This is a genomic window from Mesorhizobium sp. B2-1-1 (assembly GCF_006442975.2).
Taxonomy (GTDB): domain Bacteria; phylum Pseudomonadota; class Alphaproteobacteria; order Rhizobiales; family Rhizobiaceae; genus Mesorhizobium.
This window is the reverse complement of sequence record NZ_CP083954.1, coordinates 4,204,651-4,424,828: the sequence shown is the minus strand read 5'-3', so window position 1 is coordinate 4,424,828 and position 220,178 is coordinate 4,204,651. Positions and strand designations below refer to the sequence as shown.

Sequence of the window (220,178 nt, the reverse complement as noted above, 5' to 3'; positions counted from 1 at the left end):
GGCATGGTTAGGGCGACGGCAGGCGCATTTCAATTACCCGCGAGGTCATGGAGAGGTGAGCGCTCTTAGCTTCGCCTTCACCTCGAGAAAATCCCGCCAAGCCAGCTTCTTGTGCGCCGGCGTCCTCAGTAGATAGGCCGGGTGCAGCGTCGGCATCGCCGGAATAACGACGCCGGACGCTGTCGTGTGGGCGCGCCAGTTGCCGCGCAGCCGCAAGATGCCTTCGCTCGTATTCAGAAGGGTTTTGGCCGAGGGCCCGCCGAGATTGACCAGCACCTTCGGCTTGACCAGTTCGATCTGCCTTTCGATGAACGGCCGGCAGATCTCGGTTTCGTGCGGCGTCGGCGTGCGGTTTCCCGGCGGCCGCCAGGGGATGACATTGGCGATGTAGACGGATGTCCGGTCTAGCCCGATCGCGGCCAACATGCGGTCGAGCAGCCGGCCGGAGCGGCCGACGAAGGGCAGGCCTTCTATATCCTCGTCACGGCCGGGCGCCTCGCCGACCAGCATCACCGATGCATCCGGGTTGCCGTCGGCAAAGACCAGGTTCTTGGCGGTGAACTTCAGGTTGCAGCCGTCAAAAGTCGACATGTGCTGGCGAAGCTCGTCCAGCGTCGAGGCAGCCGAGGCCAATTCACGCGCCAGCGCCGCCTGCGCCTCGTCGGGTACCGCCGAAATGGGCGGGCGCGCCGGCGGAGCGTTAGGCACGGCGCTCGCATCGAGACGCGGTTGGGCGGGCCGCTCCGGTGCTCTGCTATCGCTCGGCGCGGCAGCCGGCATCCGCTCCGCCGGCTTGGGCGCGGCTTCCGCGAAGCGGTTCACCGGCGCGTCCTCCAACGCCTCGTCGACGCCCGCGCTGGCATAGAAGGCGAGCAGCTCGGCGATATCAGGTCGGCTGTTTGGGGAAGCGGCAGTCATGGCGCCACCATCGTTCGACTGGTCGCATATTGCAAGTTGGTGATTGGGGACATTGGCACAACCGGGCAATGACGGCCTGTCTGTGGCAGCGTCATACGCTCACCGCAACCTAACCCGTCGGTATGCGCGGGTCCTGCACCAGATAAAAGGTCCAGCGCGGCGTATAGTCGGTGATCAGGAATTCGAACCTGGCGGTCTTTAGCGGGTCGACCTTGCCGTTCTTGAACAGCAGACGGTCATACGGTTCAAAATCGCGGTCGAAATCGGCAAAATTGCTCGACCAGATATTGTCAGGCGTCTTGTTGCGCTGGTCGAACGAAAGCCCGTCGCCGAAGACGCTCGGCTGATTCAGGACCTCCTGAAGCTCGAACTGGAATTCGATCCAGGCCTGGCCGCTGTTGTTGAGCACGTCCAAGCGCAAATACATGATGCCGTTGGCGAACTCGCCCGCCTTGCCGAACGCCTGGATCGGCTTGGTTGCACGGATGGTCAACGTCACCGGCGTCGCTGAATTCAGCTCTTCGGTGATGACGAGCGGATCGTCCTTGGTGCCGGTGCCGGAAGCGCCGGTGATTTCGAACCCGCCAAGCTCGTCGGAGAAGGAGTAGGCACCGGTGGCCCAGACCTTCACCTCGTCTGCAAAGGCATGGACCGGCGCCAGCAGGGGGAGGGCCGAAAGGAACGCCCGGCAGGCCCTGCCGGGCGTCGATGGGAAGCGCGTTGATGAGAAGCCGGCTGGCCCAGGAATGCGCATGGTGCGAAGTATGGCCGATAAGCAAGCCGTCGAACAATTAAAAACGTACGCGTTGCGGGCAGGCCGGCGCAAAACGGGTGTCCTTCGGCACGATGCGCGACTTTTTGGCCAAATCCGCGTTGTCACAGACGCGCCGGTTTCCTGTCGCGACTTGATGCGCTATGCAGCGCATGAGCCAGCAAGATACGCGCAATAGCGACAAGCCAGTGCGGAGGGGTTGATGAGCGATATCGAACGCGAAAGCATGGAATTCGACGTGGTCATCGTCGGTGCGGGCCCGGCCGGCCTCGCCGCCGCCATCCGCCTGAAGCAAGTCAATCCCGAGCTTTCCGTGGTCGTGCTGGAAAAGGGCGGTGAGGTTGGCGCCCACATCTTGTCAGGAGCCGTCGTCGATCCAATCGGCATCGACCGGTTGCTGCCGGGCTGGCGCGACGAACAAGACCATCCATTCAAAACGCCGGTCACGGCGGACCATTTCCTGGTGCTTGGCCCCGCCGGCTCTTTCCGCCTGCCCAACATGATGATGCCGCCTCTGATGAACAATCACGGCAACTACATCGTCTCGCTTGGCAATGTCTGCCGCTGGCTGGCCGCCAAGGCCGAGGCGCTCGGCGTGGAAATCTATCCGGGGTTCGCCGCGGCCGGCCTGCTCTATAACGAGGAAGGCGCCGTCACCGGTGTTGTCACCGGCGACATGGGCGTCGAAAAGGATGGCACACACGGCCCGGGTTTCGCGCCAGGCATGGCGCTGATGGGCAAATATGTGCTGATCGGAGAGGGCGCGCGCGGCTCGCTCGCCAAGCAGTTGATCGCCAGGTTCAGGCTTTCCGAGGGCCGCGAGCCGGGCAAATACGGCATCGGCCTCAAGGAACTGTGGCAGGTCAAGCCGGAGAAGCACAGGCCGGGTCTCGTCCAGCACTCCTTCGGCTGGCCGCTCGATCTCAAGACCGGCGGCGGCTCTTTCCTCTATCATCTGGACGACAATCAGGTGGCGGTGGGCTTCGTCGTCCACCTCAATTACAAGAACCCCTGGCTGTCGCCGTTCGAGGAGTTCCAGCGCTTCAAGACCCACCCGGCGATCAGCGGTACTTTCGAGGGCGCCAGGCGGTTGGGCTATGGCGCGCGCGCGATTACCGAAGGCGGTTGGCAGTCGGTGCCGAAACTGTGCTTCCCGGGTGGCGCGTTGATGGGCTGCGCCGCCGGGCTCGTAAACGTCCCGCGCATCAAGGGCTCGCACAATGCCGTGTTGTCGGGAATGCTGGCGGCCGAGCATGTCGCCGAGGCAATCGCCGCCGGCCGCGCCAATGACGAGCTCTCCGCTTACGAAGCCGCGTGGCGGGCGACAGACATCGGCAAGGATCTGAAGAAGGTGCGCAACGTCAAGCCGCTGTGGTCGCGCTTCGGCACCATCGCCGGCGTCGCCATCGGCGGCCTGGACATGTGGCTGAACACTTTGTTCGGCTCCTCGCCCTTCGGCACGCTGAAGCATGGCAAGGCCGACTACGCCACGCTAGAGCCCGCGGCGAAGCACAAGAAAATAGACTATCCCAAGGCCGATGGCGTGCTGACCTTCGACCGCTTGTCCTCGGTGTTCCTGTCCAACACCAACCACGAGGAAAACGAGCCGGTGCATCTGCTGGTGGCGGACATGGAGCTGCAGAAGCGTTCCGAGCATGACGTCTTTGCCGGACCTTCGACGCGCTACTGCCCGGCAGGCGTCTACGAATGGGTCGACAAGGACGGCAATGCCGCTGCCGATCCGGCGGCCAAGGACGTGCGCTTCGTCATCAACGCGCAGAACTGCGTCCACTGCAAGACCTGCGACATCAAGGATCCGAACCAGAATATCGACTGGGTGCCGCCGCAAGGTGGCGAAGGCCCGGTCTATCAGAACATGTGAGCGTGCCCGGCTAAGCCGTCACGAAAACATGCGAGCGGCGGCGGACTTGTCTGTCGCCGTCGACCGCCTGCCTCGATCAAGCCCGTTGAAGCCTTCCGCCGAGTGTGGTCTGCTCGGCTCCGACAAAGGAGGCGGACATGCGCCTGACCAGCCCGACGATGCTCGCCATGGCCTTCATGCTGCTTTGCGCATCAGCCGCGTCGGCGGGCACAAAGCTCACCGTTCACATCCGCACCTATGATGTCGCTGGAAATACCGGAGCCGCCCTTGTCGAGGCAATGGACCGGCTGGGACCCAAGCACGGCTATATGACGCGCGCCATCGCCGAAACCGGTTACGCCGTGCATTGGGATCTCGATATTGTCCGGGAGGATGGAGCCTGCCATCTGCGGCAGGCCAACGGGACGCTCAACCTGACCTACACTTTCCCGCGGCTCTCGTCGGCAAGCGCAGTCCTGCGCGAGCGTTGGGACCGTTTCATGGTCGGCGTTCGCAAGCACGAGCAGACGCATGGCGGTATCGCGAGGCGGATGATGCGGGCCACCGAGACCGCGCTTGCCGGACTGCGGCGCCCGGACAACTGGTTCTGCACCGGCACGCATCTCGAGGCGCGGCGCCGAATCAAGACCATCTATGTCGAATACGAAGCCAGGCAGAACGCTTTCGATGCGCGCGAGCATCGCGGCGGCGGGCCTGTCGAGCACCTTGTCGAAGCGTTGACCAAACCCTGAGAATGCCGAAGCATCAACCGCGCGGATTGTTTTCAAGGTCGCTCGCCGCGAGCGCGCTCTCATGCTCGTCATGGGGCAGCCTGTCGTCGGGGCGAAGCGAGAACTCCACGAGTACGGGAAGATGGTCGGAGCCGGTATCTTCCAGTCGCGTTGACGACAGAATGGTCACGCCGCCCTTGCTGAACGCCTGGTCGATCGGGAGGCCTGCATAGCGGCGCAGGAAGTCGGGCAGCTTCCGGTGAATCCAGGTCGACCCGGCCGACGGCATGACCGTCAGTCCGCCGAGAGCGGCGACGCGCCGCACCGCGGCGCTCCATGGCACCGCGTTGCAATCGCCGGCCATGATGGCGGTTTGGCCGAGCGATGAAAGCTGCTCCGAGAGTTCGCCGATCTGCCAATACTGTTCCCGCGGCCACGGCCAGCTGAGATGGATGGCGGCGACGTCGGCGCTCCTGCCGCCGAAATCGATGGTCGCAACGGCCATTGCGCCCCGGCGCTCGCAATGTGGCGCGGTGCCGGCGAGAAAGGGCCGCCGCGAGAGCAGCGCGACGCCGAATACGCCGTTGGGATAGGGACAGAGGATCCGGTATGGATAGGCGCTGGCGATGTAGCCAAGCTCCGTCGCCCACATCGTCGACACCTCGTCCAGGGTGATGACGTCGGGATTGGTCCGGCCGATCAGTGACAGCACTTTTTTCGGCGTCGGGTTGTCGTAGCGCAGATTCATCTGCAGCAGGCTGTAGACTACCTGGTCGGTGGGTTTGGCGACCGCCTGAACCGGCCACGGCCGGGGCAAGGCGGTCGAAGCGGTGGCAAGAGCGGCCACGGCAAAAACCAGGGCCGCGGCCGCTTGCAGGCGAAACGATGTCGCCAGCAGCGGCAGCGCGCAAAGCGCCATCAGCACGGCGAGGTGAATGCGGAAATGCGAAAAGGAATCGAGCGCCGGGTGCAACGCGCCTAAGAAGCCGGCCACCAGCGCGACCGAGAGCGTCATCATCACGATGAATACCAGTGAAGCCGCCATGTCTCGACTGCGTTTCATCGGATCAGATCTGCATGAGTTGCCTGCGATGGTCCCCGCCCGGTTATCGGCAAAAATGCGGCTCAATCAAGATAGCGAATTGCCGGCAAGATGGCGAATCGCCGGCAAGACGGCGAATGGCTCTGGCGGCGCGCAGATCGGCTACTGGAAGGCCGTTTCCGAAAAACTTCTGAGCTTGCGCGAATGCAGCCGCTCCATCGGCATTTCCGAAAGCTTTTCCATCGCCCTGATGCCGATGGTGAGGTGCTGCGCCACCTGCCGCTTGTAGAATTCGGTCGCCATGCCGGGCAGCTTCAGTTCGCCATGCAGCGGCTTGTCGGAGACACACAAGAGCGTGCCGTAAGGCACGCGGAAGCGGAAGCCATTGGCCGCGATCGTTGCCGATTCCATGTCAAGTGCGATCGCCCTCGACTGCGAAAGCCGCTGCACCGGTCCGCGCTGGTCGCGCAGTTCCCAGTTGCGGTTGTCAATGGTGGCTACAGTGCCGGTGCGCATGATGCGCTTGAGATCGTACCCGGACAGGCCGGTCACTTCGGCCACCGCTTCCTGCAATGCCACCTGGATTTCGGCCAGCGGCGGGATCGGCACCCAGACTGGCAGGTCGTCGTCCAGCACGTGATCCTCGCGCACATAGGCATGCGCCAGCACATAATCGCCCAGCGCCTGCGTATTACGCAGGCCCGCGCAATGGCCGAGCATCACCCAGGCATGCGGCCTCAGCACAGCGATATGATCGGTGATCGTCTTGGCGTTGGAGGGTCCGACACCGATATTGACCATGGTGATGCCGCCATGGTTCGGCTTCTTCAAGTGGTAGGCCGGCATCTGCGGCAGGCGCTGCGGCGCCACCCCTTCGCTCGGGGCGCTCTGCCCGGCTTTGGTGACCACGTTGCCCGGTTCGATGAATTCGGCATATCCGCCGCCGCCATTCTCCATCAGGTCACGGGCGCGTGCCACGAACTCGTCGATATAGAACTGATAGTTGGTGAACAGCACGAAATTCTGGAAATGCTGCGGCGTGGTCGCGGTATAGTGCGACAGGCGGTGGAGCGAATAGTCGATCCGCTGCGCGGTGAAGGGCGCCAGCGGCCTTGGTTCTCCGAACGCCACTTCGAACGTGCCGTTGGCGATCTGGTCATCTGTACCGTCGAGATCTGGCACGTCGAACAGGTCTCGGATAGGCCGCTGGATACGCTCGGCCGCGGTTCCGTCGACATGGGTGCCTTCGAGAAAGGCGAAATGCAGCGGGATCGGCGTTGTCGATTCCGAGACCGTGACCGCGACCCCGTGGTTGCGCATGATCAGACGCAATTGCTCGACCAGATAGCTTTCGAACAGGCTCGGCTGGGTGATGGTGGTGGAAAAATGCCCCGGCGTCGGCATGTGGCCATAGGCTTGGCGTGAATCGATCTGGGTGAACGAGTTCGTCGTGACGCCGATCTCCGGGTAGAAGGCGCGGTAGCGCTTGCTGCTGTCCCCGCCGGCGGCAAGCGCCGCGAAGGAGTCGCGCAGGAACTTGGTGTTGCGGTCATAAAGGGCTTGCAGCGCCGCGACCGCCTTTTCGGCGGTGTCGAAGCTTTGCCGGCCAAAAGGCTCGGGCATGACGACAGATTCGATGGCTTGGGGGTAGATTCGCTTTTCCATGGCTCAATATAGAGATTTGGATAGGCGGTTGGGAGGGGTGTCCCGATCGAAGGCGCAATTTATCCGCGCTGCAGGCTGACCAGCAGCACGAAACCGACGCCGGATTTCTTCAGTGCTGGCGCGTCGATCGTGGACCCGGCATCGGTACGCATCATCGGCACGGCCAGGACCGGTGCGGCAAGAAACGCCAGGATGAGCGCCGCCCGCGGCAGAAGCCGAACGGTTTTGAAGAGATTGGCGGCGATGCGGTTCATGGTCTTTGCTTTTCTTTCGAGGTCTTGTGGTTGGTCAGGTCTTTGGTTTCTGTCTCAGGGGCGAAGGGTGGTCGGGCAGGCGAGGCGGCAGGTTCTGGAACTGGCCTCGTCCCAGGAACGGGCCGAACGGCCCGCTTCGGCGACGAGGATGGCGAAGAACATTCCAAACAGGCTCACCAGCAGGCAGACGATGGTGAGCGAGCATTGGTCGTGTCTCCTTCAACACGCAGGAGAATGCCCGGGCACGACTGAACCGGCTCTGATGCCGGCGTTCATCTGCCGTTCAAATTGGTTGATGGGTTTTGAGGCGGCGCTGGCCATAAGGAGCATGGCCGCCGGCACAGCACGCCAGGATCATGACATGAAAACGGGGCCTGCCGGCCCCGTTTTCATGTCGCAAGGATGGGGTCGATCAGAGCTTGTGCCAGGTCTGGCTCTTGCAGATCAGCCCGCCGAGCACGCAGCCGCTCATTTTCAGCGAGGTGCCCGACAGTGTCGCCTTGCCGGAGTAGGTCTTGTCGTTTGCCGGGTCGGTTATGTTGCCGGTGTATTTGTTGTCGCCGGACGCCTTGAGCGAACCGATGGTCTTGCCGGCATATTTGCCAGACTTCAGCGTGATGGAAAATGAACCCGAGCCCCCGATGGCCGCGGTATCGCCGGCCTGCGTCTTCCAGTTTCCCTCGATCGGATCGGCCCAGGCCAGACCGGTCAGGATCAAAGTGGCCGCCAGGGCCAGGCTTGCTTTTCGAAACATCTTTCCTCCCTTGGATACCGGCAGGAGGCTACGCCTCGCCGGTCTGCCGCTTACGCAAACGTAAGCTAATCCAGCTCCCTGCAAAACAAAAGCGGTGCCGCAGCGGAAGCTTTGGCAATTCAGATGCGCCGACGGAAGCAATGTCGGCAGGGAAATGAATGCATGCATGCGCGGCGTTTGTTTCGCGTGGTTAGCAGAGTGTTGATTCCGCCCGCGAAAATTGTCGTCAAATTTGGCGCTATCCGGCTGAATCGCTGGCTTTGTATCCTTAACGAATTTCCACGTTTACCTATTGTTTTAGCTTTGTTTTCCTCAAATTAAGCACGCCATTTAACGACGGATTCAAGCCTGAGCGGCATTCTCGAAAGCATCGAAAGAGCAGCCCGGGCAGACAAACGGAGGCAGCTCTCGGGAGCCAGACAGGGCCGGAAGAGAGGATTGAAAAATGGCACGTTTTGAAATGCTTGAAGCAGGCTTCGGCGCCATGGGGGCAACTGCCCAGGCCGACATTCTTTTCGAACTGGGGATGATGTATGCGACGGGCCGCGATTGCGAGACCGATGTCGTCGCCGCCCACAAATGGTTCAACATCGCCGCGATCAAGGGTTCGGCCCGCGCTGCGGAATTGCGTTCGGAACTGTCGGCTGCGATGTCGAAGGTCGAGATCGCCAAGGCGCTGCGCGAAGCCCGCGAATGGATGACGATGCACTGAATTTAGAGATAAGGCAGGGCGGCCTTCTGGTCCGCCAGGCAAGGACAAGGCCGCGGTAAGACGGCCACGTGACAAAACCAAGAACGCGGCACGCCCGACAGGGCCAGCGGCGCGGCGGCCATGATCCGGTTTCGGAAAGATCAGGGCCAGCAGGAAGACAGGGAAGGCGAGTTGGGTTCGAGTGCGGGGGCGCTTGAGAAACAGCTCGACAGGCAAAGCCGCGACCGGCCGGAACAAGGCCGGCGCGGCTTTTGCCTTTTTGCTCCAGAGATGCTCCGCAGGCCTAATCGAGCGCCGCCAATGCGCCTAGACAGGCCACACGAAGGATGAAATTGTCCGGCCTCTCTGGAAGAAGCGTGGCCGGGGCGGCCGCGCGTGAGTGGAGGAGTCATACCGCAATGAAAAAATTAAGTATTTTGAACGCGGCCATTTTCGGCCTGATGATGAGCGCGCCGGTCGCCTATGCCGACGACATCACCTTTTCGGTGGTCGGTCCGATGACCGGACAGCTCGCCACCATTGGCGATCAGTTCAAGCAGGGCGCGCAGGCTGCCGCCGACGCGATCAATGCTGCCGGCGGTGTCGACGGTCGCCAGATCAAGCTCGATATCGAGGATGACCAGTGCGACCCGAAGCAGGCGGTTTCGGTCGCCAACCGTATCGTCGCCAATGGCGTCAAGTTCATCGACGGCCACGCTTGCTCGGGTTCGAGCATTCCGGCTTCCGCCGTCTATGCCGAAGCCGGTGCCCTGATGATGAGCCCGGCCTCCTCGAACCCGGTGCTGACCGACGCCGCAGCGAAGGCCGGCTGGCCGACGATCATGCGCCTCTATACGCGTGACGATGCGCAGGGTGCCTTCATCGGCCCCTGGATCGCGAAGAAGTATGCCGGCAAGAACGTCGTCATCCTGCATGACAAGAGTGCCTACGGTCAGGGCGTTGCCGATGCGGTCAAGGCCACGATGAATGCCGGCGGCCTGAAGGAAGTGGACTATGAAGGCATCAATGCCGGCGAAAAGGACTATTCGGCGCTCGTCACCAAGCTCAAGGACCTCAAGGCCGACGTTGTCTATTTCGGCGGTTACCACCCGGAGGCTGGCCTGATCCTGCGCCAGTCGGCGGAACAGGGCATCAAGTTCCAGCTGATCATGCCGGATTCGATAGCCTCGCCGGAATTCTGGCAGGTTGCCGGCCCGGCCGGCGAAGGGACCATGTTCGTCTTCCCGTCGGATCCTCAGGCAAAGCCGGAAGCCAAGGCAGCCGTCGAGAAGATCAAAGCCGGCGGTTTCGTGCCGGAAGGCTTCACGCTATTCTCCTACGCCACGATCCAGGCCTTTGCGGAAGGCATCAAGCGTGCCGGCAGCGATGATCCGGCCAAGGTCGCCGAGGCGCTGAAGAACGGGCAGCCAATCAGCACGGTTGTCGGCAATGTCACCTTCGACGAGAAGGGCGACCTCAAGAACGCCAGCTACGACATCAACCAGTGGCACGACGGCAAGTATGCGCCGATCCAGCCGTAATCGCTGCCTATATCGATGAAATGGCCGGGCTCGTCCCGGCCATTTCATTTCTGCCTGTGTGTCTTGCCATGGACATATAACGGCGGTCGACATTCTACGGCGCCTCTCTCTGTCCGGCAGGACAGGGACGCTTGGCGTCCGGCAGCGAGGCTGTCAGCCTTGCATATCCTCGAACCGCACCAGCACAGTGCCGTCGGTAACCTGCGCGCCCTCGGTGGCGATCTCGGCGATCACGCCATCATGGGGCGCGGCGATGGTGTGCTCCATCTTCATCGCCTCGAGAATAAGCAGCGGTTGCCCCTTCATCACCGTATCGCCCTTTGTCGCCCGCACAAGCTTGACCAGTCCCGGCATCGGCGCGCGCAAACTGCCTGACGCCGCCGCCGCATCATCGCCTCTGGCCAACGGGTCCGGCACCGCGAACGTATAGCCGGCCGCGCCTTCGAATATCGTGATGTGGCCTGGCCAGCGGGCGAGGCGAGGAACGGCGCGAAGGTCATGCGAATTGGCGCTGTCATAGGGTGCATGGAGCGTCACCTGGGAACGCCGGTCTGGTCGTACCGAAACCCTTGCCAGAATATCGTCCTCGCCAAACTTCAGCCGGATCTGTCGTGCCATGCCATGGAAATGCGTGTAGCCGGCAAGCGACGACCATGGATCGTCCGATGCCGGCAGCGCGCCCGCCCCGGAGGCCGCTATGGCCGCGGCCGCGACCGTTTCGCCGCTCGGCGGCGCAATCTCGGTCAGCGCCTGCTGGTGGCGGCCTATCAGGCCGGTATCGACGTCGCCCGCCGAAAAGTCCGGATCGGTCACCAGCGCGGCGAGGAAGGCGGTATTGACGATCGAACCGGCGACTTCGGTTCGCGCAAGCGCCGCGCCGAGTGCCTCCAGCGCAGCCGGCCTGTCCCCGCCATGCACCACCAGCTTGGCGATCATCGGATCATAATAGGGAGAAATGGCGTCGCCGGCCCGCACCCCGGTTTCGACACGCATGGCGGCCCCTTGGGGAACCATGTCGGGAAATTTCAGATGATGCAGCGTGCCGGTCGCAGGCAGAAACTCCCTTGCGGCATCCTCGGCATAGAGGCGCGCCTCGAAGGCGTGGCCGGCTAGCTTTATCTCGCCTTGCGTTTTCGGCAGCTTCTCGCCGGATGCGACCCGCAACTGCCATTCTACCAGATCAGTGCCGGTGACCATCTCGGTGACCGGGTGCTCGACCTGCAACCTCGTGTTCATCTCCATGAACCAGAAGCGGTCAGGCGTCAGGCCTTGCGAGGCATCGACGATGAATTCGATGGTGCCGGCACCGCAGTAGCTGATCGCCTTGGCGGCCTTCACCGCCGCCTCGGTCATCGCCTTGCGTAACGCCTCGGTCATGCCGGGGGCGGGGGCTTCCTCGATAACCTTCTGATGGCGTCGCTGCGCCGAGCAGTCGCGTTCGAACAGATGGACGGCATTGCCGAAATTGTCGCCGAAAACCTGCACCTCGATGTGGCGCGGTTTGTCGATATATTTTTCCACCAGTACACGGTCGTCGCCAAAAGCGGATTTCGCCTCGCGTCGTGCGCTGGACAGCGCTTCGGAGAACTCATCGGGGTGCTCGACCCGGCGCATTCCCTTGCCGCCGCCGCCGGCCCGCGCCTTGATCAGCACGGGGTAGCCGATTTCGCGTGCCTTGGAGGCCAGGATCACGATCTCCTGCGCCTCGCCATGGTAGCCCGGCACGACGGGCACGCCGGCCTTTTCCATCAGCCGTTTGGCGGCATCCTTCAGCCCCATGGCGCGGATAGAGGCCGCCGACGGGCCGATGAAGGTGAGCCCCGCGGCCGCCACCTGGTCGACGAAATCAGGATTTTCCGACAGGAAGCCATAGCCGGGATGAACGGCTTGCGAGCCTGTCGCCAAGGCGGCCGCGACGATCTTGTCGCCGCGCAGATAGCTGTCGCTGACAGGCGAAGCACCGATATGTACCGCCTCGTCGGCCATCTCGACATGCAGGGATTTCGCATCGGCATCGGAATAGACGGCAACCGTGCGCACCCCCATCCTGCGCGCCGTGCGGATCACCCGGCATGCGATCTCGCCTCGGTTGGCGATCAGGATCTTTGTGAACATGAAACCTCCGTAGACTGCGTTCGCCTCGAGGAAGCAACGGCCTCACGGTATAGTTCGGCCATTTGTTCGTCGAAGCAGCAGAAGATGACGGTCTGCGGCGTCGTATTTCGGCTCAAGAAGCTATTTACGGCGCCGACTGCAATTGCTGCCGCCTCATCCCTCGGATAGCGGTAGATGCCCGTCGAGATCGCCGGAAAGGCGACCGAGCGGCATTCCTTCTCGGCGGCGATTTCGAGCGAACGCCGATAGCAGGAGGCGAGCAACTCCGCCTCGCCCTTGCCGCCGCCCTGCCAGATCGGACCGACCGTATGGATGACGTAGCGGGCCGGCAGCCGATAGCCCCTGGTCAGCTTCGCATCCCCGGTCTTGCAGCCGTTGAGCGTGCGGCATTCGGCGAGGAGGTCCGGCCCCGCCGCCCGGTGAATGGCGCCGTCGACCCCGCCGCCGCCGAGCAGCGAGGAATTGGCCGCGTTGACGATGACGTCGACATCCAGCTTGGTGATGTCGCCGAAGTGAATGCGGATCCTGCCTTGCACCTCGCCCATCTCACATCCTGAACACGCCGAAGCGCGTTTCCTCGCTCTCCGCGTTGAGCGCCGCCGAGAGGCTGAGCGCCAGGACCTCGCGCGTCCTGGCCGGATCGATGATGCCGTCGTCCCATAGCCTTGCGGAGGAATAAAGCGGGTGGCCTTCATGCTCGTATTTCATCAGGATCGGCTTCCTGAACTTCGCTTCTTCCTCGGCGCTCCATTCGCCGCCCTTGCGCTCGATGCCCTCGCGCTTGACCATGGCCAGCACCGTCGCCGCCTGCTCGCCGCCCATCACCGAAATGCGGGCGTTCGGCCACATCCACAGGAAGCGGGGCGAATAGGCGCGCCCGCACATGCCGTAATTGCCGGCGCCGAACGAGCCGCCGATGATCACGGTGACCTTGGGCACGCGGGCGGTGGCGACTGCCATCACCAGCTTGGCGCCGTCCTTGGCGATGCCGCCTGCCTCATATTTGCGCCCCACCATGAAACCGGTGATGTTCTGTAGGAACACCAGCGGAATCTTGCGTTGGCAGCATAGCTCGATGAAATGCGCGCCCTTCAGCGCGCTTTCGGAAAACAGCACGCCATTGTTGGCGATGATGCCGACCGGCATGCCGTGAAGATGGGCAAAGCCGGTGACGAGCGTGGTGCCGTAATACTGCTTGAACTCGTCGAACTCCGAACCGTCGACGAGGCGCGCGATCACCTCGCGCACGTCATAGGGCTGGCGCAGATCCGTCGGCACGATGCCGTAGATCTCATCTGCCGGATGAAGCGGCGGAATCGGTTTCTGGACGGCAAGGCTTACGGTCTTGTTCCGATTGAGGTTCTTTATGATGCGCCGGCAGATGGCCAGCGCATGCTCGTCGTCGAGCGCGTAGTGGTCGGCGACGCCGGAGAGCCGTGTATGGACGTCGGCGCCGCCGAGATCCTCTGCGCTGACATCCTCGCCGGTGGCGGCCTTCACCAGCGGGGGACCGCCGAGGAAGATGGTCGCCTGGTTGCGCACCATGATCGTCTCGTCCGACATTGCCGGCACATAGGCGCCGCCCGCCGTGCACGAACCCATGACGCAGGCGATCTGCGGGATGCCTGAGGCGGACATGTTGGCCTGGTTGTAGAATATGCGCCCGAAATGCTCGCGGTCGGGAAACACCTCGTCCTGGTTGGGCAGGTTGGCGCCGCCGCTGTCGACCAGGTAGACGCAAGGCAGATTGTTCTGCAGCGCGATCTCCTGCGCGCGCAGATGCTTCTTCACCGTCAGCGGGTAATAGGTGCCGCCCTTCACCGTGGCGTCATTGACGACGACCATCACTTCCGTGCCTTCGACGCGCCCGATACCGGCGATGATGCCGGCGGAGGGAATGTCCTCGCCATACATCGACCATGCGGCGAACTGGCCGATCTCGAGAAAGGGCGACCCGGTGTCGAGCAATTGCGCCAGCCGCTCGCGCGGCAGCAGCTTGCCGCGCGCGACGTGTCGCTCGCGCGCCTCTTCCGAGCCACCGCGCTCGACGCTCGCGGCCTTTTCGGCGATATCGCCGACCAGCGCCCGCATGCGTTCGGCATTGGTGTGGAAGGTATCGGAGGAAGGGGATATCTGGGTCTGGAGGACAGCCATGCTATACCCCCTCTGCCATGATCTCGCGGCCGATCAGCCATCGCCGGATTTCGCTGGTGCCGGCACCGATTTCGTAGAGCTTGGCGTCGCGCAGCAGCCGGCCGGTCGGATAATCGTTGATGTAGCCGTTGCCGCCCAGAAGCTGGAGCGCGTCAAGCGTCATCTGCGTTGCTTTTTCGGCGGCAAACAGAATGCAGCCTGCGGCGTCCTTGCGGGTGGTCTGGCCGCGGTCGCAGGCGGCGGCGACCGCGTAGACATAGGCGCGCGCGGCGTTCATCGTCGTGTACATGTCGGCGAGCTTGCCTTGCACCAGCTGGAATTCCCCGATCGCCTGGCCGAACTGCTTGCGCTCATGCACATAGGGGACCGCGACGTCGAGGCAGGCGGCCATCAGGCCGATCGGGCCACCGGCCAACACCGTGCGCTCGTAGTCGAGACCGGACATCAGCACCTCGACGCCACGCCCTTCCTCGTGCAGCACGTTGTCGAACGGCACCTCCACATTATCGAAAACCAGTTCGCCGGTGTTGGAGCCGCGCATGCCGAGCTTGTCGAGCTTTTGCGCGACCGAAAATCCGGCAAAGGCCTTTTCGACGATGAAGGCGGTGATACCACGCGCATGGCGCTCCGGATCGGTCTTGGCATAGACCACCAGCGTCTCGGCGTCCGGGCCGTTGGTGATCCACATCTTGGTGCCGTTGAGCACGTAGCGGTCATTGCGCTTTTCGGCACGCAGCTTGAGCGAGACAACGTCAGAACCGGCGCCGGGCTCCGACATTGCCAGCGCGCCGACGCGCTCGCCCGAGCAAAGCGGCGGCAGGAATTTCTCCTTCTGCGCCGGCGTTGCCCAGCGGTTGATCTGGTTGACGCAGAGATTGGAGTGGGCGCCGTAGGACAGGCCGACCGAGGCCGAGGCCCTTGATATCTCCTCAACGGCGATCACGTGCGCGAGATAGCCCATGCCGCTGCCGCCGAACTCCGGATCGGCGGTGATGCCGAGGAGGCCGAGATTGCCGAGTTCCGCCCACAGATGCGCCGGGAATTCGTTCGAGCGGTCGATTTCCGCCGCGATCGGCGCGATCCTGTCCTGGGCGAAGCGCCGCACCAGCTCGCGCAATGCCTCGACATCCTCGTCATGCCCGAAGCTGAGCGTGTTCGTGTACATCCGGTTCCTCCTGCCGCATGACCCCCGAAAATCGACTTGGATTTTCGGAAAAGATCATGCGCGAAACTAAAATCCCACGGCGTCGTTTGCGCGTCCAAACGGACGTGCGGCGCTGTACGTGTCGATCCTCGCGCCGACGAGCCGCATCGTCATCGAAAGATATGTCGCCGTGACTTCTGCGATCGACAGCCGCTCGCCCGGCCGGAACCAGACGATGACACCGGTCATCATCTGGATCAGCGCCATGGCGGTGAGGCCGGTATCTTCGACGACGAACACGCCTGCCTCGGCGCCGTCACGCAGAATGGTGCGCAGTTCCTTCTCATAGGCCGTGCGCATCCGCAGTATCTGCGTCAGTCTTTCGGGCGACAGGCTGCGCAGCTCCATGTTCGAAACATGCGTCGCATGGCGGCGGGCGATGTGGAAGGCGATGTGGTTCTCGACATAGGCCGAAAGCCGGCTTGCCGGATCGGCGTCGGCGGGCCGTGCGGCGTTCCAGGCTGCGATCAACTCCTCCATGTGCTCGCGCATCAGCGTGAACAGCAAATCCTCCTTGGTCGGGAAATAGCGATAAAGCGCGGCCGCCTGCACGCCGACTTCGGCCGCCAGCTGGCGCATCGACATCGCCTCATAGCCGAGCCGCGCGATCAGGTTGACCGCCGCCTCGCGGGCTGCCGCCTCGGTCTTCCCGCCATCGGATCCTGTCGTGCGCGCCAAAAGAGCCTCCCTTGTTGCGAATTAATAAAACGAACGTTCAATTAATTCAAGAGGTATGCCGAAGCCGCATCAGGCATCGATCCGGAAGCCGGTAACAGGATTGCTGGATACCGCATCCTCGACGTCAACCCCGGAAACGGACGCTCCCGGCGGTCCTTTCCAAAGCCGGCCGATCATGGTCGAGACGGCTTCGCCTGTGCCGGCAATCTCAGCGGTCACCGAGCCATCCGCTTCATTGCGCACCCAGCCCGCAAGCCCAAGGCTGGCGGCCTGGCTTCGGACCCAGATCCTGTAGCCGACGCCTTGCACCTTGCCGTGGGCCCGCACACGCACTGCCTTGCGATCGTCAGCCATTGCGTCTCTCCCGAGGCTCGTCTGCTGGAATCTGGCGCAGGCGACGGGGAATGCAACAGGCCGGTCGAACGAGGATGGAGGGGGCCCGAGTCGAACTCGAATTTAATTGACTCAGTCCACTAAATTTCTAACACTGTGGCTATCATCACCCAAGGGCTGAACGCAGATGCTGGACCAACGCAGTGCTTTGGTGGCCGATATCAGGCACTTCAACCGTTTCTACACCCGCACTGTCGGCCTTCTCGACGAGACCTTGACGCAGAGCCCGTTCACGCTCACCGAGGCGCGCGTCCTGTTCGAGCTTGGTCATCGGGATCGCCCGGCGGCGGCGGAAATCGCCGGCGAGCGAGGCTTCCTTTCGGAGACATTCGACATCGATGTCGGCCCGGCCGCCTCCGACATCGCCAGGCAACTGCGTCTCGACGCGGCCTATCTGACGCGGATCCTGCGAAAATTCGCCGGCGAAGGCCTGACCGAGACCCGGACCGATCCGGTCGACCGGCGAAGGCGTATCCTGTCGCTGACGGCAAGGGGGCGGGACGCCCTTGCCGGTCTGCAGGCCGCGGCGGACCGCGACACTTCCCGGCTTATCGAGAACCTGCCCGACCACCGCTTGGCCGAACTCGGCGACGCCTTGCGCAAGGCAGCGGAGCTGCTGGGCGATCCGGCGGCTGAAGGCCAGGCGGCGCCCCCCGTCGTGACGTTGCGTCCGCATCGCGTCGGCGACATTGGCTGGGTGGTTCAGCGTCAGGCCCAGCTCTATGCCGAGGAATATGGCTGGAGCATCGAGTTCGAAGCCTTGGTTGCCGAAATCGGAGCCGACTTCATCCGCAATTTCAAGCCAGGGCGCGATTTCTGCTGGATCGCCGAACGCGCCGGCCTCCCGCTTGGCGCGGTGTTTCTGGTTCACCAGGACGACGAGGTCGCGAAACTGCGGCTGCTGCATGTCGAGGCTGCGGCGCGCGGGTTGGGCATCGGCAAGCGCCTGGTTGCGGAATGCGTGAACCAGGCGCGCGCCTGCGGCTACATCAAGCTCGTTCTGTGGACGAATGACATTCTGGTCGCCGCCCGCGCGATTTATGAGCGCGCCGGGTTCAGACTGGTTTCACAGGAGCGCCATCACAGTTTCGGCAAGGAACTCACCGGCCAGAACTGGGAGCTCGATCTCTAACCGGCCGGCAAGTGTCGCCGCGATGGCAACGCTCGTTTAGTTTCCACGGGCGGCGGCCAGTGCGCCGGGCAGTTCCTCGGCAAAAATGTCAAGCTCGTGGTCCAGTCCGACGCTGACGCGGATGCAACGATCGAGCCCCGGCGCCATCGGCTTGCGGATGAAGACGTCGCGCGACAACAGGCCTTGCAGGATCTTCAGCGCGAAAGCGCCGTCGCGGCAGCAATCGATGGTGACGAAATTGGTCGCCGACGGCAGGGGCGTCAGCCCGTTCTGTTCGGCTATCTGCGCGATGCGCCGGCGCCCTGCCGCCACCCGCGCCACCACTGAATCCAGATAATCCTGGTCGGCGAGCGCCTCGACGCCCGCCACCTGCGCCATGCGGCTGACGCCGTAGTGGTTGCGGATCTTCTCGAAATCGCTGATCACCTGGGCCTCGGCGACCGCATAGCCGCAGCGTATGCCGGCAAGCCCGTAAGCTTTCGAAAAGGTGCGCATGCGGATGACGTTCGGCCGCGAGACGTCGATGGGCGGCAGTGCGGAGGCCGGCCCCAATTCTCCATAGGCTTCATCGAGCACGAGCATGGTGGTTTCCGGCAGCGCTTCGATGAAGCGCGTCAGCTCGGCCGCTTCCCACCAGCTCCCCATGGGGTTGTCCGGATTGGACAGATAGACCAGCGGCGCTTTCTCCCTGGCGGCCGCAGCCAGCAGCCCTTCCAAATCCTCGTGGTCGTTCGCATAGGGCACGGTGACAAGCCTTCCGCCGACACCGGCAATGTGGAAGTTGAAGGTGGGATAGGCGCCGAGCGAGGTGACCACCGCATCGCCAGGCGCAACATACATGCGCGCCACCAGACCAAGCAGGCCATCGATGCCTTCGCCGACCACGACGTTCTCGACCTTGAGATTATGATGCGCTGCCGCGGCCACCTTCAGGTCGTGATTGTCCGGATCGCAATACATCCACATGTCGCGCGCGATCTCGGCCATCCGGGCGATGACGCGCGGCGAGGGTCCGAAGCTGCTCTCATTGGCGCCGATGCGGGCGCGGAATGCACGCCCGCGCTCGCGCTCCTGCGCTTCGGGGCCGACAAACGGCACGGTCGACGGAAGCGCTGCAACGAGCGGCATAAGGGGAGGGCGCAGACGCATGGCAAAAGCTCGCGTGAGGGAAGGGGCTTCTTGCTAGCGCGGTCAGTAGGCGGGTGCAAGTTGCGCGCAATGAGCAATCGTTGCCGCCCGCCTGATCCAAACACCTGATGCATCCCAGAGCAATCATCGTCCGCTGCGGAATCGCGCAGTCGAAACTCCCAATGAAAAAACCCGGCGGTTGCCCGCCGGGTTTCTATATTCGAAGCGATAGCTGTTAGAACGAGCGCTGGAAGCGGAGCATGCCGCCGACGCTGTTCTTCTTATCGGCAGGCGTAAACGATGGGTTGACGAAGCCAGCATCGTCAAACCGGCCGGCATGGAGGTAGTCGACTTCGGCCGTGACGGTGAAGCCGGGAACGACGTCATAAGCAACGTTCGCCGCAACGCCGACGTTCTTCCAGTCGTCAGCAGACACCTGAAGGTTGAACGAGGTCTTCTCGTTGAACTTGTAGGTGCCGCCGCCCCAGACTGCCCAGTTGCCGCCCCACGCCTTGTAGAAGCCGCGACCATGGGCTTCGACAAAATTGCCGGCGTCGTCGTTGAGGTTGTCATCGGTGCCGTAGCCGCCCATGATGAACAGCGACAGTGCGTCGCTGACATTGACGTCCAAGCGAACCTTGCCGGCGACTTCCTCGTAATTGCTGTCATAAGCGACGACGCCGGTGATGGCGCCCCAACCCTGCGTATACTTCACGCCGCCGACGACATGCGGAACATAGCTGTCGATCGTGTCGGTACCGGTGCCTTCTTCGAGCGAGACCACGGCCGAGAAGCCATTGCCCGCGTCGAAGTAGTACTGGACGACGTTGGTGTCGAAATCGCCGTAAGGAACCAGCGTATCCTGGATGACGTTGCCGGCGTAGCCGACGAACGTATCGAAGGCCGATTCGTCCTTACCAACCCGGAGACCACCGAGCTGGATCCAGGCGAAGTTCAGCGAGACGTCCCGGTTGTGGGCGGCGTTGATCGGCTCGTCGAAGGCATTGTCGTCGCCGAAGTTGAAGCGGGTCTCGGTGTAGGTCTTCAACGTGCCGAGTTCGGTTTCCTGGCCGGTCCAGGTCTTCAGCGTGAAGCGCGTGTTCTTGTAGTAGGTGTTGTGGTCGTCGCCATCCTGGTGATCGGCAGCCTTCGCACCGTCGAACGAGCCGGTGTCGCCCACGCCGATGTCGTAACGGACATAGCCGCCGACGCGCAGGCAGGTCTCGGTGCCGGGGATGTAGAAGTAGCCAGCGCCGTAGACGTCGCAAATCTTGACGTATTCAGCGGGCTCCGGCTCGGCGACGACGACGGCGTCGGCGGCGCGCGCACCGGAAACTGCGATCAGGGCCGCAGCGGAGCCGAGAAGAAGGCTCTTGATGTTCATTTTCTGACCTCCAGTCAGAATCGAACGAAACAACCGTTTTGGTGGTGCGTGTTTTTGCAGCAAACAATTGGTATTGCTGCGTTTTTCCGGGAATCCCTGGGTTTTTTCACAAGGAAGGGGCATTCACCACAGACGTTTGCTGGCGAAGGCGTGCCCGGAACCGGATTTGAGATAACGCTCAATGAAGTCGCCTTGGCTTGATTCGAGAACGCCACATAGGTGACGATCTGCCATGGCAGGAACTTGGATGTGTGACTGGATTTTCCGTGATTGTGCTCGGCAAGCCGTCGCTTCAAGTCGGACGTGATGCCGACATAACGCTCACCGTCGGCAGTCTTGCTTTCCAGCAGGTATACATACCACACGACCGGCCCTCCTTTGCCAAGGCTTCGGAGGGCATCCTGCTTCGCGCTGAGGTCTGGTCTGGGCTTGTCCTGCGAAGCTCGAAGAGCGAAGCAGGATGGCGGAGAGGATGGGATTCGAACCCACGAGAAGCTTTTGACCTCTACTCCCTTAGCAGGGGAGCGCCTTCGACCACTCGGCCACCTCTCCGTTGCGCCGCTGGATAAAGAAAAGCGCCGGCACAATCAACAAGCCCCAGCCAATATCTCGGAAAAAGAAGCCATTATACGGAAAAATAAGAACGCACCGGCCTGCGGCCTTCCGCGATGCGGCGGTTCTGCGGCGATTCCCTGGCTGGCGGCTCAAGGCCTCGCCATGATTCCGTCAGCCGATCGCCGGATTCGCCCGTAAACAAGGGGCTGGGGCGGGCCGAAGGTTAATGAGAGCTTTCTGAGTGAGGCCAAATCGTGTCATTTGTGCAACAACGCTGGGGGATAGCAGCCGCACAGCCCTTTCGCCGGTACGATCGTGGTTGAACCCCGTCTGCTCATGGGTAATGTCGATTTCGAAGGAGCGGCGCGGTGCGCATCTTTTTCGGTAGTGGGGATGGGGCAGGGAACGCTGTCCTTCAGCAAAGAATACCCAGACCCGTTTTTTAACTTTTGACTGGAGGTCAGAAAATGAACATCAAGAGCCTTCTTCTCGGCTCCGCTGCGGCCCTGATCGCAGTTTCCGGTGCGCGCGCCGCCGACGCCGTCGTCGTCGCCGAGCCGGAGCCCGCTGAATACGTCAAGATTTGCGACGTCTACGGCGCTGGCTACTTCTACATCCCCGGCACCGAGACCTGCCTGCGCATCGGCGGCTACATCCGTTATGACATCGGCGGCGGCGACGTCGGCACGTTCAACGGTTCGAAGACTGCGGACCACCAGGACGGCTCGGTAAATGACACCTGGCACAAAAATGCCCGCTTCACGCTGAAGACCTGGACCGGCCAGGAAACCGAGCTCGGCACCTTGAAGACCTACACCGAGACCCGCTTCAACTTCGGCAACGACAACGCCATCGAGTTCGCCAACACCGCCCACAACAAGGACGTCTCGCTGAACTTCGCCTGGATCCAGCTCGGTGGCCTGCGCGTCGGTAAGGACGAATCGGCCTTCGATACGTTCGTCGGCTACGCCGGCAACGTCATCCAGGATACGCTGGTTCCTTATGGTGACTTCGACACCAACGTCGTCCAGTACTACTTCGACGCGGGCAATGGCTTCTCGGCCGTGGTCTCGCTCGAAGAAGGCGCGGGCGTTGTCGGCACGATCGACAGCTACGTTCCGCATGTCGTCGGCGGTCTGAAGTGGACGCAGGGCTGGGGCGCCATCAGCGGTGTCGTCGCTTATGACAGCAACTACGAAGAAGTTGCCGGCAAGGTTCGCTTGGACGTGAACGTCAACGACGCACTGTCGCTGTGGGTCATGGGCGGCTACGGCACTGATGACAACCTCAACGACGACGCGGGCAATGTTATCGACGCTCATGGTCGCGGTTTCTACAAGCAGTGGGGCGGCAACTGGGCTGTCTGGGGCGGCGGTACCTACAAGTTCAACGAGAAGACCTCGTTCAACGCGCAGGTGTCGTATGACGATTGGAAGAACCTGGGCATCGCGGCGAACATCGCCTACGACGTCGTCCCGGGCTTCACGGTCACGGCCGAAGTCGACTACCTCAATGCAGGCAGGTTCGACGACGCCGACTTCTCGAACTGGACCGGCGCCGACAAGAAGAGCAGCATCGGCGGTATCCTCCGCTTCCAGCGCTCGTTCTAAGGGCTGGTTCCATACAGGTGAAATCCAGCCCGGGCGCATCAACGCCCGGGCTGTTTTTGTTTCGTGACTGGATCAAGGCAAACAGAAGGAACAGGGGGTAACGGTAGCTGAATAGAGTCCGTGGGATGGTTTCGTGGGATCCGCTGATGGCGGATGAAATCACAACTGCGTGATTCAAATCTCTTGAAAGGACGCTCCCAAGCGGATAGGGCTGAATCTATCCCACTCGGGGGTGTGGCAAATGATGACGACCGAAGCGATTCAAGAGGGCGAGCCCTCCGATCATTTTTCGATGTTTTCTTCTCAGAATTCAAAGTTTAACTACACCTACAATAAAATACGAGAAGTAAAGTCGCATAGGGTTGGAGATCTTTTTTCGGCATATCGAGACATATTGTGGGATGATGGGCGGCATAAATACAATGTCAGCTCGTTCATCGGCGAGATAGACGAGATTCTGCTCGGGGAGCGTTTCAGCGCCTTTGATCAGAGTACCCTGGACAACCTTATCGGCACCTTGCGCCAGCGCGGCAACAGCAACGCAACCATCAATCGAAAGATGGCTGCCCTCAGCAAACTGCTGCGCAAGGCCTACAAGATGGGAGATATCCACAGCCTGCCCGAGTTCCGCCGCCAGAAGGAGCGGTCGGGACGGATTCGTTTCCTTGAAAGGGACGAAGAGGCCAGGCTGTTCGCCGCCATCAGGAGCCGCAGCGAGGATGCTTATCGGCTTTCCGTCTTCCTGGTCGACACTGGCTGCCGCCTTGGCGAGGCGCTCGGGCTGATCTGGAACGACATCCAGGAGCATCGCGTCTCCTTCTGGATCACCAAGTCCGGCCGCAGCCGCACCATTCCGATGACCGAGCGTGTCAAGGAAGTGATCAAGCTGCCTCCCGGCGAAGGCCGTCGGCCGAAAGGCCCGTTCACCACATTCAGCCAGGCTCAATACCGTGCCATCTGGAACGATGCGAAGGCCGAAGTCGGTCTGGCCGCCGACGATCAGGTGGTGCCGCACATTCTGCGCCATACCTGCGCCTCGCGTCTTGTCCAGGGTGGCATCGACATCAGGCGCGTGCAGATGTGGCTCGGCCATCAGACCCTGTCGATGACGATGCGCTATGCGCATCTGGCCACCAATGACCTCGACGGCTGCGTCACCGTGCTGGAAGTACCCCGGTCTGGCGGCGTCGACAGCATGAAGGCAGCGCCCGAACCGTCGCCTCGTGCTGCGGCGCGCGGTGCGTCAGACGAACCGCCTGCCGTGAAGACCCCGGCTAAGGCAATGAAGAAGGCCTCAAAGTCCCGATAAGTTCACGCTTTGAAGACGCTGTGGACAACCAATTCCGTGGATCTCCCGATCTGCGGGTTATTCGAGGCATGCTATTCCGGCTTCGGAACCTACCTTGGTCGCCCTGCTGTCGTTTGCCTCGCCGGCAACGGTTTTTAAAGGCGAGTCGGCAGCCGCTCGGCTCTGTCGAGGAAAGCGGCGATGTCGCCCGGCAAGGTTCCGGTTTCGAGAAAAGGGGCGTGACCCTGGCCTTCGACGGTGATCGTCTGCATTGCCGGATGGCGCTCCCGCATCTGCCGCTGTGTGCCCACCGACAGCAAACTCGAATTGGCGCCGCGTATGGCGAGCATGGGAAGGGCCGACAGGGCGTCGAATTGCGGCCACAGCGCCGGCAGCGGCTGCATCAGGTCGAGATTTGCAACCGTGTCGACCAGCTTCGGGTCGAAATCCGGCAGCAGGCCCTGATCCGTTTCGCGGTAGAGCGCCAGCACCATGCGCTCCCAGTCCGCATCGGCGAGCGCTGAAAAATCCCGGCCGTGAACGCGGCGCTGGGCTGCCACTGCTTCGGCGAAGGTCTTCGGCTTCGGTTTGCGTTCGAGATACGACTGGATATGGGCAAGGCCGGCCGGCTCGATCACCGGTCCGATATCGTTCAGCACGATCGCTTTCAATATGGCCGGCCGCAGCGCACCCAGGACGTGAATGATCAGGCCGCCGCGCGAGGTGCCGACGAAGGCGGCTTCCTCGATTCCCAATGCCGCCAGTCCGGCAAGAATGTCGCCGGCTTCGACGCCGACATTATAGCGGCTGACATCGGGATCATAATCGGACTGCCCGCGGCCGCGATAGTCAAAGGCGACGACCTTGCGCGGGCTTCCCGCTTTGCCGGCCAAATAGAGCGCGAGTTCGTGGAAGTCGCGTGCATTACGGGTGAGGCCGGGCAGGCAGACGACTGGCCAATGTCGCGAATTTGCGTCGCCATAGATCCGGGCATGGAGCTTCAGCCCATCGGGCCCCGCGTAGAAGAAATCGGAGAAACCTTCGCTCGCCATTGGAATGCTGCCGCTTGCTCTCGCCGGATGGTCCGTCTGCTACAGGCGAGGGGAGGGATGGTCAAATGGAGCAGTTACTTCTCCTCTTGCGGGCCGAAGGTGGCGAGGCCCCTTCACTCAGCCAAGGCGGGCGGGTCCGCGCGAGGCCAACTCCTCTCGCAAGAGGAATGAAAGCCGTCAACTCCGCCCGTTCACAAGATCTCCCACAATGTCATACTTGCCGGAAATGCGCATCTTGTAGACCTCGTAGTTCTCCATCACGCGCTGTACGTAACTCCTTGTTTCCGTGTAAGGAATCCGCTCGATCCAGTCAACGACGGCGTCGATGTCCTTGCCGCGCGGATCGCCGTATTTCGCCACCCATTGGGCAGCGCGGCTGGGGCCGGCATTGTAGCCGGCGAAGGTCAGCACATAGGAGCCGTTGAAGCGGTCGAGCTGCTGGCCGAGGAAGGCCGAGCCCAGCGTCGCATTGTAGCCGGCGTCGGTGGTCAGGCGTGCCTGCGAGAATTGCAGCCCGGCCTTCTTCGCCAGTTGCTTGGCGGTTGCCGGCATCAGCTGCAGCAGCCCGCGCGCGCCGGCGCTCGATATGGCGCCGATGTTGAATTCGCTTTCCTGGCGGGCGATGGCATAGGCCAGCGCCTTGCCCGAACCGGAAATATCGGCGCTATCGGGGATGACCCCCAAAGGATGCGACAGCGCGCCGACGTCGATGCCACGCGCGCCGGCGATCTTGCCGATCTTGAGCGACATGAAGTGGTTGCCCTGCTTTTCCGCCAGCACGGCCAGCAGCGCCAGTTCGCCCGGGCTGGTCAACTGTCCTGCAAGGTCACGATAGAGCGTCTCGGCATAGCGGTCGTAGCCCGCCTCCTGCAACCGCTTGATGGCGGCGACGGCTTCGCGGCCGACGAAACTCTGGCGATCGGCGGCGCTCGGCGTGGGATAGGCGATGTTCAGCGCCGGGCGACCAATGCGCTCGGCGGCGAGCTGGCCGTAGAATGTCGTGCCGTAGGCCGCCGCGCGCGCAAAATAGTCCTTTGCGTTACCCGGGCCACCAACTTCGGCGGCGCGGCCGAGCCAGTAATAGGCGCGCGACAATGTCATCGGCCCCTGCGCAAGGTCGGCGATGCGCGCGAAATGTGTTGCGGCAAGCCTGGGATCGTTCAGACCGCGCAGCGCGTACCAGCCGGCATGGAATTCGGCTTCGGCGGCGTTCGCTGTGCTTTCGGCCGCATGCATGGCGACGATCCTGTAGGCGGCTTTCATGTCACCCTTGTCGACCAGCTCGCGCGACAGTACCCGGCGCTCCACCCACCAGGCATCCGGGTCGACCAGCGCTTCGCGATCCGTCGGCGCCTTCATCACGATGGCGGCGGCGTCGGCAATATTGTCTTGCTTGCGCAGATATTCGGCTTGCGCGAAGAAATAGCCGGCAGAACGCTGTGAAGCCGGCACCGCCTTGAGCAGCTTGGGGGTGTTCTTGTCGCCCTTGTCGGCCGCCGCCCAGGCGGTGGCCAGTTGCTCCGCTTGCGCCGGGCCGGCGACGCGCTGCGCCGCGCCGACCCGGTCGGCGTAGAACATGCGCTCCATACGGAATCGGTGATCGGCGGCCGGGATCAGCCCGCCGAACTCCTTGATCAGCGCTGTCTCGTCCTTGGCCTCCAGGATCGCGGTGCGCCAGAACGGCACCAGCACCGAACGCGCCGCCTCTGCCTTGCCCAGGGCCACATAGGCGCGGGCAAGAAGCATCACGCCTTCGAATGTCTGCGGCTGGCTGCCGTCGAACGCTTGCACAACGATGTCGGGGGCGGGGTTCTCGCGATAGAGTGCGCGTTCGCTGTTCTTGCGCAGCGCGGTTGTCCCCGGCCAGTTGGGCAGCATTTTCGCTGCGGCCGCAATGTCGCCGCTCGGCACCTTGTCGCCGCCATAAAGCGCGATTGCCCAGGCAAGGATGTGCTGGTCGAGCGAACGGGCGGGAAGGGCATCGCGTGCGGCGCGGGCACCGGGAATGTCGCCCGCCGCCAGTGCGTCCAGACCGCTCTTCAACTGCACGATGCTGGGAGAGGGGGCCGTATCGCGTGGACCCGCATCTTGCGAGCCTTGCATGCCGGGTATCGGAATGGCCGATGTCAACTGCACGTCGACGCTGCCGCCGATCGCCATCTCCGGCATCAGCGCGACGACCGCGCCCAGGAGCGCGAAAAGATGAGGCCGCCTAGTCGGCATCGTTCAGCCTTTACACATCACCAGCAGGCGCGGAAGCTTCGCGACCTGGACCAGACCGTAAGCTTAGGTCATGAAGGGCCAGTTAACAAAAGGTTATCGAGGCCGTTCGAATTGCCTTTGCTGGCAGCATGGCAATGCTTGCCGCGCAACCATGTCGAGACTATGGTGCGCCGCCTCGCTTTCGGTTAGAAGGCGCGACATTAAGACCAGAGACGAAAACACCCATGCATATCGCCCAGAAGTGGCTACCGGTTTTGGGATAACGATATGCGTGAACAAGAAGTCCCAAGGAGTTGGACGAACATGCTGAGAGGCTCGCTGACCGCGCTCGTGACACCGTTCGAAAAGAGCGGGCGTTTCGACGAGAAAGCCTTTCGCGCCTTTGTCGACTGGCAACTTGCGGAGGGCACGACAGGCCTTGTTCCCGTTGGCACCACCGGCGAGTCGCCGACGCTGTCGCATGACGAGCATCGTCAGGTGGTCAAGGTCTGCATCGAGGCGGCCAGGGGCCGCGCTCCGGTCGTCGCCGGCGCTGGCTCCAACAACACCGCGGAAGCGATCGGCCTGGTCCAATATGCCGAACAGGCAGGCGCCGATGCTGCACTTGTCGTCACTCCCTACTACAACAAGCCGACGCAGCGCGGGCTCTATGAGCACTTCGCCGCCGTCGCCAGGGCAACCAAGCTGCCGATCATCATCTACAACATCCCGCCGCGGTCGGTCATCGACATGATGCCGGAGACGATGGGCCGGCTGGCGCACGACTTCAAGAATATCGTCGGCGTCAAGGACGCGACCGGCAAGGTCGAACGGGTTTCCGAGCAGCGTATGACCTGCGGCAAGGATTTCATCCAGCTTTCCGGCGAAGATGCATCCGCGCTCGGCTTCAACGCGCATGGCGGTGTCGGCTGTATCTCGGTGACGGCCAACGTCGCGCCGCGGCTTTGTGCCGAATTCCAGGAGGCGACGCTGTCCGGCGACAGCGCCAAGGCGCTGGAATTGCAGGATCGCTTGCTGCCGCTGCACAAGGCGATCTTTATCGAACCCGGCGTGTCCGGCGCCAAATATGCGCTTTCAAAGCTCGGCAAGGTCGAGAACGTGCTGCGCTCGCCGCTGGTCACGGTCGAACAATCGACGGCCGAAAAGATCGACGCGGCGATGAAGCACGCCGGCTTGATAAATTAGGGATGAGGCGCCACCTCTCCGCATTATGAATCAAGTCAGAAAAGCCGATCCCAACAACAAGACCGTTGCGGAAAACCGCAAGGCGCGGTTTTCCTATGAGGTGCTCGACACGATCGAGGCCGGCCTGGTGCTGACCGGCACCGAGGTCAAGTCGCTGCGCCAGGGCCAGGCCAACATCCAGGACAGCTATGCCTCGGTCGAGGGCGGCGAGATTTGGCTGATCAACTCCTATCTACCGGAATATCTGCAGGCCAACCGCTTCAACCACGAGCCGCGCCGGCGCCGCAAACTGCTGCTCAACAAGCGCGAGATGGCCAGGCTGTCGCAGAGCGTCGACCGCGAAGGCATGACCCTGGTGCCGCTGAAGATCTATTTCAACGACCAGGGCCGGGCCAAGCTGCTGCTCGCCGTAGGTCGCGGCAAGAAGCTGCACGACAAGCGCGAGACGGAAAAGCAGCGCGACTGGTCGCGTGAGAAGGGCAGGCTCTTGAAAGAGCGCGGGTGACAGCCATCAGGCGGTAGCCAAGCGGATAAGTGTTTGGCTTTCAGGGTTCTAGCCAAGGAGCCAGAATACCGGAGGGGACAGTCTTGAAGAACCGGATCATCCTCTGGGGATCGGTCAGCCTGGTTTTTGCAATGCTCATGGTCGCTGGCGGCTTCTTCTATTTCCATGCGTTTTCTCCGGATCGCGGCAAATATCCTGTCAGGGGCATCGACGTTTCGCATCATCAGGGCCGGATCGACTGGCGACGCGTTGCCGCCGCCGATATCGCCTTTGCGGTCATCAAGGCGACCGAGGGCGGCGATCATGTCGACGATGCCTTTGCTACCAATCTGCGCGAGGCTCGTGCTGCCGGGCTCGCTGTCGGCGCCTATCACTTTTTCACCTTCTGCCGGCCGGGCGCCGACCAGGCGAAGAATTTCATCGCCGTGGTGCCGCACGACCAGCCTTTGCTGCCGCCGGTTGTCGACATCGAGTTCGGCGGCAATTGCCCGCAGCGTCCTTCGCCCGAACAACTCGACACCGAACTCCAGGCCTTCCTCGGTCCCGTTGAAGCCGCCTTTGGCAAGAAAGCCATCATCTATCTGACCGACGATGCAGCAACGGCCTATGCAGGACAGATCGCCGCCCGTCCGCTCTGGCTTCGCTCACTGCTGCTCGAGCCGGGTCGCGACGATTGGGTCTACTGGCAGTACCACAACAGGGGCCGCGTCGAGGGCATCGTCGGTGACGTCGACCTGAACGTCCTGCAAGGCGGTCAGGAGAAACTGTCCGCATTGTTCGCGCCGGCGTTGTAAGCCAATTCCAGACCCTACGAATCCAGGAACGCCGCAATTTCCCTGAAAACGCTGACGAACATCGCTTCGGTCAGCACGCCGGTGTTGGTGTTGTAGCGCGAGCAGTGATAGCTGGAAAACAGCGTGATGCCCCCGGCCTCCTGCCGCCCGCCATGCTTGAAGGGATAGGCGGCGACGCGCTGGCCCAGTGCCCGCACGGTCGACTGGTGCGCGATCGAACCAAGTGTCAGCACGGCCCGCAAATTGGGAAACCGTGTGATCGTCGGCACAAGGAAAGTCCGGCAGGTGGCGATCTCGGCGCCCACAGGCTTGTTCTCGGGAGGCACGCAGCGGACGGCGTTGGTGATTGCCGTTCCAACGAGCTCCAACCCATCGTCAGGCCGCGCCTTGAACTCGCCGCGCGCCAAGCCGTGCGCGATCAACGTGCCGTAGAGCAGGTCGCCGGCATAGTCGCCCGTGAAAGGCCGGCCCGTGCGGTTCGCTCCGCGCAGGCCGGGCGCAAGCCCGACGATCAGCAGCCGGACCGAATCGTCGCCTTCGGGCGGCAGGAAGGTCGGAACCGGCGCGTTGAACCACGATGGCTCGCGTTGCCGCCACTCGGCAATGAAGCCATGCAGCCGTGGACAGAGCGGGCAATCGCGATCGGGTTCCGGGGAGGCGGCCAGATGTGCGGCCAACGCAGCCGCCCTCAGTACTCGTCCTCTTCCGTCTCGGCCGGTTCGGGTCGGCGCACCGGCCTTTCGGAAGGATCGCGGCCCACCTCGTTCTTCAGCGTCATCAGGTCGATGAAATGGTCGGCCTGGCGGCGCAGATCGTCGGAGATCATCGGCGGCTGCGAGGCCATGGTCGAGACGATCGACACCTTGCGCCCGCGCCGCTGCAGCGCCTCGACCAGCGTGCGGAAATCGCCGTCCCCGGAGAAGATGACATAGTGGTCGACGACATCGGCCAGTTCCAGCGCATCGACGGTCAATTCGATGTCCATGTTGCCCTTGATCTTGCGGCGGCCGGTCGAATCGGTGAATTCCTTGGCCGGCTTGGTGACGACCTTGAAGCCGTTATAGTCGAGCCAGTCGATCAGCGGCCGGATCGAGGAATATTCCTGATCCTCGACCAGGGCGGTGTAATAGTAGGCGCGCAGCAGGTAGCCGCGTTTCTGGAAGCTCGACAGGAGCTTGCGATAATCGATGTCGAAACCGAGCGCGCGCGACGTGGCGTAGAGATTGGCGCCGTCGATGAACAGGGCGATCTTTTCACGGGGGTCGAACATGGAAAAATTCCTTTTCGAAATAAGCGGCCGTCAAAACGAAATGCGACTATCAGTAGGGTTCGCAATAAACCGGCTGACCTTACGCTTTTCGAAATAACGCCAGTTTTGTGGCAATCCAAGGGTTCGTTGCCGCACTGCAAGCAATTGTGATCGCCGGCTTGGTACCGGGCGCACCGGAGCTCGACCGAAACCGGTTTCGGGGGAAATCCGACAAAGCAATGACAGATCGTCCGTTCTCCGGCCCCGGCATTCCATAATGCTTGTATTTCCGCGGCGTTCGGGTTATTGACCGCGCCTGTTTTCCATTAAATCCAGGCATGAAAGGGGCAATCCATGGCCCGCGTAACCGTTGAAGATTGCATCGACAAGGTCGACAACCGCTTCGAACTGGTGCTTCTGGCCGGCCACCGTGCTCGTCAGATCAGCCAGGGCGCGCAGATCACCGTCCCGCGCGACAATGACAAGAACCCGGTCATCGCACTGCGCGAGATCGCCGACGAGACGTTGTCGCCGGACGACCTCAAGGAAGACCTGATCCATTCGCTGCAGAAGCATGTCGAGGTCGACGAGCCCGAAGCCGATGGCGAGGCGATCGCCGATCAGACCGGCGCCGCCGTCACGGCCGCCGATACCGATGATGCCGAGGACAACATCGCCTTCGATCGCATGACCGAGGAAGACCTGCTGGCCGGCATCGAAGGCCTGGTGCCGCCGGAAAAGAGCGACGACTACTAAGACTGCTTTGCGGAGGCGCCTGGAACAATCTTCCGGCACTTCCGTCCCGGCAGTTTCGTGGCTATCTATGACATGCGCCGTGCAGCAGTGCGGCGCATGATTCATTTCATCGCCGAGAGATTCCGCCCATGATGCGTCAGTATGAGCTTGTCGAGCGCGTCCAGCGCTACAAGCCTGACGTCAACGAGGCGTTGCTCAACAAGGCCTATGTCTATGCCATGCAGAAGCATGGCCACCAGAAGCGCGCTTCCGGCGACCCCTATTTCTCGCATCCGCTCGAAGTCGCCGCCATCCTCACCGAAATGCACATGGACGAGGCGACGATCGCCGTCGCCCTGCTGCATGACACGATCGAGGACACCACGGCGACCAGGGCCGAGATCGACGAACTGTTCGGGCCCGAAATGGGCAAGCTGGTCGAGGGCCTGACCAAGCTGAAGAAGCTCGACCTCGTCTCCAAGAAGGCCGAGCAGGCCGAGAACCTGCGCAAGCTTCTGCTGGCGATCTCGGAAGACGTGCGCGTGCTTCTGGTCAAGCTCGCGGACCGCTTGCACAATATGCGCACCCTCGACCATGTGCCGGAAGCCAAGCGCCTGCGCATCGCCGAGGAGACGATGGATATCTATGCGCCGCTGGCCGGGCGCATGGGCATGCAGGGCATGCGCGAGGAACTGGAGGAGATCGCCTTCCGCTACATCAATCCGGAAGCCTATCGCGCCGTCACCGCCAGGCTCGCCGAGATTTTCGAGCGCAACAAGGGTGTGCTGTCGGAGATCGAGAAAGCGCTGTCGGCTCTGTTCGAGAAACACGCGATCAATGCAGGCGTCAAAAGCCGGCAGAAGAAGCCGTGGTCGGTGTTCCGCAAGATGGAGGCCAAGGCGCTCTCCTTCGAGCAATTGTCCGACATTTTCGGCTTTCGCGTCGTCGTCGACAATGTCGAGGACTGCTATCGCGCGCTTGGCGCCATCCACACCGCCTGGTCGATGGTGCCCGGCCGTTTCAAGGACTACATCTCAACACCGAAGCAGAACGACTACCGCTCGATCCACACCACCATCGTCGGGCCGTCGCGTCAGCGCGTCGAGCTTCAGATCCGCACCCGCGAGATGAACAAGATCGCCGAATATGGCGTCGCCGCCCATTCGATCTACAAGGATACCGGCGGCAAGGCGAACGGCACGGCCCATTCGATCTCGAAGGAAACCAATGCCTATGCCTGGCTGAGGCGCACGATCGAACAACTCGCCGAGGGCGACAATCCCGAGGATTTTCTCGAGAACACCAAGCTGGAACTGTTCCAGGATCAGGTGTTCTGCTTCACCCCCAAGGGCATGCTGATCGCGCTGCCGAAAGGTGCCACGCCGATCGACTTCGCCTATGCGGTTCACACCGATGTCGGCGACACCTGCGTCGGCGCCAAGGTCAACGGCCGCATCATGCCGCTGATGACGGAGCTGAAGAATGGCGACGAGGTGGAGATCATCCGCTCCAAGGCGCAGGTGCCGCCGGCCGCGTGGGAATCCGTCGTCGTCACTGGCAAGGCGCGCGCCGCCATTCGCCGCGCCACCAAGAACGCCATCCGCAAGCAGTATTCGGGTCTCGGCGCGCGCATTCTCGAACGGGCTTTCGAGCGGGCCGGCAAGAATTTCACCAAGGAAAACCTGAAGCCCGTCCTGCACCGGCTGGCGCGCAAGGACATCGAGGACGTGCTGGCGTCCGTCGGCCGCGGCGAATTGGCGTCCACCGACGTCATGAAAGCCGTCTTCCCAGATTACAAGGACGAGCGCGTCACGCCGGCGGCGCCCAAGCAGCGCGAGGAAGGCTGGTCGAAGATCCGCAACGCCGCCGGCATGCTGTTCCAGATCCCGGGCCGTGCCGCGCGCAAGGACAAGGACCAGCCGCGCGACGGCGCGGTGCCGATCCGTGGCGTGCGCGGTGACCTGCCGGTGCGTTTCGCGCCGGAAGGGGCGGTGCCTGGCGACCGCATCGTCGGCATCGTGCAGCCGGGCACCGGCATTACCATCTATCCGATCCAGTCGCCGGCGCTGCAGGCTTTCGACGACCAGCCCGAGCGCTGGATTGACGTGCGCTGGGACATCGACGAGCGCACCAAGGAACGCTTCCCCGCGCGTATTTCCGTCACCGCCATCAATGCACCGGGATCGCTCGCCGACATCGCCCAGGTCGTTGCCTCGAACGATGCCAACATCCATACGCTGTCAATGGTGCGCACCGCGCCCGATTTCACCGAAATGCTGATCGATCTCGAAGTCTGGGATCTGAAGCATCTCAACCGGCTGCTGTCGCAGCTCAAGGACAATTCGAGCGTCAGCGATGCACGGCGTGTCAATGGCTAACTCGGCTGATCTACACGGGGATAGACGGATGAATACGGACGAAGTGCTGGATATTTTTCGCCAGGCTGGTGCTGTCCTGGAGGGGCATTTCATCCTGACGTCGGGTCTGCGCAGCCCTGTCTTCCTGCAGAAGGCGCGCGTGTTCATGCATGCCGATAAGACCGAGCGGCTGTGCAAGGCGCTGGCCGAAAAGATCCGCGCCGCCGTGCCGGGTAAAATCGACTATGTCGTCGGCCCGGCCATCGGCGGGCTGATCCCGGCCTACGAGACTTCGCGCCATCTTGGCGTGCCGGCGATCTGGGTCGAGCGGGAAGGGGGCGAGTTCCGGCTGCGCCGCTTCGAGATCGCGCTCGGCGCGCGTGTCGTCATTGTCGAGGACATCGTCACCACTGGATTGTCTATCCGCGAGACCATCGACTGCCTGCGCGAACTTGGCGCCGAGGTCACGGCGGCGGCCTGCATCATCGACCGCTCGGCGGGCAAGACCGATGTCGGCGTGCCGCTGATCGCCCTCGCCGAGTACGAGGTGCCGGCCTATCCGGCCGATCGGCTGCCGCCGGAACTCGCCGCCATACCGGCGATCAAGCCGGGCAGTCGCAATATCTGAGAGGGGCGGGATGATCATCAGTATCGATCATTTCGTGCTGACGGTGGCCTCACTCGAGGCGACCTGCGCCTTTTACCAGCGCGTTCTGGGCTTTAAGCGCATCGATACGCCGGGCCTGCCGACAGCCCTGGCTTTCGGCAACCAAAAGATCAATGTCCACGAGGTCGGCCGCACCTTCGAGCCGAAGGCGAAGTCGCCGACGCCCGGAGCCGGTGATTTCTGCCTGATCACCGATCGGCCGCTCGGCGAACTCCTCGCCAGTCTCGAAGCCGATCGTGTGGCGGTGGAACTTGGACCGGTCGAGCGGGTCGGCGCACGCGGTCGCATGATGTCTGTCTATTTCCGCGATCCCGAGGACAATCTGGTCGAGGTCAGTGAATATCTGGAATAGGCGCCGTTAAATCCGCGCGAGATCGAGCAGCATTGCGCAGCGCCGACTCGTTGGCATCCCGTGCGCGGCTTCCTGTCTCAGCCACCCGGCGAGCCGCGCATCGATCTGCGCATCCTCCAGGACGCGGAATCCGAACTTTCTGTAGAACGGCGCGTTCCAGGCAACATCGCGAAATGTCGTCAGCGTGATCGTCGCAAGGCCGCGGCGCCTGGACTCCTCGATAACGGTCTCCAGCAGGGCTCGGCCGATGCCCGAGCCCTGCCACTCAAAACGAACGTCGAATTCCAGGATATGCAATGCATCGTCCTCAACGCTGGCGCTCAAGAAGGCGATGGCGCGGTCGCGCTTGTCCGTGGCGACCCAGCATGTGCCCTCGGCGATCATTGCGAGGTGCCGCTCGACGCTCATATTGCCGTCGTCGGCGATCCAGGCGAGGTCCGGTATGGAACGAAACGCCAGCCCGGCGGATTGCTCGATATCGGGCAACTCTTTCGCGTCGTCCTCTCGCGCTGGTCGAATGGTGGTCATGCCGGCCATCCTTCTCTTCTCCTCAGTTTCGCCTCAATGGCGATCTTGTTACCCCCTGCGGCAGACCATCGCGGCAGCGTTTCGTTGTTCCGAAGCCAGCCTGTCGCTATATCAAAGTCGTTGTTGCCTTTCTGCGCCCCGGAAGCGCAAGATAAGTTGCTGTGACCCGGCTTGGGCTGGCAGACGGCGGGTATTGGTAGATCAGGAATTGGAATAGAGTGCTTTTTCGACGCCGCGAGCCTGATGGCCTCTTGGAGCGGGTGCGTACCTATCTATGGCCGCGCCGGTCGTTTTCGCGCTCGCTGCAGTACTTTTCCAAGCGCATCCTGCGGCTGAAGGCCACGCCGCATGCGGTGGCGGCCGGCGTCGCCGCTGGCGTCTTTGCTTCGTTCTTTCCGGTGGGTTTCCATTTCGCCATTGCCGCGGTGCTGTGCTGGCTCATCGCCGGTAATCTGGTGGCGGCCGCACTTGGCGCAGTATTCTTCGGCAATCCGCTGACGTTCCCGCTGCTGTGGGGCGCCTCCTGGGAGACCGGCAAGCTGATCCTGCACAGCCGCCTGCCAGCGCACGGCCCGCCAGCACATCTGGGCGAGATGCTGCACAACCTTTCCTTCGCGCAATTGTGGGCCCCGGTGCTGAAGCCGATGCTGATCGGTGCGATACCGCTTGGACTGGCCTTTGGGGTTCTGTTCTACGCCATCACGCGCTGGGGCATGAACGCCTTTCGCGAGCAGCGGCGCAAACGGCTGGCAGAGCGCGCGGCCCGCCATGAGCAATCGTCTCACCCAAACGCAAGCATCGGTTCCACCGCGCGATGATCATCGGCATCGGCAGCGATCTGATCGATATCAGACGCATTGAAAAGTCCTTGGAGCGCCATGGCCAGCGCTTTATCCAGAGAATCTACACCGAAGTCGAGCAAGCCCGCTCCGAAAACCGTCGGGCGCGGGCGGCCTCCTACGCCAAGCGCTTCGCAGCCAAGGAGGCCTGCGCCAAGGCACTGGGCACCGGCCTGGCGCAGGGCGTGTTCTGGCGCGACATGGGTGTCGTCAATCTTCCGAGCGGCGCGCCCACCATGGCACTGACCGGTGGCGCCGAGGCGCGGCTGAACGCGATTCTGCCAAAGGGCCATCGGGCGATGATCCATCTCACCATCACGGATGATTTTCCGCTTGCTCAAGCCTTTGTGATCATCGAAGCGTTGCCCGTCGAACAAGCGCCACATTGATTGCATCTGACCACCGGCATGACGTTGCCCAGCGCGCGCCGAGACTCTATACCATCCAACGCACAATCGAGGACGACATGAGCGTGGCTGAAAAACCCCAGAAGAAATCCGGCGGGCTTGGCGAAACCGTCAGCGTCATCGTCCAGGCGCTCTTGCTTGCCTTGGTCATTCGCACGCTCTTGTTCCAACCCTTTTCCATCCCGTCGGGTTCGATGCGGCCGACGCTGCTCGAGGGCGACTATCTCTTCGTCACCAAATGGTCCTACGGCTATTCCCGTTATTCGCTGCCCTTCGGCCCGGACATCTTCTCGGGCCGCATCTGGGGCTCCGAGCCGAAGCGCGGCGATGTGGCTGTGTTCAAGTTCCCGCCGGACCCGTCCGTCGACTATATCAAACGTGTGGTGGGCCTGCCTGGCGACAAGATCCAGGTGAAGGACGGCCAGCTGTTCATCAACGGCGTCGGCGTGCCGCGCGTGAAGACCGGACAGATCGACAATCCCGACATCACCGAAAAGGATTATCCGATCGACGTCTATCGTGAGACGCTGCCCAACGGCGTCAGCTACGATACGCTGGATCTGTCGCCGAACTCGATCGGCGACAACACGCGCGAGTTCGATGTTCCGCCCGGTCACTATTTCATGATGGGCGACAACAGGGACAACTCCGCCGACAGCCGATTCTCCGTCGGCTACGTTCCGGCCGAAAACCTGGTTGGCCGGGCCAACCTTGTTTTCTTCTCGATCGCCGGCAAGGCGAGCCCGCTCGAAATCTGGAAGTGGCCGTCGCTTATGCGTGCTTCGCGCCTCTTCCACTTCGTTAATTAGGGTCATGGCGGCGACAAGACGGCTGACCGCCGACGCGCTCGCCGAAGCGCTGGTGGAGCGCACGGGCCATGCCTTTGCCGACCGCAGGCGCCTGCAGCGTGCCTTGACCCATGCCAGCGCCCGCGGCGCCAATGCCGGCACCGACTATGAGCGCTTTGAGTTCCTGGGCGACCGGGTTCTCGGCCTCGTGGTGGCCGATATGCTGCTGGCCGCGTTTCCCGATGCGGCGGAAGGCGAATTGTCGCTGCGGTTCAACGCGCTGGTCAATGCCGAGGCGCTGTCGGAGATCGCCGAACATATTGGTCTGCCGGAGCTGATCCGCGCCGGATCCGACGTTCAAGGGCTCGAGGGACGCAAGCGCGTCAATCTGCGCGCCGACGCGCTGGAATCACTGATCGCCGTGCTCTACCTCGACGGAGGGCTGGAAGCGGCGCGCGCTTTCATCCACAAATATTGGCAGCCGCGCTCGCAGGCGTCGGGTGCCGGCCGACGCGACGCCAAGACCGAGTTGCAGGAATGGGCGCATCAGGCGGCAAGCGCCGTGCCCGTCTACCGCATCGATAGCCGCGAGGGGCCGGATCACGATCCGCTGTTCACCGTCAGTGTCATGGTTGGTGGGTTTCAGCCGGCTGTCGGCAGCGGCCGCTCCAAACGCGAGGCCGAGCAGGCCGCCGCCGCCGCCCTTCTCATTCGTGAAGGTGTCTGGATCGATCAGGGAGAGGCGGCATGACAGCCACGGAAGACACGGTTCCGGCCGCGCCTGCGGCCGTTACGCATTCCGGCTTCGTAGCGCTGATCGGTGCGCCCAATGCCGGCAAGTCGACGCTGGTCAACCAGCTTGTCGGCGCCAAGGTGTCAATCGTCACCCACAAGGTGCAGACGACGCGTGCCATCGTCAGAGGCATCGCCACGCACGACAACGCGCAGATCGTCTTCGTCGATACGCCGGGCATCTTCAAGCCGAAGCGGCGTCTCGACACGGCAATGGTGACGACAGCCTGGGGCGGCGCCAAGGATGCCGATATCGTGCTGCTCCTGATCGATGCCGAGCGTGGCATTAGAGGTGATGCCGACGCCATTCTCGAACGCCTGAAGGATGTGCGCCAGCCGATGGCGCTGATCCTCAACAAGGTCGACCGCGTCAAGCCGGAGGCGTTGTTGGCGCTGGCGGCAGCAGCGAACGAAAGAGTGCCGTTCAAGCGCACCTTCATGGTTTCGGCGCTGACCGGCTCGGGCTGCAAGGACCTCCTCGATTACCTTGCCGAGGCGCTCCCGGTGGGGCCCTGGTATTATCCGGAAGACCAGATCTCCGATCTGCCGATGCGCCAGCTCGCCGCTGAGATCACTCGCGAGAAGCTCTATCTCAGGCTGCATCAGGAACTGCCCTATTCCTCGCACATCGAAACCGAGAAATGGGAAGAGAAGAAGGACGGCTCGGTGCGCATCGAGCAGGTCATCTATGTCGAACGCGACAGCCAGAAGAAGATCGTGCTCGGCCACAAGGGCGAGACCATCCGCGCCATCGGCCAGGCGGCGCGTATGGAAATCGCCGGCATCCTCGAGCAAAAGGTGCATCTGTTCCTGTTCGTCAAGGTGCGCGAGAACTGGGGCGACGATCCCGAGCGCTACCGCGAGATGGGGCTCGAGTTTCCGCACTAGGATGGATGGTTAGCAAGTCGAATATCGACGCAGCTTTGGTCAGCCGGTTGATCGCGGCGCAGTTTCCTCGCTGGAGGGATCTTGCGGTTCGGCCGATTGAACCTGGCGGATGGGACAACAGAAGCTTTCGTCTCGGCGACGAGATGACCGTTCGGTTGCCCAGTGCCGCCGCCTATTCCCTGCAAGTGGAGAAGGAACATCGCTGGCTGCCGAGGCTGGCGCCGCTGTTGCCGCTGCCCATCCCTATACCGCTGGCGATGGGAGCCCCGGCCGAAGGCTATCCGTGGCATTGGTCCGTCTACAGGTGGATCGAAGGTGAGACTGCAAAGCGCGAGCGTATCGCCAACCTGTCGGAATTCGCGGCGGACCTGGCCGGCTTTCTGGTTGCGCTGAAGCGGATCGACCCGGCTGGCGGACCGGGGCCGGGCCAACACAATTTCTTTCGCGGCGGGCCGCTGAACGTCTATGACGGGGAGACGAGACAAGCGATCGCGGCGCTCGACACCCGTATCAACGCCGGCGCGGCAAGCGCTGTCTGGGAAACGGCTCTTGCCGCCCCTTGGCAAGGCCCGCCCGTCTGGTTCCACGGCGATGTCAGCTGGGGCAATCTTCTGGTTGAACACGGCAGGCTAAGCGCGGTGATCGACTTCGGCACCTCCGGCGTCGGCGAGCCCTCATGCGATCTGGCGATTGCCTGGACATTGTTCGAGGGAAAGAGCAGGGGGGCCTTCCGCGCTGGCCTCGGCGTCGACGACGCGACCTGGGCGCGCGGCCGCGGCTGGGCACTGTGGAAGGCGCTGATCACCGCCGCCGGCGAGATAGACGTCAACTCGGCCGAGATCGAACAATCCTGGCGCGTGATCGACGCGGTGTTGGCCGACCACAAGCGCCGGTAATAATGACTCAAACCGTTGGCTGGTGGCTATCGACCAGGGACGCCGAGGTTCCGTTGGGTCGACTTCTCAGTTGGCCAGCGCGGATTCTTGCAGACGAGTCCGCCGACGTCGGATTGATCTTCCCATCATGGCCTGTGGTCCGTCCCGGCGTGCCCGTGACCCGCTGAAAAGACTCCTTCGAGGGGATCGGCTTCGGTTTCACGTGGCTGGGGAATGGCTAGGTAGAAACGACCACGGAAGTGGATTTATTTAAGCGAAATTTCTCAAACAATCGGTATCCGTGGAATATCAGCATAAAATTGGAGCATACAGGGAATTATTACGGAAATATGACAATGTTCCACTTGTGCGGTTCCGTAATTTGAAGTGAATTCTCCAGTGATATTTCTGCAACACGGATTTAATCTATGTCATCAATCCCGAATGTTTGTGGAATTGTCATTGAAGGCGGAAGATTGATGGGTATGTTCGCCGCGAAAAGGGGACGCGGTGCGGGCCTTTTTCGTTGTGGTGAGGCGGGAAAATATATCCGCCAACCAAAATCCGAAGCCATTTTTAACTTTGACTGGAGAGGTCAGAAAATGAACATCAAGAGCCTTCTTCTCGGCTCAGCCGCGGCACTGATCGCGGTCTCCGGCGCTCGCGCCGCCGACGCTGTCGTCGTCGCCGAGCCGGAACCCGCTGAATACGTCAGGATCTGCGACGTCTACGGCGCCGGCTACTTCTATATCCCCGGCACCGAGACCTGCCTGCGCATCGGCGGCTATCTCCGCTATGACATAGGCGTCGGGGACAGCGGCACGCTGGATGGCGTCAACAACGTTGCCGATCACATGGACGGCGATAGCCACGACACCTACTACAAGAACATGCGCTTCGCGCTGAAGACCTGGACCGGCCAGGAAACCGAGCTCGGTACGTTGAAGACCTACACCGAGACTCGCTTTCAATTTGGCAACAGCAGCGGCGACTATGAGACTGGCGGCACTGGCTGGCAGGCCGGCAACAAGGCGACGACCCTCAACTTCGCCTGGATTCAGCTCGGCGGCCTGCGCGTCGGTAAGGATGAAACGGCATACGATTCGTTTATCGGCTATGCCGGCAACGTCATCCAGGACACGATCATCCCGTACGGTATCAAGGATACCAACGTCGTGCAGTACTATTTCGACGCTGGCAGCGGCTTCTCGGCCGTGGTCTCGCTCGAAGAAGGTACCGGCGTCAACACGATCGACAGCTATGTTCCGCATGTCGTCGGCGGCTTGAAGTACAAGGGCGACTGGGGTGCGGTCACCGGCGTCGTCGCCTATGACAGCAACTACGAGGAAGTGGCCGGCAAGGTTCGCTTGGACGTCAATGTCGGCAAGGAATTGACGCTGTTCGTCATGGGCGGCTACGGCACCAACGACAACATCAACGACTTCGGCACGGGCCGCACCCAATACAAGCCGTGGGGCGGAAACTGGGCGATCTGGGGTGGCGGCACCTACAAGTTCAACGACAAGACCTCGTTCAACGCCCAGATCTCCTATGACGACTGGAAGAACCTCGGCGTCGCTGCCAACGTCGCATACACGATTGTGCCCGGTTACACGATCACGGCTGAAGTCGATTACCTCAATGCAGGAAAATTCGACGACGCCGACTTCAACAACTGGACCAAGGCCGACAAGAAGAGCAGCGTCGGCGGCATCCTCCGCTTCCAGCGCTCGTTCTAACGGATCGACTGACCCCACCAGACCGCCCGCAGCTATGCTGCGGGCGGCTTTTTATGCACCCTTGCGAGAGCCAGCCCAGGCACCAAGCCCGTACCTTGATTTCGCCACCCGATCGGTGAAATGCTCCAGGCATGGAATGGCGCGACGAGGGAATCATTCTCGGCACCCGCAAGCATGGCGAAACCAGCGCCATCCTCGAGGTGATGACGCGTGCGCATGGCCGCCATCTCGGCCTCGTGCGTGGCGGGCGCTCGCGCAAGCAGCAGCCTGTTCTCCAGCCCGGCAACCGTGTCGACCTGCTTTGGCGGGCGCGCCTTGATGAGCACCTAGGCACGTTCCAGGCCGAAGCGATCGAGATGAATGCGGCCAGGTTGATGGAGAGTGCGGTCGCCGTGTATGGCCTGCAGACCATGGCCGCGCATCTGCGCCTGCTGCCCGAGCGCGACGCCCATGGCGGCCTCTACGAGGCGCTGTCGGTGATGATCGTGCATCTCGATGACGTCGATGCGGCCGGCGAACTGGTGGCCCGTTTCGAGCTCCTGATCCTCGACGAACTGGGTTTCGGTCTCGATCTCAGCCAGTGCGCCGCGACCGGCACGCGGCAGGATCTTGCCTATGTCTCGCCGAAATCGGGCCGAGCGGTGTCGCGGGAAGCCGGCGCGCCCTGGTGCGACAAGATGCTGGCGCTGCCGGCCTTCCTGCGTGGCTCCGGCCTGCGCGCCGATCCGGCGGCGATCCAGGATGCCTTCCGGCTCACCGGCTTCTTCTTCACCCGTCACGTCTACGAGCCGCGCGGCATCGAGCAGCCGGACGCGCGCTCCGGCTTCCTCGCCGCGCTGCGGAAGCACCACACGACAAAAGGCCTGTCGGGAGAAACCGCCGCGAGAGAAATCATCACATGAGCGAAGTGGAACTTTATCCAGGCCGGGTCTCGCCGCTCGGCCTCGGCACCATTCCGCATGCCGACATGCTTGCCTACACCGGCCTGGAACTTTTGCAGCGCATCATCGATGGCAAATATCCGGCGCCGCCGATTTCCTTCCAGCTCAGCTTCCCGTGCCGTGTTTCGGGGTGTGCCGAACGAGCGCCACCTGAACCCGTTGGGGGGCGTGCATGGCGGCTGGGCGGCGACACTGCTCGATTCGGCGCTTGCCTGCGCCGTGCAGACGCTGCTCGCAAAAGGCGAGGCCTATACGACGGCGGAATTCAAGGTGAACCTGACGCGGCCGATCACGCCCAGGACCGGAGAGGTGGTCTGTGAGGGCAAGGTTATTCACAAGGGTCGCACGCTGGCGGTATCCGAGGCGACGTTGAAGGATGCCGGCGGCAAGTTGCTGGCTTTCGGCACCGAGACATGCTCGATCTTCCCGGCCGCCAATCTGGCGGCACGATAAGGATCGTCCAAACACGCACTGGACGACCGGTGAGAACAGCAGGCGCCTATCCGGCTTTTTGCCGTTCCACGAAATCGTCCAGGATCGCGCGCTGGCCTTTGAGTATCTTGAGACCGGCCTCCAACTCTGAAAACCAACCGGCCCGGTCAACTTCGGGAAATGCCTTCATGGATCCCGACCTTGGCGGCCACTCCATGGTGAACATGTTGCTTCTGATGGCATCGGTGTCGACATCGGCCTCGACGCTCCACGCACTCACGATCTTGCCGCCAGGCTGCCGATAACTGCCGACAGGCTGGAAGTCGCCGTTGATGGCGACGCCGAGTTCTTCTTCCGCCTCACGTCGGGCGGCTTTCAACTCGTCCTCGCCTTCGTCGACGAGCCCTTTGGGGATAGACCATGCCCCCTCGTCTTTTCTTGCCCAGAACGGTCCACCCGGATGGACGAGCAGGAACTGGAGGGCCCCGGCGTTTCGCCGGTAGATCAGCAGTCCTGCGCTTCGTTGCGGCATACGTATTCCCATGACGTCGCTTGGAGAACCCTTTGCGGCCAAGGTATCATAGGCCATCGGCTGCGGGTTTGGCAGGCAATGTTCCGGAAACCGGCCATTCGCAAGCGATGCCGAGGGCCAATGGGCGCAAGCCGCTGGCTTTCGACGCCGAAACATGCTCGATCTTTCCAGCCGCCGATCCGACGGCCGTTGGCTGGTCGTTTGCAGGCCACATTTGATTGTCAGTAGCAACTGGTCTGGTTTGGGGGAGCCGCCATGTTTGAAAGCCTGATCGGCCTTGTCGCCATCATCGCGCTGTTCGTCATCATTTCGCGCCAGCAGAGCCGCATCGGACTGATCGAGCGTGAGCTAGGCGCACTGCGGAGCCTCGTCCTTTCCGGCGCCGTGCCGCCTCTCGCCAAGCAGTCCGAACCGGCGGCGACCGAGGGCCAGCCGGCCGAAGCCGTTGTTGCTGCGGCCGTGGTCGTTTCGCCAACGGCCAGCGAGGCAGCCACCGGGCAGGCGCTGCCGGCTCTGGAAACCGACGCCGCGACGGACGAGGTCAAGCCGGGACCATGGACACCAGGCGAGGCGGCGCCCAAGGCAGCAGAATCCGAGCCTGTCGCAGCGGTGAAAGCGCCCGGCAAACCCGATATCGAAACGGCGCTCGGCACCCGCTGGGCGGTCTGGGTCGGCGGTTTGGCACTGGCGCTGGGCGGCCTGTTTCTCATCCGCTACACGATCGAAGCCGGAATTTTCGGCCCCGGTGTGCGGCTGACCATGGCCGGGCTGCTCGGCCTTGTGCTGATTGCAGCCGGCGAATTCATTCGCCGCACCGGCTTCAGGGTGCCCGTGCAAGGCGCCGCAGGCGCCTACATCCCGGCGATCCTGACTGCGGCGGGCGCCTTCATCCTGTTCGGCGCCGTCTATGCCGCACATGGCATCTACGGATTTATCGGGCCGGCGCTCGCCTTCACGCTGCTCGGCGCCATCGGCATAGCGACGATTGCCGCCGCCCTTGTCCACGGCCAGGCGCTGGCTGGTATCGGCCTCGTCGGCGCCATGGTGACGCCGATGCTGATTGCCTCTCAGGCGCCCAATCCCTGGGCCCTGTTCGGCTATCTGGCGATCGTGCTTGCCGCCAGCGGCGTCATTGCCCGCATGCGCGATTGGAAGTTGCTGATGACGGCGGCCTTTGTCGGTACCGGCATCTGGACGATCCTCTATATGACCGATGCGCCGGGCGCGAATTTATCCGTGATCCTGTTCGTGAACACCGTCACGCTGGCCGTGCTCGCCTTCGTCTGGCTCGGCCGCCGCAGCGACGAAGGCGGATCAGCCACGGCTTTCGACTGGCCGTCCGTCGCGCCGGGCCTGTTTGTTGCCCTCTCGGCGCTGGGCCTTTCGGTCGATCCGGCCTTCGTCGCTGCCGGCGATGCCTTGCCGGGAGCCGTCGTGCTCGCCGCGATGGTGGCCGTCGCGCTCTACCGCCCCCCGGCGCTGCCACTGCTCTATGCGGCGGGACTGGTGACGGTGCTGATCTATCTCGGGATCATCCCGCCGACTTCGATCGCTTCTGATTTTTCAGGCGACGTCTTGGGCATCGATGCCGTGCCCCTGGCGACATCGAACGCACTGACCTTGCGCATCGGTGTTGCGCTTGGCCTTGTCTTCATCGGCGCCGGTTTCTGGGCCGCCCGCAAATTTGCCGCTGCGACCCACTTCCGCGCTGCGTCATGGGCGGCGTGGGGCGTCATCGTGCCGTTGGTCGTCCTGCTGGCACTCTGGTTCACGTTCGGCAATCTCGACCGCGATCTTGCCTACGCCGCCGTGGCGGCGCTGCTGGTCGTGGTTTTCGCTGCCGGCGGCGAGTGGATCGCGCGCGGCGAGCAACCGCCGTTGCAGGGCAGGGCGGCCGTATTCTTCGCGCTCGGCGGAGCCGCGCTCGCAGGCCTGCTGATGCTGCATATGGCCTTCAGTTCCGGCTGGACAACCATCCTGCTTGGTGCGGCCGCAATCGTGCCGGCGCTGGCCACGCGCTGGCGTTCCTATCCGGTGCTCGGCTGGATTTCGGTCGGCGCGGTCGCGGCGGTGCTTGGACGTGTCATCTTCGATCCGACCGTCGTTGGCCCCGAGTTCCTGTCGACGACCCCGGTTTTCAACTGGCTGCTGCCGGGCTATGGCGTGCCGGCGCTCGCCTTCGCTTTCGCCGCCTGGCAACTGGCCCGCACCACCGACGGCCGGCCGCGCCTGGCCATGGAAGCTTCGGCGGCGCTGTTTGCACTGCTGACGCTTGCCATGCTGGTGCGCCACGCCATGCGTGGCGGTGTCCTCAACAGCGATGCGCCCACACTTGCCGAACAGGCCATCTACACGCTGATCGCGATCGGCGCCGGCGCCATACTCGTGGCCATCGACAGGCGCTCGCCAAGTTCCGTGCTGCGCTACGGGTCCATGGCGGCGGGCGTGATCTCGGTCGCCTTCATCGTCGTGCAGCATTTCCTGGTGCTGAACCCGCTTTTCACCGACGAGTCGACCGGGCAGATCCCGGTCTTCAACCTGTTGTTCCTCGCCTATCTGCTGCCGGCGGTCGCGGCCGGAGGGCTTGCGCTCTATGCCCGCAACAAGCGGCCGAAATGGTATGCCGCCATGCTGGCGCTGGTGGCGGCCCTGCTTGCCTTCGCCTATGCCACGTTGTCGGTGCGGCGCCTGTTCAAGGGTGAGTTCATCGGCTTGTGGAGCGGCCTTGGCCAGTTGGAAACCTACACCTATTCGGCACTCTGGCTGATCATCGGCGTGGCGCTGCTGACCGCCGGCGTCTGGCTGAAATCGCAGGTGCTGCGCATCGCCTCGGCCGCATTGATTGCGGTCGCCGTACTGAAGGTGTTCCTCTTCGACATGTCGGAGCTGGAGGGTGTGCTTCGCGCGCTGTCCTTCATCGGCCTTGGCGCCGTGCTGATTGGCATCGGCCTGTTTTACCAGCGGCTTTTGACCAGGGTGGCGAAGGGGCGTGAGGGTTAGGATTGTTTGAATATTCAAAATGGAATATATGAATATTCACGGAGATATTCATATGCCGCTCTATATCCGCGACGATGAGGTAGATGCGCTGGCGACGAAATTGCAGCGCGAGACGAATGCGCCGAGCAAAACGGAAGCCGTGCGAACCGCGCTTTTGCACGAACTTGAACGAAGCCGCGCCCGCAAACCGCTGCGGGAGAGGATTGCCGTTCTTCAAGCGCAAGCAGCGGCGTTGGGGCCGTCCGACACCACCTTCGATATGAAGGCATTCATGGACGAGATGTGGGAAGACTGATGTTTGTCGACGCATCGGTTGTCGTTGCAATTCTCGCCAAGGAATCGGGTTGGGAGGAATTGCTGAAGCGGATCGCCGACGTCGACGGTCAGCTGTACATTTCAGCGCTTGTTCGGCTCGAAGCTACGCTTGCCCTCGGGCGAGTGAATGCCGGTGCCAAAAAGCCGACTCCCGGAATGCTGTCTGCGGCGCGCAATCTGGTCGATGCGTTCATTGTTGAGATCGACGCTCGCAATGTAACCATCAACGAGGATATCGGTGGGCGCGCCATTGATGCCAGCATCCGGTACAGCAAAGCGGTCGGTCATCCGGCCGACCTTAATTTTGGTGATTGCTTTTCCTACGCCTGCGCCAAGGCTCTTGATGTTCCGTTGCTCTTTAAAGGCAATGACTTTCTCAAGACCGATTTGGCGTAGTTGGCCTCCTGTTGATTGCGGGAATAAACCCGCCGCTCCCATCGTTACATCATTGCTTGGGTGACCGGGGCGGTGGACCGCTTCGCACTGGCTGCTTGCGTCGCGCCGCGAAGGCGCGTTCAATCTGATGAATAGGGCAATTCCGAAAACCAGCGGTCATGGACGAAAAGAAGGCAGCAATCCTCGGCGAAATACCGCGCCTGCGCCGCTACGCACGCTCGTTGTTGCGCGACCGCGATGCCGCCGACGATCTCGTCCAGGACTGTCTCGAACGGGCCCTCATGCGGCTCGACAACTGGCAGACGGGAGAAAGCCCCAGGAGGTGGCTGTTTACGATCATGCATCATTTGTTCATTGACCAGATGCGCAAAGTGAACCGGCGCGGCGAAGCCGCGATGCTGTCGCTGGAAGCGGGCGAGGCGGTTGCACAGCCGGCCGAGCAGGTGGAAAGCATCGCCTCGCGCGAGATCGTCGACGCATTGCAGGCGATCAGCCCCGACCGCCGTGCCGCACTCGTCATGGTCGCGATCGAAGGCTTTTCCTATGCCGAGGCCGCCAACATCCTGGGAGTGCCGGCGGGAACGCTGATGTCGCGCATCGCGCGCGGGCGCGAGGAGTTGCGCGGACTGCTGGACGACACGGCACGCCGCCGTTCGATAAGGATCGTCTAGAAATGATCCGCCGCGATTTCTCCGAACGCGACATCCACATGGCACTCGACGGCGAGTTGCCGGCCGATGAGCGCGCCGCCTATGACGCATGGCTCGACGCCACTCCCGAGATGAAGGCGAAAAGCGCCCGTTTCATCGCCGACAGGACGGCATTGCGAGATGCCTTCGCTGGCGTGATCCACGAGCCGGTGCCGGTGCGGTTGCGCAAGGTGGTGCTTGGCGAGACGCCAGCCAGGACGCCAATGCCACGCTCGCGCTGGTGGCTTGCCGCCGCCGCTGCCGGTCTACTGGCCGCGGGCGGGCTTGGCGGCTACTTTGCCGGCAGCGACGGTATTGGCCGGGAAGATCAGGCCGAGGATCAGTTGGCCGAGCAGGCGATCGCCGCGCATGTCATCTATGCCGCCGAGAAGCGGCATGCGGTGGAAGTGCCGGCAAGCGACAAGGATCATCTGCTGACCTGGCTGTCCAACCGGGTCGGATTGAAGCTGGTTGCGCCGGACTTGACCGGCAGCGGGTTCCAACTGGTCGGCGGCAGGTTGCTGCCGGCTGGCGAGAGCAAGGCGGCAATGCTGCTCTATGAAGACGACAAGGGCGAGCGCATATCGCTCTTTGTAACGGCCGAATCGGTGGAGAACGCCAGGGGGACCTACGCTTCGGCGCAAGCCGGCCCGCAGGCCGTCTACTGGCTGGACAAGGGCTATGGCTGCGCTGTCGTCGGCTCAGTGCCGCGCGAGCAATTGGCCATCGTGGCCAAGAGCGCCTACAGCCAGCTTCTGGCCGGCCTGGCGAGTTGAACAGCATCGTTTTTTGGCGCCGCCGCCTACTCGAAAACGGTGACCTGGTTCAAAGCCTTTGTCCTCCCGGGCTGGCGCCAATCTGTCACAATTCGGCCCTAATCGAGGTGCGATAGCGCTGGATGGGCGCTGCCGTTTTGGGCTGGTGTCTGGACGTTTCGAATAGGGCCTTCATCACAACCCAATCGAGGTTTTCCAAGCCCGCATGCCTGCCGAGATTCGCACGGCCCGCGCGACTGACGTCGATGATCTCGCCGCCATCGAGAAAGCTGTTTTCTCCAGCGACCGCATTTCCCGTCGCTCCTTCCGACAGTTCATCGAGCGCGAGACCGCCGAGACGCTGGTCGCCGAAAGAGATGGCCGCGTCGCCGGTTATGCGATTGTGCTGTTTCGCAAGGGCAGCGGCGTGGCGCGCCTTTATTCGATCGCCACCAGTCCCTTTTTTGGCGCCCTCGGCATCGGCCGCCGGTTGCTAGTGGCGGCGGAGGAGGCGGCCTTCGAACACGATCGCATGATGCTGCGCCTAGAAGTGCGGGAGGATAATGCCCGCGCCATCAGCATCTACGAGCGGGCCGGCTACCGCAAGATCGGCCGCGAACCCGATTACTACGAGGACGGCGCCACGGCGCTGCGCTACGAGAAGACCTTGCGCGGCGAACTTCCGGCCGCCACCAGCGTGCCGTTCTACCAGCAGACCTGCGAATTCACTTGCGGTCCCTGCTGCCTGATGATGGCCATGGGCAATTTCGATCACGACTTCGTACCGGACCCGGTCAGGGAAATTCGTCTTTGGCGCGAAGCGACGACCGTCTTCATGATGTCGGGCCCGGGTGGCTGCGAGCCGTTCGGCCTCGCGGTCGCCGGCTATGAGAGCGGCCTTGCGGCCGAGATTTACGTGTCGTTCTACGGCGCGTTGTTCCTCCAGTCGGTGCGCAGCGCGGACAAGCGCCGGGTGATGGAACTGGCCCAGGTCGACTTTCGCCGACGCGCGGAACTTTACGGCATCCCGGTGAATTACCGTTCATTCACCATCGACGACATTCGCGCCGCGATCGCGAAAGGAAAATTGGTGCTGGTGCTGATCAGCGGCTTCCTGATGTTCGGCAAGAAGGTGCCGCACTGGGTGTTGGCCATCGGCGACGACGGTGACCATATCCTGATCCACGATCCCTGGGTTGAGGACGAGAGGCAGGAGACCATCCTTGATGCCGCCAACATTCCCGTGCCTTACGGCATCTTTATGAACATGGCGCAGTTCGGCCGCGACGGACTGCGCGCCGCCATCACTCTGGGGAAGCGCTGATAACAATGACCTGGGTTATCTTAACTGGCCGGCAGAGCGATCTCGACCAGGTGGCGACACCGCACAAGATTATCACCAACCGCGACTATCTCGCGCATCCGGCGCTGTTTCGCGGCCAGCGTCCCAAGGTCATCAACCTGTCGAACAATTACGGCTACCAGAGCCGCGGCTATTATGCCTCGCTGCTGGCGGGTTCGCGCGGCCACAAGGTCATCCCGACCGTAGAAACCATGATCGATCTGTCGGAGCGCAAGCTTTACGAACATGCGCTGCCCGAACTGGAGCTGGCGCTCAACAAGTGCCGCAAGGATCTTGGCGGCGCTTTTCCGGCGAAGGTCTGCATCTTCTTCGGCATTGGCCCGTCCAAGGTGTGGGACCGATTCGCCAAGCTCCTGTTCGACTGGTTCCGCGCGCCGGCGCTCGAGGTCCACATCAAGGACAGCGCCGAGTGGGCCTCGATCCGCAAGATCGGCTTTCATCCCCTTGCGCGCATGACCGAGGAGGAGGAGAGCTTCTTCCTGCAATGCCTGGACACCTATACCAATCGCGAATGGCGCGACACCAAGGGCCGCACGCCGGCGCGCTACACTTTCGCCACGCTGGTCGATCCGCATGAGGAATTGCCGCCCTCGGAAATCTCCTCGCTGCGCTACTGGGCCAGGATCGCCGAAAAGATGGGCGTCGAAATCGAGCCGATCACCAAGAGGGACCTCGCCAAGCTCGCCAATTACGACGCGCTGTTCATCCGCGAAACCACCTCGATCTCCAACCATACCTATCGTTTCGCGCGCCGCGCCCAGCAGGAAGGCATGCCGGTCATCGACGACCCGCTGTCGATGATCCGCTGCACCAACAAGGTCTATCTCAACGAGCTGATGGCCTACAACAAGGTGCCGGTTCCGCCGACCGTGATGATAGCCGGCACTTCCGACCTTGAACTCGCGGCGCAGACGCTGGGTTTTCCGCTGGTGCTGAAAATCCCGGATTCCTCCTTCTCGCGCGGCGTCAAGAAATGCGCCAATTTCGAGGAATTGAAGACACTCGCCACCGAATGGCTGGAGGATTCCGATCTTCTGATCGCGCAGAAATTCATCCCGACCGAATATGACTGGCGTGTCGGCGTGCTCGGCGGCCAACCGCTGTTTGCCGTACATTACCTAATGGCCAAGAAGCACTGGCAGATCGTCAACCACAAGGCCAGCGGCAAGCCCGACCAGGGCGGCATCAAGACCTTCACGCTGAAGGAGACGCCGCCCCATGTCGTCGAGACGGCAGTCAAGGCGGCGCGCTGCATCGGCGACGGCCTCTACGGCGTCGACCTCAAGGAGACCAAGGACGGCGTCTTCGTCATCGAGGTCAACGACAATCCCAACCTCGATCATGGCTGGGAGGACTCCGGCGAGAAGGACGAGGTCTGGGTACGGCTGACGCAATGGTTCCTGGAACGTTTGGAGCGGCCGGGCCGATAATTATCCGATTGGGGCAGAGATGCTGTTTTTGGTGACCGAGGATTTTCGCGGCTGCGACCGCAAGGAGATCTACCGCCGCTTCCGCGATTACGGTCGCCTGAACCCCGAGGAGCTTCTGGTGCACCATAGCTGGATCGCGGCGGACATGAGCCGCTGTTTCCTGCTGGTGGAGACCGACGACGTCACGCTGCTGCAGCGCTGGGTGATCGAGTGGGCGGATCTGGTGGAGTTCGAGATCGTGCCCGTGGCGGCGAACAAGGACATGGTCGAGGCATTGAGCGGGCACCTCTGACCATCGCCGCTTGCCGGCTCAGCGGAGCGCCGGCGAGCCCACCGCGCGCTGGCATTCATCGACCAGCCAGTCACGGAACGCCGCCACGACGTCCCTTCTTGCGCTCCGCTGCGGAATCGTCAGGCAATAGGGCTGGCGCAGCGCAATCGCCTTGGCGACAGGCCGGACCAGCCGGCCGTCCTCCACGGCCTCGGCGCAATAGATCCCTTGCGCCAGCGCCACGCCCAGTCCCGAAATGGCGAGGTCGAGCGCCGCGCGCGAGGAGTTTGCCGATAGGCCGCGCTGAATGCCGCGCCCAGGCGCGATGCCGGCCGCCTCGAACCAGCTGCGCCATGAGGGAAAGGATGCGCCGGTCGGTCCCCAGTCGGTGTGGATCAGGGGCAGCCCGGCGAGCGGACCGCCATCCGCCTTCAGCACGCTGGCAAGCTTTGGCGCGCAGACGGGATAGACCGCGTCCTGGACAATGTCCTCGATCGGGTGCTCACGATAGTGCGGACCGTAGGAGAGCCTGACGTCGATCAGGTCGCGGTCGAACGACACCGGGTCGTCATCGCCCCTGAGAGATATGTCGACGGCACCGTGGATGGCGATGAAGCCGGCAAGGCGCTCGGAAAGCCAGCCCATGGCCATGGACGGAGGGACCGAGACAACGAGCCGCGGGCGGAACGCATCGCCTGCAAGCTGGCGCGAGACGCTGCCGATTTCCTGGAAGGCCATGGTCAATCGAGGCAGCATCTCGACGCCAGCCTCGCTCAGGACGACACGCCGGTTGGCGCGGTGGAAGAGCTTGCGGCCAACTTGCTCCTCGACGATGCGGATGAGCTGGCTGACTGCGGCGGCCGAGACCGATAGCTCTTCCGCCGCCGCGGCGAAGCTGCCGGTGCGCGCAGCCGCCTCGAAGGCCTGAAGACCTCGCAACGATGGCAGTGCAACCATGGCGGTGACCAAAAAGATAAGCTCAGCTTATCTATATTGCAGAAATCCTCGTTGTTAGAAAGGTTTCTTGCTGGGGTATGCTGACCGAATGAATTCAATCAGCCGGAATGCCCCTATGGATCATCGTGACGTGATCGCCTCGCTGACGAATGAGGAGCGCAGCCGGCTAACCGGCAAGTCGGATGGGCCCGGCCTTGTTCAGCTCGCTTTCCACCTCGGCGCGATCCTGCTCCTCGGATCGTTGATCGCCGCCAAGGTGCCGTTCTGGCCGCTGCTGATGCTGCCGCAAGGCATACTGATCGTGTTCCTGTTCACGCTGCTGCATGAGACGGTGCATCGCACGGCTTTCGAAAGGCAATGGCTGAACGACGCAGTCGCGCGTGTCTGCAGCCTGGCGATCGCGCTGCCGGCCGACTGGTTCCGCTATTTCCATTTCGCCCATCACCGTTTCACACAGGATCCCGAACGCGATCCGGAACTGGCTTTCCCGAAGCCGGAAACCTGGCGGCAGTACCTGGTCCACGTTTCCGGACTTCCAGTGTGGTTGGGGCATTTGAAGACGCTCTACGCCAATGCTGTGGGACGTTGCCAGGACAGCTACGTGCCCCCCAAGGGGCGTCCGAAGGTACGCGCCGAGGCGCGCGCGATGATTGCCTTCTACGCCGTCGTGCTGATGCTCGCGCTGTGGTTCAAGGCGAAGGTGCTGCTCCATGTCTGGATCTTTCCCGCGCTGCTCGGCCAGCCGTTCCTGCGGCTCTATCTGCTGGCCGAGCATGGTCGCTGCCCCTTCGTCGCAAACATGCTGGAGAATACCAGGACGACGCTGACCAACTGGGCTGTGCGCAAGCTTGCCTGGAACATGCCCTTCCATGCCGAGCATCACGCCTATCCGGGCGTGCCCTTCCACCGGTTGCCGGAGTTTCATGCGCTGATCGAGCGGCATCTGAAGGTTGTCGAGCCGGGTTATATCGGCTTCCATGAAAAATACATCGAGACGCTGCGCTGATTTATGGCGTCAGCCGGTCTGGCTGCGCACCGCGCCCGATTTCAACAGGTGCTGAATCTCCGCCGCCTTTGACGGCACGCCGATCAGATAGCCTTGCGCCTCCACGCAGCCGTTTCGGCGCAGCATGTCGAGCTGTGCTTCGGTTTCTACGCCTTCGGCGGTGACGGTGATGCCCAGTTCGGCGCCCAGTCCGATGATGGTGCGCACGATCGCTGCGGTGTCGAGATTGCCGATGTCGGAGATGAAGGAACGATCGATCTTGATCTTGTCGACGGGAAAGCGCCTGAGATAGCCGAGTGAGGAATAGCCGGTGCCAAAGTCGTCGAGCGCGATGCGGATGCCGAGTTCACGCAACTGTCGCAGCGTCTTCAGGACGGCTTTGCTCTCGTCCATCAGCACGGTTTCGGTGATCTCCAGTTCCAGTCGTCCGGCCGGCACGCCTGAAAAGGCCAGGGCGGAGATGACGCTGCGAGCAAAGCCGCCGCTTTTGAGCTGCACGGCGGAGACATTGACCGCAATGCGCAGGCCAGGTGGCCAGGCTGCCGCCGTCGCACAGGCCTTTCTCAGCGCCCATTCGCCAAGCGGCACGATCAGCCCGGTTTCCTCGGCGACCGGAATGAATTCGTCCGGCGCCACAGTGCCGCGCGACGGCGAATGCCAGCGCATCAGGGCCTCGGCGCCGACAATCTCGCCCGAAGCTATGGCCATGATCGGTTGGAAATCGAGATCGAATTCCCGGCTCGGCAGCGCCGTATCGAGATCGGCTTCGAGCGCCCGGCGCGCGCGCACCGTGGCATCCATGCCGGGCTCGAAGAAACGGTACAGGTTGCGCCCTTCGCTTTTTGCCCGGTAGAGCGCCATGTCGGCGTTTGTCAGCAATGTATCGGCGTCCCTGCCATCGCCGGGAGAAAGCGCGATGCCAACGCTGACGCCAACATGCATGTCCCGGCTCTTGTCATGAAATGGTTTGGCGATGGCCTCGACAATGCGTTTCGCCAGTTTTTCCGCGCTGGCCAGGCCCTCGACGTTGAACTGGACGATCACGAACTCGTCGCCGCCAAAACGGGCGACGATATCTGCGTCGTTGTCCACGCAGCGCAGCAGTCTTGCGGCCACGCCTTTCAGCAGCCGGTCGCCAGCCGGATGTCCCAGCGTATCGTTGACGACCTTGAAGCGGTCGAGGTCGAGCGAGAAGATTGCCAGCGGTCCCGCGGCCGCATCCTCCAGTGCCCGGTCGAGCCGGTCGCGAAACACCGAGCGATTGGGCAACCCGGTCAGCACGTCGTGATGCGCAAGATGGGTCATGCGCTCCTCGGCAAGCCTGCTCTCGGTCACGTCGTCGAAAGTGGCGACCCAGCCGCCGCCGCTCATCGGCCGGCGGGCAACCATCAGCGTTCGTCCGTCGGCGAGCCGGCGGGGGGTCGACCGCGTCTGGCCGGCCAGCACGCGAGCCTCGGTCCTCGAAACTTCGTCCTCGACATCTATGGGCGCATAGACGCCAAGCCGCACCAGCCGTTCGAGGAGTTCGCGGTGAGTCATGCCGAGCGGCAGATCCGCCTCGGTCACACCATAAAGCTCCAGGATGCGCTGATTGCGTACGATCAGCCTGCCGCCGGCGTCATACATCAGCAGGCCCTGCGACATGTTCGCGAGCGCCGCGTCGAAGCGGCGATGCTGTTCCTTGAGATCCTGTTCGGCGCGCCGCTGCTCGGTGATGTCTTCGTAGATCGAAACCCAGCCGCCCGATGCCAATGGCCGGTGCGAGATGCTGATGATGCGTCCATCAGAGAGCGCCTCCTCATAGGTCGAGGGTTTCGCTCCATCGATATAGGGCTTGCGGATGGCGTAAAGTTCTTCGGCGCTTTGCGAGGCGATGCCGACATCGACGCTGTGCCGCAGGATGTCGATGAAATGGATGCCCGGCTGCGCCACGTTGGCGTCGAGGCAGAAGATGTTGATATAGTTGCCGTTGCAGATGATCATGCGCTCGTCGGCGTCGAACATGCAAAGACCATGCGACATGTTCTCGACGGCGGCCGAAAAGCGTTCGTTTTGTTCGCGCAGTTCGTCTTCCATATCACGACGATCCACGCCTTCGGCCCCCTGTTCAGGGACGGTCGAACCATCCTTGTCGTCAACGACGGGCATGAGCGTGCCTGCGGCTCGTGATCGAACACCGCACTGTCGGCTGTTCCGGTTAATTTAGCGTTTTCTACCCTACCGCCGTAGCAACCTTGCGCCGCGACTTCTCGATCGCGGAAAAACGCTTCAGGAAGGCATTCTGTGCCCAGGTTACCGAGCGCGGCGTGAAATCGAAGCGCTCGGCACTGAAGCCGCGTGGACGACCGAAGAACTCGGTCGCCTCCGCGGTCGAAAAGCCGGCGAGCAGCGTTGCCTCGAAATAGGCGGCGATCTGGTCCGCGCGCTTGATCTCCTTGCGCAGGCCGGCGCCTGGTTCCGGCGGTAGCGAGAAGCGCAGATGGATGGCGCGCTGCAAGCGCAGTTCACAGTCCTTATAACTGCCGCCCATCACCGATTTGAATGGCGAGATCATGTCGCCGATTACATATTCGGGCGCATCGTGCAGCAATGCCATAAGCCGGGCGTCCGCCGGCGCATCGGGCATCAGGTCGCAAAACAGCGCTTCCACCAGCAACGAATGCTGGGCGACCGAGAAGGCGTGCTCGCCGCGGGTTTGGCCGTTCCAGCGCGCGACGCGGGCGAGCCCGTGGGCGATGTCCGAAATCTCGATATCGAGGGGTGAGGGGTCGAGCAAGTCGAGCCGGCGGCCGGACAGCATGCGCTGCCAGGCGCGTGGCGGCGCACCGATGCGGTCGGCCGCCATCAGGCCTCCTCCGTGCCGGCGGCTTCCTGGGGAAAGCTGAATTTGGCGAAAGGTGGAATGGCCACCGTAACCGGCACGTCTCCGGCCAGGATCGGCTGGCCGGCGTCGAGCGCTGTCTTGACCCTGTCGATACGGGCGATGCCGAGGCCGATCGTGCCGGCATTCGAGCCGAGAGTGCCCACCGATCGCCCGTCGACGGTCAATTCGGCGCCGGCCTCAGGCAAGGCCCGTTCGGCCCTGACGATCAGCACCCGCCGCCTTGCCGTGCCACGATGCTGCATGCGCGAGACGACCTCCTGGCCGACATAGCAGCCCTTCCTGAAGCCGACGCCACCGGTCTCGTCGAGCAGCACGTCATGCGGGAAGGCGTCGCCGAGCTGGTAGTCGGTGCCGCTCTCGGCAATGCCATGCGCGATGCGCAAGGCCTGCCATGCGGCACCGTCGTCAGTCTCTTGAGCGCTGCCATAGGAGCGGGTGACGCTTTCATCGCGAAAGCGCCGGTCGGCCAGCACGGTTGAATCCTTTTGTGAGGGAGCTGACTCATTTCCCCAGGCAATGGAGACAAGCGTCTGTTCGGATTTGGCAATCTCGACCTTGGCGCGCAACTTGTACAGCATCAGCCGGCGTACGAAATCGTCAGCGATCTCGGCGCGGCATTCGAGGCGGAACGCGTTTTCGCCGGCCCGTGAGATCAGGAAGTCAAACAGGATCTTGCCTTGCGGTGTCAAAAGCGCGCCCGGTTTTGCCTCGCCGGCGCCGAGCGCGTCGAGATCGGTGGTCAGGATGTTCTGCAGGAAGTGTTCGGCATCCGGACCGGAGACGGAGATCAGCGCGCGGTCTTTCAGCAGGGCAAAGGGCATGGGGCGGATAAAAGCCTGATCTTGCAAAACAGATGGCCATTACGTAAGCCGCTGACACTTCCCCTGCAAGAGATCGATCAGCATGGCCAACACCTACGACCTCATCCTGACAGGCGGCATGGTGGTCAACCATGACGGCGAGGGGCAACGCGATGTCGGCGTGAAGAATGGGCGCATCGCCGCCATCGGCGATCTGCGCCAGGCCTCGGCCGGCGAGACGATCGACTGCCGGGGCCTGCATATCCTTCCGGGCGTCGTCGACAGCCAGGTGCATTTCCGCGAGCCGGGACTGGAGCACAAGGAGGATCTGGAGACTGGATCTCGGGCGGCGGTGCTCGGTGGCGTCACCGCCGTGTTCGAAATGCCCAACACCAATCCATTAACCACCAGCGAAGAAACGCTTGCCGACAAGGTCCGACGCGGCACCGGCCGTATGCACTGCGACTTCGCCTTCTGGGTCGGCGGCACCCGCGACAACGCCAACGATGTCGCCGAGCTCGAGCGCCTGCCGGGCGCGGCCGGGATAAAGGTTTTCATGGGCTCGTCCACCGGCGACCTGCTGGTCGAGGACGATGAAGGCGTCGCCTCGATCCTCAGGAACACCCGCCGCCGCGCCGCTTTCCATTCGGAAGACGAGTTCCGGCTGCGCGAACGCCTTGGCGAGCGCATCGAGGGCGATCCTTCATCGCATCCGGTCTGGCGCGACGAGATCGCCGCCTTGCGCTGCACCGAGCGGCTGGTGCGCGTCGCGCGGGCCGCCCGTGCCCGCATCCACGTCCTGCACATCTCCACGGCCGAGGAGATATTGTTCCTCGAACAGCACAAGGATGTCGCCACCTGCGAGGCGACACCGCACCATTTGACACTGTCGGCGGACGACTACAAACGGCTCGGCACGCTGATCCAGATGAACCCGCCCGTCCGTGCCCCGCGCCATCGCGACGGCGTCTGGCACGGAATCGCGCAAGGCATTGTCGACGTACTCGGTTCCGACCATGCACCGCACACATTGGCCGAAAAAGCAAAACCATATCCGGCATCGCCCTCGGGCATGACCGGCGTGCAGACGCTGGTGCCTATCATGCTCGACCATGTCAATGCCGGTCGGCTGACTTTGCAGCGCTTCGTCGATCTTTCAAGCCACGGCCCGCAGCGCATCTTCGGCATGGCCAGGAAAGGCCGTATCGCCGCCGGCTATGATGCCGATTTCACAATCGTCGACATGAAGCGGCGCGAGACCATCACCAATGCACAAGCCGGCTCGAAGGCCGGCTGGACGCCTTATGACGGCAAGGAAGTCACCGGCTGGCCGGTCGGCACTGTCATTCGAGGCCAGCGCATCATGTGGGAGGGCGAGATCGTGACGCCGGGCCAGGGCAGGGCAGTGGAGTTCTCCGAGGCGTTGCCCGCATAGCCATTTCACATCGTTGGATTTCTTAGGCACGATCCACTAAGTTGAGTGGGTTATGCGCACAGATATCACGCCAATGATTGTTCCCGCTGAGTTTCCGGAGCTCCAGGCACTCGTCTGGAGCCGCGATGCAACGCGCCCAATTCCTGCCGAGGAAGCTTTCGCCATCTACGAGCGCAACTGGCGGTTTGTCGATCAAGAGCGCCTTACAACATCTGAAAGGCTGCTTATCCAGAACCTGGCGGAAAAATTCGGCCAGGGCATTCTTTTGACCACTGGCTGAAGTTTCGTTTCCTTCCTGATTTCTCCGCAACTGGAATATTAACGGGCCCGATGCAGCCATTCGACGAGGCGATCCGCACGAATAGGCACTCGCGTGTCCGAGTTTCAATCCCCTGCGACGAAAAACGTCCATTGCCCAGCGGGCGTGATGCCGACGCGGTAGAAGATGTAGGCGCCGAACTGCTTCATGTCGTCGAAGTCGCTCGCGGTGACGATCTTGAACAGCTCGACCCGTTGCCTGGCGTCGAGCTTGTCCAGGGGTAGAGCGAAGAAATACGGCCAGACATAGAGCTCTTGTGGCGTCCCGGCATCGACATGGACATAGCCGGCATTGAGCACCTCCTCCAGTATGGCAAGAATCTCCTGGCCATCCTGGTCGCCGGAGAGCCCCTTGAGGAAGGTAATGGCGTCGCCATCTATGTCGGTCAGTGACAATTGGGTCATGCCGTCGCCCTTGCCGATCAAAGGCCTCAGTCTTTCGACGTCGCCGCTCTCGCAGGCTTCGATGATCAGGTCATGCATGCGCCGCACCGGTTCAGGCAGCTTGCCGAGGTCGTAGACGACCTCCGGCGTGGGCGCGTCGGGATCGACGCGCGGCCTGTTGGTGGCACCGTCGCCGTTCGGCGGAGTGACCGGCTCGGCCTTGTCCGGGGCGGTTGGCTGGCTGGTCGAAGATGGCGTTCCGACCGGATCGGGTATCGGCACGGTGCTTCCCGGCGACGACACGTCGTCGTCTACCATCGGTTGGACCGGCGAAGGGAGTTCTTCGCGCTTGATCTCGCTCAGCGCATAAGCGGGACTGCTTGTCAGACACGCAACCAAGGGAATCGCGGCACTGCACGCGGCGAAACAGATGCAAAGGACCAAGCCGCGCGGCTCGCCTGACATCGAAAAATTCACTGCCCGTTTCTCCCTGCTTCCGGGCATGATGCCCGAGCGGCATTTGCCGTCAAAGAACCGGACGTCGGTTCAGTGCCGCAGCCGTTCGGGTTCGAAGGCGCCAGCAATCACCTTTTCACGCATGCGGTCGAGCAGGGCAAGGGCCGATGTCTCGCCGTTGGCGCGCAGCATTTCGCCGAACGCGGTTTCAAGCGCCGCTTCGGCGATGATCTCGGGTTCTATGCCTGCCGAAAGACCTTCGGCCCAGGCCTCGCTGTGGCTCTCCACCGCGGTCAGGCGCTTTTCTTCCCTGACCAGCGCGTCGATGTCGTTGACACCATGTTCCATAAGCGATGTCCACCCTTGCAAGCAGCGATCCGTCGATGGATCAGGCTTGATCTGTTCCGTTTACACGCAGCCGCAAATAAGTCTTTGTAAATACGACATTTTTTTGATCGTTCTTTACAGGAGGCCGGTTGCGCTTGCGAAGCTGCATTCAATCCTGGTCAAACTTAGCCGATTAGGCGTGCCTGCGGGGTGAAAACCTTCAGTTTGAGTTAATTCCACATCCGCGCGCTAACGTTTCATTAACGCTGTTGCATAAGCGCAACAAAAGGATTGCACCATGACAGTTCTCGACACAAGCTGGATATGCCCGCAGTCGCCGCCAATGGACCGGATATCTGTTGATGAAGGCCGGATGCGCTCTTGCGAGGGCACTTTGGGCGATATGCGCTAGTTGCCGTAGCGCGAGGCGATGTCGCGCGACAGGGTCTCGCCTTCCTTCATGTAGCGGCCGATGGCTTCGGTCGCCGACGCGGTGCATTGCGTGTAGGTGCCGCCGAATGAGCGGTAGCCGCGATTGAAGCTGGCGATGAAGCGGGCGCGCCGTTGCGGATCCGGGTTCTCCGATTCGAGCAGCTTCTGCATCTCGCCGCGCCACTGGTCGCCCTTTTCGCCGCACAGATTGCGCAGGAAATGCAGCGACCCCAGAACCTCCGCCAGCCGCATCAGCCCCGGTTCGAAGGGTGCCTCGGCGCTGAACGCCGGTCGTGCCGCCACAGGGCTGACGGCAAGGCATGTCGCGAGAAGGAGAGGAAGGCAACGCATAAGTCAATCTGGCCAAACAATTTGCCGCCTGCAAGGCGATTGTGCCGGGCGAATTCCGGATTTCAGGGTCGCCCAGGGGTTTGCGACGGCCGTCCAAGCAGTTCCTCGGCGACCGCGAGCACCGAACCGGCAAGCGGCAGATCAGCCATTTCGGCCAGCGTGTAGAAGGCGGCGGTCTCGGCGTCGTCGCTGGCCACGGCCTCGCCGCCGGCATGGGCCGCACCGAATACCGTCAGCAGGTAATCGACCGGATGCCCGTCGAGCGTGCCGTCGATGAGGATTTCGCGCAGCCGTCGGTAGTTTTCGGCCTGCAATTGCGTCTCCTCCAGCAATTCGCGCCGTGCCGCCTGTTCCAGCGTCTCACCGGCTTCGACCTTGCCGCCCGGGAATGCATAGAACCCTTGCGAGGGTTGTCGCGCCCGCTTGACCAGAAGCACGGCGTCGCCGCGCACAACGGCGACCGAGACCGCGGGAATGACTTTTCGCACTTCGTCCATGGATATCCGATCGCCCTGATTTACGGCAGCCTGTTGTGGACCGGCCGACGCCGGACAGCTTTAACGGTTGCAGTGCTGCTGTTCCATCGCCACTTTCGAAACCGGACATCAGGACCAATAGACATGTGCGGACGTTTTGCCTTGACCGCGACACCGGACCAGACAGCCGCTTTCCTCGGGCTGGCGGAGGTGGAGCAGTTTCCTACGCGCTACAATATAGCGCCGACGCAGCCGGTGCTGATGGCGATCTCAGGCCCGCCGCGGGCGCCGGGTTCCAACCTGCCGGACCGCCGGCCGATGCTGGTGCGCTGGGGCCTGATCCCCGCCTGGGTAAAGGATGTCGGCGAATTTCCGCTGCTGTTCAACGCACGCTCCGAAGGCGTGATCGAAAAGGCCTCGTTCAAAGCCGCCATGCGCCATCGCCGGGCGCTGGTGCCGGCATCAGGTTTTTACGAATGGCGCCAGGCGCGGCCCGGAGAGGCGGGCGGCAGGAAGGGGCAGCCTTACTGGATCAGGCCGCGGCATGGCGGGTTGGTCGCCTTTGCCGGGCTGGTTGAAACCTATGCGGAACCGGGCGGCTCGGAGTTGGACACCGGCGCCGTTCTGACGGTCGAGGCCAATGCCGACATCGCGCATATCCATGACCGCATGCCCGTGGTGATCGCACCTGAAGACTTCACCCGCTGGCTCGATTGCCGCGGACTTGAGCCGCGCGACGTCGCCGACCTGTTGCGGCCGGCGCAACGCGACTTCTTCGAAGCGATTCCGGTCTCCGACCTCGTCAACAAGGTCGCCAACACCGGGCCGGAGATTCAGGAGAAGAGGGAGATCGGGCCCGAGCCCGAGAAGGTCAAGCGCCGGAAACCCGGCGCGGACGACAGTCAGATGACGCTGTTTTAGCAGGAACTCTGTTCGAGGTGCGGTTTGGCGCCTCGTTCCGACCCTTGGGCCGATCGCGCACTGCTTCAGGCAGCGCGGGGCGATACGATTTTCTGCACCGGCTTTTTCTTCTTCGCGGTGTGGAGCAGGGCGGCGACGATCGCGGCCGGGCCGATTGCGCGATAATGGTTTGCCAGCGCTGGTTGCTTGGCGCGGTTGGCTTCCTGCTTGCTTCGAGGCATGTGTCTCTTCCCAGATAACGTTTCCGTGTCTGCGTTTGGCGGCCGAATCCGACCAAATCGTGACGCAGATTGATCTAGCCGGCGTATGTTTCATGACTGTGCCGACATGTTTAATAAAATGTTTCAGTGGCTGATTCCGTGTGATCGGGCGACGCATTTGCCAGTTCTGGCGTCGTTTTTCTCGGGATAAGCGACTTGACGGCAACACTGGCCAAGGCGATAAAGCCGCCTATGAAAACGTCTTTCGCCATTTGTGGCATTTGCATTATTGGCTAGCTTCGCGCTGGTCCGGACGTTTTCGCCTCATCTTCCGCTAGATTGGACAAACGCCCCGGCCAGCAGGCTGGAGTCCGTTTTGCGCCTCGGCGCGGAGCTGGCTTCATCCAGGCAAAAGTTCTGAACCGGAAAGGCATGGAATGTCTGACGCACCGAAGGGCCTGCGCCTCTACAACACGCTGACGCGCGCGAAGCAGGATTTCGTCCCGATCGACGCGCTGAACGTGCGCATGTATGTCTGCGGTCCGACCGTCTACGACTTCGCCCATATCGGCAATGCCAGGCCCGTAATCGTCTTCGACGTGCTGTTCCGGCTGCTGCGCCATCTCTATGGCGAGACGCACGTCACCTATGTGCGCAACATCACGGATGTCGACGACAAGATCAATGCACGCGCACTGCGCGATTTCGGCAGCGAGATATCAGCCGGCAGACTGTCGCTCAACGAGGCGATAAGGCGGGTGACGGAGAAGACCGCGGGCCAATTCCACAAGGACGTCGCGACGCTCGGCTGCCTGGAGCCAACAGTCGAGCCGCGCGCCACCGAGTTCGTCGAGCCCCGTGCCGACGGCAAGGCAGACATGATCACCTTGATTCAAAGCCTGATCAAACGCGGCCATGCCTATGTTGCCGCAGGCGAAGTGCTGTTCGACACCGCTTCGATGCCCGACTACGGCCAGTTGTCGAAGCGAAATCTCGACGAGCAGCAGGCCGGTGCTCGCGTTGCAGTCGACGCGCACAAGAAGAATCCTGGCGACTTCGTGCTGTGGAAGTTGTCGTCCCCGGAGGAGCCGGGCTGGCAGAGCCCATGGGGCAGGGGCCGGCCGGGCTGGCACATCGAATGCTCGGCCATGTCCGCCGCCTATCTGGGCGAGGTCTTCGATATTCATGGCGGCGGTCTCGACCTGATCTTCCCGCACCACGAGAACGAGATCGCCCAGTCACGCTGCGCGCACGGCACCGATGTGATGGCCAACATCTGGATGCACAACGGCTTCCTGCAGGTCGAAGGGCAGAAGATGTCGAAGAGCCTCGGCAATTTTTACTCGATCAACGAGCTGCTGGAGACCGAAACCTTCGGCGGCCGCAAATGGCCCGGCGAGGTGCTCAAGCTGGCGATGCTGATGACGCATTATCGCGAACCGATCGACTTTTCCGTGCGCAAGCTCGAGGAAGCGGAGAACACGCTGCGCAAGTGGAAACGCGCGGCCGATCTGGCGCCGGCGGTCGGGCAATTGCCGGCCGAGGTCGTGCAGGCGTTGTCGGATGATCTCGCCACCTACGCCGCCTTCCAGGTTTTGACCCAGTTGGCCGGCGAGGCGGTCGACTTCGGCGGCGATGGCGAAAACGCCGCAGCGGCCTCGCTGAAGGGTGCGCTTGCCTTCCTGGGTTTCGATGTGGGGGCGGCCAAGGTCGACGAAGCCGCGGTCGCCAAGGCGATCGCCAGGCGCCTGGAATTGATCGCCGCCAAGAACTGGGCCGAAGCCGACCGCATCCGCGATGAGTTGTTGGCGCAAGGCGTACAACTGAAGGACGGCAAGGACCCGGTCACCGGCGAACGTGTGACGACGTGGGAGGTGAAGCGGTGAGGGCGACTGTTCTTGTGGCGGGAATGGAGAGGTTGGCGCGAAGCACCCCCCTCTGTCCTGCCGGACATCTCCCCCTCAAGGGGGGAGATTGGATATCACCGAGGCTTTCGCCAATCGCTGACGTTGGAGGTTGGGCACCGTCAGCGAAACTGCCGATCTCCCCCCTTGAGGGGGAGATGTCCGGCAGGACAGAGGGGGGCGCCTCGCAGTGATCCATTATCGTGTGTCTCCTGTCAATCGAGGCAATGCGCGCAAGATGCGCAAGGCTATGACCGACGCCGAACTGAAGCTTTGGAATGAGATACGCGCACACCGACTCATGGGGCTGGCGTTTCGACGTCAAATGCCAATAGCGGGCTACATCGTCGATTTTGCTTGCCCTAACAGGAAGCTGATCGTTGAGCTGGATGGTTCTCAGCACGCCTCTCATGAGGTCTCGGCGTCTGACACCGCGCGAACAGCCAAGCTCACAGCGCTCGGCTGGACCACCCTGCGCTTCTGGAACGATGACGTGATCCGCGATATCGACAATGTCTGTCAGCATATCGTGATTGCGGCCGGCCTGGCTGGCGCGGAAGTGCCGGAACCAGCAACGGAGGAGTTCGTTTCATGATCGACCATCTCGGCATCGACGTTGCTGACTTTGACGCTTCGAAGGCTTTCTATGACAAGGCGATGGCGCCGCTTGGGGCCTCGCTGCTCCATATGGTGCCGCTGGAATACACCGGCGGCGCCAAGGTCGGTGGCTACGGCCGCGATCGGCCGGTGTTCTGGCTCCAGGAAGGCAAGGAGGGGCAAAAGGCCCGCCAGCACGTTGCCTTCACCGCGCGCAGCCGCGCCGAGGTCGACGCCTTCCATGCAGCCGCTCTTGCCGCCGGCGGCATAGACAATGGCGGGCCGGGCCTGCGCCCGCACTATCATGCGAACTACTATGGCGCCTTCGTCTTCGATCCCGACGGTAACAATGTCGAGGCCGTGTGCCATGATGCGGAGTGACCTGCCATGAGCCTCGACAACCGGCCGATCTACACCGGCGGCTGCCAGTGCGGCGCCGTGCGCTTTCGCGTCGAGGGCGCACTCGGCGATGCCTCGGTTTGCCATTGCCGCATGTGCCAGAAGGCGAGCGGCAATTTCTACCTTCCGCTGGTCTCGGTGCGCGGCGCCAAGGTGGACTGGACGCGCGGCGAGCCCAAGCGCTTCCGCTCGTCGAACGCTGCCTGGCGTGGGTTCTGCGCCGAATGCGGAACGCCGCTGACTTTCGAGGCGCCGGAGGGCATGGCGTTGGCGATTGCCGCCTTCGACGCTCCGGCTGATATCGCGCCGACCATCCAGTGGGGCACCGAGGCAAAGCTGCCTTACGTGGATTCCATTCCAGAATTGCCGGGCGAGGATACGATGGCGGATATGGGTTCGGCCCCCTATCTGGCAGAGCTTGTCTCCTACCAGCATCCCGACCACGACACCGAGCAATGGCCGCCGGAGAAAACATCATGAGCGAGACCATTCGAACCGGCGGCTGCCAGTGCGGCGCCGTGCGCTTCCGCATCAAGGGCAAGCTTGGACGCCCGTCCATCTGCCACTGTCGCATGTGCCAGAAACAGTTCGGTTCCTTTTTCGGCGCCCTGGTGACAGCGCCGAAGGACGGCGTCGAATGGACACGTGAGGAGCCGAGCTATTTCCAGTCCTCGGTCAACATCGATCGCGGTTTCTGCGCCCGCTGCGGCACGCCGCTGACCTACCGCCAGCCCGGCGGCTTGGAGATCGCCATCGGCGCCTTCGACGATCGCTCCGACCTGGCGCCGCAGATCCAGGTCAATTACGCCGGGCGGCTGCCTTGGGTGGAGACGATCTTCGACCAGCCCGTCCACCAGGATCCAGACTATTATGCTAGGCAGGAGGAGATCATCTCCTTCCAGCATCCCGACCATGAAACGACGGACTGGCCGTCCAAAGGTTTGCAACTATGAGCTCTGAACTGCGCACGCTTTATCCCGAGATCGAAGCTTTCGAGAGCGGTATGCTCGACGTCGGCGACGGCCACCAGGTCTATTGGGAACGCTCCGGCACCAAAGGCGCCAAGCCGGCGGTATTCCTGCATGGCGGGCCGGGCGGCACCATCTCGCCAAAGCATCGGCGGCTGTTCGATCCCGATCTCTACGACGTCATCCTGTTCGACCAGCGCGGTTGCGGCAAGTCGACGCCGAATGCCTCGCTGGAGGCCAACAGCACGTGGCACCTGGTCGCCGATATCGAGCGCCTGCGCGAAATGGCCGGCTTCGACAAATGGCTGGTCTTCGGCGGTTCCTGGGGTTCGACGCTGGCGCTCGCCTACGCCGAGACGCACCCGCAACGCGTCAGTGAGCTCGTCGTGCGGGGCATCTATACGCTGACCCGCCCCGAGCTCGAATGGTACTATCAGTTCGGCGTCTCCGAGATGTTTCCCGACAAGTGGGAGCGCTTCCTGGCGCCGATCCCCGAGGCCGAGCGCGGCGACATGATGGCCGCCTATCGCAAGCGGCTGGTGGGGTCCGACAGAAACGCGCAGATCGAGGCGGCCCGCGCCTGGAGCCTGTGGGAAGGCGAGACGATCACGCTTTTGCCCGAGCCGGAGACCAGCGGACCGTTTGGTGAGGACGACTACGCCGTCGCCTTCGCCCGCATAGAGAACCACTACTTCGTCCATGCCGGTTGGCTGGAGGAGGGACAGTTGCTGCGCGATGCCTGGAAGTTGAAGGACATTCCCGGCACCATCGTCCACGGCCGCTACGACATGCCGTGCCCGGCACGCTACGCCTGGGCGCTGCACAAGGCCTGGCCGAAGGCGGATTTTCACCTGATCGAGGGTGCCGGCCATGCCTATTCCGAGCCAGGTATATTGGACCGGCTGATCCGGGCGACGGATGGGTTTGTGGGGAAAAACTGATGTCGGCGCTCACCCCCCTCTGGCCTGCCGGCCATCTCCCCCTCAAGGGGGGAGATTGCCCATCACCTGGGGTTTCGCAAATTTTCAGCGCCGCAGGTGATGGCGGGACATTCGAACTGCCGATCTCCCCCCTTGAGGGGGAGATGTCCGGTAGGACAGAGGGGGGCGTTCAAGCGCCCACAGGACGATGAAAAAGCAACGCCTCTACCTCTTCGACACAACACTTCGCGATGGCCAGCAGACGCCCGGTATCGACTTCTCGGTCGAGGACAAGATCGCCATCGCCAAGCTGCTCGACGAATTCGGCCTCGACTATGTCGAGGGCGGTTACCCCGGCGCCAACCCGACCGACACGGCCTTCTTTAGGGAGAAGCGAACCGCGCAGGCAAAGTTCGTCGCCTTCGGCATGACCAAGCGGGCGGGGGTGTCGGCTTCCAACGATCCTGGGCTTGCCGCACTCGTCCAGTCGCGGTCGGACGCCATCTGCTTTGTCGCCAAGAGCTGGGACTATCATGTCCGTGTGGCGCTCGGCTGCACCAATGAGGAGAATCTGGAGTCCATCAAGGCCTCGGTGGAAGCCGCCATTGCCGCGGGGAAGGAGGCGATGGTCGATTGCGAGCATTTCTTCGACGGGTTCAAGGCCAATTCGGATTATGCGCTGGCGTGCGCCAAGACCGCTTATGATGCCGGCGCGCGCTGGGTGGTGCTGTGCGACACCAATGGCGGCACGCAGCCCTCGGAACTACGCGCAACCGTCGAAAGGGTCGTCGCCGCGGGCATTCCCGGCGACCATCTCGGCATCCATGCCCATGATGACACCGGCCAGGCGGTGGCGAATTCGCTGGCCGCGGTCGAAGCGGGCGTGCGCCAGATCCAGGGCACGCTGAACGGCATTGGCGAACGCTGCGGCAACGCCAATCTGATCTCCATCGTGCCGACGCTGGCGTTGAAGCCGGCCTTCGCCGACCGTTTCGAGACGGGGATTTCCGCCGAGGCGCTTACCGGCATTTCGCGCTTGTCGCGCGCCTTCGACGAACTCTTGAACCGCGCTCCGGAGGCGCAGGCGCCCTATGTCGGCGCTTCAGCCTTCGCCACCAAGGCCGGCATCCACGCTTCGGCGCTCGCCAAGGAACCTGCGACCTACGAGCATGTGCCGCCGGAAGCGGTTGGCAACCGCCGCCGCGTCATGGTTTCCGACCAGGGCGGCAAGGCCAATTTCCTGGCCGAGCTGAAGCGGCGCGGCATCGATGTGCCGAAGGACGATCACCGGCTCGACGCATTGATATCGGTGGTCAAGGAGCGTGAGGCCTCCGGCTATGCCTATGAGGGCGCCGACGCCTCCTTCGAGCTTCTGGCACGCAAGATGCTGCACGGTTTGCCCGAGTTCTTCCATGTCACCTCGTTCCGCTGCATGATCGAACGCCGCTTCGATGCCAATGGCCAGTTGAAGACGGTGTCGGAAGCGGTGGTCAAGGTGCTGGTCGAGGGCGAGGAGAAGATGTCGGTGGCCGAGGGGCACGGCCCCGTCAATGCGCTCGACATCGCGCTGCGCAAGGATCTCGGCAAATACCAGGGCGAAATCGCCGATCTGGAACTCGCCGACTTCAAGGTGCGTATCCTCAATGGCGGCACCGAGGCGATCACTCGCGTTCTGATCGAATCGCATGATGCGACCGGTGCCCGCTGGTGGACGGTCGGCGTTTCCGAAAACATCATCGACGCCTCGTTCCAGGCGCTGATGGATTCCATCATCTACAAGCTGATGAAGAACCGGGACATGGCGGGTCTGGTGGCGGCGGAGTGAGATATGGACGTCAACCTCTTCTTCAAAGAGATGTACTCCTTTGAAATTGAAAGGAAGGATAAGTTAGACGGCTCTGTCGGGGTTATGCTGACGGCCGTCACCGGAATTATTGTCTCGATGGTCTTTGTCGTAAGTGATATTGGTGAGAAGAACCCCTATCCGGACAAGAGGATGATACTTTCTCTATTTGCGGTATGTGCATTTGTTTTAGGGGGTTCTATATTATTTCTGCTCATAGGATTTTACGGCAGAACCTACAAATATGTTGATTATCCGAGCGAAATGATGAAATATTATACCGAGTTGGAGTCGTATTATCGAGAGAATAATCAGGCAGCTGAGAGGGAATTTGCTGACGCAGTGACACGTCAATTTGTGTTATTTGGGACGCACAATGCGCGGGCAAATGACGAAAAAACAGAAAATTATTTTCAGGCGAAACGCTGGTTTGCCTGGAGCTTGTTGCCCTTCGCTTGCGGAATCATAACTTACGGTCACTATCTTATTTTTGGCTGAGGAGTGATTGAAATGGGCGATGACAAAGACAAAGAAGACGAACGGCCGCGTGACGAACAGAAACCGCAGCCGCCGCCTGGGCGGGAAATCCGGGAGGGCTATGAGCCACCTCTAGAGAGGTAGCCTACTCACGGTAGAACAAAGCGTTGCGTTGGCAGGCGTGTAGCGGAGCAAGGCACACCGCTTGAACCATCAGCGAAAGTCCATTGATCCATCAGAACTTTGCGATGGTCTTGCCAAGGTTACTGGGCCATAGCGTTGGGCCATGGCCGCTGAAGCAATTACCCAGGACGCAGTTTCAAAAGCCCGCCGCGGCTTCCTGCTGGCGCTGGGTGCCTATTTCTTGTGGGGTTTGCTGCCTTTCTACATGAAAGCGGTTGCGCACCTGCCGCTTGCCGAGGTGATTGCCCACCGCATCGTCTGGTCGGTGCCGATCGCCGCCGCGGTTCTGGTCTGGGCCGGCCGCACGGCGGATTTCAAGGCGGCAATCCGTTCGCCCCGCACGATCGCCATGGCGGCGCTGACGGCGGCGCTGATCTCGGTCAATTGGGGCGTCTACGTCTGGGCGATCGCCGTCGACCGCACCGTAGAAACCGCCCTTGGCTATTACATCAATCCCCTGGTCAGCGTCGTGGTCGGCGCCCTGCTGCTCGGCGAGCGGCTCGATCGGCTGCAGATCGCGGCCGTGGTGCTTGCGGCGATCGCGGTCGCCGTGCTGACGATCGAGGCTGGCAAGTTGCCATGGGTATCGCTGGCGCTGGCCTTTTCCTTCGCCGCCTACGGTTTTTTCCGCAAGACGCTGCCGATCGGCCCCAGCCAGGGTTTTCTGCTCGAAGTGCTTCTGTTGTCGGTGCCGGCCTTGGGTTATATCGCCTGGCTGATCGCCACCGGACAGGACCATTTCGTTTCCGGCAACGGCGTCGATGCGGCGTTGCTGGCCGGTTGCGGGCCGGTGACCGCGGTGCCGCTGCTGCTGTTCGCATTCGGCGCCAGGCTTTTGCGTCTCTCCACCATTGGCATCATGCAATATATTGCGCCGACCATTGTGTTCCTGATCGCCGTGCTGATCTTCAAAGAGCCGTTCGACACCACCCAGGCTGTCGCCTTTGCCCTGATCTGGGCGGCGCTGGCCATGTATTCCTGGTCGATGCTGGCGACGGCGCGCCGGGCTACATCTGCCCGAGCCGCCTGACGAAGAGATAGGTCGCTCCGGCGATCAGCATCGAAACCGCAGTCACCACCCAGAAGCCTATCGGCGTGTTGACCAGCGGCAAGCCGCCGACATTCATGCCGAACAGGCCCGAGATGATCGTCATTGGCAACAGCACTGCGGTCATCACCGACAGCACGTAGAGCAGCCGGTTCGACTGCGTCGTCAGCTTGGCCATCAGCTCGTCCTGCAACAGCCTGGCGCGCGCCTGCAACTGCTCGCCATCATAGTGCAGCGTCTGCGCGCGGTGCGAAAGCCGTGCTGCCATGTCGTTGATCGAATCGGGCAGGTCGTTGCGGTGCGAATGGTCGAGATGGCGAAACAGATTGGTCAGGGTCGCCATCTGCCGGTGGATCACCACCAGGTGCCGGCGCGCATCGACGAGCGCCTGCCGCTCATTGTGCCATGCGTCGCAGACGATGCGGTCCTCGATGCCGTCGAGACTGTCGCCAAGTGCAGCGAGTTCCACCGCCATGCCGTCGAACGACTGGCCCACGACCGCCTCGATCAGCTCGGCCGGCGAGCGAAACTTGCGCGAGCCGTTCTCGATCGCCTTGCGGATATTGTCGACCGACTGCAAGGGCTGCTTGCGGGCGCCGACCAGCATGGTGTCGTTGAGGGCGAAACGGAAATGGCCGAGCCCGCCGGCTTCCGCCGAATAGTCGTGACGCAGGTCCGGCAGGTCGCCGTAGAGCCAGTCATCCTCGAGGTCGATGTGGCAGCCATGGCTGGCGGACAGGAAGGCCTCGCGCACTGGCGCCGGCAGGGCCTGTTCGGCGGCGATCTCGTGGCGTGCGCGCATGTCGGAAAGCTGGTAGCTGCGCCACGTCCAATGCGCGCCGCCGGCATCCTTGGTGCGCAGGCCGTCGGCGGTGAAATGATAGATGAAGAACAGCCCATGCTCGTCTGGCAGGTAGGGCGACAGGTCGGCGCCTTCCGGGGCGAGAGCAGTATCCATGGTGTAGTGCCGGATGCATATTTCGAGCATCGCACCGCTTGGCGGCGCGTGATTGCAACATCTAGCATGGGCGGCGGGGTTTCGTGTGACGGTTCCTTGACAGCCGATCACACTCTCTTGAGCGGCCGCGGCAGTGCGGCGGCGCCTTTCGCCGCCACCGCATTGCGACTGCCACACTTAGCGCTTCGGACCGAAACCGGGATAAGGGTTCAGCGGCACGATTGCGGCAATGTCCATCATGCCGGCCTTGACCAGCGGCAAGCTGCCGAGATGATTGCGCACGTCAGCATCGCTGGCCGCCTCGAACATCATGCCGCTCCCGGGAATGTCGCCACGGTTCCAGACCTGGCGAACCGCGCCCTGGGCGTAGAGCGTGCGCCGCTGCTCGGCCTCGCCGGGCAGCAGCGGCGCGAAATCGGCATCGGCGAATTTTTCGGTGTTGCGGGTGAGGAGGGCAAAGAACTGCATGTCGGTCTCCTGTTTGTCAGCGGTAGGTGACGGCAGGTATCGCGCTGGATGGTCAGACTGTCCAAGACTGATTAGGCTAAAGTTGAGACTTTTGAAGACTTGATGCCGCGCGGAGCAAAAAATGTTCGACTTGCGCCAGATCCGATATTTCGTCGCCGTCGCGGAAACCGGCAATGTCGGTCGCGCCGCCGAGCTGCTGCATATTTCGCAGTCGCCGCTGAGCCGGCAGATCATGCAGCTTGAACAGCAGCTTGGCGTAACCCTGTTCGAACGGGTAAAACAGCGCGTCCATCTCAATGCCGAGGGCCGCGCCTTTCTCGCCGAGGCCCGCGCGCTGCTGTCGAACGCGCGCCGGCTGGAGGAACTTGGTCGAAACCTTGCCAGCGGGTCTGTCGGGCGTCTTGCCATCGGCTATGTCGAAGGCGCCGTGCACGCCGGGCTTGTCGCCGCGATGCTGCGCCAATTCCGCCGCGACCGGCCGGATTTTCATCTCCAGTTGAGAAGCCTGCGCTCGGCGGCGCAGATCGAGGAGCTGCGGCAGCGGTCGCTGGATCTGGGCCTGGTCTATTCGCCGCCCGCCGCAGACGATCCCGATATCGCCAGCACGCCGCTGCGCCACGAGCCGCTGGCGCTGGCGATGCCCGAAGGCGATCCGCTCGCCGAAGTGGCCGATATCCAGCCGCACCATCTCGACGGCCGCGTCTGGATCACCGTCGTGCGCCAGCCCGACGACACCAATCGCGGCCAGTTCCTGGCCGCCTGCGCCAAGGCGGGTTTCCTGCCCGATATCGCCTATGAGACGGCGGACCCGTTGACCTCGCTCGGCCTTGTCAGCGCCGGCCTCGGCCTTGCCACCGTCCAGTCGAGCCTGCGCATCGCCGCGCCGCCCGGAATCCTGTTTCGGGACCTGCCATGGTTTGAGCGCAAGGTCTCGATCCATCTCGCCTGGCGGCGCCAGGATCGGCGGGCGGTAATCGATGATCTGCGGCTGGCCGGCAGTAGGGCAGTAGGGCAGTAGGTTCTGTCTTCAGCTACTGCCTTACATCTTGTCTATCACCGACTGCACGCCCTCCGTCGGCGCATCGACCGAGGAGCCTGCCACCATGATGGCGGCGACGATTGCCTCGGGGTCATTGACGACCAGCGGCTTGACCCGCTGTGCGGTGTGAATGAAGCCTTCGGTTGCCATATGGTCGATAAGCGCCAGCATCGGATCCCAGAATCCGCCGACATTGCCGAAGACGATCGGCTTGCGGTGATGGCCAAGTTGCGCCCAGGTCATGACCTCGACGATCTCCTCGACTGTGCCGATGCCGCCCGGCAGCGCCACAAAGGCGTCGGATTTCTCGAACATCTTATGTTTGCGCTCGTGCATGTTTTCGGTGATCACGAGCTCGTCGAGCCGGTCTAGCGCGGTTTCGGTTGCTTCCCTGTTGATCAGGAAGCGGGGAATAATGCCGGTGACCTTGCCGCCGGCCTTGAGCGCGCCTTCAGCGACGGCGCCCATGATGCCTTTGGTGCCGCCGCCATAGATCAGCCTGAGGCCGGAGCGCGCAAGCGATCGCCCGAGCAGGTGACCAGCCTTGACATAGGTTTCATCACGGCCCGGAGACGAGCCGCAATACACGCAGACGGATCGAATCGTATTCATGCCGATGATTGGTGATTGGGTCTGAAAGCGCGGTCAAGCCCTAAGGGCCGAGAAGTCCGGGCTTTTTCTTGTCGGTGATGGTAAAACAGGCTAGACCGGCGTTAGGTGGCTAAGGGGCAGGGAAGTAGATGGCGATCAATCCGTTGAAGGCGTTTCTGTTCGCGGCGGGTGGGACCGTTGCGGTCGCGGGAACCGCCTATGTGTCGGGCGCGCTCGACCCATATTTCAATCGCACGCCGCCGGCGGACGTCGCGGCGCAGGCTCCGCCTGTGGCGCCGAAGCCGGCCAATCCGGGCACGGAAGCGCGGCTGCCGCAGGCTGCGGCACCGTCCGCTCCCACCTCTGAGGCAACCGCGCCTGCCGTCGCGGGTCCGATCGCCCCGACCTTCGACGTGGTGCGCGTTGAAGGCGATGGTTCGATCGTCGTCGCCGGCAATGCCGCGCCCAATTCAAAGGTCGAGATCCTCAACGGTTCGACCGTGATCGGCTCGACGGTCGCTGGTCCGGATGGCGCCTTCGTCATCGTGCTCGATGATCCGCTGAAGCCCGGTGACTATACGATTGCCTTGCGCTCCACCGCCGGCGATGTGGTGACCGCTTCGGCCCAGACGGCCGTCGTCTCCATTCCCGCCAATGCGAGCGGTCAGGTGCTGGCCATGGTCGAGGAACCGGGCAAGCCGGCCGAACTGCTGACCGTGCCCCAGCCGCAGACAACACCGGAAGCGCCTGCAGCCGCGGCTCCGGCGCCAGGCGCGTCCGCCGCCATCGAAGCAACGCCTGCTCCTGCGGCGCCGACAACGCCGCCCGCGCCATCCGTGGCCGAACCCAAGATCGTCGTCGAAGCGGTCGAGATTGACGGCAGCAAGATTTTTGTCGCCGGCCTCGCCGACCCGGGCCGCAAGGTGCGCGCCTATGCCAACGACATCCTGCTTGGCGAAGCGCAGACATCGCCGAATGGCCATTTCCTGGTTGAGGCGAGGCGCGACGTACCGGTCGGCAGTTACACCATCCGTGTCGATGGCCTCGATGCCGACGGGGTGAAGGTGGTGGCCCGCGCCGCCGTACCGTTCGAGCGCGAACCGGGCGAGGCGGTCGCCGCCGTGGCGCCTGCTGGATCCAAGGCGGCCGATGCAAAGTCTGCCGAACCGTCGGCTGCCGCTGAAGCGCCCGCCAACCCGGCGGAACCGGCTCCGGCCGATGCAGTGGCCACGCCGCCTTCCGATGTGGCCGAGACTGTTTCACCCAAGCTCGAACATGCCAACGGCGCCGTGATCATCCGCCGTCACGACACGCTGTGGCGGATTTCGCGGCGCGTTTACGGCTATGGCATGCGCTACTCGACCATCTATCTCGCCAACCAGGACCAGATCCGCAATCCCGACCGCATCTGGCCGGGACAGGTGTTCAAGGTCCCGCCACGGTCTAAGGAAGGCGAGGCCGCCGACCTCAAGGCGATGGGTGACCAGATGACGACGCATTCGGCGAAGACGGAGTAGGCAAGCGTCAGCGGGGCGGCTGCAAGCCGTTCCGAAGCCGATCCTTCGCAGCCCTCCGCCTGCAATCTCCCCATCCGGCCAGCTTGCCTCGTCACTGTTCATCGTCTATCGCCGATGAACGATGACCGAATCCCTGCCTGAACAAGACCGCGCGACGAGCGCGCCAACCTCTTGCACCACCGACAGCCACTCCATCGCTGCCCGCTTCGCCGCGCTCTCGCACCCTGCGCGCATCGAGATCCTGAAACGCCTGTCTGCCAGCGGTTTCTGCTGCTGTCGGGACGTTGTCGACCACCTCGATCTCGCCCAGTCGACCGTCTCGCAGCATCTGAAGATCCTGGTCGAGGCGGGGCTGGTGCGCTTCGCGCCTGACCGCCAGCGCTCGCGCTACGAGGTGGACCAAGCCGCGCTTGCCGGCGTGTCGGCTTCGCTGAGCGCGCTCGTCGTTTCCTGCTCGACCAGCCGCTGACCCTCTCACCCAAAAGGCAAGAAAAGTGGCCGAAAAAACCGTCTCCGCCGATTCCCCGACCTTCAAGACGCTGCTTAACCTCTGGCCCTATATGTGGCCGGCGGATCGTGCCGATCTGCGGGCGCGCGTCACCTGGGCGACAATTCTGCTGGTGGTTGCCAAGCTGACATTGGTCGCGGGACCCTATTTCTTCAAATGGGCGACCGACGCCTTGGCCGGTGACGGCAGATCGACGCCGCCGCTGCCCGCCTTCCTGCTCGCCCCGGTCATGTTGGTTGTCGCCTACAATGTGGTGCGGCTCGTGCAACTCGGCTTCAACCAGTTGCGCGACGCGCTGTTTGCCCGCGTCGGCCAGTACGCTGTGCGCCAGCTTGCCTTCCGCACCTTCGTCCATATGCACCAGTTGTCCCTGCGCTTCCATCTCGAACGACGCACCGGCGGCCTGTCGCGCATCATCGAGCGCGGCACCAAGGGCATCGAGACGATCGTGCGCTTCATCATGCTCAACACGGCGCCGACCATCCTCGAATTCGCGCTGACCACGGGCATCTTCGCCTACACCTATGGCTGGAAATACGTAGCCGTGGTGGCGGTCACCGTCTGGCTCTATGTCTGGTTCACGGTTCGCGCCAGCGACTGGCGCATTTCGATCCGCCGCGACATGAACGACAGCGACACCGACGCCAACACCAAGGCGATCGACTCTCTGCTCAATTTCGAGACGGTCAAATATTTCAACAACGAGGCCATGGAGGCCGAGCGCTTCGACCGCTCCATGGCGCGTTACGAGATGTCGGCGACCAGGATCTGGACGTCGCTCGGCTGGCTGAATTTCGGCCAGGGCGTCATCTACGGTCTGGGCACGGTCATTGTCATGTGCATGTCCGCGCTCGAAGTGCAGCGCGGTACGCAGTCTGTCGGTGATTTCGTCTTCATCAACGCCATGCTGATGCAGCTCTCGGTGCCGCTCAATTTCATCGGCTTCATCTACCGCGAGATTCGCCAGGGCCTCACCGATATCGAGCAGATGTTCGACCTGCTCGACGTGCCGCAGGAGATCGTCGACAAGCCCAGTGCCAGGCCGCTCGCGATCGAAGCCGGCAAGGTCGAATTCCGCGACGTGCATTTCTCCTATGATCCGAACCGCAAGATCCTGAAAGGCATCAGCTTCGAGGTGCCGGCCGGCAAGACGGTCGCCATCGTCGGTCCTTCGGGCGCGGGCAAGTCGACCATCTCGCGGCTGCTGTTCCGCTTCTACGACATCCAGTCGGGCCAGGTGCTGATCGACGGCCAGGATGTCAGGGAAGTGACGCAGGAGAGCCTGCGCGCGGCGATCGGCATGGTGCCTCAGGACACCGTGCTGTTCAACGACACCATCGCCTACAACATCCGCTACGGCCGCATCGGCGCCAGCGAGGAGGAGGTGCGCAAGGCGGCCGAACTCGCCCAGATCGGCCCTTTCATCGAGCGGCTGCCCGAGGGTTACCGCTCGATGGTCGGCGAGCGCGGGCTGAAGCTTTCCGGCGGCGAGAAGCAGCGCGTGGCGATTGCCCGCACCATTCTCAAGGCGCCGCCGATCCTGATGCTCGACGAGGCGACCTCGGCGCTGGACAGCCATACCGAACAGGAGATCCAGGCCGCGCTCGACCTGGTCAGCCGGGGCCGCACTACCATCGTCATCGCCCACCGGCTGTCGACGGTGATCACGGCCGACGAAATCATCGTGCTCAAGGACGGCCAGATCGCCGAACGCGGCACACATGCCGATCTGATGCGCAAGCACGGGCTTTACGCCTCGATGTGGGACCGCCAGCGCGAGGCGACCGAAGCTGAGGAGCGTCTGCGCATCGCCCGCGAAAGCGACGAACTGGGTGTGGTAGTGCGCAGGCGCACGTCGGAGCTGTCGTAGCGGCGTTGGCTATCTCCATCGCTTTCGCCAATCAGCGTGTGCCCGAAATGTAAGACGGCCATCCCGCGCCAGGCGAGGAAACAGCGACGCCCAGCACCTGACCAGTGCGGGCGTCGCTCGACATGTGGTCGAAGCCGCGCCACTCGGCTGCGGTGATGAACAGCGTCCTGCCGTCGACACCGCCCAGCATGCAGGCGAAGCAGCCGCGATCGGCGGTCACGGTCTGCATCACTTCACCGCCTTCGCGTACCTGCGCACAGCGCTTGTTGGGAACATCCGCGTACCAGACCGTCCCTTCGGCATCTAGGCAGATGCCATCGGGATAGCCGTCGACATCGGCCCACACCCGCCGATTAGCCAGAGTGCCGTCGGCGGCTATGTCGAAGGCGGTCAGCCGGTTGGAGTGGGATTCGGCAATGATCAGCGTCCTGTTGTCCGGGGTCACAGCCATGCCATTGGCAAACGCGATATTCCCAGCCACTTGCCTGGCCGTCCCGTCCGGCGTGATCAGCACGATCGTGCCCGGGCCGAAATGCTGGCCGGGTGCCGGCGCCGGGCCGCCGCCATTGACATAGATATTGCCGCGCCCATCGACGACGATCTCGTTCCAGGGGCTTTTCGAAAGGTCGCGCAGATCGGCATGGGTGACGAGCCTGCCATCCACCTCCTGCCTTAGCAGCAGGCCTTCGCGGCCTGAAATCACGAGCAACCTGCCATCCGGCAGCCAGTCGATGGAGTAGGGCAGGACCGCTGGCACGGTGAGCATCACCCTGCTCTTGCCCTCGTCGCTCACGGCGACGATCTCTCCGGTACCCCAGTTGCAGAGCCACAGGCGTCCCTCATGCCAACGCGGCGATTCCCCGAAAGCGAGGCCCTTGGCGATAATCTTGGCGTTCTCGGCAACGGATGACATTGGCTGGCTCCTTGGCTGCGTGACCCACGTCACCGTTCCGAAGGCGTCGCGGGGCACTGTCCTGCCAAGGACGGGCGAGCGTATGGCTTGCCGACATGGCGGCCGACAATTCTAAAAGGCTACTGCGCGCCCCTCCTTCCCCATTGTCGCGTTGCGGGCAGAGGGTGTTTCGGTTATTGAGGCCGAACCTGAAACAGGGACTGCCCCATCCCATGAGCCTTGTCGATACGGTCAAGAACGCGTTCGTACCGATCCATCGCGAGGGCTATCCGTTCATCGCCGCCTTCGGCGCGGGCACGCTTTTCCTCGGCTATTTCTCCTCGATCCTGTTTTGGATCGGGCTCATCCTCACCGCCTGGTGCGCCTATTTCTTCCGCGATCCCGAGCGGGTGACGCCGGTCGATGACAGTCTGGTGGTGAGCCCCGCCGATGGCGTCATCTCGGCGGTCGGCCCGGCCGTGCCGCCGCGCGAGCTTGGCCTCGGCAATGCCGAAATGACCCGCATATCGGTGTTCATGAACGTCTTTTCCTGCCACGTGAACCGCGCCCCGGTGCGCGGCAAGATTTCCCGTATCGAGCATCGGCCGGGGAAATTCCTCAATGCCGAACTCGACAAGGCAAGCACCGAGAACGAGCGCAACGGGCTGGTCATCGACAGCCCCAACGGCACCGTCGCGGCAGTGCAGATCGCTGGCCTCGTGGCGCGGCGCATCGTCTGCTGGGCCGAGACCGGCGGCTCGATCGCCATCGGCGAGCGTTTCGGCCTGATCCGCTTCGGTTCGCGCGTCGATGTCTTCCTGCCGGAGGCGGCGACCCCACGGGTGGCCGTCGGCCAGACGGCCGTCGCCGGCGAAACGGTGCTGGCGGAATTCGGCGGTATCGCCGCCACGCCTCTCGTGCGGATCTCCTGACCGGTGGGCGCGCCGTTCAAGAAATTCGAGGCGCATGCCAGCGGCGGCCCGCGCATCCGCGAAATCCCGATGCGCATGGTGCTGCCCAATCTGGTTACGGTGCTCGCCATCTGTGCCGGCTTGTCCGGCATCCGCTTCGCTTTCGAGAACCGCTTCGAGCCCGCGGTGGTCATGGTGCTGCTCGCCGCGTTCCTCGACGGCATAGACGGCCGGTTGGCGCGAATGCTGAAGGCAACGTCGAAATTCGGCGCGCAGATGGATTCGCTGGCCGACATCGTCAATTTCGGCGTCGCGCCCGCGCTGGTGCTTTACGCTTTCCTGCTCGACCGCGCGGGATCGCCGGGCTGGATTGCCGCCCTTTTGTTCACCATCGCCTGCGGCATGCGGCTCGCCCGCTTCAATGTTCTTGACGAGGAAAAGGCCGAGCGGCCGGCATGGCAGACCGAATATTTCGTTGGGGTACCGGCGCCGGCGGGCGCCGTGCTGGTGATGCTGCCGCTTTATCTGTATTTCCTGCGGCTTGGGCTGGAGCCCGGCCGCCCGGCCGCCTTCATCGCCACCGGCTTCACCGTACTGGTCGCCTTCCTGCTGGTCAGCCGTTTGCCGGTCTATTCGGGTAAGAGCGTCAAGGTGCCGGGTGACAAGGTATTGCCGGTCATCCTGGGGGTCGTGCTCTACATCCTGCTCTTGATGACCTATCCCTGGTACACGCTGACGGCCTCCGTCGCCGGTTATCTCCTCTTCCTGCCCTTCAGCGTGCGTGCCTATTCGAAGCGCGCCAGGCTGGAAGGCGAGCAGGTGCCGCCTTCGGATATAGGATAACGCTGTTATCCCTCTTTGAAGGCGGGGATGTCGCCGAAGGCGACAGAGGGTGCATTGAAGGCCAGCGCTTTGCGCCCGGGCCTGCGATTTAGGCGAGACGACCCTTCAGGCCGTTCGCCTACGCCGCCGCACTCAGCCCCAGACGATCGATGGCCAGTCTGCGGGCCGACACATAGTCGGTCTTGCCCGAGCCCAGCGCCGGGATCTCTTCCACCTTGACGATGTCGTTGGGCACCATCAGTTCGGCCGCCCCGGCCTTCTTGCCGAATTGGCGCAGTTCCTCGGCACTCGCATCGTCGGCGGTGGTCACCAGCACGATGCGCTCGCCGCGCCGTTTGTCGGGCACCGCCACGGCGGCATGGCGCTCTTCCGGCCACAGCGACTGCACCAGCATCTCGACCGCACCCAGCGACACCATCTCGCCGGCGATCTTGGCGAAACGCTTGGCCCGGCCGCGAATGGTGATGAAGCCCTCGCGGTCGACCGAGACGATGTCGCCGGTGTCGTGCCAGCCCTCGAGCCGCTGCAATTCGCCCGGTCGGTCGGCGGTCATGTAGCCCATCATCATATTCGGGCCGTCGAGCCACAGACGGCCGGCGCCATCGATGCCGTCGACGGGTTCGAGCTTCATGCGGATGGCCGGCAGCAGCCGCCCGACGGTGCCGTCGCGGCTATGGATGGCGGTGTTGACGGCAACCACGGGCGCGGCCTCGGTCAGCCCAAAGCCTTCGATGATCTCGGCCTGGAAACGCTCGCGATAGGTGCGGCGGGTTTCCGGCTTCACCGCTTCGGCGCCGGCGACGACGAAGCGCAGGCTGGAAAAATCGCCCTCCTTGGCGGTGCGCGCGTAATTGGCGAGGAAAGTGTCGGTGCCGAACATGACCGTCGGCTTCACCTTACGGGCGATCTCGGGGATGATCTTGTAGTGGAGAGGCGAGGGGTAGAGGAACAACTTTACGCCTGTGACCAGCGGCAGGATGGTGCCGCCCGTCAGCCCGAAGGAGTGGAACACAGGCAATATGTTGAGCAGGATATCGGCCGGCGAGATGGTGATACGGGCTTCCGCCTGCATGGCGTTGGCGTAAAGGTTCTTGTGCGACAGCACCACCGCCTTCGGCGTGCCTTCCGAACCGGAGGTGAACAGGATGACCGCGGGTTTGGCTGCGTCCTGGCGCTGCAGCGGCCAGCGCCACAGCAAGGCGGCGGTAAGCTTTTCCAGCGCCGTCACGCTTGCGCGTGTATCTTCCAGCCAGAGAAATTTCGCGCCGCCCTTTTCGACCGCCGTCACGATATCGCCGAGGTCGGCCTTCTCGATGAAGGCGCGGGAGGAGACGACCGTGCGGATCACCGCCGTGCGGATGGCGGCGGTGACGCTGGCCGGACCCGCGGTGTAGTTGATCATCGCGGCCACCCGACCGGCCGAGAGCAGCCCGACCAGGGACAGCACCACGCCATTGGCGTTGGGCAGGAGCAGGCCGACCGCTTCGCCGGGCGCCGTCACCGTCTCGAAACGCCTGCCCAGCACGCGCGCGCCGATAAACAGTTTTCGATAGCTGAGCGCGCCCGAGACGACGTCCTCGATGATCGGATGCGATGCGCCGACCCTGGTTGCGGCGTCACGCATGGCCAGGAACAGGCCGCGATCGAGATCGGCGGCTGCGAAGCGCGCCTCGGCGAAGCGGTCGAACAGCGCGTTGGTGTTCGAGGCCTGGTCGGGAATGCGCGCCACCAGCTCGGCGATGGTCATTGGTTCCAATGCGCTGATCGACAGGCGAGGGAACCAGCGCCTTGGCGCGATGCTGGCCGGCGTCAGCGAGACAGGAAGGTCGCGGGCGCCGCCGACGAAGATCGGCACGATGCGGGCGTCGGCCTGCATGGCGATGCGGGTGACAGCGCGAAACAGCCGGAACGACTTGACGTCGGGCTCGACCGCGTCCGGCAGGTAGACGGCAAGCCGGCCCTTGCCCTTCAGCACGCGCACCAGCCTACGGCTGACGAAGACGTGTTCGGCGTTGAAGGCGATGGTGCGGCCAAGCTCGCGCCAAGGCTCTAGCCATGGTGCCCTGGCCGAGGCTCCGTCGAGGATGTGCAGCGTGTCGTCAGGCAGCAGCGACAGCATCAGCGCCGGTTCGAAGTGCGACTGATGTGAGATGACATAGATGACTGGCGCCACCGCATCGCGCGCGATTGCTATGCGGCTGTCGCTGATCCGATAGGCGAGCTTGAACGGCACGTAGAGCAGCGCCTGGGCAAAGCGCAGGCCGAGGCGGAACTTTTCCACTACCCCGATCAGCAGCCAGGCCACGACCAGACCCGCAAGCAGCGCCAGTGTCAGGATCATGCCGCGTCTCTCCCAACGTTCCTTGCACCTCGGCTCTGCGGCCGCTTCGGCAAGAACCTAGACGATGTGCGGGCAAGGTCAATGCGCAAGGGCCTCTTGCCGCCTCTCACGAAGGGAAGGGCAAAAGCGGCATCCTTTACGCCGCCTTCAGTCTCCCGCTGATGAAGCGGAATTCCTGCGTTTTGCCGCCATAACCGTAGGCGGCGGCCGGCACTTCGTGGACGAAGGCGTAGCTTTCTTCGTGCACGGACCCGAGCAGGCGCCCGAAGGCGGCGAAGGTCGCCTTGAGATAGGCTTCCAGCTCGAGCTTGGTGTTGGTGCCGTCGACCACCTTGATGTCGAGCCAGAACGTATTGGTCCCATGCTCGGCCAGCGACGTGCCGCCGGCGAACCAGTGCTGCGGATCGAGATAAGAGACGGCAACCGCCGTTATGGTCGGATCCTTGCGAAGGTGCGTGGCGGTGAGTTCGGTCGCCTCCTTGGCGATCCTGGCGGACAGCGTGGCGTCGGGCTTCCCGGTGACGCTGACGTTGATGATGGGCATTGTCCTTCTCCTTGGTTCTGGCGGCCTCTGTCAGCCGATGACGCAACCCTGTCATCAACCAGGAAACATGAAAATCGAATTGTTTTCAGAGAATACTTCGATAATATCGAATTATGAAAACGCTCGATCCCGACCTCTTGAGGACATTCCTCGCCTTCGCCGACGGCGGCTCGCTGGCGCAGGCGGCCTCTATCGTCGGCCGTTCACCGTCGGCTGTGACGGCGCAGATGCAGCGGCTGGAAGAGGCTGTCGGCGAACCGTTGCTGGCGCCGCAGGGCAGGGGCCGCAGCCTGACGCCGACCGGTGAGGAGCTTGTCGGCCATGCCCGGCGTATCCTTGCAGCGCATCGTGAAGCCTGGCTCGGCCTGAAGGGCGCAAGGGCCGACGGACGCATCGCGATCGGTACGACGCAGGATTTCGCCGACAGCGGCTTGCCCGATCTATTGCGTGCTTTCGCCGAAAGCCATCCGCGTGTCAGGATCGAGCTGCGCGTCGGCCGCTCCGCCGAGCTGGCGCAAGCCCTTCAGGGCGGTAGCCTGGATCTGGCGATCGTTATGCGGCAAGCTGCGACGCCGGACGAAATCGGCATGCTGCGCGAGCCGATGATGTGGCTCTGTTCGCAAAAAGGACTGGCAGCGCGACAGGACGAGTTGCCGCTTGCACTGCTCGATCCGCATTGCGGCTTCCGCGAAGCGGCTATCTCGGCGCTCGATGCGGCCGGCCGGCGCTATCGCATCGCGGCCAGCAGCGCGAGCTTGGCCGGCCTGCGCACGGCGGTCAAGGCCGGCATCGCGCTGACGCTGCGCACCGCGCGCTTTGCCCATTCCGGCATCGTCGAAGCACCGCGCGCGTTCGACCTGCCGCCCGTGCCCGTTGCCGAATTCGCCATCCGGCTGCGCGCCGATGCCGAGAACCCGGCGCGGGATCTGGCCGCACTGCTCGGCACCGGCCTGGCTGTGCCAGGACTTTTTGGCTGACAGCCGTCTGTCTTCAGGCGTGGGGCCAAAGAAAAAGCCGACCTTGCGGTCGGCTTGGAGTAGGACGGACCGAGGGGTTTGGGGGGACTCGGGGGGTGGTCCGTCGGCTCAACAATGCCTGAACGGGATGATGGTTCCGTGACTGCGCAAATTTTTTTGGGCTCGGCTTTCACAACGGACCTGGCGCTTGTTGCTGCTTTGCCGACAGCCAGTCGCGGCCGGCATGGGCAAAGACCGCGCAAAGCACGATTGCGCCGCCGATCATGCTGGCCATGGGCGGTATCTCGGCCAGGAAAAGGAAGGCAAACAGGATCGCGAACGGCACTTCGGCAGAGCCGAGCAGGCCGGATTCAGCCGCCGGGATAAGCCTCGCGCCTTCCGTCCACAGGATCGAGGAGAGTGCGAAGCTCGAGCCGAAGGCGACGAGCAGCACGGCATCCCTTGCCGAGACGGCAAGCGGGTCGGTGACGAACCAGCCGAGTATGAACAACAGCAGGGCCGAGACCGCGCCTGCCCAGACCGCCGGCGTGTCGCGGAAGGCGCGCACCATGATCATGTAGAGCGCGCTGCCGATCGTCATCAGCAGCGCCAGCCCGTCTCCGAACAGATTGCCTGTGCCGAAGCTCGACCAGACCATGACCGCAACGCCGCAAAGCGAGACGGCGGCGGCTAACATCGTCTGAAGACGGAAGGGCTCGCGCACCAGCAGGAAGGCGAGCAGCGCGGCAATGAAAGGCGACGTCGCGTAGATGACCGTGACATTGGCGACGAAGGTGAATTTGAAGGCGCAGATGAAGGCGATGCTGGCCAGCGCGCCTTCCACCGCCAGCAGCCAGCCGCGCCAGCCGAGCCGCAGCGTCTCGCGGTTGCCGGAGCGGTGGCGGCGCCACAGCACATAGAGGCTGATCAGGATCGAGCCGACGAAACCGCGCCAGCAGGTGATGGTCAGCGGATCGGCATGGATCGATTTGGTCAGCACGCCGGTCAATCCGAACACCGCCGCCGACGACGACACCAGGATGATGCCAAGTGTCCGTTCTGCGGTGTCGGTGGCGGCTGCTACATCGGTCATGAAAGCCAATTTACGTGGTTCTGTCCTGACATCGTAGTGTCAGAAATCTGGCCCGTCACAGCCGTTTGCGGAAATGCTCGCCGCCGACGATCAGCAGCCCTGCGGTGATGATGAGAGCAGCGCCGAAAAACACTTCGCGACGCGGCACGTCGCCCCAGATGGCGAAGCCGAGCGCGAAGGCCCACAACAGCGAAGTGTATTCCAGCGGCGCGATGATCGAGGCCGGCGTCCGTTTCATGCCTTCGAAGAGAAGATACTGCGCCAAGCCGCCGAGCGCGCCGACGCTGGCAAGCAGAAGCAGCTCGCTCCAGCCGGGCGTCTGCCACCAAACCAGCGCGGGCACCGCCGAGAATATCAGGAAATAGAAATTGTTGAGCATGAGCTGGATCATCGAGCGCTCGGCAAGTGCTGTCTTGCGCAACAGCACGATGGCGACGCCCCACAGGAAAGCGGCGGCCAGCACCAGCAGCACCGGCACGGACAGGCCGAGATGGGCAGGGTCGCAGGCGACAAAGACGCCGGCGAAGCCGATCGCCACCGCCAGCCAGCGTAGCATGGGCACTTTTTCGCCAAGCATCACCACCGAAAGCACGATGACGATGATCGGGGCCGCGTAATAGACGGTGGTCAGTTCGGCGAGCTGCAGGCTGCGCGCGGCATTGTAATAACAAAGCCACGCCGCCAGGGTGAAGACGCTGCGCAACAGCATCGGCCACACGATCGGCGACCGCGCCGTCTCCGCATAGAGATGCCGTCCGCCGATCGCCGCGCAGGCGGTCAGTATGGTGATGCTGCGGAAGAACAGGATCTGCCAGACGCTCATGCCGGCTACCAGCAGCTTGATCGAAGCGTCCTGCGTCGAAAAAAGCAAATAGGCGGCGCCGGTCAGGAGGATACCGGCGAGAACCCTTTCGCGTGTTTCGAGAATGGCGACATCGGCCATGCGACAAGCGGCCTTGTGTGAAAACGGCTCCGGCCCCTGTCGGCTCCGCTCCCGCCAGCTATAGGGGCGAAACCTTGCATGGCGCTGCTCCAGCGCCGTGCTTGCGTTGGGGCAGGGCCGATCCCGATGCGGCTTCTGGCGCGGCGCGACTGATTGGTTTAGCATCGTCTCACAAAGCCGGCGCGTAAGGTTCGGCGAGCCAAGGGAACGGTGCGGATCAGGAAGCCAGCGCTCGCATAAGAGACGCCATTCGCATCATGCGCGGTGGGCCTGACAGCTGGCACTTACGGATATCGAAACGCCGACATCAGGGGGAGAACGCAATGCAGAAACTGCAATCGCAAGGCGTCCATCACATCACGCTGGTCGGCGCCGGTCGCCAGACATCGATCGATTTCTGGGAAGGCGTGCTGGGCATGTCTTTCATTTTCGAGCAACCCAACCTCGACAAGGCAGCCGAAAGCCATCTCTATTTCGATCCGGGCGACGGGCGGCTGATCACCATCTTTACCGACGAGACCCGCACGCCGGCAAAGCGCCGCACGCCGACCGACACGGGCTGCGTCCACCACATCGCCTTTGCCGTATCGCGCGTCACCTTCCTGCAGGCGGTCGCCCGGCTTGACGAGCGCGCCATCAAGCACAGTGGCGTCAAGGACCGCGGTTTCATGGATTCGATCTATTTCGAGGATCCGCTTGGGCTGCTGATCGAACTTGCTTCCTACCGTTTCGAGCCGCCGGCCGGCTTTGGCCATGCCGACGTGCTGATGGAAGCGCACAAGCTCCGCGTCGCGCGTGGCGACTACAACATCGCCGAGGCGCATCTGGCCGACGCCATCCAGGCGCTGGTCGAGCGCTCGCGCGCGACATTGTCGGCCGACAGGGCGCCGCGCAATCCATATTGATTTTGAATAAACAAAGGGAGGAACAGATGGCAAAGACAGCGACGAAGGGTGCGAGGAAGCCGGCGGCCAAGGCGACACCAAAGGCTATGGCAAAGCCAGCAGCAAAAGCTTCAGCCAAGCCGGCACCAAAAATATCGGCAAAGCCTTCGGCCAAGGCGACGTCAAAAGCAGCAACCGCCGGCAAAGCCGCGTCCAGGACCAAGGGGAAGTCGGCGAAGAAACCCGCCCTGATGATCAGCATGCTGAAGCCGAGCGTCAACAACATGACGGTTCGGGTGTTTGCCCGCGCCGCCGGGCTGGACCATGCCGAGGCCGACGCCTGGGGCAGCACGCGTTCGCCCGAATTCATGGCGCGCAACCCGGCCCATCTGACTCCGATGATCGAGGACAAGGGCCTGCCGCGAGGGGTGCTTTGGGAAAGCTGCGCCATCATGCAGTATCTCGCCAACAAGCACGGGCTGGAGAAATTCTACCCCAAGGCGCCTGCCAAGCGGGCGATGATCGACAGCGCCATGTTCTACCTGATCGGCACGCTCTATCCCTATGTGGCGCGCGCCACCTATCCGGCGCTCGGTTTCCCGCAATATGCCGGAGAGGTCGGCCACAGCGACGCTCATCCCGACAGGAAGGCCGAGGCCCAGAAGGCGGCGATCGCCGCCATCTCCGAACCGCTGGAGGTGTTCCACTCCTTCTTCAGGGACGGCAAGCCCTTCATTGGAGGCAAGAACCCGTCTATCGCCGACATCCGCCTGGCGGCGACACTCGAATTTCTCGCCGTCATCGACTATGCCCTGCCCGAATGGGCCAGCGACTACATGGCCGCGATGGAGAAGAAGCTCGGCAAGGCCTATGCAGACCCGGCCAGCGACGTGCGCGGCTACATTGCCCATGTGAAGTCACAGCCACGGGTGTGAGATCGCTTCGGCGCCGCAGGCCGGTTGAAGGCAGCCGGCGGCCAAGATGAACTGCGATGTCCTTCGCGGCTCCTTTGCCTGCAGGACAGAGGAGCGAACTGTCCCGCCAGCGTATCGCGGACTGCCCGTCACTCCGGTGTTTCCAAGCGACGCTTACTGTGTCGCTTGGTAAAGCTCCGCCGCCGCTGCCTTGAGCGCCCGCCTTCCGTCCGGCCTGAAATACATCATGTGTCCTCCGTCCAGCACATCGACGCGGATGGGCTTTGCACCGGCGAGCGTCGGTACCTGGTTCACCAGATAGCGAGATGCCAGATAGGGCGTGACGAGGTCGGTGTAGCCGTTGACGATGACGACGCCGAGCGCGGGATTGAGCGAGCGCGCCCGCTGCAGATCGTTCATCACGCCGGCATAGCCCTGCCGCGATGTGCCGTAGTCCCAATTGCGGCTGATCTCGCCATTGAGCAGCCGGTAGCTGACATCGGTGTGGTAGTTCAATTCGTCGCGGGCATAGCCGACAAAAGCCGAGGTCAATGCTGGAACGCTGCGGTCGAGCACAGGATCGGGTCCGGCGGTGCGAGCGCTTTCAGGAGCGATGTCGGCCGTGCCGATCATGGCGTCATAGGGGCTGAGCACCTTGCTTTTCGAGCGGGCAAACTCCCTCGCGAAAAGGCTGGTCGGTATACGCGCGAAATTCCGCTGCACGAGGTCGAGGGGCAGGCCGGTGATCTCGGCCACCCGCTGGCTCGCCAGCCGCCCGCCTTGCTCCAGCCCGCTGGCCAGCGCCGTGAGGTAGTCGCCAAGCGCATAGCGCTCGACCGCGGCCAACTGCGCCCGCAGCGCCTCGCCGGTAACGCCGTCGGCACTGAGCCGCACCGACGCCAGCGAGGGGAGTTCGAGAGCCCAGTGCAGCGGCTCGAATTCGTCGGGTTGCACCAGCATGAATTCCAGCGCCGGCGAGATCAGCACGATGCCGCTCGGGCTAAGGCCGACATCTTCCTGCAAAGTCCTGGCGAGCAGCGCCGCGCGAAACCCGCCATAGCTTTCTCCGGCCAGGAAAAGCGGCGAGCTGCTGCGGCCGTTCTGGGCCAGATAGAGCCGGATGAAGGCGCCGATCGAGCTGGCGTCCTGGTTGACGCCCCAGAAGTCGTGGGTGTTCTGCCCGGGAGCCTCGCGGCTGTAGCCGGTGCCGACCGGATCGACAAACACGAGGTCGGTCATGTCGAGCCAGCTGTCCGGATTGTCGACGATCTTTTGCGGCGGCGGCAGGAATTCGCCATCGGCTCCGGTCGTGATGATGCGCGGACCGAGCGCACCGAGATGCAGATAGGCGGAAGCCGCCCCGGGGCCGCCATTGAAGACGAAGGTAATGGGGCGTGGTGCCGTTTTTGCCGCGTCAGCCGGTGGCCGCAGCGTATAGGCGACATAAAAGATCTCCGCCGTGACGTCGGCCTTGCCTGAAAGCAGCGACAGCGTGCCGGTCTTGGCCTGATAGTCCAGCTTGCGTCCGGCAACCGTGATCGAATGGCTGGTGACCTGCGGCGGCGGCAGCAGTGACAGCACACCGCCGGTCGGCGCCGGCCTCTCCGGCGTTTCAGCCAGGACAGGCTGTGCGAAGGCAGCAAGCATCAGCAGGATGAGAGAGATCAGTTTCAACTTGAACGGCATGACGCCTCCGCGAGAACGCTTGTCGCATAGCTATAGCCGATGCGATCGAAGTCAAAGGAAAGGCTTGTCCGGCAACGAATCCGGGTCAGCGGGTTCCGTGCAAGCCTTCTCGACGCGCTATTGAGAGAGCATTGAATGAAAAAAACCGCCTGTACGGCGGGTCCGTGGCGCAACTCAGCACCATAACCAGAAATGTACCATAGCTGCCTTCACCCTGTCAAGAAAAAATTCCTATCAGGAGAAACCGTTGGCACACCCGACTGCCCATCGCCAGCCTTGTTGACCCGAGTCGGTCACCAGAAAATGGGACGACGGCACTCGCACGGCTCAGACGGTCTTTGAGACCTCGTCCGTCAATGTCCATTTGGGATAGTGATTGCGCGCCTGTGTCCCAACGCGATGATTATGTTTGCTTTCCGGTGTGATCGGGTCAAATCTCGGTGGGATGACGCATGCCAGCGCCAGAAACGATCGTCGAAAGGGGCAGCGAAATGGACGCCACCGCACTGAAGGCCATGCAGGCGCCGCTGAAAGAGACCTATCGCGATGATGCTTCGCGCGCGCTCATCACGCTCAGGGCCAGAGGCAGTCTCGATGACCAGTCGATCGCCTGCAAGGTCGAGACGGGCAGGGCTCTCGCGATTGCCGGTCTGCATCCCGCAACCGGCGGCTCGGGGCTCGAGCTTTGCTCGGGCGACATGCTGCTGGAGGCACTTGTGGCCTGCGCCGGCGTGACGCTCAAGGCGGTGGCGACGGCGCTCGAATTCAAGCTCGGCGCCGCCACGGTCGAGGCCGAAGGCGACCTTGATTTTCGCGGCACGCTTGGCGTTGCCAAGGATGCGCCGGTCGGTTTTCGCGCCATCAGGCTGAATTTCAGTCTCGACACCGATGAGCCGCAGGAGCGCATCGATTCCTTGCTGAAGCTGACCGAACGCTACTGCGTGGTGTTCCAGACCATCAACCAGAAGCCGGAACTGACGGTCAGCGCACGGCGCTGACGCCGCATCGCGCCTTACTGCGCTGCCGGTTCCTCCGCGTCGCCCTCATCGGTGAAGGGTGACGCGCTCGGCACGCATTGCAGCGACCAGCCGGTCGGGGCCGGCTGCTTCTGGTATTCGGTGATGGCGGCGGTGCATTGTTCGCGCTTGTCGAACGTGCTGGGCAACACGACCATGCCGCCTTGCGGGCCGGCGATTACCAGGTACCAGACCAACGCTACGCTCGAAGCCATGGGAATTTCCTTGCTCTGCCCAGCCGGGCTTGTTGTGGGAATCTATGCGATCCTATCAACTCTGCGGAAATGACGAAAGCATGACCGCGACTCAGCTTTCCGCCGCCACATCACAGCCGCGTGATGTGGCGGGGCGGGCGAGGTCTGGTCAATTCGTTGCGAAACAATAGAACAGGCCGTCGCCGCCGGTGCCTTTCAGCGCCTCCTGGCCGCAGCCGCCGCGCGAAGCATGCGAAGAGTTCCAGGATTTGGCGGCAGCTGAATCGTCGAGCCCGGTGCGGTCGTGATGGCCCATCATGGCTGCCCCTTCCGTGCCGCTCATCGTCCAGTCACCGCAGGTCTGGTCGGCGATCCTGGTGCCGTCGGGTTTCGAGCCGGTCAGCATATCGTGGCGGTTCGGCGTGTCGCCGCGGCCGTTGACCATCTCGCCTTTCTCGGTGAGCGCCGTCTGCTTGGTGATGCCGTTGGCATCGCCGTGCAGCGAGGCGACGTCGTCGGCTATCTTGACGCCCTTGGCATTCACCCACGGTCCCTTGCCGATGCGGTCGCGCGCATCCTCGGTGCTGGTCGACAGATATGCGGCCCAGGTCTTGCCGGTGACGCCGGCTGCTTCCGCCAGCGAGGCGCAATGCGCGTCGGCGCCCTTCAGGCCGCCGAGGTCTGCCCCTTTGCCCGAGCCGACGCTGGTGACGAAGAAGCTCATCTTGGCATCTTGTGACAAGGCTGTGCCGGCGGCCAAGGCTGAGGCAATGGCGGTGGCGGCGATGAGAACAAGTCTGCGCATGTCGGTCCTCCGGGTTTGAGCTTCGAATCTACATTCGAGGAACGCCGCCCGGAGCCGAATTCTTCCGATAAAAAAGATGCGGCTATTCCGGCTGTCGGTAGGCGACGAAACGGTTGTGTTTGGCCTGGAAGATCAATCCTGTCTCTTTCAGGTCGGGGCTTGCCAGCGGCACGATGCGTTTGGCGATCTCGGAAGGATGCGGCAGCGTTTCCGGGTCCTCGCCGGGCACGGCCTGCGCGCGCATCGCGGTGCGGGTGGCCCCCGGATCGGCGGCATTGACGCGCAACGGCAGGCTCTGCGTCTCATGTGCCCAGGAGCGCATCATCGTCTCGACCGCCGCCTTGGAAGCCGCGTAGGGCGCCCAGAAGGCGCGCGCCGAGTGAGCAGCGTTGGACGACAGGATGATGGCCCGGCCGGCGTCGGAGAGCCGCAGCAGTGGGTCGACCGAGCGGATCAGCCGCCAGGTCGAGGTGACGTTGATGGTCATCACCTTCTCGAAGGTTTTCGCCTCGACATGGCCGATCGGCGAGATCACGCCGAGCACGCCCGCATTGGCGACGAGAATGTCGAGCTTGCCCCACCGCTCATGGATGGCGCCACCCAGGCGGTCGATGCCGGCCATGTCGGCAAGGTCGAGCGGCACCAGCGTCGCTTCGCCCTTGCCGGTTTTGGCGCGCTCGGCCTTGATCTGGTCGTCGAGTTCTTCCAGCCCGCCCACGGTGCGCGCCACGGCAATGACGTGGGCGCCGGCGGCAGCCAGTTCCCTGGCGATGAAGTAACCGATGCCGCGCGAGGCGCCGGTGACGACCGCAACGCGGCCGGAAAGGTCGAAGGTCATGCGATAGATTCCGGAAATATGGCTATGGCAACTGGCAGTGCGGCAATCCTATGCGCCGCTCGTCGCCAGCAGCGACAGCGTGCGCACATTGTCGTGGCCTTCGAAGTCGAGCAGGCGGGTCGGATACTGGCCGGTGAAGCAGGCGTCGCAGAATTGCGGCTGCTCGTTGTCGCGGTTGGCCTCGCCGACGGCGCGATAGAGTCCGTCGATCGACAGGAAGCCGAGCGAATCGACGCGGATGAATTCGGCCATCTCCTCGATCGACATACGTGATGCCAAAAGCTTCGATTTTTCCGGCGTATCGACGCCGTAGAAGCAGGAGGCGCTGGTCGGCGGCGAGGCGATGCGCATATGCACTTCCTTGGCGCCGGCGTCGCGCACCATCTGCACGATCTTCTGGCTGGTGGTGCCGCGCACGATGGAATCGTCGACCAGCACGACGCGCTTGCCCTCGATCATGCGGCGGTTGGCGTTGTGCTTCAGCTTGACGCCCATGTGGCGGATCGAATCGCCGGGCTGGATGAAGGTGCGGCCGACATAGTGGTTGCGGATGATGCCGAGCTCGAAGGGGATGCCCGCGGCTTGCGAAAAGCCGATTGCCGCCGGCGTGCCGGAATCCGGCACCGGCACGACGATGTCGGCCTCGACGGGATTTTCCTGCGCGAGTTCCGCGCCGATGCGCTTGCGCACCTCGTAGACGTTGCGGCCTTCGACCGAAGAGTCCGGGCGTGCGAAATAGACATATTCGAAGATGCAGAAGCGGGTTTTCTGCGGCTCGAACGGGAACAGGCTCTCGATGCCCTTGGAGGTAACCACGACCATTTCGCCCGGCTTCAAATCGCGCACGAAACGCGCGCCGATGATGTCCAGCGCGCAGGTTTCGGAGGCCAGGATCCAGGCACCGTCGAGGTCGCCCAGCACCAGCGGGCGGATGCCGAGCGGGTCACGGCAACCGATCATCTTCTTGGCCGTCATCGCCACCAGCGAAAAGGCGCCCTCGACCTGGCGCACCGCATCGATGAAGCGCGAGTTGAGATCGCGCTCCTTGCTGGTGGCAACGAGATGCAGAAGCGTCTCGGTGTCGGAGGTCGAGGAAAAGATCGCGCCTTGCTTCTGCAGCGCGCGCTGCACGGTCATGGCGTTGGTCAGATTGCCGTTATGGGCCACGGCAAAACCGCCATCGGCCAGTTCGGCGAAGAAGGGCTGGATGTTGCGCATGCCGGCCCCGCCGGTCGTGGCGTAGCGCGTGTGGCCGATGGCGCGATTGCCTTGCAGGCTGTCGATGACGCGCTGCTTGGTGAAGGTGTCGCCGATCAGGCCGACATGGCGTTCGACATGGAACTGGGTGCCGTCGTAGGAGACGATGCCGGCCGCTTCCTGGCCGCGATGCTGCAGCGCGTGCAGGCCGAGCGTGACGATGGCCGCCGCGTCCTGCCGGCCGAAAATGCCGAATACGCCGCATTCGTCGTGGAAGTGATCATCAGCTTCCGCGGAAAGCACGTCGTCTGCGTCTGCCATGGGGCTCAAGCTCCGCTAAAGTCGCCATATAAGGCGACAGCGCCGTGAAAGCAACGCGTCCGGCGATGGTTCACGATCATCGTCAGTCTTGGACGCCTATTCCGCGGCGCCCGATCACTCATCAATTCGCCGGCGCAGCCGGGGCCGGATTGGCCGGCGCGTTGTCCGCTGGAGGCGTTCCGGCATCGCTGTCGTCAGGAGCCGGCGCATTGGTATCGTCCCCTCCCGCCGGAGCATCCGGGGAAGGTGCATCCGGTGCGGCGGGCGTTTCGGCGGCCGGCTGATTCGGATTGAGCTTCTTGAGGATGGCGTTTTCCGGATCCTCGGGCAGCAGGCTTTCAAGCTTGGCGCCGATCTGTTCCAGCAGCGGCCGCGACTTGGCCTCCGTGACCCAGGCCGGTGCCTTGGCGCCGGCCAGCCAATTGAAGAACAGCAGGGCCACGGCAACCACCAGAATGCCGCGGGCGGCGCCATAGAGGAAGCCGAGCGTGCGGTCGAGCGCGCCGATGCGGGAATCGATGATCCAGTCGGCGAGCTTCATGGTGATGACGCTGACGACGATCAAAGCGATGATGAAGACGACGCCGGCGGAGGCCGCCATGGCGATCTTTTCATTGTCGATGTAGGGCTTCAGATAGGGCAGCACGGGCTTGTAGAAAAAGAACGCCGCCGCGGCTGCCGCCGCCCAGGACACGATGGACAGGACCTCGCGTGAAAAGCCGCGAACCATGGCGAGCATCGCCGAGACCAGGGTGAAGCCGACGAGAATTCCGTCAAGCAGCGTTATCGGCATCTTTGTCGCCCCACTCCCTGTCGCTCACCACCAGGTGAGCCCGTCATTCTTCGTCGTTGGCGCGGCTGCGCCGTGAGCCGGCTATGCGCGCCACGAGGTCGGCGAGCTCGGTGGGCTGGAAAGCGCCGGCCCCGATTCCTCCGGCAAGTTCCTCGCTGCCCAAGGGCAGAACCGCGCTTGCGAAACCCAGCTTTTCGGCCTCCTTGAGACGCTGCTGCGCATGCGCAACCGGCCTCACGGCGCCAGAAAGGCTGATTTCGCCGAAATAGACGCAATCGGCGGGAAGGGCAAGACCGGTGAGCGAGGAAACCAGTGCGGCCGCCACCGCCACATCGGCCGCGGGCTCGGAAATGCGGTAGCCGCCGGCTACGTTCAGATAGACGTCCTGTTGGCCGAAGCGCACGCCGCAATGCGCCTCGAGCACCGCCAGGATCATCGACAGCCGGGCGCCGTCCCAGCCAACGACGGCGCGGCGCGGCGTGCCGAGCGAGGAGGGCGCGACCAGCGCCTGGATTTCGACCAGCACCGGCCTTGTGCCTTCCATGCCGGCGAAAACCGCCGCTCCCGGCGATTTCGCGTGGCGCTCGCCGAGGAACAGCTCGGACGGATTGGCAACCTCGCGCAGCCCCTTGTCCGACATTTCGAAGACGCCGATCTCGTCGGTCGGCCCGAAACGGTTCTTGACGGTGCGCAGTATACGGTAGTGATGGCCGCCTTCGCCCTCGAAATAGAGCACGGCGTCGACCATGTGCTCGACGACGCGCGGGCCGGCGATCTGGCCTTCCTTGGTGACATGGCCGACGAGCACGATCGCAGCACCCGTGGATTTCGCATAGCGGATCATCGCCTGGGCGGCCGCACGCACCTGGGTGACGGTGCCGGGCGCCGAATCGGCGAGGTCGGTCCACAGCGTCTGGATCGAATCGAGGATCACCAGGTCCGGCCGCTTGCCGTCGGCAATCGTGGCAAGGATATCCTCGACATTGGTCTCGGCCGCGAGCTCGACCGGCGAGGAAGCGACGCCGAGGCGCTGCGCGCGCAGCCTGATCTGGGCGACCGCCTCCTCACCCGAGACATAGACGATGCGGTGGCCCCTCGAGGCAAGGGCAGCAGCAGCCTGGGTGAGCAGCGTCGACTTGCCGATACCGGGATCGCCGCCGACCAGCAGCGCCGAGCCGCGCACGAAGCCGCCGCCCGTGGCGCGGTCGAGCTCACCGATGCCCGACACGATGCGCGGCGCGTCCTCGATATCGCCGGAAAGCGTGGTCAGCACCACCGCGCGGCCCTTGCGGGCGTTGCGCGTATTGGCCGGCCCGGAACCGATGCCGCCGGACGTACCTTCCTCGACCAGCGTGTTCCATTCGCCGCAGGCGTCGCATTTGCCGGCCCAGCGCTGATGCACCGATCCGCAGTTCTGGCAGATGAACTGGACGCGGGATTTAGCCATTAGCGAGGCCTGCTTCGGGATCGCCGATGCTGGATAGGTGGGCGGGACAGAGGGGGTGTGACGGAGCGTGACGGTGAGTCAAAAAAGCTACTCAAACCTTTCCGCGATATGATGTTCCTCCGCCAGATCCGAGAAGCGGGTAAATTCGCCGTGGAAGGCTAGCGTGACCGTGCCCGTCGGTCCGTGACGCTGCTTGGCCACGATCACCTCGGCCTTGCCGCGCATCTCGTTCATCTCGTTTTCCCACTTGATGTACTCGTCGGTGCCGAGCTTCGGCTCGCGGTTCTTGAGGTAGTATTCCTCGCGGTAGACGAAGATCACGACGTCGGCGTCCTGCTCGATCGAGCCGGATTCGCGCAAGTCCGAGAGCTGCGGGCGCTTGTCGTCGCGGCTTTCAACCTGGCGCGAGAGCTGCGACAGCGCGATGATCGGCACCGCGAGCTCCTTGGCCAGTGCCTTGAGGCCCGTGGTGATCTCGGTGATTTCCTGCACGCGGTTCTGCGAGGCCCTGGCGCTGGAGCCCTGCATCAGCTGGATATAGTCGATGACGATGAGGTCGAGGCCGCGCTGGCGCTTCAGGCGCCGGGCGCGGGCCGAGAGCTGGGCGATCGAGATGCCGCCGGTCTGGTCGATGAACAGCGGGATCTTCTGCATGGTCTGCGAACAGGCGACCAGTTTTTCGAAGTCCATTTCGGTGATCTCGCCGCGGCGGATCTTCGAGGAGGAGATTTCCGTCTGTTCGGAGATGATACGGGTCGCGAGCTGTTCCGACGACATTTCGAGCGAGAAGAAGCCGACGACACCGCCATTCGCCGCCTTGAACGACCCGTCGGCCTGCTGCGCCGGCACATAGGCCTCGGCGACGTTGAAAGCGATGTTGGTGGCGAGCGACGTCTTGCCCATGCCCGGACGGCCGGCAAGGACGATCAGATCGGACGATTGCAGGCCGCCCATGCGGCGGTCGAGGTCGCGCATGCCGGTGGCCAGCCCCGACAGGTGGCCGTCGCGCATGTAGGCGGCGTTGGCCATGTCGACCGCGGTCTTGACCGCGTCGGTGAAGCTCTCGAAGCCGCCGTCATAGCGTCCGGTTTCGGCCAGCTCGAACAGGCGCCGTTCGGCATCCTCGATCTGCTCGGACGGCGACATGTCGACCGGCGCGTCATAGGCGATGTTGACCATGTCCTCGCCGACGGTGATCAGGGCGCGACGCGTCGCAAGGTCATAGATGGCGCGACCGTAATCTGCGGCGTTGACGACCGTGACGGCTTCGACCGCCAGGCGCACGACATATTGTGCTACCGTCATGTCGCCGACCTTCTCGTCGGCCGGCAGGAAGGTCTTCAGCGTGATCGGCGTTGCCACCTTGCCCATGCGAATGAGCTCTGCCGCGATCTCGAAGATCTTGCGATGCAGGGGTTCGTAAAAGTGGCTGGCCTTCAGGAAGTCGGAGACGCGATAGAAGGCATCGTTGTTGACCAGGATCGCGCCGAGCAGCGCCTGTTCCGCCTCGATGTTGTTCGGCGCCTCGCGATAGAGCGGTTGCTCCGCCACGCCGAATTTCCGCGCTGCCTCTGCCATGATGTCCCCGATTTCGATCCCGGTCTCTCGATATCAGAATCGGAAAGTTGAGTGCTGACTTATCTGCAACAGTTATCACCCAAGCAGATTTGATGCCCACTGTTCACAGAAACAAAAAACCGTCCACAGGACAGTATTCCCGTGCCCTGATTCCGATTGACTCGACAAGGTGCTGATTCTACGCGACGGTTTGGAACAAAGCAAGAACAATCGTCACCCGAATCCCTACGCTGTATCGAGCACATCGCCCCAGTCCGACCGCCGTGCCGCCTTGAACAGTTCACCGTCACGCTTGCTGAAAAGCGTCTCTCCGGCACTGCCGTCCGGCCGGCAAAGCTTGAGCGCCGCCTTGCCCGAGCCGGTTTTCGGTGGCGCGATCACCCGCGCCGCGCGGACTGGCGCCGGCTGCCTCGAAGCCGCGACATAGATGAACTTCTCGTCCTCCCATGGCACTTCGGCGTCCTTGGCCAGCCGGTGCAGGCGCGAGCGGGCGACGCGCCGCGAAAAGTGGCACCAGTCGGGCGGGATGAGCGGGCAAGGGGCTTCGTGCGGGCAAGGTGCCAGTACATGCGCGCCCGCTTCCATCAGTTGCCGACGAACCGCGAGAACACGCTGCCAGCCCGCCGGCGTGCCCGGCTCCACGATCAGCAGCGTGTCTGTCGTGAGCTGCCACAGCCGATCGACCATTTTGGGCAGTGATGCCGGTGTGATCTCGTCCAGCACATAGGCGCAGGTGACGAGGTCCGCCGGCTGCGAACCGTCAAGGTCGATGGTCACATCGCCGGCCTGCCAGGCGATCCGGGCAGCGATCGCATCGGCGGCAAGCGCCTCGCCGACCTTGCGCACCGCAGCACTGGCCTCCAGCAAAACGGCATGCTGAAGATCGGGCCACAGGTCCGCCGTGGCCCAAAGCACGGTGCCCGGGCCGGCGCCGACATCGAGCAGGGTTTTCGGCGCGAATTCCGGCTGGGCTTCGTTCACCGCGTCAAGGCTGGCGCGGACGGCGGCATAGGTCGCCGGCAGCCGCGTCGCCAGATAAGCCTTGACCGCCATATCCTGCGCCATATGCAGGCGGCCGTCGCGCATCTCGGCGCGGTAACGGTCCGACAGGGTTTTCGCCGCCTGCCTGAGCACCGGCAGCGGCACGTTTTCGAGGGCACGGTCGACGGCCTGTCGAAGCGGGGCGGGCAGTTCCACGGCTCATGCCCCTCGTGGTGCGAGCAGGATGACAGAGGCACCCAGTATGCAGAGCGCCGCCCCCGCAAGGTCCCACCGGTCGGGACGCACGCTTTCCACCAGCCAAAGCCAGGCCAGTGACGCCGCGATGTAGATGCCGCCATAGGCGGCATAGGCGCGGCCGGCCGCGCCGGTGTCCACCAGGGCCAGAAGCCAGGCGAAGAGAACGAGCGAAACGAAACCTGGCAGCAGCCACAGCGGCGATTTCTCCAGCCGCCACCACGCCCACACCGAAAAACAGCCAGCGATCTCGGCGAGCGCCGCGGCTGCATAGAGGAGGTAGGTCATGAAAAAGGCCTCGCGACGATCACGAGGCCTTTTTCAGGGCACGAGCCGGGAATGGCAAGCGCCAATGCGGCAAAGCGGTCTGTTCCTACTCCGCCACCTTGCGGCGCCGGGCGGGCTTGGCGGGCTCTTCGACCAGAGCCGCTTCGCGATGGCCCATGTCGCGCATTTCGAGCGCCTTTTCACATTTGACCATATAGTCGCGCGCCATCGGCAGGGTGTCGTTCTTCCTGGCAAGCTGGATCTGGAAGATGACCAGATCCTGCCAGCGGAAGGCGGCTTCCGAGGCTGCCAGATAGAATTCCCACATGCGGCAGAAGCGCTCGTCATAGATCGCCTTGGCCTTGTCGCGGTTGGCGGCGAAGCGCTGGCCCCAATGCTTCAACGTGTCGGCATAATGGAGCCGCAGGATTTCGATGTCCGTGACGACGAGGCCTGACTTCTCGATCGCCGGCATGACTTCGGAAAGCGCGGGAATGTAGCCGCCCGGGAAGATGTATTTGCGGATGAAGGCGCTGGTCGCCCACGGCACGCCGGAGCGGCCGATCGTGTGCAGGAGCATGACGCCGTCAGGCTTCAGCAACGTCGCGCTCTTGTCGAAGAAAGTGCGGTAGTGATTGACCCCGACATGTTCGAACATGCCGACCGAAACGATGCGGTCGAAGCGTTCGTTGAGTTCGCGGTAATCCTTCAGCTCGAAGTGAACGTGGTTTTCCAGGCCCTGGGCATGCGCCCGGTCGGTGGCGACGCCGTGCTGCTCGGTCGACAGTGTCACGCCCTGTACGTCGACGTCGAAGGCCTTGGCAAGGTAGAGGCCTAGCCCGCCCCAGCCGGAGCCGATGTCGAGCACCGTCTGCCCGGCCTTCAGCCTGAGCTTGGCGGCGATGTGGCGCTTCTTGGCTGCCTGCGCCTCGTCCAGCGTCATGTCCGGCTGCTCGAAATAGGCGCAGGAATACTGCATGTCCTCATCGAGGAAGAGCCGGTAAAGGTCACCCGACAGATCATAGTGGCGCTGCACGTTGCGGCGCGAACGCGACGCGGTGTTGATCTGCTGCAGGCGGCGGAAAGCGTGGCGCAGGCCTTCGATGGCTTTCGACCACGTCGCGTCGATGCCGCCGCTGCCCATGTTCTGGAAAGCGATGCGCATCAGGCCAAGGACGCCGCCCTCGAGGATGTCGAGTTCGCCATCCATGTAGGCTTCCGGCACGGCCAGCATCGGATCGAAGGTAATGGCGCGCTCGGCGTGCCTGGTTTTGATGTGCAGGTGCACCGGCTCGCCGCTGCCGTCACCGAACACGAATGTCGTGCCCTGTGGGCCGGTCACCTTGAGATTGCCTGTGCGCACCAGGCGGTCCAGAACGCGTTTCAACAGAATATTCATGACGCAAATGTCCCCTCTCGGTCAGACAGGCTGTCCTACTCTGCATCAATATATAGGGTTTCGAAAAGTTCCTTTTGGCACAAAAATGCCCAGGTGGTGAACCCGGGCATTGGTCCAGTCTGGCTTGAACTGCCAGTCTGATTGGAGCTGCCAGTCTGATTGAACTGATTGAGGCCGAAGCCGAATGCGGCGCGCCGGCAGGCGCGCCGCGCCGATGTCAGGCGTTCTCTTCGCCGCCCTCGAACTCGGCGTTCGGGTCGAAGAAGTTCTCCGGCCGGGCATTGTCGTTGATGTCCTCGCCATAGATGGCCTCGGCGGTGGTCAGCGTCTCGCCCTTGGCCTGCCGCTCGGCTTCGTCGGCCGTGCGGGCGATGTTGAGCGTGATCGTGACCTCGACTTCCGGATGCAGCGCGATCGCCACATTGGTCACGCCGATGGTCTTGATCGGCTGGTTGAGCTGGATCTGGTTGCGGTTGACCGAAAAGCCCTCTGCCGTCAGCAGGTCGGCGATATCGCGCGTCGACACCGAGCCGTAGAGCTGGCCGGTCTCGCCGGCCGAGCGAACGGCGATGAAGCTCTTGCCGTCGAGCTGTTCGGCGACCTGCGAGGCTTCGGACTTCCGCTCGAGGTTGCGGGCTTCGAGCTGCGCGCGCTGGCCTTCGAACTTCTTCTTGTTGGCTTCGTTGGCGCGCAGCGCCTTGCCCTGCGGCAACAGGAAATTGCGGGCAAAGCCGTCCTTGACCTTGACGGTGTCGCCCATTTGGCCGAGGCGGGAAACGCGTTCGAGAAGAATGACTTCCATGGTTTTGTTCCTTTTGGTTAGGGCGCCAATCACGGGATCGGTGCGAAATTCTTTGGAACAGGTCAGGAAGCAAAAAGGGCGTTGCCGCCGGTGTCGCTGTCCTGCCTGTCGCGGCAGTTAGAGGCTTTTGGCCTCAACTCGGGATTTGATGCGCAACCCAGCGGCGCCCGTCGCCGTGGAAGAGAAGCGGGCGGCGGAGCCGCCCGCGTCAAGGATTAGCGAACCACGTAGGGCAGCAGGCCGAGGAAGCGGGCGCGCTTGATCGCCTTGGCGAGCTCGCGCTGCTTCTTCTGGCTGACGGCGGTGATGCGCGACGGCACGATCTTGCCGCGCTCGGAAATGTAGCGCTGCAGGAGGCGCACGTCCTTGTAATCGATCTTGGGCGCGTTGGCGCCCGAGAACGGGCAGGTCTTGCGGCGGCGATGGAACGGGCGCCGGGTCGGGATCTGGTTAATGTCGACCATTATTCTGCACCCCCTTCAAAGCCTTCGCGCGGACGGCGCGGACCACGATCGCCACCAGCGTCGCCGCCGAAGCTGCGTGGCGGACGATCGCCGCGATCACGGTCGCCGAACGAGCGCGGACCACGGTCGCCGCGGTCGCGGTCGCCGAAGCCGCCGCGTTCCGAGCGCTCTTCGCGCTTCTGCATCATGGCGGAAGGACCTTCCTCGTGCGCATCGACCTTGATGGTCAGGAAACGCAGCACGTCCTCGGACAGGCCCATCTGGCGCTCCATTTCGTTGAGCGCTGCCGGCGGGCAGTCAAGATCCATCAGCGTGTAGTATGCCTTCCGGTTCTTGTTGACCCGGTAGGTGAGGGACTTCAGTCCCCAGTTCTCGACCCGGCCGACGGACCCGCCATTGGCGGAGATGACGCCCTTGTACTGTTCGACAAGCGCATCGACCTGCTGCTGCGAGAGGTCCTGCCGGGCAAGAAACACATGTTCGTAAAGAGCCATTATGTCTTTTCGCCTTTCTTCGTTTCTCTCCCGGTTCCCGGCGGCAAAAGCCTCTGCAACTTCTCTGACCCGCCAGGAGCGGGGAAGAAAGGAGCATGACGAGACGGTCGAGAGCGGAGACACGGGAGGCGGAAGCGCTTCTGGCTTCACGCGAAGGTTTTCGAAAACCTCCGGCCCTCCGTTCAGCCCCCAGCTGGGACCGGCAGATTGGCGGCGTCTATATAGCAATCCACGTGGAAGGCAAGAGCAGGCGGCAATCCCGGATGTCGCAGGGCCAGAAAAACCGGCATGTGCGGCGATAGGACTCCGTGGTTCCCGGAAACCAGGCCTTAACCACCATGACAGGTTGTATGGGGTTGCGGCCCCGGCATCAACCGCCGATTCATCATGTCTGGCGCAAAAAGCGGCATCCCGCTGTCAGCAACGGGCTAGGCATTTCCGGGGGTAAGGATGCTTCTCAAGAAATTCTGGCGCTCGAAAAGCGGCAACTTCGCGCTTTTGCTCGGGATCGGCTTGCCGGCCATCCTGTCGGCGGTGGCCTTCGCAGCCGATGTCTCCACCATCATGCGGGCCAAGAGCAACCTGCAGAATGCGCTCGACGCGGCAAATCTCGCCTCCTCGCATCTCGGCGATCTGGACATCACCCGCACCGACGCCTTCAACCGCTATTTCCAGGCCAACGTAGCCGGACATGGCGAACTCACAAATGCGCGGGCCACGTTGACGGTCGACAGGGGCGTCAACTTCGTCAAGACGAAGGCCGTCGCCTCGGCTGACGTCGATTTGAACTTCGCCTTCCTGCTCGGTGAGAGCAGGCACATCGTGGTCGATGCCTCGGCGGTCGAATCGAACAACCAGCTCGAAGTGGTGCTGGTTCTGGACAACACCGGCTCGATGGCCGGCGCCAAAATTGCTGCCCTCAAGACAGCGACGGACAATCTGCTCAAATATCTGGAAGCGGCGCAATCACCGACGCGCAAGGTCCGCGTGGCGCTGGTACCCTTCGTCACGGCTGTCAATGTCAACGGCGACGGGTTCGACCCGTCCTGGATCGACATGGACGGCAAGTCATCCACCAATGGAATCAATTTCCCCGTCATCAACGACAAGCGTCCCAATCATATGGCGCTGTTCAGGCAGTTGATGAAAGATCCGGCCTCTGCCGCCAAATTGACGGGGTGGAAGGACGGCAAGGGGGAGGATACGGGTTGGAAAGGCTGCGTCGAGGCGCGGCCTGGTGTCCTTAATATCGCCGATACGCCGCCTGATCCACGTTACCCTGACACTCTGTTCGTGCCTTATTTCGCGCCGGACAGTCCGGGAAAGGGGACGAGACCTTCCAGCGGCTATTCAAACGATGCCTATCACTACAACAATTCCTTTATCGACGACGCCCCTGATGAGGCCAAACTTGCTCGGAATGGCGGACTGAATATTCTCGGAATAGACCTGAGCGGCTTGCTTGGAAGTGCTGCCGGGCTTTTGCGAGGTGATCTTGAAACAGTCGCCAAATATGTGGCGCCGCAGAACACCGCCATTGCCACCGCGGTCACAAACGATCCAAACGCCTTGCAATTGACGGTGGGGCCAAACCGGTCCTGTCCCTCGCCAATCGTCCCCTTGACCGAAGACTTTACAAAACTTCGCAACGAGGCCGCCAAGATGCTTGCATGGGCGGGGTCCGGCACCAATGTTTCCGAGGGCCTGGCCTGGGGCCAGCGGGTGTTGTCGCCGGGTGCGCCATACGCCGAGGGTACGCCTTGGAAGACGCCTGGGGTGAGCAAGATCGTCATGTTGCTCACCGACGGCGAGAATGTCGTCTACGGCGCCAGCAACGAGACGACCAAGTCAGACTATACGTCCTATGGTTTTCTCGCGGGCTCAACCTATGGCGCTGCCGGTCGGCTTGGATCGGACAATCAGACCACCGCCGCGCGCAATGTCGACGGATGGACCAAAAGCGTCTGCACGCAGTTGAAGAAGCAGGGCGCCGAAATCTACACGATGGTGCTGCAATCCGATACCGCCGCCAACCGCACGCTTTACAGCGCCTGCGCCTCGGATCCCAGCGACTACTACGCCGTCAACGATCCAAACAAATTGCCGAACGTGTTCCAGCAGATCGCCAACAAATTCTCGAAATTGCAACTGACGAATTGAACGCTCGACCCCGCTGGGCGGCATCCTGGAAGGATGCCGCGAATTTCAGCTCATATGGGCGACGACCTTGTCCACCGTTTCGGGGAAGAAGTCGGGCGCCGCGTGGCGTTTGCCGAACATCATGTCGTATTGCAGCAGCCGGAAGTCGCGGATCGCCGGGTCGATCTGCTTTTGCCGCGCCCAATCGGGCGTGGCTTCTCCCGCCGGCGTCAGCAGCAGATTGCGGTCGACCACGCGGTAGCGTTCGCGCATCTCGCCCAGGAAGCCGGTATAGTAGGGGTGGGTGATGCCGGCCGTTTTCAGGATGTGATAGGGCAGGAAGGCGGGGCTGACGGCGCCCATGTCCTTGGCAGGGCCTGTGCGGTTCGACCAGATGACCAGTGGCGTCTGATGATGCTCCAGCGCCGCCTCGGCGGAAGCCTCCTTGCGCGGCGCGACATTGTCCTTCATGAACCCGGTCTCTACATAGACCGGCCCAAGCGGCGGCAGATGGTCGCCGAAGAAGGCGATGACGGTGGGCCGAGAGCGTTTCTTTGCCCATTCGATCAGGCGTTCGAGACCGCGGTCCGCGTCGGCCGAGCCCTCGGTGTAACTCAGCAGCGATTCACGCGCCCATTGGCTGATCGGCGCCTGCACGGTGTGGGTCGGGTTGTAGTAGCGGTTCGGCTCGTAAGGGCCGTGGTTCTGCAGGCTGACGGCAAAGAAGAACACCGGGGCATCGCTGGCATCGGCCTCGCTGATGATCTCGTCCGTCATCGCCGCGTCGGATGCCAGCGGCCCGCGCTTTTGCATCGGCGGCAACGTCTCTTCCGATCTGAAGTCGTCGAAGCCGAAATCGGCATAGACCGCGCCGCGGTTCCAGAACCAGTTGGTGCCCGGATGGATGGCGCGCGCCCTGTAGCCCTCCCTCTTCAGGAAGGTCGCCAGCGACGGCGTCGGCGTGCGCACATATTGCTGGTAGGGGATGCTGCCGGCCGGCAGGAAGGCGTTGGAGAAGCCGGTCAGTGCTTCGAACTCGATATTGGCGGTCATGCCGCCGAATTCGGGTGAGAACATGGAGCCCGAACGCAGCGCCCGCACATTGGGGATCGGATCGGGCGTGATGGTGACCCCGGGCAGCTTGGTCGGATCCCAGAAGGATTCGCTCATGACGACGATGATGTCGGGCTTTTCCTGGGGCACCGAGGCGGTCACCTGCGGCCTGTCGATGGCCGCGATCGCCTTTTCCGAATAGCCTGGCGGCGCCGAGACATGCGCCATCGGCACGTTCAGCGCGAAGGCGAGCGCAAAGCCGTTGGAGGCGTAATTTTCCTTCTGGTCCCACATGATCGGGATGATCTGCAGCCGGTCCCGGGTCCACGAGAAGGTGGCATAGTCCATGATCGAGACGAAGAAGGCGAGCAGCGGCACCGCCAGCGTCAGCCGGGCGAGACGGCCCTTGCGGCTGAGTATCGGCACCTTTCGACGCCAGACCCGCCAGCCATAGATGAGCAGCGACAGGCCGGCGACAATGCCGACAATCATGGCAAGGGCAGTCATCGGGCGGTCACGCACCAGAAGCGGCAGAAGCGCCACGATCTGGCGGGAGTAGAGGAAATCGGTCGGGTAGAGGGGATCGCCGAGATAATGCGATTTCTGGTGACCGATGAAAGCCAGCGAGAGCGTCAGCGGCGCGACGATCATCAGGCTTTGATAGCTGCGGCCGAAAACGGCATCGAGGCCGACCAGAACCAGTGCGAACACCACGATCGTGGTCCAGCCCGGCTTGAGCGGCTGCAGGAAGAAGGAAACCGTGCCGGCGAAGTCGCCGCGCACGATCAATTCGATGGCGAACACCAGGACGGCCGCGATCAGCAGGCTGGTCAGCCCATAGCGTATGGTCGGCCACTTCCGTCCCGGCAGGTAGCCGGTGGAAGGATCGTCTTCCAGAAACTGTGGCGCGGCTTTGCCTGCGCCTTTCGAAATCCTAGCCACTTTAACTTCCCCACCCAGCGACAGACCCGTCACTCGATTGTCATGGAATTGTCACGCAAAGCTAGCGCCTGTGGCGGAAATAAGAAGAGCCAGCAAACGATTCGTGAGCGGTTTTCATCAGGAGTGATCGCCAAAAAGCCTTTTGGAACAGGCACTCGGCCGGCAAAGCTGCCAAGGGGCCGGGTCGAACCGGGCTTGACTTGGCAGGCCGCGTTGCGTCACAGGCAGGAAAATTCGTGTATCAGGCAAGCAGAACCGAGCTTTGGGAGCCCACACATGGCCGTTGCATTCACCTTTCCGGGACAAGGCAGCCAGGCTGTCGGCATGGGCAAGGACCTCGCCGATGCCTTCCCCGAGGCGCGTAGGGTTTTTAGCGAAGTCGACGACGCGCTCGGCGAAAACCTGTCGAAGCTGATCTGGGAAGGGCCGGAAGAGACGCTGACGCTCACCGCCAACGCGCAGCCGGCGCTGATGGCCGTATCGCTGGCCGCGATCAGGGCCTTGGAAGCGGGCGGCTTCTCGCTGAAGGACAAGATTACCTACGTCGCTGGCCATTCGCTGGGCGAATATTCGGCGCTTGCCGCCGCCGGCTTCGTCTCGGTTGCCGATGCCGCCAGGCTGCTGCGCATCCGCGGCAATGCCATGCAAGCGGCGGTGCCCGCCGGCGAAGGCGCCATGGCGGCGATCATCGGACTGGAGCAGGCCGATGTCGAAGCCGCCTGCGCCGAGGCTGCCAAAGGATCGGTCTGCCAGATCGCCAACGACAATGGCGGTGGCCAGCTGGTGATTTCCGGCGCCAAGGCAGCGGTCGAACTGGCTGCCAAACTGTGCACGGAAAAAGGCGCCAAGCGAGCGCTGATGCTGCAGGTCTCCGCGCCCTTCCATTCGGCGCTGATGGCGCCCGCCGCCGAGATCATGCGCGAGGCGCTGGCCGGGGTAACCAAGAACGCGCCTGTCGTGCCGCTCGTCTCCAATGTCACGGTCACTCCGACCAGCGATCCCGAAATCATTGCGCGCCGTCTGTTCGAACAGGTGATCGGCCGCGTGCGCTGGCGCGAGACAGTGGAGTGGTTCGGCGCGAACGGCGTCACCACGCTCTATGAAGTCGGCGCGGGAAAAGTGCTTTCAGGGCTGGCCCGGCGCATCAACCGCGAAATCGCCACGGCATCGGTCGGTTCCGCGGCCGAGGTCGAAACCGCACTGGCGGCGCTCGGGTGAGGCGCCGCGACTGAATTTGACGAACTCACGAGGTTTGGCATGCCTGTCTCATCCGTCTTTCTGCCGAAATCGAACAGCGCCTGGACTCCTTTGTCGCTAGGACAGACCGCAGCAAAGTTGATTGTTTGCGCGAACTCATCCAGCGCGGCCTGGACGATGTGGAAGATTATGACTTGGCGGCCGAAGCTGCAGGACGCATTGGGCGAGGGGAAGAGGATATTATGAAAGCTGATGATTTCTGGCGCGGCTTGTATCGCTGAAGATATTCCGTTGGTGATGGCAATCGGATACCCGCGAGACGTATACAGATAAGGTTGCTCGCTGAGCTTCCGAAACCAAAGAGGAAAACACATGTTCGAACTGACCGGCCGCAAGGCACTTGTCACCGGCGCGTCGGGAGGCATCGGCGAGGCGATCGCCAGGGTGCTGCATGCGCAAGGCGCCGTCGTCGGCCTGCACGGCACGCGCGTCGAGAAACTGGAGGCGCTGGCCGCCGAACTCGGCGACCGGGTGAAGCTGTTTCCGGCCGACCTGTCGAACCGCGACGAGGTCAAGGCGCTCGGCCAGAAAGCGGAGGCCGATCTCGAGGGCGTCGATATCCTGGTCAACAATGCCGGCATCACCAAGGACGGGCTGTTCGTGCGCATGTCGGACGCCGACTGGGACAGCGTGCTCGAAGTCAATCTGACGGCCGTGTTCAGGCTGACGCGTGAGCTGACCCATCCGATGATGCGCCGCCGCCACGGCCGCATCATCAACATTACCTCGGTGGTCGGCGTCACCGGCAATCCCGGCCAGACCAACTACTGCGCCTCCAAGGCCGGCATGATCGGCTTTTCCAAATCGCTGGCGCAGGAGATCGCCACCCGCAGCATCACCGTCAACTGTGTCGCCCCGGGCTTCATCGAATCGGCGATGACCGACAAGCTCAACGACAAGCAGAAGGAGGCGATCATGGCCGCTATCCCGACGCGCCGCATGGGCACCAGCGCCGAAGTGGCGTCCGCCGTCGCTTATCTTGCCTCCAACGAGGCCGGCTACGTCACCGGCCAAACAATCCATGTGAACGGCGGCATGGCGATGATCTGATCGGGTCGGCCAAAGCATGCATTTCGGGCCGGGCCCGGGTATTCGCGGTGGCTTTGAGACGGCGACAGGCAACGCCTGGGCGGGCTGTGAAAAGCGACCATTTCGGCTTGGACGCCCACGATTTTTCGTGTAATGCGGCCCGCAACCCGGCGGTTCGGGCAAAAACCGGTCTGCGGCCATTGCGTTTCCGGCGGGACCATCTTTCAGCTTGATTAGCGGCATTCCGCCCGCTAACGAAGACAGACAACCAAAAGACGAGGATGCCCCAAATGAGTGACACCGCAGAGCGCGTCAAGAAGATTGTCATCGAGCACCTGGGCGTCGATGCCGACAAGGTGACGGAGCAGGCGAGCTTCATCGACGATCTGGGCGCCGACAGTCTCGACACGGTCGAACTCGTCATGGCGTTTGAAGAAGAATTCGGCGTCGAGATCCCCGATGACGCGGCTGAAACCATCCTGACGGTGGGCGATGCCGTGAAGTACATCGACAAGGCTTCGGCCTGACGCTTTCCGCAGTCATCACCGGGGAGGACCTGCGATGAGGCGTGTCGTCGTCACGGGCCTTGGATTGCTGTCGCCGTTCGGCATGGGCTTCGAGCACAGCTGGAAGGAACTTCTGACCGGCCGCAGCGCCGCCAAGCGCATCACCGAGTTCGAGGTGGAGGATCTTGCCTGCAAGATCGCCCATGTCGTTCCGCGTGGTGACGGCAGCAACGCCACCTTCAATCCCGAGGCGGTGCTCGAGCCGAAGGAACTGCGCAAGATCGGCGACTTCATCCTGTACGGGATCGCAGCCGCCGACGAGGCACTGAAGGATTCCGGCTGGCAGCCGAAGACCCATGCCGAGCAGTGCGCCACCGGCGTTCTGATCGGTTCGGGCATTGGTGGCATCGAAGGCATCGCCGAGAACGCGATGATCCTGAAGGAGCGCGGCCCACGCCGCATCAGCCCCTTCTTCATCCCCGGCCAGATCATCAATCTCGTCTCCGGCCAGGTTTCGATCCGGCATGGGCTGAAAGGCCCCAACCATGCCGTCGTCACCGCTTGCTCGACCGGCGCGCATGCGATCGGCGACGCAGCCCGGCTGATCATCTGGGGCGATGCCGACGTCATGGTCGCCGGCGGCGCCGAAGCGCCGGTGACGCGACTGTCGATCGCTGGCTTCGCTGCCTGCCGTGCGCTGTCGACCGGGCGCAACGACGCGCCGCAAACGGCTTCGCGGCCCTATGACCGCGATCGCGACGGCTTCGTCATGGGCGAGGGCGCCGGCGTCGTCGTGCTTGAGGAACTCGAGCATGCCAAGGCGCGCGGCGCGAAGATCTATGCGGAAGTGACCGGCTACGGCCTGACCGGCGACGCCTATCACATCACCGCACCGGCTGAAGACGGCGACGGCGCATTCCGTTGCATGACGGCGGCGTTGAACCGGGCAAAGCTGACGCCTGCCGATGTCGATTACATCAACGCGCACGGCACTTCGACCATGGCCGACACGATCGAGCTCGGCGCTGTCGAGCGGCTGGTCGGCAATGCCGCATCGAAGATTTCGATGTCGTCGACCAAGTCGTCGATCGGCCATCTCCTCGGCGCGGCAGGGGCTGCCGAAGCGATCTTCTCGATCCTCGCCATCCGCGACAACATCGCGCCGGCGACCATCAACCTTGACAATCCGGAGCGTGAGACCGCGATCGACCTGGTGCCGAACAAGCCGCGTGCCCGCCAGATCGACGTGGCGTTGTCCAATTCCTTCGGCTTCGGCGGCACCAACGCTTCACTGGTCTTCCAGCGCTACAATGGCTGACCGTCCGCCTGCCGGACGGCGCTTCGGCGTGTCGTCAATTTTGCCATATTCGCCCCTACTCTGCCGCAGGGGATTCGTTGAGAGATCAAACGGTAGGGCGAAATGAACACAAATCCGGCCGGCAACGGAGAGTTCGGGCAAGGGCAGGCGACATCGGGGCCGATCGTACCGAAGACAGCCGCCGAAGCCTTGCGGCCGGAGGCCGGCACGCCGCCGCCGAAGCGCTCGCGTGCTTCGCGCAGTCAGGTCGTCGTGTTCATGAACTTCGTCATCTCCTTGGTGATGCTGATGGTTCTGGCGGCGGGTATCGCGCTTTACTTCGGCAAGCAGGAATTCACCGAGCCCGGCCCATCGGCCAATGGCGACACCTTCCTGGTCAAGCCCAACACCGGCGTCCAGGATATCGCCGACCAGCTCGAGCGGCGCGGCCTGATCAGCGACGCCCGCATATTCCGTCTTGGCGTTAGGGCCTTCGGCAATGATTCGGCGCTGAAGGCCGGCGAATACGAGATCAAGCCCCGGGCGTCCATGCGCGACATCATGGAATTGCTGAAGAGCGGCAAGTCGGTCATGTACTCGCTGACCATTCCCGAAGGGCTGACAGTCGAGCAGGCGCTGGCGCGCATCGCAGGCGAGCCCGCCTTGAGCGGCGACATGCCGGCCACCGTGCCTCCAGAGGGCAGTCTCGCCACCGATACGCTGCGCTTCACGCGCGGCGCCACGCGCCAGCAGATGATCGACAAGCTGCTGGCCGACCAGAAGAAGCTGGTCGAGGAGGTCTGGCAGCGGCGCGCCGCCGACCTGCCGCTCGCCAGCATTGACGAGTTCGTCACGCTGGCCTCGATAGTCGAGAAGGAAACAGGCAAGGGCGATGAGCGCTCGCGCGTCGCCGCGGTCTTCCTGAACCGGCTGGCCAAGGGCATGCGCCTGCAATCCGATCCGACCATCATCTACGGTCTGTTCGGCGGCAAGGGCAAACCCGCCGACCGGCCGATCTATCAGTCGGACATCCAGAAGCCGACGCCCTACAACACCTATGTGATCAACGGCCTGCCGCCGACGCCTATCGCCAATCCCGGCCGCGCGGCGCTGGAGGCGGTAGCCAATCCATCAAAGACCGACGACCTCTATTTCGTTGCCGACGGCACTGGCGGACACGTCTTCGCCGCCACGCTTAACGAGCACAATGAGAACGTCGCGCGCTATCGAGCCCAGCAGAAGAAGCAAGTCGACGACGCGGCCAAGGCTGATGCCAAGGTGGAGGGGCAGACCGACGCGCCCATTGACGGCGACGCGGGGGCGGCCCAGTAGCGGCGCACGGTTTTCCAACTCGTCCACGCTGTCGGTTGAAAGCAGGAGCGTTTGGATTTATCGGGGCCTCGTAAGCCGATTGGCAGGCGGGCATTTCGGCTTTCTGAAGGTGCGCGAGGCCGGATCACGCAGTATCCGTAATACGCGCCAGGGGGTATGCAGGCACCATGAATTTGCAGAGCATGACCGGGTTTGCGCGTGCTGTCGCCGAGCATGACGGCACCTCGATTGCCTGGGAGGTCAAATCCGTCAACGGCAAGAGCGTCGAGGTGCGGCTGCGGCTGCCGCAGGGTTTCGAGCGGCTGGAGCCGGCCACCAGGCAGACGCTTCAGAAACGTTTCGCGCGCGGCAATTTTCAGGCGACGCTCACCATCACGCGCGCCGCCGGAATGCAGTCCCAGCCCGTTGTCAACGAGGCCTTCCTCAAGGATCTGGCCGGGCTCGCCAAGCGGATCGAGGAACAATTTGGTGTTGCTCCTGCGACCGCCGACGGATTGTTGTCGCTGCGCGGCGTGCTCGATATTCCGGAGACCACCGAAACCGAGGATGTGCGCACGGCGCTCGACAACGCCGTCATGGCGGCCCTCGATGTGGCGCTGGAGGGGCTGGAGCGGTCCCGCGAGGGTGAGGGCGCGGCACTTCGCACGCTTCTGCTGGGCCACATCGACGCGATCGAGGTGCTGACGCTGGGCGCTGAAGCGGATCCGTCGCGCGAACCGGCGGCCATCCGCGAGCGCCTCGCCGAACAGGTGCGGCTCTTGATGGATGCTTCGGCCAACCTCGATGTCGGCCGCTTGCACCAGGAAGCCGCCTTCCTCGCCACCAAGGCCGATATTCGCGAGGAGATCGACCGCTTGAAGACGCATGTGACGTCCGGTCGTGCATTGCTTTCCGGCGGCGGCGCCATCGGACGCAAGCTCGATTTTCTAGCACAGGAATTTAACCGCGAATCGAATACGCTGTGCTCAAAGTCGAACGCTGCCGCGGTCACCGCCATTGGACTGGAACTGAAGGCCGTGGTCGATCAGTTCCGTGAACAGGTCCAGAATCTGGAGTAGCCGATGGTCGCCAGGGATTTAGGGTCCCGCATTCGCCGCCGGGGCCTGATGCTCGTGCTGTCGTCGCCGTCGGGCGCCGGCAAGTCGACGATTGCGCGCAACCTTCTGGAAAGCGATTCCAGCCTCGAATTGTCGGTCTCCGTCACCACCAGGCCTCGCCGCGGCTCGGAGATCGAAGGCGTTCACTATCATTTCCGCACCATGCGCGAGTTCGAGCGGCTGCGCGATTCGGACGCCCTGCTCGAATGGGCGGAGGTGCATGGCAATTGCTACGCGACACCGCGCGAACCGGCGGAACTTGCGCTCGCTCAAGGGCGCGACATGCTGTTCGACATCGATTGGCAAGGCGCCCAGCAGCTCAAGGAGAAGATGCGCGCCGACATCGTCTCGATCTTCATCCTGCCGCCGTCGATGAAGGAGTTGAAGGCAAGGCTGAAGCGCCGCGCCGAGGATCAGGAAGCGGTGATCGAGACGCGGCTGAAGAACGCGCGCAACGAGATCGAGCACTGGAAGGAGTATGATTTCGTCATCGTCAACGATGATCTCGATCGCGCCTTCGCCGAAGTGCGCGGCATCGTTGTCGCCGAGCGGTTGCGGCGCGATCGTCGGCCCGGCTTGTTCGACTTCGTCTCGGGACTTTTGGACGAGAAGACGAGCTAGCCTTTCCTTTGCCCACGAAGATGGGCCGGCGGACAAGCCGAAGGCCGGCAGCACCAAACGATGTGCCCGGGCAGGTCGCGCCTGCAAGATGCGCTTTTCGGCGCCATAAATCAGACAATTGACGAAGAGGGCAGCGCCCCTAGTTTCTCCCGCACGAACGCGTCCGCGGCGCCGGTAACGGCCGGGGCGGCAGCGTTTCAGCGTACCGCCATGAGGGAGAGCAGATCTTGAAACGCTTCTGGCTGGGCGTTCTTGCCATCATCATTGTCTGCGGCGCCGGATTTTTCGCCTATGCCTGGAAGCCGGCAATCGATCCTGTCGAGCCGCCGCAACGATCGTCGTTCGACCCGGCGTTGATCGAGAAAGGCGCTGTGCTGGCCTCGGTCGGCAATTGCACCTCCTGCCACACCAGGCCCGGTGAAAAGTCCTATGCCGGCGGGCTCGCCGTGCCGACGCCGTTCGGCACCATCTATTCGACCAACATCACGCCAGATCCGCAGACCGGCATAGGCCGTTGGTCGCAGGCAGCCTTCAACCGCGCCATGCGCGAAGGCGTCGACCGCGAGGGCAGGCATCTCTACCCGGCCTTCCCATTCGATCATTTCACGCGTGTCTCCGATGAGGACAACCGCGCGCTCTACGCCTATCTGATGACGCGCCAGCCGGTGAACAACCCGCCGCCTCCGAACGAGTTGCCTTTCCCGCTCGATATGCGCCTGGTGCTGGCCGGCTGGAAGCTGCTGTTCTTCGACAGGGGCGCCTATCAAAACGATGCGTCGCAAAGCACGCAGTGGAACCGCGGCGCCTATCTGGTCGATGGGCTCGGTCATTGCGGCGCCTGCCACACGCCGCGCAATCGGTTCGGCGCGGAAGAGAAGGGGTCGCACATGGCCGGCGGCGAGGCCGAAGGCTGGACGGCCTTTGCGCTCGACGGCACTTCACCGGCGCCGATACCGTGGACGCATGACAGCCTGTTTGCCTATCTCAGGCAAGGCTGGCATGCCGACCACGGCGTCGCCAATGGCCCGATGGGCGAAGTGACGGGCAATCTCGGCCGGCTTCCCGATGCCGACATCGACGCCATGGCCACTTACGTCATGTCGCTCATGGGCGAACCATCCGCCGAACGGACGGCCGCCGCGCAGGCCATCCGCGGCCGCGCCGCGGCCGACCCGGCGTCGACCGCCGGCGTGGCGCCGACATCCGCCGATACGCCGGCGGCGCGTGGAGCCGTCATCTACCAGGCGGCATGCGCCACCTGCCACGACGGCAGCCGTCCGCCGCCTTTCGGCGGTATCAATTTCCATCTGTCGAGCGCGGTCAACGCGCCAGATCCGCAGAACGTTATCAACACGGTGCTGTTTGGCCTGCCAGCGGCGAGTGGGCGCCCGAGCGCCATCATGCCGGGATTCGCAGCGACGCTGAAGGACGACCAGGTGAATAACCTGCTGGCCTATCTGCGCGATGCCTTTGCCGGCAAGCCGGCCTGGCAGGATGCGGCCGCCAGGATCGCCGACACCAGGAGCGGAAAATACCAAGTCAGCGTCCGGCCCTCGGACGGCATCGAGCGCGGCCCGGACAATGTAGGAGCGAAGGACAGATGATCAATCTCAACGTCAACGGCATCTCCCACCACGTCGACGTCGATCCCGCGACGCCGCTGCTTTACGTGCTGCGCAACGATTTGAAGCTGAACGGCGCCAAGTTCGGCTGCGGCCTTGGCCAATGCGGCGCCTGCACGGTGATGGTGGACGGCAAGCCCGTCTTCTCCTGCCTGACGCCGGCGATGCTGGTGGAGGGCCGCGAGGTCAAGACCGTCGAGGGCTTGGGCACGATCGAGAACCCGGGTCCGATGCAGAAAGCGTTCATCGAGGAGCAGGCGGCGCAATGCGGCTATTGCATCGCCGGCATGATGATGCGGGCGCAGGCGCTGCTCGAGGCCAAACCCGATGCCGGTGACGCCGATATCAGGCAGGCGCTGGAACCTAACCTCTGCCGCTGTGGCACGCATATGCGCATCCTGCGGGCAGTGAGCCGCGCGCGCGACCTGATGAAATCGAAATCGGCCGGCCTGGCGCCGGCCGCGGCCGCGGGGAGGGCATGATGAACGCGCCAACCTTTCCCGACCTGACACGACGCGGCTTTCTCGCCGGGACCGGCGCGCTGGTCGTGTCCTTCACCATTCCCGTGCAGGCTCAGGAGGCCGCGCCCACGGCGCAGACGCCCGCGACGCCGGCGCCGGCCAAGAAACTGCCGGGCAGCCTTGCCGATACGCCCTCGCTCGACGCCTGGATCAGGTTGGATGCCGACGGTTCGATCACCGTCTTCACTGGCAAGGCCGAACTCGGTCAAGGCACCAGGACGTCGCTACGCCAGATCGCCGCCGAAGAACTGGAGGTCGAGCCGGCTTCCATCAAGCTCATCACCGCCGACACCGCGCTGACGCCGAACGAGGGCTATACCGCCGGCAGCCAGACGATCCAGAACAGCGGCACCGCCATACGCTACGCCTCGGCGCAGGTGCGCCAGATCCTGGTCGCCAAGGCCAGCGAGAAGCTCGGCGTTCTGGCCGACCAGCTCAAGGCGGCAAGCGGCAGGATCACCGGGCCGGATGGGAAGTCCGTGGGCTATGGCGAACTGGTGGTGGCGGATTTGCTGCATGTGGACGCATCGGCCGACACAGCGCTGAAATCGCCGGACAGCTATCACGCGATCGGCAAGCCGTTTGCCCGCGTCGATATTCCGGCAAAGGTAACGGGCGGCGAGGCCTATGTTCAGGACATGCGGCTTCCCGGCATGGTGCATGCCCGCGTCGTTCGCCCACCAAGCTATTCGGCCAAGCTCGTCAGCGTCGACGAGGCCGCCATCAAGACGATGCCGGGCGTGCTGGCGGTGATCCGCGACGGCGACTTCCTGGCCGTGGTGGCCAGGCAGGAATTCCAGGCGGTCCAGGCCATGCGCGCCATGGCCGCCAAGGCGAAGTGGCAGGAGCAGCCGGCCTTGCCGGACCAGGACAATATCCCCGCCTTCCTCGAACGCTCGGTCGCCGAGGTCGGCACCGTGACCTCGGTCGGCGCGGACACGGCAGCCGGCGCAAAGACGCTGCAGGCGCAGTTCACCCGCGCCTACCAGATGCACGGGTCGATCGGCCCCTCGGCTGCCGTTGCCCTGTCGGACAAGGGTCTCATCACGGTGTGGACGCACACTCAAGGCGTTTATCCAGACCGCAAGGCGATCGCCGAGATGCTCGGCGTCGGACCGGAAAAGGTGCGCTGCATCCACACCGAGGGATCAGGCTGCTACGGCCACAATGGCGCCGACGACGCGGCGGCCGACGCCGCGCTGATCGCACAGGCGCTACCCGGCACGCCGGTGCGCGTGCAGTGGATGCGCGATCAGGAGCATTTGTGGGAGCCTTATGGCCCTGGCATGCTGACGCGCGCCAGCGCAACGCTGGACGCCAGCGGCAAGATCGTCAACTGGCACTATGACCTGTGGAGCAACAGTCACGGCACCCGGCCGGGAACCGCAGGTTCGCTGATCGCCGGCCGGCTGATGGCGAAAAATTTCCCGCCCGATCCGGCCAAGCTGCAGATCTCGCCGCTCGGCAATGGCGACCGCAATGCCATCCCGCTCTACGACGTGCCGAACCAGCGGGTGAACTGGCATTTCGTCGCCGACATGCCGGTGCGCGTCTCGTCGCTGCGCGGCCTCGGCGCCTACTGCAACGTCTTCTCGATCGAAAGCTTCATGGACGAGCTGGCCCTCGCGACCGGCGCCGACCCGGTGGAATACCGGTTGAGGCACATGACGGATCCGCGCGCCAGGAAGGTGATCGAGGTTGCGGCGCAAAAATTCGGCTGGAGCAATGATCCTATGCCGGAGGGCCGCGGTCGGGGGTTCGCTTTCGCCAAGTACAAGAATCACGCCGCCTATCTCGCAGTCGCGCTTGAAGCGGAGGTCGATCGCGACAGCGGTGCCATCGCCATCTCGCATGTGGTCTCGGCGGTCGACTGCGGCGAAGCGGTGGCGCCGGATTCGATTGTCAACCAGACCGAAGGCGGAATCCTGCAGTCAATGAGCTGGACGCTCTACGAGGCCGTCCATTTCGACGACACCCACATCCTGAGCGCGGATTGGTCGGCCTATCCGATCCTGCGCTTCAGCGCCGTTCCCGACAGCGTGGAAGTGCATGTCGTCGACAATCCCGGCACGCCCTATCTCGGCGTCGCGGAAGCAGCGCAGGGCCCGACCGCCGGCGCGATCGCCAACGCCTTCCGCCATGCGGCGGGAAAACGCATTTATGACCTGCCCTACACGCGCGAGCGCGTTAAAGCGGTGTTGGGCGTGTAGTTCGAAGCGTGCGCTCGACAAGGATCAGATTGCTCCGCGCTTCGACGGCCGGTGGCATTACACCGCATTGGTCAGCCGCACGAACTCCTCGACATCGAGCGTCTCGGCGCGCCGGGTCGGGTCGATCCCGGCGCGTTCGAGCAGGGCTTCGCCGCCGAGGCTCTTAACGCTCTGCCGCAGCATCTTTCGGCGCTGGCCGAAGGCGGCTTCCGTGACGCGACCGAGTTTTTTCACGTCGGCGCATAGCGGTTTCGCGCGCGGCTCGAGATGCACGACGGAAGAGGTCACCTTGGGCGGCGGTGTGAACGCCTGGGGTGGCACGTCGAACGCTATCCTGGCCTGCGTGCGCCACCCCGCCAGCACGCCGAGCCTGCCATAGGCCTCGCTGCCAGGCGCGGCGACGATACGCTGGGCCACCTCGCGCTGGAACATCAGGGTCATCGAGGCATAGAAGGGAGGCCACTCCGCGACGGTCAGCCAGCGGACCAGCAGTTCCGTGCCGATGTTGTAGGGCAGGTTGGCCACGATCCTGACCGGCCCGCCGTCACCGGCGGTCGCGGCAAGCGTCGGGAAGTCGATCTTCAGAGCGTCGCCGGAAACGACCTCCAGCCGTCCGGGATAATGGGCCGATATCTCGGCGAGGGCCGCCAGGCAGCGTTCGTCGCGCTCGATGGCGACGACCTTGCGCGCGCCGTTGAAAAGCAGGGCCCTTGTCAACCCGCCAGGGCCGGGGCCGACCTCGATTACGGTCGTCTCCGCCAGGCTGCCGGCGGCGCGCGCTATCTTGCCGGTCAGGTTGAGGTCGAACAGAAAATTCTGGCCCAGTGCCTTCTTTGCCTGCAAACCGTGGCGCTCGATGACCTCGCGCAGCGGCGGCAGCCCATCCATGCTCATGAGTTGAGCCTCATTGCGTGACAAGTTTGGCGTCGGTGTCGGCCAGCTGCCGTGCGAGCCGCAGCGCCGCCATCAGGCTGTCGGGCCGGGCAATGCCCCTGCCGGCGATACCGAAGGCGGTGCCGTGGTCGGGCGAGGTGCGGATGAAGGGCAGGCCGAGCGTGACATTGACCGCTTCATCGAAGGCCAGCGCCTTGGCCGGTATCAGCGCCTGGTCGTGATACATGCACAGCGCCACGTCGTAGCCGGCCCGGGCCCGGGCATGGAACAAGGTATCCGCGGGCAACGGCCCGAACGCGTCGATGCCTTCGGCTCGCAGGATCTCGATCGCCGGTCTGATGATGCGCTGGTCCTCCAGGCCCATGGAGCCATCCTCGCCCGCATGCGGGTTGAGGCCGGCGATGGCGAGCCGTGGGTTGGCGATGCCAAAGCGGTCCCTGAGGTCGGCGGCGGTGACCCGCGTCGTGGCGAGGATCAGGTCGGTGGTCAGCGCCTTCGGCACTTCGGCCAGCGCGATGTGAATGGTGACGGGAACGGTGCGCAGGTCGGGGCCTGCCAGCATCATCACCGGCATCGCTTCCACGCCGCTGTGCCGCGCCGCCAGATACGCCAGATATTCGGTGTGGCCGGGAAAGCGGAAGCCGGCGTCGTAGAGCGGCTTCTTGGCGATCGGGCAGGTGACGACGGCTGCGGCGTCGCCGGCGAGGCTAGCGGCCACCGCCCGATCGATCGCTTCGATGATGCCCGCCGCATTGGCCGGGTCCGGCTGGCCGGGGCTGTCGATGAAGCGGGCAGCCAGCGTAACGACCGGCAGTGCGTGGCCAAAGACCTCGGTTGCCTGCGCTGGCGTCGTTTCCTCGATAGGCAGCGAAACGCCGAGGCGGCGCGCCCGCGAGGCGATCAGCGCGGGATCGGCGAGGAGATAGAAGGGCGGAAGGGCCGCGGCTGTACGCGCCAGAAACGCGGCAATCGCGATTTCCGGCCCGATGCCGGAAGGATCGCCGACGCTCAACGCCAGCGCGCGCATCGCCCTGTCCACCTCAGCGCTTGACGATGCGGGCTTTTGCCTTCAGCTCGTCGACATATTTCTTGCTGAGATCGTCGGCCGCCTTGTCGTTGGAGCCTTCGCTCTGGAACACCATCTGGGCGACCTTGTCGTCGGACACCTCGCGCGACGAACAGATGCCGATGAACTCGACACCGCGCTCCGTTTGGCGGGTAGGCGTGGCGCCGCCAACCTTGGTGGCCTTGATCTGCTCGGCCCAATCCGGCGGCAGTTGCGGCGCCAGCACCCGGCCGAGATCGCGAACCGTGACGTCGATCAGGCCCTTGGCGAACTGGCGCGTCGTGTTGCAGCCGTTGAAGCGGGCACGCATGGCGTCGGCTTCGCGCTTGCGCTTGCCCAGCGTCGCGCTGCGTTCGGCGGCCGGCACGACGAAGATGACCTGCTGGAGCATGTATTCAGTGGCGCTCGGCTTGGAGCCGCCCTTGTCGAGCATGCGCCTGACGGCGTCCTGCTCGGTCACGCTGCCGCCCTCGCCGGAACGGTACCGCGCGCTCAAGGCCTGATTCCAGGCCATCTGGGCGCGGATGAACTCCTTGAAATGGCCCTTGCTGACTCCAGACTTTTCCATGACGCCGTCGAGCTGGCTGAGCTGCATCTTGTTGCTCGAGGCAAAGCGCTGGTACGCGGCCTCGACCTGCGCGTCGCTGATGTGAATCCCAAGCCGTCTGGCTTCGGCCATGCGCAAGGTCTGATCGATCATTTCCTGGCCGGCGTCGCCCTTCTTGCGCTGCAGCTTGAGGAAGGCGGCGCGATGCGCGATGTCGCCGCTGGTGATCGGTATGTCGTTGACGACGTACTTGATCTCGCTGGCGAAAGCCGGCGGCGTGATGACGGTCATCGACACGGATGTCGCCGCCACAAGCAGCGCCAACCCTGCTGAAAAGAGGTATTTCCTCATCGCAAACATCCCAATTCTATCCCGGTCCCGCCCAACTTCATCCTTCTTCGGGGTTTGTGAAGTCCCTGCCAGCCCTATGCGGCGAAACGATGTCGCGGGCTACTGGGTGGTATCGAAGGCGCTGCTCGACGATCCGAAATCGCCGAGGGTGCGGAACGACAGGTTGAAGCCGATGCTCTGCGTCACCTCCCTGGTGTTCAGGTCGCGCGACTGCGAGTACGTCATCAGATAGGTGAAGCAGGAATCATTGTAGGCGAAACCGACCCCGTCCTTGACCAGCAGGCTTTCCTCGAGGTCATAGGTTCCCGTTCCGAACACGCGCCAGTTCTCGGCAAGATGCGTGGACGCGCCGAGCGTGACCTCGTGGCGGTCGGTGGTGAAACCATAGAGCGGCTGAGCCTGGATGAAGGCGTATTTGGCGCTCAGCGACACCGGTAGGCCGGAATAGGCGGCCTTTACCTCGGCGCGGCGAACCTCGAAGCTCTGCTCGTCGAAACGGCCGCTGACCGAGGCGGCGAACCCGTTCGGGCTGCTGACGCCAAACAGGCCGACATAGTCCGACTTGGTGTTTTCGAGGCCCGAATAGGCGCCGACATTGACCAGGTCCGGCGCGTCGAAGGAGTTCTCGCCGCCGATCTGGTAGGACTGGCCGAAGATGGCGTTGGTGCCCCAGCCGTTGATGTAGGAACCGGAATAGCGAAGGCCCACATTGGCGCGCGAGCCGCCTTCGATGCGGTCATAGCCGGAGAACTTGTCGCGCTCGAACAGGGTGCTCGCGTCGAAGACCATGCTCTGGGCATCTTCGTTCGGCACAGCTAGGCCGCCGACATATTGTTCGTTCGGACGCAGGAACACCTGCGCCATCGGCTCGAACACATGACTGGAGCCGCTGGCCATGGAAAACAGCAGCGGCCAGCTCATCTCGAGTCCGGCGGTTGCCATATAGCGGGCGAAAGACGAGCGCATATCGTCCTGCTCGCCCAAATTCGTCGCCATCTGGTTGACGGCTGCGAGTGAAGCTGATGACGCGTTGACATAGTCGACGTCGCCCTGCAGCGCCAGCAAGGGTGTCAGCACCAACCCGTCATCGGTGACAAATGACCGCTTCCATTCGGCTTGGGCGGTGAGCCGGCCGGATTCGCCCTCGATGCCGCGCACACGTTGGGTGCCTGAAGGGGGGAAGTAGGGGGTGAAATAGGTCTCGTCGAGGTCATCGCGGCGGATGACGCGCGAATTGACGTTGAACGACAGCTGGCCGCCTGCGACCGATGTATCCGGAATGTAGGCATAGTCGAGCGAGGGCAGCACCCAGGGCTGCTGGCCGCTTCGCGCAGCGATGCTGCTGTCGAGCGTGTTTTCCTGGACCTCGAAATGCATGGCGCGCAGGTCGAAATAATTACGGCCGTCGAGCCCCGTCAGGTAAACCGACGACTGGTGAACGTACCCGTTGTATTTGTCGATGGCGTAGGTATTCGAGAAGTTCTTGTCGGTCTGCAGCAGCACGTCCCAGCCGAAATTCCAGCGCGAATTGATGGCGAACTGGCCTTGTGTGCCCATCATGCCGCGGAATTTGTTGGGATCGCCGGCCTTGCCCGAATCGATATTGCGGCCGGCGGCGTCGATGAAGGCGTCGGGGTCTCGTTGCTGAATCCCCGCGATCTTCAGGCTGTATTCGCCATTGTTGAAGCGCTGGCGCCACTCGGCCTCACCGAGAAAGCCCTGCTTGGTAAAGCCGGTGCCGGTGACGGTCAGGTCGTAGGTCGGCGAGAGCGCGAAATAATAGGGGACCTTCACTCCCACGCCCAGATCGCTTTTGAAGATGATGCCGGGGATCAGGAAGCCGCTCTTGCGCTTCACCGTCGGGTCGGCGATCTCGAACGCCGGCAGGTAGGCGAGCGGGAAGCCGAAGAATTCGAAATTCGCGTTCTCGAAGCGGACCGTCTTCTTCTCGCCGTTCCAGATGATCTTCCTGGCCTTCACACGCCAGGTCGGCGCCTTGTCGGGCTTGTCCTCGCACGGTTCGCAGGCAGTGTAGACGCCATTGTGGAAGGTGGTCAGCACGCCGCCCATGCGTTCGGCGCTTTCGGCGGCGAAATAGGCCTTGTCGATGGTTTCGACGCGGAGCGCGTTGACGAAACCGTCGGCGAAGTCGTCGGTGATGTCGATATGATCCGAATTGATCTTGGTGCCGTCGCTATTGATCACCTCGACATTGCCGCTTGCGACCATGCGCTTGGTGTTGCGGTTGTACTCGACCTTCTGCGCGACAAGTCGGTTGCCGCCATAGTCGATCTGCACGCCGCCGACGGCGGTCACGGTCTGATTGTCGTTGTTATAGACCAGCGTATCGGCCGCCAGCAGCATCTGCGAGCCGGACGGCACCTTGGTCGCCATGTCGCCGACATCCTGCGCGATCGCAGGCAGCGGAACCGCGCATGCAAACAGGCATGCCAAGGCGGTCGCCGCATAAAGGCGCGCCAAACCGGCCTGCCTGTTACTGGGCAAAAAGGCCTCCCTCACTAGCCGTCTTCCTTGTATAGCAGGAAAGTCACCCCGAAGAACATAGCTACCACGACCGGCACCCAGGCAGCTACGACAGTCGGCACGAACCCCGCCACGCCGAATGCCTTCACCAGCACCGAAACGACATAAAGCAGAAACCCGGCAACGACGCCACCCAGAATCATCGTTGCCGATTGCCCCATCCTCGCAAATCGCATTGAAACTGTTGCCGCAATCAGCGTCATGGCGACGAGCAGGAACGGCAACGCCACCAGCGAATCGAACTGCATGGCAAAGGCATTTGCCTTGAGACCGAAAGAACGGGCAACCTCGATTTTTCCCGGCAGATCGTAGAATGGAATGGTCTCCGGGCGCGCCAGCCGCTCCTGCACGAATTCGGGCTTCAGATTGGTCGGCACGCGATCGTTTGCCGCAGGCTGGATGGTGCCGTTCCTGAAGGTCTTGACGTCCTGCAATTCCCAGTAGCCGTCCCGCAGGTAGGCGCGCGCGGCATCCTTGCGCTCGACGATATCGCCTTGCGGGTCGAGGATGAAAAAGACAGCGTCAGCCATCTCCAGGCCCTGATTGAGGATGGCGCGCGCTCCGATGATGGTGTCTCCGGAGCTGGTTTTCTGCCGGATCCAGGGCGCGGCGTCGGCCGACACCGTATTCGACTTGCCCGAGCGCAACTGGGTTTCGATCTGTTCGGACCAGGAAAAGGCGTGCGCTGCGAGCGGGTTGATGAGACCGACCGACAGGACGCCGAACAACAGCGCTCCGATGCAGCACGGCAGAAGGAACTGCCAGGCCGAAACGCCGGCTGAGCGCGCTATGACCAGTTCATACCTGCGGTTGAGCGAGACCAGCGTCGCCATCGCCGAGAAGAGACCGACAAACGGCACGGTCTGCAGCATGATCATCGGCATCCTGAGTCCGGAAATGGCCAGCGCCGTTCCATAGGTGAAGCCGGGCAGGCCGGTCGTGCGGCCGGAAAGCTCGGTGAAATCGATCAGGAACACCAGCGCAAGCAGGCCGATGAAGAACCACACGGTGATCGTGACATAGCGGAAGAAGAAGTAGCGTCCCAGCGTCCAGCCCATCAGCTGACCCCCTGGCCCGAGGCGCTGCGCCTGGACAGGCGCAGCTTGACGGCATTCCAGGCTTCAGCCATCCGGCTGGCGAGATTCGTCAGCCAATCTGCCCAGACCACTGGCAGTTCCATCGTCCGGTTGGATGCGATGAACCAGATTGCCACCGCCGACGACACGATGGGCACGCCGTAGACCATATACGCATATTGCGGAACCTCATCGGCCTTGCTGGCGGCGAAAAAGCCCAGCCAGCGCACGAACAGCGATATCGCGATGGCCGTGATCAGCGGATTGACGCGCGCCTCGCGATGCGAGCGTGCGTCTCCGGCGACCGCGAGTGCGATCAGGGCGAAAACCATGGAATAGAGCCATTCCGAGAACCGCTGGTCGACCTCCGCCCGGTATTCGTTCGGGCGCTGCTGGTAGACCTTGTCATTGGCACTCGGGTTGAGCAGGTACTGGGTCGTCTGGTCTTTTGGCATCAGCGTCACCTCCGACGCTGCCGCCATGAAGGCCGACATGTCGAAGGCATAGGAGGTGAAGCGGATGACCGAGAGGTCGCCGGTCAGTGTCTTTCGATGGATGACGCCGTCATTCATCATCAGCACCTTTTCGCCGCCGCGTTCGATGATGCTGCCGGTCTTGGCATAGTAGACGAGGTTGACGCCTTCCTCGCGCGAATCCGCGACGAAGATGCCGCCCAGCCGGTTGTCGGGAAGCCGCTCGCCTATCTGCAGGAACAGCCCGTCATCGATCTTGCGGAATGTGCCCTCCTGGATGATCAGCGACAGAAGATCCGCGCGTGACTCCGCCACCAGCATCCGGTTCTTCTGGCGCGCATAGGGGTCGATGCCGTTGTCGACGGCGAAGGAAAAGACGCTGGCCGCGGCCGCGAGAATCATGATCGGCCGCACAATGGTCCAGCGCGAGGCGCCCGCTGCGTTGACGACGGCAAGCTCCGAATCCGAATTCATGACGCTGAGCGTCTGGGCAACCGCCACCACGAGCGCGAAGGGCACCACGATCGGAATGATCGAGGGAAGAATGAGGGCCGCAACCTCGAAGAAGGTCAGCGCCGACTGGCCGCTGTCGGTGACGAGGTCGATCTTGGCCAGCACCTGCGTCGTCCAGACAATGGCCAGCGTCCAGGCCAGCGCTGCAATAAAGACCACGAAAGCGCGGCGCATGATGTAGCGTTCAACGACCTTCATGAAGGCTTTTCTCAATTTTCTCGAACGGCATCATGCCACCGGATAAGGGTAGCCGTCCGGCGACGCCCGCACAACTGGCTGCGTCGGGCTCTGTCAGGCAGACGATCCGGTTCCCGTCCCACATCGCGCGCCACGTTGGGCCGGAGTGTCGGCGGGATTGGATAAGAAAGGGCGAACATCGATGGTTAACAACAGGTTGCGGCCAAAAAGCGGAGCCGTGCCGCGACGAATCGCCGTCGATTCATGTGCCATATGGGGAGCCCGTTTGGCAAAGTCTTGCCAAATGCCGGAAAACGACCAAATGTCGCGGATCGCTTCCAACCGCTTCGCGCGAGCCGCGCATTCCCCGAAAGCAGGACATGATGAACCAGAGACCCTCGATCGCCTTCGCAAAATTCGCCGCGCCGCAGACCGCCGCGAACAGAAGGGGGACGGTCTTCGTGCTGGCGGCGGATGATGGCGGCCTGAGCGAAACCGCCGCGGCGTATGATCCCGGCAAGACGCTGGAACGGGCCTTCCCTGTGGCCGAATTCACGGCCAAGTTCGCCAGCGTGGTGGAAGTGCTGACGCCACAGGCAAGCTCGCTCGACAGGCTGGTCGCGATCGGCGCCGGCAAGGTGTCGGGGCTCGACGAATACGCCTGGACGAAGCTTGGAGGCACCATCGCGGGGTCGCTGCGCAAGGCGACGGACGTGGCGGTGGTGCTCGACGTGGTCGGCGCCTCGTCAAGCGGTGCGCAGGCGGCCAGCCTTGCCGCGGGTATTCTTCTGCGCAGCTATTCCTTCGACAAGTACAAGACCAGGAAAGACAAGGACGACGGCCAAGGCGACAAGGCCGAGCCGAAAAAGCCGGCCAAGATAACCATCCACACCGCCGATCCGGCGGGCGCGAAGAAGGCCTTCGCCGAGACCGAGGCGGTGATCGACGGCGTGCTTTTGGCGCGTGACCTCGTCAACGAGCCGGCGAACGTCCTGGGACCTGTCGAGTTTGCCGCCCGCGCCAAGGAACTGGAGGCCCTCGGCGTCAAGGTCGAGATCCTGGCCGAGAAGGAAATGAAGAAACTCGGCATGGGGTCGCTGCTCGGAGTCGCGCAGGGCTCGCCGCGCGGCGCCCGCATGGCCGTCATGCAGTGGAACGGCGGCAAGGCCAAGGACAGCCCCGTCGCGTTCATCGGCAAGGGCGTCACCTTCGACACCGGCGGCAATTCGATGAAACCGGCATCCGGCATGGAGGACATGAAGGGCGACATGGGCGGCGCCGCGGCGGTGACCGGACTGATGCATGCGCTCGCCGCCCGCAAGGCGAAGGCCAATGTCGTCGGCATCATCGGGCTGGTGGAAAACGCCGTCGACGGCCATGCGCAGCGTCCCGGCGACATCGTTACCTCGATGTCGGGCCAGACCATCGAGGTGCTCAACACCGATGCGGAGGGGCGCCTGGTGCTGGCCGACGCGCTCTGGTACTGCAATGACCGCTTCCAGCCGAAGTTCATGGTCAACCTGGCGACGTTGACCGGCGCGATCATGGTCGCGCTCGGCCAGCACTATGCCGGCCTGTTCTCCAACAATGACGAACTGGCGGAACGCCTGGCGACAGCCGGGCAGTCGACGCAGGAGCGGCTGTGGCGCATGCCGCTCGGTCCCGAATATGACAAGCTGATCGATTCCAAGAATGCAGACATGAAGAACATCGGCGGCCGCTATGGCGGCGCCATCATCGCCGCGCAGTTCTTGCAGCGCTTCGTCAAGGACACGCCCTGGGCGCATCTCGACATCGCAGGCACTGCCATGGGGGCGCTGTCGAACGAAATCAACCAGTCCTGGGGTTCCGGCTTTGGCGTGCGGCTGCTCGACCGGCTCGTGCGCGATCACTACGAGAGCTGATCGGGACCCATGGCCGACGTGCTGTTTTATCACCTGACCGAATCGACGCTGGAGGATGCGCTGCCCGGCCTACTTGAGCGCAGCGTCGATCGCGGCTGGCGCGCCGTGGTGCAGACAGGCACCGAGGAGCGGCGCGACGCGCTCGACCAGCATCTGTGGACGTTCCGTGACGATTCCTTCCTCGCGCACGCCACTGATCGCGAAGCCCATCCCGCTGAACAGCCGATCCTTTTGACCACCGGCGAAGGCAACCCGAACGCGGCGCAGATACGCTTCCTGGTGGACGGCGCTGCGCCGCCGGACCTTGGCGGCTACGAGCGCGCCGTGTTCCTGTTCGACGGCCACGATGCGGCCCAGGTCGAGGCCGCCCGCGGGCACTGGAAGACGATGAAAGACGCCGGCCACGCGGTGACGTATTGGCAGCAGACGCCCGACCGCCGCTGGGAGCGCAAAGCCTAAGGGACGTCACCGGTGGCTGATCGCTACCCTGCTGGTATGTGGGGTCGCGATCATCGAGCCGGAAGAAACCTGTCGCTCGTACATGAGCAGCCTTATTTCTTCCCCTGCGGATGGATCGTCTCGCCGCGTTTGAGCATCTCGACAAAAGTCTCGATCTTCTTCCTGCGCCCGGCTTCGGTCTTCATGTTGTGGATACGGAAGGCGAGCGCGAAGCGGTTCTGCGCGCTGAGTTTTTCGAGCATTTGCCGAGCCTCTGGCTCGGCATCGATCGCGGCCTGCAGGTCATCGGGAATTTTCATGTCCTTGCCGCTGGCATAGGCACGCGCCCAGCGGCCATCGGCCTTGGCGGCTTCGACCTCGGCGAGCCCATGCCGCGTCATCCGGCCGTCGTCGATCAGCCGGGCGACATTGTCGATGTTGATCTGGCTCCAGATGCTTTTCTTCGTCCTCGGCGTGTAACGCTGCAGGAAGCTCTTGTCGTCGAGCCCCTTGCGCACCGCGTCGATCCAGCCCCAGCACAGCACGACCTCGATCGCCTCCTTTGCCGAGATCGACTTCAGTCCCGAGCCGGTCTTGTGGATTTTGATCCAGACCTCGGTTTCCCTGTCATGATGTTCACCGAGCCAGGTATAAAAGCTCTCGGCGTCCTCGAATTCGTGCACCTTGTCGGGGTCGACCTTGACCGGCGCCATTTGCGGCCTCGTCCATGCTTTGCGATTGCACTTTCAATGCGGCATTTCCCGCTGGATGACAATCGAAGGCGAAGATGACGGCTGTCGGATGAGGGCAGTTCTGCGGTGGCCCGCAGGCGCGGACCACCGCGGGTGTCGTTTCACTGCCCGCCCATTTCCTTCTTGAACGTGTCGAAATCGACCTGCATGCCATTGAAGATGGTGCTCCAATGGCGGGTCAGCGCCGCCATCGCCACCGCCTCCTGGATTTCCTCATCGGTAGCGCCGGCGCGCTTGGCGTTTTGCGTGTCCGACCAGATGCAGTAGTTGCACGGGATCTGCGCCGCCACTGCCAGCGAGATCAATGACTTTACCTTTGGCGGCAGCGCCGTCTTGTCGCTGAGTTCGATGGCCTTGACCTCGGCCCAGGCGCCGGGCAGACCGGCTTTGGGAAGTTGCTTCACAAAGCTCGGCACGCCGCCCATGGTCGACTGGATGTCCTTTATGGTTGCATCGTAGTCGTCGGCATAGGCAGGGGCCGCGGCGAGGACGCAGGCCACGGCGGTTAGAGCCAACGCACGATGGAGGGACGAATGCACGGATTTGGCAATGCGATGGTGTGACATGTTTTCCTCCTCTGGTCTTTGTTAGCCTTACTGTGTAAGGTGAAGTGAAAAATGAACCTTACGCTGTAAGTTGTCAAGCGCGGCCATGGACTCATCGGTCAAAAAAAAGCGAGCACGCGGACGGCTGTCCCGCGAGATGATCGAGGATGCCGCTTTCGAGGTGATCGAGAAGGAGGGCCTTTCCGGTTTTTCGATGCGCAAGCTCGCCGCCGTGCTCGGCTGCGAGGCGATGAGCATTTATCATTACTTCCCCTCGCAAGCGCACCTCTATGAGGCGTTGGTCGATCGCCAGGTCAGCGGGATGGTTATCCCCGACGACAGCATGCCGTGGCGCGACAGGATTCGGATGGTCATGCATGAGTTTCGCCGTGTTGCGAGGGAGCACCCGGCCTTTGCGCCATTCCTTGTCGTCTACCGGATGAATTCGCCGCCTTGCCTTGCTATGCTGAACGGCGTCATCGGCCTGTTCGAGGCTGGCGGTTTCGGCCCGGAACTCAGCGCCAGGCTGTTTCGCACCGCCAGCTATTATCTCATGGGCGCGATCCTCGACGAGACCGCGGGCTACGCCAAGGGCCCGTCGGCGGTGACCACCGTCGACGACGAGCAACTGGCGAAGGATTTCCCCAGTGTCATGGCGGCCGGGACCTATTTCGGCACCGGCGGTTTCGACAAGACATTCGAACTCGGCCTCGACATGCTATTGGACGAAATGGAGCGCCTGCGCGACAGCGCCAATGCAGCCTAATTGTCCGGCAACGTCCGACTACAAGGTGATTCCCTGAATGCGCTTTCTGTTCCTGTTGATCCTGCTCGCCGGCATCGGCGTCGGCGCCATCTATCCATGGGCGATGACTAATTTCTCCGGTCACCAGATCGGCAGCTGGCGGGTCTATGAGGGCGGCCGCTTCAGGCAGGTCACAGTGCCGCTTGCCGCGCGCGATGCGCCGGTCAGGGTGCTGGTCGACTTGACCGCGAGGGCCGAGCGCATCGTTTCGCAGCAGCGCACGGTGCTGACGCTGACAGCCGCCTCCGGCGGCCGCACGGTGCTTGCCTCGACGCTTCAGTTCAATCATTCCGACAATCCGCGTCAGGCGAGCCCGCAACTGCCCGACAAGATCTTCCGCGATGAGGCTGGCGTGATCCGGACCGTCGGCCCCGGCCCCTATGTCTTCACCGTCGGTCCCGGCGACGCCGACGACATCCCGATAGGCGCGGTCGATCTTGTCTTGCGCTCCGGTGTGGGCGAGACCGACAGCCGTGCGCGACCGGTTGGCTTCGCGCTGATGGCGATCGGCTTGATCGGCTTCCTGCTGTCCTTGCGTTCTGCCGGCGGCCGGCCGCAAAATCCGAATTCACAGCCACCGCCGCCACGTTGGGGCAGGGGTTCCACATGAACTATCGCCACGCCTATCACGCCGGAAATTTTGCCGACGTCGTCAAGCACGTCGTGCTGACGCGGCTGCTTGAATATCTGAAGCAGAAGGACAAGGCGTTCCGCGTCATCGACACTCATGCAGGCATCGGCCGCTACGATCTGTCCTCGCTCGAGGCGCAGAAGACCGGCGAATGGCAAGGCGGCATCGGCCGGCTGGTCGATGCCGCGCCCGAAGCCCAGGCCGCAATGCTGCTCGCGCCCTATCTCGACGCGGTGCGTGCGTGCAACGCAGACGGTCCATTGAAAAAATATCCGGGCTCGCCGCTGGTCGCGCGGCACCTTCTGCGTAAGCAGGACCGGCTATCGGCGATCGAGCTGCACCCGAAGGATGTCGCGAAGCTGAAGACGGAATTCGCCGGCGATTTCCAGACAAGGGTGATCGAGCTCGACGGCTGGCTGGCGCTCGGCGCACACCTGCCGCCGAAGGAAAAGCGAGGACTGGTGCTGATCGATCCGCCATTCGAGGAAGAGGGCGAGTTCGGCCGCCTCGTCGACGGGCTGGCGAAGGCGCACAAGCGCTGGCCGGGCGGCATCTATGCGCTGTGGTATCCGATCAAGGACCGCAAGGCGGTGATTGGCTTCCGCAAGGCACTGAAGGAAACCGGCGTTCCGAAATTGCTCGACATCGAATTCGAAATCCGGCCCGCGTCGCAAGAGCCCAGCCTCGACGGCAGCGGCCTGGTCGTGGCCAACCCGCCTTTCACGCTGGAAGGTGAATTGCGCATTCTCCTGCCGGCCCTGCACAAATTGCTGGTCTTGGAAAAGCCGGCGCACTGGACGCTGAACTGGCTGGCAGGGGAGTAGCAGCGGGATGCAGGCTGCGAGCGGCGTCCTTACAGATGCGCCAAGACAAACAGTTAAAGCGGGTCTGCGGCCGGCCCGGCTCCGCTCCGCTGGAATTGGTGGCCGGCTTCTGCCTCGCCATCGGCGCCGCGGTGCCCTATGCCGCCGGCGCGCTCATCCTGTTCACGGTGGCGGCGAACCTGCTCGTCCTGCCCTTCTGGCGCCATCACGGGCCGGAAAGGCAGGCGCTGAGGTCCGCGTTCCTGGTCAACATCGCCGTTATCGGCGGGCTGCTGCTGGCGGCGCGTCCCGGCTGATGGCCGGCGGCCACGCCCTGGAAACCATTGTCAATGCAATCGCTTGACCGCCGCCCGGCGAATCCCGCACAGTGCGCGCAATCGACCTTGAGAGGCTGCCATGACTCGCTTCGCCCGCTCCGCCCTTGCCGCCCTGATCTCGCTCTGCACGCCATTTGGCACATCGCTTGGCTTCACCCAGGCGGCGCAAGCCGCCGATCTTGCCGTCTATTCTGACGAGGACAGCGGCATTTGCGGCGAAGCCTGGGTGCTGAACAAGATCACCAGCCGCTTCTCCTATCAGGTGCGGCACGTCCCGCACCTGCCGGATGTCGCGATCACCGATTTCCACCGCATCCACCAGCACCGCTACTTGCCGGCCAGCGAGGAATGGCCGATCGGCCGGCGCTATTGCGGCGCCACGGTCGCCCTGTCAGATGGCCGCGACCGCGCCATCTGGTACCTGATCGAGGAAGGCCAGGGCTTTGCCTCGATCGGCGACAATGTCGAATTCTGCGTCTCGGGCTTCGACCGCTGGATGGTCTACAACGGCCGCTGCCGCATCCTGCGCTAGCGGGCGGTTTCCAGTCTCGATTTCGTTAGAGCCTGCGGCTCAAGCCGCGGGCCTTTTCTGTGACTCGGGGTATCGGCCCTGACGAAAATATGTGCCGCGCGGCACGCGCCGACAATGTTTGCCAATCGCAGTGCTATTTCCTGCCTCGCGTCGCCTCGGCTTCACCGATGATCTTTCGAAGAAAGGCAACGTGACTGCGAAAAGCGCGGCGCCCGATCGTCGTTGCTTTGATCCGTGTCCGCGGCCGCCGCCCGACGAAAAGCTTTTCAACATCGACGTAGCCCGCTTTGGCCAGCGTATCGAGATGCGCGCCGAGATTTCCGTCGGTGGTTTCGATCATGGCTTTCAGTTGCGTGAACTCCAGCGCCTCGCGTCTTTCCAGCGTGTTCAGGGCGGCCATGATCCTGAGCCGTGTACCCTGATGGATGATGTCGTCGGCACTCATCAATGGCTCCAATGCTGCGGACCTTGAGCTGTCACCCTACGGCTCTGCAGCCTCGGGCAGTACTAACCATTCGCCTTTGTGAACGACATCGAACACACTTGCCAGAATACTCTGGTATACAGAGTAATCTGTCAATTCAGTGATGAAGCCAGGCTTGACAAGGTGATCTCCAGATCGGCGCATCGCATTGCACTTGTAATCCGAAGGGACCGGTCGCCTGCAAAAGATGATCATTCTCTATAAGCCGCAGCTCATGATATTCGCGGCCGAAGATCAATGCGCGAAGCTGCTTGCTGATCTTTGCAGCTTCATGGCAGGCGCGCCCACGCAGCGCATCGAGAATGTCGATGCCAAATTGCTGGCGATATCGGAAGATAACGCCATATTTTTGCGATGATGAGTGATCATGTGTCGATCGCAACGAAAATTTAAGCTGAGAAAATCATATCATTGCTTCGCTGGCTAGCGAGGCGCGAGTCAGATAAGCATGACACGCCGGGCCATTAACGGTCGTCGGCATAACGCAAGGGGCATCGCATGGCTAAGCAGTCATCAAAAGCGCCGGCATCCAAGGCACCGGCAAAGAAAGCACCTGTAAAAGCGGCGGCGGCGAAAGCCGCGACCGCGGTCAAGAAAGCAGCACCCGCTGCCAAACCGAAGGCGGCAGCGCCGAAGGCAAAGGCGGCACCGGCCAAAAAGCCGGCAGCCAAGGCCGCCGCGAAACCGGCGGCGAAGAAGGCAGCGCCCGCCAAGGCCAGCGCCGCATCCGCAAAGAAGGCTGCACCGGCCAAGAAGGCCGCTCCGGCAAAGAAAGCCGCTCCGGCCAGGAAGCCGGCTGCCAAGGCCGCGGCCAAGCCCGCTGCCAAGAAGGCAGCCCCTGCCAAGGCTCCGGCCAAGGCTGCCGCGGCGAAGTCTTCGGCACCGGTGAAGAAGGCGGCGCCAGCCGCCAAGAAAGCAGCGCCGGCGAAGGCCGCGAAGAAGTAGTCGCGTTTCTTCGCGCCGGGGACCGTGTCGGCAGAAATGAGGGCAGGTGCCGTTGAGGCCTCGCCCTCTGCTCTGGCATTGGGGCGCAACGAGAGGGGCGGACGCCAGATATCTTTCGCAGCTCCCAGGACTTCGCCGCAGGGCGAAGTCCGGTGGGCTTTTGTTGCCCGCGCCATCACGCGGCGACGGGACGATCGTTGGTCTTGTCGGCCTGTCGGAGTTTGCCGCCGTCACCATGTGGCGCATCCTGATCAAGGCGTACAAGAGACCAAGGCATGCAGGAGTGGTCGCCGGCTGCTGGCGGCTGGTTTTTCCGCTTCTGGCTGTTGCGCGGGGAAGGGCGCCCGGTCAACAGTGACGGGCTGCCAACAGGAACCTGATCATGCCGAAGCTGCTTTACGCCTCCACGTCCCCCTATAGTTCCAAGGTACGAATGGCGGCCCTTTATGCCGGCATCGCGGTCGACCTGGCGCCTGTCAAGACCGAAGACAAGCCGGCCGAACTGATCGGCGCCAATCCGCTGGGCAAGATCCCCGTGCTGGTGCTCGACGACGGCCGCTCGATCCACGACAGCCGAGCCATCACCCAGCAGCTCAACCGGATGTCGAAGAGCGCGCTGTTTCCGCGCAATCCCGACAAGCGGCTGGAAGCGGAAGTGCTGGAAGCGTTGGCGGACGGCATCTGCGACTGTGCGCTGTCGATGGTTTATGAGCGCCGCACGCGGCCCGAGGAGATGGTCTACCAGCCCTGGCTCGATCGCCAGTGGGCGAAGATCACCGCCGCGCTCGATCTACTCAACGCCAATCCGCCGAAACTGCCGAAGAAGATCACCGCCGGCCAGATGGCGCTGCGCGCCTGCCTTGGCTACCTGGCGCTGCGTTTCGCCGGGAAATGGGAAAAAGGCCGCAACCGGCTGGTCCGCTGGGCCGCGCGCTTCGATGAGAAATTCCCTGACCTGAAACCCTGCGTTCCCGCGTGAGCGGCCGACAATAAAAAAGCCGGGCGCGAGGCCCGGCTTCTTCGTGTCGTGGCTTGAACGACTTAGAACTTCATACCGACGCCGAAGGTGACGCGGTTGTCGGTGGCCTTGACCTTGCCGATGCCATCGAAGTCCTTGCTGCCGAAGTCGGTGTAGCGGTATTCGACGCGGCCGAACACATTGTCGGTCAGCTTGATGTCGGTACCAAGACCGGCGGTCCAGCCGATCATGGTGGCGCGGTCGCTGGCGCCGAGGACGCTGTCCTCCACCTTCAGGCTCCTGCCGGCGAGACCACCGGTGCCGTAGAGCAGGATTTCCGGGGTCACAGCGTAGCCGAGACGGGCACGCAGCGAGCCTTCGAAGCCGGCCTTGGAGTCGATGCCATTGTCGTCGCCCTTGACGCCGTTGTAGCCGAGTTCGGCTTCACCGCCGTAGACGAAGTTCTCCTGCTGCCACTGATAGCCGCCGAAGACGCTGCCGATGAAACCCTTGGTATCGGTCTCAACGTCGAAATCCTTTTCCTTGGTACGGCCACTGAAGCCATAGCCAAGATTAAGACCGGCATAGGGGCCGGCCCAGGACGCGACGGGCAGTTCGGCGACCGGGGCAGGTGCCGGCGGCTCTTCCTGGACCACATCGGCGGCATAGGCAGTTCCACCGAGGGCGAAGAGCCCGAGCGCTACGGCCAGCGGCCGTGCGAATTTGAGATTGGCTTGCATTGTTGTTACTCCTTAAGCCACAGGACACAGGCTTGTTCTTACGATCGCCCATCAACCCGTCCGGGGGGTGAAACGGATCTGGCGTTCGTCGGTTCCAAATGTCGTGTCGAAATGCGGCTGAAGCGAACCTGAACTTGGGTCATTCCCCGGCGCGAATGAGGCAGAAACTTGACGTTGCATCTTCGCAACAGCGAAATGTCAGCAGATGGGCCGTGCTGCGCCGCACGCGGCTTGGTGCAAGGAGTCCGGCCCCCTATATTGTTTCGAGGCTGGCCCATTGCGGGGCCGGCTAGAGATGCCGAACCGGCCGTTTCGCCACAATGCTGCCGCAGGTGCGAACGCCATTTAACGGGTGGCGGGCCATAATTTGCCGGCGCCCTCCTTCGCGCCGAAACCGAGGATTGACAACAGATGAGCAAAGCCACCGCGGCGCTGGTGACGGGCGGGGCAAAACGGATCGGTAGCGCGATTGTCGAGGATCTCGCCGCCCACGGTTTTGCCGTCGCCATTCACTGCAACCGCTCGCGCGACGACGCGGATGCGCTTGCCCAGCGGATCAACCGCGCCGGCGGCCACGCCGCCGTGGTCGCCGCCGATCTGACCGATATGGCCGAGGTCGGCGACCTGGTCGGCCGCGCCGAAGCCGCGCTCGGGCCGATCTCGCTGCTGGTCAACAACGCTTCGCTGTTCGAGGACGATTCGGTTCTTGATTTCGACTGGCAGGGCTGGGACCGCCACTTCGCCATTCATGTGAAGACCCCGGCACTGTTGACGCAGAACTTTGCCCGGGCCCTGCCGGACGGGCAGGAGGGGCTGATCGTCAACATGATCGACCAGCGTGTCTGGCGGCCGACGCCGCGCTACTTCTCCTATGCGCTGTCGAAGTCCGCCTTGTGGACGGCAACCCAGATGATGGCGCAGGCGCTCGGCCCGCGCATCCGCGTCAACGCCATCGGTCCTGGCCCGACCTTGAAGAACGCGCACCAGGACGACAGTGACTTTGCCGCGCAACTCGCCGGTCTCATTTTGAAACGCGGCCCGCAATTGCCGGAATTCGGCGCCACAATCCGCTATCTCTGGGAAGCCCGCTCGGTTACCGGGCAGATGATCGCGCTTGATGGCGGCCAGCATCTTGCATGGCGCACACCTGATGTGACAGGCATGACGGAATGAGTCCCGCAGAGCAGAAACACAAGATGCGTGGCGGCGCCGACGATCTGCCACCCGAAATCGACCTCGAGGACGAGGCGGCGGAGGAGATCGTCGAACCGGCCGGCCCGGACGTCGCCTTCACCGCCATCGACTGGACGCCGCATGCCGGCGATGCCGACGGCATGGTCGGCGCCGAAGTGATCCAGACGCTGGTCAAGCGGCTGCCCAATGCGCCGGGCGTCTACCGCATGATGAATGCCAATGGCGACGTGCTCTATGTCGGCAAGGCCCGCAGCCTGAAGAAGCGCGTCACCAATTACGCGCAAGGCCGCTTCCACACCAACCGCATCGGCCGCATGGTGCGCGAGACCGCGACGATGGAGTTCGTCGTCACCCGCACCGAGATCGAGGCGCTGCTGTTGGAGGCCAACCTCATCAAGCGGCTGCGGCCACGTTTCAACGTGCTGATGCGCGACGACAAGTCGTTTCCCTACATTCTCTTGACGGGCGACCATGTCTCGCCCGGCATCTACAAGCATCGCGGCGCGCGTTCGCGCAAAGGTGATTATTTCGGCCCCTTCGCTTCCGCGGGCGCGGTCGGCCGCACCATCAATTCCTTGCAGCGCGCCTTCCTCCTGAGGAGTTGCACCAACTCCTTCTACGAGAACCGCACGCGGCCTTGCCTGCTCTATCAGATCAAGCGCTGCGCCGGTCCGTGCACCGGCGAGATTTCGCATAGCGACTATGCCGAGCTGGTTGCCGAGGCGAAGGATTTTCTTTCCGGCCGCAGCCAGAAGGTGAAGACCGAGATTTCGGCCGCCATGCAGCAGGCCTCGCAAGACCTCGATTTCGAGCGCGCCGCCATCTATCGAGACCGGCTGGCGGCACTCTCGCACGTGCAGAGCCACCAGGGCATCAATCCGCAGACCGTCGACGAGGCCGATGTCTTCGCAATCCATCAGGAGGGCGGCCAGGTCTGCATCCAGGTGTTCTTCTTCCGCACCGGCCAGAACTGGGGCAACCGCGCCTATTTCCCGAAGGCCGATCCGGCGCTGGAAGGGGCCGAGGTGCTGGGCTCGTTCCTGGCGCAGTTCTATGACGACAAGCCGACGCCGCGCGCCATTCTGCTGTCGCACGCCGTGGAGGACCAGGAACTGTTGGCCGAGGCGCTCTCGACCCGCGCCGGCCGCAAAGTATCGATCTCGGTGCCGCAGCGCGGCGAGAAGAAGGACCTGACCGACAACGCGTTGCAAAATGCCCGCGAGGCGCTCGGCCGTCGGCTGGCCGAAACCTCGACGCAGGCCAGGTTGCTCGCCGGCTTCGCCGAGACCTTCGGGCTCGAAAAGCCGCCGGTGCGCATCGAGGTCTACGACAATTCGCACATCATGGGCACCAACGCCGTCGGCGCCATGGTCGTCGCCGGGCCGGAAGGTTTTGTGAAGAACCAGTACCGGAAATTCAATATCCGCTCGACCGAGATCACGCCCGGCGACGATTTCGGCATGATGCGCGAAGTGATGGAGCGGCGCTTTTCACGATTGCTCAAGGAGCATGGCGATGTGACGCCCAACGATGCCGCGGCAGGCGAGGCGGACAGCGATGAGGGCGACATGTCGGGCGGCTTCCCTGCCTGGCCCGACGTCATCCTGATCGATGGCGGCCAGGGCCAGATGAGCGCCGTGCGCAAGATCCTCGCCGATCTCGGCATCGAGGACCGGGTCGTGGCCATCGGCATCGCCAAGGGCCAGGACCGCGACGCGGGCCGCGAGCGCTTCTTCGTCAAGGGCAGGGACTCGTTTTCGCTGCCGGTACGCGACCCGGTGCTCTATTTTGTCCAGCGCCTACGCGACGAGGTTCACCGTTTCGCCATCGGCTCGCACCGGGCCCGCCGCAAGAAGGAGATGGTCAAGAGCCCGCTCGACGAGATCGGCGGCATCGGCCCCAGCCGCAAGCGGGCGCTGCTGATGCATTTCGGCACCGCCAAGGCGGTCGGTCGCGCGGCAATCGAGGACCTGGTAAAGGTCGAAGGCATTTCCGAGCAGGTGGCCAGACTGGTTTACAACCATTTCCACGAGAACTGATGCATGTCGCCCGAAAGCGACCGTCGGCTCCCGGGCGAAGCAAGGAGCGGCGCGGCGTAGCCCGCGAGATGACAAGATTGGCCTATTTTTGCTGGCCAATCGATTTTGGCCTGTTGACCCCCTACATCAGCTTCTGATTTGAGTACGCAGGCAGAAAGAGTTCCCCCGGATATGGCTCAGCGCGCGTTCAACCTTCCGAACATCCTCACCTACGCCCGCATTATCGCGGTGCCGCTGGTGGTGCTGTGCTTTTTCCTCGAGGGACATCTGAAGTCGAGCGACTTCGCCCGCTGGTCGGCGCTGATCATTTTCCTGCTGGCGTCCATCACCGACTATTTCGATGGCTATTTCGCCCGCGCCTGGAAGCAGACCTCGAACATCGGCAAGATGCTCGACCCCATTGCCGACAAGCTGCTGGTCGCGACATGCCTGCTGCTGCTTGCCGCCGACACCGACCGCCATGCCGGCATTGCCGGCTGGTCTCTGTGGGCGGCGATCATCATCCTGTGCCGCGAAATCCTGGTTTCGGGCCTGCGCGAATATTTGGCCGCGCTCAAGGTCTCCGTGCCGGTGACGCAGCTTGCCAAATGGAAAACCACTATCCAGATGGTCGCCATCGCCTTCCTGCTCGCCGGGCCGGCCGGCGACAAGATTTTTCCGCTCACCACACAGACCGGCCTGGTGCTGTTGTGGATCGCTGCCCTGGTCACGCTTTACACCGGCTATGACTACTTCCGCGCCGGCCTCAAGCACATCATGGACGAATAGGATGACGAAGCTCATCTACTTCGCCTGGGTGCGGGAGCGAATCGGCAAGCCGGACGAAGACGTGGACTTGCCGCATGGCGTCGAGACGGTCGCGGACCTCTTGCGCTGGCTGAAGTCGCGCGGCGAGGAATACGACCATGCGCTGCAATATCCCGACGTGATCCGCGTCGCTATCAACCAGGAACATGTCGAGCACGGCGAAAAGATATCTGGCGCGCGCGAGATCGCGCTGTTTCCGCCGATGACCGGGGGCTGAGATGGCCGGCGCGGTCGTACCTGTCGTGCGCGTTCAGCGCCGAGATTTTGACGTCGCCGCCGAAATCGCCAGACTGACGCAAGGCCGCGCCGACATCGGCGCTGTGGTCACCTTCTCGGGCCTGTGCCGTGACGAGCAGGGGACGCTCTCGGCCCTTGAACTCGAGCATTATCCGGGCATGGCAGAGGCCGAAATCGCCCGCATCACGGCCGAAGCGGTTCAGCGCTGGCCGCTGCAGGGCATCACCGCCATCCACCGTCATGGCAAGATCCGGCCAGGCGAGAACATCGTGCTGGTGGTGGCGGCCTCCGTGCATCGGCAAGCCGCGTTCGAGGCGGCGAATTTCCTCATGGATTATCTGAAGTCGCAGGCTCCCTTCTGGAAAAAGGAGCATCATGCCGACGGCTCCGAGGGCGGCTGGGTCGAGGCCAAGGAGAAAGACGAGCAGGCGGCAGGGCGCTGGAAAAGGCCACCGTCCGAATAATTTTGCATCAGCCACGCATTGACCGCAATCCTTTGGCCAATTCGTTGTTGGTCAGCCTGGGCTGTGGCCAGCCCGGGGAAGGGAGATGGTCGTGCTGGACAGGATAGCGGAGTTCTTCGTCTTCGGTTTCGTGCCTCTGGTCGTCGGTATACTGGCCGTGCCGGAACTCTCCGTGACCGCCGAAAAAGCCCTGAAGGGCGAGGTGACCTACCGCGAGCGCATCGCCTTGCCGCCCAATGCCGTGCTCTCGGTCCAGCTTGCCGATGTCTCGTTGGCCGACGCGCCCGCCAAAATCGTCGGCGAACAGAAGCTGACGCCGGCAGGCCAGGTGCCGATCAGCTTTGCGGTCAAATTCGATCCGTCCCGGATCCAGCGGCGGATGACCTATGCGTTGCAGGCCCGCATCACCGTCGGCGACAGGCTCCTGTTCATCTCGGATGAGCGCCATCAAGTCGATCCGCTGACCGATGCGCCGCAAACCATCATGCTCAAGATGGTGACGCCAAGCCCCGAGCCCACTGCTTCCGTTCTCGATCAGCTTTGGCTTCTCGATTATGTCGACGGCGTAGCCATCGCCGCGCCGCAAGCGACATTCCGAGTGAGTGAAGCAGGCAAGGCCGGCGGCAACGGTCCCTGCAACAGCTATTTTGCCACCGCCAACCTCGATGGCCTGAAGATCGCGATCAGCGACATCGGCTCGACCTACAAGGCCTGCGCGCCCGAGGTGATGGCGGAGGAAAAGGCGCTGTTCGAGGCTCTGGCAAAGGCGGCTTCGTATAAAGTCGATGCCGGCAAGTTGACCATCGCCGACGGGAACGGCCGCGAGATCCTGCGTTTCAGCGCCGCGAGCTGATGCCATGAAACGGGTGTCGGCGGAGGTCAGCCGCTCATTTTTTCGAACACGGCGCCATAGTGGTAGGGCGGCACCTCGACCAGCTCGATGAATTTGAGGCCGGCCGCCTCGACGGCCGTGATGGTCTGTTCCGGCGATATCCTCAATTCGGTCTTCGGTCCGCGGGGCTCGCCGAGCACCGTGGTTTGTTCACGCGGCTGCTGATGCCAGTTGACGACAACAAAGCGTCCGGCAGGGACGAGCGCTTCGCTAACGGCTCGCGCCAGCCGTGGCCGGTCCGGCACGCCGTGGAAGGCGTTTGCCATGAAGATGAAATCGACGGGGCGGGATATCAGGCTCGCGAGTTCATAGGCATCGCCCGCTACGAGATCGAAATTCCTCGTGCCGTTTTCATTGAGCCGGCGACGGGTGACGTCGAGCAGGTCGGTATCGATATCGATGCCGACGACATGGCGGGCGACCCTGGCGATGGGCAACGTAAACCAGCCGTCGCCACAGCAGAGGTCGGCCACCTCCATGCCCGGCTTCAGTCCCGTTGACGAAAGCACGGCACCGGGGTCGGGCCACAGCACCTCCCACCAGCCGCTCGATGGCATCTCGGTGCCCTGGAAGAAGCCGGGAATGGTGCTGGTCATGCTTCGCCGGCTCCCTGTGCCTGACCGACTTTAGCGCGGGCAAGGGTTCAACGGCAGTGCCGGATCGATCCGTTTCAATGAAAAAGGCCGGCAATCCGCCGGCCTTTTTCGGTCACAATGCCAGGGTCGGCTCAGCCGACGATCTCGGTGTCGGAGAACCAGTACTTGATCTCCTGCGCAGCGGTTTCCGGCGCGTCCGAACCGTGCACCGAATTCTCGCCGATCGACAGCGCATGCACCTTACGGATGGTGCCTTCGGCGGCGTTGGCCGGGTTGGTGGCGCCCATCACCTCACGGTTCCTGGCAATGGCGTTCTCGCCTTCCAGCACCTGCACGATCGTCGGCGCCGACGACATGAATTCCACCAGCTCGCCGAAGAACGGACGATCCTTGTGGACGGCGTAAAAACCTTCCGCCTCGCGGCGGCTCATCCAAACGCGGCGCGAAGCGATGACGCGCAGACCGGCATCTTCCAGCATCTTGGTGATAGCGCCGGTGAGATTGCGCCGCGTTGCGTCCGGCTTGATCATGGAAAAGGTGCGTTCGAGCGCCATTGGGTCGTCCTTGTCTGGTTGGATTGGGAGTGGCGGGCTCTATACAAGCCGGCCGGCTCATTGCCAAGAGGAAGTCGACAGAGGTGTCGACAGGGGAAGTCGACGCCATGCGCGTTTGCGTGCCGGGCCGATATCGGCGATGCCGCCAGCCCGAGATCGGACGGCTGCAATATTAGGCTTTGCTTGCTATAGTCACATGTCGGCGCCGCGCTGAGGTCGGCCCGGATGGAGACCATGACCATGACAGACGATCGCCAGGAGCGCATTCGCAGCCGCGCACATCATATCTGGCAGGAAGAAGGGCAACCGGCCGGACAGCATGAGCGCCATTGGCAACAGGCGACGGCCGACATCGACCAGGAGGATGCAGGGTCATCCGCGGTGAAGAAGCCAGCAAGAAAGGCGGCCGTCGCCGGCAAGGCAAAAACCGCGCCCAAAGAGGCCAAGACCGCCGCCAAGCCCGGCAAGCCAAAAAAGGCGGCTAAATAAGACCTGGCCATAGCGGAGCCGATGGCTCGTCGCTGGCCCTGCCGCAAGGTCAGGCGCTAAGGTTTCACGCGGCCGCCGCAACCGTCCGACCCAGCCCGCCATGCAGGTCGAGGCAGCGGGCGAACCACTGCGCCACGACATCGTGGTCGTCGAGCAATGGGTAGGGCGAGGCGATGCGTGCCCATTGCAGCGCGCCGAACACGATATAGTCGGCAAACAGGGGCGAATCTCCGCCTATGAATGGCTGATAGGCGAGCATCGAGCGCAGCGGCTCCAGGGAAGCCCTGAAATTGCCAAGCCCGGCATCCCGCGCGGCCATCACCTCTTCCAGGCTCTTGCCCAGGCGCTGCTCCCGGCTCTGGCGGAAATAGGCGGCGTTCTCCGTATCCTGCATGGCATAAAGGTCCATGATCGCGGCGGTGGTCACATAGGGATGGATGGTCAGTTGCGACCAGCGCTCGATGAAGCGCGCCATGGCCTTGCCGCCTTCGCCGCCAAACAGCGACGGCCGGTCCGGATAGGTTTCGTCGAGATAAAGCGCGATGGCGAAGGAATCCGCGACGACCGTCTCGCCGTCGCGGATCACCGGCACGAGTTTCGATGCGCCGCCCTCGACGCGGGGCACTTCGAGAAAACGTGTCGGCACCGCGCTGATCTCCAGCCCCTTATGAGCCAGCGCCATCGTCGCCTTCCAGCAATGCGGGCTGAAGGGGCGGGTGGCGTCGCGTCCGACGAGATCATAAAGCAGAATGGTCATTGGCGGCGGCTTCCTTGCGGTTTAGGTATCCCGCAACGCCTCGACACAGGCCGGCGGGAGAAAAGATGAAACGGCACTTCATGATGTTTGCGGCCTATAATCAATGGGCCAATGGCCGCATCTACGATGCCGCCGCCGATCTCGACGAAGAGGAATTCAATCGCGACGTCGGCGCTTTCTTCGGCTCGATGAAGGGCACGCTCAACCACCTCCTGGCCGCCGATCGCATCTGGATGAAGCGCTTTACCGGCGAGGGCGATGCGCCGACGGCGCTGGACGCCATACTGTACCAGGCGTTGCCGGGCCTGCGCATGGCGCGCGAGGCGGAGGACCGGCGGATCGTCGACTGGGTTGGCGGTTTGAGCGACAAGGCGCTGTCGGGCCGCTTTATATACATGACGATATCGGACATGCGCACCGTCTCGCAACGGCTGGCTCCGGCGCTCGACCACGTCTTCAACCACCAGACCCACCACCGCGGCCAGGCCCATATGATCCTGACGGTTCTGGGCCGCCCTTCCGTGCAGCTCGATCTGGCGCATTTCCAGCGCACCGAGGAAGGGCGCGCATACGCCTGATTTCGGCCGCCGGCTGCGATAGAGCAGTTTTCACCGTTTCACGGAAACTGCGAACTGAATGCCGAAAGACGTTGGAGCGCGTTATGACCGGCGGCGCGTGTTTTAGAGATATTGGCCTTCAAACCGGGCCGCCTAAGTCTGCCGACCCGAAAAATTAGCTTTTCTAGTTTGCACGGGGCCGATTTCCCTAAAAAATATTTGACTGCAAGTCTTGATTCGTTTTGAGATTTGCTGGTCCGTCTGGGGGACGCGGTTAAATAAATGCATCGACGAAATTCTTCTCTGGGGTAGATGATTTTGTCGCAAATAGGGTGAAAGATTTGTCAAATATCGAGGATAAGACCGTTATCGAGCTGACCGCTGACATTGTCTCGGCCTATGTCGGCAACAACCCGCTGCCGGTTTCCGGCCTGCCTGACCTGATTGCCAGCGTCAGTGCCTCGGTGCGAAAGCTCGGAGGTGCCGTTGTCGCGGAAAGCCCAAGCCTGGTTCCTGCGGTGAACCCGAAGAAGTCGGTTTTTCCCGACTACATCGTCTGCCTGGAAGACGGCAAGAAGTTCAAGTCGCTCAAGCGGCACCTCAGGACGGACTATGGGCTGAGCCCGGATGAGTATCGCACCAAATGGGGCCTGCCGCCCGACTATCCGATGGTCGCTCCGAACTACTCAGCGACACGGTCAGCGCTGGCGAAGTCGACGGGACTTGGCCGCAAGCCGGCAGCGCCGGCCCCTGTGGCCAAGGCGACAAAGCGCGGCAAAGCCAGCGCCTGAGCGCGGCCGACCGCAGCCGGAAGCCTCTGAGCTGCGATGTTGACGGCGCCATTGCGCGCGCCGTTTTCATGCCTTGCGTGGCCAACCGGCCCGCAAGGTCTTGCGAAGCGCCGGTCTCCCGTGCAAAAGCGCGGCCATGCTTATCATCAACGACCTCTCGCTGCGCATGGCGGGGCGCTTGCTTCTCGACCATGCCTCGCTGACCTTGCCGGCCGGCACCAAGGCCGGACTTGTCGGCCGCAACGGTACCGGCAAGACCACGCTGTTCAAGGCCATAACAGGCGATTTCCCTTCCGAGACGGGCTCGATCAGCCTGCCGAAGAACACGCGGATCGGCCAGGTGGCGCAAGAAGCGCCCGGAACCGAGGAGCCGCTGATCGAGATCGTGCTCAAGGCCGACCTCGAGCGCACGGCGCTGCTCGAGGAGGAAAAGACGGCGACCGATCCGCACCGTATTGCCGACATCCATATGCGGCTGGCCGATATCGACGCGCATTCGGCCGAGTCGCGCGCCGCCACCATTCTCGCTGGTCTCGGCTTCGACGACGCCGCGCAGCGCCGTCCGGCCTCCTCATTTTCCGGCGGTTGGCGCATGCGCGTGGCGCTCGCTGCCGTGCTGTTTTCCGAACCCGATCTTCTGCTGCTCGACGAGCCCACCAACTATCTCGATCTCGAAGGCACGCTGTGGCTCGAGAACTATGTTTCCAAATATCCGCACACGGTGCTGCTAATCTCGCACGATCGCGACCTGCTTAACCGCGCCGTCAACTCGATCGTCCATCTCGACCAGAAGAAGCTGACCTTCTGGCGCGGCGGCTACGATCAGTTCGAACGCCAGTACACCGAGCAGAAAGAACAGCAGGAAAAGGGCCGCATTAAGCAGGAAGCCGCCCGCAGGCATATGGAATCCTTCGTCGAGCGTTTTCGCGCAAAGGCATCCAAGGCAAGACAGGCTCAGTCCCGCATCAAGGCGCTTGAAAAGATGAAGCCGATCACGGCCATCGTGAACGACACGGTGCGGCCATTCTCTTTCCCGGAGCCGGTGAAGACGGTGGCCTCGCCGATCGTCGCGCTGAACAATGTCAATGTCGGCTATACACCCGGTGAGCCGATTCTGAAGAAGATGACCTTGCGCATCGATGCCGACGACCGCATCGCGCTGCTGGGCGCGAATGGCAACGGTAAGTCGACCTTCGCCAAGCTTCTGTCCGGCCGCCTGAAGCAGGAGACCGGCACCATGACCGTGGCGCCCGGGCTGAAGGTGGCGATCTTCGCACAGCACCAGCTCGACGATCTCAGGCCTGAGGAAAACGCCTACGAGCATGTTCGCAGGCTGATGCCCGAAGCGCCGGAATCGAAAGTGCGCGGCCGTGTCGCCCAGTTTGGGCTCACCACCGAAAAGATGAACACGGCGGCGAAAGACCTGTCCGGCGGCGAGAAGGCGCGGCTGTTGATGGGTCTGTCGGCCTTCGAGGGGCCGAACCTGTTCATCCTTGACGAGCCGACCAATCATCTCGACATCGACAGCCGCGAATCCTTGATCCATGCGCTGAATGAGTTCCCCGGCGCCGTCATCCTGATCTCGCACGACCGCCATCTCCTGGAAGCGACGGCGGACCGGCTGTGGTTGGTCAAGGATGGCGCCGTCAACCCCTATGACGGCGACCTCGAAGACTACAAGACGCTGGTCACAGGCGTGTCCGGCGACCGGCGCGAGCGGCGCGAGGCGGAAAAAGCCTCGAAGGCCGACCGCCGCCGCGAGGCGGCCCAGCGCCGCGCCGCCTTTGAGCCGCTGGCCAAGGAAATTCGCGCCACCGAAGCGCTGATGGACCGCATCCGCAAGCGCATCGACGGCATCGAGGACGAACTGGCCAACCCAGCAATCTACGAAAAGGATCCCTCGACGGCGACAAGGCTGGCGAAGGAGCGATCGCAACTCGCCCAGACGCTTGCCGGCCACGAGGAAAAATGGCTGACCATGTCGGCCGAGTACGAGGAAGGCACGGCGGAGTAGGGAGAGCGCCGCTTCCTTCTCCCCTTGTGGGAGAAGGTGGCCTCGCGAAGCGAGGTCGGATTAGGGGTGTTCCAGGGAATGCCAACGCCTCATTCCGGCACGCACCCCTCAACCGTCTCGGCACTGCGCGCCGATCCACCTTCTCCCACAAGGGAGAAGGGAAGGCGCCATCTGGCCCTACACGCCTTGCCCGAAACCCGCTAAACAAACCCCATGAACCAGCACGCCAGCCTTCGCATCGGCCATTCGGCCTGTCCGCATGATTGCCCGTCGACCTGCGCGCTCGAGGTCGAGTTGCTTGACGGCAACCGCATCGGCCGCGTCCATGGTGCCAAGTCCAACAACTATACGGCCGGCGTCGTCTGCGCCAAGGTTGCTCGTTACGCCGACCGCGTCCACCATCCCGACCGCTTGCTGAAGCCGCTGGTGCGCAAAGGCGCCAAGGGCGAGGGCGCCTGGCAGGAAACAAGTTGGGAGGCGGCGCTGGACCTCGTCGCCGAAAAGTTCATCGCGGCCGAGGAAAAATACGGCTCGGAGACGGTCTGGCCTTATTTTTATGCCGGCACGATGGGGCTGGTGCAGCGCGACGGCATCGAGCGGCTGCGGCATGCGAAGAGATATTCGGGCTTCTTCGGCTCGATCTGCACCAACCTGGCCTGGACCGGCTGGATGATGGGGGCGGGCGCGCTGCGCGGTCCCGACCCGCGCGAAATGGCCAAGTCCGATTGCGTGGTGATCTGGGGCACCAATGCCGTGGTGACCCAGGTCAACGTCATGACCCACGCCATCAAGGCACGCAAGGAGCGCGGTGCCAGGATCGTGGTCATCGACGTCTATGAGAACGCCACGATGAAGCAGGCCGATATGGGCCTTGTCCTGAAGCCTGGCACCGATGGCGCGCTGGCTTGCGCGGTCATGCATGTGCTGTTCAGGGAAGGCTTGGCCGACCGCGCCTATCTCGAGAAATACACCGATGACCCGAAAGGTCTGGAAGCGCATCTGCGCACGCGCTCACCCGAATGGGCGGCCGCGATCACTGGACTGACTGTGGCCGAGATCGAGAACTTTGCCCGTCTCGTCGGCATGACCAGGAAAACCTATTTCCGCCTCGGCTACGGCTTTGCCCGCCAGCGCAACGGCGCGGTCAACATGCATGCCGCCTCCTGCATCGCCGCCGTCACCGGCGCCTGGCAATATGAGGGTGGCGGCGCCTTCCACTCCAATTCCGGCATCTTCAAGCTCAACCAAGAGGTGCTGGAGGGCACGCGCATGCGCAATCCCTCGATCCGCTATCTCGATCATTCGCGCATCGGCCCGGTGCTGACGGGAGCGCCGGATGCGCTCTATGGCGGGCCGCCGGTGACGGCGCTGCTCATCCAGAACACCAACCCGGCCAATGTCGCGCCCGAGCAGCGACTGGTGAAGCAGGGTTTCTTGCGTGAGGATCTGTTCACCTGCGTGCACGAGCAGTTCATGACCGACACGGCCAAGCTCGCCGACGTCGTGCTGCCGGCAACGATGTTCGTCGAGCATGACGACATCTACAAGGGCGGCGGAAACCAGCACATCACGCTCGGCCCGAAGCTGATCGAGCCGCCGGAAGGGCCGCGCACCAACCATTTCGTCATCGAGCAATTGGCTGAGCGCCTCGGAGTCGCCGACAGGCCGGGCTTCGGCCTCACCGAACAGCAGCATATCGATATCATTCTGGGCAAGCGCGGGCTGGGCAGCTTTGCCAGCCTGAAGGAGCAGAAATGGGTCGACTTGCAGCCGGATTTCGAAACCGCGCATTTCACCAAGGGCTTCGGCCATGCGGACGGCAAATTCCGCTTCCGCGCCGATTGGACCGGACAAGCCGCCCCCAACCGGCCGCCGAAAAGCATGGGCCTGTTCGGCCCGGTGGAGCAGTTGCCGCAATTTCCCGATCATGTCGACCTGATCGAGGTTGCCGACGAGGCGCATCCGTTCCGGCTGGCTACGTCGCCGGCGCGCAACTTCCTCAACTCGACCTTTTCCGAAACGCCGGTGTCGAAGGCCAAGGAGGGCCGGCCGGAATTGCTCTTGCATCCCGACGATGCCGCCGCACACGGTTTGGCAGAGGGCGATCGTGTCGAACTCGGCAATGCGCGCGGCGAGGTGGTGCTGCATGCGAGGCTGTTCGACGGCATCAAGCGCGGCGTGGTGATCGCCGAAGGCATCTGGCCGAACAGCGCGCATGAGCGCGGCGAGGGCATCAACGTGCTGACTGGCGCCGATGCGCCCGCACCCTATGGCGGCGCGGCATTCCACGACAACAAGGTGTGGCTGCGCAAGGCAAGCTGAGCGGCCTCAGCTCATACCGGCAGGGTTTCGGCCGTCCTTTTTCTGTTCTGCCGGAGACGAATGTCGTCGGCGATCGCCTGGGCTTCGATTCCGATTTCGCGCAGCAGGCCGGTGACCGAATTGTGGAAGCCGACGAGATAAAGACCGAGTTCCGAAGCGCGCGCATTGACGCCGCTGGCGCCAGGCTCGACGCCGGGCTGGAGGAATTTGGCATAGGCTGGGCGGTAGCCGGTGGCGAAGATGATCGCGTCGAAGTCGCTGTGCCGACCATCGACGAAACGGGCGCCGCCTTCTGATATCTCGGCAATGTCGGGCGCGACCTTGATCGCGCCTTCGCGGATCTTGCCGATGGTGCCGACATCGATCACCGGGATGCGCGACGCCAGGGATATCTGCTCCAGCAATCCCTGCTTGGGCCGTTTGAGCCCATATTTCTCCAGCCTGCCCAACACCAGATCGAGGATGATAGGGAAGACGGCGTCATTGACGCGTCGCGGCCCCAGGCGCGTCGCCATGCTGACGACCTGGATGGGCACCCCGAGCAGTTCGCGCGGCACGATATGGACGCCGCCGCGCACGGAGATCGTCGGATGCGCGCCGCCTTCCGCCAGGTCGAGCGCGATCTCGGCGCCGGTGTTGCCCATGCCGATGACCAGCACCGACTGGCCGGCAAACGGCGTGCTGTTGCGGTAATCCGCGCTGTGCAGACTTTTGCCCTTGAAACTGCCGGCGCCGGCGAATGCCGGCATCAGCGGCTCGGCATTGTATCCCGAGGCAATCACCACATGGGAAGCGCGCACGGTGCCTGATGTCGCTTCGACGCCCCAGCTTCTGCCCTGCCGGCGGATCGCACGCACCGCTTCTCCAAAGCGGGGCCGCAGATCGAAGCGTTGCGCATAGGTATCGAGGTATTTGACGAACAGATCACGTGGCACATAGCGCGGATAATGCCTGGGGAAGGGCACGAAGGGCAGGGATGAATAGCGCTTGGTCGTGTGCAGGTGGACGCGCTCGTAGTGGCGCCGCCAGGCGGGAGCGGGCTGCTGCTCTTTTTCAAGCAAGATGAAGTCGACCCCGGCCTGCCGCAGGCACGCGGCAACGGCCAGGCCCGCCGGCCCGGCACCGATAATCGCAACCGGGGTGGTGTCGTGCAAGCGCGCCTCCCGCCGCTAATTCGCGATGCGGAGAATGGCGAAAGCATGCCAGACATGCAACCTGATCGCTCATCCCGGCAGCGGCACCGTCAGGCCGACCTTGACGCGGTCCATGGCCACGAAGGTGCGGAATTTGCGGACATTGTTGCTGTTGAAGAACAGGCGCCGCGTCAGCGCCTCATAGGCGCTCATGTCGGCCACCGTGATGGCCAGGATGAAGTCGGCCTCGCCTGTCACATAGTAGCACTGCTGGACTTCCGGCGCCGCCAGGAATTGCCGCTTGGCCGCGTCGATCAGTTCGGTGCGTTCGCTTTCGAGTTCGACCTCGACGAAGATGGTGATGGGCTGGCCGACCGCCGCCGGTTCGATGACCGCGACATTGGCCGCGATGACGCCGGTCTGTTGCATGCGCTTGATACGGCGCTGCACCGCCGGCGCCGACAGGTTCACGGCCTCGCCGATCAGTCGTTGCGGCGTCGTGTTGTCCTTCTGCAGCACGGCGAGAATGGCGAGGTCGAAACTGTCGAGCGAGGCTGGCAACGCGGGCAATGGCATGTCCTGAGGAAACAAACTTGCATTTCGGGGCCTTGAATACAGCGCTTTTTGCGCCTGCCTTGCAATATAGTCTCGTTGTCAGCCAAGGAGGTCTTGATGTTCCTGCTCAACCGCAATGCCTTGCACGGCAGCCCACTCGATCCGGTCGACGCCGAAACGCTTGGGGTTGCGGGGGCCCACGCGGCCGAGCGTTTCCTGTCCCATCGCGCCAATCATCAGGAGACGCCGCTGCATGCGCTGCCGGCGCTGGCCTCCGAACTGGGCATTGGCGCCATCCACCTCAAGGATGAGGGTTTTCGCCTCGGCCTCGGTAGCTTCAAGGCGCTTGGGGGCGCTTATGCCGTCGTTCATCTGGTGCTGGAGGAAGCCGGCCGCCGGCTTGGCAGGCCGCTCGGCATCGCCGATCTCGATCAGCCCGATGTCAGGGCGGTCGCCGCCACCATGACGATGGCTTGCGCGACCGACGGCAATCACGGCCGCTCGGTGGCACAGGGCGCGCGGCTTGTCGGGGCCAGGGCGACGATCTTCGTCCATGCCGGCGTCAGCGACGAGCGCATCACGGCTATCGCCCGCTACGGCGCCGAGATGATCCGCGTCGACGGCAACTACGATGATTCGGTCAGGCAAGCCGCACGCGTCGCGGCGGACAAGGGCTGGACCGTCGTGTCCGATACGTCGTGGCCGGGCTATGAGCGCATTCCAGGCCTCGTCATGCAAGGCTACACCGCGATCATGCGCGAGGCGCTGCGCCAGCTCGGCGAACCGCCCACCCACGTCTTCGTCCAGGCCGGGGTCGGCGGCATTGCCGCTGCCCTGGCTGGCCATCTCGCCATCGTGCTCGGTGATGCCAGGCCGGTCTTCACCGTGGTCGAGCCCGCACGTGCCGCTTGTATCTTGGGCGCCGCCAGGGCTGGCCATCCTGTCAAGATCGCGCATGGCGAAGCGACTGTCATGGCGATGCTCGAATGCTACGAGGCGTCGCCTGTCGCCTGGCGCGTGCTGGCGCGTGCCGCCGATGCCTTCATGACCGTCGACGAGGAGGATGCGGTCGCTGTGATGCGGAGGCTTGCGCGGCCGGCCGGCGGCGATCCGGCCATCGTTGCCGGCGAAAGCGGCGGGGTCGGCCTGGCCGGACTGATCCGGGCGCTGGCCGACAACAAGGCCGAACTCGGCCTCGACCGGCTCTCGCGGGTGCTGGTCGTCAACACCGAAGGCGCAACCGATCCCAGGCGTTATGCCGAACTCGTCGGCGTGGCCGCCGCGGACGTGCTTGCGGGCAAGGTACTTTCTGGAGCAACGCCATGATCTCGGTCGACGCGCGGCGGCTGCTTGGCCGTATTCGGGACCTCGGCGCCATCGGCCGCGACGGCGAGGGCCGGCTGGTGCGGCTTGCCGCCTCGGACGCCGACCGGCAGGGCCGCGACCGCTTCGTCGGCTGGTTGCGCGAGGCGGGGCTCGAAGTCGCCATCGACCGCATGGGCAATATCTTCGGCATCTGGCGGACGCCTGGGAATGCCGGGCAGGCGCCGATCCTGATAGGCTCGCATATCGATACGGTCATAGATGCCGGCATTTATGACGGCTGCTACGGCGTGCTGGCCGGGCTGGAGGCAATCGAGACACTGAAGGCGTCAGGCTTTGTCCTGTCGCGCCCGTTGGCCGTCGCCGCCTTCACCAATGAGGAAGGCGTGCGCTATTCCCCCGACATGATGGGCTCGCTGGTTCATGCCGGCGGTGTTGCGATCGACGAGGCGCTGGCGGCCGTGGGGACGGACGGCAGCGTGCTCGGGCAGGAACTGGCGCGCATCGGCTATGCCGGCGACGAGCAGCCGGGCTTCCTCAAGCCGCATACCTATCTCGAACTGCATATCGAGCAGGGCCCGGTGCTGGAGCGCGAAGGCGTGCCGATCGGCGCGGTGGAAAACCTGCAAGGCATCTCCTGGCAGCGCATCACCATCGACGGGGTCGCCAACCATGCCGGCACCACGCCGATGTCGATGCGCAGCGACGCCGGCCATGCGGCCGCCCGTGTCGTCGCCTTCCTGCACGATCGTGCCAAGGCTTCGAACACGCCGACCGTCGCCACCGTCGGCACGATGCGTTTCGAGCCCAACGCCATCAACGTCATTCCCTCGCGAGCGGTCTTCACCATCGACCTGCGCGATCCTTTCGAGCACCGGTTGCAGGCGGAGGAAGCAGCACTCGCCGCTCACCTCGAAGAACTCGCCGCCGCCGAAGGCGTGACGATCTCGGTCGAGCGGCTGGCGCGCTTCGAGCCGGTGATCTTCGACAGCCGCATCGTGGAGCTGATCGAGGCCGCTGCCATCAGTCGCGGGCTGGTTTCGAAGCGCATGACGTCCGGCGCCGGCCATGATGCGCAGATGATGGCGCGTATCGCACCTGCCGCGATGATCTTCGTGCCGAGCGCCGGCGGCATCAGCCATAATCCGCGCGAATACACCGAGGATACCGAGCTCGTCGCCGGCGCCAACATTCTGCTCGATGTCGTCACCCGACTTGCAACCTAGTTTGAGAGGGGCGGAGAAATGGCCAAAATCGATCTCGATGCCTTGAAGCAGGAGATGACCGGCTGGCGGCGCGATCTGCATGCCCATCCGGAATTCGGGTTCGAGGAAAAGCGCACCGCGGCCTTCGTCGCTGCCAAACTGCGCGAATTCGGCCTCGACGATGTGACCGAGGGCGTCGGCGGCACCGGCGTCGTCGGCACGCTGAAGCGCGGCAGCGGCAACAGGGCGATCGCGCTCAGGGCCGATATGGATGCCCTGCGCATCACCGAGCAATCGGCTGTGGCCTATGGCTCGCAAAATCCCGGAATCATGCACGCCTGCGGCCATGACGGCCACACCACCATGCTGCTCGGCGCGGCGAAGCTGCTGGCCGGGGAGGGCGGGTTCAACGGCACGGTGCGCTTCATCTTTCAGCCGGCCGAGGAGTGGGGCAGGGGCGCGCTGGCCATGCTCGACGATGGGTTGATGCGCCGCTTTCCCTTCGATGAGATTTTCGGCCTGCACAATCTGCCCGGATTGCCGATTGGCCATTTCGAAACCCGCCCCGGCCCGATGATGTCGGCCGAGGATATCTTCGAGATCGTTCTGAGAGGCCTCGGCGGCCACGCTGCCGGGCCGCAGGACGGCCGGGAGACACTGGTCGCCGCTTGCGCGCTGGTCACCAATCTGCAAACCATCGTCTCGCGCCGGCTGAGCCCGGCCGACATATCGGTGGTCTCGGTAACCGAGCTGATCACCGACGGCACCCGCAACGCGCTGCCCGGCCTTGCCCGTATCCTGGAGACGCCCGCAGCTTTCGCCCCGAGGTCAGCGCCGAGATCGAGAAGCAGATGCGCACCATCGCCGCCGGCACCGCCGCCGCCTACAACGTCACCGCCGAGGTCGCCTACAGCAGGGAATTCGTGCCGCTGCACAACGACGCCGAATTGGTCGACGAGGCCTTTGCAGCCGCCGGAAATGTGTTCGCGCCCGAAGGCGTCGCCGTCGCCCGCGAGCCGATGACCGGCTCTGAGGATTTTGCCCGTTTCCTCGCTCACGTGCCCGGTTGCTTCGTCTTCCTCGGCAATGGCGACACGGCGCCGCTGCACAATCCGAGCTACGACTTCAACGATGACGGCCTGCTGTTCGGCACGAATTTCCATGCCGCGGTCGTCAGACGGCGATTGGGAGCATGAACGGCGCGGTCGTTCCGGAATTTGGCGGGAAGCCAAAGGGGTGGAATCTCCATGACGCTACGGCAAGACTCAGCTAACATCCACATTGCGGCGGACCTGATATCCGCCTGGCCGGCGCTATCAGGCACCTCCCAAGCGGCGCCGGCCGTCCTTTCCAGGCTGTGCTTTGTGCTGTCCCGCCGTGGTCCGCGGCGTTGCTGCACGCATGTCAACTCATTTGCCGGTCTTATCGGCTACAGGATTGCCGTCGGCGTGCGGGTTTTCCGCTGCCGGAGCCTTAGTTGGCGGGACGTTGTTGTCGCAGGCCGACACGGCCAGAACGATCAGCAGAAGGCCTAGGGAGAGCTTCTTCATCGCTACCTCCTCTCGTCTGACAACGAGACGACTTCCGTTTGGTTGCGACGATCAAGCCGAGGAACAAAAGCTCATGTCTCCGGTTGGATCAGGCAAAGGAGGACTGCTGGATGATCCGTCTGCTCTTGGCCTGCACCATCGCCTTCGTCACTTACCGCCTCGCGCGCAAGCTGATCGAGGACGTACCCGACACCGTCGATCCCCTGTTGCTGCCAGTCCCGAAGAATGATCGGGAGGCATTGCGCAGGCAGTCTGCGGCCATGGGTGTCGATCCGGAACGCTGACCTGTCGACCCTGAGCTCGCCGCGCTGCTTCCTTGTTGCGAACAAAGCGGAAACGATGCTTGATGGGCGATGAACCTTGCCGCTCATGATTCGACATTTCGGGAACCGACCGACCAGCCCGCTTACCTCGCAAGGCTGAATGATGCCCAGCGCCAGGCCGTCGAGCATGGCGACGGCAGGATCGCCGGACCGCTGCTGGTCATTGCCGGCGCCGGCTCGGGCAAGACCAACACGCTGGCGCATCGCGTCGCCCATCTCATCGTCAAGGGGGCTGATCCGCGCCGCATCCTGCTGATGACGTTTTCACGTCGCGCCGCCTCCGAAATGGCCAGGCGCGTCGAGCGCATCGCCGGCGAGGTGCTCGGCCGTGACGCCTCGATCGTCACTGACGCGCTGACCTGGGCCGGCACCTTCCATGGCATCGGTGCACGGCTGCTGCGCGATTACGCGCAGGAGATCGGCCTCGATCCGGCTTTCACCATCCACGATCGCGAGGATTCGGCCGACCTGATGAACCTGGTGCGCCACGAGCTCGGCTTCTCGAAGACGGAAGCGCGCTTTCCCACCAAGGGCACCTGCCTTGCCATTTATTCGCGCGCCGTCAACGCGCAGGCGCCGCTCGGCGAGGTGCTGGGCTCCGCCTTTCCGTGGTGCGCCGGCTGGGCTGAACAGCTGAAGCAGCTGTTCGCCGGCTATGTCGAGGCCAAGCAGGCGCAGAACGTGCTCGATTACGATGACCTGCTGCTCTACTGGGCGCAGATGACGGCCGAACCGGAGATAGCGATGCATCTGGGCGGGCGCTTCGACCATGTGCTGGTCGACGAATACCAGGATACCAACCGGCTGCAGGCCTCGATCCTCATGGCGCTCAAACCCGATGGCGCCGGGCTGACGGTGGTCGGCGACGATGCGCAATCGATCTATTCGTTCCGCGCCGCCGAGGTGCGCAACATCCTGGACTTTCCCAAGCAGTTCGCGCAGGCCGCCGATGTGGTGATGCTGGAGCGCAACTACCGCTCGACCGAAACCATTTTGGCCGCCGCCAATGCGGTGATCGGCGAGGCCTCGGAACGCTTCACCAAAAACCTGTGGTCGGAACGCAAATCCGCCGCCAAGCCGAGGCTGGTGACTGTACGCGACGAGGTCGAACAGGCCAATTTCGTCTGCGAGGCCATCCTGGCCGAGCGCGAGGCCGGCACGGCACTGAAATCGCAGGCGGTGCTGTTTCGCGCCTCGCACCACAGCGGGCCTCTGGAAATCGAGCTGACGCGGCGCAACATTCCCTTCGTCAAGTTCGGTGGGCTGAAATTCCTCGATGCCGCTCACGTCAAGGATGTGCTGGCGGTGCTGCGCTTTGCCGAAAACCCGCGCGACCGCGTCGCCGGATTTCGCGTGCTGCAGCTTTTGCCGGGCATCGGCCCCTCGGCCGCGGCGCAGGTCGTGGAGACAATGACATCGGCGCTGGACGAGGCGATGGGCCTTGCCGGCTGGCGGCCGCCCCAACGCGCGGCGGATGACTGGCCGGGTTTCGTCTCGCTTTACTCCGGCCTGCGTGCCGGCGCCAAATGGCCGGCCGATCTCGAACAGGTCAGGCTCTGGTACGAGCCGCATCTCGAGCGCATTCACGAGGACGCAACCACGCGCAGGGCCGACCTTTTGCAGCTCGAGCAGATCGGCCAGAACTATGCTTCACGCGAGCGCTTCCTCACCGAACTGACGCTCGATCCGCCCGATGCAACCAGCGACCAGGCCGGGCCGCCGCATCGCGACGAGGATTATTTGATCCTGTCGACCATCCACTCGGCCAAGGGCCAGGAGTGGAAGAACGTGTTTGTGCTCAACACTGTCGATGGCTGCATTCCGGCCGATCTCGGCGTCGGCACCAGGGAAGATATCGAAGAGGAGCGCCGGCTGCTTTACGTGGCGATGACAAGGGCCAAGGACAGCCTCAACCTGATCATGCCGCAGCGCTTCTTTCCGCATGGCCAGGCGGCGCGCGGCGACCGCCATGTCTATGCCTCGCGCACGCGCTTCATCCCGGCTTCCCTCCTTGCGGCATTCGAACAGACGGCGTGGCCGGCAGCGCAAGCGGCACAGGGCAGGGCGCCCCGGCCCGAGATACGCGTCGACATCGGCGCGCGCATGCGCGGCATGTGGAAATAGTCGCGGCGATGGCGCCAGTCAGGATCGCAATTGCCGGTGCGCTCGGCCGCATGGGGCGCCAGATGGCGGACGCCGTGCAGGCCGACTCGCGGCTGGCGCTTACTGCCCGCTTTCATCGACCGGGCGTCGTCGGCGATGGCCTGGTCAGTCGCGACGAGGCGCTCGGCCTGGCCGATGTGGTCGTCGATTTCACCACGCCGGCGGCATCGGCCGATCTGGCGAGAGCCTGCGCCGGCCGTCGCGGGCCTGCCATGGTCATTGGCTCGACCGGTTTCGATGACGCTGAATTGGCAGCCATCGCCGATGCCGCGAAAACCGTTGTCATCGTACGCTCCGGGAGCTTTTCGCTTGGGCTCAACATGCTGGTCGGATTGGTCGAGCAGGCGGCGAGAGCGCTCGGTCCCGCGGACTGGGATGCAGAGATTTTAGAGGCGCATCACCGCAACAAGATCGACGCGCCATCTGGCACCGCCCTGATGCTCGGCCAAGCCATTGCCGACGGACGCGGCGTCGAGCTTGATGCGATGGCGAGGCGTGTTCGCGACGGTGTCACCGGTGCGCGGCCTGCCGGCGAGATCGGCTTCGCGGTGCTGCGCGGCGGCAGCATCGTCGGCGAGCACAGCGTCAGCTTCTGCACCGGGGGCGAGATCGTCACCCTGTCGCATGCGGCCGAGGACCGCGTCATGTTCGCCCGTGGCGCCATCGCCGCAGCCCTCTGGGTGACCGGGCGACCGCCCGGTCAATACGATATGCGCGACGTCCTTGGCTTTGGCGCTTCCTGACGGGCCAGAACCCGCCGCTTTCCATTTCTCCAGTCGCCAAAATGATTGAAAGCTTGCGCCAGCCGCGACCGGAGGCGAAGCCTCCGCGTGGAGAATGCGGCGCGCCTCTTGGCGCGTCCTTCAGCCCGTTTGCAAGCGACAATGTCGACCCAGCCGCAAAGCAAACGCCCGGATGCGGCCACTTGCGCGGGCCTTACGTAGATAAGACCGAACCGTTCGGTTCGATTTATGTTGACGGACCGTACATCAAACGGTGAACGTACGCTCTGCGCAAACGGGTGGGCTCAATGGAGTTTTCTCAATAAACCGTTGGTTCAACAAGATAAAATTGTGGCAGCCAGCGATGTCGTTTCAATTTCAAGGGCCGTCCCACAGCTTTTTTGGCACATTTTCGTGACTGGAAACGACAACACCGCAGACCCATCTCGGGGTGGTCCGAGCGACGCGAAATCCTCCCAAGGGCACGCCACTAGACGGACAGAACAAACATACTGGAGTAACCAAAATGACCAAGATCGCTCTTACCGCCGCCGCCATCCTCGTTGCCACGGGCACCGCTTTCGCCGGCAGCGACAATTATGGTTCGGCCAACGCCAATCAGCCCGCCGCCGCTGTCGACCATTCCGTCACCGCTTCGATCTCGAAGACGAATGGAACCGTCCAGGCCCCGGCTTCGCAGGGCGCAGACCGCAACCTTTTCGGCCGTTGATCGCGACTGCCGACATCAACCAACTTGAACTCAGGAGTAAAGAAATGACCAAGATCGCTCTTACCGCCGCCGCCATTCTCATTGCCACGGGCAGCGCCTTTGCCGGCAGCGACAATTATGGTTCCAACAATGTCAACCAGCCGGTTGCCAACCAGTCGACCTCCAACATCGACACCACGCATACCGGCTCGATCACCAAGTCCATAAAGGCGCAGGGCGACGCGAATGCCAACGTGCCGGCTCAGTCTGGCCAGGGCATCTGGGGCCGTTGATTCTGTAAGTCTTCGACCACAAAGAGCGGTGGGCCCGGCCCGCCGCTCTTGTTTTTTGCGCATGACCAATCCTCCAAGCTCGGCAGAAAACAATCCGAGCCCAGGAATAAAACAGGAGTGCCTGGGGTCTTGTCCTTAGCGGAACCGTCCTCCCAAGACGCCGCCTAACGGATGAATCCAGGAGATTGAAATGAACAAGATCGCCCTCGCCACCGCCGCCATCCTCGTTGCGACCGGCAGCGCCTTTGCCGGCAGCGACCATTATGGCTCCGACAATGCCAACCAGCCCGTCGCCCCGATGGCGGGCGTGGACCACCTTGTCACCGGCGCGCTCAAGGATACGGGCATGGCCGGCCACGAGACAGGCGATGCCAAGACGAAGCCCACTACCGACTGGCCCGAACCCGGCCAAGGCATCTGGGGCAATTAACGTCCCGGACACGCAGCGGCCTTGGCTGCCAGCTTAACCCCGGATTTCTAGCGCAGATCCTTCGGACGCAGGCAATGCGTCAGCCGCGCGGACGACAGGTTGGACCAGTCGCCCTGGAAAACGAGGCGCGCAAAGGCTGCCGTTGGAAATTTTCCTTCGAGCCTCCTGCGCGCCTTGGCCTCTGACCCTGGCCCGGCAAGCTGTTTCGCCAGATATTGCAGACCGGGATTGTGGCCGACCACCAGCAAGCTGTCGTTCGACGGATCGGCTTGACGAATCTGGCTCAGAATATCCGTCGCTGAGGCTTCATAAAGCGCCTCGGAGAACGCGACTCGTGGATGCGCTGGCAACTCCGCGTCCACCAGCCGCCAGGTCTCGCGGGTGCGCAGCGCCGGCGATACCAGCGCCTGGTCCGGCAGCCACCCGCGCGCCGCGAGTTCGCGCCCTATCAATTGGGCCGCCTTCAATCCGCGTTCGGCGAGCGGCCGGTCGAAATCGGGGAGGTTGGGATCGTCCCAACTCGACTTGGCGTGGCGCAGCACAAACAACTGTTTCACGATACTCCCGGTCGAATGGCGGATGCAGATGGAGGCATGACAGCTGCTGGTTCAGGCAATTTGCTTTTCGGCCGCCTCGCGCAAGACTTCTTCTCCCCACTGGTTCAGGCTCTTGCCTGCGACTTCCGCTGCCATTGCGACTTTTGAATGAACCGAGGGGTCAACGCGCAACATGAGATTGCCGGAATAAGGTCTTTGCGGCGACTTACCGATTTTCGCGCAAGTTTCGACATAGTCGTCCACGGCTTCATGGAAGGCGGCTTTTAGCCCCGCGACAGTTTCTGAATGGAAGGATACGCCGTCTCGAATACCGGCAATACGGCCGAAGAAAATCTCGTCATCGTCATCATAATCAACACGGGCCGAATAGCCCTTGTAGGTCATCGCATTCATGGCTTCACTCCGATCCTCAACAAGAATTGGCGAGCATCCCGTACTTGATATCGCTTTGCTTCCTTTGAAGGGTGCGGCCGGTGGAACGTCTCGACTTCGCTCTTAAAGACAAAACGCACGCGTGAGCCGCTTCCTTCGATCACCTGGCAACCAACGGCGACCAGCAAGGTTTCGACGGCAATCCATTCGATACTGCCCGAAACTGGATCGGTGAATATCGCCTTGAGCACGCGCCTATGCTTGCTGTTCATGCAAGCATCAGATAGGCGAGTGCGCCAAAATTTGCAATCAAATTATGACTGCAAAAATGCCTACGGCGTGATCCGCGCCAATTGCTCGAAATCGATTTCCTCGCGCAGCGGGCTCGGTGCAATGATCATCGAGGTTGCATTGTCGGCATCGTCGGCGAAGCGGGCAAACACGGTGCGGCCCTTTTCCATCCGGGCCTTGCCCTCGGCGACCAGCCCCAGCGCCAGCGGATAGAGCTGGTGTTCCACCTTCAGCACTCGTGCGGCAAGTGTGTCGGCATTGTCGCCGACCATTACCGGCACCGCCGCCTGTGCGATGATCGGACCGTCATCCATCTCGGACGTGACGAAATGCACGGTGCAGCCATGGATGCGCATGCCCGCCGCCAGCGCGCGCGCATGCGTGTCGAGCCCCTTGAAGGCCGGCAACAGAGCGGGGTGGATGTTGATCATACGACCCTGCCATTTCTGGACGAGGCCGGTGGTCAAAATGCGCATGTAGCCGGCCAGTGCCACGATCTCGGCATTGAAGGCCGTGAGCGCCGCATCGATCGCGGCGTCGTGCGCCTGCTTGCTGGCATGGTCGGCCCGGGAAATCACCTGGGTGGCGATGCCGCGCGCCCTCGCCATGCCGAGCCCGGCGGCATCCGCCTTGTCGGAGATGACGCCGACGATTTCGGCCGGGAAAGCCGGGTCGCTGGCGGCGGCGATCAGCGCCGTCATGTTGGAACCGCGCCCCGAGATCAGAACGACAGTGCGTTTCTTCTGCGCACTCATAGACCGATCGAACCCCGATAGATGACGCCGGCGTCGCGGCGCGGCACGATCCGGCCGATCGGCGTCACCGTCTCGCCGGCTTCCTGCAAGACGGCAGCGACCTGCGCCGCCTGGCCGGACGCCACCGCCAGGATCATGCCGATGCCGCAGTTGAAGGTGCGCATCATCTCTTCGGGCGCCACACCGCCGGTTTTGGCCAGCCATGAGAACACAGGCGGCACGTCGATGGCGTCGAGATCGAGCTCGGCCGAGAACTCCTTCGGCAGAACGCGCGGAATGTTTTCGGGGAAGCCGCCGCCGGTGATATGGGCCAGCGCCTTGATGCCGTGCGTGTTGCGGATCGCCTTCAGGATCGATTTCACATAGATCCGGGTCGGCTCGAGCAGCGCCTCGGCCAATGTGGCCTCGTCATTGAAGGGAGCCGGATCGGTCCATGCCAGGCCGCTGGTCGCAACGATGCGGCGCACCAGCGAAAAGCCGTTCGAATGCAGGCCCGACGAACCCAGCCCCAGCAGCACGTCGCCCTCGACGATGTCGTCGGTGGGCAGAAGCTGGCCGCGCTCGGCCGCGCCCACGGCAAAACCGGCAAGGTCATAGTCCTTGCCGTGATACATGCCGGGCATTTCGGCCGTCTCGCCGCCGATCAGCGCGCAGCCGGCCTGCCGGCAGCCCGCGGCGATGCCGCCGACAATCGCCGCACCCTGGTCCGGATCGAGCTTGCCGGTGGCGAAATAGTCGAGGAAGAACAGCGGTTCGGCACCCTGCACGACGATGTCGTTGACGCACATGGCGACGAGGTCGATGCCGATCGTGTCGTGCTTGCCGGCGTCGATGGCGATCTTCAGCTTGGTGCCGACGCCGTCATTTGCGGCGACCAGCACCGGGTCGGTAAAGCCGGCGGCCTTGAGATCGAACAGGCCGCCGAAACCGCCGATCTCGCCATCGGCGCCCGGCCGGCGCGTCGCCTTGACCAGCGGTTTGATCTTCTCGACCATGAGATTGCCGGCATCGATGTCGACGCCAGCCTCGGCATAGGTGAGCCCGTTCTTACGCTTGACTGTATCGCGCTTCATATCTGGCTTGTCGCTGTTTCCTTTGCGGCTCTTCGCATGAACGGTTTCGGTCCGCAAGGAAAACGGCGCTGAAACTGCCGCTCCCCACCAGGGGAGGTTCGGCAGCTTCTCTCTTGCGCCCATCCCCCATCTCCATCATCTATCGTTCAGACAGAAGCGACGGGACATGCGCTTGACCATCCCCAACCTGATCACAATCATGCGCCTTGTCCTGGTGCCTGCCGTGGTGCTGGCCATGCTGCAGGCGCGCTGGGATTGGGCCTTTGCCGGGTTCCTCGTTGCCGGCATCTCGGACGGCGTCGACGGCTTCATCGCCCGCCGGTTCAACCAGCATTCCAAGCTCGGCGCCTATCTCGATCCGGTGGCCGACAAGCTGCTTCTGGTTTCCGTGTTCGTCGTGCTGGGCTTCATCGGGCAATTGCCGCTGTGGCTGGTCGTCACCATGGTGTCGCGCGACGCGCTGATCATTTGCGCGGTGCTGTTGTCCACCGTGATGGCCCACCCCGTCGAGATGAAGCCGCTCCTCGTCTCCAAGGTCAACACCGCCATCCAGATTGTACTGGCGGCGCTGGTGCTGGGTGAGCTTGCTTTTTCGATCCATCTCGATCCACTTCGGCCAGCCCTCATAATGCTGTCCGGGGTCTTGACCGTGGCTTCGGCCGCAGCCTATCTCGTGGCTTGGCTGAGGCATATGAGCGGCTATGGCGAAAGCTCCACCCCGGGCACCTGACAAAGAAGCTGCGGCGAGCGCGCCGGCGGCAGCCGGTGATGATCCATCCGCCGGATTCCGCCGGCAGATCTTCTTTTGGCTTGCCGGTGTCGCCACGCTTGCGCTTTTCCTCTATGTTTTCAGCGCCATCCTCTTGCCCTTCGTGGCCGGCATGGTGCTCGCCTATTTCCTCGATCCCGTGGCCGACCGGCTGCAGCGGCTCGGCCTCAGCCGTTTCATGGCAACGGTGGTCATCCTCATCACCTTCCTTGTCGTGCTGGTGCTGGCCTTTGTCATCCTCATCCCGGTGCTGGCGACGCAGATGGCCGATTTTGCCGGCAAGTTGCCTGAGTACCTGACGCGGCTGCAGAGCCTGATCACCTCGTTCGATCCGAAATGGCTGGAACAGAAATTCGGCGTCAACGCAAATGGCCTGCGCGACGGATTGAACTCACTGCTGACATCCGGCTTCGGTCTGCTGACGACCGTGTTCACCTCGATATGGAGTTCGGGCGTGGCGCTGGTCTCGGTGATCAGCCTGTTCGTGGTGACGCCGGTGGTCGCCTTCTACATGCTGCTCGACTGGGACCGCATGGTGGCGGTGATCGACAGCTGGGTGCCGCGGGACAATGTCGCCACGGTGCGCGCCATCGCCAGGGACATCAACACGGCAACGGCCGGCTTCGTGCGCGGGCAGGGCACGCTGTGCCTGGTGCTGGGCGCCATGTATGCCACTGGCCTGACGCTAACCGGTCTCAATTTCGGCATCCTCATCGGCCTGTTCGCCGGGCTGATCTCCTTCATCCCCTATGTCGGCTCGCTGACCGGGCTGGTGCTGGCCGTCGGCGTTGCCTTCGTCCAGTTCTGGCCGGACTGGACCATGGTCGTAGCGGTCGCGGTGGTGTTCTTCATCGGCCAGTTCATCGAGGGCAATATCTTGCAGCCGCGGCTGGTCGGCAAAAGCGTCGGCTTGCATCCGGTGTGGCTGATGTTCGCGCTGTTTGCCTTCGGCGCGCTGTTTGGCTTCGTCGGTCTGCTGATTGCGGTGCCTGCATCGGCCGCGGTCGCGGTCCTGGTGCGCTTTGCCATTGCGCGTTATCTGGAATCGCCGCTCTACAAGGGTCACGGCAAGGCCGTGCCGCCATTGCCGGCCGATCGTCGCAAAGGCATCAATCCATGATCCGGCCTGGCCGGGTCGCGCGGCTGAGCCTGGCATGAGCGACCAGAGGGCCGACCCGCCGCGCCAGCTGCCGCTCGATCTCGGCCATGGCACCGGCTATTCGCGAGACGAACTCGTCGTCTCCGGCACCAACAACCAGGCAGTGGCGCTGGTCGACCGCTGGCCGGACTGGCCCTCGCCAGTGGTCGTGCTCGCCGGTCCGGCCGGTTCCGGCAAGACCCATCTGGCCTCGATCTGGCGGGCACGGGCGGATGCCGTTCAGGTCGACGCGCACCGCGTTGGCGACAGCATTGTAAATCTCGGTGCCCGGCCGGCGCTGATCGACGACGTCGATACCGGCACAGTCGACCAGCAGGGGCTGTTTCATCTGATCAATGCGGTGCGCGGCAGCGGCTCGCACTTGCTTTTGACAGCGCGCCGCTTTCCCTCGGCCTGGGGCGTCACGCTGCCGGATCTGGCGTCGCGGCTGAAGGCTGCGGCAACCGTCGAGATCCACGAACCCGACGATCTCCTGCTGGCAGGTGTCATCACCAAGCTGTTCGCCGACCGCCAGGTCGAGGTCGAGCCGCATGTCGTGCAATATCTGGTGCGCCGCATCGAGCGCTCCCTGGCGACGGCCATGCGCGTGGTGGAGCGGCTGGACCGCGCCGCGCTCGAACGCAAGACGCCGATCACCCGGGCGCTGGCGGCTGAAACCGTCAGCGCCATGGACGAGGGGCAGGGCGAGTTCGAGGTCTAGCGCGCGATGGTCGCCGGCCAGCAAACGGTGGTTCCATGTCCCTTTAGCCGTCCCATTTCGGGAAACAAAAGCTGGCACCGATCTTGCGATACAAGCTTGCCGGCTGACCCCGGTCCTGATTGCGTTCCAAATCAGGTTGTAGGCTCGCCGGGAGTGGGGCGGTTGGGGTTCTCGCCCGGCGAGCTTGCCTTCATGTGACTTCAGTCACCCTCACTATTGCCGCGCGTTCGGCTTGCTTGCGCAAATGCCAAGCTGCGTGAGAGAAGAACGGGTATTCGCCAATTGGCGGTTACCCAAAACGGCGACGAGGCCACCGAGTCGCTGAAATGCCGGCGCTCGGTGAACTCCGTGGCTAAGGCGAACGAGCCATATGCCCGCTGCTTGGCGTTGATCTCGTCAGTTGGCCTTCTTCGCCTTGTTCACATAGTCGTTCGTGTACGTCTGCGTGATGTCGATCTTGGCGTTGGCCACATCGGGCGAACCGAGAGAGAAAACGTCGAGCACGGCCTGCGCGCCTTTTGGATCCATGAGCCCGGTGGTCGAATACATGGGGATCGCATTTTTCAACGCGGCCAGATAGGCGTCCTTGTCGCTGCCGATCAGATTGTCGGGGATCTGGGCCATGATCTCTTCGGCGCTGTGGGAGTGAATGTAATCCAGCGTGGCAAGCATGGCATTGGTCAATCCCTGCGTTGCTTGGGGATGCGCGGCCATCCATTCCGGCCGGGTGTAAAGCGCTCCGCCGGGATAGTCGCCTCCGAATACCGCCTCGGTATCCTTCTGGGTGCGCGTGTCCGCCAGGATGGTCAGGTCCTTATGCCTGGCCTGAAGCACGGTGACGGCCGGATCGAGCGTCACCACGGCGTCGATCTGCCCTTGCTCCATGGCGGCGACGGCGGTAGCGCCCAGCCCAACGCCGATCACGGCGGCGGATGTCGGGTCGATGCCGTTCTTCTGCAGAAGGAACTTCAGGAAGAAGTCGGTCGAGGAACCGGGAGCGGTCACGCCGACCTTTTTGCCAGCAAGGTCCTTCACTGACTTGATCTTGCCGGTCTGGCCCGGCGCCACCGCCAGCACCAGTCCCGGGAACTGGTCGTAAACGACGAAGGATTGCAGGCGCTGGTTCTTGGCGGCCAATTTCACCGTGTGATCGAAATAGCCGGACACCACATCCGCGCTGCCACCCAATACTGCGGTCAGCGATTGAGAACCGCCCTTGAAATCGACGAGGTCTGCATCGATACCGGCTTTTTCGTAAGCGCCGATCTGTTTGGCGAGCACGGTCGGCATGTAGCAGAGGCATGATGCTCCGCCGATCGAAATGGTGACCTTTTCGGCAGCCCCCGCGTCTGTGGCCACCGCGAGCAATACGACGGCGGCGGCCGCCAGTTTCGAAATGATCCTCATGATCTCCTCCTTGAGCTGGATTGGGCCCTATCGGCCTGGTTTCGAGAATTCAGGCCGCCAGACAAGCAGCCGCTTTTCGACCAGCGTGACGATCCAGTCGATCAAGAGCACAAAAGCGGCGAGGACGAACATTCCGGCAAAGACGCCCGCTACGTCGAAAACGCCCTCGGCCTGCTGTATCAGATAGCCTAGTCCGCCCGCCGCACCGAGATATTCGCCGACCACGGCGCCGACCACGGCAAATCCGACGGAGATATGGAGCGATGAAAACACCCAGGACAACGCCGATGGCATATAGACGTGGCGCAGCAATTGCCGTTCGTTCATGCCGAGCATTCGGGCATTGGCCAGCACCGTCGTGTTCACCTCCCTCACGCCCTGGTAGACATTGAAGAAGACGATGAAGAAAACCAGCGTCACGCCCAAGGCAACCTTGGACCAGATGCCGAGGCCAAACCAAAGCGTGAAGATCGGCGCCAGCACGACGCGGGGAAGCGCATTGGCCGCCTTTACATAGGGATCGAAGACGGCCGCAAGTCTCGGCTTGCGGGCAAACCAGAAGCCGATCGCGATCGCTGCCAGCGAGCCGATGGCGAAGGCCAGCATGGACTCCCACAGCGTGATCCACAGATGATGCCAGATCGTCCCGGTGGCAAACCACTTCCATATCTGGCCTGCCACCGCCAATGGGGTCGAGAAGAAGAAGGAAATATTGTTCGGATCGCCGATCAGGTGCGTCGTCGACGCTGCCTGCCAGAGCGCGATGACGATGACGGCCACGGTTAGCTGTGCGAAAAGCAGCGTCGTCCTTTTCATCGGATCGCTCCTTCTTCAATCTCGCCGTAAGCCTTGAGCACTTCCTTCTTCAGCATGTGCCAGATGTCGCGATGCAATTCCTGGAAGCGCGGTTCCAGCCTGATTTCCGAAATATCGCGTGGACGCGCCAGCGGGATTGGAAAGTCGCCGATGATGCGTGCCGAGGGACCGGCTGACATCACCACCACGCGATCAGCCAGCGCGATCGCTTCCTCGAGGTCGTGGGTGACGAACATCACCGCCTTGCGGTCGTCCGACCACAGCTTGAGCAAAAGGCCGCCCATGATCAGCCGCGTCTGTGCGTCGAGCGGTCCGAAGGGTTCGTCCATGAGGAGGATCTTGGGATCGCGGATCAGGACCTGCGCAAGAGCAACGCGCTTTTTCTGGCCGCCTGAAAGCATGTGAGGGTAGCGCTCGCAGAAAGCAGCCAGGCCGACGCGTCCGAGCCATGCTCGCGCGCGTTCCTTTGCTTCGGAAGAGGGCACGCCTGCCACCTCCAGCCCGATGGCCACATTGTCCAGAGCGGTCTTCCAGGGCATCAATGCATCCTGCTGGAAGAGGTAGCCAGCCTGTCTGTTGAGACCGCGAAGCGGGGCGCCGAACACACGGACGCTGCCTGCCGAAGGCTCGAGAAGCCCTGCGCCGGCATTCAGCAGCGTTGACTTGCCGCAGCCCGTCGGCCCAATGATCGCCACGAATTCCTGGTCGCCGACTTTCAGATCGGCGCGGGCGACCGCCTGGAAGCTACGCCCGGCCGCCAATGCGAAATCTATGGTCACTCCATCGAGATCGACCGCGATCCCGGTTCCGGCTGGCGGCTGTCTGAATTTTGTCTCCGTGCCGCCCGTGGCGGTTTCCGTCGTCATGCTGAATGCCGCCCTGCGCCGAGACGGGTGGGTGTCCAACTGTCGCTCATGGTTCCTCCGTGAGGCTTTAGCGGAGACCGTCGATGTCCGATGGGCATCTGTTGCCCCGCACCGTGTCGTGTTCCGGCTCACAATAGTCGATGCGGTGGAGCAGGCAACTTTGCCGTCCGCGGCTTTTTGTTGCGACCGTGACATGCAGCAGCAAAGACCACTGGGCGCGCGCGGAGATTGCCGACAGCCCCATTCTGCACCCGACACATTGCCATTCGCAGGCGCCAGCGGCTCTCGATTGCCTTTTCGGTGAGCGACCCGAGACATAGGTGACGTTTTGTACCGGACACATGGGTAACACTTTTGGCTTTTGGCCGGAGGTGTTGATGCCGTGGAGAGAGTGTTCGGTGATGGAGGAACGTCTACGCTTCGTGGCCCGTCTTCTGGACGGGGAAGGCATGAGCGATGTGTGCCGGGAGTTCGGCATCTCGCGCAAGACGGGCTACAAGATCTTCAATCGCTACAAGGATGAGGGCCTTGAGGCACTGACGGACCGCTCTCGGCGGCCGGTGCGCTATGCCAACCAACTGCCGGTCCAGATCGAGCGGATGATTGTCGAAAACAAGCAAGAGAAGCCGCACTGGGGCGCCAGGAAGATCAGGGAGTTGCTGATCAGGAAACTGGCCGGCGACGTGCGCATTCCGGCCAAGAGCACGGTTCATGCCGTGCTCGACCGCCACGGCCTTGTGAGCCAGGCCCGCAAGAGGAACCGGGCGAACAAGGCCGCGGGCACGCAACTGTCACAGGCGATGCGGCCCAACGATCTCTGGTGCGCCGATTTCAAGGGCGAGTTCAAGCTCGGCAACGGCCGCTACTGTTACCCCCTGACCGTCACCGACCAGGCTTCACGCTATCTGCTGGCCTGCGAAGCCCTTGAAGCGACAAAGGAGGTTCCAGTCATCGAGGCTTTCGTCCGGCTGTTCAAGGAACGTGGCCTGCCGGAAGCGATTAGAAGCGACAATGGCCTTCCCTTCGCAAGCCCCAACGGCCTCTACAATCTATCGAGGCTGTCGGTGTTCTGGCTGAGGCTCGGCATCGCCATCGAGCGCATCCGGCCTGGCAACCCGCACGAGAACGCTCGCCATGAGCGCATGCACCGCACGCTCAAGGCCGAAACGACCCGGCCGCCGGGCATGAACACCCTCCAGCAGCAGGCCAGGTTCGATGCTTTCATGAGCGAATTCAATGACGAGAGGCCCCACGAGGCCATCGGCATGAAGGTGCCAGCCGAGCTCTACAGAGGCTCTTCAAGAGCCTATCAAGGTCTACCCGAGCTGGAATATCCCTTCCATGACAAGGACATCCTCGTCACCGCCTGCGGCCGCATCTGCATGCACAGGAAGAAGATAAACATCTCCACCGTGCTCGCCGGCCAAAGGCTCGGCATCAGCGAAGTCGACGACGGCATTTGGCTCGTCTCCTTCATGCACTATGATCTGGGGTATATCGACTTGGAACAGAGGACCTTGCAGACCATCGACAACCCGTTCGGCACGAGGTTGTCACCCATGTCTTAGGTACATTCTGTTACCTATGTCTCCGGGCCGTACACGGTGAAAGGTGGTCGGAGTGGAGAGATTCGAACTCCCGACCCTCTGGTCCCAAACCAGATGCGCTACCAGGCTGCGCTACACTCCGAACGGTCTGTTGCCTATTCATTTCAGTGTTCCATGGCAAGTGCAAAAACCTGCAGGTGCAAAAACCTTGCCGCCGTCGGCATTGCGCAGTAATGACGGGCGAAGAGGCGGCCATGCTGCCTTGCACAGCAATGAGGTGGTCATGTCCGCGCGCATTTTCAGTCCAGCCAAAACCGCGATGCAGTCCGGCACGGCCAAGACCGGCCATTGGGTGCTGGAATTCGATCCCGAGATGCGGAAGAAAATCGACCCGCTGATGGGCTACACCACTTCCGGCGACATGAGGAGCCAGATCAAGCTGACCTTCGATACGCGTGAAGAGGCCGTGGCCTATGCCGAGAAGGAAGGGCTCGCCTACCGCGTCGAGGAGCCGAAAGAGCCCAAGCGCCGCCAGATTTCCTATGCGGAAAATTTCCGCTATGACCGCAGGACGCCCTGGACGCATTGACCGGCAAAGCCCGGGCGGGCGCCAGCGCAGACATCTTACCGGCTCCGAGCCGGCCAGCGGTCCCGTAGCTCAGCTGGATAGAGCACCGGCCTTCTAAGCCGATGGTCACAGGTTCGAATCCTGTCGGGATCGCCAATAATTTCAAGGGCTTAGCTGCTCCGGACGTGAGGAATTTCAACGCGGGCAGGAATCCGGTCGGAACTTTTCATCCCTTTTTGTCTTCCCGAATGCGCTTGCCGGCACGACGGCGGCACGCCGCCGCCGTGGCGCCCTTTCCGTATTATTTCGTGACCTTGTCGCGCGGGAACCTTCGCAAGGATCACGCGTTCGGGGCCTTGTATTCGCGGTCCCTCATAAAAGTAAGCATTCGGGCTGCGAATGGCGGGCAAAACAAGCATGGGTTGGGGAAGGAGAAAACCGCGTCATGTCGAAACGTGAAATTGGAACGTCGCCCGCCTTGGGGCGACGTATCGCCGAGCTCAAAGCCAAGATGCAAACCGCCCGGATTTCCGACCATGAGCTGAAGACCTTCCACAAGGTTGCCGCCATCATGGGAGCGGGCGAAGGCTCTCTAGGCCTGGATGCCGACGATCTGATCGCGGCATCCTTTGTTGCAGATACGCTGGGCGAATCGGCGCCCAACGGCTGACGGCAGGACCCCTCCTGTCGTAGGTCCGGATCGATCATCCGGACAAATCTTCGAGACGCAGGCCGGAGGCGGCCGCCGGTCCGGCGGCCGTGACCCTGCGACCTCTGCCGTCGAATTGGAGGGAAAGTCTTATCGTTTTGTTTGCGTTGGCGCGTCATAGTAGACGCGGCTAACGGAGTTGAAGAGATGAAGCTCGACCTGTCGCCGACGAGTTGGGGCAGGGTGATCGCCGTCACCGCCGCCGGCACGGCGTTCTTCATTGGCGTGGCGTTTTTCGTCGATTCGTTCAATTTCCCGTATCTTTCGCCCGAAGCTGTGTGGCGGGCTCAGCTGACCGACATTCTGTTGCCCCTGGTGCTGGGTGGATCGTTTCTCTTCTTCCTGATGTGGAAGATACGCCAGTTGGCCATTGCCCAGCGCGATCTCACCGTCGTTGCCGCCACCGACAGCCTGACGGCGGTGCTCAACCGCGGCGCTTTCTCCATGCTGGTCGAAGCCTATCTCGAACAGGTCCGCAAACAGGCGTCGGCCAATTCCGGTGCACTGCTGATCATCGACGCCGATCACTTCAAATCGATCAATGACCGGCTTGGGCATGACTGCGGCGACCAGGCGCTCAAACTGATCGCGCAGACGATCAAGGATCAGCTCCGCGGCACCGACATCGTCGGCCGCATCGGCGGCGAGGAATTCGGCGTGTTTCTTCCCGGCGTCGATCCCTCGCAATCCTGGCTGGTTGCCGAAAGCATCCGCCGGCGAATTCGCGAGGTGGAATTTTCGCCGGGCGGCCGGTCCTGTCCGCTTTCCGTGAGCATTGGCGGTACCGCCTTTAACGGGCCGACCACCTATGAGGAGATATTCTCGGCAGCCGACAGGCGGCTCTATGCCGCCAAGTCAAATGGACGCGACCAGGTCAGTTTCGATCCGATGGTTTCCCAGCAAACGCCGCCAGCCGCGACAATCACGGTTCATTGAGGCGGATCCGGCCAGCCACCGGCGCCGGGGGCGCGTCGCTGGGGATTTCTGCAGCCATCACGCAGAAGGTATTTTCGCTTTGCGCGCCGCCCGCTAAAGGTGGTGGCCACAGCTCCGGCCGGGGCTGAATGCATCGGGCAGGGCCTTCTTCGCATGACATTGATGGGCGCGGCGGCACTGCTGATCCTGATCCTGACCTATGCCGGCGTCGCCGTCGGCCGCATACCAGGCCTGCGCCTCGATCGGGCGGGGATCGCACTGCTCGGCGGGGCCGCGATGATAGCCATCGGGGCGATCAGCCTGGAGGATGCCTACCGCGCCATCAATTTCGACACCATCACGCTTTTGCTCGGCATGATGATCGTAGTGGCGCATCTGAAGGTCTCGGGCGCCTTTCGCGGCCTCGGTGCCATCGCGATCGAGCATGCGCATGCGCCGTTCATGCTTTTGGTTATGGTGACCCTGCTGACCGGCCTGCTGTCGGCCTTCCTGGTCAATGACGCCATCTGTCTTGTCATGGCGCCGATCGTCGTTCACGTCACCCGCGCCATCAAACGCAATCCGGTTCCTTACCTCATCGCGACCGCCACCGCGTCAAATTGCGGCAGTGTCGCCACCATCACCGGCAATCCGCAAAACATGGTCATCGGTGCGCTGTCGGGCATCTCCTATCCGGCCTTTTCAGCGGCTCTGGCTCCGGTTGCCCTGTTCGGTCTCGTCGCGGTCATCGCCATTGTTCGCATCGTCTACCGCACCGAATTCGCGCGCAACGGCGAATTGACGCCACAGGTCTCGCGCGGCCGCATGCATCGCCGCCAGGTGCTGAAAGCGGTGGTGGTTTGCATCGGACTGGCCGTTGCCTTCTTCGCCGGTGTGCCTGTCGCCAAGGCGGCGCTCATCGGCGGCGCCATCCTCCTGCTCACCCGCGCCATCAAACCAGAGCGCATCTATCGCGAAATCGACGGGCCATTGCTGTTCATGTTCGCCGGCCTGTTCATCGTGGTTGCCGGCGCCGAAAGAACGCTGCTGACACCGGACATCGTCGCATCGGCCAAGAACCTCGGGCTGGACGACGTCTGGCGCCTGTCGGGCTTCACCGCCTTGCTCTCCAACATAATGAGCAACGTGCCGGCCGTGCTGGCGCTGCGGCCCTTCATCCCCGGCCTGGAAAACCCCGAGCGCGCCTGGCTGGTCGTCGCCATGAGTTCGACGCTGGCCGGCAATTTCACGCTCCTGGGCTCGGTCGCCAATCTGATCGTTGCCGAGCAGGCGCGCGCCGCCGGCACGTCGCTGTCGTTCGGCGCTTTCTTCAAAGTCGGCCTGCCATTGACGCTGCTGACGCTGGCGGCTGGCACGGCATGGCTGGCGCTCTGATCCCTAGCGCGACTGTTCCGTGCTCAATTGCTCCGGAGTGACGGGTGCTCCGGAGTGACGGGGCTTGGTATTTGCGGCCAAGTCCCGCCACCGGCCCAGATTTTCAGGGCGCCACTACCAATCGGCCTTTCATGTTGGGATGGAAGCGGCAGAAATAATCAACCGCTCCCGCCGTCTTGAGGGTCAGTTTTCCCTTCGCCTTCGGCGGCATCATCACCTCCCAGCTGCCCTTCACCGTGGCCGTGTGGGCGAATGCGTCCTTGTTCACCCACTCGATCGTGTCGCCGACCCTGGCCTCGACGCTTGCGGGCGAGAAGACGAGCTTCTCGATCGTCACCTCGATCGTCGCGGCCGGCGCCGGGCCGGCGGCAAGCACCAGCGCCAGCCAGGCAAGGAGCGGTCGGATCAGCACGGCCGCTTTCATTTCAACATGCCGGCGACATGTTCGGCATGCTGCTCATGCCCCTGGAAGATTTTGAGGCCGGTTTCGAGCAGGCTCTTCAGCTCGGCATTGCTGGCCGACGGAATGAGCAGGGTTTCGAGCGCTCCATTGACCTGCTTGTGGTAGGCCACCTCGTTTTCGATATAGGCCTTGTCGAAGGCAGCCCCTTTCAGCTTGGCGAGCTTGGCATGTTCCTCTTTCGCCGCCTTGGTCAGCGCCTGGCTGGTGGCATTGTCTTCCGGCTTCACCTTGAGCTTCTTGAGCAGGTCGAGCGCCTGCTTGTTCACCGCTTCGTGGTCGCGCTCCATGTCCTTGGCGAAATCGACGACTTCCTTGTTCTTGGATTTCTTGATTGCCTGCTTGGCCGCCTCGATGTCGATCATGTCGGCTGTGTAGGCGATGTGGGCGATCTGCGGGTCGGTCGGCTTGTCGGCAGCTTGCGCAAATGGGGCAGCGCCAAGCAGCAAGAGGGCGGCAAACGCTGTGGTATGTCGGATAAGCATGGCATCTCCTTCGCCCGACAGGCTGGGCAGCGGGCTTCATCTGGGTTGACATTCATTGGATGAGGATGGCGCAGAAACGTTCCCGACAAATCGGCGAAAGATCTGGCCTTGAAGATCACCCGTCGAATCCGAGCCGTTTCATCACGGCCTGCGTCAGCCGCTCGCAGCGCCGGCCGGCGAAGGGAAAGGCGTCGAGCAGCACCGGCCCGATCTCGTCGTCCAGCGCCTTGCGCAGCAAAACGCGGGCGCGGTGCAGTCTCGTCTTGACGGTCTCGGGCCGCACGCCGAGCAGGTCGGCGGTCTCCTCGATGCTCAGCCCCTCGATGACGCGGGCCACGAAAACCGCGCGATAGGCGTCGGGCAGGCTGTCGGTCGCCCGCTCGACAAGCCCGAGGATTTGCCGCTGCGCCATCGTCCGCTCCGGATCGTCGCTTGGGTTGAGGGGAAACCGGATGATCTGCGCTTCCGGGTTTTCAGGCATGGCCACGGTTCGCCGTCCTTTGCGAAGCCGCCCGAGCGCCTCGTTGATGACGATGCGCGACAGCCAGGTGGAAAGCGAAGCATCGCCGCGATAGGTGCCGAGATTGGTAAAGGCCCTGACATAGGCCTCCTGCACGATGTCCTCGGCCTCGCCGTCGTTGCGCACCATGCCGCGCGCCAGTCGGTAGAGCCGCTGGTTGTTCAGCTTCATGATCTTGCGAAAGGCATCGCTGTCGCGGGCGAGCGCGCGGGCCACGAGCCGAAGCTCGTCCGTCGCTGTTGATGTTGCCGTCAGCGCGGGCATGTGTCCTCCATCGATCCTTGCACGAAAGATTGGATGCAGGTTTCGAAAAAAGGTTCCCGAAAAATCACGCCGGGCCGATCGCCTGGCTACCTATGCTAGCACTTTGGCCGGCTCCGTGCCGGTGTTTTGCATCCGCGCCGTCGCGGCCAGCAGATCGGTTTGCGTGATCAGCCCGAGGATGTGGTTTTTATCGTCGACGATGATGACGGCGTGACTGCGCCCGTCGGTCAGCACTGGCAGCAGCGCCATGGCGTTCGAGCCGGCAGTTGCGGTTGCCGCCGGCGAGATCACGGTTCCGACCGTGCCGGCCGCCAGTGTCAGTTCCCGCAAGCCCACGGTTCCGGCCAGCCTTGCCTCGGCATCCACCACCGGCAAGGTTCGTATGTTGTGGTCAAGCAGCAATTGGCGCGCAGCGGCGGCTGGCGTGTGCTCGTCCACCGAGATGACGTCGCGCGACATGATGTCTTGGCACCGCAACGTCGCGTGCTCGCGCACCATGGCCTGCAATTCGACCTGCCGCAGCAACCGGTCGAGATCGCCCCGATCGATGTCGAAGGTCTCGTCGAGCGCTCCAAGCGCGGCGTCGATGTCCTCGGAGCGAAAACCGACACGCAATTGCGCCGGCGGATCGATGGTGCCGTGACTGTTTACCGGCGCCGGGGCCGGCACGTGCGGGTAGTTGCGCCGGGCCAGCTTGTGGAAGCCGTAGCCAAGCGCCACCAGCAGCATCGAATTGACCGCCACCGGCACGAAAGGAAAAAGGAAGCCGGCGCTGATCACGGCTGGGCCGCCGAACACCGCGGTCAATGCCGCCGCACCCCCGGGTGGATGCAGGCAGCGCGTGAATGACATTGCGGCAATCGCCAGCGCTACCGCAATACCGGTGGCGAGCACCGGCTGGTGCACGAATTGCACCACGATCACGCCGACAAGCGCCGAGATCGTGTTGCCGCCGATGATCGACCAGGGCTGCGCCAGCGGGCTGGCGGGCACCGCGAACAACAGCACCGCCGATGCTCCCATTGGCGCCACCAGCAGCGGCACATGTGGCCCGCTACCCAGTGTGAGTCCGCTGATCGCGCCAGTCAGCGCAATGCCGATCATCGCACCGACGCAGGCGATGATGCGTTCGCGCAGCGTCGCGCCGGCAAGAATGGGAACAAAGAGGCGGAACGCCATGGGCAGGCTCTTGGTGCGGTGGCTGGGGAATGATTTCCGCTGCCGCAATGAAGCGGAAGCCGGCAATTTGGAAGTCAAACAAATCCGCAAAACTGCGGATGGGGAGAATAATATTGCCGACATGGCCGGACCGGGGCGCCGCGTGCGGCCCCCGTTTGCTCAATCGCGTCAAGGCCTTGCGGGCGCTGCTGGTATCGGTCCGAGAGGTCGCGTCAGGCCGCTGCGGCGGCGGTGAGCCCGCGAAGAATATCGGTCATGAGGTCCTCGACATCCTCGAGGCCGATCTGGAGACGAATCAACGGCCCTTCATCGGGGCCCTTGGCAACGACGCGGTCGCCGAGCCAGACCGGCACGGCAAGGCTCTCGTAACCGCCCCAGGAGTAGCCGAGACCAAAGATCCGCAATGCGTCGAGGAACGCGTGCTGCTGTTTCTGGCCGCCGCCGGCAAGCACGATGGAGAAGATGCCGCTGGAGCCGGAAAAGTCACGCTTCCACAGCGCGTGGTCGGGATGACTGGGAAGGCCGGGGTGGAGCACGCGCGCCACGCCCTTCTGGCCCTCCAGCCATGCCGCGATGGCGAGCGCGCTGCGCTGATGGTGATCGAGGCGCACCCCCATGGTGCGCAAGCCGCGCAGCACCTGGTAGACGTCGTCGGGTCCGGCGCAGCAGCCAAGCGTGCAGAAGCTTTCATACAGCTGTTTACAGCAGGCCTCGGTGGCCGACACCGTACCCAGCAGCACGTCCGAATGACCGGCGGGATATTTCGTCGCCGCATGGATCGAGATGTCGACGCCATGGTCGAGCGGACGGAAATAAAGCGGCGTCGCCCAGGTATTGTCCATCATGACGATGGCACCGGCGGCGTGCGCGGCCTTCGCGATGGCTGGTATGTCCTGCACCTCGAACGTGTTTGAGGCCGGCGATTCCGTGAACACCACCTTGGTGTTCGGCTTGATCAAGGCGGCGATGCCCGCGCCGATGCCGGGAGCATAATACTCGACCTCGACGCCGAGCCGCTTCAGCATCGTGTCGGCGAAGTTGCGCGTCGGATGATAGACGCTGTCGACGATCAGCAGGTGGTCGCCCGCCGAAACGAAGGCAAGCAGCGGCACCGTCACCGCCGCCAGGCCCGACGGGACCACGATCGTGCCGGCCGACCCCTCCAGCGCGTCTATGGCCTGGGCCAAGGCGTCGGTGGTCGGTGTGCCGCGCGTGCCGTAGGTGTATTTCTGGTCCCGTCCAGCCATCGAGGCGGCATTGCGGAACAGCACCGTGGAGGCGTGCACGACAGGCGGATTGACGAAGCCGAAATAGTCGTGCGGGTTGTTGCCCGAATGGGCAAGCCGCGTGTTGATGCCCATTTTGCCAGTCACCGGCTCGTTGCCGTCTTTTGCCATTCGTCGTCGCCTTTTTTGGTAAGCCGCTAGCCATAGTGCGGCGACATGGACCGCGCAACAGCCGGCTTTCGCCAGGACCCCGACTTCGAATGTGCCAATTGCCGGAGCCGCCGCAGGCCGACTGCAAGCGTAATGGCGCGGCCAGAAAGCCCGCCGCCGGCAGCGGCATGCGTCGCCTGATAGCGCAAAGCGTACCTCACCATGACCCAGATCCAGCCAGAGGGCGCAGACATCGGCACGCAACCGGCCGGCAGAGCACAGTAACGCAGAGTAATCGGGCGGATGGATTTTTTGCGGACAGAGCGCAGCCTGGCGTAGGGCGAGCTTCGCCGGCTTTATTCGCGCTTCTGACTAAATTGCGGGCGCGTTTGTCTGCTATTCAGGCAATTGCGGCAAACGATTTTCAAACCCATCTGAATTCGGTCATTTTCCTTGACCTCACAGGAATTATCGCCTTCGATGCTGTTCGTGAATGGGAGGCGGCGCGTCGACTGCGATGCGGAGTTCCGGAAATGGGCCGGAACGAAAAGCTGCGTTCACGCGGGAAAAAAAGATCAGGTTTGCCTGAAAACAGAAAAGGGTCTGTGGGTCATGAAACACATTGCAATCGGCATCCTTGGAGCCGCCGCGCTTGGAGCCGTGGCTTCAACGGCTTCAGCCACCACGCTCGACACGGTCAAGCAGAAGGGCTTCATCCAGTGCGGCGTCTCGACGGGTCTGGCCGGCTTCTCCGCGCCGGACGACAAGGGTGACTGGCAAGGCATCGATGCCGATTTCTGCCGCGCCGTGGCGGCCGCCGTCTTCGGTGACGGCTCCAAGGTCAAGTTCACGCCGCTCAGCGCCAAGGAGCGCTTCACCGCGCTGCAGTCGGGCGAGATCGACATCCTGTCGCGCAACACCACCTGGACCATTAACCGCGACACGGCACTTGGCCTGAACTTCATCGGCACCACCTACTATGACGGCCAGGGCTTCATGATCAACGCCAAGAAGCTGCCGGGCGTCAATTCGGCGCTTCAGCTGTCCGGCGCCGCCGTCTGCGTGCAGAGCGGCACCACCACCGAGCTCAACCTCGCCGACTACTTCAAGGCGAACAAGATGGAGTACAATCCGGTCGTTTTCGAGAAGCTCGAAGAGGTCAACGCAGCCTATGACGCCGGCCGCTGCGACGTCTACACCACAGACCAGTCGGGCCTTTACGGCATCCGCCTGACGCTGGGTGCGCCGGCCGATCACGTCGTGCTGCCGGAGATCATCTCCAAGGAGCCGCTCGGACCGGCAGTGCGCCAGGGCGACGACCAGTGGTACCATATCGTCAAGTGGACCTATTTCGCGCTGCTCGATGCCGAGGAACTCGGCATCACCAAGGCCAATGTCGACGAGATGAAGAACTCGGCCAGCCCTGAGATCAAACGCGTGCTCGGCCAGGAAGCCGACACCAAGATCGGCACCGATCTCGGCGTCTCCAACGACTGGGTCGTCAACATCGTCAAGGCGGTCGGCAATTACGGCGAAATGTTCGACCGCAATGTCGGCTCGGGCAGCCCGCTGAAGATCGCCCGCGGCATCAACGCGTTGTGGACCAAGGGCGGCCTGCAATACGCTCCACCGATCCGCTGATCGAAATGTGATCCGGAAGGCAGAACCATCTGCCTTCCGGTTTCTCTTTCACAGGGGACGGTGATATGGCATCGCAGGAAGTCCTTCGCGAGGATACAAGTCGCGGCTCCTTTATCAACGACCCGAAAGTCCGCAGTCTCTTCTTCCAGACACTGGTCGTCGTCGTTCTGTTCGGCTCTGTCTGGTGGATCGTGCAGAACGTCATCGACAATCTGCAGCGTCTTCACATCGCCTCCGGTTTCGGCTTCCTCAGGGGCCGCGCCGGATTCGACATCTCGGACACGCCGATCGCCTACACGTCCGATTCGACCTACGGTCGCGCCATCATTGTCGGCCTGATCAACACCATCATCGTCGCCGTGGCCGGCATCGTCACCGCGACCATTATCGGCTTCGTCATCGGCATCGGCCGGCTGTCGCAGAATTGGCTGATCCGCAAGATCTGCACGGTCTATGTCGAGATCTTCCGCAACATCCCGCCGCTGCTGGTCATCTTCTTCTGGTATTCGGGGGTGCTGGCCGTGTTGCCGCCGCCGCGCGAGAGCTATAACCTGCCTTTCGGTTCCTTCCTCAACCAGCGCGGTTTCTATTTCCCGCGCGCCGTCTGGGGCGAGGGCTCATGGCTGATCTTCGTGGCGCTCATCGTGGGTATCGCCATGGCCTGGTTCGTCGCCCGCAAGGCGCGCCAGCGGCAGATGGCGACGGGTCAGCAGTTTCCCGTGTTCTGGACGTCCGTCGCGCTGATCGTCGGCCTGCCGCTGCTCGCCTATGCGCTGAGCGGCTTTCCGCTGAGCTTCGATTTTCCGAAACAATCGACCTTCAACCTGACCGGCGGCTTCCAGGTCAAGCCGGAGTTCCTGTCGCTCTATCTGGCGCTGTCCTGCTACACGGCGGCCTTCATCGCCGAGATCGTGCGGGCCGGCATCAGGGGTGTCAGCAAGGGCCAGACCGAGGCCGCCGCCGCACTTGGCCTGCGCTCGGGATCGATCCTGCGGCTGGTCGTGGTGCCGCAGGCCATGCGCATCGTCATCCCGCCGTTGACCAGCCAGTATCTCAACCTGACCAAGAACTCCTCGCTGGCCATCGCCATCGGCTATCCGGACCTGACGGCGACCGCCGGCACGGTGCTCAACCAGACCGGCCAGGCGGTCGAGGGCGTGCTGATCATGATGATCGCCTATCTCATACTCAGCCTGGTGACCTCGGCCGTGATGAACGTGGTCAATGCCAGAATGGCGTTGGTGGAAAGGTAGGGCCATGCAGGAACACGACATGTCCTGGGTGCGCACCGAAATGGCCCTGGCGGAGGCGGCGCCGATCAGCGAGCGTGGCCTGTATGCCTGGGTCCGCAAGAACCTCGTCGGTTCGGTCGGCGACACCATCCTCACCATACTCGGCATCATCATCGTCGCCTGGGTCCTGCCGCAGGTCATCAACTGGGCCTTCATCAATGCCCAGTGGACCGGGCCGGACCGGACCGTCTGCGCGACCGTGGCGCAGGGCGGCATCCAGCCCGATGGCTGGAGCGGAGCCTGCTGGGCCTTCGTCAACGCCAAGTTCGGCCAGTTCATGTTCGGCACCTATCCGGTCGAGGAGCGCTGGCGGCCGATCCTGGTCGCCATGCTGTTCGCGGCGCTGCTGGTGCCGATGCTGATCCCCAGCGTGCCGCGCAAGGGCCTGAACGCCATCCTGCTTTTCCTGGTGCTGCCGATCGTCGCCTTCTTTCTTCTGGTGGGCGGCGTGTTCGGTCTGCCGCATGTCGAGACGTCGCGGTGGGGCGGACTGCTGATCACGCTCAGCCTCTCCTTCGTCGGCATCGCCGTGTCGCTGCCGCTGGGCACCGTGCTGGCGCTCGGCCGGCGCTCCAAGATGCCGATCGTCAAGATGCTGTGCATCGTCTTCATCGAAGCCGTGCGCGGCATCCCGCTGATCACAGTGCTGTTCTTCGTCAGCGTCATGCTGCCGCTTTTCCTGCCGGCCGGCGTCACCTTCGACAAATACCTGAGGGCGCTGATCGGCGTGTCGCTGTTTGCCGCCGCCTATATGGCGGAAGTGGTGCGCGGCGGCCTGCAGGCGATCCCCAAGGGCCAATACGAGGGCGCCGATTCGCTCGGCCTCGGCTATTGGCAGAAGATGGGACTGATCGTGCTGCCGCAGGCGCTGAAGCTGGTCATTCCCGGCATCGTCAACACGTTCATCGGCATGTTCAAGGACACCAGCCTGGTCCTCATCATTTCGATGTTCGACCTGCTCGGCGTCGTCAAGCAGAACTTCTCGGACGCCAACTGGGCGACGCCGCAGACCGCGAAATCCGGTCTCGTGTTCGCCGCCTTCGTGTTTTGGCTGTTCTGCTTCGGCATGTCGCGCTATTCAATGTATACGGAACGCCGGCTCGACACCGGTTACAAACGATAAAAAGGGGATTGGTTCATGGCCACCGAAAACGCCGTCAGCGCGGAAGAGATCAAGGTCAATGCCGCGAAGATGCACATCTCGACCACCGATGTCGCCATCGACATCATCGCCATGCACAAATGGTATGGCGAGTTCCATGTGCTGAAGGACATCAACCTCAAGGTGATGCGCGGCGAGCGCATCGTCATCTGCGGCCCGTCCGGCTCCGGCAAGTCCACCATGATCCGCTGCATCAACCGGCTCGAAGAACACCAGAAGGGCAAGATCTTCGTCGACGGCAAGGAATTGACCAACGATCTCAAGAAGATCGACGAGGTGCGCCGAGAGGTCGGCATGGTGTTCCAGCACTTCAACCTGTTCCCCCACCTGACCATCCTGGAGAACTGCACGCTGGCGCCGATCTGGGTCCGCAAGACCCCGAAGAAACAGGCCGAGGAGATGGCCATGCATTTCCTCAAGCGCGTCAAGATCCCCGAGCAGGCCAACAAATATCCGGGCCAGCTCTCCGGCGGTCAGCAGCAGCGCGTGGCGATCGCCCGTTCGCTGTGCATGAACCCGCGCATCATGCTGTTCGATGAGCCGACCTCGGCACTCGACCCGGAAATGATCAAGGAAGTGCTGGAGACCATGGTTAGCCTTGCCGAGGAAGGCATGACCATGCTGTGCGTCACCCACGAGATGGGCTTTGCGCGGAAAGTCGCCAACCGGGTGATCTTCATGGATCAGGGCCAGATCGTCGAGCAGAACACGCCGGCCGAGTTCTTCGATCACCCGCGCCACGAGCGCACGAAGCTGTTCCTGTCGCAGATATTGCACTGAGCGCTGCCTCGTCGAAATGGAAGGAGCCCGGCCGCGCCACGGTCGGGCTTTTTCACATTTGGCCGATCGGATCGTTTCGATTGAAACGTGATGGAATCGCAAGAACTATGCCCGGATGAGAAAACGCCTTCGTTTCCTGGCCGTGCTGGTGGCCGCGGTGGTGCTGGTCGCGGCACTCGGCACACTGGTGCCGCGACCACTCTGGCCGGCTGCCGCGGCCGGCGAGGGCGCCAGGCACATTCTGGTGCTGAGCAATCCGATCCACACCGACATCGCCATTCCCGTCGATGATGGCGTGCGCCGGCGCTTTCGCTTCCTCGCCGCTGCCGGCCAGCCTTCCGACGCGCCCGAGGTGCGCTACATCGTCTTCGGCTGGGGCGGCCGCGCCTTCTACCTGGAGACGCCGACTTGGTCGCAGCTGAAGGCGATGCCCGTATTCAAGGCCCTGACGCTTGACGCTTCAGTGATGCATGTCGAGGTCGCCGGCAATATCTCCGGACCCGATGTCGCCGGCTTCGACATCCCGGAAGACCGCTTTGCCGCGTTGCTCGACTTCATCGATGCGAGTTTTCAGCAAGGACCAGGCGGGCCGATCGTCATCGCAGGGGCCGCCTATTCCGATTTCGACCGCTTCTATGAGGCGAACGGCCATTTCAATGCGCTGGCCGGCTGCAACACCTGGACGGCCGCCGCCTTGCGAACCGCCGGCCTGCGCACGGGTTGGTGGAACCCGCTGCCGGTCTCGCTCGGGTGGTCGTTGAAGCTGTATAATGGTAGGTAGCGCAGATAACGCCAACGCCTCGTTCGAGTTCTAGGCCCGCCATCCATAAAGCCAGTCCAAATCCGCGGCGAGCTTCTCCGGCGTCCGCATTTTCAGGAAAAGGTTGCGCGCCAACGCCACCGGACCCCAGGCATGCCAGGCAAGGCGGTTGAGGGCGCCGCGACGTGCCACTCTCACGACGCGCGGCCGGCGCAGACCTTCCCAGATTTGAAGACTTCCGGCCAGGTCGGCAGGGGAGGTGGCCATGACGTCGGCAAGCGTGGCGGCATCCTCGATGGCCATCGCGGCGCCCTGTGCCGCGAACGGCGTCATGGCATGCGCCGCGTCGCCGACCAGCGCGATGCGGCCCGACCTTACCCATGGCTGCTTCTGATCGACCGTATGGATCGGCCAGGCCGCCCACGGGCCGGCCAACTCCGCAAGCCTTGCCAGCGCCGGCGCGGTGCGGCGCATGGCGCCGGCCAGGATTGCGGGATCGGCATGGCCGGACCAGCCTTCGGCGATACGCTCGCCCCTGGTGAAAGCGACGAGATTGATGGCGCTGCCCTTGCTGACGGGATAGGCGACCATGTGAAAGCCGGGATGCAGGAAGGTGGTGACGCAGTCCGGCGCACCGATCTCTGCAAAAGCTTGCCCGGCAGGACTGTCTGCGCTGACGGTTGCCCGCCAGGCCAGTTCGCCGGAGAAGTGGCTTTTCGCAAGCCTGGTTTTCCTTCCTTGGTCGGCAAGTCCGCGCACCGACGACCAGACGCCATCGGCGCCGACCAGAAGGAAACCTTCCGCCGCGACGAGCCTGCCACCCACATCGGCTGCCGCGGTGACGCCTGAACTGCTGATCGTGACGCTGCCAAGGCGCGCACCAGTAGTGAGATGAACATCGGGCATGGCAGCCACGCGCGCCATCAGCGCGTTTTGCAGGTCCGCTCGATGCGCCACGAGGTAGGGCGCACCCCAGCGCGCCTCGCCGGCTCGTCCAAAAGGTACGCGCGCCAGTTCGCCCAAGGTTGCCGCATCCTTCAGCACCACGGCTTCCGGCCTGACGGCATTGGGAAGAAGTGCGTCGAGTACGCCGAGCTCACGCAGGATGCGTGTCGCGTTGGGCGAAAGCTGGATGCCGGCGCCCGCCGCTTCTAGGCGCTGCGCCTGTTCGAAGATCCGTACGGGATAGCCCCGCTCGGCGAAAGCCAACGCCGCGGTCAGCCCGGCAATACCCGCCCCGGCGATGATGACTTGCCGGGACTGTGCGTCTGCCATTGGCCGGGCCGCTGGAAGTCAGGCGGCCTGGTCGATGTAGAGGCAGCCGGCCGGCAGCGTTTCCATCGCCGTCAGCTTCGGCGAATAGCGGTAGAGCGTCGAGCAGTAGGGGCAGACCTTCTCATTGTCGTCGCCCATATCGAGAAACACATGCGGATGGTCGAAAGGCGGGTTGGCGCCGGTGCACATGAATTCCTTGACTCCGATATCGATCGCCGGATGGCCCGCATCGTTCTGGAAATGGGGAATGGAACCGCCTGCCATCGTCGTCTCCTTTAGCGCAGTCTGCTCAGCGTTTGGATCATAACCGGCCTGTTTGCAAGTTCGATGAAATGAAACTGTCGCAAAAGCCTGTCAGAGGATAAGTTAAGCCGGTTAACCGGCTGGAGCATCGCGGCCAGGCGCAACAGCCTGGGCGCCGCCCGAAAGCGGCGAAGCAACCAGACGTGGGAAGAGCAGGAACCATGAACGAACTGAAGCCGGTCCAGAGCGAGTTCATCAATGCGGAAGCGGCAAGCCCGGAAGGCAATCCGGATCGTTTCGTCAATCGCGAGTTCTCCTGGTTGCAGTTCAACCGCCGCGTGCTTGAGGAATCGCAGAACACAAACCATCCGCTGCTGGAGAGGGTACGTTTCCTGTCGATCTCCGCGGCCAATCTCGATGAGTTCTTCATGGTGCGCGTCGCCGGCCTGGCCGGCCAGGTTCGCGAAGGCATCGTGTTGAGAAGTCCGGACGGGCGTACCCCCGAACAGCAGCTCGAACAGCTGCTGCGCGAGGTCGAACGGTTGCAGGAAGACCAGCAGAAAAGCCTTTCGGCGCTGACCGTGCTGCTCAACAAGGAAGGCATCGAGAGCATCACCCGCGACGCGCTGACCAAGGACGAGAAGGCCTGGCTGGAGGAGCACTTCCAGGACCAGGTGTTTCCTGTTCTCACGCCATTGTCGATCGACCCGGCGCATCCGTTCCCGTTTATCCCCAATCTCGGCTTCTCGATGGCGCTGCAGCTTCGCCATCGCAAGAACGGCGAGGAGATGAGCGCGCTCTTGCGCCTGCCGGTGGCGCTGAAGCGTTTCATCCGTTTGCCGGACCGCAAGCACCATGTCCGCTTCATCCCGCTGGAAGAGGCGGTCGGCCTTTACATCGGCAAGTTGTTCCCGGGTTACGAGGTCAAGGGCTCCGGCACGTTCCGCATCATTCGCGACAGCGACATCGAGGTCGAGGAGGAATCGGAAGATCTCGTGCGCCTGTTCGAGACCGCGCTAAAGCGCCGCCGCCGCGGCTCCGTCATTCGCATCGAGTTCGACATGCTCATGCCGGCCGAACTGCGCGAATTCGTCGCCGGCGAACTCGGCGTTTCGTCGAGCCGCATCAGCGTCCTGACCGGCCCGCTGGCGCTCAGCCAGATTTCGGAGATCGTCGCCGTTGCCCGCGACGACCTCAAATTCACGCCCTACAATCCGCGTTTCCCCGAGCGCATCCGCGAGCATGGCGGCGATTGCTTCGCCGCTATCCGCGAGAAGGACATCATCGTCCACCACCCCTACGAATCCTTCGACGTGGTGGTGCAGTTCCTGCGCCAGGCGATGGCCGACCCGGAAGTGGTGGCGATCAAGCAGACGCTTTACCGAACCTCCAACGACAGCCCGATCGTGCGTGCGCTGGTCGACGCCGCCGAGGCCGGCAAGTCGGTGACGGCACTGGTCGAGCTCAAGGCTCGCTTCGACGAGGAGGCCAACATCCGCTGGGCGCGCGACCTCGAGCGCGCCGGCGTCCAGGTCGTGTTCGGCTTCCTCGAGCTCAAGACCCACGCCAAGATGTCGCTGGTGGTGCGGCGCGAGGACGGCAAGCTGCGCAATTATGTGCATCTGGGCACCGGCAATTACCATCCGGTGACCGCGCGCATCTACACCGACCTGTCCTTCTTCACCACCGATGCAACGATCGCACGCGATGTCGCCCAGCTTTTCAACTTCATCACCGGCTATGCCGAGCCGACCGCCGAAATGCGGCTGGCGATCTCGCCCTTCACGCTGAGGAACCGTATCCTGCAGCACATCTCCGATGAGGTCGCCCACGCGCTCGAGGGACGGCCGGCACGCATCTGGATGAAGATGAACGCCCTTGTCGATCCGATCATCATCGACGCGCTCTACGACGCCAGCCGAGCGGGCGTCGAGATCGACCTGGTCGTGCGCGGCATATGCTGCCTGCGGCCGCAGGTGCCGGGCCTGTCGGAAAACATCAGGGTCAAGTCGATTGTCGGCCGTTTCCTCGAGCACAGCCGCATCTATTGCTTCGGCAATGGCCACGGCCTGCCGTCGGACGAGGCCGTCGTCTACATCTCCTCGGCCGACCTCATGCCGCGCAACCTCGACCGCCGCGTCGAGACCATGGTGCCGATCACCAACCCAACCGTGCATGAACAGGTGCTGGGCCAGATCATGCTCGGCAACATCATGGACAATCAGCAAAGTTTCGACGTATTGGCTGATGGAACCTCCCGGCGCGTCGTGCTCGAGGAGGGCGAGGAGCCGTTCAACGCACAGGAATATTTCATGACCAATCCGAGCCTGTCGGGACGGGGTGATGCGCTGAAATCGCATGCGCCGAAGCGGATCGCGCAATTCAAGCGCCGCAAGAAGAACGCCGCCGCCTGATGCTGTCCGATTCCCAGGGCCGGCTGCAGGATCGCCGACCGCTGTCCATCATCGACATCGGCTCGAATTCGATCCGCCTTGTCGTATATGAGGGGCTGGCGCGCTCGCCGACCATGCTGTTCAACGAAAAGATGCTGGCGGGCCTCGGCCGCGGCATCGTGTCGACGGGGAAGCTCGACCCCGAGGGCGTGACACGGTCGATGGAGGAGTTCCGCCGCTTCCGCGCGCTCTCCGACCAGGCCGGTGCCGAGCACATGTACGTGCTGGCGACCGCGGCTGCCCGCGAGGCCGTCAACGGCCCCGATTTCATCCACCGCGCCGAAGACGTGCTCAAGACCGAGATCCGCGTGATCAGCGGCCGCGAGGAAGCCCATTATTCCGCGCTCGGCGTCATCTGCGGCTTTCATCCGGCCAACGGTATTGCGGGCGACCTCGGTGGCGGCAGCCTTGAACTGGTCGACGTCAACGGCGAAGCGATCGGCGACGGCATAACATTGCCGCTGGGCGGCCTGCGCCTGCAGGACATGGCCAAGAATTCCCTCACGCAGGCGGCGAAAATCGTGCGCGACGAGCTGGGGCGGGCGAAGCTGCTGAAAGGCGGGCAAGGCAGGCCTTTCTATGCCGTCGGCGGCACCTGGCGAAATCTCGCCCGGCTGCACATGGAGATGACCAACTATCCGCTTGGCGTCATGCACCACTACGAGATCGGCGTCGAAAGTGCCGCCAATTTCCTGCGGCAAGTGGCGAAAGGCGAGATCGAGAAGATCAAAGGCATCGAGGGTGTTTCGAAGAATCGCCGCTCGCTCCTGCCTTACGGCGCCATCGTGCTGCAGGAAATCATGGCGGCGATGCAGCCGTCGAAGATCATCGTCTCGGCGCTCGGCGTGCGCGAAGGCTTCCTCTATTCCCTGCTCGACCAGGCCGAGCAGAAGGCCGATCCCCTGATCTCGGCATCGGAGGAACTCGCCCGGCTGCGCTCGCGCTCGGTCACCCATGCGCATGAACTCGTCGACTGGACGGCCAAGACCTTTGCCGCTTTCGGCATCGACGAGACCGAGGACGAGGCGCGCTACCGCCACGCGGCGGCATTGCTGGCCGACATCGGTTGGCGCGCGCATCCCGAATATCGCGGCAAGCAATCGCTCAACATCATCGCCCACGCCTCCTTTTTCGGCGTGGACCACCCTGGCCGCGCCTATCTGGCGATGGCCAACGCCTATCGGCACGACGGCATCTTCAACGAAGCCATCGCGCCCGAAATCAAGGCGCTGGCGACACCGCGCTATCTGGAGCGAGCGCGGGTGCTGGCGGCATCGATGCGCGTCGTCTACCTGCTGACCGCCTCGATGCCCGGCGTCATGCCGAGACTGAAATGGGAGCAGCGCGGCAATGGCGTGCTGGCGCTGGTCTTGCCGGCATCGCTGGCAGATCTCTATGGCGAGCGCCCGGCCGGGCGCCTGGCGCAACTGGCGCGAATTACCGGCCGCCGCCTGGAACTGGCGGTCGAAGGTGGGCCGAGCGTTTCGGTGAAATAGGTACGGCCTACCAGAGCGTGAGTTATCTGATCCACGCCGATATTGACCAACTCAATCGCGCCACTTGTTCAGCGGCTTCGTGTTTGAAGACCGGCTTCCCCCACTCCGTCTTGGCTTCGCCAAGCCACCTCTCGCCCGTCGATCGGGGGAGAGGTGTCGAGCGCAGCTCGACGGAGTGGGGGTCGACTTGACACGGGCGTTGGCTTGGCTCGGGCATTGAGAGTCCAACCCGGGGCATTTGTCTGGTTGGTTCCGGGCCTGCCCTTGGATTTAGGCGATATCAAACAGCAGCCCGCCCGTCGACCGACCAGGCGCCGGCGCCGGCCATGGCGAGCGCCAGAAAGCCGCCCGATATCGCGATGTCCTTCATCAGCATCTGCTGGTGCAAGAAGGCAAGCGTCGCATCATCGGCGCCCTGGCCGTAATGGCCGATGAAGCCGGCAACGATGCAGAAGGCGGCCAAAAGCAGAGCCACGATCCGGGTCTGGAAGCCGATGAGTATCAGCAGTCCGGCGATCAGCTCGAACAGGCCCGTGCCCCACGCGGCGAGCCCCGGGAGCGGCAGGCCAAGGCCGGCGAAATAGCCCGATGTGCCGGCAATGTCGGCGAGCGCATGGAAGCCTGACGGTACGAACAGCGCGGCAAGCAGCAGCCGCGAAGCCAGAAGCAGTGCGTTGCGAGGCATGGTCACCTCCGTTGTCGGTTGGCCGGTTTGGGCCTTTACCCACCCGGACCGATCGATCCTACCACCAATGCCCCGGCAAATCCGGGCGCTGAATTGAGGCTTCTGGACCGACAACGAAACAGTGGCGCGGAAAATTCCGCGCCACTGCTGTCAAAGACGGGGGAGGGAAGTTCAGCCGCGCTTGGCGTCGACCGAATAGGCGCCGGCGCCTGAGGAAGCCAGCACGAGGAAGCCGCCGGTGATCGCCAGGTTCTTCATGAAGTTGATCATCTGCATCTGGTCGGCCCAGCCGGTGTGGGCGACCAGGGCCGTGGCGACGGTGAAGATCGCCAGCACCCAGGCGGCAATCCGGGTCTGGAAGCCGACGAGAATGGCCAGACCGCCGAGCAGTTCGATGAGGCCGACGACGATGGCCGTCACGGTCGGCAAGGGCAGGCCGAGGCCGCCGAAATAGGCCGCGGTGCCGGAAAGGGCGCTGAGCTTGCCGAAACCGGAAAGCAGGAAAATGACCGCGAGCAGGATGCGGCCGAGCAGGATCGTGACAGAACTGTTGGACGCGGTGCCGGTGCCGGCGAAGGAAGTGTTGGTGGACATGGTGGCTCTCCGAATGGGGTTGATCGCCCGTCAGATAGACCATGCTGACTGTTCACCAAAGCCGCCTGTCTGGCGACACATTGTTCACAGGACATACGTTTCCGTGAACCGGTGAAAAACGGAAATTCGTGCTGGTCGATGTGGTGGCGGGAGCATATTTTCCCGCCGAAAAAGTGCCTTCACCCCGGATGGGTCATATCTTCCGGCCGCACGATCCGGTCGTAGTCGGCTTCGCTGACCAGCCCGGTGGCCAGCGCTTCCTCGCGCAGCGTGGTGCCATTCTTGTGCGCGGTCTTGGCGATCTTGGCGGCGCTGTCGTAGCCGATGGTGGGCGCAAGCGCCGTCACCAGCATCAGCGAGCGGTCGAGGGCCGCCTTGATGTTGTCTTCCCGCGCCTCGATGCCGACGACGCAATTGTCGGTGAAGGAGACCGAAGCGTCGGCGAGCAACTGCACCGATTGCAGGAAGTTGTAGGCCATCAGCGGGTTGTAGACGTTGAGCTCGAAATGGCCTTGGCTGCCGGCAAAGGTGAGCGCCGCATTGTTGCCGAACACCTGCACGCAGACCTGGGTCATCGCTTCGCACTGCGTCGGGTTGACCTTGCCCGGCATGATCGAGGAACCCGGCTCGTTTTCCGGCAACGACAGCTCGCCAAGTCCCGAGCGGGGCCCTGAACCGAGGAAGCGGATGTCGTTGGCGATCTTGAACAGCGCGGCGGCAGCGGCGTTGATGGCACCGTGCGAGAATACCATGGAATCATGGGCGGCGAGCGCCTCGAACTTGTTCGGCGCTGTGACGAAGGCGATGCCGGTGATGGCGGCGATGCGGTCGGCCACCCGCTCGGCGAAGCCGACGGGCGCGTTGAGGCCGGTGCCGACGGCGGTGCCGCCCTGCGCCAGTTCCTGCAGGCCGGGCAACGTCAGCTCGATGCGCTTGATCGACGAAGCGACCTGCGCGGCGTAGCCCGAGAATTCCTGGCCCAGCGTAAGCGGGGTGGCGTCCTGCGTGTGGGTGCGGCCGATCTTGATGATATGGCTGAACTCTCTGCTCTTGGCGGCGAGCGCCTTGTGCAGGTGCTTCAGCGCCGGCAACAGGTCATGCACGATGCGCTCGGCGCAGGCGATGTGCATGGCGGTCGGGTAGGTGTCGTTCGACGACTGGCTCATATTGACGTGGTCGTTCGGGTGCACCGGCTTCTTGGAGCCCATGACGCCGCCCAGCATCTCGATCGCCCGGTTGGAGATCACCTCGTTGGCGTTCATGTTGGATTGCGTACCCGAGCCGGTCTGCCAGACCACCAGCGGGAAATGGTCGTTGAGCTTGCCGTCGATGACTTCTTGAGAGGCTTCGACGATCGCCTTGCCGATCGCCGGATCGAGCCGCTTCAGCTCCATATTGGCTTCCGCCGCCGCCCGCTTGACGATGCCGAGCGCGCGCACGACGGATGCCGGCTGCTTTTCCCAACCGATCTTGAAATTGCCGAGCGAACGCTGCGCCTGCGCGCCCCAATAGCGGTCGGCGGCGACCTCGATGGCACCGAACGTATCGGTTTCGGTTCTGGTCTTGGCAGCGCTCACGGCAAGTCTCCGGTCTGTCGATTTGGGCAACGGCGTATCGCGTTGCACAAAACGCATCAAGCGGAGATTGCGGGCGGTGAAGATGCAAATCGGTTGAAGACGGAGCCAATCTCCCCGCTCGTGGGGAGATGCCCGGCAGGGCGGCGGGGGCGCGAAGGAACGCTATCTGTCGTCATTCAACTGCGTTCAGGTTAGAACAAGCGCGGAAGTGCAATCGAATGAGAGATCGGCGGGACAGCGCCCCCCTCTGGCCTGCCGGCCATCTCCCCCACGAGGGGGGAGATCGGCTGTCCACTCACTCCGCCGTATACCCGCCGTCCACCGCAAAGACGCCGCCCCGCCTCTGATCAGACGCCGTCTCCGGGCGGACTGGAGATCAGCAACAAAGCCGCGAGCGCGATGTCGCCGACAGGCGCACGGTTTCGGTTGGTCTGGCCAGGTCATGTCGGACGGCGTGCGAGAAGGCCTGCCATGCAGGCGAGGCGGCAAGCGCGGTTTCATGCTGGGCGTGCGCTTCTTCGCCATCAAAACCCATCACACTGATGAAAACATTCTCACTCGCTCGCACCGGCAGGCGTGGAAAGCTGTTTTCCGCGTGCTCCGTGACGAAAGCGGCGAGCAGCCGCGCACCGGGTGACGCCGTCATCGGCGCGACTTCGGCCTCGAAGCGGCTGGCGAACGCGGCCTCTGCGCCCGGCCGCAAATGATAAATCCGAATCACGACCATGCCTGACAGCGGCGTGCTTCTGCCTGGCTTTTCGTCGGCAGCCAAGCCCGCGCGTAATGCGCCGGAGAGATCGAAGCCAGCGCCGGGCCACGCAGGTTTGAGCAGCAGCACATCGTCGGAATCGATCATCGTGGCGTTGGCGGCATTGCGGTGCGCTGCCCATACCGGACCGTCATAGAAGGCGCTCAGGGCGCCTTTGCGCACCTCCATGTCCTCGAAGCCGCGCAGCCAGACGAACATGTCGGGGCGATCGAGATCCCGGAATTGGCCGATGATGGTCATCCCGGCCTCTTCCTGGCCTTCGATCAGCTTGCCGTCAAAGAGGTCGATAAGGGTATCGCGTTTGCCGGGTTTCAGCGTGTACTGCCGCAGTTCGACGACCGGGGAGGCGAGCGCTGCTGTCTCCGATGTGGCACTCAGGGGCAGGCTCATAAGCTCGTCTCCAAAAACAGGGTGATCATCCTGTTTTATAAAACAGACCGGTTGTCCTGTTTTGTCAATCTGCTAGCTTCTTTTTCTTCCCTCCTGGAGGGGCACGGTGGAGATTCCCGATGACAGGGCATGCCCAGAAGCGCGCCAATGATCCCGAAGGCATGCGCAACAGAGTGCTCGATGCCGCGCAGGAGTCCTTTCAGGTACGCGGCTATCACGCGTCCAGCCTCGGCGATCTGATGGCGGCGGCGGGTGTCAGCGGCGGCGCGTTGCATCATCATTTCCGGACCAAGAAAGCGTTGGCGCTGGCGGTGATCGAAGAGCGTGTGGCCGCGGCGGTCGAAGAAACATGGATGGCGCCTTTGCGGGCGGCCGCTTCGGCGCGCGAAGGCGTGCGTGCAGCCTTCGAAGCCGTGGCGGCGGAACTTGAGCAACAAGGCTTCGTGCGCGGCTGTCCCCTCAACAACCTTGCACATGAACTGTCGCTCGCCGATGCCGAATTGCGCGCCGCCCTTGCCGGCATTTTTGCCGGCTGGCGCCAGGCGATCGCCGACAAGGTCCGGGCTGATCAGCAGGCGGGCAGGGAGCAGGACACCGACCCGCAGCGTTTCGCCGCCCTGGCCGTCGCGGCCTATTCCGGCGCGATGTCGATGGCCAAGACGGCGCAGGATGCCGGCATGTTGCGCGATTGCCTGGCGGGGCTGGAGCAGAGTGTCGCCCAAGCTTCGCCCATGGCCGCAACGAGGCGGCGTCGCAGGATATTGCTGCCACCGGGAAACCTTTGATGCCGAGAACGGGAACGATCCCTACAACTCAGTTCCGTTCTGGGGGAGGGCAGCCGTGGACCGGGCGCTGAACTTTACTGCTGACCGGTGTCCGTGCTGAACTTCAACCCATGATGAAGCGCTTCTCACCAAAATCGGTATCACGACGCCGTTTTCTGGCGCGGGCCGCCGGTCTTGCCACGGCCCTTGCGCTTCCACGCCCGGCGCTCGGCCAGACCGGGCAGCGCATTCAGCCTGTCGACGCCACCTTCCTGTTCATCGCCGATGTCCATGCCTGCCGCATGGCCAGCGGCTTGAGTCCCAATTGCCAGCAGGAAGGCAAGACCGACGCTGCCTTGCTGCGCAATGTGGCGGCTCTGAACGGCATTGGCGACAAGACATGGCCCGTCGAGATCGGCGGCGTCCCGACGGGCCTACGCTCCGCCGGCAGCCGAATCGGCACGCCGCTCGGCCTCGTCATCGGCGGCGACATGACCGACGATGGCGGTGGTCAGATCACCCAGCCGAGTGAAGGCACGCAATTGCTGCAATTCAGCCAGCGTTACCAGCAAGGCATGGGGCCTGACCGCGTGCATGTTCCAGTCTATGTCGGGCTCGGCAATCATGACCTCGACCAAAACGGCCCGCGGCATCACGTTGACTGGTACCGGCGCGAAATGCGCGACTATGTCGAAGTCAATCACCGTGCCGGCGTGTTCTTCAAGCCACCGGTTCCAGCCACCGACTACGATGTCGAGACCGACTGCTATGCGTGGGACTGGGGCGGGCTGCATCTCGTCCAGACCCACCGTTTCGCTGGCGACACCGGCCATGGCGCGGACAGCAGCCTGCCCTGGCTGAAGCAGGATCTGGCGACCTATGCGGCGGACGGCCGCCCGGTCATCCTGTTTCAGCATTATGGCTGGGATAATTTTTCGACTGAGCGATGGGATCCCGCCAAAAAGGCGTTCGACGACGACGGCAAGGGGCCGCCGCATTGGTGGAGCGATGCGGACCGTCAGGCACTGCTTGCGGCCCTGAAAGGCTACAACGTGATTGCCATCTTCCATGGCCATCAGCACGAGGTGCCGATGATCTATCAGCGCGACGGCCTTGATCTCTTCAAGCCAAAGGCGGCCTATATGGGCGGGTTCGCACTGGCGCGGGTCACCAATGATGGCATGGATGTCGTGCTGGGCGAAGCCAGCGACGATCACGGCGGGGTCACATTCACCAACGCCTTCAGCAAACCGTTCCAGACATGAAAGCCCGCAGCGGCCTTTTCGTCCCGGACGCTGACTGACGTCGACCTGGCAGTGCGCTCGGGCCTCGGCCTCCGCTACGAGATGCCGCCGATGATGACCGCCGCGATGTAGGGGCCGAAAGAAAACGCCCCTCGCACCTTTTATCGTGCGGGGGGCGTCTTTGCCGTTCGCTTTTCCTTCGATTGCTCTCGTGAATTGCTGACGACAACCATGAAACGTGCTTCGACCGAAATGGCTCCCGGCGCGTCCAGATTTTTTTAGGGCCGCTTTGTTCAGTGCCCGATTGGCGTGAACCGTCGCGGCGGGTGAGCCAAGAATTGACATGGCCGTTTAAATAGCTTACAAGACCTTTGTCGATATTTGTTGACTGACTTTTGTTATCCGCGCTTTGCGGCGCGCCTTTGACGAACTTCCCACATCAAAAATCGAGACAAACGACGTTGTGCATCCGCATGACGGCGAACGAGTATTTGCCATGGAAAGGGTTCGTCATGAGCACCGGCACAGTTAAATGGTTCAACGCCACCAAAGGTTTTGGTTTTATTCAGCCTGACGACGGCTCTGCCGACGTTTTCGTCCACATCTCGGCCGTAGAGCGCGCCGGCATGCGTGACATCGTCGAGGGCCAGAAGCTCGGCTACGAGATGGTCCGCGACAACAAGTCCGGCAAGATGTCGGCCGACCAGTTGAAGGCGGCCTGAAAAAGGATTCAGCCTTCCCGGTGACCACGGATGTACTGGCACTGGTGAATGGCGAATTCGGGCGCATGGCGGCGGAAACCTGAGTTTTCGCACGCTGCGTGCCGGAGCGTCCTGTGCATCCACTGGATGCGCGACGCTCTCATGGAAGGTCAGGCGGTGCCTGGCCTTTTTCACTTTGTGGGTCTCGCCGCCGAAAATGCGCTGCGCGTCGGCCTGAACGTGCTAAGGGACGCTCCAGCAAGTTGAATCCGCCGCCCCAATGCTTTTGTGCGTGGGTCCTGACTGAAGACCGGTCTTGCCCTATCGGCACGAGACTCCTGACAGGAGAAAGATTTTGACCGCCAATTCGAAAACAGCTGCTGATCAGGCAGTGCCCTTGTTCAGCAAGACGCAAACCCAGTCGATGTCGCTCAACCGCATCATTTCCGAACGCGATGCCCTCACCCAGGCGCGTGAAGCCAAGACCGCGCGTTTGCGCGAACTGCGCCTGGAAAAAGAGGCAGATGAAATGGCTGCGGCGGCCGCACAGGCGGCGTTGCCGAAACGGGCCGGAAGACGCTGATGGCGACGAAGCGTGTGCCGGCGACACCAATCGCCGCTGATGCGACCATCGCCGATATGGTCGAAACATTGGACAAGCCAGTCGAATATGTCCGGCGTGTGCTGGAAAAACTCGAACGCTGCAAGCGCGTCCATGGCGATGCACAGGTGCGCGTCGGCGTGCGGGGCCGCGCCGAGTGCCCGAACTATTTGATCGAATATGTCCGCCAAGACGCCAAGACCCGCGAGCCGGTGACCCATCAGGACGCCGCCTACAGCGGCAGCACGCATCGCGAACTGGCGCCGCATCACATCGCGGAGGCGAGGAACTGGTCGCCTGAGGAAATGAACATAACGGCGGTTTCGGCCCTGATCGGCCGTTTGCGCAGTCCGCGCGCACCATCGCGCTTCGCCGACGAGGACTGAGATGGCCATAAAATTCTCCGCCAAGGACCAACCGCCGGCGCCCGCCGCCGCTGCAAAGCCGGTCAAGCCGGCTGCCGCGCCGAAGGCCGATGCAGCTGCCGAGGCCGCGACCGATCTATTCAAGTCGCCGGCCGAGGCGCCGTCGCGCAAGGCAGGCAAGAAGAAATAGCGCCTTGCCGCAAGACGCCGACCGCAATCCTGCTGCGCAGGGGCTGTTCAACCCGGTGGCCGCAGCCAGCCTTTCATCGTCGCAACGAGGCACCGTCCCGGCATTTGATTGCCAGAGCTGCGGCGCCTGTTGCTCCTACTCGGCCGAGTGGCCGCGCTTTTCCACCGAGGACGACGCGCACCTCGACCGTATCCCGGACAAGTATGTCGCGACCGATCTGTCGGGTATGCGTTGCGAGGGCCCGCGCTGTTCGGCCCTCTGTGGCGAAGTGGGCAAGGCAACCGCTTGCGGCATCTACGAGCTGCGCCCGGATGTCTGCCGCGCCTGCATGCCCGGCGACGAGGATTGCCTGATGGCGCGTCGGGCGCACGGGCTGCCTGTCCTCTGATCTGACGGCGCCGCGGCTTGTGCGCGGGGATTTCGCTGCTACGCTGCCCGCCGGGCAGCACAGCGGAGGACCAAATCGTGAGCATCGAATTCTTGTTGACGTCGCTGATCGTGGTGGCTTCGCCCGGCACCGGCGTCCTCTACACGCTGAGCGCCGGGCTTTCCCGCGGCGCCCGCGCCTCAATCGTCGCCGCTTTCGGCTGCACGCTCGGCATCATCCCGCATATGGCTGCCGCCATCACCGGCCTCGCCGCGCTCCTGCACACCAGCGCGGTCGCCTTCGAGACGCTGAAATATCTGGGCGTCGCCTACCTCCTTTACATGGCCTGGAACACGCTGAAGGAGAGGGGTGGTCTGAACGTCGAGGACAATGTCGCGCCGCGCTCCACCGGCAAGGTGATTGCGAGAGGCATCCTCGTCAATGTGCTCAACCCGAAGCTGTCGATCTTCTTCTTTGCCTTCCTGCCGCAGTTCGTCAGCACGACCGAGCCGCACGCGCTGTCGAAGATGCTGGAACTGAGCAGCGTCTTCATGCTTTTGACCTTCGTCATCTTCGTCGGCTATGGCATCTTCGCCGCCTCGATCCGCAGCCATGTCGCGTCGCGGCCGAGGGTGCTGACCTGGATGCGCCGCACGTTCGCCGGCGCTTTCGTCATGCTCGGCGCCAAGCTTGCGCTGGCGGACAGGTAGAATTCGTTCGCCTCGCCTTGGCACGAAATCGATGCCGAACAATGAGAAGGCGAGCCTTGGCCCGCCTTCTTTTGTTCTTCAACTCCGGACTAGCCGGCAATCATTTGTTCGCGCCGCCGAGCGCCTTCAATTTTTCGCAGAACGGGGCATACGGCTTGCTCATCGCCGCATCCTGACATTCCTTCATCATCATGGCTTGGTCGTCCTTGGACATTTTTGCCCAGGCGGCTTTCATCTCGGCGTCGGATTTCATCGTCTTCATGCTCGCATCGGTGAAGAACGGTTCCATCATCTTGGGCGAGTCGAGCGCTCCGGCAAGTGCCGTGCCGCTGAGAACGGTCAACGCGAGTGCTCCAAAGCAGGCGGTTCTGATGTTCATGACATTAGTCCTCCCTATGGTCTTTCTCGATCGTCGAATGGCGGTCGGACTCTATTCCTAGCACAAACCGATGTGTATTAGGTGTAACTCATATGGTGAAGCCGGCCTATCCCTTGACGTAGCCCATCGCCTCGACGATCCGCCCGCCCTCGACGCGCATCAGATTGACGCCGCGCAGCGAATTGCCGTCCGCCATCCAGTAGCGCCAGCGGATCGTCGCCCGCTCGCCGGCGACGAAGGTCTCCTCGATGTCGAAGCGCGTGCCGGGCTGGGTCGCGATCGCCGTCCATAGCCCGACGCAGGCCGCCTTGCCGGCATGGCGCGCACCGTCCGGTGCCGGCACGGTGTTTTCAATCACGCAGTCCTCGCCCACCAACTCGGCAAGCGCCGACGGATCGTGCAACTGGAACACATCGTTGAAGCGCCGCATGATCTCGGCTGTCCGCCGCGACTCTGGATGACCGTCCATGATGCTGCTCATCTCGTACTTCTCCTGATTCATTGTTGCGCGGCGGTACCCACGAGGGTCGCCTTGAGGTTGATCTGGGCCACGCCGGCCAGCGCGCGCGAAACGAGACAGCTCGCCTTGGCGGACTGGGCAAGGCGCTCGAACTGGTCTTCGGCGAGCCCCGTGACCTCCACCGCCGTTTCAAGGTCGATGCGGGTGATGGTCGGCCCGGCCTCGGTCGCTCCGAGGTGCACCCTGGCGATGGTGCGGATGTCCCGGGGAACATGACCTCCCTGGCCAAGGATGAAGGTCAGCGCCATCGAGAAACAGCCGGCATGCGCGGCCGCGATCAGTTCTTCCGGGTTGGTGCCGGGGCCGTTCTCGAAACGCGACGGAAAGGAATAGGCGCCTTCGAACACACCGCTGCCGAGCCGCAGCCGGCCTGAACCTTCCCTCAGCGTGCCTTGCCACTCGGCCGAAGCTTCACGAATTGTCATTGCTGTTCTCCCTTCTGGTTCGATCGATATGAAAGATCAGGCTCCGTCGATGACGACCTTCCCGAAGACGTCGCCCTGCTGGAAATAGCGGTAGGCGTCGCGGGCCTCGGCGAAGGGGAAGACCTTGTCGATGACCGGTCTCAACCGGTGCGCCGAGACGGCGTTGAGCATCGTTTCGAGGTTTGCGCGGCTGCCGACGAACAGACGGCCGATTGTGACGAGGCTGCGCTGATAGACGGCGCCGGGGATCTGCACCGTTGCGCCCTTCGCATCCTGAATGGTGAGCAGCACGATGCGCCCATAAAGCGCGCTGGCGATCAGCGACTGCGCGAAGGTCGGCGGGCCGCCGGTTTCGACGGTAAGGTCGATACCGCCGGTTTCGCCACGCACCATCGCCCCCCATTCCGGCATGTCGGTCGAGGAGACGACGAGGTCGGCCCCCATCGCCCGCAGCTTGCCGACCTTCTCGGCGCGAGAGGTGACGGCGACGACGCGGCAGCCGAGCAGCTTGGCGAACTGCAACGCGAACAGCGAGACGCCGCCCGAGCCTATGACTAGAACCCATTGGCCGGGCTTGGGAATCTCCGCCCCGGTCAGTGCGTTCCAGGCTGTCAGGCCGGCGCAGCTCAGCGTTGCCGCCTCGCGCCAGTCGAGATGCTCGGGAACTCGCACCGCCCATTGCTCGTCAAGCACGGCGTACTCGCCGAGCATGCCATCCAGCGTGCAGCCGAGCTGGTCGATCAGTCCGGCATTGATGCGGCCATCGATCCAGCGGGCGAAATAGCTGCCGGTGACACGGTCGCCGACGGCAAAGCGTGTGACATCATCGCCGATGGCGACGACCTCGCCGGCGCCGTCGCTGAGCGGAACGATCCCGCGGCGCGGTGTCAGGGGGTAGGTGCCATTGAGGATCATCGTATCGCGTCGGTTGAGCGAGGTGGCGCGCACCCGCACCACGATCTCCTGGGGACTTGGCTCCGGTCGCACCTCTTCCCGCATCACCAGACATTCGGTTCCGCCCAACCCTCAAGACGATAGCTGCGCATTTCGGCTCTCGATTATATAGACTGATCTACATATTATGTAGACCAGTTGTCATATTTCTGGCAAGGCTTATAAGGATCTCTCCTGACAGAGGTTGACATGGCGAACGATACGAGAGCCCGCATACTCGAAACGACCGGATTGCTGCTCAGGCGGCGCGGCTATCACGGCACTTCGCTCAATGACATACTGAGCGCCAGCGGCGCCCCGCGCGGCTCGCTCTATTTCCACTTTCCCGGTGGCAAGGATCAGCTGGTCGTCGAAGTGACGCGCGCCAGCGTGGCCGAGGTGACTGAGAGGCTTGGCGCCGAGCTGGCGGCGGAAAGCGATCCGGCGGTTGCCGTTCACCACATTTACCAGTCGGTCGCTCGCATGCTGGAGGACAACGAATTCTCGCTCGGCTGCCCGATCGCGCCGGTCGTGCTCGATGCGCCGAACGACGTGCCGGACTTGGAGGAAATCTGCCGCTCCGCTTTCGAGCAGTGGATCGGCCTGCTGCGCCAGGCGTTTGTCAGGGCAGGGGTGGTCGAGCGCCGCGCACGGGCGCTGGCGCTGTTGGTCGAGTCCTCGCTGGAAGGCCTGATGGTGATTGCCCGCGCCACCCGCGATCGCTCATCGATCAACGTCGTGGCCGATGAGGTGGCTACCCTGATCGAGCAGGCAGTCCTCGCCGGCAAGGCGACGCGGCAAGCGGAGAGCACTGCTGTCTGACGCTGGTTCCAACCGACTACGCTGAAGCAAAGCCTGAATGTGCAAAGAAAAGGGCGGCATCGCTGCCGCCCTTTCCGCATGCATAAAGCAGATGGCTGGATTAGAAGTCCATGCCGCCCATACCGCCCATGCCGCCGCCGCCCATGCCGCCAGGCATGCCGCCGCCAGCCGACTCCTTCTTCGGAGCCTCCGCGATCATGGCTTCGGTGGTGACCAGCAGGCCGGCGACCGAGGCCGCGTCCTGGAGAGCCGTACGCACGACCTTGACCGGATCGACGATACCCATGGCGATCATGTCGCCATATTCGCCGGTCTGGGCGTTGTAGCCGAAGGTCGCGCCCTTGTTCTCGAGGATCTTGCCAGCAACGATCGATGCTTCCGCACCGGCGTTGGCAGCGATCTGACGGGCCGGGGCCTGCAGTGCGCGGCGAACGATGTTGATGCCGGCGGCCTGGTCGGAGTTGACGCCGGTGGCCTTGAGGTTGCCCGAAGCGCGCAGCAGGGCCACGCCACCGCCGGCAACGATGCCTTCTTCTACGGCCGCGCGGGTCGCGTTGAGGGCGTCATCGACGCGGTCCTTCTTTTCCTTCACTTCCACTTCGGTCGCACCGCCGACGCGGATAACGGCAACACCGCCGGCGAGCTTGGCCAGACGCTCCTGCAGCTTCTCCTTGTCGTAGTCCGAGGTGGTCTCCTCGATCTGCTGCTTGATCTGGGCAACGCGGCCCTGGATCTCGGCCTTCTTGCCGGCGCCGTCGACGATGGTGGTGTTCTCCTTCGAGATCGACACCTTCTTGGCGCGGCCGAGCATGTTGAGGCCGACATTCTCGAGCTTGATGCCGAGGTCTTCGGAGATGACCTGGCCACCGGTGAGGATGGCGATGTCTTCCAGCATGGCCTTGCGGCGATCACCGAAGCCCGGAGCCTTGACGGCGGCGATCTTCAGGCCACCGCGCAGCTTGTTGACGACCAGCGTGGCCAAGGCCTCGCCTTCGACGTCTTCCGAGATGATGAGCAGCGGCTTGGAGGTCTGCACGACCGCTTCCAGGACCGGCAGCATGGCCTGCAGGTTGGAGAGCTTCTTCTCGTGGAGCAGGATGTAGGCGTCCTCGAGATCGGCAACCATCTTATCGGGGTTGGTGACGAAGTAGGGCGAGAGATAGCCGCGGTCGAACTGCATGCCTTCGACGACTTCCAGCTCGGTCTCGGCGGTCTTGGCTTCCTCGACGGTGATGACGCCTTCGTTGCCGACCTTCTGCATCGCTTCCGCGATCATCTTGCCGACCGACTCGTCGCCATTGGCCGAGATGGTGCCGACCTGGGCGACTTCCTCGGAGGTCTTGATCTTCTTGGCGGCCTTGCCGAGAGCTGCGACCACTTCGGTCACGGCCAGGTCGATGCCGCGCTTCAGGTCCATCGGGTTCATGCCGGCGGCAACCGCCTTGTGGCCTTCCTGGACGATCGACTGCGCCAGAACGGTCGCGGTCGTGGTGCCGTCGCCGGCGATGTCGTTGGTCTTCGAAGCGACTTCGCGGACCATCTGTGCGCCCATGTTCTCGAACTTGTCCTCAAGTTCGATTTCCTTGGCGACGGTGACGCCGTCCTTGGTGATGCGCGGTGCGCCGAACGACTTGTCGATGACGACGTTGCGGCCCTTGGGGCCGAGCGTGACCTTCACCGCGTCGGCGAGGATGTTGACGCCGCGCAGCATGCGCTCACGGGCGTCGCGGGAGAATTTTACGTCTTTGGCAGCCATGTTCAACTCCTGGCAGGGGCTCGGATCGAGCCCGAAGATTTAAGATTCAGTTGATGGAAAGGCCGATATTCAGCCGATGATGCCCATAATGTCGGATTCCTTCATGATCAGAAGGTCTTCGCCATTGAGCTTGACTTCGGTGCCCGACCACTTGCCGAACAGGATGCGGTCGCCAGCCTTAACGTCCAGGGGCACGAGCTTGCCAGCTTCGTCGCGGGCGCCGGAGCCGACGGCGATGATCTCGCCTTCCTGCGGCTTTTCCTTCGCCGTGTCGGGGATGATGATCCCGCCGGCGGTCTTGGATTCGGATTCGACCCGGCGTACGACCACGCGGTCATGAAGCGGGCGGAACTTCGACTTTGCCATGTTTTCTTCCTCGATGAGAACGGTGAGAAACAGTTCCTCCGTCCGGCGAAGCCGGACAATCTACAAAGCCCGGCGGTACCGGACCTGTGGTTAGCACTCACCCAGGGCGAGTGCTAACGTGGCGGTGAAATAGGCTGCTGGCTGGCGAGAGTCAAGGCGCGCGCGAGCGGGCAGCGGCGCGAAATTTTGTTTTCCGCGAAAGCCCGCTCGCAGAACGTGCCAGTTGCCGCTGGCCTTTCATGCGAAATGCGCCGGTTCCTCCCGCAATCGACGGCAAAACAAGGCGCGGAGGGTGCTCTGCCGCTATCGGTCAGAGATCCTGCCGCCCGATACTTCGATACGCAAGACGTGTCGATGTCACGGGAGAGGGGCGCGAAAGCCGCCGCCGAAAACTACAGAAACAATCTCAGCTGCGTATGGATGATGGACCTGTAGTCGTCGATCGTGCGGCGGCCTTCCTTCTCGTCCTGCGTCAGCGCTAGCCGCACGACGCCGCCGGCAAGCTGGAAGATCAGGAACACCACGCGCGCGAAGTCTTCGCGCCGGTCGGGCCGCAGCATCGGAGCGACGTGGTCGCAGAACATCTTGGCCTGGTGCCTTGTCTCAGCAATGTCGAGGTTCTGCAGCGCCTTGTCAGCCTGTATCGCGTTCTGCAGATCCTGGATGGCCGGGTCGTCGGCCACGCGCCGGTAATAGTCCTCGATCATGCGGTCCGCGGCAGCCGTCACGTCCTCAAGCCCACTTATTTCGGCGATGATCTCGCCGAAGCGTGCGCGGCTTTCCTCCGAGAAGCGCTCATAGAGCATCGCCAGGATCGCCGATTTGTTGGGGAAATAATGGTAGACGGTGGCGATCGGTCCGCCCGCCAGTGCGCCCACTTCCTTCATCGTCACCGCGTCGATGCCTTTTTCGCCGATCAGCCGCATGGTCGTCGAAAGGATCGCGTCGATGCGTTCGCGGCTCCGCTCCTGCTTGGGCCTGCGCCTCGGCGCCGTCGCCATCCGGCTTGCTTCTGCCATGCGCCCAATCTCTCGCGAGAGCTTCAAAATTCCCGGTTGACAAGAAACATGATCAAGTATCAGTTTCGTAATGCTGACAAGTTGTCAGCTTTTTTATCGCGCTGCAAGGACGTTGGGAGGCGCCTCGTGACTGCGACGCAAGCCGTACAAGCGGAAAATGGCGATTGGCTGGTCGGCAACCCGACCGGCGTCGAGCTCGGCTCCGCATTATGGATCGGCTCGGTCGGGCTGCTGATCCTCGGGCTTCAGCCCGTGCTGCTTGGCGCGCTCTACACCGAGGGCCATGTCAGCGGCGATGAACTGGCGCTGGTCGCCACGGCGGAGATGATCGCAATCGCCATCGGTTCAGCCGTGGTGGCGATGCTGCTTTCCGCGCGCAACATGCGCTGGAAAAGCGCCGTCCTTTTGATCCTGCTGGCCCTGGCGAATGTATGGACCGCCCATGCCGCAAGCGCCAATGCGCTGATCGCCGCCCGCGCCATCGCCGGGCTGGCTGAGGGCGGCCTGGTCGCGATCGCCACTGAACTGATCGCCCGTTCGCGCCGGGCGGAGCGCATCGGCGGCTATTTCGTGACGCTGCAGACCCTGGCGCAATGTGCGCTCGCTCTGCTTTTGGCACTCTATGTCATTCCCGAGGCGGGGTCGTCCGGCGGCTTCATCGTGCTTGCCGTCGTCTGCGTCGTCTCGCTGGCGGCCGCTTTCACCGTACCCGGTGACTACGCCGACCTGCCGAAAGAGGAGAACCTGGCCAATGTGCTGACGGTTCCGTCGATCACCGCGCTATTGTCGGTCTTCTGCTACTTCATGTTCTTCGGCGCGATCTGGGCCTTCCTGGAACCGCTCGGTGCGCAATATGGGATTGATAGCTGGACCGTCGGTCTGATCGTCTCGGCCAGCCTGGCGACGCAGGTCCTGGGCGCGATGACGGCGACCGTGTTCGAGGCGCGCATCGATTACCGCATTGCCATTACGGCCATCGGTGCCGTCGCGCTGGTCTCCTCCCTTGTTCTTGCCAGCGCACCTGGCCTGACGACATTCTGGATCGCCGCCTTGGTCATGGGCTTCATCCTGTTGTTCATCGTACCCTATCAGATCCGGCTGGCGATCACGGCCGACGAGACGCGTACCGCCGTGCTGCTGGTGCCGGCCGCACAGCTCTTCGGCTTGGCGATCGGGCCGGTGGCGGCGTCGCTGCTCATCAATGGCAAGGATTTCCGGCCCGTGCCGGAATTCGCCGCGGCAAGCGCGTTTGCCAGCGTGGCCCTGCTTGGCCTGTTCGTGGCCACTATGCGCCGTCGGCGCGTCTGACGGGACGGCTGGATGTCGACGATCACCGCGCGGAACTGGAGCAACTGGTCGGGCTTCGTGCGCGCCGAGCCGAAGCTGATCGCCACTCCAACCGACGCCGGCGAGCTTGCCGATCTGGTGCGCACGGCACCTGGGCCGCTGCGGGTGGCGGGTGCTGGCCACTCCTTCACGGCGCTGGTGGCATCGCAAGGCTCGATCGTTTCCCTGGAGAAGATCGAGGGGCTGGTCTCGCACGACATACAAAGCCATCGCGCGCGGGTGCGGGCAGGGACCCGGCTCGGCCCGCTAATGCACATGCTGCACGGCATCGGCCAGGGCCTGCCAAATATGGGCGACATCGACCGCCAGGCGATCGGCGGCGCGCTGGGCACCGCCACCCATGGTTCCGGGCTGACGCTGGGCGCTTATCACACCCAGTTGGAGACGGTGCAGATCGTGGACGGGCGGGGCGAGTTGCGCGAATTCGATCGGACCCGCGACCAGGATATGATCCATGCGATGGGGGTCGCTCTCGGCGCCTTCGGCATCTTGAGCGAAGTCACGCTGAACAACATCGCGACCTACCGGCTGCGCCGCCGCAAGTGGGTGCTGCCGATCGCCGACATGCTGCGCGATTTCGAGACGATGATGGCCGCGCACCGGTCGGCCGAATTCTACTACATCCCGTTTTCCGGCTACGCGCAGTTCATCGCCAGCGACCTCAGCGACGCGAACCCGACCACCAGGCCTACCGAGCAGGACGAGGCCGGCCTGGCGACGCTACGCAAGCTGAGCAGGGCGCTGCGCCGGCTGCCATGGCTGCGCCGCTCCTTGATCCGCGGCGCCGTGAAGAAAGTGCCGGCCGAGGATTATGTGCAGGACTGGCTCAACGTCTATGCCAGCGACCGGCAGACCAAGTTCAACGAGATGGAGTATCATCTGCCCTTCGAGGAGGGGCCGAAGGTGATCACGCAGATCATCGAGCTGACCGAGAAGCACTTTCCGGAAGTTTATTTTCCGATGGAGGTGCGCTCGGTGGCACCCGACATGTTCTGGCTTTCGCCCTTCTACAAGCGTCTGACCTGCTCGATCGCCATTCACCACGATGCCGCCAACGACCCTGAGCCCTTCATGCGGGCGGCCGAGCCGATCTTCCGCAGGCATGGCGGCCGGCCGCATTGGGGCAAGATGCACAGCCTAAAGGCGGCGGATCTCAAAAAGCTCTATCCGCGCTGGGATGATGCCATGGCCGTTCGGGGAGACATCGATCCCGAGAACCGTTTCGTCTCGCCCTACATGGCCGGCCTGTTCGGCATCGGCCAATGAGCGGCTATTTCACCGCGCTGTCGGATGCGTTGAGGGCGGCCGGCGTCTTTCAGCCTTGTCTCGTGCTCGACCGCGACCGGCTGGACCGCAACATCGACCTGGTGAAGCAGAGACTGGCGCCCGGCCTTGCCGTGCGGCTGGTCGACAAGTCGCTTGCTTGCCTGCCGCTGCTTTCGCACATCGCCGGGGCGCTCGGCACCCATCGCTTCATGACGTTTCATCCGCCGATCACAAGCGCGGTGCTCGACGCTTTTCCCGATGCCGACATGCTCTACGGCAAGCCGATGCCGGTCGGCGCGGCAAAGCAGGCGATTTCAAGCAGTACCGCCGACTGGTCGCGTATCTGCTGGCTGATCGACAGCGAGGAGAGACTGGCGGAATACGGCGCTCTGGCCGCCGAACTGGACATCGGGTTGCGCATCGCTTTCGAGATCGATGTCGGGCTGCATCGGGGCGGGTTCCCGGAACCGCGCGCGCTGTCGAAGGCATTGAACGTGCTGCCCGCCCGGTTGCGCTGCGAAGGCGTCATGGCCTACGAGGCGCACGCGCCGCACATTCCCGGTCTGTTCGGCGGTCCCAAAAAGGCGCTGGCAGAGGCGTCGCAGCGGGCCGCGGCGTTCATCGCGGCTCTCGGCGAGGACCAGCGCCGAACACTGAACATCGGCGGCTCGAAGACCGCGTTGCTTCATCGTGGCGGCATGGCCAACGAAGTGTCGATCGGGTCGGCCTTCGTGCTGCCCGGGGATTTCGACACGCCCGGCCTCGACGGCTTCCAGCCCGCGGCCTTCATCGCCACGCCTATCCTCAAGGTGGTCGAGCCGATGCTGCCAGGCCCGCCGGCGGTCACCCGCCTGCTGCAGACGATCGGCCGGTTTCCGCGCAAGGGCTGCTATCTCTATGGCGGCAAATGGATGGCCGAACCGGTGTTTCCCGAAGGCATGGAGACCAATGGCCTGCTTGGCCTTTCCTCGAACCAGCAGTTCATGGGCCTGCCCGGCGATGCCACCACCAGGTCAGGCGACTACGCCTTCCTGCGTCCGACGCAAAGCGAGGCGGTGCTGCAGCAGTTCGGATCGATCGCGGTCTTTTCGGGCGACAGGCTCGTGGACCGCTGGCCCGCGCTGCCAATGGGGTAGGGCATGGTGCCTCGTTATGATGAGGCCAAACCAGACGCTTCGATGTAACAGACCGACCGTCAACCCAAAGCCACGATGCGCTGGCGGCCAGCAGCCGCATGCTTGGAACAGTCAGCGAGCCTATCCGCCTCCAGACGGGGTCATCGTTGACCGGCCTTCTCGGCGAGATATCGAGTAGCCAACGCGATTGAATTGGGGATCGGTGTCGATCCTCTATAGTTGGCAATTTGGCGCCTGGAGATTTCCAACTGGAGCGCCATCCCCTCAAGCGAGAATTTCAGCAGATCGTCCATGATATGGCGGAATTCCCGGTTCTCCATACCAATTGAGGGCAGGGTATCGATCCATTCGGCTGACAACTCGATTCCCCCGTCCCACTCGATTGCATTGCCGTCTTCGTTAACCCGCATGGTTCCAAACAGCTCGTCATCGTCGCGAAGCGGAATGAAGTGTCGATGGCTATTCAACACTGGATTCAGGTCAACCGTCTTGGAGCGGCCGTCTCGCCAGGTGATGCGCACGCGGCGGCCATCAATCATGGTGACCGAGGCGATCCTGGGGAGCGGATTGCCGACTGTTACGATATCGTCAACCATTGAGGCGGGTCCATTCATTGCGCAACTCCTCTTCATGCGAGTTAGCCCAAGCGATTACGGCATCGAGGTCTTTGCGACGCATTTGGCCACGCAACACGTTCCATGAGCCAATCCTGATCAGGACTTCATACTCACCCTTCAACGCGTGAAAGTGAGGCGGGTTATGGTCATCCGCAAAGACCTGAATCTTGATGCCGTCGAGAACCTTCAAAGTGGGCATGTGGCTGTTCCATCGCGCCAAATTTAATGCAGAGGGTGCACTAAATCAAGCGAAAGTGCACTGGGTGCACCCAAAGCGTCGCATTTCATGCCAGTTTGATCGATATTGCGCATGACGCAAATCGGCGACCCGGCCCTGCGTTCTCGTCCGCGGGGCCGCCGTTGTCGCTACCGGATTGAGCTCGGACGGTCGCGCCGAACGGCCGGCCCTGGGCAGCGTTTCAGCGGTAGCGCGCCTGGTTCCAGCGGTGGCCGAGCAGCGACAGGATGATGATCAGCCCGTTGAAGAACTGCACATAGAAGCCGCTGAGGCCGGCGGCGACGACGCCGGTCTGGATGAACGCCACCGTCAGCGCGCCGATGGCGCCGCCAAGCACGGTACCGATGCCGCCCCAGGTCGGCGTGCCGCCGACGAACACCGAAGCCAGCACCGGCAACAGATAGCCGTCGCCGGCGGTTGGCCACCAGGTGAAGTTGATCATCGTCGAGAAGGTGCCGCCGATCGCGGCCCCGATACCGACGAAGACGAACACCTTGACCTTCACCCGCTTGACGTCGATGCCCATCTGCTGGGCGCTGTCGGGATTGTCGCCGACCACCTTCACCTGCGCGCCGAAGCGGTGGCGGTTGTAGAGCAGCGCGGCGAACACGACGAAGGCGAGCGCCCACAGGATCTGTACCGGAATCCCGTAAACCTGGCTGGAGAAGATCGTATAGGTCCAGCTTTGCCCGAGCGTCGGCAGCGCGGTCGACTTGCCTTCGTTGATGATCTGGATCAGCCCGCGCAGCAGGAAGTTCATGCCGAGCGTGGCGATCAGCGACGACAGGCTGCCATAGACGACCAGCACGCCGACCAGGAAGCCGAGCAGCATGCCGGTGGCGAGTGCTGCGACGATGCCGAGGAAGGGATCGTAGCCGGCCTGAACGACCAGCGCGAAAACCCAGGAGGCAAAACCCATCGTCGCCGGAAACGACAGGTCGATTTCGCCGGCGGTAACGACAAAGACCAGCGGCACGACCACGAACAGCGCCACCGGCAGCGTGGTCAGCACCGAGCTGTAGAGGAACCAGGTGGTGAACACCGTCGGATTGGCGATGGTGAAGGAGACCATCATCACCACGAAAACGCCGAGCGTGCCCAGCGCCGCGCGATTGTCGAGAACGAAGCCGCGCAGCAAATGATCCGACGGGTGCTTCCACGCCGCTTCGCCCATTTCGGTATGGGGCGAGGGAGCCTGGCGATTGGGCTCGGCGATGTTGCTCATGGCCTTGTGTCCTCCGCGCGCTGGGCTTCGCCCAAGCCGGGCAGTCCGCCGGGATGCGCGAGGTCTTCCATGAAATTGACGAGCGTGTCGGCCGACTTGATGTCGCGCTTGTCGGCCTGCAGCGCCACAGTGCCACGATCGAGCACGACGAAACGGTCGGCGATGTCGAAGACATGGTGGATGTTGTGGCCGATGAACAGGATCGAGCGCCCGCTCGCCCGCACCTGGCGCACGAAGTGGAAGACCTTGGCGGTTTCGGTCAGCGACAGAGCCGTTGTCGGCTCGTCGAGGATGATCAGGTCGGCCTGCTTGTAGATGGCGCGCGCGATCGCCACGCCCTGGCGCTCGCCGCCGGAAAGCTGGCCGACGACGGACTGCGGCGTGAACACTTTCGAAGTGAAGCCGATCTCGCGCATAAGCCGGCTCGCCTCCCTGATTTCGGTGCCGACTTTCAGCCAGCCGAGGAAGCCGGTGAGTTCGCGTCCCATGAAGATATTGCGCACGATGGTCTGCTGCACGGCCAGCGCCCGGTCCTGGAACACGGTCTCGATGCCGGCGTCGCGCGAGCGCGCCGCGTTCCAGCCGGTGACCGGCTTGCCGCGAACGAGGATCTCGCCGCTGGTCGGCTTGACCGCGCCGGCGAGGATCTTGATCAGCGTCGACTTGCCGGCGCCATTGTCGCCGATCAGTCCGACCACCTCGCCGCGGTCGACGCTGAGATTGACCCCGCCAAGCGCATAGACCTGGCCGTAGGATTTCGTGATGTCGCGCAGTTCGATGATGCGTTCGGCCATCGGGTCCTCGCTTGCTTGTCGCATACCGGCCCTCGCCGGCGGTCCCGCCGGCCGGGCCTGAGCCCCCGGCCGGCGGCTTGGGAGGTCAGCGCAGTGCCTGCTTGGCCAGTTCGGCGACGATCTTGTAATTCTCAGGCGTGACGAAGCCGGCGCCGGTATCGACATTCATCGGTGCCAGCCCCAGCACCACTTGCTGGCAGAGGCTGAGGATCGGCAGATAGCCCTGCATGAACGGCTGCTGGTCGGCGGTCAGCTGCACCCAGCCGCCCTTGAAGGCTTCCACGATCTGCGGGCTGGTGTCGAAGCCGAAATTGAAGATGTCGCCCGGCTTCCGGCCCGCCGCCGTCATATAGGTCTGGACGTTGCCGAGCATCTGCCCGCCGGGGTAGCCGACGGCCTTTACGCCGGGGTTGTTGAGCAAGGCGGCGGTGATCACCGGGATCGCCAGATTCGGATCGGCTGCCCATTCGGTTGCGGAATTGATTTGAACGACATCGATGCCGGCCTCTTTCAAGGCGGAGACGGTTCCTCGCTCGCGGGCGCCGCGGCTCTCGTTCTCGAACGGGCCGATCATGATCGCCTTGTCACCGGCCTTGAGCTTGGCCAGCTTGAAGGCTTCCGCGCCGAGCGCGCGGCCCTGCTGTTCCTGCTGCGCGCCGACATAGCCGCCACCGAAGGCCGTCACCACCGTCGGCACCGGCACGTTCTGGTACATCATCTTGATGCCGTCCTTATGCGCCTGTTCGGCCAGCGGCATGATGGCGGCGTCGCCGGGGTGGCCCATCATGGCAATACCGTTGGGCTTGACGGCGACCGCCTCGCGCAGCTGCTGGACCATTTTTTCGATGTCCCAGCCTGAGAAGATGTAATCCACTTTCGGTCCGAGATCGGCCGCAGCCTGCTTGGCGCCATTGTAGACAATGGTGCCGAAAGCGTCGCCCTCGGCGCCGCCGACGAAGAAACGGATGTGGACGTCCTTGCACCATTGCGCGTCGAGCGCCTGTGCCGGCAAGATGGAGATGGCGGCGGCGAGCGCCGTGGCGGTCGCCACCACGGTCGTGCGCAGAAGTGTCGTTCTCTTGGCGATGCTCATGCACGTTCCTCCCTTTTGTCCTCGCGAGCGAGGGTTTCGACATCTGCTTCGGCAATCCCGTCCGGCTCCTCCCGCCGGCCAATCCTCACGTCGGGTTCGGCAGGTAGCTCGGGCCTCCCCTGCATTGCTGGAGGTATTCCAGCGCGCGGACCTGGCCTGTCATTTCAAGATCGTCGCGATAGACCGGGTCGTGCCAACCTTCGATGTCGATGGCGCCCTTGTATCCGGCCAGCCGCAATTCGCTGATCACCCGCGTCCAGTCGCTGTCGCCGAAGCCGGGCGTGCGCATCTGCACGAAGGGCAGGCGGCCGAAGACGCCGTGCTCGCGGATGACATCCCAGCGCACCGTCGCGTCTTTGCCGTGGACATGGAAGATGCGCGGCGCCCATTTGCGGATCTGCGGGATCGGGTCGATCAGATAGACCAACTGATGGCAGGGCTCCCATTCCAGACCCAGATTCTCATCCGGCAATTCGTTGAACATCAGTTCCCAGGCGTCCGGATTATGGGCGATGTTCCAGTCGCCGGCGGCCCAGTTGCCATCCATGGCGCAATTCTCGAAGGCGATGCGCACGCCCTTGTCGGCCGCGCGTTTGGCCAATTCGCCCCAGACTTCGCGGTAGCGCGGCAGGCTGTTGGTCAGCGGCTTGCCGCGGATGCGGCCGGTAAAACCGCTGACCAGATTGGTGCCGAACAGATGCGCGCTGTCGATCACCGTTTCCCAGGCCTTGAGCACGCCGCGGTCGGTGTCGCCGCTCTCGAGTGGATTGCCGAACACGCCGATCGAGCTGACGCTGACATCGGCATCGCCGATGGCGTCGCGGATCTCGCCTGCGAGCCGCCCTAGGTCCTTGCCGCCCAGCGTCTGCCAGAAGAAGGGCTGGACGCTCTCGAAACCGAGCGGCAGGATCTGCCTGATATAGGCGGCCGGATCTTCGAGATTGGCCCGCACCATGGTGCCGATCCTGATGTCGAGAAGCGGGTCCGCCATGGTCATCCTTCCTGCCTGGGGATTTCGATCCGGCGCCCGGTCTCGGCGCTTTCGATGGCCGCGAAAACCATGGCCAGGCTCTTGATATTGTCGGCGCCGCGCGTCTCCGGCTCGGTGCCGGTTTCCACGGCGCGGACGAAATCTTCCATGACGCCGAGATGCCCGCCGATGCGGTCGGCAGGGTCGAGCGGCGGCACCGCTACCGGCACGACCTTGTCGAGCAGGCCTTCGCGTTCCGGCAGCACGGCTTCGGCCTTCAACTCGTCATGCCCATCCCAGGTCAGGCTGCCGCGTTCGCCGACGATGCGCCAGCTGCCTTCCCAACTGGTGCGAAAACCGTCGGCGCACCAGCTGCCGCGGTAAGTGAACATCTTGCCCTGGCCGAGCTCGAAGGTGGCGCTTGCCGACGATCCCTGCCGGTACCAGGAATTGGACGGCTCCCATTCCCGGCAATACACTTCGGTCGGCTCGCCATCGACCATGTAGCGGGCGGCGTCGAATGTATGGATCGCCATGTCGAGCAGCAGCACATGGCGCATGCCTTCGCGGAAACCGCCGAAATGCGGCGCAATGAAAAAATCGGCATGGATGCTGGTCGCAGCGCCGATGGCGCCGGAGCCGAGGAAGCGCCGGATGCGCCGGACGTTGGCGACGTAGCGGCGGTTCTGCACCACGGCATGGACGCGTCGCGCGCGCCGCGCATCGTCGATGATGGCGCGCGCATTGTCCGGGCTGTCGGCCAGCGGCTTTTCCGTCAACAGATGACAGCCATGGGCAAAGGCCGAATTCGCCACGGCGCGACGGGCGGCAGGCACGACCACGTCGAACACCGCATCGGGTCTGGTCTGGGAGAGAACGACGTCGAGATCGGTCCCGATCGCGACCCCAGCGAGGTCGTATTCGCGTGCCCGCTGGCGCGCCCTGTCGGCGTCGAGGTCGACGAGACCGACGATCTTGACGGCAGGGGATTGGCTGATGGCCTCGAGCCAGGTTTTGCTCATGGCTCCGCACCCGACCAGGACGACGTGCATCATCCAGCGCTCCTCCGGCCAACCCCTCCTGGCTGGCACCCACGGCAGTCCGTAAATGACTTCCGTAAACGTTTACGATGACACACCCGATGGCATATATTGTCAATCGGATTTGTACCGTCGGCTCTGAAACGCCTTGGCCGCACGACCGGCTGGTGCTAGCCAGAAGCAGGAGGGGGAGGTCTTGGCGTCCAGCATTCACGATCTTGCGCGGCACCTGAACATTTCGATCGGTACAGTCTCGCGCGCGCTTAACGGGCGCGCCGACGTGAACGCCGAGACACGCCAGCGCGTGCTCGAGGCGGCCCGGAAGCTCAATTATTCACCGAACCACTCGGGCAGGAACCTACGCCGCGGCACCACCCATGCCGTGGCTTTCATGCTGCAGCCGCATCCGGGCGACCAGCAGTATGGCGAGCCGTTCTTCATTCCGTTCCTCACCGGACTGCAAGCGACATTGGCCGAGTGCGGGCTGGACCTGATCATCGTCATGGGCGCGCCGGCGGATTATCAACAGGAGCGGCTGCGCCGCGTCGTCGAGACGCGTCGTGCCGATGCCGTCGTACTGGCCTGGACGCGGCGCGAGGACGATCGCATCGACTATCTGAGCAAGGCCGGCTTTCCCTTCGCGACGCTCGGCCGAAGCCGGTCCGGCGACGACAGCTATCCCTCTCTGGATCTGGATTTCGAGAAGGCGGGCGCCGATGCGGTCGACCGGCTGGTTGCGCGTGGCCACCGCCGCATCGCCGCCATCCGGCCGTCGCTTGACCTGAATTTCGGTTATCTGTTTCTGGAGGGTTATTGCAAGGCGCTGCGGCGGCACGGCATCGAAGTCGATCCCGGCCTGATTGTGGACGGTTTTATCAACGAAGCCGGTGGCTACGCGGTGACACCGCAAGTCATGCGGTCGAAGGATCCGCCGACCGCGATTATCTTCAACAACGACTCGATGGCGCTCGGCGGCTGCAAAGCGCTCGCCGAAATGGGGATCAAGCCCGGGCAGGATGTCGCGGTGATCGTCATCGTCGACACGCCGCTCTGCCGTTATTTCTCGCCGGCGCTGACCGGCTTTCGTCCGAGCCTTGACCCGATGGGGCGGCGGCTCGGCGAAATCCTGCTCGCCTCGCTCCCGGCTTTCGCCGGCGCGAAAGGGCCAGAGATCATTCGCGAGGTCTGGCCGCTGGAACTGGTGGCGCGCGATAGTGATTGACCACACGTTTGTATCGTTATAACAGAACATGCATCGACCTTGCCTCGACGCTGCCTGCATCCTAGGCTGCGACTCGTGATGGTCCCCGCGCCGCAAGGCGAGGGGTGAAAAGGGAACATGGTGAGGCCCGATTTTCGGGTCGAAGCCATGGCTGCCCCCGCAACTGTAAGCGGCTAGCAAAATCCGAGAAGCCACTGGCCGGCAAGGCTGGGAAGGCAGGATGGCGCAACGACCCGCGAGCCAGGAGACCTGCCATCTGCATGGGTTGACCGGACGGGGTGTGCCGGGAGGAGACGCGGGGTTCGGTCTTGTCGACCGGTTCAAGCCAGCTTCCTTCCGTCGCCATTTTTGAAAGTGACGGAAGTTGGACGGCTCCATCGATCGCATTCACTGCATTCCCATGCATCGCATCATCGTGTGCACGCTTTGCCGCGATATCGCCACCGAGGTGAATTCAGGCCAGCGTCCGGCAGGATTGGCAAGCAAGACGCTGGCCCGTATTCCGGCAGGCCCTGCAAGGAATTGCCCATGACCGCGCCGCTTCTCGAGGCCCGCGACCTGGCCGCGGCGGCGGATGGCCTGCATCTGGTGCATCCGGTCAGCCTTTCGGTGGCGGCGGGCGACCGTCTCGCCATCATCGGTCCCAACGGCGCCGGCAAGACGACATTGCTGCGCATGCTGTCGGGCATGCTGCGGCCGAGTTCGGGCGAAGTGAAGCTCACCGGGCGCCTGCTGGACAGGATTTCGACCGCCGAGCGGGCGCTGCACATCGCCGTCGTCGGCCAGACCGATCAACCGGATCCACGGCTGGCGGTGATCGATTATGTCGAGCTCGGCCGGGTTCCGCATACCGGCCGCAGGCACAGGAGCGAGGAACGCGACATTGTCGTCGAGGCGCTGCGCCGGACCGGGCTGTTGCCGCTGCTTGGCCGCACCATCGGCTCGCTGTCGGGCGGCGAGCGCCAGCGCGCCCAGCTTGCCCGCGCCATCGCACAGGAGCCGAAGATCCTGTTCCTCGACGAGCCGACCAACCATCTCGACCCGCGGGCGCGCAGCGAGTTGCTCGAACTGGTTGCAGGCCTCGGCATGACCGTGATCGCGGTGCTGCACGATCTGGCGCTGGTGACGCCTTTCGCCACCAGGGTCGCGGTGATGAGCCATGGCCGGTTGCATGTGCTGGCGCCGCCACGCGAAGCACTCACTCAGCAGCTGATCCGCGAGATCTTCGGTGTCGACGTCTTTAGGTTGCGCCACCCGACGGAGGACCGCGAGCTGATGGTGTTCGAGGTTCCGAACCGTGCCGCGCCATCTTCGTGAGCGCAGATCCAATTCCCGTGCAACGAAGGAGCAACATCCGTGAAACGCCTTGCCGTATCTCTTGCCTTCTCCCTGCTGGCCTCTACGGCCTTCGCCTTTCCGGTGACGGTCGACAGCTGCGGCAAGTCGCTGACCTTCGACGCGCCTCCAAAGCGCGCTGTCATTCACGATCTCAACATGGCCGAGATGGCCTTCGCCCTGAAGCTGCAGCCGTCGATCGTCGGCCTGACCGGCATCACCGGATGGTACAAGGTCGGCCCCGAATTTAAGGCCGAGCAAGGCTCGATCCCGGAACTGGCGCCCAAATATCCGACGCTGGAAAACCTGGTCGCTGTCGAGCCCGACTTCTTCTTCGCCGGTTGGTACTACGGCATGAAGCCGGGCGGCGAGGTGACGCCCGATACGCTGGCGCAACACGGCATCAAGACCCTGGTGCTGACGGAAAGCTGCGTCCATCTCGACAAGAACCGCCCCGCCGCTTCGATGGACCTGCTCTATGGCGATGTCGAGAAGCTGGGCAAGATCTTCGGCAAGGAGGCCGAAGCGGATAAGCTCGTCTCCGGCTGGAAGGCGCAGCTCGCCGAAATCACGGCCAAGGTCGGCGCCCGCAGGGGAACGCGCGTGTTCCTCTATGATTCCGGCGAGGACAAGCCGTTCACATCAGGCAAGTTCGCCATTCCCAACGCCATGATTTCCGCGGCCGGCGGCGACAACATCATGGCCGACATGGACACCAGCTGGGGCAACACGGATTGGGAGACGGTGGCCTCGCGCAATCCGCAATTCCTCATCCTGCTCGACTATCAGGATGGCGGCGGCTACCGGAAGCTGCTCGATTTCCTGAAAGCGCATCCGGCAATGAAGGAGACGGACGCGGTCAGGAACGAACGCTTCGTGGCGCTTCGCTATGCCGAACTGACACCCGGGCCGGCCAATATCGACGCGATCGGCAAGATTGCCAGGGCGATGCATCCGGAAGCGTTTTAACCGGGAACATGACTTTGCGGCACAAGGCATTCCTATTGGCCATGACGGCGGCGGCGTTGGCAATCGCTGCGTTCGCGCTGCTGTCGATCGCCTATGGCTCGACGATGATTCCGTTGGGCGACGTCGTTGCAGCACTTGGCCATGCGATCGGATTGAAGGGGCATGACGTGTCCGGCCCGGTCGGCAGGATCGTCGTCGACCTCAGATTGCCGCGCATAATCCTGGCCATCTGTGTCGGCGGCGGCCTGGGCGTGGTCGGCGCGCTGTTACAGACGGTGACGCGCAACGATCTTGCCGATCCGTTCCTGTTCGGCCTCTCGTCGGGAGCCGCCGCCGGCGCTGTCTCCGTCATCACCGTCTTCGGCGACAGTTTCGGGATCTGGACGCTACCGATCGCTGCGTTCACCGGCGGTATTCTGGCGGCTTGCGTTGTGCTTTTGCTGGTTGCGCGGGTGAGGGGACAAGGCCCCGAACGGCTGATCCTCGCCGGACTTGCGGTCTCCTTCATGTTCACCGCATTGACCAATTACCTGGTCTTTGCCGGTGACCAGCGCGCCGCCCATTCGGTGCTGTTCTGGACGATGGGCGGGCTCGGCCTTGCGCGGTGGGACAATATCTGGCTGGGTGCGCTTGGGGCCGGCACGATTGCGGCGTACGGGTTGTGGAATCATCGCCGGCTGGACGCTTTCCTGGCCGGCGAAAATGCCGCCGAAAGTCTTGGCGTGCCGGTGGCGCGAATGCGACGGACGACGTTTCTGGTCGCCGCTTTTTCGACCGCGATCCTGGTTTCGGTCGCTGGCGTCATCGGCTTCGTCGGCCTCATGATCCCGCATCTGTCGCGGCCGCTGGCCGGCGCGCTGCATCTGCGCCTGATCGTAAGTTGCGCGCTGTTCGGGGCGGTGCTGTTGCTGGCAAGCGACCTTCTGGCGCGCACATTGCTGCCGCCGCAGGAACTGCCGATCGGCATCATCACCAGCTCGCTCGGCGCCTTCTTCGTTGTCACCATGCTGATCCGCAACCGCTTGTAATGGGTGTCGCGGCGGCCGAAATCATCGGACGCAGCCATGATTGTGCTGCACGGCTGCCATGCACGTTTGCCGGCTTCTGGAACAATGCCGGACTTGAATGATAAGCACGCTTATTATATATGCCACTCATGGTTTCCGAAGGCGTAGACAGATTGGGATTTTTGATCCACGACGTGCAGCGGCTGATGCGAAAGCGCTTCGAAGCGCGCGCCAGCGGCCTTGGCCTGTCCTCGGCGCAATGGCGCCTGATGGTTCGCGTCGCCAAGGAAGCGGGCGTTTCGCAGGCGCGGCTTGCCGAACTGCTTGAAATCGAGCCGATCAGCGTCTCGCGGCTGGTTGACCGGATGGAGGAGGGCGGCTGGATCGAGCGCCGCTCCGACGCCGCCGACCGCCGCGTGCGCATGATCTTCCCAACTCCCAAGGCAAGTGCCGCGTATGCGGAGGTCAAGAGCCTCGCCGGCGAAGTCTATGAGGAGTCGCTGACCGGCGTTTCGCCGGACGATCGCCGCGTCCTGATCAGGGCATTGGATGCGATGGCACAGAATCTCGCGGATGGCGATTCACCGTCCTGCGACAAGGTCAAGAATACGGAAGGCGCAGCAGCATGAACGCGGTAGCCAAGGTCGACGAAAACGCCGCCAAAGTGGAAATGGAAGCGCCGCAGCAGCCGGCCGCGGCCCCTGTTACAATGACACCTCCGGCAGAGCCGGCGCCGGTGCCAAAGAAGAAGCGCCGTCTCGGCCGCTTCTTGTTGATGTTCGCACTGCCGGCGGCGTTGGTCATTGGTGGCGGCTATGTCTGGGTCACTGGAGGGCGCTACCAGGAGACGGAGAACGCCAACCTGCAGCAGGCCAAGGTATCGATCGCCTCGGACACGGCGGGCCGCATCGTTCAGGTTGCGATCTCGGACAATCAGAGGGTGAAGCAAGGCGATCTTCTCTTCGCCATTGACCCCGAGCCTTACCGGATCGCACTTGCGCAGGCCGACGCGGCGGTGGCCGCCGCGCGGCTCAACGTCGAACAGCTGCGCGCCGCCTACAGCCAGGCCATGGCGCAGGAGAAATCCGCCAGCAGCGAAGTTGCCTATGCCCAGTCGCAATACGACCGTGCC

General features: G+C 63.2%; 229 protein-coding genes, 3 tRNA genes, 2 pseudogenes and 1 riboswitch (1 of these 235 running past the window's edge). Of the genes and pseudogenes, 129 read left to right on the top strand and 105 right to left on the bottom strand.

The features are described from left to right. Positions 1–45: 45 nt before the first annotated feature. Complete coding sequence (locus FJ972_RS21865) at positions 46–918, bottom strand: uracil-DNA glycosylase (RefSeq protein WP_140520708.1); 873 nt, start codon at positions 916–918, stop codon at positions 46–48. Positions 919–1,027: 109 nt separating this feature from the next. Continuing rightward, positions 1,028–1,672 (bottom strand): hypothetical protein, encoded by a 645-nt coding sequence (locus FJ972_RS21860; RefSeq protein WP_140517982.1) that lies wholly within the window; start codon positions 1,670–1,672, stop codon positions 1,028–1,030. Between the two features lie 220 nt (positions 1,673–1,892). Between FJ972_RS21860 and FJ972_RS21855 the strand changes: the two genes are divergently transcribed. Together FJ972_RS21855 and FJ972_RS21850 are read left to right on the top strand one after the other, a co-directional pair. Then, positions 1,893–3,572: an electron transfer flavoprotein-ubiquinone oxidoreductase gene (locus FJ972_RS21855; RefSeq protein ID WP_140520707.1), complete on the top strand. Its 1,680-nt coding sequence runs from the start codon at positions 1,893–1,895 to the stop codon at positions 3,570–3,572. Between the two features lie 137 nt (positions 3,573–3,709). After that, positions 3,710–4,303, top strand: coding sequence for a DUF922 domain-containing protein (locus FJ972_RS21850; protein ID WP_140520706.1), 594 nt, complete (start codon positions 3,710–3,712; stop codon positions 4,301–4,303). Positions 4,304–4,316: 13 nt separating this feature from the next. Here FJ972_RS21850 and FJ972_RS21845 read toward each other — a convergent pair whose 3' ends face one another. The 4 genes from FJ972_RS21845 to FJ972_RS21830 all read right to left on the bottom strand — a co-directional run bounded on the left by FJ972_RS21845 (position 4,317) and on the right by FJ972_RS21830 (position 7,997). Beyond that, complete coding sequence (locus FJ972_RS21845) at positions 4,317–5,345, bottom strand: endonuclease/exonuclease/phosphatase family protein (protein WP_140520705.1); 1,029 nt, start codon at positions 5,343–5,345, stop codon at positions 4,317–4,319. A gap of 141 nt (positions 5,346–5,486) precedes the next feature. Further along, entirely contained in the window at positions 5,487–6,947 is a 1,461-nt protein-coding gene (locus tag FJ972_RS21840) for an AMP nucleosidase (RefSeq protein WP_224617604.1), read from the bottom strand. 101 nt (positions 6,948–7,048) lie between these two features. Beyond that, positions 7,049–7,243 (bottom strand): hypothetical protein, encoded by a 195-nt coding sequence (locus tag FJ972_RS21835; protein ID WP_140517987.1) that lies wholly within the window; start codon positions 7,241–7,243, stop codon positions 7,049–7,051. 412 nt (positions 7,244–7,655) lie between these two features. Further along, a complete protein-coding gene (locus FJ972_RS21830; protein ID WP_140494647.1) occupies positions 7,656–7,997 on the bottom strand; it encodes a DUF2147 domain-containing protein in 342 nt (113 codons plus the stop codon). A 445-nt stretch (positions 7,998–8,442) separates the two neighbouring features. Between FJ972_RS21830 and FJ972_RS21825 the strand changes: the two genes are divergently transcribed. Together FJ972_RS21825 and FJ972_RS21820 are read left to right on the top strand one after the other, a co-directional pair. Continuing rightward, on the top strand, positions 8,443–8,709 hold the full coding sequence (locus FJ972_RS21825) for a sel1 repeat family protein (protein WP_010915070.1): 267 nt from the start codon (positions 8,443–8,445) through the stop codon (positions 8,707–8,709). A gap of 398 nt (positions 8,710–9,107) precedes the next feature. After that, entirely contained in the window at positions 9,108–10,229 is a 1,122-nt protein-coding gene (locus tag FJ972_RS21820) for a branched-chain amino acid ABC transporter substrate-binding protein (protein WP_140494645.1), read from the top strand. A gap of 153 nt (positions 10,230–10,382) precedes the next feature. Here FJ972_RS21820 and FJ972_RS21815 read toward each other — a convergent pair whose 3' ends face one another. The 6 genes from FJ972_RS21815 to FJ972_RS21790 all read right to left on the bottom strand — a co-directional run bounded on the left by FJ972_RS21815 (position 10,383) and on the right by FJ972_RS21790 (position 16,734). Next, entirely contained in the window at positions 10,383–12,344 is a 1,962-nt protein-coding gene (locus tag FJ972_RS21815) for an acetyl/propionyl/methylcrotonyl-CoA carboxylase subunit alpha (RefSeq protein WP_140520703.1), read from the bottom strand. After that, positions 12,326–12,889: an O-acetyl-ADP-ribose deacetylase gene (locus tag FJ972_RS21810; protein WP_140520702.1), complete on the bottom strand. Its 564-nt coding sequence runs from the start codon at positions 12,887–12,889 to the stop codon at positions 12,326–12,328. The genes FJ972_RS21815 and FJ972_RS21810 overlap by 19 nt, the downstream gene beginning before the upstream one ends. A 1-nt stretch (position 12,890) precedes the next feature. Beyond that, positions 12,891–14,498 (bottom strand): carboxyl transferase domain-containing protein, encoded by a 1,608-nt coding sequence (locus FJ972_RS21805; RefSeq protein WP_140520701.1) that lies wholly within the window; start codon positions 14,496–14,498, stop codon positions 12,891–12,893. Between the two features lies 1 nt (position 14,499). Then, positions 14,500–15,663: an isovaleryl-CoA dehydrogenase gene (locus FJ972_RS21800; protein ID WP_140520700.1), complete on the bottom strand. Its 1,164-nt coding sequence runs from the start codon at positions 15,661–15,663 to the stop codon at positions 14,500–14,502. 66 nt (positions 15,664–15,729) lie between these two features. Next, on the bottom strand, positions 15,730–16,380 hold the full coding sequence (locus FJ972_RS21795) for a TetR/AcrR family transcriptional regulator (protein ID WP_140520699.1): 651 nt from the start codon (positions 16,378–16,380) through the stop codon (positions 15,730–15,732). 69 nt (positions 16,381–16,449) lie between these two features. Next, complete coding sequence (locus FJ972_RS21790) at positions 16,450–16,734, bottom strand: acylphosphatase (RefSeq protein ID WP_140494632.1); 285 nt, start codon at positions 16,732–16,734, stop codon at positions 16,450–16,452. Between the two features lie 166 nt (positions 16,735–16,900). Between FJ972_RS21790 and FJ972_RS21785 the strand changes: the two genes are divergently transcribed. Further along, positions 16,901–17,905, top strand: coding sequence for a bifunctional helix-turn-helix transcriptional regulator/GNAT family N-acetyltransferase (locus FJ972_RS21785; RefSeq protein WP_140520698.1), 1,005 nt, complete (start codon positions 16,901–16,903; stop codon positions 17,903–17,905). 36 nt (positions 17,906–17,941) lie between these two features. On the opposite strand, the gene FJ972_RS21780 is transcribed toward FJ972_RS21785, so the two are convergent. The 4 genes from FJ972_RS21780 to FJ972_RS21765 all read right to left on the bottom strand — a co-directional run bounded on the left by FJ972_RS21780 (position 17,942) and on the right by FJ972_RS21765 (position 20,969). Continuing rightward, entirely contained in the window at positions 17,942–19,054 is a 1,113-nt protein-coding gene (locus FJ972_RS21780) for a pyridoxal phosphate-dependent aminotransferase (RefSeq protein ID WP_140520697.1), read from the bottom strand. Between the two features lie 214 nt (positions 19,055–19,268). Beyond that, on the bottom strand, positions 19,269–20,417 hold the full coding sequence (locus tag FJ972_RS21775) for a porin (RefSeq protein WP_140520696.1): 1,149 nt from the start codon (positions 20,415–20,417) through the stop codon (positions 19,269–19,271). 14 nt (positions 20,418–20,431) lie between these two features. Further along, positions 20,432–20,782 carry a GIY-YIG nuclease family protein gene (locus FJ972_RS21770; RefSeq protein ID WP_411908948.1) on the bottom strand — a complete coding sequence of 117 codons (351 nt, stop codon included), beginning with the start codon at positions 20,780–20,782 and terminating at the stop codon, positions 20,432–20,434. A gap of 96 nt (positions 20,783–20,878) precedes the next feature. Then, positions 20,879–20,969: transfer RNA gene (locus FJ972_RS21765), tRNA-Ser, on the bottom strand. Positions 20,970–21,439: 470 nt separating this feature from the next. Here FJ972_RS21765 and FJ972_RS21760 point away from each other — a divergent pair. After that, positions 21,440–22,582 carry a porin gene (locus tag FJ972_RS21760; protein ID WP_140520695.1) on the top strand — a complete coding sequence of 381 codons (1,143 nt, stop codon included), beginning with the start codon at positions 21,440–21,442 and terminating at the stop codon, positions 22,580–22,582. A gap of 241 nt (positions 22,583–22,823) precedes the next feature. After that, entirely contained in the window at positions 22,824–23,891 is a 1,068-nt protein-coding gene (locus FJ972_RS21755; RefSeq protein WP_226880370.1) for a tyrosine-type recombinase/integrase, read from the top strand. 134 nt (positions 23,892–24,025) lie between these two features. Here FJ972_RS21755 and FJ972_RS21750 read toward each other — a convergent pair whose 3' ends face one another. Further along, a complete protein-coding gene (locus FJ972_RS21750) occupies positions 24,026–24,922 on the bottom strand; it encodes an alpha/beta fold hydrolase (RefSeq protein ID WP_140520694.1) in 897 nt (298 codons plus the stop codon). 177 nt (positions 24,923–25,099) lie between these two features. After that, positions 25,100–27,145, bottom strand: coding sequence for a lytic transglycosylase domain-containing protein (locus FJ972_RS21745; RefSeq protein WP_140520693.1), 2,046 nt, complete (start codon positions 27,143–27,145; stop codon positions 25,100–25,102). 303 nt (positions 27,146–27,448) lie between these two features. On the opposite strand from FJ972_RS21745, the gene dapA reads away from it, so the two are divergent. The 3 genes from dapA to FJ972_RS21730 all read left to right on the top strand — a co-directional run bounded on the left by dapA (position 27,449) and on the right by FJ972_RS21730 (position 29,629). Beyond that, complete coding sequence (dapA, locus tag FJ972_RS21740) at positions 27,449–28,330, top strand: 4-hydroxy-tetrahydrodipicolinate synthase (RefSeq protein ID WP_140494617.1); 882 nt, start codon at positions 27,449–27,451, stop codon at positions 28,328–28,330. Between the two features lie 25 nt (positions 28,331–28,355). Next, the gene (gene smpB, locus FJ972_RS21735) at positions 28,356–28,835 is read left to right on the top strand and encodes an SsrA-binding protein SmpB (RefSeq protein ID WP_140494616.1); all 480 of its coding nucleotides are present in this window, start codon (positions 28,356–28,358) and stop codon (positions 28,833–28,835) included. 83 nt (positions 28,836–28,918) lie between these two features. Then, positions 28,919–29,629, top strand: coding sequence for a GH25 family lysozyme (locus FJ972_RS21730; protein ID WP_140520692.1), 711 nt, complete (start codon positions 28,919–28,921; stop codon positions 29,627–29,629). A gap of 14 nt (positions 29,630–29,643) precedes the next feature. Here FJ972_RS21730 and FJ972_RS21725 read toward each other — a convergent pair whose 3' ends face one another. After that, positions 29,644–30,321, bottom strand: coding sequence for a uracil-DNA glycosylase (locus FJ972_RS21725; protein ID WP_181168444.1), 678 nt, complete (start codon positions 30,319–30,321; stop codon positions 29,644–29,646). Further along, the gene (locus FJ972_RS21720; RefSeq protein WP_140494612.1) at positions 30,318–30,899 is read right to left on the bottom strand and encodes an NYN domain-containing protein; all 582 of its coding nucleotides are present in this window, start codon (positions 30,897–30,899) and stop codon (positions 30,318–30,320) included. The genes FJ972_RS21725 and FJ972_RS21720 overlap by 4 nt, the downstream gene beginning before the upstream one ends. A 333-nt stretch (positions 30,900–31,232) precedes the next feature. Between FJ972_RS21720 and rpoZ the strand changes: the two genes are divergently transcribed. The 4 genes from rpoZ to FJ972_RS21700 all read left to right on the top strand — a co-directional run bounded on the left by rpoZ (position 31,233) and on the right by FJ972_RS21700 (position 34,989). Further along, the gene (rpoZ, locus tag FJ972_RS21715) at positions 31,233–31,634 is read left to right on the top strand and encodes a DNA-directed RNA polymerase subunit omega (RefSeq protein WP_140494610.1); all 402 of its coding nucleotides are present in this window, start codon (positions 31,233–31,235) and stop codon (positions 31,632–31,634) included. A 128-nt stretch (positions 31,635–31,762) separates the two neighbouring features. Continuing rightward, positions 31,763–33,991, top strand: a complete 2,229-nt coding sequence (locus tag FJ972_RS21710) for a RelA/SpoT family protein (RefSeq protein ID WP_140520691.1) — start codon at positions 31,763–31,765, stop codon at positions 33,989–33,991. A 28-nt stretch (positions 33,992–34,019) separates the two neighbouring features. Further along, positions 34,020–34,598, top strand: coding sequence for an orotate phosphoribosyltransferase (gene pyrE / locus FJ972_RS21705; protein ID WP_140520690.1), 579 nt, complete (start codon positions 34,020–34,022; stop codon positions 34,596–34,598). A gap of 10 nt (positions 34,599–34,608) precedes the next feature. Then, positions 34,609–34,989, top strand: a complete 381-nt coding sequence (locus FJ972_RS21700) for a VOC family protein (protein ID WP_140494603.1) — start codon at positions 34,609–34,611, stop codon at positions 34,987–34,989. A gap of 6 nt (positions 34,990–34,995) precedes the next feature. Here FJ972_RS21700 and FJ972_RS21695 read toward each other — a convergent pair whose 3' ends face one another. Further along, complete coding sequence (locus FJ972_RS21695; protein ID WP_181173464.1) at positions 34,996–35,526, bottom strand: GNAT family N-acetyltransferase; 531 nt, start codon at positions 35,524–35,526, stop codon at positions 34,996–34,998. A 209-nt stretch (positions 35,527–35,735) separates the two neighbouring features. On the opposite strand from FJ972_RS21695, the gene FJ972_RS21690 reads away from it, so the two are divergent. From FJ972_RS21690 to FJ972_RS21650, 9 genes and pseudogenes are all read left to right on the top strand, one after another. After that, the gene (locus FJ972_RS21690; protein WP_140494599.1) at positions 35,736–36,335 is read left to right on the top strand and encodes a DUF2062 domain-containing protein; all 600 of its coding nucleotides are present in this window, start codon (positions 35,736–35,738) and stop codon (positions 36,333–36,335) included. Next, complete coding sequence (gene acpS / locus FJ972_RS21685; RefSeq protein ID WP_140494597.1) at positions 36,332–36,745, top strand: holo-ACP synthase; 414 nt, start codon at positions 36,332–36,334, stop codon at positions 36,743–36,745. Before FJ972_RS21690 ends, acpS begins: the two co-directional genes overlap by 4 nt. A 77-nt stretch (positions 36,746–36,822) precedes the next feature. Continuing rightward, a complete protein-coding gene (lepB, locus tag FJ972_RS21680; protein WP_140494595.1) occupies positions 36,823–37,572 on the top strand; it encodes a signal peptidase I in 750 nt (249 codons plus the stop codon). Positions 37,573–37,576: 4 nt separating this feature from the next. Beyond that, entirely contained in the window at positions 37,577–38,302 is a 726-nt protein-coding gene (gene rnc / locus FJ972_RS21675) for a ribonuclease III (RefSeq protein ID WP_140520689.1), read from the top strand. After that, positions 38,299–39,231 (top strand): GTPase Era, encoded by a 933-nt coding sequence (gene era, locus FJ972_RS21670; RefSeq protein ID WP_140494591.1) that lies wholly within the window; start codon positions 38,299–38,301, stop codon positions 39,229–39,231. The genes rnc and era overlap by 4 nt, the downstream gene beginning before the upstream one ends. Positions 39,232–39,236: 5 nt before the next feature. After that, the gene (locus tag FJ972_RS21665) at positions 39,237–40,127 is read left to right on the top strand and encodes an aminoglycoside phosphotransferase family protein (protein ID WP_140520688.1); all 891 of its coding nucleotides are present in this window, start codon (positions 39,237–39,239) and stop codon (positions 40,125–40,127) included. Between the two features lie 581 nt (positions 40,128–40,708). Continuing rightward, positions 40,709–41,845, top strand: coding sequence for a porin (locus tag FJ972_RS21660; RefSeq protein WP_140517808.1), 1,137 nt, complete (start codon positions 40,709–40,711; stop codon positions 41,843–41,845). A gap of 131 nt (positions 41,846–41,976) precedes the next feature. Further along, the gene (gene recO / locus FJ972_RS21655; protein ID WP_140520687.1) at positions 41,977–42,747 is read left to right on the top strand and encodes a DNA repair protein RecO; all 771 of its coding nucleotides are present in this window, start codon (positions 41,977–41,979) and stop codon (positions 42,745–42,747) included. Continuing rightward, positions 42,744–43,239, top strand: a pseudogene (locus FJ972_RS21650) (PaaI family thioesterase). Before recO ends, FJ972_RS21650 begins: the two are co-directional and overlap by 4 nt. 46 nt (positions 43,240–43,285) lie before the next feature. Here the strand turns inward: FJ972_RS21650 and FJ972_RS21645 are convergent. Beyond that, entirely contained in the window at positions 43,286–43,750 is a 465-nt protein-coding gene (locus FJ972_RS21645) for an NUDIX domain-containing protein (RefSeq protein ID WP_140520686.1), read from the bottom strand. A gap of 255 nt (positions 43,751–44,005) precedes the next feature. On the opposite strand from FJ972_RS21645, the gene FJ972_RS21640 reads away from it, so the two are divergent. From FJ972_RS21640 to FJ972_RS21605, 8 genes are all read left to right on the top strand, one after another. Further along, entirely contained in the window at positions 44,006–46,750 is a 2,745-nt protein-coding gene (locus FJ972_RS21640) for a DUF2339 domain-containing protein (protein ID WP_140520685.1), read from the top strand. A 52-nt stretch (positions 46,751–46,802) separates the two neighbouring features. Further along, complete coding sequence (locus tag FJ972_RS21635) at positions 46,803–47,045, top strand: type II toxin-antitoxin system VapB family antitoxin (RefSeq protein WP_140520954.1); 243 nt, start codon at positions 46,803–46,805, stop codon at positions 47,043–47,045. Continuing rightward, the gene (locus FJ972_RS21630) at positions 47,045–47,461 is read left to right on the top strand and encodes a type II toxin-antitoxin system VapC family toxin (RefSeq protein WP_140520684.1); all 417 of its coding nucleotides are present in this window, start codon (positions 47,045–47,047) and stop codon (positions 47,459–47,461) included. Before FJ972_RS21635 ends, FJ972_RS21630 begins: the two co-directional genes overlap by 1 nt. 158 nt (positions 47,462–47,619) lie before the next feature. Beyond that, positions 47,620–48,132, top strand: coding sequence for an RNA polymerase sigma factor (locus FJ972_RS21625; RefSeq protein ID WP_140494575.1), 513 nt, complete (start codon positions 47,620–47,622; stop codon positions 48,130–48,132). A 2-nt stretch (positions 48,133–48,134) separates the two neighbouring features. After that, positions 48,135–48,926 (top strand): anti-sigma factor family protein, encoded by a 792-nt coding sequence (locus tag FJ972_RS21620; protein ID WP_140520683.1) that lies wholly within the window; start codon positions 48,135–48,137, stop codon positions 48,924–48,926. A gap of 205 nt (positions 48,927–49,131) precedes the next feature. Beyond that, entirely contained in the window at positions 49,132–50,229 is a 1,098-nt protein-coding gene (locus FJ972_RS21615) for a GNAT family N-acetyltransferase/peptidase C39 family protein (RefSeq protein WP_140494571.1), read from the top strand. A gap of 5 nt (positions 50,230–50,234) precedes the next feature. Beyond that, a complete protein-coding gene (locus FJ972_RS21610) occupies positions 50,235–51,698 on the top strand; it encodes a RimK family protein (protein WP_140494569.1) in 1,464 nt (487 codons plus the stop codon). 19 nt (positions 51,699–51,717) lie between these two features. Next, a complete protein-coding gene (locus FJ972_RS21605) occupies positions 51,718–51,990 on the top strand; it encodes a DUF3303 domain-containing protein (protein WP_140520682.1) in 273 nt (90 codons plus the stop codon). 18 nt (positions 51,991–52,008) lie between these two features. On the opposite strand, the gene FJ972_RS21600 is transcribed toward FJ972_RS21605, so the two are convergent. After that, positions 52,009–52,926, bottom strand: a complete 918-nt coding sequence (locus FJ972_RS21600; RefSeq protein WP_140520681.1) for a LysR substrate-binding domain-containing protein — start codon at positions 52,924–52,926, stop codon at positions 52,009–52,011. Positions 52,927–53,041: 115 nt separating this feature from the next. On the opposite strand from FJ972_RS21600, the gene FJ972_RS21595 reads away from it, so the two are divergent. Beyond that, positions 53,042–53,932, top strand: a complete 891-nt coding sequence (locus FJ972_RS21595) for a fatty acid desaturase family protein (RefSeq protein WP_140520680.1) — start codon at positions 53,042–53,044, stop codon at positions 53,930–53,932. A gap of 9 nt (positions 53,933–53,941) precedes the next feature. Here FJ972_RS21595 and FJ972_RS21590 read toward each other — a convergent pair whose 3' ends face one another. The 3 genes from FJ972_RS21590 to FJ972_RS21580 form a co-directional block, all read right to left on the bottom strand. Next, a complete protein-coding gene (locus tag FJ972_RS21590; RefSeq protein ID WP_140520679.1) occupies positions 53,942–56,080 on the bottom strand; it encodes a putative bifunctional diguanylate cyclase/phosphodiesterase in 2,139 nt (712 codons plus the stop codon). Between the two features lie 64 nt (positions 56,081–56,144). Continuing rightward, positions 56,145–56,777 (bottom strand): HD family hydrolase, encoded by a 633-nt coding sequence (locus tag FJ972_RS21585; protein WP_140517817.1) that lies wholly within the window; start codon positions 56,775–56,777, stop codon positions 56,145–56,147. Continuing rightward, a complete protein-coding gene (locus FJ972_RS21580; protein WP_140520678.1) occupies positions 56,777–57,637 on the bottom strand; it encodes a YgfZ/GcvT domain-containing protein in 861 nt (286 codons plus the stop codon). The genes FJ972_RS21585 and FJ972_RS21580 overlap by 1 nt, the downstream gene beginning before the upstream one ends. A gap of 82 nt (positions 57,638–57,719) precedes the next feature. Here FJ972_RS21580 and FJ972_RS21575 point away from each other — a divergent pair, with 82 nt between their 5' ends. Then, entirely contained in the window at positions 57,720–59,051 is a 1,332-nt protein-coding gene (locus FJ972_RS21575; RefSeq protein WP_140520677.1) for a dihydroorotase, read from the top strand. 52 nt (positions 59,052–59,103) lie between these two features. After that, positions 59,104–59,331 (top strand): hypothetical protein, encoded by a 228-nt coding sequence (locus FJ972_RS21570; protein ID WP_140494553.1) that lies wholly within the window; start codon positions 59,104–59,106, stop codon positions 59,329–59,331. A gap of 104 nt (positions 59,332–59,435) precedes the next feature. Here the strand turns inward: FJ972_RS21570 and FJ972_RS21565 are convergent, their stop codons facing one another. From FJ972_RS21565 to FJ972_RS21550, 4 genes are all read right to left on the bottom strand, one after another. Continuing rightward, on the bottom strand, positions 59,436–60,230 hold the full coding sequence (locus FJ972_RS21565; RefSeq protein WP_181168498.1) for a hypothetical protein: 795 nt from the start codon (positions 60,228–60,230) through the stop codon (positions 59,436–59,438). 69 nt (positions 60,231–60,299) lie between these two features. Further along, positions 60,300–60,557, bottom strand: coding sequence for a hypothetical protein (locus FJ972_RS21560; RefSeq protein WP_008874920.1), 258 nt, complete (start codon positions 60,555–60,557; stop codon positions 60,300–60,302). Between the two features lie 387 nt (positions 60,558–60,944). Further along, positions 60,945–61,319: a TIGR02301 family protein gene (locus FJ972_RS21555; protein ID WP_140494550.1), complete on the bottom strand. Its 375-nt coding sequence runs from the start codon at positions 61,317–61,319 to the stop codon at positions 60,945–60,947. A gap of 62 nt (positions 61,320–61,381) precedes the next feature. Further along, positions 61,382–61,816 (bottom strand): NUDIX hydrolase, encoded by a 435-nt coding sequence (locus FJ972_RS21550; protein WP_140520676.1) that lies wholly within the window; start codon positions 61,814–61,816, stop codon positions 61,382–61,384. A 123-nt stretch (positions 61,817–61,939) separates the two neighbouring features. Between FJ972_RS21550 and FJ972_RS21545 the strand changes: the two genes are divergently transcribed. Next, on the top strand, positions 61,940–62,716 hold the full coding sequence (locus FJ972_RS21545) for an SOS response-associated peptidase (protein ID WP_140517820.1): 777 nt from the start codon (positions 61,940–61,942) through the stop codon (positions 62,714–62,716). A gap of 65 nt (positions 62,717–62,781) precedes the next feature. Here FJ972_RS21545 and FJ972_RS21540 read toward each other — a convergent pair whose 3' ends face one another. Next, positions 62,782–62,937, bottom strand: a complete 156-nt coding sequence (locus FJ972_RS21540) for a hypothetical protein (RefSeq protein ID WP_140494544.1) — start codon at positions 62,935–62,937, stop codon at positions 62,782–62,784. Positions 62,938–63,353: 416 nt separating this feature from the next. Here FJ972_RS21540 and cysS point away from each other — a divergent pair, with 416 nt between their 5' ends. The 9 genes from cysS to rarD all read left to right on the top strand — a co-directional run bounded on the left by cysS (position 63,354) and on the right by rarD (position 71,237). Continuing rightward, positions 63,354–64,802, top strand: coding sequence for a cysteine--tRNA ligase (gene cysS / locus FJ972_RS21535; RefSeq protein WP_140520675.1), 1,449 nt, complete (start codon positions 63,354–63,356; stop codon positions 64,800–64,802). Between the two features lie 268 nt (positions 64,803–65,070). Continuing rightward, positions 65,071–65,415 (top strand): endonuclease domain-containing protein, encoded by a 345-nt coding sequence (locus FJ972_RS21530; RefSeq protein WP_246674178.1) that lies wholly within the window; start codon positions 65,071–65,073, stop codon positions 65,413–65,415. Next, positions 65,412–65,798 carry a VOC family protein gene (locus FJ972_RS21525; RefSeq protein ID WP_140494538.1) on the top strand — a complete coding sequence of 129 codons (387 nt, stop codon included), beginning with the start codon at positions 65,412–65,414 and terminating at the stop codon, positions 65,796–65,798. Before FJ972_RS21530 ends, FJ972_RS21525 begins: the two co-directional genes overlap by 4 nt. Positions 65,799–65,804: 6 nt before the next feature. Further along, entirely contained in the window at positions 65,805–66,296 is a 492-nt protein-coding gene (locus FJ972_RS21520; protein WP_140520674.1) for a GFA family protein, read from the top strand. Then, complete coding sequence (locus FJ972_RS21515) at positions 66,293–66,769, top strand: GFA family protein (RefSeq protein ID WP_140520673.1); 477 nt, start codon at positions 66,293–66,295, stop codon at positions 66,767–66,769. The genes FJ972_RS21520 and FJ972_RS21515 overlap by 4 nt, the downstream gene beginning before the upstream one ends. After that, positions 66,766–67,725, top strand: coding sequence for a prolyl aminopeptidase (gene pip, locus FJ972_RS21510; protein ID WP_140520672.1), 960 nt, complete (start codon positions 66,766–66,768; stop codon positions 67,723–67,725). The genes FJ972_RS21515 and pip overlap by 4 nt, the downstream gene beginning before the upstream one ends. Before the next feature lie 187 nt (positions 67,726–67,912). Next, complete coding sequence (gene cimA, locus FJ972_RS21505) at positions 67,913–69,529, top strand: citramalate synthase (protein WP_140494530.1); 1,617 nt, start codon at positions 67,913–67,915, stop codon at positions 69,527–69,529. Positions 69,530–69,532: 3 nt separating this feature from the next. Next, complete coding sequence (locus FJ972_RS21500) at positions 69,533–70,045, top strand: hypothetical protein (protein ID WP_140494528.1); 513 nt, start codon at positions 69,533–69,535, stop codon at positions 70,043–70,045. A gap of 265 nt (positions 70,046–70,310) precedes the next feature. Beyond that, entirely contained in the window at positions 70,311–71,237 is a 927-nt protein-coding gene (gene rarD, locus FJ972_RS21495) for an EamA family transporter RarD (protein WP_140494526.1), read from the top strand. Here the strand turns inward: rarD and FJ972_RS21490 are convergent. Together FJ972_RS21490 and FJ972_RS21485 are read right to left on the bottom strand one after the other, a co-directional pair. Beyond that, positions 71,215–72,213, bottom strand: a complete 999-nt coding sequence (locus FJ972_RS21490; protein WP_140520671.1) for a transporter — start codon at positions 72,211–72,213, stop codon at positions 71,215–71,217. The two genes, rarD and FJ972_RS21490, sit on opposite strands and share 23 nt — an antisense overlap. 177 nt (positions 72,214–72,390) lie before the next feature. Next, positions 72,391–72,681, bottom strand: a complete 291-nt coding sequence (locus FJ972_RS21485; RefSeq protein ID WP_140494522.1) for a muconolactone Delta-isomerase family protein — start codon at positions 72,679–72,681, stop codon at positions 72,391–72,393. Between the two features lie 121 nt (positions 72,682–72,802). Between FJ972_RS21485 and FJ972_RS21480 the strand changes: the two genes are divergently transcribed. Continuing rightward, positions 72,803–73,699, top strand: a complete 897-nt coding sequence (locus FJ972_RS21480; protein ID WP_140520670.1) for a LysR substrate-binding domain-containing protein — start codon at positions 72,803–72,805, stop codon at positions 73,697–73,699. 21 nt (positions 73,700–73,720) lie between these two features. Here the strand turns inward: FJ972_RS21480 and FJ972_RS21475 are convergent, their stop codons facing one another. Continuing rightward, positions 73,721–74,332, bottom strand: coding sequence for a TIGR00730 family Rossman fold protein (locus tag FJ972_RS21475; protein ID WP_140517827.1), 612 nt, complete (start codon positions 74,330–74,332; stop codon positions 73,721–73,723). 128 nt (positions 74,333–74,460) lie between these two features. On the opposite strand from FJ972_RS21475, the gene FJ972_RS21470 reads away from it, so the two are divergent. The 3 genes from FJ972_RS21470 to FJ972_RS21460 all read left to right on the top strand — a co-directional run bounded on the left by FJ972_RS21470 (position 74,461) and on the right by FJ972_RS21460 (position 78,206). Next, positions 74,461–75,828, top strand: coding sequence for a LysM peptidoglycan-binding domain-containing protein (locus FJ972_RS21470; RefSeq protein ID WP_140517828.1), 1,368 nt, complete (start codon positions 74,461–74,463; stop codon positions 75,826–75,828). A gap of 121 nt (positions 75,829–75,949) precedes the next feature. Beyond that, positions 75,950–76,297, top strand: coding sequence for an ArsR/SmtB family transcription factor (locus FJ972_RS21465; protein WP_140520669.1), 348 nt, complete (start codon positions 75,950–75,952; stop codon positions 76,295–76,297). 25 nt (positions 76,298–76,322) lie between these two features. Next, positions 76,323–78,206 carry an ABCB family ABC transporter ATP-binding protein/permease gene (locus FJ972_RS21460; protein WP_140517829.1) on the top strand — a complete coding sequence of 628 codons (1,884 nt, stop codon included), beginning with the start codon at positions 76,323–76,325 and terminating at the stop codon, positions 78,204–78,206. A gap of 31 nt (positions 78,207–78,237) precedes the next feature. Here FJ972_RS21460 and FJ972_RS21455 read toward each other — a convergent pair whose 3' ends face one another. After that, positions 78,238–79,119, bottom strand: coding sequence for an SMP-30/gluconolactonase/LRE family protein (locus FJ972_RS21455; protein ID WP_140520668.1), 882 nt, complete (start codon positions 79,117–79,119; stop codon positions 78,238–78,240). 212 nt (positions 79,120–79,331) lie between these two features. On the opposite strand from FJ972_RS21455, the gene FJ972_RS21450 reads away from it, so the two are divergent. Continuing rightward, a complete protein-coding gene (locus tag FJ972_RS21450; protein ID WP_140520667.1) occupies positions 79,332–80,030 on the top strand; it encodes a phosphatidylserine decarboxylase in 699 nt (232 codons plus the stop codon). A 3-nt stretch (positions 80,031–80,033) separates the two neighbouring features. Beyond that, positions 80,034–80,852 (top strand): CDP-alcohol phosphatidyltransferase family protein, encoded by an 819-nt coding sequence (locus tag FJ972_RS21445; RefSeq protein WP_140494505.1) that lies wholly within the window; start codon positions 80,034–80,036, stop codon positions 80,850–80,852. A gap of 118 nt (positions 80,853–80,970) precedes the next feature. On the opposite strand, the gene FJ972_RS21440 is transcribed toward FJ972_RS21445, so the two are convergent. Together FJ972_RS21440 and FJ972_RS21435 are read right to left on the bottom strand one after the other, a co-directional pair. Then, positions 80,971–83,193 carry an AMP-binding protein gene (locus FJ972_RS21440; protein ID WP_140520666.1) on the bottom strand — a complete coding sequence of 741 codons (2,223 nt, stop codon included), beginning with the start codon at positions 83,191–83,193 and terminating at the stop codon, positions 80,971–80,973. Between the two features lie 136 nt (positions 83,194–83,329). Next, entirely contained in the window at positions 83,330–83,737 is a 408-nt protein-coding gene (locus FJ972_RS21435; RefSeq protein WP_140520665.1) for a tautomerase family protein, read from the bottom strand. 113 nt (positions 83,738–83,850) lie between these two features. On the opposite strand from FJ972_RS21435, the gene FJ972_RS21430 reads away from it, so the two are divergent. Continuing rightward, positions 83,851–84,714 (top strand): LysR substrate-binding domain-containing protein, encoded by an 864-nt coding sequence (locus FJ972_RS21430; RefSeq protein WP_140520664.1) that lies wholly within the window; start codon positions 83,851–83,853, stop codon positions 84,712–84,714. A 169-nt stretch (positions 84,715–84,883) separates the two neighbouring features. Here FJ972_RS21430 and FJ972_RS21425 read toward each other — a convergent pair whose 3' ends face one another. Beyond that, on the bottom strand, positions 84,884–85,786 hold the full coding sequence (locus FJ972_RS21425; protein ID WP_140517836.1) for a DMT family transporter: 903 nt from the start codon (positions 85,784–85,786) through the stop codon (positions 84,884–84,886). A gap of 55 nt (positions 85,787–85,841) precedes the next feature. Further along, positions 85,842–86,729, bottom strand: a complete 888-nt coding sequence (locus FJ972_RS21420) for a DMT family transporter (RefSeq protein WP_140520663.1) — start codon at positions 86,727–86,729, stop codon at positions 85,842–85,844. Between the two features lie 323 nt (positions 86,730–87,052). Here FJ972_RS21420 and FJ972_RS21415 point away from each other — a divergent pair, with 323 nt between their 5' ends. Then, a complete protein-coding gene (locus FJ972_RS21415; protein ID WP_140520662.1) occupies positions 87,053–87,634 on the top strand; it encodes a VOC family protein in 582 nt (193 codons plus the stop codon). A 26-nt stretch (positions 87,635–87,660) separates the two neighbouring features. Next, positions 87,661–88,548, top strand: coding sequence for a glutathione S-transferase family protein (locus tag FJ972_RS21410; protein WP_140520661.1), 888 nt, complete (start codon positions 87,661–87,663; stop codon positions 88,546–88,548). 153 nt (positions 88,549–88,701) lie between these two features. On the opposite strand, the gene FJ972_RS21405 is transcribed toward FJ972_RS21410, so the two are convergent. Then, entirely contained in the window at positions 88,702–90,213 is a 1,512-nt protein-coding gene (locus FJ972_RS21405; RefSeq protein ID WP_140520660.1) for a S10 family peptidase, read from the bottom strand. Positions 90,214–90,704: 491 nt separating this feature from the next. On the opposite strand from FJ972_RS21405, the gene FJ972_RS21400 reads away from it, so the two are divergent. Then, on the top strand, positions 90,705–91,211 hold the full coding sequence (locus tag FJ972_RS21400; RefSeq protein WP_140494488.1) for an OsmC family protein: 507 nt from the start codon (positions 90,705–90,707) through the stop codon (positions 91,209–91,211). Positions 91,212–91,225: 14 nt separating this feature from the next. Here FJ972_RS21400 and FJ972_RS21395 read toward each other — a convergent pair whose 3' ends face one another. From FJ972_RS21395 to rpsF, 13 genes are all read right to left on the bottom strand, one after another. After that, positions 91,226–91,444: a hypothetical protein gene (locus FJ972_RS21395; RefSeq protein ID WP_140494486.1), complete on the bottom strand. Its 219-nt coding sequence runs from the start codon at positions 91,442–91,444 to the stop codon at positions 91,226–91,228. 148 nt (positions 91,445–91,592) lie between these two features. Next, positions 91,593–92,228: a hypothetical protein gene (locus FJ972_RS21390; RefSeq protein WP_140520659.1), complete on the bottom strand. Its 636-nt coding sequence runs from the start codon at positions 92,226–92,228 to the stop codon at positions 91,593–91,595. Positions 92,229–92,310: 82 nt separating this feature from the next. Next, the gene (locus FJ972_RS21385; RefSeq protein ID WP_140494482.1) at positions 92,311–93,066 is read right to left on the bottom strand and encodes an SDR family NAD(P)-dependent oxidoreductase; all 756 of its coding nucleotides are present in this window, start codon (positions 93,064–93,066) and stop codon (positions 92,311–92,313) included. A 48-nt stretch (positions 93,067–93,114) separates the two neighbouring features. Then, positions 93,115–94,584 carry an amidophosphoribosyltransferase gene (purF, locus tag FJ972_RS21380; protein ID WP_140520658.1) on the bottom strand — a complete coding sequence of 490 codons (1,470 nt, stop codon included), beginning with the start codon at positions 94,582–94,584 and terminating at the stop codon, positions 93,115–93,117. 121 nt (positions 94,585–94,705) lie between these two features. Beyond that, complete coding sequence (locus tag FJ972_RS21375) at positions 94,706–95,377, bottom strand: CvpA family protein (protein ID WP_140520657.1); 672 nt, start codon at positions 95,375–95,377, stop codon at positions 94,706–94,708. 43 nt (positions 95,378–95,420) lie between these two features. Then, positions 95,421–96,824 (bottom strand): DNA repair protein RadA, encoded by a 1,404-nt coding sequence (gene radA / locus FJ972_RS21370; RefSeq protein ID WP_140520656.1) that lies wholly within the window; start codon positions 96,822–96,824, stop codon positions 95,421–95,423. An 87-nt stretch (positions 96,825–96,911) separates the two neighbouring features. Then, entirely contained in the window at positions 96,912–98,402 is a 1,491-nt protein-coding gene (locus FJ972_RS21365; RefSeq protein WP_140494474.1) for a replicative DNA helicase, read from the bottom strand. Positions 98,403–98,627: 225 nt separating this feature from the next. Then, on the bottom strand, positions 98,628–99,599 hold the full coding sequence (locus FJ972_RS21360; protein ID WP_140520655.1) for a small ribosomal subunit Rsm22 family protein: 972 nt from the start codon (positions 99,597–99,599) through the stop codon (positions 98,628–98,630). Positions 99,600–99,602: 3 nt separating this feature from the next. Beyond that, positions 99,603–99,926 (bottom strand): YnfA family protein, encoded by a 324-nt coding sequence (locus FJ972_RS21355; protein ID WP_140520654.1) that lies wholly within the window; start codon positions 99,924–99,926, stop codon positions 99,603–99,605. A gap of 85 nt (positions 99,927–100,011) precedes the next feature. Further along, on the bottom strand, positions 100,012–101,304 hold the full coding sequence (locus FJ972_RS21350) for an SAM-dependent methyltransferase (RefSeq protein WP_140520653.1): 1,293 nt from the start codon (positions 101,302–101,304) through the stop codon (positions 100,012–100,014). Positions 101,305–101,521: 217 nt separating this feature from the next. After that, positions 101,522–102,106 carry a 50S ribosomal protein L9 gene (gene rplI / locus FJ972_RS21345; RefSeq protein ID WP_140494465.1) on the bottom strand — a complete coding sequence of 195 codons (585 nt, stop codon included), beginning with the start codon at positions 102,104–102,106 and terminating at the stop codon, positions 101,522–101,524. A gap of 215 nt (positions 102,107–102,321) precedes the next feature. Next, on the bottom strand, positions 102,322–102,570 hold the full coding sequence (rpsR, locus tag FJ972_RS21340; protein ID WP_006203718.1) for a 30S ribosomal protein S18: 249 nt from the start codon (positions 102,568–102,570) through the stop codon (positions 102,322–102,324). Further along, positions 102,570–103,064 (bottom strand): 30S ribosomal protein S6, encoded by a 495-nt coding sequence (gene rpsF, locus FJ972_RS21335; RefSeq protein WP_140494463.1) that lies wholly within the window; start codon positions 103,062–103,064, stop codon positions 102,570–102,572. Before rpsF ends, rpsR begins: the two co-directional genes overlap by 1 nt. A gap of 450 nt (positions 103,065–103,514) precedes the next feature. On the opposite strand from rpsF, the gene FJ972_RS21330 reads away from it, so the two are divergent. Further along, entirely contained in the window at positions 103,515–105,224 is a 1,710-nt protein-coding gene (locus tag FJ972_RS21330) for a pilus assembly protein (RefSeq protein WP_140517845.1), read from the top strand. Positions 105,225–105,269: 45 nt separating this feature from the next. On the opposite strand, the gene FJ972_RS21325 is transcribed toward FJ972_RS21330, so the two are convergent. Beyond that, entirely contained in the window at positions 105,270–107,198 is a 1,929-nt protein-coding gene (locus tag FJ972_RS21325; RefSeq protein ID WP_224646406.1) for an LTA synthase family protein, read from the bottom strand. A gap of 276 nt (positions 107,199–107,474) precedes the next feature. Here FJ972_RS21325 and fabD point away from each other — a divergent pair, with 276 nt between their 5' ends. The 11 genes from fabD to FJ972_RS21275 all read left to right on the top strand — a co-directional run bounded on the left by fabD (position 107,475) and on the right by FJ972_RS21275 (position 118,690). Continuing rightward, entirely contained in the window at positions 107,475–108,416 is a 942-nt protein-coding gene (gene fabD / locus FJ972_RS21320; RefSeq protein WP_140520652.1) for an ACP S-malonyltransferase, read from the top strand. 125 nt (positions 108,417–108,541) lie between these two features. Beyond that, positions 108,542–108,676, top strand: a complete 135-nt coding sequence (locus FJ972_RS30190; RefSeq protein ID WP_264297130.1) for a hypothetical protein — start codon at positions 108,542–108,544, stop codon at positions 108,674–108,676. A 91-nt stretch (positions 108,677–108,767) separates the two neighbouring features. Beyond that, complete coding sequence (gene fabG / locus FJ972_RS21315; protein WP_140520650.1) at positions 108,768–109,505, top strand: 3-oxoacyl-[acyl-carrier-protein] reductase; 738 nt, start codon at positions 108,768–108,770, stop codon at positions 109,503–109,505. 269 nt (positions 109,506–109,774) lie between these two features. After that, on the top strand, positions 109,775–110,011 hold the full coding sequence (locus FJ972_RS21310; RefSeq protein WP_006203723.1) for an acyl carrier protein: 237 nt from the start codon (positions 109,775–109,777) through the stop codon (positions 110,009–110,011). A gap of 34 nt (positions 110,012–110,045) precedes the next feature. Then, on the top strand, positions 110,046–111,308 hold the full coding sequence (gene fabF / locus FJ972_RS21305) for a beta-ketoacyl-ACP synthase II (protein WP_140520649.1): 1,263 nt from the start codon (positions 110,046–110,048) through the stop codon (positions 111,306–111,308). Between the two features lie 102 nt (positions 111,309–111,410). Then, positions 111,411–112,619 (top strand): endolytic transglycosylase MltG, encoded by a 1,209-nt coding sequence (gene mltG / locus FJ972_RS21300; RefSeq protein WP_140494453.1) that lies wholly within the window; start codon positions 111,411–111,413, stop codon positions 112,617–112,619. Between the two features lie 167 nt (positions 112,620–112,786). Further along, complete coding sequence (locus FJ972_RS21295) at positions 112,787–113,677, top strand: YicC/YloC family endoribonuclease (RefSeq protein WP_140520648.1); 891 nt, start codon at positions 112,787–112,789, stop codon at positions 113,675–113,677. A gap of 3 nt (positions 113,678–113,680) precedes the next feature. Continuing rightward, the gene (gene gmk, locus FJ972_RS21290; RefSeq protein ID WP_140494448.1) at positions 113,681–114,337 is read left to right on the top strand and encodes a guanylate kinase; all 657 of its coding nucleotides are present in this window, start codon (positions 113,681–113,683) and stop codon (positions 114,335–114,337) included. A 227-nt stretch (positions 114,338–114,564) separates the two neighbouring features. Continuing rightward, positions 114,565–115,941, top strand: a complete 1,377-nt coding sequence (locus FJ972_RS21285) for a cytochrome c (protein ID WP_140520647.1) — start codon at positions 114,565–114,567, stop codon at positions 115,939–115,941. Beyond that, a complete protein-coding gene (locus FJ972_RS21280) occupies positions 115,938–116,441 on the top strand; it encodes a (2Fe-2S)-binding protein (RefSeq protein WP_140520646.1) in 504 nt (167 codons plus the stop codon). The genes FJ972_RS21285 and FJ972_RS21280 overlap by 4 nt, the downstream gene beginning before the upstream one ends. Beyond that, on the top strand, positions 116,441–118,690 hold the full coding sequence (locus tag FJ972_RS21275; protein WP_140520645.1) for a xanthine dehydrogenase family protein molybdopterin-binding subunit: 2,250 nt from the start codon (positions 116,441–116,443) through the stop codon (positions 118,688–118,690). Before FJ972_RS21280 ends, FJ972_RS21275 begins: the two co-directional genes overlap by 1 nt. Positions 118,691–118,747: 57 nt before the next feature. On the opposite strand, the gene rsmA is transcribed toward FJ972_RS21275, so the two are convergent. The 6 genes from rsmA to lptF form a co-directional block, all read right to left on the bottom strand. Next, positions 118,748–119,584 (bottom strand): 16S rRNA (adenine(1518)-N(6)/adenine(1519)-N(6))-dimethyltransferase RsmA, encoded by an 837-nt coding sequence (gene rsmA / locus FJ972_RS21270; RefSeq protein WP_140520644.1) that lies wholly within the window; start codon positions 119,582–119,584, stop codon positions 118,748–118,750. 10 nt (positions 119,585–119,594) lie between these two features. Beyond that, positions 119,595–120,611, bottom strand: a complete 1,017-nt coding sequence (pdxA, locus tag FJ972_RS21265) for a 4-hydroxythreonine-4-phosphate dehydrogenase PdxA (RefSeq protein ID WP_181168441.1) — start codon at positions 120,609–120,611, stop codon at positions 119,595–119,597. Positions 120,612–120,624: 13 nt separating this feature from the next. After that, a complete protein-coding gene (locus FJ972_RS21260; RefSeq protein WP_181167198.1) occupies positions 120,625–121,557 on the bottom strand; it encodes a SurA N-terminal domain-containing protein in 933 nt (310 codons plus the stop codon). Between the two features lie 90 nt (positions 121,558–121,647). Then, positions 121,648–124,068: an LPS-assembly protein LptD gene (locus tag FJ972_RS21255; RefSeq protein WP_181165135.1), complete on the bottom strand. Its 2,421-nt coding sequence runs from the start codon at positions 124,066–124,068 to the stop codon at positions 121,648–121,650. Then, complete coding sequence (lptG, locus tag FJ972_RS21250; protein ID WP_181165175.1) at positions 124,068–125,153, bottom strand: LPS export ABC transporter permease LptG; 1,086 nt, start codon at positions 125,151–125,153, stop codon at positions 124,068–124,070. Before lptG ends, FJ972_RS21255 begins: the two co-directional genes overlap by 1 nt. Next, complete coding sequence (gene lptF / locus FJ972_RS21245; protein WP_140520640.1) at positions 125,150–126,352, bottom strand: LPS export ABC transporter permease LptF; 1,203 nt, start codon at positions 126,350–126,352, stop codon at positions 125,150–125,152. The genes lptG and lptF overlap by 4 nt, the downstream gene beginning before the upstream one ends. 362 nt (positions 126,353–126,714) lie before the next feature. On the opposite strand from lptF, the gene FJ972_RS21240 reads away from it, so the two are divergent. After that, positions 126,715–128,235: a leucyl aminopeptidase gene (locus FJ972_RS21240; protein WP_140520639.1), complete on the top strand. Its 1,521-nt coding sequence runs from the start codon at positions 126,715–126,717 to the stop codon at positions 128,233–128,235. A gap of 9 nt (positions 128,236–128,244) precedes the next feature. Next, on the top strand, positions 128,245–128,694 hold the full coding sequence (locus tag FJ972_RS21235) for a DNA polymerase III subunit chi (protein ID WP_140494426.1): 450 nt from the start codon (positions 128,245–128,247) through the stop codon (positions 128,692–128,694). Positions 128,695–128,786: 92 nt separating this feature from the next. On the opposite strand, the gene FJ972_RS21230 is transcribed toward FJ972_RS21235, so the two are convergent. Then, on the bottom strand, positions 128,787–129,386 hold the full coding sequence (locus tag FJ972_RS21230) for a YdeI/OmpD-associated family protein (protein ID WP_140520638.1): 600 nt from the start codon (positions 129,384–129,386) through the stop codon (positions 128,787–128,789). A gap of 140 nt (positions 129,387–129,526) precedes the next feature. Beyond that, positions 129,527–129,991 (bottom strand): carboxymuconolactone decarboxylase family protein, encoded by a 465-nt coding sequence (locus FJ972_RS21225; RefSeq protein ID WP_140494422.1) that lies wholly within the window; start codon positions 129,989–129,991, stop codon positions 129,527–129,529. A gap of 85 nt (positions 129,992–130,076) precedes the next feature. Between FJ972_RS21225 and FJ972_RS21220 the strand changes: the two genes are divergently transcribed. From FJ972_RS21220 to FJ972_RS21200, 5 genes are all read left to right on the top strand, one after another. Next, complete coding sequence (locus FJ972_RS21220) at positions 130,077–130,736, top strand: TetR/AcrR family transcriptional regulator (RefSeq protein WP_140520637.1); 660 nt, start codon at positions 130,077–130,079, stop codon at positions 130,734–130,736. A gap of 37 nt (positions 130,737–130,773) precedes the next feature. Beyond that, on the top strand, positions 130,774–131,385 hold the full coding sequence (locus FJ972_RS21215; protein WP_140520636.1) for a hypothetical protein: 612 nt from the start codon (positions 130,774–130,776) through the stop codon (positions 131,383–131,385). Further along, positions 131,382–132,230 carry a 23S rRNA (adenine(2030)-N(6))-methyltransferase RlmJ gene (locus FJ972_RS21210; RefSeq protein ID WP_140494416.1) on the top strand — a complete coding sequence of 283 codons (849 nt, stop codon included), beginning with the start codon at positions 131,382–131,384 and terminating at the stop codon, positions 132,228–132,230. Before FJ972_RS21215 ends, FJ972_RS21210 begins: the two co-directional genes overlap by 4 nt. A gap of 35 nt (positions 132,231–132,265) precedes the next feature. After that, positions 132,266–132,526 (top strand): DoxX family protein, encoded by a 261-nt coding sequence (locus tag FJ972_RS21205; RefSeq protein WP_181165134.1) that lies wholly within the window; start codon positions 132,266–132,268, stop codon positions 132,524–132,526. A 100-nt stretch (positions 132,527–132,626) separates the two neighbouring features. Then, on the top strand, positions 132,627–133,079 hold the full coding sequence (locus tag FJ972_RS21200; RefSeq protein ID WP_140494414.1) for a hypothetical protein: 453 nt from the start codon (positions 132,627–132,629) through the stop codon (positions 133,077–133,079). A gap of 133 nt (positions 133,080–133,212) precedes the next feature. Here FJ972_RS21200 and FJ972_RS21195 read toward each other — a convergent pair whose 3' ends face one another. Beyond that, complete coding sequence (locus FJ972_RS21195; protein WP_140520635.1) at positions 133,213–133,524, bottom strand: transcriptional regulator; 312 nt, start codon at positions 133,522–133,524, stop codon at positions 133,213–133,215. A 226-nt stretch (positions 133,525–133,750) separates the two neighbouring features. Here FJ972_RS21195 and FJ972_RS21190 point away from each other — a divergent pair, with 226 nt between their 5' ends. Continuing rightward, on the top strand, positions 133,751–133,921 hold the full coding sequence (locus FJ972_RS21190; protein ID WP_181167200.1) for a hypothetical protein: 171 nt from the start codon (positions 133,751–133,753) through the stop codon (positions 133,919–133,921). A gap of 106 nt (positions 133,922–134,027) precedes the next feature. Here the strand turns inward: FJ972_RS21190 and FJ972_RS21185 are convergent, their stop codons facing one another. Continuing rightward, positions 134,028–134,684: a hypothetical protein gene (locus FJ972_RS21185; protein ID WP_226880366.1), complete on the bottom strand. Its 657-nt coding sequence runs from the start codon at positions 134,682–134,684 to the stop codon at positions 134,028–134,030. Between the two features lie 206 nt (positions 134,685–134,890). Between FJ972_RS21185 and FJ972_RS21180 the strand changes: the two genes are divergently transcribed. After that, positions 134,891–135,487, top strand: a complete 597-nt coding sequence (locus tag FJ972_RS21180) for a glutathione S-transferase family protein (protein ID WP_140494408.1) — start codon at positions 134,891–134,893, stop codon at positions 135,485–135,487. Positions 135,488–135,549: 62 nt separating this feature from the next. Here the strand turns inward: FJ972_RS21180 and FJ972_RS21175 are convergent, their stop codons facing one another. Continuing rightward, positions 135,550–136,206, bottom strand: a complete 657-nt coding sequence (locus tag FJ972_RS21175; protein ID WP_140494406.1) for an outer membrane protein — start codon at positions 136,204–136,206, stop codon at positions 135,550–135,552. 411 nt (positions 136,207–136,617) lie between these two features. On the opposite strand from FJ972_RS21175, the gene FJ972_RS21170 reads away from it, so the two are divergent. The 6 genes from FJ972_RS21170 (at position 136,618) to FJ972_RS21145 (ending at position 141,800) form a co-directional block, all read left to right on the top strand. Next, positions 136,618–137,379 carry an SDR family oxidoreductase gene (locus FJ972_RS21170; protein WP_140520633.1) on the top strand — a complete coding sequence of 254 codons (762 nt, stop codon included), beginning with the start codon at positions 136,618–136,620 and terminating at the stop codon, positions 137,377–137,379. Then, positions 137,376–139,439 (top strand): excinuclease ABC subunit UvrC, encoded by a 2,064-nt coding sequence (gene uvrC / locus FJ972_RS21165; RefSeq protein WP_140520632.1) that lies wholly within the window; start codon positions 137,376–137,378, stop codon positions 139,437–139,439. The genes FJ972_RS21170 and uvrC overlap by 4 nt, the downstream gene beginning before the upstream one ends. 171 nt (positions 139,440–139,610) lie before the next feature. Beyond that, positions 139,611–140,207: a CDP-diacylglycerol--glycerol-3-phosphate 3-phosphatidyltransferase gene (pgsA, locus tag FJ972_RS21160; RefSeq protein WP_140494400.1), complete on the top strand. Its 597-nt coding sequence runs from the start codon at positions 139,611–139,613 to the stop codon at positions 140,205–140,207. Between the two features lies 1 nt (position 140,208). Continuing rightward, on the top strand, positions 140,209–140,463 hold the full coding sequence (gene moaD, locus FJ972_RS21155; RefSeq protein ID WP_140520631.1) for a molybdopterin converting factor subunit 1: 255 nt from the start codon (positions 140,209–140,211) through the stop codon (positions 140,461–140,463). Between the two features lies 1 nt (position 140,464). Beyond that, a complete protein-coding gene (locus FJ972_RS21150; RefSeq protein WP_140520630.1) occupies positions 140,465–140,947 on the top strand; it encodes a molybdenum cofactor biosynthesis protein MoaE in 483 nt (160 codons plus the stop codon). A 91-nt stretch (positions 140,948–141,038) separates the two neighbouring features. Further along, positions 141,039–141,800 (top strand): YbaY family lipoprotein, encoded by a 762-nt coding sequence (locus FJ972_RS21145; RefSeq protein WP_140520629.1) that lies wholly within the window; start codon positions 141,039–141,041, stop codon positions 141,798–141,800. A 26-nt stretch (positions 141,801–141,826) separates the two neighbouring features. Here FJ972_RS21145 and FJ972_RS21140 read toward each other — a convergent pair whose 3' ends face one another. Both FJ972_RS21140 and ndk read right to left on the bottom strand, forming a co-directional pair. Beyond that, a complete protein-coding gene (locus tag FJ972_RS21140) occupies positions 141,827–142,435 on the bottom strand; it encodes a class I SAM-dependent methyltransferase (protein ID WP_140520628.1) in 609 nt (202 codons plus the stop codon). 131 nt (positions 142,436–142,566) lie between these two features. Then, positions 142,567–142,989: a nucleoside-diphosphate kinase gene (ndk, locus tag FJ972_RS21135; protein ID WP_010915217.1), complete on the bottom strand. Its 423-nt coding sequence runs from the start codon at positions 142,987–142,989 to the stop codon at positions 142,567–142,569. Positions 142,990–143,229: 240 nt separating this feature from the next. On the opposite strand from ndk, the gene FJ972_RS21130 reads away from it, so the two are divergent. Further along, on the top strand, positions 143,230–143,478 hold the full coding sequence (locus FJ972_RS21130; RefSeq protein ID WP_226880360.1) for a DUF2934 domain-containing protein: 249 nt from the start codon (positions 143,230–143,232) through the stop codon (positions 143,476–143,478). Between the two features lie 64 nt (positions 143,479–143,542). On the opposite strand, the gene FJ972_RS21125 is transcribed toward FJ972_RS21130, so the two are convergent. After that, positions 143,543–144,235 (bottom strand): glutathione S-transferase family protein, encoded by a 693-nt coding sequence (locus tag FJ972_RS21125; protein WP_140515470.1) that lies wholly within the window; start codon positions 144,233–144,235, stop codon positions 143,543–143,545. A 65-nt stretch (positions 144,236–144,300) separates the two neighbouring features. On the opposite strand from FJ972_RS21125, the gene FJ972_RS21120 reads away from it, so the two are divergent. The 4 genes from FJ972_RS21120 to FJ972_RS21105 all read left to right on the top strand — a co-directional run bounded on the left by FJ972_RS21120 (position 144,301) and on the right by FJ972_RS21105 (position 149,919). Continuing rightward, positions 144,301–144,813, top strand: coding sequence for a DinB family protein (locus FJ972_RS21120; RefSeq protein ID WP_140520627.1), 513 nt, complete (start codon positions 144,301–144,303; stop codon positions 144,811–144,813). Between the two features lie 320 nt (positions 144,814–145,133). Continuing rightward, positions 145,134–145,583, top strand: a complete 450-nt coding sequence (locus FJ972_RS21115; protein WP_140494381.1) for a MucR family transcriptional regulator — start codon at positions 145,134–145,136, stop codon at positions 145,581–145,583. Between the two features lie 136 nt (positions 145,584–145,719). Continuing rightward, positions 145,720–147,597: an ABC-F family ATP-binding cassette domain-containing protein gene (locus tag FJ972_RS21110; protein WP_140520626.1), complete on the top strand. Its 1,878-nt coding sequence runs from the start codon at positions 145,720–145,722 to the stop codon at positions 147,595–147,597. A 213-nt stretch (positions 147,598–147,810) separates the two neighbouring features. Further along, entirely contained in the window at positions 147,811–149,919 is a 2,109-nt protein-coding gene (locus FJ972_RS21105) for a molybdopterin-dependent oxidoreductase (protein WP_140520625.1), read from the top strand. Positions 149,920–149,930: 11 nt separating this feature from the next. Here the strand turns inward: FJ972_RS21105 and FJ972_RS21100 are convergent, their stop codons facing one another. Further along, entirely contained in the window at positions 149,931–151,073 is a 1,143-nt protein-coding gene (locus tag FJ972_RS21100; RefSeq protein WP_140520624.1) for a flavin-containing monooxygenase, read from the bottom strand. A gap of 69 nt (positions 151,074–151,142) precedes the next feature. After that, on the bottom strand, positions 151,143–151,628 hold the full coding sequence (locus FJ972_RS21095; RefSeq protein ID WP_181165174.1) for an Lrp/AsnC family transcriptional regulator: 486 nt from the start codon (positions 151,626–151,628) through the stop codon (positions 151,143–151,145). 96 nt (positions 151,629–151,724) lie between these two features. Between FJ972_RS21095 and FJ972_RS21090 the strand changes: the two genes are divergently transcribed. From FJ972_RS21090 to FJ972_RS21080, 3 genes and pseudogenes are all read left to right on the top strand, one after another. Further along, positions 151,725–152,933 carry a diaminopropionate ammonia-lyase gene (locus FJ972_RS21090; RefSeq protein ID WP_140520623.1) on the top strand — a complete coding sequence of 403 codons (1,209 nt, stop codon included), beginning with the start codon at positions 151,725–151,727 and terminating at the stop codon, positions 152,931–152,933. Next, on the top strand, positions 152,930–154,156 hold the full coding sequence (locus FJ972_RS21085) for a Zn-dependent hydrolase (protein ID WP_140515474.1): 1,227 nt from the start codon (positions 152,930–152,932) through the stop codon (positions 154,154–154,156). Before FJ972_RS21090 ends, FJ972_RS21085 begins: the two co-directional genes overlap by 4 nt. An 18-nt stretch (positions 154,157–154,174) precedes the next feature. Beyond that, positions 154,175–155,331 (top strand): annotated as a pseudogene (locus tag FJ972_RS21080) (M20 aminoacylase family protein). A 213-nt stretch (positions 155,332–155,544) separates the two neighbouring features. Here FJ972_RS21080 and FJ972_RS21075 read toward each other — a convergent pair. Beyond that, complete coding sequence (locus FJ972_RS21075) at positions 155,545–155,685, bottom strand: hypothetical protein (protein ID WP_181165131.1); 141 nt, start codon at positions 155,683–155,685, stop codon at positions 155,545–155,547. 110 nt (positions 155,686–155,795) lie between these two features. Between FJ972_RS21075 and FJ972_RS21070 the strand changes: the two genes are divergently transcribed. The 6 genes from FJ972_RS21070 (at position 155,796) to FJ972_RS21045 (ending at position 160,325) form a co-directional block, all read left to right on the top strand. Next, positions 155,796–155,969, top strand: a complete 174-nt coding sequence (locus FJ972_RS21070; RefSeq protein ID WP_181169231.1) for a hypothetical protein — start codon at positions 155,796–155,798, stop codon at positions 155,967–155,969. Between the two features lie 69 nt (positions 155,970–156,038). Next, complete coding sequence (locus tag FJ972_RS21065; RefSeq protein WP_140520622.1) at positions 156,039–158,132, top strand: ATP-dependent helicase; 2,094 nt, start codon at positions 156,039–156,041, stop codon at positions 158,130–158,132. A gap of 8 nt (positions 158,133–158,140) precedes the next feature. Next, positions 158,141–158,914 carry a 4-hydroxy-tetrahydrodipicolinate reductase gene (dapB, locus tag FJ972_RS21060; RefSeq protein ID WP_140520621.1) on the top strand — a complete coding sequence of 258 codons (774 nt, stop codon included), beginning with the start codon at positions 158,141–158,143 and terminating at the stop codon, positions 158,912–158,914. 505 nt (positions 158,915–159,419) lie between these two features. Then, positions 159,420–159,623, top strand: a complete 204-nt coding sequence (locus FJ972_RS21055; RefSeq protein WP_140494361.1) for a DUF680 domain-containing protein — start codon at positions 159,420–159,422, stop codon at positions 159,621–159,623. 44 nt (positions 159,624–159,667) lie between these two features. Then, positions 159,668–159,895, top strand: coding sequence for a DUF680 domain-containing protein (locus FJ972_RS21050; RefSeq protein ID WP_140494359.1), 228 nt, complete (start codon positions 159,668–159,670; stop codon positions 159,893–159,895). Between the two features lie 190 nt (positions 159,896–160,085). Continuing rightward, a complete protein-coding gene (locus FJ972_RS21045; RefSeq protein ID WP_140494357.1) occupies positions 160,086–160,325 on the top strand; it encodes a DUF680 domain-containing protein in 240 nt (79 codons plus the stop codon). 47 nt (positions 160,326–160,372) lie between these two features. Here FJ972_RS21045 and FJ972_RS21040 read toward each other — a convergent pair whose 3' ends face one another. The 5 genes from FJ972_RS21040 to purM are packed head-to-tail and all read right to left on the bottom strand — an operon-like array spanning position 160,373 to position 163,373. After that, positions 160,373–160,882, bottom strand: coding sequence for a SixA phosphatase family protein (locus FJ972_RS21040; RefSeq protein WP_140520620.1), 510 nt, complete (start codon positions 160,880–160,882; stop codon positions 160,373–160,375). A 51-nt stretch (positions 160,883–160,933) separates the two neighbouring features. Beyond that, on the bottom strand, positions 160,934–161,275 hold the full coding sequence (locus tag FJ972_RS21035) for a type II toxin-antitoxin system HicB family antitoxin (RefSeq protein ID WP_140515479.1): 342 nt from the start codon (positions 161,273–161,275) through the stop codon (positions 160,934–160,936). Further along, positions 161,272–161,526, bottom strand: a complete 255-nt coding sequence (locus FJ972_RS21030) for a type II toxin-antitoxin system HicA family toxin (RefSeq protein WP_140515480.1) — start codon at positions 161,524–161,526, stop codon at positions 161,272–161,274. Before FJ972_RS21030 ends, FJ972_RS21035 begins: the two co-directional genes overlap by 4 nt. 60 nt (positions 161,527–161,586) lie before the next feature. Further along, positions 161,587–162,300 carry a phosphoribosylglycinamide formyltransferase gene (gene purN / locus FJ972_RS21025; RefSeq protein WP_140520619.1) on the bottom strand — a complete coding sequence of 238 codons (714 nt, stop codon included), beginning with the start codon at positions 162,298–162,300 and terminating at the stop codon, positions 161,587–161,589. Beyond that, a complete protein-coding gene (gene purM, locus FJ972_RS21020; protein ID WP_140494348.1) occupies positions 162,297–163,373 on the bottom strand; it encodes a phosphoribosylformylglycinamidine cyclo-ligase in 1,077 nt (358 codons plus the stop codon). Before purM ends, purN begins: the two co-directional genes overlap by 4 nt. Positions 163,374–163,545: 172 nt before the next feature. Here purM and FJ972_RS21015 point away from each other — a divergent pair, with 172 nt between their 5' ends. The 3 genes from FJ972_RS21015 to hdaA are packed head-to-tail and all read left to right on the top strand — an operon-like array spanning position 163,546 to position 166,001. After that, positions 163,546–164,103, top strand: coding sequence for a CDP-alcohol phosphatidyltransferase family protein (locus FJ972_RS21015; RefSeq protein WP_140520950.1), 558 nt, complete (start codon positions 163,546–163,548; stop codon positions 164,101–164,103). After that, positions 164,075–165,262, top strand: coding sequence for an AI-2E family transporter (locus FJ972_RS21010; protein WP_140520618.1), 1,188 nt, complete (start codon positions 164,075–164,077; stop codon positions 165,260–165,262). The genes FJ972_RS21015 and FJ972_RS21010 overlap by 29 nt, the downstream gene beginning before the upstream one ends. A gap of 34 nt (positions 165,263–165,296) precedes the next feature. Further along, entirely contained in the window at positions 165,297–166,001 is a 705-nt protein-coding gene (gene hdaA / locus FJ972_RS21005; RefSeq protein WP_140515482.1) for a DnaA regulatory inactivator HdaA, read from the top strand. A 396-nt stretch (positions 166,002–166,397) separates the two neighbouring features. Here the strand turns inward: hdaA and FJ972_RS21000 are convergent, their stop codons facing one another. The 3 genes from FJ972_RS21000 to FJ972_RS20990 are packed head-to-tail and all read right to left on the bottom strand — an operon-like array spanning position 166,398 to position 169,090. Beyond that, the gene (locus FJ972_RS21000) at positions 166,398–167,408 is read right to left on the bottom strand and encodes an ABC transporter substrate-binding protein (protein ID WP_140520617.1); all 1,011 of its coding nucleotides are present in this window, start codon (positions 167,406–167,408) and stop codon (positions 166,398–166,400) included. A 27-nt stretch (positions 167,409–167,435) separates the two neighbouring features. Next, positions 167,436–168,224, bottom strand: a complete 789-nt coding sequence (locus FJ972_RS20995; protein ID WP_140520616.1) for an ABC transporter permease — start codon at positions 168,222–168,224, stop codon at positions 167,436–167,438. After that, positions 168,221–169,090 carry an ABC transporter ATP-binding protein gene (locus FJ972_RS20990; protein WP_140520615.1) on the bottom strand — a complete coding sequence of 290 codons (870 nt, stop codon included), beginning with the start codon at positions 169,088–169,090 and terminating at the stop codon, positions 168,221–168,223. The genes FJ972_RS20995 and FJ972_RS20990 overlap by 4 nt, the downstream gene beginning before the upstream one ends. A 377-nt stretch (positions 169,091–169,467) precedes the next feature. Between FJ972_RS20990 and FJ972_RS20985 the strand changes: the two genes are divergently transcribed. Continuing rightward, the gene (locus FJ972_RS20985; protein WP_140525845.1) at positions 169,468–170,658 is read left to right on the top strand and encodes a DDE-type integrase/transposase/recombinase; all 1,191 of its coding nucleotides are present in this window, start codon (positions 169,468–169,470) and stop codon (positions 170,656–170,658) included. Positions 170,659–170,702: 44 nt separating this feature from the next. Here the strand turns inward: FJ972_RS20985 and FJ972_RS20980 are convergent. Further along, positions 170,703–170,779, bottom strand: a tRNA-Pro gene (locus FJ972_RS20980). Positions 170,780–170,920: 141 nt separating this feature from the next. On the opposite strand from FJ972_RS20980, the gene FJ972_RS20975 reads away from it, so the two are divergent. The 5 genes from FJ972_RS20975 to FJ972_RS20955 all read left to right on the top strand — a co-directional run bounded on the left by FJ972_RS20975 (position 170,921) and on the right by FJ972_RS20955 (position 174,224). Then, positions 170,921–171,226, top strand: a complete 306-nt coding sequence (locus FJ972_RS20975; RefSeq protein ID WP_140494338.1) for an ETC complex I subunit — start codon at positions 170,921–170,923, stop codon at positions 171,224–171,226. 58 nt (positions 171,227–171,284) lie between these two features. Continuing rightward, positions 171,285–171,361 (top strand) — tRNA-Arg (locus tag FJ972_RS20970). 289 nt (positions 171,362–171,650) lie between these two features. Continuing rightward, positions 171,651–171,875, top strand: coding sequence for a hypothetical protein (locus FJ972_RS20965; RefSeq protein WP_140521601.1), 225 nt, complete (start codon positions 171,651–171,653; stop codon positions 171,873–171,875). A 186-nt stretch (positions 171,876–172,061) separates the two neighbouring features. After that, a complete protein-coding gene (locus FJ972_RS20960) occupies positions 172,062–172,850 on the top strand; it encodes a GGDEF domain-containing protein (protein WP_140494334.1) in 789 nt (262 codons plus the stop codon). A gap of 153 nt (positions 172,851–173,003) precedes the next feature. Further along, positions 173,004–174,224 (top strand): anion transporter, encoded by a 1,221-nt coding sequence (locus FJ972_RS20955; protein WP_140521603.1) that lies wholly within the window; start codon positions 173,004–173,006, stop codon positions 174,222–174,224. Between the two features lie 103 nt (positions 174,225–174,327). Here the strand turns inward: FJ972_RS20955 and FJ972_RS20950 are convergent, their stop codons facing one another. The 5 genes from FJ972_RS20950 to FJ972_RS20930 all read right to left on the bottom strand — a co-directional run bounded on the left by FJ972_RS20950 (position 174,328) and on the right by FJ972_RS20930 (position 178,529). Then, positions 174,328–174,648 (bottom strand): cupredoxin family copper-binding protein, encoded by a 321-nt coding sequence (locus FJ972_RS20950; protein ID WP_140521605.1) that lies wholly within the window; start codon positions 174,646–174,648, stop codon positions 174,328–174,330. Next, on the bottom strand, positions 174,645–175,169 hold the full coding sequence (locus FJ972_RS20945) for a DUF4142 domain-containing protein (RefSeq protein WP_140521607.1): 525 nt from the start codon (positions 175,167–175,169) through the stop codon (positions 174,645–174,647). Before FJ972_RS20945 ends, FJ972_RS20950 begins: the two co-directional genes overlap by 4 nt. A 115-nt stretch (positions 175,170–175,284) precedes the next feature. Then, positions 175,285–175,953: an RNA polymerase sigma factor gene (locus tag FJ972_RS20940; protein WP_140521609.1), complete on the bottom strand. Its 669-nt coding sequence runs from the start codon at positions 175,951–175,953 to the stop codon at positions 175,285–175,287. Between the two features lie 90 nt (positions 175,954–176,043). Beyond that, positions 176,044–177,132 carry an HPP family protein gene (locus tag FJ972_RS20935; RefSeq protein WP_140494324.1) on the bottom strand — a complete coding sequence of 363 codons (1,089 nt, stop codon included), beginning with the start codon at positions 177,130–177,132 and terminating at the stop codon, positions 176,044–176,046. Positions 177,133–177,344: 212 nt separating this feature from the next. Further along, positions 177,345–178,529: a cystathionine beta-lyase gene (locus FJ972_RS20930; RefSeq protein WP_140521611.1), complete on the bottom strand. Its 1,185-nt coding sequence runs from the start codon at positions 178,527–178,529 to the stop codon at positions 177,345–177,347. A 591-nt stretch (positions 178,530–179,120) separates the two neighbouring features. Here FJ972_RS20930 and FJ972_RS20925 point away from each other — a divergent pair. The 5 genes from FJ972_RS20925 to FJ972_RS20905 all read left to right on the top strand — a co-directional run bounded on the left by FJ972_RS20925 (position 179,121) and on the right by FJ972_RS20905 (position 184,164). Then, entirely contained in the window at positions 179,121–180,149 is a 1,029-nt protein-coding gene (locus FJ972_RS20925) for an amino acid ABC transporter substrate-binding protein (protein WP_140494320.1), read from the top strand. Between the two features lie 65 nt (positions 180,150–180,214). After that, entirely contained in the window at positions 180,215–181,402 is a 1,188-nt protein-coding gene (locus FJ972_RS20920; protein ID WP_140494318.1) for an amino acid ABC transporter permease, read from the top strand. Between the two features lie 4 nt (positions 181,403–181,406). Next, positions 181,407–182,564 carry an amino acid ABC transporter permease gene (locus tag FJ972_RS20915; RefSeq protein ID WP_140515507.1) on the top strand — a complete coding sequence of 386 codons (1,158 nt, stop codon included), beginning with the start codon at positions 181,407–181,409 and terminating at the stop codon, positions 182,562–182,564. Positions 182,565–182,633: 69 nt separating this feature from the next. Next, positions 182,634–183,383 (top strand): amino acid ABC transporter ATP-binding protein, encoded by a 750-nt coding sequence (locus FJ972_RS20910; RefSeq protein WP_181165173.1) that lies wholly within the window; start codon positions 182,634–182,636, stop codon positions 183,381–183,383. 115 nt (positions 183,384–183,498) lie between these two features. Further along, on the top strand, positions 183,499–184,164 hold the full coding sequence (locus FJ972_RS20905; RefSeq protein WP_140521613.1) for a TIGR02117 family protein: 666 nt from the start codon (positions 183,499–183,501) through the stop codon (positions 184,162–184,164). 30 nt (positions 184,165–184,194) lie between these two features. Here FJ972_RS20905 and FJ972_RS20900 read toward each other — a convergent pair whose 3' ends face one another. Further along, positions 184,195–185,418, bottom strand: coding sequence for an FAD-dependent monooxygenase (locus tag FJ972_RS20900; RefSeq protein ID WP_140521615.1), 1,224 nt, complete (start codon positions 185,416–185,418; stop codon positions 184,195–184,197). A gap of 18 nt (positions 185,419–185,436) precedes the next feature. After that, positions 185,437–185,682, bottom strand: coding sequence for a zinc-finger domain-containing protein (locus FJ972_RS20895; RefSeq protein WP_140494310.1), 246 nt, complete (start codon positions 185,680–185,682; stop codon positions 185,437–185,439). Between the two features lie 200 nt (positions 185,683–185,882). On the opposite strand from FJ972_RS20895, the gene FJ972_RS20890 reads away from it, so the two are divergent. Beyond that, on the top strand, positions 185,883–188,075 hold the full coding sequence (locus tag FJ972_RS20890) for an RNA degradosome polyphosphate kinase (protein ID WP_140494308.1): 2,193 nt from the start codon (positions 185,883–185,885) through the stop codon (positions 188,073–188,075). Then, the gene (gene ppx, locus FJ972_RS20885) at positions 188,075–189,610 is read left to right on the top strand and encodes an exopolyphosphatase (RefSeq protein ID WP_140521617.1); all 1,536 of its coding nucleotides are present in this window, start codon (positions 188,075–188,077) and stop codon (positions 189,608–189,610) included. The genes FJ972_RS20890 and ppx overlap by 1 nt, the downstream gene beginning before the upstream one ends. 280 nt (positions 189,611–189,890) lie before the next feature. Here the strand turns inward: ppx and FJ972_RS20880 are convergent, their stop codons facing one another. The 4 genes from FJ972_RS20880 to FJ972_RS20865 all read right to left on the bottom strand — a co-directional run bounded on the left by FJ972_RS20880 (position 189,891) and on the right by FJ972_RS20865 (position 193,625). After that, a complete protein-coding gene (locus tag FJ972_RS20880) occupies positions 189,891–190,295 on the bottom strand; it encodes a DoxX family protein (RefSeq protein ID WP_140494304.1) in 405 nt (134 codons plus the stop codon). Between the two features lie 171 nt (positions 190,296–190,466). Then, positions 190,467–190,889, bottom strand: coding sequence for a DoxX family protein (locus FJ972_RS20875; RefSeq protein ID WP_140494302.1), 423 nt, complete (start codon positions 190,887–190,889; stop codon positions 190,467–190,469). 179 nt (positions 190,890–191,068) lie between these two features. After that, positions 191,069–192,466, bottom strand: coding sequence for a class II fumarate hydratase (fumC, locus tag FJ972_RS20870; protein WP_140521619.1), 1,398 nt, complete (start codon positions 192,464–192,466; stop codon positions 191,069–191,071). Positions 192,467–192,842: 376 nt separating this feature from the next. Next, the gene (locus tag FJ972_RS20865; protein WP_140515517.1) at positions 192,843–193,625 is read right to left on the bottom strand and encodes an NIPSNAP family protein; all 783 of its coding nucleotides are present in this window, start codon (positions 193,623–193,625) and stop codon (positions 192,843–192,845) included. 119 nt (positions 193,626–193,744) lie between these two features. Between FJ972_RS20865 and FJ972_RS20860 the strand changes: the two genes are divergently transcribed. From FJ972_RS20860 to FJ972_RS20825, 8 genes are all read left to right on the top strand, one after another. Further along, complete coding sequence (locus FJ972_RS20860) at positions 193,745–194,410, top strand: TetR/AcrR family transcriptional regulator (RefSeq protein WP_140521621.1); 666 nt, start codon at positions 193,745–193,747, stop codon at positions 194,408–194,410. Positions 194,411–194,520: 110 nt separating this feature from the next. After that, a complete protein-coding gene (locus FJ972_RS20855; RefSeq protein ID WP_140494294.1) occupies positions 194,521–195,654 on the top strand; it encodes a metallophosphoesterase in 1,134 nt (377 codons plus the stop codon). A gap of 491 nt (positions 195,655–196,145) precedes the next feature. Next, a complete protein-coding gene (locus FJ972_RS20850; protein ID WP_010915421.1) occupies positions 196,146–196,355 on the top strand; it encodes a cold-shock protein in 210 nt (69 codons plus the stop codon). A gap of 334 nt (positions 196,356–196,689) precedes the next feature. Beyond that, complete coding sequence (locus FJ972_RS20845) at positions 196,690–196,917, top strand: hypothetical protein (protein ID WP_140515521.1); 228 nt, start codon at positions 196,690–196,692, stop codon at positions 196,915–196,917. Continuing rightward, a complete protein-coding gene (locus FJ972_RS20840; protein ID WP_140494290.1) occupies positions 196,917–197,321 on the top strand; it encodes a hypothetical protein in 405 nt (134 codons plus the stop codon). Before FJ972_RS20845 ends, FJ972_RS20840 begins: the two co-directional genes overlap by 1 nt. Position 197,322: 1 nt before the next feature. Continuing rightward, entirely contained in the window at positions 197,323–197,490 is a 168-nt protein-coding gene (locus FJ972_RS20835) for a hypothetical protein (RefSeq protein WP_181167560.1), read from the top strand. Positions 197,491–197,494: 4 nt separating this feature from the next. Next, the gene (locus FJ972_RS20830; protein WP_140521623.1) at positions 197,495–197,878 is read left to right on the top strand and encodes a YkgJ family cysteine cluster protein; all 384 of its coding nucleotides are present in this window, start codon (positions 197,495–197,497) and stop codon (positions 197,876–197,878) included. A 77-nt stretch (positions 197,879–197,955) separates the two neighbouring features. Beyond that, positions 197,956–198,567 (top strand): LysE family translocator, encoded by a 612-nt coding sequence (locus FJ972_RS20825; RefSeq protein WP_140494286.1) that lies wholly within the window; start codon positions 197,956–197,958, stop codon positions 198,565–198,567. Positions 198,568–198,667: 100 nt separating this feature from the next. On the opposite strand, the gene FJ972_RS20820 is transcribed toward FJ972_RS20825, so the two are convergent. The 4 genes from FJ972_RS20820 to FJ972_RS20805 all read right to left on the bottom strand — a co-directional run bounded on the left by FJ972_RS20820 (position 198,668) and on the right by FJ972_RS20805 (position 200,890). Next, on the bottom strand, positions 198,668–198,946 hold the full coding sequence (locus tag FJ972_RS20820; RefSeq protein ID WP_140494284.1) for a hypothetical protein: 279 nt from the start codon (positions 198,944–198,946) through the stop codon (positions 198,668–198,670). A 106-nt stretch (positions 198,947–199,052) separates the two neighbouring features. Continuing rightward, positions 199,053–199,427: a nuclear transport factor 2 family protein gene (locus tag FJ972_RS20815; RefSeq protein WP_140494282.1), complete on the bottom strand. Its 375-nt coding sequence runs from the start codon at positions 199,425–199,427 to the stop codon at positions 199,053–199,055. Between the two features lie 17 nt (positions 199,428–199,444). Further along, the gene (locus FJ972_RS20810; RefSeq protein WP_140494280.1) at positions 199,445–199,891 is read right to left on the bottom strand and encodes an OsmC family protein; all 447 of its coding nucleotides are present in this window, start codon (positions 199,889–199,891) and stop codon (positions 199,445–199,447) included. A 36-nt stretch (positions 199,892–199,927) separates the two neighbouring features. Continuing rightward, on the bottom strand, positions 199,928–200,890 hold the full coding sequence (locus FJ972_RS20805) for a zinc-dependent alcohol dehydrogenase family protein (RefSeq protein WP_140522160.1): 963 nt from the start codon (positions 200,888–200,890) through the stop codon (positions 199,928–199,930). 144 nt (positions 200,891–201,034) lie between these two features. On the opposite strand from FJ972_RS20805, the gene FJ972_RS20800 reads away from it, so the two are divergent. Next, the gene (locus FJ972_RS20800; RefSeq protein WP_140494276.1) at positions 201,035–201,646 is read left to right on the top strand and encodes a TetR/AcrR family transcriptional regulator; all 612 of its coding nucleotides are present in this window, start codon (positions 201,035–201,037) and stop codon (positions 201,644–201,646) included. Positions 201,647–201,746: 100 nt separating this feature from the next. Here FJ972_RS20800 and groL read toward each other — a convergent pair whose 3' ends face one another. From groL to FJ972_RS20785, 3 genes are all read right to left on the bottom strand, one after another. Next, positions 201,747–203,402 carry a chaperonin GroEL gene (gene groL, locus FJ972_RS20795; RefSeq protein ID WP_140494274.1) on the bottom strand — a complete coding sequence of 552 codons (1,656 nt, stop codon included), beginning with the start codon at positions 203,400–203,402 and terminating at the stop codon, positions 201,747–201,749. Positions 203,403–203,471: 69 nt separating this feature from the next. Then, positions 203,472–203,768 (bottom strand): co-chaperone GroES, encoded by a 297-nt coding sequence (groES, locus tag FJ972_RS20790; protein ID WP_006203049.1) that lies wholly within the window; start codon positions 203,766–203,768, stop codon positions 203,472–203,474. Between the two features lie 392 nt (positions 203,769–204,160). Next, positions 204,161–204,787 (bottom strand): TetR/AcrR family transcriptional regulator, encoded by a 627-nt coding sequence (locus FJ972_RS20785; protein WP_224519165.1) that lies wholly within the window; start codon positions 204,785–204,787, stop codon positions 204,161–204,163. A gap of 126 nt (positions 204,788–204,913) precedes the next feature. On the opposite strand from FJ972_RS20785, the gene FJ972_RS20780 reads away from it, so the two are divergent. The 3 genes from FJ972_RS20780 to FJ972_RS20770 are packed head-to-tail and all read left to right on the top strand — an operon-like array spanning position 204,914 to position 208,536. Beyond that, entirely contained in the window at positions 204,914–206,095 is a 1,182-nt protein-coding gene (locus FJ972_RS20780; protein ID WP_140521625.1) for an MFS transporter, read from the top strand. A 12-nt stretch (positions 206,096–206,107) separates the two neighbouring features. Then, positions 206,108–207,400: a D-arabinono-1,4-lactone oxidase gene (locus FJ972_RS20775; protein WP_140521627.1), complete on the top strand. Its 1,293-nt coding sequence runs from the start codon at positions 206,108–206,110 to the stop codon at positions 207,398–207,400. Continuing rightward, positions 207,397–208,536 (top strand): alanine racemase, encoded by a 1,140-nt coding sequence (locus tag FJ972_RS20770; protein ID WP_140521629.1) that lies wholly within the window; start codon positions 207,397–207,399, stop codon positions 208,534–208,536. Before FJ972_RS20775 ends, FJ972_RS20770 begins: the two co-directional genes overlap by 4 nt. Positions 208,537–208,676: 140 nt before the next feature. Here FJ972_RS20770 and FJ972_RS20765 read toward each other — a convergent pair whose 3' ends face one another. The 7 genes from FJ972_RS20765 to FJ972_RS20735 form a co-directional block, all read right to left on the bottom strand. Then, entirely contained in the window at positions 208,677–209,132 is a 456-nt protein-coding gene (locus FJ972_RS20765) for a DUF2442 domain-containing protein (protein ID WP_181173469.1), read from the bottom strand. Then, complete coding sequence (locus tag FJ972_RS20760) at positions 209,125–209,352, bottom strand: DUF4160 domain-containing protein (RefSeq protein ID WP_140494264.1); 228 nt, start codon at positions 209,350–209,352, stop codon at positions 209,125–209,127. The genes FJ972_RS20765 and FJ972_RS20760 overlap by 8 nt, the downstream gene beginning before the upstream one ends. Positions 209,353–209,572: 220 nt before the next feature. Beyond that, positions 209,573–210,616: an ABC transporter permease gene (locus FJ972_RS20755; RefSeq protein ID WP_140521633.1), complete on the bottom strand. Its 1,044-nt coding sequence runs from the start codon at positions 210,614–210,616 to the stop codon at positions 209,573–209,575. After that, a complete protein-coding gene (locus tag FJ972_RS20750; RefSeq protein ID WP_140515800.1) occupies positions 210,613–211,410 on the bottom strand; it encodes an ATP-binding cassette domain-containing protein in 798 nt (265 codons plus the stop codon). The genes FJ972_RS20755 and FJ972_RS20750 overlap by 4 nt, the downstream gene beginning before the upstream one ends. Positions 211,411–211,495: 85 nt before the next feature. After that, on the bottom strand, positions 211,496–212,503 hold the full coding sequence (locus FJ972_RS20745) for a substrate-binding domain-containing protein (RefSeq protein WP_140521635.1): 1,008 nt from the start codon (positions 212,501–212,503) through the stop codon (positions 211,496–211,498). An 85-nt stretch (positions 212,504–212,588) separates the two neighbouring features. After that, positions 212,589–213,494, bottom strand: a complete 906-nt coding sequence (locus FJ972_RS20740; protein ID WP_181173468.1) for a sugar phosphate isomerase/epimerase family protein — start codon at positions 213,492–213,494, stop codon at positions 212,589–212,591. Between the two features lie 2 nt (positions 213,495–213,496). Then, entirely contained in the window at positions 213,497–214,528 is a 1,032-nt protein-coding gene (locus FJ972_RS20735; RefSeq protein ID WP_140521639.1) for a Gfo/Idh/MocA family protein, read from the bottom strand. 181 nt (positions 214,529–214,709) lie between these two features. Between FJ972_RS20735 and FJ972_RS20730 the strand changes: the two genes are divergently transcribed. From FJ972_RS20730 to FJ972_RS20705, 6 genes are all read left to right on the top strand, one after another. Then, positions 214,710–215,735, top strand: a complete 1,026-nt coding sequence (locus tag FJ972_RS20730; RefSeq protein ID WP_140494255.1) for a LacI family DNA-binding transcriptional regulator — start codon at positions 214,710–214,712, stop codon at positions 215,733–215,735. A 62-nt stretch (positions 215,736–215,797) separates the two neighbouring features. Beyond that, positions 215,798–216,007, top strand: a riboswitch (cobalamin riboswitch). Between the two features lie 256 nt (positions 216,008–216,263). After that, positions 216,264–217,052 (top strand): ABC transporter ATP-binding protein, encoded by a 789-nt coding sequence (locus FJ972_RS20725; RefSeq protein WP_140521641.1) that lies wholly within the window; start codon positions 216,264–216,266, stop codon positions 217,050–217,052. 39 nt (positions 217,053–217,091) lie between these two features. Further along, a complete protein-coding gene (locus FJ972_RS20720; protein ID WP_140521643.1) occupies positions 217,092–218,039 on the top strand; it encodes an ABC transporter substrate-binding protein in 948 nt (315 codons plus the stop codon). An 8-nt stretch (positions 218,040–218,047) separates the two neighbouring features. Further along, positions 218,048–219,067: a FecCD family ABC transporter permease gene (locus FJ972_RS20715; protein WP_181165125.1), complete on the top strand. Its 1,020-nt coding sequence runs from the start codon at positions 218,048–218,050 to the stop codon at positions 219,065–219,067. 128 nt (positions 219,068–219,195) lie between these two features. Then, complete coding sequence (locus FJ972_RS20710; RefSeq protein WP_140495025.1) at positions 219,196–219,675, top strand: MarR family winged helix-turn-helix transcriptional regulator; 480 nt, start codon at positions 219,196–219,198, stop codon at positions 219,673–219,675. Further along, on the top strand, positions 219,672–220,178 hold the beginning of the coding sequence (locus tag FJ972_RS20705) for an HlyD family secretion protein (RefSeq protein ID WP_140494249.1). It continues 672 nt past the right edge of the window; only the first 507 of its 1,179 coding nucleotides appear in the window; it begins with the start codon at positions 219,672–219,674; the stop codon falls past the right edge of the window. The genes FJ972_RS20710 and FJ972_RS20705 overlap by 4 nt, the downstream gene beginning before the upstream one ends.

What these genes read in the sequence shown, in the direction of transcription:
- fabD (WP_140520652.1), top strand. Translation starts at nt 107,475, where the DNA reads ATGGCCGTTGCATTCACCTTTCCGGGACAAGGCAGCCAGGCTGTCGGC.
- FJ972_RS20820 (WP_140494284.1), bottom strand. Translation starts at nt 198,946, where the DNA reads ATGAACATCAGAACCGCCTGCTTTGGAGCACTCGCGTTGACCGTTCTC.
- FJ972_RS21085 (WP_140515474.1), top strand. Translation starts at nt 152,930, where the DNA reads ATGATCTCGGTCGACGCGCGGCGGCTGCTTGGCCGTATTCGGGACCTC.
- FJ972_RS21435 (WP_140520665.1), bottom strand. Translation starts at nt 83,737, where the DNA reads ATGCCCATCATCAACGTCAGCGTCACCGGGAAGCCCGACGCCACGCTG.
- FJ972_RS20880 (WP_140494304.1), bottom strand. Translation starts at nt 190,295, where the DNA reads ATGCCTCGCAACGCACTGCTTCTGGCTTCGCGGCTGCTGCTTGCCGCG.
- FJ972_RS21520 (WP_140520674.1), top strand. Translation starts at nt 65,805, where the DNA reads ATGAGCCTCGACAACCGGCCGATCTACACCGGCGGCTGCCAGTGCGGC.
- FJ972_RS20775 (WP_140521627.1), top strand. Translation starts at nt 206,108, where the DNA reads ATGTCGACGATCACCGCGCGGAACTGGAGCAACTGGTCGGGCTTCGTG.
- pdxA (WP_181168441.1), bottom strand. Translation starts at nt 120,611, where the DNA reads ATGCGCGCGCTGGCGTTGAGCGTCGGCGATCCTTCCGGCATCGGGCCG.
- FJ972_RS21580 (WP_140520678.1), bottom strand. Translation starts at nt 57,637, where the DNA reads ATGCCCTTTGCCCTGCTGAAAGACCGCGCGCTGATCTCCGTCTCCGGT.
- FJ972_RS20710 (WP_140495025.1), top strand. Translation starts at nt 219,196, where the DNA reads ATGGTTTCCGAAGGCGTAGACAGATTGGGATTTTTGATCCACGACGTG.
- FJ972_RS20835 (WP_181167560.1), top strand. Translation starts at nt 197,323, where the DNA reads ATGGCCATAAAATTCTCCGCCAAGGACCAACCGCCGGCGCCCGCCGCC.
- purN (WP_140520619.1), bottom strand. Translation starts at nt 162,300, where the DNA reads ATGAGTGCGCAGAAGAAACGCACTGTCGTTCTGATCTCGGGGCGCGGT.
- FJ972_RS21640 (WP_140520685.1), top strand. Translation starts at nt 44,006, where the DNA reads ATGTTTGAAAGCCTGATCGGCCTTGTCGCCATCATCGCGCTGTTCGTC.
- cimA (WP_140494530.1), top strand. Translation starts at nt 67,913, where the DNA reads ATGAAAAAGCAACGCCTCTACCTCTTCGACACAACACTTCGCGATGGC.
- rplI (WP_140494465.1), bottom strand. Translation starts at nt 102,106, where the DNA reads ATGGAAGTCATTCTTCTCGAACGCGTTTCCCGCCTCGGCCAAATGGGC.
- rpsR (WP_006203718.1), bottom strand. Translation starts at nt 102,570, where the DNA reads ATGGTCGACATTAACCAGATCCCGACCCGGCGCCCGTTCCATCGCCGC.
- FJ972_RS21760 (WP_140520695.1), top strand. Translation starts at nt 21,440, where the DNA reads ATGAACATCAAGAGCCTTCTTCTCGGCTCCGCTGCGGCCCTGATCGCA.
- FJ972_RS21390 (WP_140520659.1), bottom strand. Translation starts at nt 92,228, where the DNA reads ATGCGCAGACTTGTTCTCATCGCCGCCACCGCCATTGCCTCAGCCTTG.
- FJ972_RS21395 (WP_140494486.1), bottom strand. Translation starts at nt 91,444, where the DNA reads ATGGCTTCGAGCGTAGCGTTGGTCTGGTACCTGGTAATCGCCGGCCCG.
- FJ972_RS21235 (WP_140494426.1), top strand. Translation starts at nt 128,245, where the DNA reads ATGGCCGACGTGCTGTTTTATCACCTGACCGAATCGACGCTGGAGGAT.
- FJ972_RS20725 (WP_140521641.1), top strand. Translation starts at nt 216,264, where the DNA reads ATGACCGCGCCGCTTCTCGAGGCCCGCGACCTGGCCGCGGCGGCGGAT.
- FJ972_RS21780 (WP_140520697.1), bottom strand. Translation starts at nt 19,054, where the DNA reads ATGCGTCTGCGCCCTCCCCTTATGCCGCTCGTTGCAGCGCTTCCGTCG.
- FJ972_RS20965 (WP_140521601.1), top strand. Translation starts at nt 171,651, where the DNA reads ATGTCGAAACGTGAAATTGGAACGTCGCCCGCCTTGGGGCGACGTATC.
- uvrC (WP_140520632.1), top strand. Translation starts at nt 137,376, where the DNA reads ATGAGTCCCGCAGAGCAGAAACACAAGATGCGTGGCGGCGCCGACGAT.
- FJ972_RS20945 (WP_140521607.1), bottom strand. Translation starts at nt 175,169, where the DNA reads ATGCTTATCCGACATACCACAGCGTTTGCCGCCCTCTTGCTGCTTGGC.
- FJ972_RS21830 (WP_140494647.1), bottom strand. Translation starts at nt 7,997, where the DNA reads ATGTTTCGAAAAGCAAGCCTGGCCCTGGCGGCCACTTTGATCCTGACC.
- FJ972_RS21625 (WP_140494575.1), top strand. Translation starts at nt 47,620, where the DNA reads ATGGACGAAAAGAAGGCAGCAATCCTCGGCGAAATACCGCGCCTGCGC.
- FJ972_RS21170 (WP_140520633.1), top strand. Translation starts at nt 136,618, where the DNA reads ATGAGCAAAGCCACCGCGGCGCTGGTGACGGGCGGGGCAAAACGGATC.
- rpsF (WP_140494463.1), bottom strand. Translation starts at nt 103,064, where the DNA reads ATGGCTCTTTACGAACATGTGTTTCTTGCCCGGCAGGACCTCTCGCAG.
- FJ972_RS21415 (WP_140520662.1), top strand. Translation starts at nt 87,053, where the DNA reads ATGCAGAAACTGCAATCGCAAGGCGTCCATCACATCACGCTGGTCGGC.
- FJ972_RS21745 (WP_140520693.1), bottom strand. Translation starts at nt 27,145, where the DNA reads ATGCCGACTAGGCGGCCTCATCTTTTCGCGCTCCTGGGCGCGGTCGTC.
- FJ972_RS21840 (WP_224617604.1), bottom strand. Translation starts at nt 6,947, where the DNA reads ATGCCCGAGCCTTTTGGCCGGCAAAGCTTCGACACCGCCGAAAAGGCG.
- FJ972_RS20785 (WP_224519165.1), bottom strand. Translation starts at nt 204,787, where the DNA reads ATGGCAGAAGCAAGCCGGATGGCGACGGCGCCGAGGCGCAGGCCCAAG.
- FJ972_RS21295 (WP_140520648.1), top strand. Translation starts at nt 112,787, where the DNA reads ATGAATTTGCAGAGCATGACCGGGTTTGCGCGTGCTGTCGCCGAGCAT.
- pip (WP_140520672.1), top strand. Translation starts at nt 66,766, where the DNA reads ATGAGCTCTGAACTGCGCACGCTTTATCCCGAGATCGAAGCTTTCGAG.
- FJ972_RS21620 (WP_140520683.1), top strand. Translation starts at nt 48,135, where the DNA reads ATGATCCGCCGCGATTTCTCCGAACGCGACATCCACATGGCACTCGAC.
- FJ972_RS20755 (WP_140521633.1), bottom strand. Translation starts at nt 210,616, where the DNA reads ATGAGCAACATCGCCGAGCCCAATCGCCAGGCTCCCTCGCCCCATACC.
- FJ972_RS21375 (WP_140520657.1), bottom strand. Translation starts at nt 95,377, where the DNA reads ATGCCGATAACGCTGCTTGACGGAATTCTCGTCGGCTTCACCCTGGTC.
- FJ972_RS21430 (WP_140520664.1), top strand. Translation starts at nt 83,851, where the DNA reads ATGAAAACGCTCGATCCCGACCTCTTGAGGACATTCCTCGCCTTCGCC.
- FJ972_RS21215 (WP_140520636.1), top strand. Translation starts at nt 130,774, where the DNA reads ATGCGCTTTCTGTTCCTGTTGATCCTGCTCGCCGGCATCGGCGTCGGC.
- FJ972_RS21260 (WP_181167198.1), bottom strand. Translation starts at nt 121,557, where the DNA reads ATGTTTGCGATGAGGAAATACCTCTTTTCAGCAGGGTTGGCGCTGCTT.
- FJ972_RS21665 (WP_140520688.1), top strand. Translation starts at nt 39,237, where the DNA reads ATGGTTAGCAAGTCGAATATCGACGCAGCTTTGGTCAGCCGGTTGATC.
- FJ972_RS20815 (WP_140494282.1), bottom strand. Translation starts at nt 199,427, where the DNA reads ATGAGCAGCATCATGGACGGTCATCCAGAGTCGCGGCGGACAGCCGAG.
- FJ972_RS21755 (WP_226880370.1), top strand. Translation starts at nt 22,824, where the DNA reads ATGATGACGACCGAAGCGATTCAAGAGGGCGAGCCCTCCGATCATTTT.
- FJ972_RS21220 (WP_140520637.1), top strand. Translation starts at nt 130,077, where the DNA reads ATGGACTCATCGGTCAAAAAAAAGCGAGCACGCGGACGGCTGTCCCGC.
- FJ972_RS20890 (WP_140494308.1), top strand. Translation starts at nt 185,883, where the DNA reads ATGAACGAACTGAAGCCGGTCCAGAGCGAGTTCATCAATGCGGAAGCG.
- FJ972_RS21185 (WP_226880366.1), bottom strand. Translation starts at nt 134,684, where the DNA reads ATGGCGCGGGCAACAAAAGCCCACCGGACTTCGCCCTGCGGCGAAGTC.
- radA (WP_140520656.1), bottom strand. Translation starts at nt 96,824, where the DNA reads ATGGCTAAATCCCGCGTCCAGTTCATCTGCCAGAACTGCGGATCGGTG.
- FJ972_RS21585 (WP_140517817.1), bottom strand. Translation starts at nt 56,777, where the DNA reads ATGGCGGCCGACCGCATCGGTGCGCCGCCACGCGCCTGGCAGCGCATG.
- FJ972_RS20940 (WP_140521609.1), bottom strand. Translation starts at nt 175,953, where the DNA reads ATGCCCGCGCTGACGGCAACATCAACAGCGACGGACGAGCTTCGGCTC.
- FJ972_RS21645 (WP_140520686.1), bottom strand. Translation starts at nt 43,750, where the DNA reads ATGCCGCAACGAAGCGCAGGACTGCTGATCTACCGGCGAAACGCCGGG.
- FJ972_RS20920 (WP_140494318.1), top strand. Translation starts at nt 180,215, where the DNA reads ATGGCATCGCAGGAAGTCCTTCGCGAGGATACAAGTCGCGGCTCCTTT.
- FJ972_RS20960 (WP_140494334.1), top strand. Translation starts at nt 172,062, where the DNA reads ATGAAGCTCGACCTGTCGCCGACGAGTTGGGGCAGGGTGATCGCCGTC.
- FJ972_RS21365 (WP_140494474.1), bottom strand. Translation starts at nt 98,402, where the DNA reads ATGGCAGAGGCAGCGCGGAAATTCGGCGTGGCGGAGCAACCGCTCTAT.
- FJ972_RS21570 (WP_140494553.1), top strand. Translation starts at nt 59,104, where the DNA reads ATGCGCACAGATATCACGCCAATGATTGTTCCCGCTGAGTTTCCGGAG.
- FJ972_RS21790 (WP_140494632.1), bottom strand. Translation starts at nt 16,734, where the DNA reads ATGGCTGACGATCGCAAGGCAGTGCGTGTGCGGGCCCACGGCAAGGTG.
- FJ972_RS21805 (WP_140520701.1), bottom strand. Translation starts at nt 14,498, where the DNA reads ATGGCTGTCCTCCAGACCCAGATATCCCCTTCCTCCGATACCTTCCAC.
- FJ972_RS21090 (WP_140520623.1), top strand. Translation starts at nt 151,725, where the DNA reads ATGTTCCTGCTCAACCGCAATGCCTTGCACGGCAGCCCACTCGATCCG.
- FJ972_RS21720 (WP_140494612.1), bottom strand. Translation starts at nt 30,899, where the DNA reads ATGTTCGACCCCCGTGAAAAGATCGCCCTGTTCATCGACGGCGCCAAT.
- cysS (WP_140520675.1), top strand. Translation starts at nt 63,354, where the DNA reads ATGTCTGACGCACCGAAGGGCCTGCGCCTCTACAACACGCTGACGCGC.
- pyrE (WP_140520690.1), top strand. Translation starts at nt 34,020, where the DNA reads ATGAATACGGACGAAGTGCTGGATATTTTTCGCCAGGCTGGTGCTGTC.
- FJ972_RS20745 (WP_140521635.1), bottom strand. Translation starts at nt 212,503, where the DNA reads ATGAGCATCGCCAAGAGAACGACACTTCTGCGCACGACCGTGGTGGCG.
- rarD (WP_140494526.1), top strand. Translation starts at nt 70,311, where the DNA reads ATGGCCGCTGAAGCAATTACCCAGGACGCAGTTTCAAAAGCCCGCCGC.
- FJ972_RS21275 (WP_140520645.1), top strand. Translation starts at nt 116,441, where the DNA reads ATGAACGCGCCAACCTTTCCCGACCTGACACGACGCGGCTTTCTCGCC.
- FJ972_RS20805 (WP_140522160.1), bottom strand. Translation starts at nt 200,890, where the DNA reads ATGCGGGAAGAGGTGCGACCGGAGCCAAGTCCCCAGGAGATCGTGGTG.
- FJ972_RS21635 (WP_140520954.1), top strand. Translation starts at nt 46,803, where the DNA reads ATGCCGCTCTATATCCGCGACGATGAGGTAGATGCGCTGGCGACGAAA.
- FJ972_RS20875 (WP_140494302.1), bottom strand. Translation starts at nt 190,889, where the DNA reads ATGTCCACCAACACTTCCTTCGCCGGCACCGGCACCGCGTCCAACAGT.
- FJ972_RS21050 (WP_140494359.1), top strand. Translation starts at nt 159,668, where the DNA reads ATGACCAAGATCGCTCTTACCGCCGCCGCCATTCTCATTGCCACGGGC.
- dapA (WP_140494617.1), top strand. Translation starts at nt 27,449, where the DNA reads ATGCTGAGAGGCTCGCTGACCGCGCTCGTGACACCGTTCGAAAAGAGC.
- FJ972_RS21310 (WP_006203723.1), top strand. Translation starts at nt 109,775, where the DNA reads ATGAGTGACACCGCAGAGCGCGTCAAGAAGATTGTCATCGAGCACCTG.
- FJ972_RS21055 (WP_140494361.1), top strand. Translation starts at nt 159,420, where the DNA reads ATGACCAAGATCGCTCTTACCGCCGCCGCCATCCTCGTTGCCACGGGC.
- FJ972_RS21485 (WP_140494522.1), bottom strand. Translation starts at nt 72,681, where the DNA reads ATGCAGTTCTTTGCCCTCCTCACCCGCAACACCGAAAAATTCGCCGAT.
- FJ972_RS21785 (WP_140520698.1), top strand. Translation starts at nt 16,901, where the DNA reads ATGCTGGACCAACGCAGTGCTTTGGTGGCCGATATCAGGCACTTCAAC.
- rnc (WP_140520689.1), top strand. Translation starts at nt 37,577, where the DNA reads ATGGCGGCGACAAGACGGCTGACCGCCGACGCGCTCGCCGAAGCGCTG.
- FJ972_RS21860 (WP_140517982.1), bottom strand. Translation starts at nt 1,672, where the DNA reads ATGCGCATTCCTGGGCCAGCCGGCTTCTCATCAACGCGCTTCCCATCG.
- FJ972_RS21600 (WP_140520681.1), bottom strand. Translation starts at nt 52,926, where the DNA reads ATGGTTGCACTGCCATCGTTGCGAGGTCTTCAGGCCTTCGAGGCGGCT.
- FJ972_RS21070 (WP_181169231.1), top strand. Translation starts at nt 155,796, where the DNA reads ATGATCCGTCTGCTCTTGGCCTGCACCATCGCCTTCGTCACTTACCGC.
- FJ972_RS21195 (WP_140520635.1), bottom strand. Translation starts at nt 133,524, where the DNA reads ATGAGTGCCGACGACATCATCCATCAGGGTACACGGCTCAGGATCATG.
- FJ972_RS20985 (WP_140525845.1), top strand. Translation starts at nt 169,468, where the DNA reads ATGCCGTGGAGAGAGTGTTCGGTGATGGAGGAACGTCTACGCTTCGTG.
- acpS (WP_140494597.1), top strand. Translation starts at nt 36,332, where the DNA reads ATGATCATCGGCATCGGCAGCGATCTGATCGATATCAGACGCATTGAA.
- groES (WP_006203049.1), bottom strand. Translation starts at nt 203,768, where the DNA reads ATGGCAAAGTCGAAGTTCCGCCCGCTTCATGACCGCGTGGTCGTACGC.
- FJ972_RS20800 (WP_140494276.1), top strand. Translation starts at nt 201,035, where the DNA reads ATGGCGAACGATACGAGAGCCCGCATACTCGAAACGACCGGATTGCTG.
- FJ972_RS21605 (WP_140520682.1), top strand. Translation starts at nt 51,718, where the DNA reads ATGCTGTTTTTGGTGACCGAGGATTTTCGCGGCTGCGACCGCAAGGAG.
- FJ972_RS21525 (WP_140494538.1), top strand. Translation starts at nt 65,412, where the DNA reads ATGATCGACCATCTCGGCATCGACGTTGCTGACTTTGACGCTTCGAAG.
- fabG (WP_140520650.1), top strand. Translation starts at nt 108,768, where the DNA reads ATGTTCGAACTGACCGGCCGCAAGGCACTTGTCACCGGCGCGTCGGGA.
- FJ972_RS20955 (WP_140521603.1), top strand. Translation starts at nt 173,004, where the DNA reads ATGACATTGATGGGCGCGGCGGCACTGCTGATCCTGATCCTGACCTAT.
- FJ972_RS21835 (WP_140517987.1), bottom strand. Translation starts at nt 7,243, where the DNA reads ATGAACCGCATCGCCGCCAATCTCTTCAAAACCGTTCGGCTTCTGCCG.
- FJ972_RS21405 (WP_140520660.1), bottom strand. Translation starts at nt 90,213, where the DNA reads ATGCCGTTCAAGTTGAAACTGATCTCTCTCATCCTGCTGATGCTTGCT.
- FJ972_RS20740 (WP_181173468.1), bottom strand. Translation starts at nt 213,494, where the DNA reads ATGGCGGACCCGCTTCTCGACATCAGGATCGGCACCATGGTGCGGGCC.
- FJ972_RS21130 (WP_226880360.1), top strand. Translation starts at nt 143,230, where the DNA reads ATGACAGACGATCGCCAGGAGCGCATTCGCAGCCGCGCACATCATATC.
- FJ972_RS20915 (WP_140515507.1), top strand. Translation starts at nt 181,407, where the DNA reads ATGCAGGAACACGACATGTCCTGGGTGCGCACCGAAATGGCCCTGGCG.
- purF (WP_140520658.1), bottom strand. Translation starts at nt 94,584, where the DNA reads ATGGCAGACGCAGACGACGTGCTTTCCGCGGAAGCTGATGATCACTTC.
- FJ972_RS21865 (WP_140520708.1), bottom strand. Translation starts at nt 918, where the DNA reads ATGACTGCCGCTTCCCCAAACAGCCGACCTGATATCGCCGAGCTGCTC.
- FJ972_RS21110 (WP_140520626.1), top strand. Translation starts at nt 145,720, where the DNA reads ATGCTTATCATCAACGACCTCTCGCTGCGCATGGCGGGGCGCTTGCTT.
- moaD (WP_140520631.1), top strand. Translation starts at nt 140,209, where the DNA reads ATGACGAAGCTCATCTACTTCGCCTGGGTGCGGGAGCGAATCGGCAAG.
- FJ972_RS21150 (WP_140520630.1), top strand. Translation starts at nt 140,465, where the DNA reads ATGGCCGGCGCGGTCGTACCTGTCGTGCGCGTTCAGCGCCGAGATTTT.
- FJ972_RS21350 (WP_140520653.1), bottom strand. Translation starts at nt 101,304, where the DNA reads ATGAATATTCTGTTGAAACGCGTTCTGGACCGCCTGGTGCGCACAGGC.
- FJ972_RS21560 (WP_008874920.1), bottom strand. Translation starts at nt 60,557, where the DNA reads ATGGAACATGGTGTCAACGACATCGACGCGCTGGTCAGGGAAGAAAAG.
- FJ972_RS21480 (WP_140520670.1), top strand. Translation starts at nt 72,803, where the DNA reads ATGTTCGACTTGCGCCAGATCCGATATTTCGTCGCCGTCGCGGAAACC.
- FJ972_RS21210 (WP_140494416.1), top strand. Translation starts at nt 131,382, where the DNA reads ATGAACTATCGCCACGCCTATCACGCCGGAAATTTTGCCGACGTCGTC.
- FJ972_RS21695 (WP_181173464.1), bottom strand. Translation starts at nt 35,526, where the DNA reads ATGGCCGGCATGACCACCATTCGACCAGCGCGAGAGGACGACGCGAAA.
- FJ972_RS21125 (WP_140515470.1), bottom strand. Translation starts at nt 144,235, where the DNA reads ATGACCATTCTGCTTTATGATCTCGTCGGACGCGACGCCACCCGCCCC.
- FJ972_RS21820 (WP_140494645.1), top strand. Translation starts at nt 9,108, where the DNA reads ATGAAAAAATTAAGTATTTTGAACGCGGCCATTTTCGGCCTGATGATG.
- FJ972_RS21590 (WP_140520679.1), bottom strand. Translation starts at nt 56,080, where the DNA reads ATGCCCGTCGTTGACGACAAGGATGGTTCGACCGTCCCTGAACAGGGG.
- FJ972_RS20715 (WP_181165125.1), top strand. Translation starts at nt 218,048, where the DNA reads ATGACTTTGCGGCACAAGGCATTCCTATTGGCCATGACGGCGGCGGCG.
- FJ972_RS21530 (WP_246674178.1), top strand. Translation starts at nt 65,071, where the DNA reads ATGACCGACGCCGAACTGAAGCTTTGGAATGAGATACGCGCACACCGA.
- FJ972_RS21330 (WP_140517845.1), top strand. Translation starts at nt 103,515, where the DNA reads ATGCTTCTCAAGAAATTCTGGCGCTCGAAAAGCGGCAACTTCGCGCTT.
- FJ972_RS21515 (WP_140520673.1), top strand. Translation starts at nt 66,293, where the DNA reads ATGAGCGAGACCATTCGAACCGGCGGCTGCCAGTGCGGCGCCGTGCGC.
- rpoZ (WP_140494610.1), top strand. Translation starts at nt 31,233, where the DNA reads ATGGCCCGCGTAACCGTTGAAGATTGCATCGACAAGGTCGACAACCGC.
- FJ972_RS21280 (WP_140520646.1), top strand. Translation starts at nt 115,938, where the DNA reads ATGATCAATCTCAACGTCAACGGCATCTCCCACCACGTCGACGTCGAT.
- FJ972_RS21205 (WP_181165134.1), top strand. Translation starts at nt 132,266, where the DNA reads ATGCGCCAAGACAAACAGTTAAAGCGGGTCTGCGGCCGGCCCGGCTCC.
- FJ972_RS21095 (WP_181165174.1), bottom strand. Translation starts at nt 151,628, where the DNA reads ATGCCATTGCCCGCGTTGCCAGCCTCGCTCGACAGTTTCGACCTCGCC.
- era (WP_140494591.1), top strand. Translation starts at nt 38,299, where the DNA reads ATGACAGCCACGGAAGACACGGTTCCGGCCGCGCCTGCGGCCGTTACG.
- FJ972_RS21550 (WP_140520676.1), bottom strand. Translation starts at nt 61,816, where the DNA reads ATGGACGAAGTGCGAAAAGTCATTCCCGCGGTCTCGGTCGCCGTTGTG.
- FJ972_RS21845 (WP_140520705.1), bottom strand. Translation starts at nt 5,345, where the DNA reads ATGAAACGCAGTCGAGACATGGCGGCTTCACTGGTATTCATCGTGATG.
- FJ972_RS20760 (WP_140494264.1), bottom strand. Translation starts at nt 209,352, where the DNA reads ATGCCCACTTTGAAGGTTCTCGACGGCATCAAGATTCAGGTCTTTGCG.
- mltG (WP_140494453.1), top strand. Translation starts at nt 111,411, where the DNA reads ATGAACACAAATCCGGCCGGCAACGGAGAGTTCGGGCAAGGGCAGGCG.
- purM (WP_140494348.1), bottom strand. Translation starts at nt 163,373, where the DNA reads ATGAAGCGCGATACAGTCAAGCGTAAGAACGGGCTCACCTATGCCGAG.
- FJ972_RS20765 (WP_181173469.1), bottom strand. Translation starts at nt 209,132, where the DNA reads ATGGTTGACGATATCGTAACAGTCGGCAATCCGCTCCCCAGGATCGCC.
- FJ972_RS21010 (WP_140520618.1), top strand. Translation starts at nt 164,075, where the DNA reads ATGGCGAAAGCTCCACCCCGGGCACCTGACAAAGAAGCTGCGGCGAGC.
- FJ972_RS21775 (WP_140520696.1), bottom strand. Translation starts at nt 20,417, where the DNA reads ATGAACATCAAGAGCCTTCTTCTCGGCTCCGCTGCGGCCCTGATCGCA.
- FJ972_RS21175 (WP_140494406.1), bottom strand. Translation starts at nt 136,206, where the DNA reads ATGCAAGCCAATCTCAAATTCGCACGGCCGCTGGCCGTAGCGCTCGGG.
- FJ972_RS21825 (WP_010915070.1), top strand. Translation starts at nt 8,443, where the DNA reads ATGGCACGTTTTGAAATGCTTGAAGCAGGCTTCGGCGCCATGGGGGCA.
- FJ972_RS21410 (WP_140520661.1), top strand. Translation starts at nt 87,661, where the DNA reads ATGGCAAAGACAGCGACGAAGGGTGCGAGGAAGCCGGCGGCCAAGGCG.
- FJ972_RS21555 (WP_140494550.1), bottom strand. Translation starts at nt 61,319, where the DNA reads ATGCGTTGCCTTCCTCTCCTTCTCGCGACATGCCTTGCCGTCAGCCCT.
- FJ972_RS20860 (WP_140521621.1), top strand. Translation starts at nt 193,745, where the DNA reads ATGACAGGGCATGCCCAGAAGCGCGCCAATGATCCCGAAGGCATGCGC.
- FJ972_RS21615 (WP_140494571.1), top strand. Translation starts at nt 49,132, where the DNA reads ATGCCTGCCGAGATTCGCACGGCCCGCGCGACTGACGTCGATGATCTC.
- FJ972_RS21450 (WP_140520667.1), top strand. Translation starts at nt 79,332, where the DNA reads ATGAGCCTTGTCGATACGGTCAAGAACGCGTTCGTACCGATCCATCGC.
- pgsA (WP_140494400.1), top strand. Translation starts at nt 139,611, where the DNA reads ATGGCTCAGCGCGCGTTCAACCTTCCGAACATCCTCACCTACGCCCGC.
- FJ972_RS21630 (WP_140520684.1), top strand. Translation starts at nt 47,045, where the DNA reads ATGTTTGTCGACGCATCGGTTGTCGTTGCAATTCTCGCCAAGGAATCG.
- fabF (WP_140520649.1), top strand. Translation starts at nt 110,046, where the DNA reads ATGAGGCGTGTCGTCGTCACGGGCCTTGGATTGCTGTCGCCGTTCGGC.
- FJ972_RS21065 (WP_140520622.1), top strand. Translation starts at nt 156,039, where the DNA reads ATGAACCTTGCCGCTCATGATTCGACATTTCGGGAACCGACCGACCAG.
- FJ972_RS20910 (WP_181165173.1), top strand. Translation starts at nt 182,634, where the DNA reads ATGCACATCTCGACCACCGATGTCGCCATCGACATCATCGCCATGCAC.
- FJ972_RS20865 (WP_140515517.1), bottom strand. Translation starts at nt 193,625, where the DNA reads ATGAGCCTGCCCCTGAGTGCCACATCGGAGACAGCAGCGCTCGCCTCC.
- FJ972_RS21610 (WP_140494569.1), top strand. Translation starts at nt 50,235, where the DNA reads ATGACCTGGGTTATCTTAACTGGCCGGCAGAGCGATCTCGACCAGGTG.
- FJ972_RS20840 (WP_140494290.1), top strand. Translation starts at nt 196,917, where the DNA reads ATGGCGACGAAGCGTGTGCCGGCGACACCAATCGCCGCTGATGCGACC.
- FJ972_RS20895 (WP_140494310.1), bottom strand. Translation starts at nt 185,682, where the DNA reads ATGGCAGGCGGTTCCATTCCCCATTTCCAGAACGATGCGGGCCATCCG.
- FJ972_RS21700 (WP_140494603.1), top strand. Translation starts at nt 34,609, where the DNA reads ATGATCATCAGTATCGATCATTTCGTGCTGACGGTGGCCTCACTCGAG.
- FJ972_RS21440 (WP_140520666.1), bottom strand. Translation starts at nt 83,193, where the DNA reads ATGATCCTGACACTGGCGCTGCTTGCGGGTCTGGTCGTGGCCTGGCTG.
- lepB (WP_140494595.1), top strand. Translation starts at nt 36,823, where the DNA reads ATGAGCGTGGCTGAAAAACCCCAGAAGAAATCCGGCGGGCTTGGCGAA.
- FJ972_RS21045 (WP_140494357.1), top strand. Translation starts at nt 160,086, where the DNA reads ATGAACAAGATCGCCCTCGCCACCGCCGCCATCCTCGTTGCGACCGGC.
- FJ972_RS20855 (WP_140494294.1), top strand. Translation starts at nt 194,521, where the DNA reads ATGATGAAGCGCTTCTCACCAAAATCGGTATCACGACGCCGTTTTCTG.
- FJ972_RS21660 (WP_140517808.1), top strand. Translation starts at nt 40,709, where the DNA reads ATGAACATCAAGAGCCTTCTTCTCGGCTCAGCCGCGGCACTGATCGCG.
- FJ972_RS21800 (WP_140520700.1), bottom strand. Translation starts at nt 15,663, where the DNA reads ATGTACACGAACACGCTCAGCTTCGGGCATGACGAGGATGTCGAGGCA.
- FJ972_RS21490 (WP_140520671.1), bottom strand. Translation starts at nt 72,213, where the DNA reads ATGGATACTGCTCTCGCCCCGGAAGGCGCCGACCTGTCGCCCTACCTG.
- FJ972_RS21355 (WP_140520654.1), bottom strand. Translation starts at nt 99,926, where the DNA reads ATGACCTACCTCCTCTATGCAGCCGCGGCGCTCGCCGAGATCGCTGGC.
- FJ972_RS21120 (WP_140520627.1), top strand. Translation starts at nt 144,301, where the DNA reads ATGAAACGGCACTTCATGATGTTTGCGGCCTATAATCAATGGGCCAAT.
- FJ972_RS20750 (WP_140515800.1), bottom strand. Translation starts at nt 211,410, where the DNA reads ATGGCCGAACGCATCATCGAACTGCGCGACATCACGAAATCCTACGGC.
- FJ972_RS20990 (WP_140520615.1), bottom strand. Translation starts at nt 169,090, where the DNA reads ATGACGACGGAAACCGCCACGGGCGGCACGGAGACAAAATTCAGACAG.
- ndk (WP_010915217.1), bottom strand. Translation starts at nt 142,989, where the DNA reads ATGGCGCTCGAACGCACCTTTTCCATGATCAAGCCGGACGCAACGCGG.
- FJ972_RS21815 (WP_140520703.1), bottom strand. Translation starts at nt 12,344, where the DNA reads ATGTTCACAAAGATCCTGATCGCCAACCGAGGCGAGATCGCATGCCGG.
- dapB (WP_140520621.1), top strand. Translation starts at nt 158,141, where the DNA reads ATGGCGCCAGTCAGGATCGCAATTGCCGGTGCGCTCGGCCGCATGGGG.
- FJ972_RS20935 (WP_140494324.1), bottom strand. Translation starts at nt 177,132, where the DNA reads ATGGCGTTCCGCCTCTTTGTTCCCATTCTTGCCGGCGCGACGCTGCGC.
- groL (WP_140494274.1), bottom strand. Translation starts at nt 203,402, where the DNA reads ATGGCTGCCAAAGACGTAAAATTCTCCCGCGACGCCCGTGAGCGCATG.
- FJ972_RS20925 (WP_140494320.1), top strand. Translation starts at nt 179,121, where the DNA reads ATGAAACACATTGCAATCGGCATCCTTGGAGCCGCCGCGCTTGGAGCC.
- ppx (WP_140521617.1), top strand. Translation starts at nt 188,075, where the DNA reads ATGCTGTCCGATTCCCAGGGCCGGCTGCAGGATCGCCGACCGCTGTCC.
- FJ972_RS21810 (WP_140520702.1), bottom strand. Translation starts at nt 12,889, where the DNA reads ATGGGCGAGGTGCAAGGCAGGATCCGCATTCACTTCGGCGACATCACC.
- FJ972_RS21180 (WP_140494408.1), top strand. Translation starts at nt 134,891, where the DNA reads ATGCCGAAGCTGCTTTACGCCTCCACGTCCCCCTATAGTTCCAAGGTA.
- FJ972_RS21105 (WP_140520625.1), top strand. Translation starts at nt 147,811, where the DNA reads ATGAACCAGCACGCCAGCCTTCGCATCGGCCATTCGGCCTGTCCGCAT.
- FJ972_RS20995 (WP_140520616.1), bottom strand. Translation starts at nt 168,224, where the DNA reads ATGAAAAGGACGACGCTGCTTTTCGCACAGCTAACCGTGGCCGTCATC.
- FJ972_RS21545 (WP_140517820.1), top strand. Translation starts at nt 61,940, where the DNA reads ATGTGCGGACGTTTTGCCTTGACCGCGACACCGGACCAGACAGCCGCT.
- FJ972_RS21420 (WP_140520663.1), bottom strand. Translation starts at nt 86,729, where the DNA reads ATGGCCGATGTCGCCATTCTCGAAACACGCGAAAGGGTTCTCGCCGGT.
- gmk (WP_140494448.1), top strand. Translation starts at nt 113,681, where the DNA reads ATGGTCGCCAGGGATTTAGGGTCCCGCATTCGCCGCCGGGGCCTGATG.
- FJ972_RS21385 (WP_140494482.1), bottom strand. Translation starts at nt 93,066, where the DNA reads ATGACCTTCGACCTTTCCGGCCGCGTTGCGGTCGTCACCGGCGCCTCG.
- FJ972_RS21425 (WP_140517836.1), bottom strand. Translation starts at nt 85,786, where the DNA reads ATGACCGATGTAGCAGCCGCCACCGACACCGCAGAACGGACACTTGGC.
- FJ972_RS21850 (WP_140520706.1), top strand. Translation starts at nt 3,710, where the DNA reads ATGCGCCTGACCAGCCCGACGATGCTCGCCATGGCCTTCATGCTGCTT.
- FJ972_RS21140 (WP_140520628.1), bottom strand. Translation starts at nt 142,435, where the DNA reads ATGACCAGCACCATTCCCGGCTTCTTCCAGGGCACCGAGATGCCATCG.
- FJ972_RS21540 (WP_140494544.1), bottom strand. Translation starts at nt 62,937, where the DNA reads ATGCCTCGAAGCAAGCAGGAAGCCAACCGCGCCAAGCAACCAGCGCTG.
- FJ972_RS20930 (WP_140521611.1), bottom strand. Translation starts at nt 178,529, where the DNA reads ATGGCAAAAGACGGCAACGAGCCGGTGACTGGCAAAATGGGCATCAAC.
- rsmA (WP_140520644.1), bottom strand. Translation starts at nt 119,584, where the DNA reads ATGAGCATGGATGGGCTGCCGCCGCTGCGCGAGGTCATCGAGCGCCAC.
- FJ972_RS20900 (WP_140521615.1), bottom strand. Translation starts at nt 185,418, where the DNA reads ATGGCAGACGCACAGTCCCGGCAAGTCATCATCGCCGGGGCGGGTATT.
- FJ972_RS21200 (WP_140494414.1), top strand. Translation starts at nt 132,627, where the DNA reads ATGACTCGCTTCGCCCGCTCCGCCCTTGCCGCCCTGATCTCGCTCTGC.
- FJ972_RS21750 (WP_140520694.1), bottom strand. Translation starts at nt 24,922, where the DNA reads ATGGCGAGCGAAGGTTTCTCCGATTTCTTCTACGCGGGGCCCGATGGG.
- lptF (WP_140520640.1), bottom strand. Translation starts at nt 126,352, where the DNA reads ATGAAGGTCGTTGAACGCTACATCATGCGCCGCGCTTTCGTGGTCTTT.
- FJ972_RS20810 (WP_140494280.1), bottom strand. Translation starts at nt 199,891, where the DNA reads ATGACAATTCGTGAAGCTTCGGCCGAGTGGCAAGGCACGCTGAGGGAA.
- FJ972_RS21035 (WP_140515479.1), bottom strand. Translation starts at nt 161,275, where the DNA reads ATGAATGCGATGACCTACAAGGGCTATTCGGCCCGTGTTGATTATGAT.
- FJ972_RS20850 (WP_010915421.1), top strand. Translation starts at nt 196,146, where the DNA reads ATGAGCACCGGCACAGTTAAATGGTTCAACGCCACCAAAGGTTTTGGT.
- FJ972_RS21465 (WP_140520669.1), top strand. Translation starts at nt 75,950, where the DNA reads ATGACCGAATCCCTGCCTGAACAAGACCGCGCGACGAGCGCGCCAACC.
- smpB (WP_140494616.1), top strand. Translation starts at nt 28,356, where the DNA reads ATGAATCAAGTCAGAAAAGCCGATCCCAACAACAAGACCGTTGCGGAA.
- FJ972_RS21595 (WP_140520680.1), top strand. Translation starts at nt 53,042, where the DNA reads ATGGATCATCGTGACGTGATCGCCTCGCTGACGAATGAGGAGCGCAGC.
- FJ972_RS20905 (WP_140521613.1), top strand. Translation starts at nt 183,499, where the DNA reads ATGAGAAAACGCCTTCGTTTCCTGGCCGTGCTGGTGGCCGCGGTGGTG.
- FJ972_RS21225 (WP_140494422.1), bottom strand. Translation starts at nt 129,991, where the DNA reads ATGTCACACCATCGCATTGCCAAATCCGTGCATTCGTCCCTCCATCGT.
- FJ972_RS21190 (WP_181167200.1), top strand. Translation starts at nt 133,751, where the DNA reads ATGATCATTCTCTATAAGCCGCAGCTCATGATATTCGCGGCCGAAGAT.
- FJ972_RS21575 (WP_140520677.1), top strand. Translation starts at nt 57,720, where the DNA reads ATGGCCAACACCTACGACCTCATCCTGACAGGCGGCATGGTGGTCAAC.
- FJ972_RS21075 (WP_181165131.1), bottom strand. Translation starts at nt 155,685, where the DNA reads ATGAAGAAGCTCTCCCTAGGCCTTCTGCTGATCGTTCTGGCCGTGTCG.
- FJ972_RS21470 (WP_140517828.1), top strand. Translation starts at nt 74,461, where the DNA reads ATGGCGATCAATCCGTTGAAGGCGTTTCTGTTCGCGGCGGGTGGGACC.
- FJ972_RS20950 (WP_140521605.1), bottom strand. Translation starts at nt 174,648, where the DNA reads ATGAAAGCGGCCGTGCTGATCCGACCGCTCCTTGCCTGGCTGGCGCTG.
- recO (WP_140520687.1), top strand. Translation starts at nt 41,977, where the DNA reads ATGGAATGGCGCGACGAGGGAATCATTCTCGGCACCCGCAAGCATGGC.
- FJ972_RS21710 (WP_140520691.1), top strand. Translation starts at nt 31,763, where the DNA reads ATGATGCGTCAGTATGAGCTTGTCGAGCGCGTCCAGCGCTACAAGCCT.
- FJ972_RS20975 (WP_140494338.1), top strand. Translation starts at nt 170,921, where the DNA reads ATGTCCGCGCGCATTTTCAGTCCAGCCAAAACCGCGATGCAGTCCGGC.
- FJ972_RS21030 (WP_140515480.1), bottom strand. Translation starts at nt 161,526, where the DNA reads ATGAACAGCAAGCATAGGCGCGTGCTCAAGGCGATATTCACCGATCCA.
- FJ972_RS20735 (WP_140521639.1), bottom strand. Translation starts at nt 214,528, where the DNA reads ATGATGCACGTCGTCCTGGTCGGGTGCGGAGCCATGAGCAAAACCTGG.
- FJ972_RS21230 (WP_140520638.1), bottom strand. Translation starts at nt 129,386, where the DNA reads ATGGCGCCGGTCAAGGTCGACCCCGACAAGGTGCACGAATTCGAGGAC.
- FJ972_RS21500 (WP_140494528.1), top strand. Translation starts at nt 69,533, where the DNA reads ATGGACGTCAACCTCTTCTTCAAAGAGATGTACTCCTTTGAAATTGAA.
- FJ972_RS20770 (WP_140521629.1), top strand. Translation starts at nt 207,397, where the DNA reads ATGAGCGGCTATTTCACCGCGCTGTCGGATGCGTTGAGGGCGGCCGGC.
- FJ972_RS21000 (WP_140520617.1), bottom strand. Translation starts at nt 167,408, where the DNA reads ATGAGGATCATTTCGAAACTGGCGGCCGCCGCCGTCGTATTGCTCGCG.
- FJ972_RS21855 (WP_140520707.1), top strand. Translation starts at nt 1,893, where the DNA reads ATGAGCGATATCGAACGCGAAAGCATGGAATTCGACGTGGTCATCGTC.
- FJ972_RS21475 (WP_140517827.1), bottom strand. Translation starts at nt 74,332, where the DNA reads ATGAATACGATTCGATCCGTCTGCGTGTATTGCGGCTCGTCTCCGGGC.
- FJ972_RS21455 (WP_140520668.1), bottom strand. Translation starts at nt 79,119, where the DNA reads ATGTCATCCGTTGCCGAGAACGCCAAGATTATCGCCAAGGGCCTCGCT.
- FJ972_RS21240 (WP_140520639.1), top strand. Translation starts at nt 126,715, where the DNA reads ATGAACCAGAGACCCTCGATCGCCTTCGCAAAATTCGCCGCGCCGCAG.
- hdaA (WP_140515482.1), top strand. Translation starts at nt 165,297, where the DNA reads ATGAGCGACCAGAGGGCCGACCCGCCGCGCCAGCTGCCGCTCGATCTC.
- FJ972_RS21400 (WP_140494488.1), top strand. Translation starts at nt 90,705, where the DNA reads ATGGACGCCACCGCACTGAAGGCCATGCAGGCGCCGCTGAAAGAGACC.